At 39.0% G+C, this 210,000-nt stretch carries 201 protein-coding genes, 1 rRNA gene, 1 riboswitch and 1 other annotated feature (1 of these 204 only partly in view); of the genes, 167 read left to right on the forward strand and 35 right to left on the reverse strand.

From position 1 onward, the window contains the following. The 14 genes from dnaA (at window position 1) to IGL48_RS00070 (ending at window position 17,273) form a co-directional block, all read left to right on the forward strand. Window positions 1-1,344 carry a chromosomal replication initiator protein DnaA gene (gene dnaA / locus IGL48_RS00005; RefSeq protein ID WP_002356013.1) on the forward strand — a complete coding sequence of 448 codons (1,344 nt, stop codon included), beginning with the start codon at window positions 1-3 and terminating at the stop codon, window positions 1,342-1,344. A gap of 201 nt (window positions 1,345-1,545) precedes the next feature. Then, window positions 1,546-2,676 (forward strand): DNA polymerase III subunit beta, encoded by a 1,131-nt coding sequence (dnaN, locus tag IGL48_RS00010; protein WP_002356014.1) that lies wholly within the window; start codon window positions 1,546-1,548, stop codon window positions 2,674-2,676. A gap of 578 nt (window positions 2,677-3,254) precedes the next feature. Next, the gene (yaaA, locus tag IGL48_RS00015; protein WP_002356015.1) at window positions 3,255-3,500 is read left to right on the forward strand and encodes a S4 domain-containing protein YaaA; all 246 of its coding nucleotides are present in this window, start codon (window positions 3,255-3,257) and stop codon (window positions 3,498-3,500) included. Next, a complete protein-coding gene (gene recF, locus IGL48_RS00020) occupies window positions 3,487-4,614 on the forward strand; it encodes a DNA replication/repair protein RecF (RefSeq protein ID WP_002356016.1) in 1,128 nt (375 codons plus the stop codon). Before yaaA ends, recF begins: the two co-directional genes overlap by 14 nt. Further along, window positions 4,611-6,560, forward strand: a complete 1,950-nt coding sequence (gyrB, locus tag IGL48_RS00025) for a DNA topoisomerase (ATP-hydrolyzing) subunit B (RefSeq protein ID WP_002359210.1) — start codon at window positions 4,611-4,613, stop codon at window positions 6,558-6,560. The genes recF and gyrB overlap by 4 nt, the downstream gene beginning before the upstream one ends. A 55-nt stretch (window positions 6,561-6,615) precedes the next feature. Continuing rightward, on the forward strand, window positions 6,616-9,117 hold the full coding sequence (gyrA, locus tag IGL48_RS00030) for a DNA gyrase subunit A (RefSeq protein ID WP_002361457.1): 2,502 nt from the start codon (window positions 6,616-6,618) through the stop codon (window positions 9,115-9,117). Window positions 9,118-9,291: 174 nt separating this feature from the next. After that, a complete protein-coding gene (rpsF, locus tag IGL48_RS00035) occupies window positions 9,292-9,594 on the forward strand; it encodes a 30S ribosomal protein S6 (protein WP_002356019.1) in 303 nt (100 codons plus the stop codon). Window positions 9,595-9,638: 44 nt separating this feature from the next. Then, the gene (gene ssb, locus IGL48_RS00040) at window positions 9,639-10,205 is read left to right on the forward strand and encodes a single-stranded DNA-binding protein (RefSeq protein WP_002364599.1); all 567 of its coding nucleotides are present in this window, start codon (window positions 9,639-9,641) and stop codon (window positions 10,203-10,205) included. 25 nt (window positions 10,206-10,230) lie between these two features. Further along, on the forward strand, window positions 10,231-10,470 hold the full coding sequence (gene rpsR / locus IGL48_RS00045) for a 30S ribosomal protein S18 (protein WP_002356021.1): 240 nt from the start codon (window positions 10,231-10,233) through the stop codon (window positions 10,468-10,470). A 156-nt stretch (window positions 10,471-10,626) separates the two neighbouring features. Further along, on the forward strand, window positions 10,627-12,651 hold the full coding sequence (locus tag IGL48_RS00050; protein ID WP_002363542.1) for a DHH family phosphoesterase: 2,025 nt from the start codon (window positions 10,627-10,629) through the stop codon (window positions 12,649-12,651). A 5-nt stretch (window positions 12,652-12,656) separates the two neighbouring features. After that, on the forward strand, window positions 12,657-13,109 hold the full coding sequence (gene rplI / locus IGL48_RS00055) for a 50S ribosomal protein L9 (RefSeq protein WP_002356023.1): 453 nt from the start codon (window positions 12,657-12,659) through the stop codon (window positions 13,107-13,109). A gap of 272 nt (window positions 13,110-13,381) precedes the next feature. Next, window positions 13,382-14,749: a replicative DNA helicase gene (gene dnaB, locus IGL48_RS00060; protein ID WP_002381331.1), complete on the forward strand. Its 1,368-nt coding sequence runs from the start codon at window positions 13,382-13,384 to the stop codon at window positions 14,747-14,749. 237 nt (window positions 14,750-14,986) lie between these two features. Continuing rightward, window positions 14,987-16,279 carry an adenylosuccinate synthase gene (locus IGL48_RS00065; protein WP_002376293.1) on the forward strand — a complete coding sequence of 431 codons (1,293 nt, stop codon included), beginning with the start codon at window positions 14,987-14,989 and terminating at the stop codon, window positions 16,277-16,279. A gap of 124 nt (window positions 16,280-16,403) precedes the next feature. Continuing rightward, window positions 16,404-17,273 carry a DegV family protein gene (locus IGL48_RS00070; RefSeq protein ID WP_002359214.1) on the forward strand — a complete coding sequence of 290 codons (870 nt, stop codon included), beginning with the start codon at window positions 16,404-16,406 and terminating at the stop codon, window positions 17,271-17,273. Between the two features lie 39 nt (window positions 17,274-17,312). On the opposite strand, the gene IGL48_RS00075 is transcribed toward IGL48_RS00070, so the two are convergent. Continuing rightward, window positions 17,313-18,944 (reverse strand): ABC-F family ATP-binding cassette domain-containing protein, encoded by a 1,632-nt coding sequence (locus tag IGL48_RS00075; RefSeq protein WP_002359215.1) that lies wholly within the window; start codon window positions 18,942-18,944, stop codon window positions 17,313-17,315. Window positions 18,945-19,196: 252 nt separating this feature from the next. Between IGL48_RS00075 and IGL48_RS00080 the strand changes: the two genes are divergently transcribed. The 7 genes from IGL48_RS00080 (at window position 19,197) to IGL48_RS00110 (ending at window position 27,110) form a co-directional block, all read left to right on the forward strand. Next, window positions 19,197-22,082 (forward strand): sigma 54-interacting transcriptional regulator, encoded by a 2,886-nt coding sequence (locus IGL48_RS00080; protein ID WP_002356028.1) that lies wholly within the window; start codon window positions 19,197-19,199, stop codon window positions 22,080-22,082. A gap of 202 nt (window positions 22,083-22,284) precedes the next feature. Then, window positions 22,285-22,797, forward strand: a complete 513-nt coding sequence (locus IGL48_RS00085; RefSeq protein ID WP_002385473.1) for a mannose/fructose/sorbose PTS transporter subunit IIB — start codon at window positions 22,285-22,287, stop codon at window positions 22,795-22,797. Window positions 22,798-23,031: 234 nt separating this feature from the next. Further along, a complete protein-coding gene (locus IGL48_RS00090) occupies window positions 23,032-24,024 on the forward strand; it encodes a mannose/fructose/sorbose PTS transporter subunit IIA (RefSeq protein ID WP_048949320.1) in 993 nt (330 codons plus the stop codon). A 34-nt stretch (window positions 24,025-24,058) separates the two neighbouring features. Further along, a complete protein-coding gene (locus IGL48_RS00095; protein ID WP_002356031.1) occupies window positions 24,059-24,862 on the forward strand; it encodes a PTS mannose/fructose/sorbose transporter subunit IIC in 804 nt (267 codons plus the stop codon). A 22-nt stretch (window positions 24,863-24,884) separates the two neighbouring features. Beyond that, window positions 24,885-25,796, forward strand: coding sequence for a PTS system mannose/fructose/sorbose family transporter subunit IID (locus IGL48_RS00100; protein WP_002356032.1), 912 nt, complete (start codon window positions 24,885-24,887; stop codon window positions 25,794-25,796). A gap of 161 nt (window positions 25,797-25,957) precedes the next feature. After that, window positions 25,958-26,335, forward strand: coding sequence for a DUF956 family protein (locus tag IGL48_RS00105; RefSeq protein ID WP_002356033.1), 378 nt, complete (start codon window positions 25,958-25,960; stop codon window positions 26,333-26,335). Between the two features lie 247 nt (window positions 26,336-26,582). After that, window positions 26,583-27,110 carry an HdeD family acid-resistance protein gene (locus IGL48_RS00110; RefSeq protein WP_002356034.1) on the forward strand — a complete coding sequence of 176 codons (528 nt, stop codon included), beginning with the start codon at window positions 26,583-26,585 and terminating at the stop codon, window positions 27,108-27,110. Between the two features lie 47 nt (window positions 27,111-27,157). Here IGL48_RS00110 and IGL48_RS00115 read toward each other — a convergent pair whose 3' ends face one another. Next, window positions 27,158-27,361 carry a hypothetical protein gene (locus IGL48_RS00115; RefSeq protein ID WP_002383512.1) on the reverse strand — a complete coding sequence of 68 codons (204 nt, stop codon included), beginning with the start codon at window positions 27,359-27,361 and terminating at the stop codon, window positions 27,158-27,160. Window positions 27,362-27,558: 197 nt separating this feature from the next. Here IGL48_RS00115 and IGL48_RS00120 point away from each other — a divergent pair, with 197 nt between their 5' ends. The 5 genes from IGL48_RS00120 (at window position 27,559) to mprF (ending at window position 34,538) form a co-directional block, all read left to right on the forward strand. Then, window positions 27,559-28,329: a MurR/RpiR family transcriptional regulator gene (locus IGL48_RS00120; protein WP_002387434.1), complete on the forward strand. Its 771-nt coding sequence runs from the start codon at window positions 27,559-27,561 to the stop codon at window positions 28,327-28,329. A gap of 148 nt (window positions 28,330-28,477) precedes the next feature. After that, the gene (malX, locus tag IGL48_RS00125; RefSeq protein ID WP_002361463.1) at window positions 28,478-30,046 is read left to right on the forward strand and encodes a maltose/glucose-specific PTS transporter subunit IIBC; all 1,569 of its coding nucleotides are present in this window, start codon (window positions 28,478-28,480) and stop codon (window positions 30,044-30,046) included. 14 nt (window positions 30,047-30,060) lie between these two features. Then, window positions 30,061-31,275 (forward strand): MalY/PatB family protein, encoded by a 1,215-nt coding sequence (locus IGL48_RS00130; RefSeq protein ID WP_002395262.1) that lies wholly within the window; start codon window positions 30,061-30,063, stop codon window positions 31,273-31,275. Between the two features lie 99 nt (window positions 31,276-31,374). Further along, window positions 31,375-31,755 carry a RidA family protein gene (locus tag IGL48_RS00135; RefSeq protein WP_002356039.1) on the forward strand — a complete coding sequence of 127 codons (381 nt, stop codon included), beginning with the start codon at window positions 31,375-31,377 and terminating at the stop codon, window positions 31,753-31,755. Window positions 31,756-31,946: 191 nt separating this feature from the next. Beyond that, complete coding sequence (mprF, locus tag IGL48_RS00140) at window positions 31,947-34,538, forward strand: bifunctional lysylphosphatidylglycerol flippase/synthetase MprF (protein WP_048949319.1); 2,592 nt, start codon at window positions 31,947-31,949, stop codon at window positions 34,536-34,538. A 36-nt stretch (window positions 34,539-34,574) separates the two neighbouring features. Here the strand turns inward: mprF and IGL48_RS00145 are convergent, their stop codons facing one another. The 3 genes from IGL48_RS00145 to IGL48_RS00155 all read right to left on the reverse strand — a co-directional run bounded on the left by IGL48_RS00145 (window position 34,575) and on the right by IGL48_RS00155 (window position 38,718). Continuing rightward, entirely contained in the window at window positions 34,575-37,190 is a 2,616-nt protein-coding gene (locus IGL48_RS00145; protein WP_048949318.1) for a YfhO family protein, read from the reverse strand. Between the two features lie 543 nt (window positions 37,191-37,733). After that, entirely contained in the window at window positions 37,734-38,243 is a 510-nt protein-coding gene (locus tag IGL48_RS00150; RefSeq protein WP_104855844.1) for a ClbS/DfsB family four-helix bundle protein, read from the reverse strand. A 7-nt stretch (window positions 38,244-38,250) separates the two neighbouring features. Beyond that, window positions 38,251-38,718 (reverse strand): VOC family protein, encoded by a 468-nt coding sequence (locus IGL48_RS00155; protein ID WP_048949316.1) that lies wholly within the window; start codon window positions 38,716-38,718, stop codon window positions 38,251-38,253. Between the two features lie 64 nt (window positions 38,719-38,782). Between IGL48_RS00155 and IGL48_RS00160 the strand changes: the two genes are divergently transcribed. Further along, window positions 38,783-39,730 carry a helix-turn-helix transcriptional regulator gene (locus IGL48_RS00160; RefSeq protein ID WP_002389777.1) on the forward strand — a complete coding sequence of 316 codons (948 nt, stop codon included), beginning with the start codon at window positions 38,783-38,785 and terminating at the stop codon, window positions 39,728-39,730. A 91-nt stretch (window positions 39,731-39,821) separates the two neighbouring features. Here IGL48_RS00160 and IGL48_RS00165 read toward each other — a convergent pair whose 3' ends face one another. After that, a complete protein-coding gene (locus IGL48_RS00165) occupies window positions 39,822-41,075 on the reverse strand; it encodes a glutamate-5-semialdehyde dehydrogenase (protein WP_025190656.1) in 1,254 nt (417 codons plus the stop codon). Next, on the reverse strand, window positions 41,062-41,877 hold the full coding sequence (gene proB, locus IGL48_RS00170; RefSeq protein WP_002389550.1) for a glutamate 5-kinase: 816 nt from the start codon (window positions 41,875-41,877) through the stop codon (window positions 41,062-41,064). The genes IGL48_RS00165 and proB overlap by 14 nt, the downstream gene beginning before the upstream one ends. Before the next feature lie 319 nt (window positions 41,878-42,196). On the opposite strand from proB, the gene IGL48_RS00175 reads away from it, so the two are divergent. The 20 genes from IGL48_RS00175 (at window position 42,197) to IGL48_RS00270 (ending at window position 65,128) form a co-directional block, all read left to right on the forward strand. Next, a complete protein-coding gene (locus IGL48_RS00175; protein WP_002361472.1) occupies window positions 42,197-42,682 on the forward strand; it encodes a dUTP diphosphatase in 486 nt (161 codons plus the stop codon). Window positions 42,683-42,760: 78 nt separating this feature from the next. Then, window positions 42,761-44,131, forward strand: coding sequence for a DNA repair protein RadA (radA, locus tag IGL48_RS00180; protein WP_002356050.1), 1,371 nt, complete (start codon window positions 42,761-42,763; stop codon window positions 44,129-44,131). Between the two features lie 100 nt (window positions 44,132-44,231). Then, window positions 44,232-45,377: a PIN/TRAM domain-containing protein gene (locus IGL48_RS00185; RefSeq protein WP_002368622.1), complete on the forward strand. Its 1,146-nt coding sequence runs from the start codon at window positions 44,232-44,234 to the stop codon at window positions 45,375-45,377. An 18-nt stretch (window positions 45,378-45,395) separates the two neighbouring features. Then, window positions 45,396-45,869 (forward strand): 2-C-methyl-D-erythritol 2,4-cyclodiphosphate synthase, encoded by a 474-nt coding sequence (gene ispF / locus IGL48_RS00190; RefSeq protein ID WP_002367570.1) that lies wholly within the window; start codon window positions 45,396-45,398, stop codon window positions 45,867-45,869. Between the two features lie 52 nt (window positions 45,870-45,921). Beyond that, on the forward strand, window positions 45,922-47,379 hold the full coding sequence (gltX, locus tag IGL48_RS00195; protein ID WP_010706819.1) for a glutamate--tRNA ligase: 1,458 nt from the start codon (window positions 45,922-45,924) through the stop codon (window positions 47,377-47,379). Continuing rightward, window positions 47,378-47,584 (forward strand) — a binding site (T-box leader). It overlaps the preceding gene by 2 nt. Before the next feature lie 64 nt (window positions 47,585-47,648). Continuing rightward, a complete protein-coding gene (epsC, locus tag IGL48_RS00200) occupies window positions 47,649-48,188 on the forward strand; it encodes a serine O-acetyltransferase EpsC (RefSeq protein WP_002356054.1) in 540 nt (179 codons plus the stop codon). Continuing rightward, window positions 48,181-49,593, forward strand: coding sequence for a cysteine--tRNA ligase (gene cysS, locus IGL48_RS00205; RefSeq protein ID WP_010706818.1), 1,413 nt, complete (start codon window positions 48,181-48,183; stop codon window positions 49,591-49,593). The genes epsC and cysS overlap by 8 nt, the downstream gene beginning before the upstream one ends. Beyond that, window positions 49,590-49,988: a Mini-ribonuclease 3 gene (locus tag IGL48_RS00210; protein WP_002356056.1), complete on the forward strand. Its 399-nt coding sequence runs from the start codon at window positions 49,590-49,592 to the stop codon at window positions 49,986-49,988. Before cysS ends, IGL48_RS00210 begins: the two co-directional genes overlap by 4 nt. Then, window positions 49,978-50,835, forward strand: coding sequence for a 23S rRNA (guanosine(2251)-2'-O)-methyltransferase RlmB (gene rlmB / locus IGL48_RS00215; RefSeq protein WP_002356057.1), 858 nt, complete (start codon window positions 49,978-49,980; stop codon window positions 50,833-50,835). Before IGL48_RS00210 ends, rlmB begins: the two co-directional genes overlap by 11 nt. A 14-nt stretch (window positions 50,836-50,849) precedes the next feature. Next, window positions 50,850-51,380 carry an NYN domain-containing protein gene (locus IGL48_RS00220; RefSeq protein WP_002356058.1) on the forward strand — a complete coding sequence of 177 codons (531 nt, stop codon included), beginning with the start codon at window positions 50,850-50,852 and terminating at the stop codon, window positions 51,378-51,380. 85 nt (window positions 51,381-51,465) lie between these two features. Further along, entirely contained in the window at window positions 51,466-52,032 is a 567-nt protein-coding gene (locus tag IGL48_RS00225) for a sigma-70 family RNA polymerase sigma factor (protein WP_010777326.1), read from the forward strand. Between the two features lie 57 nt (window positions 52,033-52,089). Beyond that, window positions 52,090-52,392: a Veg family protein gene (locus tag IGL48_RS00230; RefSeq protein ID WP_002383497.1), complete on the forward strand. Its 303-nt coding sequence runs from the start codon at window positions 52,090-52,092 to the stop codon at window positions 52,390-52,392. 180 nt (window positions 52,393-52,572) lie between these two features. Beyond that, window positions 52,573-53,424: a 4-(cytidine 5'-diphospho)-2-C-methyl-D-erythritol kinase gene (gene ispE, locus IGL48_RS00235; protein ID WP_010777327.1), complete on the forward strand. Its 852-nt coding sequence runs from the start codon at window positions 52,573-52,575 to the stop codon at window positions 53,422-53,424. 165 nt (window positions 53,425-53,589) lie between these two features. Beyond that, complete coding sequence (locus IGL48_RS00240; protein WP_010777328.1) at window positions 53,590-54,543, forward strand: metal ABC transporter substrate-binding protein; 954 nt, start codon at window positions 53,590-53,592, stop codon at window positions 54,541-54,543. Between the two features lie 25 nt (window positions 54,544-54,568). Next, window positions 54,569-55,261: a metal ABC transporter ATP-binding protein gene (locus IGL48_RS00245; protein WP_002356064.1), complete on the forward strand. Its 693-nt coding sequence runs from the start codon at window positions 54,569-54,571 to the stop codon at window positions 55,259-55,261. A 161-nt stretch (window positions 55,262-55,422) separates the two neighbouring features. Then, window positions 55,423-56,262 carry a metal ABC transporter permease gene (locus tag IGL48_RS00250; protein WP_002383493.1) on the forward strand — a complete coding sequence of 280 codons (840 nt, stop codon included), beginning with the start codon at window positions 55,423-55,425 and terminating at the stop codon, window positions 56,260-56,262. 143 nt (window positions 56,263-56,405) lie between these two features. Then, window positions 56,406-57,227, forward strand: a complete 822-nt coding sequence (gene purR / locus IGL48_RS00255; RefSeq protein WP_002381336.1) for a pur operon repressor — start codon at window positions 56,406-56,408, stop codon at window positions 57,225-57,227. Window positions 57,228-57,428: 201 nt separating this feature from the next. Beyond that, window positions 57,429-58,814, forward strand: coding sequence for a bifunctional UDP-N-acetylglucosamine diphosphorylase/glucosamine-1-phosphate N-acetyltransferase GlmU (gene glmU / locus IGL48_RS00260; RefSeq protein ID WP_002356067.1), 1,386 nt, complete (start codon window positions 57,429-57,431; stop codon window positions 58,812-58,814). Window positions 58,815-59,254: 440 nt separating this feature from the next. Then, window positions 59,255-63,313 (forward strand): 5'-nucleotidase C-terminal domain-containing protein, encoded by a 4,059-nt coding sequence (locus IGL48_RS00265; RefSeq protein ID WP_430601654.1) that lies wholly within the window; start codon window positions 59,255-59,257, stop codon window positions 63,311-63,313. Between the two features lie 135 nt (window positions 63,314-63,448). Continuing rightward, window positions 63,449-65,128 carry a peptide ABC transporter substrate-binding protein gene (locus tag IGL48_RS00270; RefSeq protein ID WP_002361487.1) on the forward strand — a complete coding sequence of 560 codons (1,680 nt, stop codon included), beginning with the start codon at window positions 63,449-63,451 and terminating at the stop codon, window positions 65,126-65,128. Window positions 65,129-65,174: 46 nt separating this feature from the next. Here the strand turns inward: IGL48_RS00270 and IGL48_RS00275 are convergent, their stop codons facing one another. Together IGL48_RS00275 and IGL48_RS00280 are read right to left on the reverse strand one after the other, a co-directional pair. Then, window positions 65,175-65,399: a DUF896 domain-containing protein gene (locus IGL48_RS00275; protein WP_002386409.1), complete on the reverse strand. Its 225-nt coding sequence runs from the start codon at window positions 65,397-65,399 to the stop codon at window positions 65,175-65,177. Window positions 65,400-65,413: 14 nt separating this feature from the next. After that, complete coding sequence (locus IGL48_RS00280; protein ID WP_002356071.1) at window positions 65,414-66,400, reverse strand: LLM class flavin-dependent oxidoreductase; 987 nt, start codon at window positions 66,398-66,400, stop codon at window positions 65,414-65,416. Between the two features lie 218 nt (window positions 66,401-66,618). On the opposite strand from IGL48_RS00280, the gene ruvA reads away from it, so the two are divergent. The 5 genes from ruvA to IGL48_RS00305 all read left to right on the forward strand — a co-directional run bounded on the left by ruvA (window position 66,619) and on the right by IGL48_RS00305 (window position 73,086). After that, window positions 66,619-67,233, forward strand: coding sequence for a Holliday junction branch migration protein RuvA (ruvA, locus tag IGL48_RS00285; protein WP_002359241.1), 615 nt, complete (start codon window positions 66,619-66,621; stop codon window positions 67,231-67,233). A 12-nt stretch (window positions 67,234-67,245) separates the two neighbouring features. Then, window positions 67,246-68,262, forward strand: coding sequence for a Holliday junction branch migration DNA helicase RuvB (ruvB, locus tag IGL48_RS00290; RefSeq protein WP_002381340.1), 1,017 nt, complete (start codon window positions 67,246-67,248; stop codon window positions 68,260-68,262). A 141-nt stretch (window positions 68,263-68,403) separates the two neighbouring features. Then, window positions 68,404-69,102: an N-acetylmannosamine-6-phosphate 2-epimerase gene (locus IGL48_RS00295; protein WP_002364575.1), complete on the forward strand. Its 699-nt coding sequence runs from the start codon at window positions 68,404-68,406 to the stop codon at window positions 69,100-69,102. 178 nt (window positions 69,103-69,280) lie between these two features. Continuing rightward, window positions 69,281-71,620 carry an alpha-glucosidase gene (gene ygjK, locus IGL48_RS00300; protein ID WP_048949635.1) on the forward strand — a complete coding sequence of 780 codons (2,340 nt, stop codon included), beginning with the start codon at window positions 69,281-69,283 and terminating at the stop codon, window positions 71,618-71,620. Between the two features lie 548 nt (window positions 71,621-72,168). Continuing rightward, the gene (locus tag IGL48_RS00305) at window positions 72,169-73,086 is read left to right on the forward strand and encodes a helix-turn-helix domain-containing protein (protein ID WP_002367583.1); all 918 of its coding nucleotides are present in this window, start codon (window positions 72,169-72,171) and stop codon (window positions 73,084-73,086) included. A 41-nt stretch (window positions 73,087-73,127) separates the two neighbouring features. Here IGL48_RS00305 and IGL48_RS00310 read toward each other — a convergent pair whose 3' ends face one another. Next, window positions 73,128-73,781: a Crp/Fnr family transcriptional regulator gene (locus IGL48_RS00310; RefSeq protein WP_002356081.1), complete on the reverse strand. Its 654-nt coding sequence runs from the start codon at window positions 73,779-73,781 to the stop codon at window positions 73,128-73,130. Window positions 73,782-74,054: 273 nt separating this feature from the next. On the opposite strand from IGL48_RS00310, the gene IGL48_RS00315 reads away from it, so the two are divergent. From IGL48_RS00315 to IGL48_RS00375, 13 genes are all read left to right on the forward strand, one after another. Next, window positions 74,055-74,948 carry an SDR family oxidoreductase gene (locus tag IGL48_RS00315; RefSeq protein ID WP_010824330.1) on the forward strand — a complete coding sequence of 298 codons (894 nt, stop codon included), beginning with the start codon at window positions 74,055-74,057 and terminating at the stop codon, window positions 74,946-74,948. A 12-nt stretch (window positions 74,949-74,960) separates the two neighbouring features. Next, on the forward strand, window positions 74,961-75,533 hold the full coding sequence (gene amaP / locus IGL48_RS00320) for an alkaline shock response membrane anchor protein AmaP (protein ID WP_002381343.1): 573 nt from the start codon (window positions 74,961-74,963) through the stop codon (window positions 75,531-75,533). Between the two features lie 12 nt (window positions 75,534-75,545). After that, complete coding sequence (locus IGL48_RS00325; RefSeq protein ID WP_002356087.1) at window positions 75,546-75,737, forward strand: DUF2273 domain-containing protein; 192 nt, start codon at window positions 75,546-75,548, stop codon at window positions 75,735-75,737. A gap of 12 nt (window positions 75,738-75,749) precedes the next feature. Further along, the gene (locus IGL48_RS00330) at window positions 75,750-76,262 is read left to right on the forward strand and encodes an Asp23/Gls24 family envelope stress response protein (protein WP_002383483.1); all 513 of its coding nucleotides are present in this window, start codon (window positions 75,750-75,752) and stop codon (window positions 76,260-76,262) included. Between the two features lie 58 nt (window positions 76,263-76,320). Continuing rightward, window positions 76,321-76,881 (forward strand): Asp23/Gls24 family envelope stress response protein, encoded by a 561-nt coding sequence (locus tag IGL48_RS00335; RefSeq protein WP_002356090.1) that lies wholly within the window; start codon window positions 76,321-76,323, stop codon window positions 76,879-76,881. Between the two features lie 23 nt (window positions 76,882-76,904). Next, complete coding sequence (locus IGL48_RS00340; protein ID WP_002356092.1) at window positions 76,905-77,147, forward strand: GlsB/YeaQ/YmgE family stress response membrane protein; 243 nt, start codon at window positions 76,905-76,907, stop codon at window positions 77,145-77,147. 164 nt (window positions 77,148-77,311) lie between these two features. Then, the gene (locus IGL48_RS00345) at window positions 77,312-77,827 is read left to right on the forward strand and encodes a hypothetical protein (RefSeq protein WP_025190658.1); all 516 of its coding nucleotides are present in this window, start codon (window positions 77,312-77,314) and stop codon (window positions 77,825-77,827) included. A gap of 39 nt (window positions 77,828-77,866) precedes the next feature. After that, window positions 77,867-78,382, forward strand: coding sequence for a hypothetical protein (locus tag IGL48_RS00350; protein WP_010824333.1), 516 nt, complete (start codon window positions 77,867-77,869; stop codon window positions 78,380-78,382). Continuing rightward, window positions 78,382-79,773, forward strand: coding sequence for a DUF2974 domain-containing protein (locus tag IGL48_RS00355; RefSeq protein ID WP_010824334.1), 1,392 nt, complete (start codon window positions 78,382-78,384; stop codon window positions 79,771-79,773). Before IGL48_RS00350 ends, IGL48_RS00355 begins: the two co-directional genes overlap by 1 nt. Beyond that, a complete protein-coding gene (locus IGL48_RS00360; protein WP_002356099.1) occupies window positions 79,770-80,075 on the forward strand; it encodes a hypothetical protein in 306 nt (101 codons plus the stop codon). Before IGL48_RS00355 ends, IGL48_RS00360 begins: the two co-directional genes overlap by 4 nt. 9 nt (window positions 80,076-80,084) lie before the next feature. After that, window positions 80,085-80,351 (forward strand): hypothetical protein, encoded by a 267-nt coding sequence (locus IGL48_RS00365; RefSeq protein ID WP_002356100.1) that lies wholly within the window; start codon window positions 80,085-80,087, stop codon window positions 80,349-80,351. Between the two features lie 296 nt (window positions 80,352-80,647). Next, on the forward strand, window positions 80,648-81,883 hold the full coding sequence (locus IGL48_RS00370) for an MFS transporter (protein ID WP_002356101.1): 1,236 nt from the start codon (window positions 80,648-80,650) through the stop codon (window positions 81,881-81,883). 20 nt (window positions 81,884-81,903) lie between these two features. After that, entirely contained in the window at window positions 81,904-82,083 is a 180-nt protein-coding gene (locus tag IGL48_RS00375; protein ID WP_002381345.1) for a hypothetical protein, read from the forward strand. 155 nt (window positions 82,084-82,238) lie between these two features. On the opposite strand, the gene IGL48_RS00380 is transcribed toward IGL48_RS00375, so the two are convergent. Next, complete coding sequence (locus IGL48_RS00380; protein ID WP_010824335.1) at window positions 82,239-83,723, reverse strand: helix-turn-helix domain-containing protein; 1,485 nt, start codon at window positions 83,721-83,723, stop codon at window positions 82,239-82,241. Beyond that, window positions 83,717-85,204, reverse strand: a complete 1,488-nt coding sequence (locus IGL48_RS00385) for a helix-turn-helix domain-containing protein (protein ID WP_010777331.1) — start codon at window positions 85,202-85,204, stop codon at window positions 83,717-83,719. The genes IGL48_RS00380 and IGL48_RS00385 overlap by 7 nt, the downstream gene beginning before the upstream one ends. A gap of 710 nt (window positions 85,205-85,914) precedes the next feature. Here IGL48_RS00385 and fss1 point away from each other — a divergent pair. The 7 genes from fss1 (at window position 85,915) to IGL48_RS00420 (ending at window position 100,452) form a co-directional block, all read left to right on the forward strand. Then, window positions 85,915-92,013, forward strand: coding sequence for a fibrinogen-binding MSCRAMM adhesin Fss1 (fss1, locus tag IGL48_RS00390; RefSeq protein WP_010824336.1), 6,099 nt, complete (start codon window positions 85,915-85,917; stop codon window positions 92,011-92,013). Window positions 92,014-92,305: 292 nt separating this feature from the next. Further along, window positions 92,306-93,220 (forward strand): diacylglycerol/lipid kinase family protein, encoded by a 915-nt coding sequence (locus IGL48_RS00395; RefSeq protein ID WP_002407569.1) that lies wholly within the window; start codon window positions 92,306-92,308, stop codon window positions 93,218-93,220. A gap of 81 nt (window positions 93,221-93,301) precedes the next feature. Then, the gene (locus tag IGL48_RS00400; RefSeq protein WP_010824337.1) at window positions 93,302-94,807 is read left to right on the forward strand and encodes a helix-turn-helix domain-containing protein; all 1,506 of its coding nucleotides are present in this window, start codon (window positions 93,302-93,304) and stop codon (window positions 94,805-94,807) included. A gap of 344 nt (window positions 94,808-95,151) precedes the next feature. Further along, window positions 95,152-95,391, forward strand: coding sequence for a hypothetical protein (locus IGL48_RS00405; protein WP_002356115.1), 240 nt, complete (start codon window positions 95,152-95,154; stop codon window positions 95,389-95,391). Continuing rightward, on the forward strand, window positions 95,388-98,573 hold the full coding sequence (locus IGL48_RS00410) for a glycosyl hydrolase family 28-related protein (RefSeq protein ID WP_048949633.1): 3,186 nt from the start codon (window positions 95,388-95,390) through the stop codon (window positions 98,571-98,573). Before IGL48_RS00405 ends, IGL48_RS00410 begins: the two co-directional genes overlap by 4 nt. Before the next feature lie 176 nt (window positions 98,574-98,749). Beyond that, window positions 98,750-99,511, forward strand: a complete 762-nt coding sequence (locus IGL48_RS00415; protein ID WP_002389593.1) for a formate/nitrite transporter family protein — start codon at window positions 98,750-98,752, stop codon at window positions 99,509-99,511. Window positions 99,512-99,666: 155 nt separating this feature from the next. Further along, window positions 99,667-100,452: a lipoprotein gene (locus tag IGL48_RS00420; RefSeq protein WP_010824340.1), complete on the forward strand. Its 786-nt coding sequence runs from the start codon at window positions 99,667-99,669 to the stop codon at window positions 100,450-100,452. A gap of 58 nt (window positions 100,453-100,510) precedes the next feature. On the opposite strand, the gene IGL48_RS00425 is transcribed toward IGL48_RS00420, so the two are convergent. After that, window positions 100,511-101,131 carry a helix-turn-helix transcriptional regulator gene (locus IGL48_RS00425; protein WP_002383467.1) on the reverse strand — a complete coding sequence of 207 codons (621 nt, stop codon included), beginning with the start codon at window positions 101,129-101,131 and terminating at the stop codon, window positions 100,511-100,513. Window positions 101,132-101,447: 316 nt separating this feature from the next. Here IGL48_RS00425 and IGL48_RS00430 point away from each other — a divergent pair, with 316 nt between their 5' ends. From IGL48_RS00430 to serS, 4 genes are read left to right on the forward strand one after another with little or no spacing between them, the layout of a single operon-like run. Further along, window positions 101,448-102,554 (forward strand): PTS sugar transporter subunit IIC, encoded by a 1,107-nt coding sequence (locus IGL48_RS00430; protein WP_010824341.1) that lies wholly within the window; start codon window positions 101,448-101,450, stop codon window positions 102,552-102,554. Then, window positions 102,541-103,236 carry an L-serine ammonia-lyase, iron-sulfur-dependent subunit beta gene (sdaAB, locus tag IGL48_RS00435; protein ID WP_016616693.1) on the forward strand — a complete coding sequence of 232 codons (696 nt, stop codon included), beginning with the start codon at window positions 102,541-102,543 and terminating at the stop codon, window positions 103,234-103,236. Before IGL48_RS00430 ends, sdaAB begins: the two co-directional genes overlap by 14 nt. Before the next feature lie 14 nt (window positions 103,237-103,250). After that, window positions 103,251-104,144 (forward strand): L-serine ammonia-lyase, iron-sulfur-dependent, subunit alpha, encoded by an 894-nt coding sequence (gene sdaAA, locus IGL48_RS00440; protein WP_002356122.1) that lies wholly within the window; start codon window positions 103,251-103,253, stop codon window positions 104,142-104,144. A gap of 26 nt (window positions 104,145-104,170) precedes the next feature. Next, window positions 104,171-105,442, forward strand: a complete 1,272-nt coding sequence (gene serS / locus IGL48_RS00445; protein WP_002361511.1) for a serine--tRNA ligase — start codon at window positions 104,171-104,173, stop codon at window positions 105,440-105,442. A 15-nt stretch (window positions 105,443-105,457) separates the two neighbouring features. On the opposite strand, the gene IGL48_RS00450 is transcribed toward serS, so the two are convergent. Next, window positions 105,458-106,429 (reverse strand): alpha/beta hydrolase, encoded by a 972-nt coding sequence (locus IGL48_RS00450; RefSeq protein WP_025190660.1) that lies wholly within the window; start codon window positions 106,427-106,429, stop codon window positions 105,458-105,460. A 130-nt stretch (window positions 106,430-106,559) separates the two neighbouring features. Beyond that, window positions 106,560-107,039: an arginine repressor gene (locus tag IGL48_RS00455; protein ID WP_002356125.1), complete on the reverse strand. Its 480-nt coding sequence runs from the start codon at window positions 107,037-107,039 to the stop codon at window positions 106,560-106,562. A 218-nt stretch (window positions 107,040-107,257) separates the two neighbouring features. Here IGL48_RS00455 and IGL48_RS00460 point away from each other — a divergent pair, with 218 nt between their 5' ends. The 6 genes from IGL48_RS00460 to IGL48_RS00485 all read left to right on the forward strand — a co-directional run bounded on the left by IGL48_RS00460 (window position 107,258) and on the right by IGL48_RS00485 (window position 113,595). After that, window positions 107,258-107,770, forward strand: a complete 513-nt coding sequence (locus IGL48_RS00460; protein ID WP_002387472.1) for an arginine repressor — start codon at window positions 107,258-107,260, stop codon at window positions 107,768-107,770. Window positions 107,771-108,066: 296 nt separating this feature from the next. Further along, window positions 108,067-109,293 carry an arginine deiminase gene (gene arcA / locus IGL48_RS00465; RefSeq protein ID WP_002356129.1) on the forward strand — a complete coding sequence of 409 codons (1,227 nt, stop codon included), beginning with the start codon at window positions 108,067-108,069 and terminating at the stop codon, window positions 109,291-109,293. A gap of 25 nt (window positions 109,294-109,318) precedes the next feature. Then, window positions 109,319-110,341: an ornithine carbamoyltransferase gene (gene argF, locus IGL48_RS00470; protein ID WP_160747730.1), complete on the forward strand. Its 1,023-nt coding sequence runs from the start codon at window positions 109,319-109,321 to the stop codon at window positions 110,339-110,341. Window positions 110,342-110,446: 105 nt separating this feature from the next. Beyond that, window positions 110,447-111,379 (forward strand): carbamate kinase, encoded by a 933-nt coding sequence (gene arcC / locus IGL48_RS00475; RefSeq protein WP_002356132.1) that lies wholly within the window; start codon window positions 110,447-110,449, stop codon window positions 111,377-111,379. A gap of 24 nt (window positions 111,380-111,403) precedes the next feature. Then, a complete protein-coding gene (locus IGL48_RS00480) occupies window positions 111,404-112,096 on the forward strand; it encodes a Crp/Fnr family transcriptional regulator (protein ID WP_002356133.1) in 693 nt (230 codons plus the stop codon). A 47-nt stretch (window positions 112,097-112,143) separates the two neighbouring features. Beyond that, on the forward strand, window positions 112,144-113,595 hold the full coding sequence (locus tag IGL48_RS00485) for a YfcC family protein (protein ID WP_002356134.1): 1,452 nt from the start codon (window positions 112,144-112,146) through the stop codon (window positions 113,593-113,595). A 90-nt stretch (window positions 113,596-113,685) separates the two neighbouring features. Here the strand turns inward: IGL48_RS00485 and IGL48_RS00490 are convergent, their stop codons facing one another. Both IGL48_RS00490 and IGL48_RS00495 read right to left on the reverse strand, forming a co-directional pair. Next, window positions 113,686-114,366 (reverse strand): type 1 glutamine amidotransferase domain-containing protein, encoded by a 681-nt coding sequence (locus IGL48_RS00490; protein WP_010824344.1) that lies wholly within the window; start codon window positions 114,364-114,366, stop codon window positions 113,686-113,688. Then, window positions 114,363-114,698 carry an ArsR/SmtB family transcription factor gene (locus IGL48_RS00495; RefSeq protein WP_002356136.1) on the reverse strand — a complete coding sequence of 112 codons (336 nt, stop codon included), beginning with the start codon at window positions 114,696-114,698 and terminating at the stop codon, window positions 114,363-114,365. Before IGL48_RS00495 ends, IGL48_RS00490 begins: the two co-directional genes overlap by 4 nt. 179 nt (window positions 114,699-114,877) lie before the next feature. On the opposite strand from IGL48_RS00495, the gene IGL48_RS00500 reads away from it, so the two are divergent. The 3 genes from IGL48_RS00500 (at window position 114,878) to IGL48_RS00510 (ending at window position 120,164) form a co-directional block, all read left to right on the forward strand. Then, on the forward strand, window positions 114,878-115,894 hold the full coding sequence (locus IGL48_RS00500; protein ID WP_002391757.1) for an NADP-dependent oxidoreductase: 1,017 nt from the start codon (window positions 114,878-114,880) through the stop codon (window positions 115,892-115,894). Between the two features lie 209 nt (window positions 115,895-116,103). Beyond that, window positions 116,104-118,611 (forward strand): EndoS/ChiA family endoglycosidase, encoded by a 2,508-nt coding sequence (locus IGL48_RS00505; protein WP_016615809.1) that lies wholly within the window; start codon window positions 116,104-116,106, stop codon window positions 118,609-118,611. A gap of 284 nt (window positions 118,612-118,895) precedes the next feature. Beyond that, window positions 118,896-120,164: a RidA family protein gene (locus tag IGL48_RS00510; protein ID WP_010824346.1), complete on the forward strand. Its 1,269-nt coding sequence runs from the start codon at window positions 118,896-118,898 to the stop codon at window positions 120,162-120,164. A 49-nt stretch (window positions 120,165-120,213) separates the two neighbouring features. Here IGL48_RS00510 and IGL48_RS00515 read toward each other — a convergent pair whose 3' ends face one another. Then, the gene (locus IGL48_RS00515) at window positions 120,214-120,657 is read right to left on the reverse strand and encodes a MepB family protein (protein ID WP_002363485.1); all 444 of its coding nucleotides are present in this window, start codon (window positions 120,655-120,657) and stop codon (window positions 120,214-120,216) included. Further along, window positions 120,654-122,066 (reverse strand): PLP-dependent aminotransferase family protein, encoded by a 1,413-nt coding sequence (locus IGL48_RS00520; RefSeq protein ID WP_048949632.1) that lies wholly within the window; start codon window positions 122,064-122,066, stop codon window positions 120,654-120,656. The genes IGL48_RS00515 and IGL48_RS00520 overlap by 4 nt, the downstream gene beginning before the upstream one ends. 97 nt (window positions 122,067-122,163) lie before the next feature. On the opposite strand from IGL48_RS00520, the gene IGL48_RS00525 reads away from it, so the two are divergent. Further along, window positions 122,164-123,129 carry an ornithine cyclodeaminase family protein gene (locus IGL48_RS00525; protein WP_002359267.1) on the forward strand — a complete coding sequence of 322 codons (966 nt, stop codon included), beginning with the start codon at window positions 122,164-122,166 and terminating at the stop codon, window positions 123,127-123,129. A gap of 1 nt (window position 123,130) precedes the next feature. Continuing rightward, window positions 123,131-123,919 (forward strand): PhzF family phenazine biosynthesis protein, encoded by a 789-nt coding sequence (locus tag IGL48_RS00530; protein ID WP_002361520.1) that lies wholly within the window; start codon window positions 123,131-123,133, stop codon window positions 123,917-123,919. Window positions 123,920-123,966: 47 nt separating this feature from the next. Here IGL48_RS00530 and IGL48_RS00535 read toward each other — a convergent pair whose 3' ends face one another. From IGL48_RS00535 to coaA, 4 genes are all read right to left on the reverse strand, one after another. Further along, window positions 123,967-124,512, reverse strand: a complete 546-nt coding sequence (locus IGL48_RS00535) for an ATP:cob(I)alamin adenosyltransferase (RefSeq protein WP_002385445.1) — start codon at window positions 124,510-124,512, stop codon at window positions 123,967-123,969. A gap of 151 nt (window positions 124,513-124,663) precedes the next feature. Continuing rightward, window positions 124,664-125,005 (reverse strand): hypothetical protein, encoded by a 342-nt coding sequence (locus IGL48_RS00540; protein WP_048949631.1) that lies wholly within the window; start codon window positions 125,003-125,005, stop codon window positions 124,664-124,666. 136 nt (window positions 125,006-125,141) lie between these two features. Beyond that, window positions 125,142-126,704 (reverse strand): glutamine-hydrolyzing GMP synthase, encoded by a 1,563-nt coding sequence (guaA, locus tag IGL48_RS00545; protein ID WP_002356158.1) that lies wholly within the window; start codon window positions 126,702-126,704, stop codon window positions 125,142-125,144. Between the two features lie 311 nt (window positions 126,705-127,015). Further along, complete coding sequence (coaA, locus tag IGL48_RS00550) at window positions 127,016-127,939, reverse strand: type I pantothenate kinase (RefSeq protein WP_002356160.1); 924 nt, start codon at window positions 127,937-127,939, stop codon at window positions 127,016-127,018. A 154-nt stretch (window positions 127,940-128,093) separates the two neighbouring features. Between coaA and IGL48_RS00555 the strand changes: the two genes are divergently transcribed. Then, window positions 128,094-128,681 carry an SGNH/GDSL hydrolase family protein gene (locus IGL48_RS00555; protein WP_002356161.1) on the forward strand — a complete coding sequence of 196 codons (588 nt, stop codon included), beginning with the start codon at window positions 128,094-128,096 and terminating at the stop codon, window positions 128,679-128,681. A gap of 14 nt (window positions 128,682-128,695) precedes the next feature. Beyond that, the gene (locus IGL48_RS00560) at window positions 128,696-129,304 is read left to right on the forward strand and encodes a class I SAM-dependent methyltransferase (protein WP_002356162.1); all 609 of its coding nucleotides are present in this window, start codon (window positions 128,696-128,698) and stop codon (window positions 129,302-129,304) included. A 32-nt stretch (window positions 129,305-129,336) separates the two neighbouring features. On the opposite strand, the gene add is transcribed toward IGL48_RS00560, so the two are convergent. Then, complete coding sequence (gene add / locus IGL48_RS00565) at window positions 129,337-130,368, reverse strand: adenosine deaminase (protein ID WP_033594613.1); 1,032 nt, start codon at window positions 130,366-130,368, stop codon at window positions 129,337-129,339. 141 nt (window positions 130,369-130,509) lie between these two features. On the opposite strand from add, the gene IGL48_RS00570 reads away from it, so the two are divergent. The 13 genes from IGL48_RS00570 to deoD all read left to right on the forward strand — a co-directional run bounded on the left by IGL48_RS00570 (window position 130,510) and on the right by deoD (window position 144,139). After that, window positions 130,510-131,517, forward strand: a complete 1,008-nt coding sequence (locus IGL48_RS00570) for a substrate-binding domain-containing protein (RefSeq protein ID WP_002356164.1) — start codon at window positions 130,510-130,512, stop codon at window positions 131,515-131,517. A 140-nt stretch (window positions 131,518-131,657) separates the two neighbouring features. Beyond that, window positions 131,658-132,959 (forward strand): pyrimidine-nucleoside phosphorylase, encoded by a 1,302-nt coding sequence (locus tag IGL48_RS00575; protein ID WP_002356165.1) that lies wholly within the window; start codon window positions 131,658-131,660, stop codon window positions 132,957-132,959. A gap of 27 nt (window positions 132,960-132,986) precedes the next feature. Beyond that, entirely contained in the window at window positions 132,987-133,649 is a 663-nt protein-coding gene (deoC, locus tag IGL48_RS00580; protein ID WP_002356166.1) for a deoxyribose-phosphate aldolase, read from the forward strand. Continuing rightward, window positions 133,618-134,082 carry a cytidine deaminase gene (locus IGL48_RS00585; RefSeq protein ID WP_002383839.1) on the forward strand — a complete coding sequence of 155 codons (465 nt, stop codon included), beginning with the start codon at window positions 133,618-133,620 and terminating at the stop codon, window positions 134,080-134,082. The genes deoC and IGL48_RS00585 overlap by 32 nt, the downstream gene beginning before the upstream one ends. A gap of 94 nt (window positions 134,083-134,176) precedes the next feature. Further along, the gene (locus IGL48_RS00590) at window positions 134,177-135,250 is read left to right on the forward strand and encodes a BMP family lipoprotein (RefSeq protein WP_002356168.1); all 1,074 of its coding nucleotides are present in this window, start codon (window positions 134,177-134,179) and stop codon (window positions 135,248-135,250) included. A 53-nt stretch (window positions 135,251-135,303) separates the two neighbouring features. Next, on the forward strand, window positions 135,304-136,389 hold the full coding sequence (locus tag IGL48_RS00595; protein WP_002356169.1) for a BMP family lipoprotein: 1,086 nt from the start codon (window positions 135,304-135,306) through the stop codon (window positions 136,387-136,389). 205 nt (window positions 136,390-136,594) lie between these two features. Next, a complete protein-coding gene (locus IGL48_RS00600; RefSeq protein ID WP_010824348.1) occupies window positions 136,595-138,163 on the forward strand; it encodes an ABC transporter ATP-binding protein in 1,569 nt (522 codons plus the stop codon). After that, the gene (locus IGL48_RS00605; protein WP_010710976.1) at window positions 138,156-139,289 is read left to right on the forward strand and encodes an ABC transporter permease; all 1,134 of its coding nucleotides are present in this window, start codon (window positions 138,156-138,158) and stop codon (window positions 139,287-139,289) included. The genes IGL48_RS00600 and IGL48_RS00605 overlap by 8 nt, the downstream gene beginning before the upstream one ends. Then, complete coding sequence (locus IGL48_RS00610; RefSeq protein ID WP_002356172.1) at window positions 139,289-140,242, forward strand: ABC transporter permease; 954 nt, start codon at window positions 139,289-139,291, stop codon at window positions 140,240-140,242. Before IGL48_RS00605 ends, IGL48_RS00610 begins: the two co-directional genes overlap by 1 nt. Before the next feature lie 275 nt (window positions 140,243-140,517). Beyond that, on the forward strand, window positions 140,518-141,111 hold the full coding sequence (locus tag IGL48_RS00615) for a TMEM175 family protein (protein WP_010824349.1): 594 nt from the start codon (window positions 140,518-140,520) through the stop codon (window positions 141,109-141,111). Between the two features lie 301 nt (window positions 141,112-141,412). Beyond that, window positions 141,413-142,579, forward strand: coding sequence for a phosphopentomutase (deoB, locus tag IGL48_RS00620; protein ID WP_002356179.1), 1,167 nt, complete (start codon window positions 141,413-141,415; stop codon window positions 142,577-142,579). 16 nt (window positions 142,580-142,595) lie between these two features. Next, window positions 142,596-143,414 (forward strand): purine-nucleoside phosphorylase, encoded by an 819-nt coding sequence (locus tag IGL48_RS00625; protein WP_002356180.1) that lies wholly within the window; start codon window positions 142,596-142,598, stop codon window positions 143,412-143,414. 17 nt (window positions 143,415-143,431) lie between these two features. Further along, on the forward strand, window positions 143,432-144,139 hold the full coding sequence (gene deoD, locus IGL48_RS00630; protein WP_002359338.1) for a purine-nucleoside phosphorylase: 708 nt from the start codon (window positions 143,432-143,434) through the stop codon (window positions 144,137-144,139). Window positions 144,140-144,178: 39 nt separating this feature from the next. On the opposite strand, the gene IGL48_RS00635 is transcribed toward deoD, so the two are convergent. After that, a complete protein-coding gene (locus IGL48_RS00635; protein WP_002361532.1) occupies window positions 144,179-145,117 on the reverse strand; it encodes an iron-hydroxamate ABC transporter substrate-binding protein in 939 nt (312 codons plus the stop codon). Window positions 145,118-145,346: 229 nt separating this feature from the next. Here IGL48_RS00635 and IGL48_RS00640 point away from each other — a divergent pair, with 229 nt between their 5' ends. The 4 genes from IGL48_RS00640 (at window position 145,347) to IGL48_RS00655 (ending at window position 149,477) form a co-directional block, all read left to right on the forward strand. Further along, window positions 145,347-146,153 carry an ABC transporter ATP-binding protein gene (locus IGL48_RS00640; protein WP_002356183.1) on the forward strand — a complete coding sequence of 269 codons (807 nt, stop codon included), beginning with the start codon at window positions 145,347-145,349 and terminating at the stop codon, window positions 146,151-146,153. After that, window positions 146,150-147,160 (forward strand): FecCD family ABC transporter permease, encoded by a 1,011-nt coding sequence (locus IGL48_RS00645; protein ID WP_002397668.1) that lies wholly within the window; start codon window positions 146,150-146,152, stop codon window positions 147,158-147,160. The genes IGL48_RS00640 and IGL48_RS00645 overlap by 4 nt, the downstream gene beginning before the upstream one ends. Continuing rightward, window positions 147,157-148,161, forward strand: coding sequence for a FecCD family ABC transporter permease (locus tag IGL48_RS00650; RefSeq protein WP_010777348.1), 1,005 nt, complete (start codon window positions 147,157-147,159; stop codon window positions 148,159-148,161). Before IGL48_RS00645 ends, IGL48_RS00650 begins: the two co-directional genes overlap by 4 nt. A 113-nt stretch (window positions 148,162-148,274) precedes the next feature. Then, complete coding sequence (locus IGL48_RS00655) at window positions 148,275-149,477, forward strand: iron-containing alcohol dehydrogenase (RefSeq protein WP_002408242.1); 1,203 nt, start codon at window positions 148,275-148,277, stop codon at window positions 149,475-149,477. Between the two features lie 56 nt (window positions 149,478-149,533). Here IGL48_RS00655 and gpmA read toward each other — a convergent pair whose 3' ends face one another. The 3 genes from gpmA to rpiA form a co-directional block, all read right to left on the reverse strand. Then, a complete protein-coding gene (gene gpmA / locus IGL48_RS00660; protein ID WP_002359343.1) occupies window positions 149,534-150,220 on the reverse strand; it encodes a 2,3-diphosphoglycerate-dependent phosphoglycerate mutase in 687 nt (228 codons plus the stop codon). A 174-nt stretch (window positions 150,221-150,394) separates the two neighbouring features. Continuing rightward, window positions 150,395-150,970: a recombinase family protein gene (locus IGL48_RS00665; RefSeq protein ID WP_002356188.1), complete on the reverse strand. Its 576-nt coding sequence runs from the start codon at window positions 150,968-150,970 to the stop codon at window positions 150,395-150,397. 41 nt (window positions 150,971-151,011) lie between these two features. Next, the gene (gene rpiA / locus IGL48_RS00670; RefSeq protein WP_010777349.1) at window positions 151,012-151,692 is read right to left on the reverse strand and encodes a ribose-5-phosphate isomerase RpiA; all 681 of its coding nucleotides are present in this window, start codon (window positions 151,690-151,692) and stop codon (window positions 151,012-151,014) included. Window positions 151,693-152,036: 344 nt separating this feature from the next. On the opposite strand from rpiA, the gene rpsL reads away from it, so the two are divergent. The 42 genes from rpsL (at window position 152,037) to truA (ending at window position 179,626) form a co-directional block, all read left to right on the forward strand. Next, the gene (rpsL, locus tag IGL48_RS00675; RefSeq protein WP_002356190.1) at window positions 152,037-152,450 is read left to right on the forward strand and encodes a 30S ribosomal protein S12; all 414 of its coding nucleotides are present in this window, start codon (window positions 152,037-152,039) and stop codon (window positions 152,448-152,450) included. A gap of 55 nt (window positions 152,451-152,505) precedes the next feature. Beyond that, window positions 152,506-152,976, forward strand: a complete 471-nt coding sequence (gene rpsG, locus IGL48_RS00680) for a 30S ribosomal protein S7 (protein WP_002356191.1) — start codon at window positions 152,506-152,508, stop codon at window positions 152,974-152,976. Between the two features lie 83 nt (window positions 152,977-153,059). Beyond that, window positions 153,060-155,141, forward strand: a complete 2,082-nt coding sequence (fusA, locus tag IGL48_RS00685) for an elongation factor G (RefSeq protein WP_002356192.1) — start codon at window positions 153,060-153,062, stop codon at window positions 155,139-155,141. A gap of 150 nt (window positions 155,142-155,291) precedes the next feature. Then, window positions 155,292-156,479, forward strand: a complete 1,188-nt coding sequence (gene tuf, locus IGL48_RS00690) for an elongation factor Tu (protein WP_002356194.1) — start codon at window positions 155,292-155,294, stop codon at window positions 156,477-156,479. A gap of 180 nt (window positions 156,480-156,659) precedes the next feature. After that, on the forward strand, window positions 156,660-157,484 hold the full coding sequence (gene thiD / locus IGL48_RS00695; RefSeq protein ID WP_002364530.1) for a bifunctional hydroxymethylpyrimidine kinase/phosphomethylpyrimidine kinase: 825 nt from the start codon (window positions 156,660-156,662) through the stop codon (window positions 157,482-157,484). A 271-nt stretch (window positions 157,485-157,755) separates the two neighbouring features. Next, window positions 157,756-158,922, forward strand: a complete 1,167-nt coding sequence (locus IGL48_RS00700) for an SAM-dependent methyltransferase (protein WP_002391607.1) — start codon at window positions 157,756-157,758, stop codon at window positions 158,920-158,922. 348 nt (window positions 158,923-159,270) lie between these two features. Continuing rightward, a complete protein-coding gene (gene rpsJ, locus IGL48_RS00705) occupies window positions 159,271-159,579 on the forward strand; it encodes a 30S ribosomal protein S10 (protein ID WP_002389727.1) in 309 nt (102 codons plus the stop codon). A gap of 21 nt (window positions 159,580-159,600) precedes the next feature. Next, window positions 159,601-160,230, forward strand: coding sequence for a 50S ribosomal protein L3 (rplC, locus tag IGL48_RS00710; protein WP_002356199.1), 630 nt, complete (start codon window positions 159,601-159,603; stop codon window positions 160,228-160,230). A 25-nt stretch (window positions 160,231-160,255) separates the two neighbouring features. Next, window positions 160,256-160,879 carry a 50S ribosomal protein L4 gene (gene rplD, locus IGL48_RS00715; protein WP_002356200.1) on the forward strand — a complete coding sequence of 208 codons (624 nt, stop codon included), beginning with the start codon at window positions 160,256-160,258 and terminating at the stop codon, window positions 160,877-160,879. Beyond that, window positions 160,879-161,169, forward strand: a complete 291-nt coding sequence (locus IGL48_RS00720; RefSeq protein ID WP_002356203.1) for a 50S ribosomal protein L23 — start codon at window positions 160,879-160,881, stop codon at window positions 161,167-161,169. Before rplD ends, IGL48_RS00720 begins: the two co-directional genes overlap by 1 nt. A gap of 39 nt (window positions 161,170-161,208) precedes the next feature. Further along, on the forward strand, window positions 161,209-162,039 hold the full coding sequence (gene rplB, locus IGL48_RS00725; RefSeq protein WP_002356204.1) for a 50S ribosomal protein L2: 831 nt from the start codon (window positions 161,209-161,211) through the stop codon (window positions 162,037-162,039). A gap of 42 nt (window positions 162,040-162,081) precedes the next feature. Then, window positions 162,082-162,360 (forward strand): 30S ribosomal protein S19, encoded by a 279-nt coding sequence (gene rpsS / locus IGL48_RS00730; protein ID WP_002356205.1) that lies wholly within the window; start codon window positions 162,082-162,084, stop codon window positions 162,358-162,360. Between the two features lie 21 nt (window positions 162,361-162,381). Then, window positions 162,382-162,729 (forward strand): 50S ribosomal protein L22, encoded by a 348-nt coding sequence (gene rplV / locus IGL48_RS00735; RefSeq protein WP_002356206.1) that lies wholly within the window; start codon window positions 162,382-162,384, stop codon window positions 162,727-162,729. A gap of 66 nt (window positions 162,730-162,795) precedes the next feature. Continuing rightward, complete coding sequence (gene rpsC / locus IGL48_RS00740) at window positions 162,796-163,452, forward strand: 30S ribosomal protein S3 (RefSeq protein WP_002356207.1); 657 nt, start codon at window positions 162,796-162,798, stop codon at window positions 163,450-163,452. A 2-nt stretch (window positions 163,453-163,454) separates the two neighbouring features. Continuing rightward, window positions 163,455-163,889: a 50S ribosomal protein L16 gene (gene rplP, locus IGL48_RS00745; RefSeq protein ID WP_002356208.1), complete on the forward strand. Its 435-nt coding sequence runs from the start codon at window positions 163,455-163,457 to the stop codon at window positions 163,887-163,889. Beyond that, a complete protein-coding gene (gene rpmC, locus IGL48_RS00750) occupies window positions 163,879-164,067 on the forward strand; it encodes a 50S ribosomal protein L29 (protein WP_002383858.1) in 189 nt (62 codons plus the stop codon). The genes rplP and rpmC overlap by 11 nt, the downstream gene beginning before the upstream one ends. A gap of 23 nt (window positions 164,068-164,090) precedes the next feature. Continuing rightward, the gene (rpsQ, locus tag IGL48_RS00755; RefSeq protein ID WP_002359348.1) at window positions 164,091-164,357 is read left to right on the forward strand and encodes a 30S ribosomal protein S17; all 267 of its coding nucleotides are present in this window, start codon (window positions 164,091-164,093) and stop codon (window positions 164,355-164,357) included. 57 nt (window positions 164,358-164,414) lie between these two features. Beyond that, complete coding sequence (gene rplN, locus IGL48_RS00760) at window positions 164,415-164,783, forward strand: 50S ribosomal protein L14 (protein ID WP_002356211.1); 369 nt, start codon at window positions 164,415-164,417, stop codon at window positions 164,781-164,783. Window positions 164,784-164,818: 35 nt separating this feature from the next. Next, the gene (gene rplX, locus IGL48_RS00765; protein ID WP_002356212.1) at window positions 164,819-165,130 is read left to right on the forward strand and encodes a 50S ribosomal protein L24; all 312 of its coding nucleotides are present in this window, start codon (window positions 164,819-164,821) and stop codon (window positions 165,128-165,130) included. Between the two features lie 25 nt (window positions 165,131-165,155). Beyond that, on the forward strand, window positions 165,156-165,695 hold the full coding sequence (gene rplE, locus IGL48_RS00770; RefSeq protein WP_002356213.1) for a 50S ribosomal protein L5: 540 nt from the start codon (window positions 165,156-165,158) through the stop codon (window positions 165,693-165,695). Between the two features lie 18 nt (window positions 165,696-165,713). Then, window positions 165,714-165,899 carry a type Z 30S ribosomal protein S14 gene (locus tag IGL48_RS00775; protein ID WP_002356214.1) on the forward strand — a complete coding sequence of 62 codons (186 nt, stop codon included), beginning with the start codon at window positions 165,714-165,716 and terminating at the stop codon, window positions 165,897-165,899. Window positions 165,900-165,934: 35 nt separating this feature from the next. Then, a complete protein-coding gene (rpsH, locus tag IGL48_RS00780) occupies window positions 165,935-166,333 on the forward strand; it encodes a 30S ribosomal protein S8 (RefSeq protein WP_002356215.1) in 399 nt (132 codons plus the stop codon). A gap of 31 nt (window positions 166,334-166,364) precedes the next feature. Continuing rightward, window positions 166,365-166,901, forward strand: a complete 537-nt coding sequence (rplF, locus tag IGL48_RS00785; protein WP_002356217.1) for a 50S ribosomal protein L6 — start codon at window positions 166,365-166,367, stop codon at window positions 166,899-166,901. 160 nt (window positions 166,902-167,061) lie between these two features. Continuing rightward, entirely contained in the window at window positions 167,062-167,418 is a 357-nt protein-coding gene (gene rplR / locus IGL48_RS00790; RefSeq protein ID WP_002356218.1) for a 50S ribosomal protein L18, read from the forward strand. Window positions 167,419-167,438: 20 nt separating this feature from the next. Then, window positions 167,439-167,939, forward strand: a complete 501-nt coding sequence (gene rpsE, locus IGL48_RS00795) for a 30S ribosomal protein S5 (RefSeq protein WP_002356219.1) — start codon at window positions 167,439-167,441, stop codon at window positions 167,937-167,939. Window positions 167,940-167,953: 14 nt separating this feature from the next. Then, a complete protein-coding gene (rpmD, locus tag IGL48_RS00800; RefSeq protein WP_002356220.1) occupies window positions 167,954-168,133 on the forward strand; it encodes a 50S ribosomal protein L30 in 180 nt (59 codons plus the stop codon). A 47-nt stretch (window positions 168,134-168,180) separates the two neighbouring features. Next, window positions 168,181-168,621, forward strand: a complete 441-nt coding sequence (rplO, locus tag IGL48_RS00805) for a 50S ribosomal protein L15 (protein WP_002356221.1) — start codon at window positions 168,181-168,183, stop codon at window positions 168,619-168,621. Then, a complete protein-coding gene (gene secY / locus IGL48_RS00810; protein WP_002359350.1) occupies window positions 168,622-169,920 on the forward strand; it encodes a preprotein translocase subunit SecY in 1,299 nt (432 codons plus the stop codon). An 86-nt stretch (window positions 169,921-170,006) separates the two neighbouring features. Further along, the gene (locus IGL48_RS00815; RefSeq protein WP_048949630.1) at window positions 170,007-170,657 is read left to right on the forward strand and encodes an adenylate kinase; all 651 of its coding nucleotides are present in this window, start codon (window positions 170,007-170,009) and stop codon (window positions 170,655-170,657) included. Window positions 170,658-170,867: 210 nt separating this feature from the next. Then, entirely contained in the window at window positions 170,868-171,086 is a 219-nt protein-coding gene (gene infA / locus IGL48_RS00820; protein WP_002356224.1) for a translation initiation factor IF-1, read from the forward strand. A 32-nt stretch (window positions 171,087-171,118) separates the two neighbouring features. Beyond that, complete coding sequence (rpmJ, locus tag IGL48_RS00825; RefSeq protein WP_002288710.1) at window positions 171,119-171,235, forward strand: 50S ribosomal protein L36; 117 nt, start codon at window positions 171,119-171,121, stop codon at window positions 171,233-171,235. Window positions 171,236-171,254: 19 nt separating this feature from the next. Then, complete coding sequence (gene rpsM, locus IGL48_RS00830) at window positions 171,255-171,620, forward strand: 30S ribosomal protein S13 (RefSeq protein WP_002356225.1); 366 nt, start codon at window positions 171,255-171,257, stop codon at window positions 171,618-171,620. Window positions 171,621-171,647: 27 nt separating this feature from the next. Next, on the forward strand, window positions 171,648-172,037 hold the full coding sequence (gene rpsK / locus IGL48_RS00835; protein WP_002356226.1) for a 30S ribosomal protein S11: 390 nt from the start codon (window positions 171,648-171,650) through the stop codon (window positions 172,035-172,037). A gap of 80 nt (window positions 172,038-172,117) precedes the next feature. Then, window positions 172,118-173,056, forward strand: a complete 939-nt coding sequence (locus IGL48_RS00840; RefSeq protein ID WP_002356227.1) for a DNA-directed RNA polymerase subunit alpha — start codon at window positions 172,118-172,120, stop codon at window positions 173,054-173,056. Window positions 173,057-173,129: 73 nt separating this feature from the next. After that, a complete protein-coding gene (gene rplQ, locus IGL48_RS00845) occupies window positions 173,130-173,513 on the forward strand; it encodes a 50S ribosomal protein L17 (RefSeq protein WP_002356228.1) in 384 nt (127 codons plus the stop codon). A gap of 45 nt (window positions 173,514-173,558) precedes the next feature. Continuing rightward, a complete protein-coding gene (locus IGL48_RS00850; RefSeq protein WP_048738125.1) occupies window positions 173,559-173,771 on the forward strand; it encodes a hypothetical protein in 213 nt (70 codons plus the stop codon). Between the two features lie 16 nt (window positions 173,772-173,787). After that, window positions 173,788-174,987, forward strand: coding sequence for a DUF819 family protein (locus IGL48_RS00855; protein WP_002359351.1), 1,200 nt, complete (start codon window positions 173,788-173,790; stop codon window positions 174,985-174,987). Window positions 174,988-175,002: 15 nt separating this feature from the next. Next, window positions 175,003-176,178, forward strand: coding sequence for an amidohydrolase (locus IGL48_RS00860; protein ID WP_048949629.1), 1,176 nt, complete (start codon window positions 175,003-175,005; stop codon window positions 176,176-176,178). A gap of 201 nt (window positions 176,179-176,379) precedes the next feature. Next, complete coding sequence (locus IGL48_RS00865; RefSeq protein ID WP_002359354.1) at window positions 176,380-177,219, forward strand: energy-coupling factor ABC transporter ATP-binding protein; 840 nt, start codon at window positions 176,380-176,382, stop codon at window positions 177,217-177,219. Beyond that, window positions 177,195-178,064: an energy-coupling factor ABC transporter ATP-binding protein gene (locus IGL48_RS00870; protein WP_002381364.1), complete on the forward strand. Its 870-nt coding sequence runs from the start codon at window positions 177,195-177,197 to the stop codon at window positions 178,062-178,064. Before IGL48_RS00865 ends, IGL48_RS00870 begins: the two co-directional genes overlap by 25 nt. Continuing rightward, the gene (locus IGL48_RS00875) at window positions 178,061-178,858 is read left to right on the forward strand and encodes an energy-coupling factor transporter transmembrane component T family protein (protein ID WP_002373841.1); all 798 of its coding nucleotides are present in this window, start codon (window positions 178,061-178,063) and stop codon (window positions 178,856-178,858) included. Before IGL48_RS00870 ends, IGL48_RS00875 begins: the two co-directional genes overlap by 4 nt. An 18-nt stretch (window positions 178,859-178,876) precedes the next feature. Then, complete coding sequence (gene truA / locus IGL48_RS00880; RefSeq protein WP_002356237.1) at window positions 178,877-179,626, forward strand: tRNA pseudouridine(38-40) synthase TruA; 750 nt, start codon at window positions 178,877-178,879, stop codon at window positions 179,624-179,626. A gap of 50 nt (window positions 179,627-179,676) precedes the next feature. On the opposite strand, the gene IGL48_RS00885 is transcribed toward truA, so the two are convergent. The 3 genes from IGL48_RS00885 to IGL48_RS00895 all read right to left on the reverse strand — a co-directional run bounded on the left by IGL48_RS00885 (window position 179,677) and on the right by IGL48_RS00895 (window position 182,058). Beyond that, on the reverse strand, window positions 179,677-179,988 hold the full coding sequence (locus IGL48_RS00885) for a heavy metal-binding domain-containing protein (RefSeq protein ID WP_002381365.1): 312 nt from the start codon (window positions 179,986-179,988) through the stop codon (window positions 179,677-179,679). A 132-nt stretch (window positions 179,989-180,120) separates the two neighbouring features. Further along, complete coding sequence (gene brnQ / locus IGL48_RS00890; protein WP_048949628.1) at window positions 180,121-181,476, reverse strand: branched-chain amino acid transport system II carrier protein; 1,356 nt, start codon at window positions 181,474-181,476, stop codon at window positions 180,121-180,123. Window positions 181,477-181,566: 90 nt separating this feature from the next. Beyond that, window positions 181,567-182,058 (reverse strand): GNAT family N-acetyltransferase, encoded by a 492-nt coding sequence (locus tag IGL48_RS00895; RefSeq protein ID WP_002356240.1) that lies wholly within the window; start codon window positions 182,056-182,058, stop codon window positions 181,567-181,569. Window positions 182,059-182,231: 173 nt separating this feature from the next. Between IGL48_RS00895 and IGL48_RS00900 the strand changes: the two genes are divergently transcribed. Beyond that, window positions 182,232-182,816 (forward strand): TIGR00730 family Rossman fold protein, encoded by a 585-nt coding sequence (locus IGL48_RS00900; protein ID WP_002385418.1) that lies wholly within the window; start codon window positions 182,232-182,234, stop codon window positions 182,814-182,816. A gap of 46 nt (window positions 182,817-182,862) precedes the next feature. Here IGL48_RS00900 and IGL48_RS00905 read toward each other — a convergent pair whose 3' ends face one another. From IGL48_RS00905 to IGL48_RS00915, 3 genes are all read right to left on the reverse strand, one after another. Further along, the gene (locus tag IGL48_RS00905; protein WP_002356242.1) at window positions 182,863-183,603 is read right to left on the reverse strand and encodes an amino acid ABC transporter ATP-binding protein; all 741 of its coding nucleotides are present in this window, start codon (window positions 183,601-183,603) and stop codon (window positions 182,863-182,865) included. Between the two features lie 11 nt (window positions 183,604-183,614). Continuing rightward, on the reverse strand, window positions 183,615-185,198 hold the full coding sequence (locus tag IGL48_RS00910; RefSeq protein ID WP_002381368.1) for an ABC transporter substrate-binding protein/permease: 1,584 nt from the start codon (window positions 185,196-185,198) through the stop codon (window positions 183,615-183,617). A 194-nt stretch (window positions 185,199-185,392) separates the two neighbouring features. Beyond that, window positions 185,393-185,567: riboswitch (Lysine riboswitch) on the reverse strand. A 189-nt stretch (window positions 185,568-185,756) separates the two neighbouring features. Then, on the reverse strand, window positions 185,757-186,053 hold the full coding sequence (locus IGL48_RS00915; protein WP_002356244.1) for a hypothetical protein: 297 nt from the start codon (window positions 186,051-186,053) through the stop codon (window positions 185,757-185,759). A 172-nt stretch (window positions 186,054-186,225) separates the two neighbouring features. On the opposite strand from IGL48_RS00915, the gene IGL48_RS00920 reads away from it, so the two are divergent. From IGL48_RS00920 to IGL48_RS00940, 5 genes are all read left to right on the forward strand, one after another. Then, entirely contained in the window at window positions 186,226-186,939 is a 714-nt protein-coding gene (locus tag IGL48_RS00920) for an NAD-dependent protein deacylase (RefSeq protein ID WP_048949627.1), read from the forward strand. Between the two features lie 4 nt (window positions 186,940-186,943). Next, window positions 186,944-187,789: a chorismate mutase gene (locus tag IGL48_RS00925; protein WP_002363448.1), complete on the forward strand. Its 846-nt coding sequence runs from the start codon at window positions 186,944-186,946 to the stop codon at window positions 187,787-187,789. A gap of 10 nt (window positions 187,790-187,799) precedes the next feature. Then, window positions 187,800-188,312 carry a transcription repressor NadR gene (locus tag IGL48_RS00930; RefSeq protein ID WP_002356248.1) on the forward strand — a complete coding sequence of 171 codons (513 nt, stop codon included), beginning with the start codon at window positions 187,800-187,802 and terminating at the stop codon, window positions 188,310-188,312. A gap of 227 nt (window positions 188,313-188,539) precedes the next feature. Next, a complete protein-coding gene (locus tag IGL48_RS00935) occupies window positions 188,540-190,051 on the forward strand; it encodes a glucosaminidase domain-containing protein (RefSeq protein ID WP_048949626.1) in 1,512 nt (503 codons plus the stop codon). 276 nt (window positions 190,052-190,327) lie between these two features. Then, on the forward strand, window positions 190,328-191,818 hold the full coding sequence (locus IGL48_RS00940) for an aldehyde dehydrogenase family protein (protein WP_048949625.1): 1,491 nt from the start codon (window positions 190,328-190,330) through the stop codon (window positions 191,816-191,818). 233 nt (window positions 191,819-192,051) lie between these two features. On the opposite strand, the gene IGL48_RS00945 is transcribed toward IGL48_RS00940, so the two are convergent. Continuing rightward, entirely contained in the window at window positions 192,052-193,035 is a 984-nt protein-coding gene (locus IGL48_RS00945) for an L-lactate dehydrogenase (protein WP_002356251.1), read from the reverse strand. 335 nt (window positions 193,036-193,370) lie between these two features. On the opposite strand from IGL48_RS00945, the gene pth reads away from it, so the two are divergent. The 13 genes from pth to IGL48_RS01010 form a co-directional block, all read left to right on the forward strand. After that, window positions 193,371-193,937 (forward strand): aminoacyl-tRNA hydrolase, encoded by a 567-nt coding sequence (pth, locus tag IGL48_RS00950; RefSeq protein ID WP_002361556.1) that lies wholly within the window; start codon window positions 193,371-193,373, stop codon window positions 193,935-193,937. 19 nt (window positions 193,938-193,956) lie between these two features. Continuing rightward, complete coding sequence (mfd, locus tag IGL48_RS00955) at window positions 193,957-197,496, forward strand: transcription-repair coupling factor (RefSeq protein ID WP_033660024.1); 3,540 nt, start codon at window positions 193,957-193,959, stop codon at window positions 197,494-197,496. A 15-nt stretch (window positions 197,497-197,511) separates the two neighbouring features. Further along, on the forward strand, window positions 197,512-199,101 hold the full coding sequence (locus tag IGL48_RS00960; RefSeq protein ID WP_048949624.1) for a putative polysaccharide biosynthesis protein: 1,590 nt from the start codon (window positions 197,512-197,514) through the stop codon (window positions 199,099-199,101). 14 nt (window positions 199,102-199,115) lie between these two features. After that, window positions 199,116-199,379, forward strand: coding sequence for an RNA-binding S4 domain-containing protein (locus IGL48_RS00965; RefSeq protein WP_002356255.1), 264 nt, complete (start codon window positions 199,116-199,118; stop codon window positions 199,377-199,379). Window positions 199,380-199,633: 254 nt separating this feature from the next. After that, window positions 199,634-200,113, forward strand: coding sequence for an FtsB family cell division protein (locus tag IGL48_RS00970; protein ID WP_048949623.1), 480 nt, complete (start codon window positions 199,634-199,636; stop codon window positions 200,111-200,113). A gap of 44 nt (window positions 200,114-200,157) precedes the next feature. Beyond that, a complete protein-coding gene (locus tag IGL48_RS00975; protein ID WP_002356258.1) occupies window positions 200,158-200,637 on the forward strand; it encodes a S1 domain-containing RNA-binding protein in 480 nt (159 codons plus the stop codon). Between the two features lie 85 nt (window positions 200,638-200,722). Next, window positions 200,723-202,111 (forward strand): tRNA lysidine(34) synthetase TilS, encoded by a 1,389-nt coding sequence (gene tilS / locus IGL48_RS00980; protein ID WP_010821291.1) that lies wholly within the window; start codon window positions 200,723-200,725, stop codon window positions 202,109-202,111. 18 nt (window positions 202,112-202,129) lie between these two features. Next, a complete protein-coding gene (gene hpt, locus IGL48_RS00985; protein ID WP_002356260.1) occupies window positions 202,130-202,675 on the forward strand; it encodes a hypoxanthine phosphoribosyltransferase in 546 nt (181 codons plus the stop codon). A gap of 93 nt (window positions 202,676-202,768) precedes the next feature. Then, window positions 202,769-204,925: an ATP-dependent zinc metalloprotease FtsH gene (gene ftsH / locus IGL48_RS00990; RefSeq protein ID WP_002364513.1), complete on the forward strand. Its 2,157-nt coding sequence runs from the start codon at window positions 202,769-202,771 to the stop codon at window positions 204,923-204,925. A gap of 161 nt (window positions 204,926-205,086) precedes the next feature. Next, window positions 205,087-205,983 carry an Hsp33 family molecular chaperone HslO gene (hslO, locus tag IGL48_RS00995; RefSeq protein WP_002359370.1) on the forward strand — a complete coding sequence of 299 codons (897 nt, stop codon included), beginning with the start codon at window positions 205,087-205,089 and terminating at the stop codon, window positions 205,981-205,983. Between the two features lie 11 nt (window positions 205,984-205,994). After that, window positions 205,995-206,993 (forward strand): tRNA dihydrouridine synthase DusB, encoded by a 999-nt coding sequence (gene dusB, locus IGL48_RS01000; RefSeq protein ID WP_002356263.1) that lies wholly within the window; start codon window positions 205,995-205,997, stop codon window positions 206,991-206,993. Between the two features lie 93 nt (window positions 206,994-207,086). After that, window positions 207,087-208,583, forward strand: coding sequence for a lysine--tRNA ligase (gene lysS, locus IGL48_RS01005; RefSeq protein WP_002359372.1), 1,497 nt, complete (start codon window positions 207,087-207,089; stop codon window positions 208,581-208,583). 654 nt (window positions 208,584-209,237) lie between these two features. Continuing rightward, a 16S ribosomal RNA gene (locus tag IGL48_RS01010) occupies window positions 209,238-210,000 on the forward strand; it runs 798 nt beyond the window's last position.

Below are 210,000 nucleotides of genomic sequence, written 5' to 3' on the forward strand. Positions count from 1 at the left end.
ATGCCCGACGTGGAAAGTTTTTGGCATAGCCTTGAAGAAGCCTATCAAGCGATTTTGTCGGCGCCAAGTTTTGATGCTTGGATTAAAACCACACGCCCTTTGAAATTAGACAACAATCAATTGTGGCTAGAAGTCCCTTCTGCAGTTCATCGTGATTACTGGGAAAAAAATCTTTCGGCAAAAATTGTCGAAACTGGATTTAAATTGACCGGTGCAGAAGTGATGCCCCATTTTGTTGTTGCCGATGAAAAAGACGCAGCACTGGCACAAGAACTCGAAGAACCTGCCGAAGAAGAAGTTGTTTTTAGTGAACAAAGTAAAAAAGCGATGCTTAATCCTAAGTACACTTTCGACACCTTCGTTATTGGTAAAGGAAACCAAATGGCGCACGCTGCAGCGCTTGTTGTTGCCGAGGATCCAGGTTCGATTTACAATCCCCTTTTCTTCTATGGTGGTGTAGGGTTAGGGAAAACCCATTTGATGCATGCTATTGGTCATCAAATGTTAGTGAATCAACCAGATGCCAAAGTCAAATATGTTAGTAGCGAAACGTTTACGAATGAATTTATCAACTCAATTCAAACAAAGACATCCGAACAATTTCGGAAAGAATATCGCAATGTTGACTTATTATTAGTCGATGATATTCAATTTTTGGCGGAAAAAGAAGCAACATTGGAAGAATTTTTCCATACCTTCAACGATCTTTACAATGAAAATAAACAAATTGTTTTAACAAGTGATCGCCCGCCGAATGATATTCCAAAATTACCTGAACGATTAGTTTCTCGCTTTGCTTGGGGTTTGTCTGTTGATATCACCCCGCCTGATTTAGAAACACGGATTGCAATTTTGCGCAAAAAAGCAGATGCCGAGCGTTTAGAAATTCCGGATGATACACTAAGTTATATCGCTGGTCAAATTGATTCCAACATCCGTGAATTAGAGGGTGCTTTGGTCCGTGTTCAAGCCTTTGCAACTATTAATGGAGAAGATATTACCACTAGTTTAGCGGCGGACGCCTTGAAATCTCTAAAATCAGTTGGTAGTAAAAATCAATTGTCCATTTTACAAATTCAAGAAGAAGTATCCAAATATTATCATGTGCCTCTTAAGGATTTAAAAGGGAAAAAACGGGTGAAAACAATTGTGGTTCCTCGTCAAATCTCAATGTATCTTGCTAGAGAAATGACCGACAATTCCTTGCCAAAAATTGGTGCCGAATTTGGCGGCAAAGATCATACAACGGTGATTCATGCGCACGAAAAGATTCAGCAATTATTGGAAAAAGATCCAGCGATTCAAAAAGAAGTCAGTGAAATTAAAAATTTATTGAACTCTTAGGATGTGGAAAACTAAACAAAAAAGAACAAAGTTATCCACAACTTATACACAAGTGGATAACTTAGTAAAATCAATGCTCTTTTGACTTTTCCACAGAATCAACATGCCCTATTACTTTTATTATTTATTTATATATAATATACAAAACAGTGGCGTACAAAATTAGAACGTATTGAAAATACTTAAAAAGGAGTTTACATTATGAAATTAACGGTCAAACGAAGTGTCTTTTTACAAGAATTACAAACTGTTCAACGAGCAATTTCTTCTAAAACAACGATTCCAATCTTAACAGGTGTTAAAATTGTGTTATCAGAAGATGGCTTATCACTTACTGGGAGTAACGCGGATATTTCAATTGAAAGTTTTTTAAGTAAAGATGATGAAAAAGCTCAAATGACCATTGAACGCACAGGTAGCATCGTTTTACAATCTCGTTTCTTTGGCGAAATTATTCGTAAATTACCAGAAGATATGTTCACAATGGAAGTTCTAGATAACAATCAAGTTGCAATTACTTCAGGAAAAGCTGATTTTACGGTTAATGGATTAGATGCTGACAATTATCCGCACTTACCAGTAATTGATACTCAAAACCAAATGAAATTACCTGTTCATTTATTGACAAAAATTATTAGTGAAACAGGTTTTGCTGTATCGATGCACGAAAGTCGTCCAATTTTAACTGGGGTTCACTTTATTTTAGAAAATCAAAAATTACTTGCCGTTGCGACAGATTCACATCGTTTAAGTCAACGTGTGATCCCGACAGAACAAGCAGTAGAAGACTTTAACATTGTAATTCCAGGAAAAAGTTTAACTGAACTTTCTCGTTCATTAACCAATGAAGAAGAAATGGTTGAAATCAGCATTATGGAAAACCAAGTGCTTTTTAAAACAGAAACAATGTACTTCTATTCTCGTTTGTTAGAAGGAAATTATCCTGATACCAACCGTTTAATTCCAACTAGCCATAACACTCAAATTGAATTTTATGTACCAGAATTGCTTTCAGCAATCGAACGTGCCTCTTTACTTTCTCATGAAGGACGTAACAATATTGTTCGCCTTTCAATTTCACCAGATTCTGTTGTTTTATATGGAAATTCACCTGAAATTGGAAAAGTCGAAGAAGCTTTAAACTATGAAAATGTTTCTGGTGAAGCGTTGGATATTTCTTTCAACCCAGATTATATGAAAGATGCATTGCGAGCGTTTGGCGATATGAATATTACCGTGAAATTCCTTTCCCCAATTCGTCCGTTTACATTGGAGCCAACCGAAACAGAACTAGATTTCATTCAACTAATTACACCGGTTCGTACAAATTAATCATGTTTAAAAAAGACCTTCGGAAAATCACTATGATCGCCGAAGGTTCTTTTTTGTCGTCTGTTTAAAGCCGATAAACGCTGCTAGATAAGCTTTTTAAAACTATAATAGCTTTTACGCTAATATTATTGTGAATGTTTGAACTATCGTTTGACGAATAAATTCTGCCTTTTTTTCGTGGATAAAGAAAAAAGCCCTTTAATTTTTCGTTTAAGGGCTGTTCATTTTTTTATGAATATTTCCTAGTGAAAGAAGTTTACGTTGCTTAAAACGACGCTCAGACTTCTACAAGCTACTTTTCTTCAATGCATGCCCTCTTCGTTTGTCTTTGAGTTACCCCAAATTGTTTTTTAGTTAAACGCTACTCGTCATTTCTGCCAAATCAGGCCCCTTTTTTCTCAAGAAAATATCAATTTCCGTTTTAAAATGCTTTTTAAGAGTTTTTTTATCCTAATAATATTTTCGGTCATTTAGAATTAAAATTGCTTAGAATGAAAATTAGACAGATAAATTTGTTTTCTCTTATGAAAAAGGGTATAATATATATGAGAACGTATTAGAAAAAAGAGGGATGCACATTGAAAAAAACGTTTGTTTTAGCAACTGAGTATATAACGCTTGGTCAGTTTCTTAAAGAAATCAACGTCATTGGTAGTGGCGGCCAAGCCAAATGGTATTTGGCAGATAATAGCGTGTTTGTTGATGGCGAGTTGGAAAATCGTCGCGGACGGAAACTTTATGCGGGCATGATGATTGAGATACCTGAAGAAGGTACTTTTTTTATGGTGAAAAACGGAAACGAGTCCGACGATGCGGCTGAATGAGCTGACACTTCAGCATTATCGTAATTATGAAACAGTCAGCTTAGATTTTCCAAAAACGTTAAATCTTTTTTTAGGCGAAAACGCCCAAGGAAAAACCAACTTGTTAGAAAGCATTTATGTTCTAGCAATGACACGAAGTCATCGAACCAGCAATGAAAAAGAATTAATTGGCTGGGAACAAGCAGCAGCTAAAATTAGCGGTGTGGTTGAAAAAAAGACAGGCACCGTGCCGTTGGAAATTTTAATTTCCAACAAAGGACGTAAAACCAAGGTTAATCACATTGAGCAAAAAAGGCTCAGTGCGTACATTGGGCAACTGAATGTTATTTTATTTGCCCCAGAAGATTTATCTTTGGTGAAAGGCTCACCTCAAGTCCGCCGGAAATTTATTGACATGGAACTCGGACAAGTGAGTCCTATTTATCTTTATGATCTTGTCCAATATCAGTCTGTTTTAAAGCAACGGAACCAATACCTAAAACAACTAGCTGAAAAAAAACAAACAGATACTGTTTATCTGGATATTTTGACAGAACAGCTAGCTGAATTTGGCGGGAAAGTTCTATACGCTCGGTTAGGTTTTCTTAAAAAATTAGAACACTGGGCAAACTTACTCCATCAAAAAATTAGTCATGGACGCGAAACGCTCACCATAGACTACGCATCAAGCATCCCAATTGACAACACGGATCTTTCCTTAGAAGCACTTCAAAATCAATTGCTCCAACAATTAATGAACAATCGTAAGCGTGAATTGTTTAAAGCGAATACTTTTTTAGGCCCTCATCGTGACGATTTGCTATTTATTGTCAATGGTCAAAATGTTCAAACGTATGGCTCACAAGGTCAACAGCGAACGACAGCTTTAAGTATTAAATTGGCAGAGATTGATTTGATGCATTCAGAAACAGGAGAATATCCTGTGTTATTACTAGATGATGTCATGAGTGAATTAGATAATGAACGTCAAATTCACTTGTTAGAAACGATTGAAGGCAAAGTTCAAACGTTCTTAACGACAACTAGTTTAGATCACATAAAAGACAAGCTAACAGTTGAACCAGATATTTTTTATGTTCAACAAGGCAAGATAGAAAGGAATTCAGCGACATGACAGAAGAAGAAAAAAACATGAGAGAACGTGCGCAAGAATATGACGCTAGTCAGATTCAAGTTTTGGAGGGCTTAGAAGCTGTCCGGAAACGTCCTGGTATGTACATAGGTTCTACTAGTGGCGAAGGGTTACACCACTTAGTATGGGAAATCGTTGACAACTCTATCGACGAAGCCTTAGCAGGATTTGCTAAATCAATTCAAGTAATTATCGAACCAGACGATAGTATTACTGTTATCGATGATGGTCGTGGAATTCCAGTCGGGATTCAAGCCAAAACAGGTCGCCCAGCTGTGGAAACAGTGTTTACAGTGCTACATGCCGGCGGGAAATTTGGCGGTGGCGGCTATAAAGTATCAGGTGGCTTGCACGGTGTTGGTTCCTCTGTTGTTAATGCTTTATCGACCAGTTTAGATGTTCGTGTTTATAAAGATGGCAAAGTGTATTACCAAGAATATCGTCGTGGTGCGGTTGTTGATGACCTAAAAGTTATCGAAGAAACGGATCGTCACGGAACCACTGTTCACTTTATTCCAGATCCTGAAATTTTTACAGAAACAACCGTTTATGATTTTGATAAATTAGCAACACGGGTTCGTGAATTAGCCTTTTTAAATCGAGGCTTACACATTTCAATTGAAGACCGTCGTGAAGGACAAGAAGATAAAAAAGAGTATCACTATGAAGGCGGGATTAAGAGTTATGTTGAGCATTTAAATGCCAATAAAGACGTTATTTTCCCAGAGCCAATCTTCATTGAAGGAGAGCAACAAGATATTACAGTGGAAGTGTCAATGCAGTATACAGATGGCTACCACTCAAATATTTTAAGTTTTGCCAACAATATTCATACTTATGAAGGCGGAACGCATGAATCTGGTTTTAAAACTTCTTTAACACGTGTGATTAATGACTATGCACGTAAACAAAAATTGATGAAAGAAAACGATGAAAAATTAACTGGGGAAGATGTTCGTGAAGGCTTAACCGCAGTGGTTTCCATCAAACATCCAGATCCTCAATTTGAAGGACAAACCAAAACGAAATTAGGAAACTCAGAAGTACGGACCGTCACGGATCGTTTATTCTCAGAATACTTTACAAAATTCTTGATGGAAAATCCAACAGTCGGCAAACAAATTGTCGAAAAAGGCATGTTGGCTTCAAAAGCTCGTTTAGCCGCTAAAAGAGCCCGTGAAGTCACCCGTCGTAAAGGCGCGTTAGAAATTAGCAACTTGCCAGGGAAGCTGGCTGATTGCTCAAGTAAAGATCCGGAAAAATGCGAATTATTTATCGTCGAAGGAGACTCGGCCGGCGGTTCAGCAAAACAAGGCCGTAGCCGTGAATTCCAAGCCATTTTACCAATTCGTGGGAAAATCTTGAATGTTGAGAAAGCCAGCATGGATAAAATTTTAGCCAATGAAGAAATTCGGTCATTATTTACAGCTATGGGAACAGGCTTCGGCGAAGATTTCGATGTTTCTAAAGCACGTTATCACAAACTAGTGATTATGACCGATGCCGATGTCGATGGTGCGCATATTCGAACGTTGTTATTAACCTTGTTCTATCGCTTCATGCGTCCAATTGTTGAAGCTGGTTATGTGTATATTGCCCAACCACCACTATATGGTGTGAAACAAGGGAAAAACATCACCTACGTTCAACCGGGCAAACATGCTGAAGAGGAACTAGCAAAAGTGTTAGAAGAATTACCTGCTTCACCAAAACCAAGTGTTCAACGTTACAAAGGTTTGGGTGAAATGGATGATCACCAACTTTGGGAAACAACAATGGACCCAGAAAAACGATTAATGGCGCGAGTGAGTGTCGATGATGCCATTGAAGCTGACCAAATTTTTGAAATGCTAATGGGCGATCGTGTGGAACCACGTCGTGCGTTTATCGAAGAAAATGCCCATTACGTGAAAAACTTGGATATTTAATGTGTCGCAACGTTGTAAGAGACGCTAGAACATATATTTAGAGGGGAAAAAATTCATGAGTGAAGAAATTAAAGAAAACATTCAAGACGTCAATCTGACCAGCGAAATGAAAGAATCTTTCATTGACTACGCAATGAGTGTTATCGTAGCCCGCGCGTTACCTGACGTTCGTGACGGTTTAAAACCTGTTCATCGCCGAATCTTATATGGAATGAACGAATTAGGGGTAACCCCTGATAAGCCACACAAAAAATCAGCCCGGATTGTTGGGGATGTTATGGGTAAATATCACCCCCATGGGGACAGTGCGATTTACGAATCAATGGTGCGGATGGCACAACCTTTTAGTTATCGGGCTATGTTAGTTGACGGCCACGGAAACTTCGGTTCTGTCGATGGTGACGGCGCTGCCGCTATGCGTTATACCGAAGCACGTATGAGTAAAATTGCTTTAGAAATGCTACGAGATATTAACAAAAATACAGTCGATTTCCAAGGAAACTATGATGATTCAGAACAAGAACCAGTAGTTTTACCTGCTCGTTTTCCAAACTTACTAGTTAACGGAACAACGGGGATTGCGGTGGGGATGGCAACAAATATTCCACCACACAATTTAAGTGAAGTGATTGATGCAACAAGTTTATTGATGGACAATCCTGATGTAACGACGAATGAATTGATGGAAGTGTTACCTGGACCAGATTTTCCAACAGGCGGTTTAGTGATGGGGAAATCAGGGATTCGCCGAGCATATGAAACGGGGAAAGGTTCGATTACAGTTCGTGCAAAAGTTGAATTGACTGAAATGCCGAATGGAAAAGAACGTATTTTAGTAACTGAATTGCCTTATATGGTGAATAAAGCCAAATTAATCGAACGAATTTCTGAATTACACAGAGATAAACGAATTGAAGGAATTACTGATTTGCGGGATGAATCTTCTCGTGAAGGCATGCGGATCGTCATCGATGTTCGTCGAGATGTGAGTGCCTCTGTTGTGTTAAACAACTTGTACAAAATGACTGCCTTACAAACATCTTTTGGTTTTAACATGTTAGCCATCGAAAAAGGCGTACCGAAAATTTTAAGCTTGAAACGTATTTTAGAAAATTACGTCGAGCACCAAAAAGAAGTCATTACTCGCCGGACGATTTTTGACAAAAACAAAGCAGAAGCACGGGCGCATATTTTAGAAGGTCTACGAATTGCCTTAGATCATATCGATGAAATCATTGCCATTATCCGTGGATCACAATCAGATGACGAAGCAAAAGCAACGTTAATTGAACGCTTTGAATTTTCAGATCGTCAAGCGCAAGCGATTTTAGATATGCGTTTACGCCGTTTAACAGGCTTAGAACGCGACAAAATTGAAAATGAATATCAAGAGCTATTGAAATTCATTGCGGACTTAGAGGACATTTTAGCCCGCCCAGAACGCGTCATTGAAATCATTAAAACAGAGTTAAATGACGTTCGCACAAAATTTGGTGATGCACGACGCACAGAATTATTAGTAGGTGAAGTCCTAAGTCTTGAAGATGAAGATTTAATCGAAGAAGAAGAAGTCGTGATTACGTTAACCAATAACGGCTACATTAAGCGGATGGCAAACTCCGAATTCCGGGCGCAACGCCGTGGCGGACGTGGTGTCCAAGGGATGGGCGTTCATGATGATGATTTCGTGAAAAACCTAGTTTCTTGTTCAACACACGACACGTTATTATTCTTTACGAACACTGGGAAAGTTTACCGAGCAAAAGGTTACGAAATCCCTGAATACGGTAGAACAGCAAAAGGAATTCCAGTGATTAACTTACTGGGAATTGATTCTGCAGAAAAAATTCAAGCGATTATTTCTGTTGAGGGCAAAGCGGAAGCAGGTAAATACTTGTTCTTCACAACCTTAAAAGGAACCGTCAAACGGACAGCCGTAACAGCCTTTTCTAATATCCGTAGTAATGGATTAATCGCCATTAGCTTAAAAGAAGATGATGAGTTAGTTAACGTGGTAACGACTAATGGCAATCAGAAGATGATTATCGGAACACATGCAGGATACTCTGTCACATTTGATGAAAATACTGTACGTGATATGGGCCGGACAGCATCAGGTGTTCGGGGAATCCGTCTCCGCGAAAATGATTATGTGGTCGGCGCAGCGATTCTGGATGAAAATAAAGAAGTCCTAGTCATTACTGAAAATGGTTATGGTAAGCGTACAAAAGCTTCTGAATATCCAGTTAAAGGACGTGGCGGTAAAGGGATTAAGACAGCAAATATCACTGAGAAAAATGGTCCATTAGCTGGTTTAACCACGGTCAATGGGGATGAAGATATCTTATTGATTACGAACAAAGGCGTCATTATCCGCTTTAACGTTGATTCTGTTTCTCAAACAGGACGCGCAACATTAGGGGTTCGTTTAATGAGAATGGAAGATGGTGCCAAAGTGGTAACAATGGCTGTTGTAGAACCAGAAGAAGTGGAAGAAGAAATCGTTGAAGTTGTAGAAACAACAGAAAACGAAACAACATCAGAAACAGAAGAATAACATAAAAAAGTTTCGCCAGTTGGCGAAACTTTTTTATTGGGACTTTCCAAAACTATTTCTTGCTTTTGTCCATCAATTAGCATATAATTAGAGATTGTGAACTACCTTTTTAGGTATGTTCTCCTTGCTCTTAGCCAACTAAGAGCCTTGAAGTCCATAGGGAGGTGAAAATCAATGAGTCAAGATACGAAGTACGAAATCATGTACATTATTCGTCCGAACATTGATGAAGAAGCAAAAACTGCTTTAGTAGAACGTTTCGACACAATCTTAAAAGATAACGGAGCAGAAGTTATCGAATCTAAAGATTGGGAAAAACGCCGCTTAGCATATGAAATGAACGGATTCCGTGAAGGCATCTATCATATCGTTAATGTTACTTCTCCATCAACAGCTGGCGCAATCAACGAGTTTGATCGTTTAGCAAAAATCAATGACGATATTATCCGTCATATGATCGTGAAGGTAGAAGCATAATTTGTTTCACATGAAACATTTATTGACGAAAGGAGATGTTTTGAATGATTAATAACGTTGTATTAGTCGGAAGATTGACAAAAGATCCTGACTTACGTTACACCGCTAGTGGTTCAGCTGTTGCGACCTTTACACTTGCTGTAAACCGTAACTTTACGAATCAAAATGGTGACCGTGAAGCAGACTTTATCAACTGTGTGATTTGGCGTAAACCCGCAGAAACAATGGCTAATTATGCCCGTAAAGGTACATTATTAGGTGTTGTCGGAAGAATTCAAACTCGTAACTACGAGAACCAACAAGGTCAACGTGTCTACGTAACTGAAGTGGTTTGTGAAAACTTCCAATTGTTAGAATCTCGTTCTGCTTCAGAACAAAGAGGAACTGGCGGCGGTAGCTTTAATAACAACGAAAATGGTTATCAATCACAAAATCGTAGCTTTGGTAATAACAATGCCGGTTCTGGATTTAATAACAACAACAATAGTTTCAATCCATCATCTTCTCAGTCGCAAAACAATAACGGTATGCCTGATTTCGATAAAGATTCTGATCCATTTGGTGGCTCAGGTTCATCTATCGACATTTCAGATGATGATTTACCATTCTAAACGAATTTGATAGGAGGGAACAAGAATGGCACAACAAAGAAGAGGCGGACGTAAACGTCGGAAAGTCGACTACATCGCAGCAAACCACATCGAATACATCGATTATAAAGATACTGAATTGTTAAAACGATTCATTTCAGAACGTGGCAAAATTTTACCACGTCGTGTTACAGGTACTGGCGCTAAAAACCAACGTAAATTAACGATTGCTATTAAACGCGCACGTATCATGGGATTATTACCATTCGTTAGTGACGAACAATAATTTTATGACAATTTCCAGAACCAAAGAGCTTGCTCTTTGGTTCTTTTTTATCTTGACTAGTGTTTCACGTGAAACATAACAAGGTTCGCAGAATGAAGTGTTTTGTGATAAAATAAGGGATGAAATAACTAGTGAATCACCAGAGCTATATGCTCGTTGGAACAAGTCGCCTCAAAGGTCTGCAGAAAGATTGGAGGCAAAAAAATGCAAAAGAAGAGAATTCAAAAAAACGGTTTCTTAATTGTTGTGGGTCTTCTCTTAGTAGAATTTCTCCTCTATTTCTTACTAACAAATAAATGGCTGCTATTGGCGGTAATTATCGCATTAGATATCTTTCTCTTAGTGGTTATTCGGCTGTTGATTAGAGATGTAGAAATTACAAACGTAGAAAAGATTCAAGAAGCAAGTTCCATTGCTGAACAATCGTTGGATTATGTTGTAAATGAAGTACCTGTGGGAATTATTACGTATAACGGGGAAACACGCGCGGTAGAATGGCTTAATCCTTATGCTGCTTCTATTTTTAATAAAGACAATCAGCTAACGTTAACCGCTAGCCAAGTTACGTCTTATTTAGAATTAGCAGAACGAAACCAAGATATTTTTACGATTGACGAAAATACCTATCGCTTTAGCGTCAATAAAGAACAACATACAATTACTTTTGAAGATATCACTAAAGAAAGTAATTTGTATCAAGAAAAAGTCGAAATGCAAACGGCTATTGGCATTGTGTCTGTCGATAATTATGATGATGTCACCGATACAATGGACGAGAAAGAAATTTCTTATTTGAATAGTTTCATTACGACGATGGTTTCTGATTGGATGGACCAATACAAAGTTTTTTATAAGCGAATCAACGCAGAACGTTATTTTTTCATTGCCCAATGGGAAGATATTCAAAAAATGATGGACGAAAAATTTTCTATTTTGGATACGATCCGTAAGGAATCAGCTAACCATGAAGTAGCTATTACGTTAAGCATGGGGATTGCTTATGGGGGGCCAACCTTAGATCAAACCGGGACCACGGCTCAAACGAACCTAGATACAGCTTTAGTACGTGGTGGTGATCAAGTGGTTGTAAAAGAAGCCAAAGATGAAGCGAAGCCGTTATTTTTTGGTGGAAAAACGGCAGTAACGACGAAACGTTCCCAAGTACGTTCTCGCGCAATGAGCATGGCAATTAAGGGAATTATTGCGGAATCTGCTGACATCTATATTATGGGCCATCGTTATCCAGATATGGATGCGTTAGGTTCAGCATTTGGTGTTGCTCGTTTAGCCTCGTTTAATAATCGAAAAGCGTGGATTGTTTTAGATGAAAATGAAATCATTCCCGATGTCAAAAGAGTGTTAGAGGCGATTAAAGAGTACCCAGAATTAGAAGAGCGCATTATTAGTCCTAAAGAGGCCATGAAGCGCAAGAAAGAAAGTAGCTTATTAGTTATGGTAGATTACCATAAACCGTCTCTATCGATCTCACAAGAGCTCTATGAGCGTTTTGATAAAGTAGTAATCATTGATCACCATCGACGAGGAGACGAATTTCCAGCAAAACCCTTGCTTTCTTATATTGAATCTTCTGCCTCTTCTGCTTCAGAATTAGTCACAGAATTGATCGAATACCAAAGTAATAGCGCAAATAAACTGCAGGCCTTTGAAGCAACCATGATGTTGGCGGGAATTGTGGTTGATACGAAAAGTTTCAATACACGAACGACGGCGCGAACATTTGATGTGGCTAGTTATTTACGAACTTGTGGAGCAGACTCATCTTTAGTACAATATCTATTAAGTTCTGATCTTACAAGCTATCTGGAAATGAACAACTTAATCTCTAAAAGCGAATATGTCACAAAAGATACCGTCGTTGTTGCCGGGAGTGAAGACAAAGAATATGATAGTGTCACAGCTGCCAAAACAGCGGACACGTTACTTTCTATGGCAGGGATTAATGCAGCATTTGTCATTACCAAGCGGACGGATCAACAGATTGGCATTAGTGCTCGGAGTAATGGTTCAATTAATGTCCAAATTATTATGGAAAATTTAGGTGGTGGCGGTCACTTTACTAATGCGGCAGTACAATTATCAAACGTAACAGTAGCAGAAGTAAAAGAGCAACTACTTGATGTAATTCGTCAAAATATTAATGAAATGTATGAACAGGAGTGAAGGAAATGAAAGTCATTTTTTTACAAGACGTTAAAGGAAAAGGAAAAAAAGGGGACGTAAAAGAAGTGCCAACTGGTTACGCCCAAAACTTTTTAATTAAAAATGGTTATGCGAAAGAAGCCAATAAAGGGAGCATGAGTGCATTAGCGGGTCAAAAGAAAGCCCAAGAAAAACATGAAGCAGAAGTTTTAGCACAAGCAAAAGAAATGCAAGCCTTTTTAGAAGATGAAAAGACTGTTGTAGAGATCAAGGCAAAAGCTGGAGAAGATAGCCGTTTATTTGGCTCAATTCCTTCAAAACAAATTGCAGAAGCCTTAAACAAACAATACAATGTAAAATTGGATAAACGCAAAATCGAATTAGCCAACCCAATTCGTTCTCTAGGTTACACTAACGTACCAGTCAAACTACATCATGAAGTTACAGCGAAAATTAAGGTTCATGTCGTAGCGGAATAATACAATCGATAAAAAAGAAGCCGATTTCTCCGGCTTCTTTTTTATACCAAATAAATTACTCGAATTATTTTTATAATATTTAAAAATCAAATATACAACACTTTAAATTAACGAAAGTGTTATATTTTTATTAGTTGTATATTTTTTAAAATTGAAAAGTGAACTAAAAATAGAGAAATCAGCAGAGAAAAAATGTACTTTTTTTAATGAAATTGTGTTAAAATGGATAGACTAAATGAACCAGAAAGTAAGACATCGTGGGAGAGAACAAAATGAATGAATTATTGCAAGATAGGGTACCGCCACAAAATATTGAAGCGGAACAAGCCGTTTTAGGTTCTATTTTCTTAGATGCAGATGTGCTAATAGAAGCGATGGAATATGTGGAACCTAAAGATTTCTATCGTCGTAGTCATCAGTTGATTTTCCAAACGATGATGACCTTAAGCGACCGAAATGAAGCGATTGATGTGGTAACAATCAAAGATCGCCTAGAACAAGAGAATTTGTTAGAAGATGTTGGTGGACTAAGTTATCTGTCAGATTTAGCTTTAGCTGTGCCGACAGCTGCCAATGTTATTTATTATGCAAAAATTGTTGAACAAAAATCGTTGCTGCGCAACTTAATCCAAACCGCTACAGAGATTGTAACTAAAGGCTTTGAGCAAGGTGAAGATGTTGAATCTATTTTGGATGATGCAGAACGAAGCATTTTAGAAGTCTCCGAAAAGCGGAATCGCAGTGGCTTTTTATCAATTTCAGATGTTCTAAATACAACTATTGCGAATATTGACCAATTATACCAAAATGATGAAGAGATTACTGGTTTACCTACAGGCTATCAAGCATTGGATAAAATGACTGCTGGCTTGCAAGCGGAAGAGCTAATTATTTTAGCGGCCCGTCCAGCGGTAGGGAAAACCGCTTTTGCATTAAATATTGCCCAAAATGTCGGCACCAAAACAGATAAAGCTGTCGCTATTTTTAGTTTAGAAATGGGGGCAGAATCATTAGTGAACCGGATGCTTTGTGCAGAAGGATCCATTGAGGCCAGCCATTTAAGAACAGGGCAATTATCTGAAGAAGAATGGCAAAACTTAATTATTGCGATGGGTAGTTTGTCCCGTGCGAATATCTATATTGATGACACACCAGGGATTAAAATTACCGAAATTCGTGCGAAATGTCGTAAATTAGCACAAGAAAAAGGCAACTTAGGTCTAATTTTGATCGACTACCTACAATTGATTGAAGGAACTGGAAAAGAGAACCGCCAACAGGAGGTTTCTGATATTTCACGTCAATTAAAAAAATTAGCGAAAGAGTTAAAAGTCCCAGTTATCGCTTTGTCACAGCTTTCTCGTGGCGTGGAACAACGTCAAGATAAACGTCCTGTGTTAAGTGATATTCGTGAATCAGGTTCCATTGAGCAAGATGCCGATATCGTTGCCTTTCTTTATCGTGATGATTACTACGATCGTGGTGAAGGAGAAGACGGCGATCATGAGCCACCAGAAGTTGACAATGTTGTAGAAGTCATCATTGAGAAAAACCGTAGTGGTGCGCGTGGAACGGTCGAATTACTTTTCATTAAAGAATATAATAAATTTTCTTCGCTTTCGCCGAGGACAGAATTTTAAAAAAACGAACTCATTTTTTGAGTTCGTTTTTTTGCTTATTAAGGGATTAAAATCAGAGAGTAAAACACGAACAATATTCGTATATTTTATTATTTTACAAAAACATAGCTAAAAATGTTCGTATTTTTGACAGAAACGCTTTTGATTGTGAAAGAATATTCGATTTTTACCCTTGAAAGGGACTGGTTTTACTGGTACAATGATTCAGGACAAAAAAATTATGAACGAGGTGTTCGAATGTCATCAGTAGTAGTTGTTGGAACGCAATGGGGCGACGAAGGTAAAGGAAAAATTACAGACTTTCTAAGTGAAAACGCAGAAGTGATCGCTCGTTACCAAGGCGGAGATAACGCCGGACATACCATTAAATTCGACGGCGTAACGTATAAATTACATTTAATTCCTTCAGGGATTTTCTATAAAGAAAAAATTAGTGTAATTGGTAACGGCGTAGTTGTGAATCCAAAATCTTTAGTAAAAGAATTAGCTTATTTAAAAGAAAATAATGTTGCCACTGATAATTTACGTATTTCAGATCGTGCTCATGTCATCTTGCCGTATCATATTAAATTGGATCAATTGCAAGAAGATGCGAAAGGTGAAAACAAGATTGGGACAACGATTAAAGGAATTGGCCCAGCCTACATGGATAAAGCAGCACGGGTGGGAATCCGTATTGCTGATTTATTGGATAAAGAAATTTTTGCGGAACGTTTGAAAATTAACTTAGAAGAAAAAAATCGTCAATTCGTTAAAATGTTTGATAGCGAAGCCATTGAATTTGATGATATTTTTGAAGAATACTATGAATACGGACAACAAATTAAACAATATGTTACAGATACTTCGGTTATTTTAAATGATGCATTAGATGCTGGAAAACGGGTTTTATTTGAAGGGGCACAAGGTGTCATGTTGGATATCGATCAAGGAACCTATCCATTTGTTACTTCCTCTAATCCAGTAGCTGGTGGCGTAACTATCGGTAGTGGCGTTGGTCCATCAAAAATTAATAAAGTGGTTGGTGTCTGCAAAGCGTACACTTCACGTGTCGGTGACGGCCCATTCCCAACAGAATTATTTGATGAAACAGGAGAAACCATTCGTCGTGTCGGTAAAGAATACGGAACAACAACAGGACGTCCGCGTCGTGTCGGTTGGTTTGATTCAGTAGTTATGCGTCATTCAAAACGTGTATCAGGGATTACGAACTTGTCATTAAACTCGATTGACGTGTTAAGTGGTTTAGAAACGGTGAAAATTTGTACAGCTTATGAACTTGATGGTGAATTAATTTATCATTATCCAGCAAGCTTGAAAGAATTAAGCCGCTGTAAACCAGTTTATGAAGAATTACCAGGTTGGTCTGAAGATATCACTGGTTGCAAAACTTTAGCCGATTTACCAGCTAATGCTCGTAACTACGTGCATCGGATTTCAGAATTAGTTGGTGTGCGCATTTCAACATTCTCTGTAGGTCCAGACCGTAACCAAACGAACGTTTTAGAAAGCGTTTGGGCACAAATTTAAGCAGATTTTTAAGGGAACGTAAAGGATGGCTTATGCCAGTTCAGCCTTTACGTTCTTTTTTAATTTTATATAAAAATGAAAAACTATGGTAAAATAAAAGAAAACATGAAGGGGGCAATTGTCCGTGAATTATCAATTAGTGACAGATTCTTGTTGTGACTTGCCGTATACATACTTAAAAGAAAACCAAGTACCTTTTATTAGCATGAATATTCAAATTGACGGGAAAGAATATCGCGATGATTTAGGTGAAACGTTTGATTATCAGAACTTCTTAACGGCTATTAAAAATGGAAGTATGCCCACTACCTCTCAAGTTAATGTAGGACGCTACAATGAATTTTTCCGTCCTTTTGTGGAGCAAGGGTTACCGGTGATTTATTTAGCTTTTTCATCTGGGTTAAGTGGCTCTTATCAAAGTGCGTTGCAATCAGTAGAGATGTTAAAAGAAGAGTATGATAATGTAGAAATTCATATTATTGACACAAAAGCAGCTAGCTTAGGTCAAGGGATGTTAGTCCGAGAAGCCATTCGATTACAAACAGATGGTCATTCATTAGGAGAAGTTGTTGCCTATCTTGAAGAGCAAAAAATGAAACTTCACTCGTGGGTAACGGTAGATGATTTAAAACATTTAGAACGTGGCGGACGGATTTCTAAAACAGCGGCAGCACTTGGTGGCTTAATGAACATTAAACCAATTATTCGCGTGGATGCGGCAGGCAAACTAGCATCCGTTGGTAAAACTCGTGGACGAAACAAGTCCTTGCAAAAGATTGCGCAAGAAACGATTCAAGGCATTGTAGAGCCAATGAAACAAACACTATTGATTGCATATGCGGGAACGAAAGATGACGCGGAAAAAGTCAAAGAATTAATTGAAAAAGAAATAGAAGTTAATGAGATACTGATTTATCCTCTAGGACCCACCATTACTAGTCATACCGGAATAGGTTGTATTGCTGTGTTTTCTTTTGGTGAAAAAAGAAAATAAAAAATAGAGAAGTCATTTTTTAATGACTTCTCTATTTTTTTAATAATCTGAACTGAATAAAACGTCCATTTGTTTTTGAATTTCTGGGTTTTCCAAGAATTCATCATAGGTTGTTTCTGCCCGATCAATAACCCCTTTATCAGAAACAGCAATAATTCGGTTCGCTAATGTTTGGATAAACTGGTGGTCATGTGAAGCAAAAAGAATTGAACCAGTGAAAGCCATCAACCCATCATTTAATGCAGTGATTGATTCTAAGTCTAAGTGATTCGTTGGATCATCTAAAACTAAGACATTGGCTTTGGAAAGCATTAATTTTGAAAGCATGACACGCACTTTTTCGCCTCCGGAAAGAACATTGACTGGTTTTAGTACCTCTTCACCAGAGAATAACATCCGACCTAAGAAACTACGTAAGAACGTATTGTCATCTTCTTCTTTACCAGCAAATTGACGTAACCAATCTAAAATGGTTAATGGCTCTTCAAAGTCTTTGCTGTTGTCTTTTGGTAAATAAGCTTGGCTAGTTGTAACGCCCCAACGAACAGAACCTGTATCGGGAGTAATTTCGCCCATAATCACTTTGAATAACGTAGTCGTTGTAATATCTGAGTCAGCGATGAATGCCACTTTATCATCTTTTGTTAAGTTGAACGAGATATTATCTAAGATTTTTTTGCCATCAATCGTTACAGAGACATTTTCAACTTGTAATAAGTCATTGCCGATTTCACGTTCTGGTGTAAAACCAACGAATGGATAACGACGAGAGGAAGGTTGAATGTCATCTAAGGTAATTTTATCTAACATTTTTTTACGAGACGTTGCTTGTTTTGATTTTGAGGCATTGGCGCTAAAACGAGCGATAAAGTCTTGTAATTCTTTGATTTGTTCTTCTTTTTTGGCATTAGATTGTGCTTGCAATTTTGTCGCTAGTTGGCTTGATTCCAACCAGAAATCATAGTTACCAACGTAAAGTTTGATTTTACTAAAGTCTAAATCTGCCATGTGAGTGCAGACTTTGTTTAGGAAATGACGGTCATGGGAAACCACGATAACGGTATTTTCAAAGTTGATTAAAAATTCTTCTAACCAATTGATTGAGCGAGTGTCTAAACCATTTGTCGGCTCGTCTAATAGTAAGACATCTGGTTTGCCAAAAAGAGATTGAGCTAATAATACTTTGACTTTTTGACCAGCTGTTAATTCGCTCATTTTTTGATCATGTAATTCTTCTGGAATGTTTAGCCCTTGGAGTAAAACAGCTGCTTCAGGTTCTGCTTCCCAACCGTCAAGTTCAGCAAATTCGCCTTCTAGTTCTGCGGCACGAATCCCATCTTCATCTGAAAAATCTTCTTTCATATAGATAGCATCTTTTTCTTTCATTACTTCGTAAAGACGTTTATGTCCCATAATTACAGTTTCTAAAACAGTGTAGTCTTCGTAGTCAAAGTGATTTTGTTTCAGCGTCGCTAGTCGCTCATTAGGACCCATTGAAACCACGCCAGTTGTCGGTTGAATCTCACCTGATAAAATTTTAAGAAACGTTGATTTTCCTGCACCGTTTGCGCCGATTAAGCCGTAACAGTTGCCAGGAGTAAATTTAATATTCACTTCTTCAAAAAGTTTACGATCTGGAAATTGTAAACTTACATCATTAACAGTAATCAATTGTTTTCCTCGCTTTTAATATATTCTTGAACCTCTCTGCATTATATCGGCTACAGAACCTTTTTTCAAGGAGTTTCAATCTTTTTACAGAAACGAATAAAAAGGTGGGTTTTTTATAGAAAAAAGGCGCTTTTTTAAAATGTTTCATGTGAAACAGAAATTTTTTTCATGAAAGGGTTTTTAGTGTATTTTTTTAATGATACACTGTATCATGTAAATTAATTAGTGTATCGATTAAAGGAGCCATCAAAAATGAAGCGGATTGAAAAAATCTATCAATATGTTAAAGAGCAAACGAAGAATTTAACGCCAATGACCTTAACAAGTGATGCGGGAGTCACGACACAAGAAATTTCAGAACGTTTAAACATTCAGCGGACCAATGCTAGTAAAGATTTGAATCAACTGGTTCGTGAAGGGCGCTTGAAAAAATTATCTGGTCGACCAGTAAAATATGTCGCGCAGGTGGCGTTTCAGCATCGACCATTAACCAAGCCAGTTAAAAGTTATCGGGAAAAATCAATGGATCACTCCACAAAAACTTTTATCGAACCATTGGTTGAACCAGTAGTCACGACAAGTAAAACCCCAGAAGTTGAAGATATTTTCAAAAAAATTATCGGTTCAGCTGGAAGCATGAAAACGCCGGTTGAACAAGCCAAAGCAGCGATTTTATATCCGCCAAAAGGCTTGAATTGTTTAATTACTGGACCAACAGGTTCTGGGAAAACTTATTTTGCTCATGCCATGTTTCAATTTGCGAAGCTGAACCAAATTGTGGCCAAAGAAAAAGAGTTTGTGGTGTTTAACTGTGCAGACTATGCGCATAATCCAGAACTTTTGATGTCGCATTTATTTGGGTATGTAGAAGGGGCCTTCACAGGCGCTACGAAAGCGAAAGAAGGGATTATTGATGAAGCAGATGGCAGCATTCTGTTTTTAGATGAAGTACATCGGTTACCACCCGAAGGACAAGAAATGATTTTTTATTTTATGGATCACGGTGTGTACGCGCGTTTAGGTGAAACAGTGAAATCACATCATGCGGATGTTCGGATTATTTGTGCTACGACGGAGAATCCTACTTCTTCTTTATTGAATACTTTTGTGCGACGCATTCCGATTATCATTCAATTACCGAACTTTAGTGACCGTCCTGCGAAAGAAAAAATTGACCTCCTAAAAGTGATGGTTTCAATGGAAGCAGCGCGGATTCAACGGCGAATCTCTTTGTCAGAAGATGTGGTCAAAGCGTTAATTGGAAGTGTTTCTTATGGAAATGTCGGTCAGCTAAAATCGAATGTGCAACTTGTGACTGCGCGAGGGTTCCTTAATCAGATGGAACAAGAGGAATTAATGATTACGATGGACGAATTAACGGACAATATTAAAGAAGGCATTATGCAACTTGCCAGTAATCGAGAAGTATTGTCGGAGTTATCGAAATATCTGGAACCGCAATTAGTGGTATCACCAAATGAATCTTTAGTAGCTATTCAGTCAGATGCCTATGAATTACCTTACAATCTATATGAGATTATTGGAGATAAAGCGGCTCTCTTAAAAGCAGACGGCTTGGACCAAGAACTAATTAATAATTTTATTACAACGGATATCAATGTTCATTTAAAATCTTTCTACAAAGATTATGGGTTCACCTTTGATACAGAAAATAAATTGGCTGAAATTGTTGACCAACGAATTATTGATGTCACTAAGAAAATTTATAATTTTGCAGCGAAGCGGTTATCGTATTCGTTTCAACCCAATTTTATTTATGCAATGAGTTTACACATTAGTTCTTTCTTGAAACGCATCCAATTAGGTAAAGATCCTAAGCATCCTTTAAATGAAAGTATTCGAAATATGGTTTTAGATTATCCAACAGAGTTTGAAACAGCAAAAGAAATTAAAAATATTATTGAAAGTAGTTATCAGATGGAGATTCCTGAATCTGAAAGTTACTATTTAGCTGTTTTGCTCATTTCTTTAAGAGAAAATCCTGAGGCTGGCCGGATTGGCATTGTCGTGGCTGCGCACGGAAATAGTACCGCTAGCAGTATGGTACAAGTGGTTTCTCAATTGTTAAATGTTGATAATTTGAAGGCTGTGGATATGCCTTTAGATATGCCACCGAAAGAAGCTTTGCGTAAAATCGTTGAAGCAGTTGGTGAAGTGAATGAAGAAAATGGCGTACTATTATTAGTGGACATGGGTTCATTAAGTACGTTTTCAGAAGAAATTGTACGCCAGACAGGCATTGATGTGCGGACAGTAGACATGGTGACCACGCCAATTGTTCTTGAAGCGGCCCGCAAAACCGCATTAATTGATACGCAATTGGAAACACTTCACGAGTCTTTAAAAAACTTTCATGGCTATGCCGATATTCGCCAAAGTGAAACGAAACAAATCATTGAAAATTGGAAAACAAGAGCAATTATTGCTATCTGCGCTTCTGGAGAAGGAACTGCGCGCCGAATGAAAGAGCTTATTGAGGAAGCTGTCTTGCCACAAATAGACTGGCATTTAGAAGTGATTCCTTTGTCCATTGTAAATATGAAAGAAGTCTTGCCTAAAATTCAAGAAGACTATGAAATTATTGCGACAACTGGGATTACCAATCCCAAAATTGGTGTTCCTTATATTTCCATGGAAAATTTCTTTTCCGGTGAAGCAGAAAAAATTATTCAGCAATTACTAGCAGAGCGGAAAGAAGAAGTAATGAATAAGCCGTTGGACGAAGCGGCAGCAAAAGAAATTTGTCTAAAATATATGGAGCAAAGTTTCACTTTCATTAATGGAAAAAAAATCATTGATCTGTTGTGGTCATTCGCTAAAAATATCCAAACCCAATTAGCGATGCCAGAAGAGTACACATTTTACATCAATTTGATTATGCACACATCGGGCATGTTGGAGCGTATTTTACGGAATGATACACTGACGGTTTCAGAAAAGGAACTTGGTCGATTGGTTCAAGAACCAATTTATCCAGTGATTGTGGCCTCAATTGAGACTATGGAAGAAGCTCTTAATATGGATGTTCCAGCAGAAGAAGTTTATTTTATCGCACAGTTAGTCAAAAATGCTCAGTGTATCGAAGATAAAATCACCGAAATTGATACACTAGATTAATACAGAAAAAACGATACACTATTTATTAGTGTATCGTTTTTTTTATTTTCTTAAAAAAACCTATAATTTTCTAGGTTTCGAACCGATACACTAAAGTTGGCACGAAACTTGCTTATAATAAGGTGTCCCTTTTTACCTAAAATTTTTAAGTAAAAAGACAAAGGTCCTAACCTTTAAAAATGAATTTAAAGGAGCATTCCCGATGGTAATGGATATTCGTTTAGCTCGAATTGATGATCGATTAATTCATGGCCAAGTAGCAACTGTTTGGGCAAAATTGACGAACATTAATCGCATTTTAGTGGTTAGTGATTCCGTTGCTCATGACAATTTGAGAAAAGCCTTGTTGGTTCAAGCTGCTCCACCTGGTGTCAAAGTAAATGTCATCACTGTTCAAAAAATGATTGATGTTTACCCTGATCCTCGTTTTGATTCGTTTCGAGCCATGTTGTTATTCACTAATCCTTTGGACGTGAAACGAGTGGTCGAAGGCGGTGTACAACTAACTTCTGTGAATATTGGCGGAATGAGTTTCAGCACAGGCAAGCGAATGATTACGAATGCAGTCGCAGTGGATGCCAACGATTTAAAAGCATTTCTGTTTTTAAATGAACAAGGTATTGAATTGGAAATTCGAAAAGTCGCAGCAGACAGCCAAGTGAATTTGATGGATTTACTGAAAAAAGAGCGTAGCAAAGAAAATAACGCCAGCTGACGTTAATTTTTACAGACGAAAGACATTGAAAGGATGTGGTGGCCTAGGACCAACATCATTGCTTCATGAACTGTATTGATAAAGGCAAGTGCTGATGTTGAAAAAAATCAAGAACTATTGAAATTTTTTCATTTATTTTTGTCAGAATCTGATTTATCTGATTTTTTTCAAAAAGTGAAAGCGTTTAGCAGTACAACCATGAAAAAAAACATCAATTATACAGGAGGTATAAAAATGGTAGGAATTATCCTAGCAAGTCACGGTGAATTTGCTGAAGGGATCTTGCAATCTGGTGCAATGATCTTTGGCGAACAAGAAAATGTAAAAGCAGTTACGTTAATGCCTAGCGAAGGTCCCGATGATGTAAAAGCAAAAATGCAAGAAGCCATTGCATCGTTTGACAATCAAGACGAAGTACTATTTTTAGTTGACCTATGGGGAGGAACACCATTTAACCAAGCGAACTCATTGTTAGAAGATCATAAAGACAAATGGGCAATCGTTGCAGGTATGAATTTACCAATGGTTATTGAAGCATATGCTTCTCGTTTCTCTATGGAATCAGCACAAGAAATTGCGACACACATTCTTGAAACAGCAAAAGATGGTGTCAAAGTTAAACCAGAAGAGTTACAACCAGCAGAAGCACCAAAAGCTACTGCGACAGAAGATGCACAGCCAAAAGGTTCGTTACCACCAGGTACAGTTGTTGGCGATGGCAAAATTAAATTTGTGCTAGCACGTATTGATTCACGTTTATTACATGGTCAAGTAGCAACAGCTTGGACAAAAGCAACACAACCAAACAGAATTATTGTTGTTTCTGATGCCGTTGCAAAAGATGACTTACGTAAGAAATTAATCGAACAAGCAGCTCCTCCAGGAGTAAAAGCCAATGTTATTCCAATCAGTAAAATGATTGAAGTAGCGAAAGATCCACGTTTTGGCAATACAAAAGCATTATTATTATTTGAAAATCCTGAAGACGTCTTAAAAGTGGTTGAAGGCGGCGTAGAAATCCCAGAAGTAAACGTTGGTTCAATGGCTCACTCTGTTGGAAAAGTCGTTGTAAGCAAAGTATTATCAATGGGTCAAGAAGACGTTGATACGTTTGATGAATTAAAAGCCAAAGGCATCAAATTTGATGTGCGTAAAGTGCCAAATGATTCAAAAGCGAATATGGACGAAATTTTGAAAAAAGCAAAAAATGAGTTAGCAAACGCGTAACTCGCCAAATACAAATCAAAATAGGAGGCTTATCATGTCTGTTATATCAATTATTTTAGTTTTACTCGTTGCCTTTCTAGCTGGTATGGAAGGGATTTTGGATGAGTTCCAATTCCACCAACCGTTAGTAGCATGTACATTAATCGGATTAGTTACTGGTAATTTAGAAGCCGGAATTGTTTTAGGTGGTACTTTACAAATGATCGCGTTAGGTTGGGCGAACATCGGGGCTGCCGTTGCACCGGATGCCGCTTTAGCATCTGTTGCCTCAGCAATTATTTTAGTTTTAGGTGGCCAAGGTGTTAAAGGTGTTCCTTCAGCGATTGCCATCGCAGTTCCTTTAGCGGTTGCAGGTTTGTTCTTAACAATGATCGTTCGGACAGTTGCGGTTCCAATCGTTCACATGATGGATGCGGCTGCTGAAAAAGGCAACATTAAACAAGTTGAAATGTTACACATTTTCGCTGTATGTTTACAAGGTATTCGTATTGCGATTCCAGCAGGTGCGTTACTATTCATTCCTGCTGACACTGTTCGTAATTTCTTAGAATCAATGCCAGCTTGGTTAACTGATGGTATGGCTATCGGTGGTGGTATGGTCGTTGCCGTAGGTTATGCATTAGTAATCAACATGATGGCAACAAAAGAAGTATGGCCATTCTTCATTATCGGTTTCGTAGTCGCAGCGATTTCTCAATTAACATTAATCGCATTAGGTGCTTTAGGTGTCGCTTTAGCTCTTATTTACTTGAACTTATCTAAAATGGGCGGTTCTTCTAACTCAAATGGCGGAGGCAACTCTGGCGACCCATTAGGCGATATTTTAAACGACTACTAATTCTGAAGGAGGAGCAAAGAAAATGGCAGAAAAAATTCAATTAACTAAAAAAGATCGTTTAGCTGTAGCTTGGCGTTCAACATTTATCCAAGGTTCTTGGAACTATGAACGTATGCAAAACGGCGGCTGGGCATTCTCAATGATTCCAGCAATCAAAAAATTATATAAAACGAAAGAAGAACGTTCAGCGGCGTTAAAACGTCACTTAGAGTTCTTTAATACACACCCATACATTGCCTCACCAATCCTTGGTGTAACATTAGCTTTGGAAGAAGAACGTGCCAATGGCGCACCAGTTGATGACGTAGCGATTCAAGGGGTTAAAGTTGGGATGATGGGTCCTTTAGCCGGTGTCGGTGACCCAGTTTTCTGGTTTACTGTTCGTCCAATGTTAGGCGCTTTAGGTGCTTCCTTAGCAATGGGTGGTAACATCTTAGGCCCAATCTTATTCTTCGTTGCTTGGAACTTAATTCGTTGGTCATTCATGTGGTATACACAAGAGTTTGGTTACAAAGCAGGTTCTAAAATTACTGATGACCTTTCAGGTGGTTTACTACAAGATATTACAAAAGGTGCTTCTATTTTAGGGATGTTCGTACTGGCCGCATTAGTTCAACGTTGGGTATCGATTAAGTTCTTACCAATTGTCTCACAAGTTAAGTTAGACAAAGGTGCTTATATCGAGTGGGATAAACTTCCTGCTGGCGGTGAAGGAATGCATAAAGCCTTTGAACAAGTGAACCAAGGCTTGGCGCTTTCACCAACGAAAGTTACTACTTTACAAGATAACTTAGATCAATTGATTCCAGGTCTAGCACCATTACTACTTACATTCTTATGTATGTGGTTATTGAAGAAAAAAGTTAGCCCAATCGTTATCATTCTTGGTTTATTCGTAGTCGGCGTAGTCGGCCACTTAATCGGCTTATTATAAGAATGACGAGGTAAGTTTATTACTTCTAATCAAAAAAAGCGGAAGAGAAGTCGAGAAACTTTTCTTCCGCTTTTTTAAACAAAGATGTAATTTTGTTTGTTTCGATCAGGAAAGAAACGTATAATAAAGAGGAATTAGTCGAATGAAATGGAGCAGATAACATGGTACAATCATTAAACACAAAAGTTGATTTAGTTATAGATGCGACGGCATTTACAGGATTAACAGATTATGGACAAATTATGATAGGTGACCGCGGGTTTGAATTTTACCATGCCAAAGATCCACGTAAGTTTATCCAAATTCCGTGGGAAGAAGTCGATTACGTGTTGGCTTCAGTAATGTTCAAAGGAAAATGGATTCCTCGTTATGCGATTCAAACCAAGAAAAATGGGACGTATACGTTTGCTTCAAAAGAGCCGAAGCGAGTGTTACGAGCTATTCGTGAATATGTTGACCCAGATCATATGGTCCAATCTTTGAGTTTCTTTGATGTCATAAAAAGAGGGATTCTCTCGATTGGGAAAAAGAAAAAATAATTTATAACTGTTACTTTTTTATAAACTAGATGAAAAAGTAGCGGTTTTTTTGTGGGAAAACGAGGGACTTATTTATACAAAAAAGGCACAATTGTGCACCAAAAAAGAGACAATCAAGTGATACGTTGTTTTTAATGGAGTTATCATTGAAATGGTTTTCAGAAAGCACGATGAAAATATTTGACACCTTGTAAAATAGTAGTAACATAATAAGTGTAATAAATTATTTTATAGAGGAGTGAGTGTCATGGAACAACGACAACATCATGGAATGGACTGGGGTTCATTAGTATTAGGAATTCTATTTGTTCTGACTGCATTAATTTCTTTCCAAAATCCTGCCGGTAATTTAATTGCCATTGTGATGGTTTTTGCGATTTTTGCTATTATTAAAGGGATTTTCGAAATTTTTGTACGTAATCGTATGAAAGAATTGCTAGGCTACAAAGCTTATGCACCAATCATCTTAGGGATTATTGATATCCTAATTGGTGTTTACTTATTGTTTAACTTAAATATTGGTGTCGCTGTGTTACCATTTGTTTTTGCAATTTGGTTTTTATTCGACTCAATTTTCGGCTTATTTACTTTAGATTTTGCTAAACGAGTAAGCACAGGTTACTTCTGGTTCACATTAATTGTTGACGTTTTAGGGATTATCTTAGGTGTAATGTTATTATTTAATCCATTGTCTTCAGCACTAACTTTAAGCTTCTTAGTTGGCTTCTACTTTATGATGTTTGGTATTAGTAATATTGTATATGCTTTTAGATAAAAGAAGTAAAAAAAACAGGTTTTCCGAAAAGGAAAACCTGTTTTTTTTTAATAACGACGGTGGCAGTTGCCATTATTTCCCGAAATTGTTCGAACAAGCCACACGATAATCGCTACGGGAACTAAAATTTTTACTGCTAGCCACAATAAGCTTCCCACGATACCGACAACGGCACTAAAGAGTGAACCGACAACTAAAAATAAAAGGACCACTAAAAGAATATTTATAAACATTGGTCGTTGATTATTCATACGTACTACCTCCAAATTTTTCCTGTTTTCTATATACAGAGTATAGCAAGAAAGCGCAACAAACACCTCCATCGGAAGGCTGATTTTTTTCTCTGGCGAATGATGGAGCCGCTGTTGGTTATTTTGGACTTTCTTATTGAAATAATCAGAATATTCTGGTGTATAATTATAAAAAAGGATTTAAAGTGAGGGATTGGATGTCGACTGAGGGATTAATCGCTTTGTTAGAAAAGAAACGAAATCATTTAAGTAAAATTGAAAATCAAGTACTGGATTATATTTTGACGCATATGACGGAAATTAGTTCACAAACCATTTATGAGGTGGCGCAGGCGTTGTTTGTCTCAACAGCCACTATTTCTCGGACAGCAAAACACTTAGGTTATCGAGGCTTCCAAGAATTAAAATACGCAATCGTCCAATCGGTGCAGAGCGAGAGCACAGAAAGCGATAGTCGTAGTTTTCAAGCTATTACGCAACAGTTGATTGCCAATGTGCAAGATAGTTTTCAACAAATGGATGAAGCCAAAGTCGCGGAAATGCTTAAAATGATTGAGCGTGCGAATACGATTGAAGTGTTCGGTGTTGGTGGCAGTTTTCCTATTTGTACTGATTTTGCACGAAAGCTAACATTTTTAGGAAAAAAAGCCTATGCACGATCTGATTGGGATGAACAAGCGGCAGCAGTTAAGAATCTGGACGGACAGGATTTAGCCATTTTTGTCAGTTATACAGGAGAAACTAAGGGGATTTTAGCGTATGCACGTGTAGCGCAGGAACAGCAAGTGCCGATGATTAGTTTGATTTCGACTAAAGGAAGCACCTTGGAAAAATTGTCGACGACGACGTTATTTGCCAAAGGGACGACACGTTATCATCAGCGCGTGGATTTAAGTTCAAGAATTGCTGTCATTTGTTTGTTCGATACGGTTTTATTAATGTACGCAGAGGCAAAGCAGCCGCGGTAATTTTATGCAACACCATACTAAATGATGTAAGGGGATACAGAAAGAGTGTAGCCTCTTTTTTCTTTGTTTTGGGCTAGTTATAATGAGGGCAATGAATGTAAACGCAATTATTTTTAGCTTTGTAAAGAATGAATGGAGGAGTTAAGAAATGGCAGTAAAGAAAAAGAAAGCGACTTTCTGGGAGTTTTTCCAAGGATTAGGCAAAACGTTTATGTTGCCAGTGGCTTTATTAGCTTTTATGGGGATTTTGTTGGGATTAGGAAGTTCTTTTTCCAGTGAATCCATGATTGAAACGGTCCCGTTTTTAGGAAAGCCCGCAGTGAAAATTATTTTCCAATTTATGTCGACAATTGGTGGTTTTGCGTTTGCCTATTTACCTGTCATGTTTGCAATGGCCATTCCGTTGGGGTTAGTTCGGAAAGAAAAAGGAATTGCTGCGTTTTCAGGTTTCGTAGGCTATACGGTGATGAATTTAGCGATTAATTTCTACTTAGTGCAGACGAATCGCCTCGTGGATCCTGAGCAGTTGCGGGAAGCCGGCCAAGGAATGGTTTTTGGGATTCAAACGATTGAAATGGGTGTTCTTGGTGGAATTATCGCTGGGCTTATTGTATATAAGTTGCATAATCGATTTTATACGGTGCAACTACCAGATAGTTTTGCCTTTTTTTCTGGCGCACGGTTTGTACCAATTATTACTTCATTAGTGATGGCCTTCGTGGGCTTAGTAATTCCGTTAGTTTGGCCACTTTTCGCGCTAATGATTATGGCGATTGGCCAACTTATCCAACGTTCTGGTATTTTTGGGCCTTTTCTGTTTGGTTCAGGGGAACGTCTACTGTTACCGTTTGGGTTGCATCATATTTTGGTTTCCATGATTCGTTTTACTGAAGCAGGGGGTTCAGCGGTGGTGGCTGGCAAAGAAGTGTTTGGTGCGTTAAATATTTTCTATGCAGAATTGCAAAATAATTTACCGATTTCACCAAGCGCAACAGCTTTCTTGTCACAAGGGAAAATGCCGACCTTTATTTTTGGCTTACCAGCGGCGGCACTTGCGATGTATCATACTGCAGCTCCGGCGAATCGACATAAGATTAAAGGCTTACTCCTTTCGGGTGTAATTGCTACGGCTATCACTGGCATTACAGAACCAATTGAATTTTTATTCTTATTTATTAGTCCATTATTATGGCTGTTTCATGTCATTATGACTGGTCTAGGTTTCATGGTAATGGCTTTATTGGGTGTTGTGATTGGGAACACTGATGGCGGGCTACTGGACTTTGTTATTTTTGGCTTGTTACAAGGAACTTATACAAAATGGTGGTGGGTTCTCATTGTCGGCGCTATCTGGTTTGTTGTTTATTATTTCGTCTTTAAAACAGTCATTGTAACCTTTGATTTAAAAACACCTGGACGAGACAAGGTCTTAGATGAGACTGAATATACCGATCAAGAAGTTCAATATAAGAAAACGGGTGGCTATGATGCGCCTGGGATTTTAGCGGCTTTGGGTGGGCAAGAGAATATTCAAGCTATTGATAATTGCATTACGCGTTTACGTTTAGTGTTAGCAGATGCTAATAAAGTAGATGATGACAAATTAAAGCAATTAGGGGCTTTAGGTGTCGTGCATTTAGATGCGCAGAATGTGCAAGTGATTATCGGAACCAAAGTGACAACGGTCCGTAATCAATTAGAGATGATTTTAGGTTAGAAAAAAGACAGAAGGTGAAGAGTGTGTCGTTTGATAAAGCAATTGATCGACGAGGAACGTATTGTACACAGTGGGATTTTGTAGAAGACCGATTTGGGGAAGCGGACTTGCTTCCCTTCACTATTTCCGATACGGATTTTGCTGTGCCAGAGGCAGTTCTGGCAACATTACAGGAGCGTTTGAAACATCCAGTATTTGGCTACACGAGGTGGAACCATCCGCAATTAAAAGAAGCAATTCAAACGTGGTACCAGACAAGATTCCAGACGAAGATTGAAGAACACTGGATTATGTATACCCCGACCGTTATCTATGGTATTTCTGCTTTGATTCAATTATTGACTAACGAAGGGGAGGGCATTATTTTACAAACACCTGCCTATGATGCATTTTTTAAAGTCATTCAGGAAAATAAGCGGCAAGTAGTGGCAAATGAACTGCTTTATCAAGAGAAGCGCTACAGCATTGATTTTATTGATTTAGAAAAAAAACTAGCGCAACCAGAAAATCGCTGTTTGCTTTTATGTTCCCCGCATAATCCAACAGGACGTGTTTGGGAGCAATGGGAATTAGAGCGAATGGTTTCATTGTGCCAACAGTATGATGTGTTTTTACTTTCTGATGAAATTCATATGGATATCGTTAATAAAGGCCATGTTCATCGACCAATTACGCAATTTGGTTATAAAAAATCTGCCATTATTACCAGTGGCACGAAAACCTTTAATTTTCCAGGGCTGATTTTTGCTTACACCTTAATTCCAGATAACGAATTGCGTGACGCTTTTCAGCTCAAATTAAAAAACGCCGATGGTTTATCATCAACAAGTATTTTGGGAATGTTAGCAACCATGACGGCCTATCAAAAATGTGGTACTTGGGTTGACGAGTTGAATGATTATTTAGCGGAGAACCAACGTTACGTGAAAGATTTTTTACAGACATATTTGCCAAAAATTAAAGTGACGGAGCTGGAAGCCACTTACTTAATGTGGTTGGACGTATCAGCGGCAGTTCCAGATGTGGCCCGCTTACAAGAGGCTTTAGTTTCTGTGGGGAAAGTCGCCATTATGGACGGCTCGATTTATGGCGGTAATGGACAACGATTTTTACGGTTAAATATTGGCTGTTCGCAAGCAAAACTACACGAGGGACTTGAAAGGATGCGCCAAGGTTTTGAAGCTGTTTTACAAAAGGATGGCACAGCATCAGCGCTTGGGAATAATTGAGAAAAGATAGCATTCCGAAAATGGTTGCAGTACAATGGAAAAATAGAAACAAATAAAATAACAAAAAGTAACAACTTGTCATTTACTGGGGGAAAAGAAATGAAAACAATTAAAACAAAGCAAGCACCACAAGCAATTGGGCCATATTCACAAGCAAAAATTGTGAATGGTTTATTGATTACTTCTGGTCAGATTCCACTGGATCCTGAAACAGGCAAGGTGGTTGGTACAACGATTAAAGAACAAACCAATCAAGTACTGAAAAATATTCAAGGGATTTTAACAGAAGCTGGTAGTGATTTTGCTCATGTAGTCAAAACGACATGCTATTTACAAAATATGGCGGATTTCACGGCATTCAATGAAGTCTATGCTGAGTATTTTAGTGCGGAATATCCTGCACGCACAACGATTGAAATCTCTAAATTACCGATGGATGTGTTGGTGGAGATTGAGATTATCGCAGAAGTAGTGGCGTAAAAAATACAGTTAAAAGAGTGAGAAAAAATCGTTTTAGATTTTTTTCTCACTCTTTTTTTTCAATAAAACAATACGATTCAGCCAAAATGTCTAGCTGTGCTGGAAAATTTTCAGCAAATAGGCTACCATGGAAGAAAATCGATAAAACGAAAGTTAAATGAATAGAAAAGAGATATGAAAGAGGCTATAAGATGAAAAAAAATATTAGCCAACTAACGCAGTGGTTGAAAGAACACAGTTTATTATTGAAACTAATTTTTCTTGGTTCTGTATTAGTTTTCGTGGCTAACCAAGTGACACATATCGCTCAAGGCATGACCTGGGCGGATATTTTTTCCACGATGGAACAACAAAGTACGGGGCGTTTAATTGGTATGGTCTTGGCAGGACTATTAGGGGTTATTCCGATGCTCCTTTATGACTATGTAGTCGTTAAATTATTGGAAAAAGAAGGTAAGCCACCAATGAAACGAATGGATTGGTTAACTTCGGCTTGGGTCACTAATACCATTAATAACTTAGCGGGTTTTGGCGGCGTGGTTGGGGCAACGCTACGGATTAATTTTTACGGAAAAGATGTACCACGGGGCAAGGTTGTAGCAACGGTCTCAAAAGTTGCTCTGTTCTTGATTTCAGGGTTATCTATTTTATCTTTTGTGGCGTTTGTTGATTTATTTTTTATTCGAACCCAAAATGTTTTTCGTGAATATTGGGTTTGGTTATTATTGGGCAGCCTGATTGCGCCAGCGCTCTGGTTTTTCACGTATTTAAAACGGCGAACATTGTTTAAAACATTTTTTCCAAAAGCAGTGCTCCTTTTATTCAGCGCTTCATTAGGTCAATGGCTAGGTGGGATGTTTGCTTTCTTGATGATAGGTCGCTTGATGCAGGTGCCAGTTTCGATGGTTTCTGTTTACCCAATGTTTGTTATCGCCACGTTGATTGGGATGTTAACTATGGTTCCTGGTGGTATGGGAACGTTTGATGTCTTAATGATTTTGGGCTTATCACAATTAGGGATTGATCGATCACAAGCGGTCGTCTGGTTGTTGTATTATCGTTTGTTCTATTATGTGACGCCTTTTATGACAGGAGTTATTTTGTTCTTGCAACAAGCAGGCATGAAAGTTAATCAATTTTTTGATAATTTACCTCGGTTATTTTCACAAAAAGTGGCGCATTTTATTTTGGTGGCGGCGTTATATTTTGCAGGAATTATGATGGTTCTATTGTCGACTGTGACGAATTTGTCGAATGTCAGTCGTTTATTCCAAGTATTACTTCCCTTTTCGTTTAATTTTTTAGATCAAACATTGAATTTATTTGTAGGATTCTTGTTATTAGGTTTAGCTCGAGGCATTTCTATGAAAGTGAAAAAAGCTTATTGGCCTACAATTATTTTACTAGGATTTTGTATTGTAAATACGGTGGCACGAACGACTTCGTGGCAGTTAATTGCTGTTTATGCCGTTATTTTATTGGCGGTTATTTTGGCTCGTAAAGAATTTTATCGTGAAAAGTTCGTTTATTCATGGGGCGCTTTAACGGTAGATAGTATTTTGTTTGGCTGCTTGTTTATCGGTTATGCGGTTGCTGGCTATTACGCCGCACGACCAGCTGGTGGCAATCAAGTTATCAATCACTTTTTGTTGTTTCCGTCAGATGATGTTTGGTTTAACGGATTGATTGGTTTAAGTATTTCCTTGATTGGTTTATTCTTTTTGTATCAATATTTAGCCGAAACAACTGTTACTTTAGGTGAGGGGTTTGAGGAAGCGCGGTTGACACGCTTTTTGGAAAAATTTGGTGGCAACGAAGGCAGTCAATTTTTGTATTTAAAGGATTATGGTCATTTTTATTACCAAGAAGAAGGTGAAGATCAAGTACTTTTTGGGTTTCAAATGAAGTTTAATAAATGCTTTGTCTTGGCGGATCCAATTGGGCAACGAGAGAAATGGACAGCGGCGACACTGGCGTTTATGGATCAAGCTGATTTGTTAGGCTATCAATTAGTTTTTTATCGTATTTCGGAAGAATATGTTATGAATCTTCACGATTGCGGCTTTGAATTTATGAAAGTTGGGGAAGAAGGCTTGATTCAATTTGATGAGCCGTCAACAGTGAATCAAACAGCCTGGACGGAAACAGTGACTGAAAAAATAGCAGTAGAAGCAGCGGATTTTCAGTTTGAATTTTATCCCGAAACGATTAGTGATGCCTTATATCAAGAGTTAGAACGAGTTTCTGCGGACTGGTCACGGAATCAAAAAGAGCGCTACTTTATTGGTGGACGGTTGGATCCCGAGTACTTGAAATGCAGTAGCGTGGGCTTGGTGAGACAGAAACAAACGGTCATCGGTTTCATTACGGGAAAAGAAATGGAAAAAGGCAAAAGTATTTCGTATGATTTGTTACGTATTCGTTCAGAAGCACCTGCTTTTACTAGAGAATATTTGTTCACTCATTTTATTGAAACCTATCAACAGCAGGGCTATCAATTAATTGATATTGGGATGGCGCCGTTGGCTAACGTAGGGGAGAGCAAGTACTCTTTCTTAAAAGAACGCTTTGTTAATATTTTTTACAAGTATAGTTATCAAATTTATGCGTTTCAAGATACACGCAAGCGCAAAGAACAATATGTCACTAGTTGGCAACCACGTTATTTTGCTTATCCTAAGAGGACCAGTGTGCTCTTTGCTTTTGTGCAACTTTCCTTGTTGATTACGAAAGGAAGACATCAAAGTGTTTCGCTTGTGGAAGAAGCAATGACTGAAATTTAAAAAAATCACGCGATGACTTAGCCATCGCGTGATTTTTTATTTGTCTTCTTTTTTACGGTTTCGTCTAGCTGGAATCAAGGTTACGTAGGCAACGAAACCACCAGTACATAGAACGAATAACACGATGCCAGGAATCAATCCTTCTGGTAAATAAGAGAACTGAATAGTATGGGTTCCAACGCTGACAGGAACGCTTAGAAAGGCATCTTTAAAGGCTTTTGGGATAACTTTTTTGCCATCAATTTTGACACGCCAACCTTTGTCATAAGGAATTGTAGTGACGAGTACTTGATCTTTGTCGGCGGTAAAGGTACCTGAAGCAGAGCGTTTGCCAGTGGTTAAATCAACGCCTTTTTCTTGCACGGCGGAAATGGCTTTTTCAAATGCATTGGTATTTAAGCCAACCACTTGCGGCTGAACAAAACTTACTGCTTTGGTTCCATAAAAACTTACTTTGAAGTTAACGGTTGTATCTTTGGGATAGTAACCTAAATTATAATATTGGCCAGTAATGCCAATTTGTGATTGCTGACTTGAGCCGTTCACGGTGACCGTCGCAGTGGAACTTTCCAATTGAGCAAAATCCGTTGGGAATAAACTCAAATAAGCTTGCGTATTGGCGGGCACATTGACTGTATAAGAAATCTCTTTGGCTACGTTATGTTGTTTCTCCGTAAAAGTTACGCCAGCTGTATTTTGCGTAATTGTCACGTTATTTTGAAGCGTCATCGTTGGTTGATAAAAGGTAAAATACCGTTCATTAGTATTGGCTAAAGCATTTAGTAAATTTGTTTGACTACCTAAATTATCATTGAGAGGTTGCCGGACATTGTAAATCTCTTTGTCTGCTAAAAATCCTAACGGCAAAGCATTTTCGTTACGATAAAGCTGATATTTACCAGCAGCAGCTTGTCGCTCAAAGCCGAATTTCATTGGATTGTTTTCAGCAATATTGTATTTAATGCCCATCAAAGCATCCATTAACAAGGTATTATTTTGGTAACGAATATTTAAATTCGTGCCTCGTGAGCGGAAACCTAAGGCGTTTAGGTATGTTGAAGAATGTCGGTTCCGTACGGAAGAAAACATGCTAATGCCACTGTAGCCATAGTTAATGCCGTCATTGGCCGAAACACCATTTAAATTTTCCAAGCGGTAAAAGGTATCATTTTCTTTTTTTGTTTGATCGACTAGATTTTTTAAGTCAGGATAAGGCTCAGAATACAAGCTGCGTGATGCGTAGTTCCAATCATCTAAAATACCAGTGACCATCGCCCGTGTGTTAATGATTGCTTCACCAGAAACGAGCAGCAATAACAAAATCACTAAGTATTGCATAGGCGCTTTTTTCAATTGATAAAAAGCAATCCCGAAAAAGTATAATAGTAAAAAAGTTGCCGTTAATACGAAAGAGGTTAAAGTCACATACGTATAACTAGTAGCACCTTTTGTGCCCATTGCAAGAGCAAAAATTGCTAAAAGAATCAAAATCAAGCCGCTTAAGACACCGAGATCATCCTTTTCAAATTTCTCCCAACCATAACCTGCAAGCAAAATAACTAAGAATGAAAAGAGGAAACTATAGCGGAAAAGAAACATGTTCGGCGCATGCATACCGTGCCAGAATAAATTTAAGGGCGTGATGTAAAAGCTAGCAATCAATAGGACAAACAAACTGCCAAAAAGTAGTTTGTTTTTCAATGGAACTTCTTTCGTAACGAAATAGAAGAGACAAAAAATCAAAGGCAACAACCCAATGTAAATAAAAGGAATGGACCCATATTTGGTTGTATCGTAAACGCCAATCATATTTTTCATAATAATATCTAAAAAGGCAGTCGCTTCTGTTTTAAAGGTTGTAATTTCAGAAAGAGTTTCACCATTGGTTCGTAAATCTAAGACAGCAGGTAAGACCATAATCATGGATGCTCCACCAGCTAAAAGAGAAGTAGTAAAATACGCAACGATTCGAGATTTATATCGTTGCCAGTCTGTAAACGTTCGTGCAAAATAGTACAGGAAGGAAAACAACCCAATCATAAAGCCAAAATAATAATTTGTAATGAAAAGCAAGAAATAACTGACAAACAATAATGTCGGTTTTCGTTGGTCCATTAAACGATGAATTCCTAAAATTACGAGTGGCAGATAAATAAAGGCATCCAGCCACATAATTAATTCTGAATGGGCCACAATGAAGGACATTAGCGCATAAGACACACTTAAAGTCACATGGGACCATTTAGGAATCTTAAAGGTTTGTTTTGCCAAGAACCAAAAACTCAAGCCAGCACTCCCAATTTTCAACAACGTTAGGAAATAGAGCGCATCAGGCATGTTTTGATTGTTAAAGAAAAAGACGAGCGGCGTAAATAAGCCACCAAGATAATAGGAAATTAAGGACAAGTAGTTTAGTCCCAAAGAAGCATTCCACGTATAGAAAAGACTTTGTTTTCCATGAAGAACATTGTTAAAGCTTGCGTGAAAATTTGAAAATTGAGAAAAGGCATCGCTGGCTAAAACACTGCGACTACTTCCTGGATAAATCCCAATACTCAAATAGATAATTGCCATAATTAAAAATGGAATGAAGAAACTGGCTAACATATAAGGCCAGTTGTTTTTTAAAAACTGCCTACTTTTATTTTTCATAAATAACCTCACCTGATTTTTCGAAAGTACCTATAGTTTATCATACTCTTTATTTGATGTACCAATAGAAGAAAAACTTTAAAATTTTATTAGGATCCTAAGGGTGGAGTGAAGAAGAATTAGTAGTAAGAGATTGACATTCAAATGCTAAATCACCAGATTAAAACAACGAATATTCTCCGAAAAATTGCTGAAAACACCCTGTGGATAACTTTGTGCATAACTCTGTTGAAAACCACAAAAAAGCTTTTTATCTCGGTTTATCCACAAGGATAAGTTTTCGAGTTGCTAAAAAAAATAGACGCAAGTTCAGAAGTCCTGCTTGCTAAAAGAAAAGGAAGCCCTAAAGTTGAAAGAAGATGAAAACGTTATTAAAACAACGTTTTCATCTTCTTTTTCTAGAATTTACAAAGATTTAATGTCGAACAAATAAGCACTGTGGAAAAGTTTTTTGGAAAAAATAAGAAATTTCATCCACAAAGTTTTCTGTGGAGAATTTAAAAATGCTTGTCAAGCTTTTTTTGAAAAAATGTGGATAACTTTTTAAAGACACACTTTTTTCCATTTGCGAATTTGCGTTCGGAAACTAGTAAAAGGGGCAATGCTATTAATGTGAATCCATTTCCAAAGAGGCCATTGTGCTTTGGTGGTCGCCCAAGCCCGTTGTTGAGGTAAAAATAATTCGTCTTCGGAAAGCGAGTCAATCCAATGAAGTAATTTTTCTAAGATGTCTTGCAACGCAATCAGCTGACTTTCTAAACTCATTTGTCCATAGGTTTGATAAAATGATTGATAGAGAGCGCCCAGTTGATTCCATTTATAACCTTCAGCTGGCGTTTGAACGGTCAGACCACGTTGTTCTTGTTCTTCCCAAGAAAGCAGCAAGTTAAGCCAACCTAATTGATAGGCTAAGTTCTCTGAAGGTGTTTTAGCTACTGTTTCAATTCGGTGATCTTTAAGTGTTTCAGGAATTTCTGCAAATTCAGCTAAATATTTTTGTGAAGCTATTTGAATGGCCTCAATCAAGGCTTCTTTTGATTCATAGGTTCGCATTCTTCGGCTAACTTCCTTTCTTGGTAGGATCTGCTTGTTTTTCATGAGTAATTTGAGTGACTAAACCAAAAGGATCTTTCACAATCGCATAAAATGTTGCAAATTCATTTTCAATTGGTTCTTGGATAATACAGGATTCGGGATGGCACGTGAGTTTTTCAAAAATTGTTTTGGCAGAGTGACGGCTGTCGACGGTTAAGCTGAGGGTCAATTGTTCTGTGGGCGTGGTATTCATTCCTGCAAACAAAGGATTATCAGCTAGTTGTAATTGAAAAGTGTCCATTTGTAAAATCGAGTGAGAAAGCCAGTGTTCTTCGCCAGCGGGAATGGTCAAAGAAGGATTTAAGCGTTCTTTAAATTCTTGATTAGTAATTTTAAAAAGAATATCACCAGCAAAGGCTTCTTGGTAAAACGTCAAGGCTTCCGTTGCTCGTCCGTTTAAGACCATAAAAAGGGCAAATTGTGTGTTTTTCATTGTTTGAACCTCCTAAGATTGATAAGATAAGCATAACAATAAAAGGTGTCAAAAAGTGACACCGATGGAGGGAAAAATGAAAAAATCAGAACGTTTAAATCAGGAACTTTTTTTCTTGAGAACCCATCCTCAGTTTAATTTAAATCAGTTAATGAAAACTTTTGGGATTTCTAAAAGCACAGCTTTGCGGGATATTGAAGCTTTGGAAAATTTAGGCGTGCCGCTATATGTGGAGAATGGTCGTTATGGTGGCTATCGAGTTTTAAACAAACCGTTGTTGCCGCCGATTTATTTTAACGAAAATGAAGTGTTAGCAATCTTTTTTTCGTTACAATTACTGAAATTAGTCGCAGAGTCACCGTTTGGTCATTCCTATCAGCAAATTAAGCAAAAATTATTGCATTCTTTAGATGAACCAACCCAATTTAAAATCAGTCAAATGAGTAAGGTCGTCTATTACGAAGGAATTGAACAAGTAGAAGCACCAGGCAATTTAGAGCAGCTGTTTCATTGTATTTTGGCGCAACAAGTAATTCAGTTTAACTATACCAGATATGAAGCAACAACGAAAAAAATCTTACCAACCCGGTTAACTATTTTAGAAGGGTATTGGTATTGTTCAGGCTATGATGTGACTAAAAAGGCTTGGCGTACTTACCGCTGTGATTTTATGGAGGCTATTCAGCAGTTAAACCAAACACTGGATTTTACGACTGAAGAACTGAAAGAATCGTATCGCCATCAACAAACGACGGCACGTACGATTCCATTTAAAGCAATCATTACAGAAAAAGGCAAAGAATTTTTTTATAAACATCGCTTTGACAATATTCAGTTGGAAGAAACGCCCACGCAGTGTTTTTTAGTTGGACAGATTCATCCAACAGAAACACAATTTTTAGCCAACTATTTTATGGGCTTTGGTGAAGAAGTGACAATTTTAGAGCCAGTCCAAGTGAAACAAGCATATGTAGAAAGTATAATGAGGATTCAAAAAAAATATCAAGAATAGATTGTGGGACTGTGAACAATCCTATGTGTAAAAATGCACATTGGAGAGGAGAAAGAAAAACCCTTGATTTAAAAATCAAGGGTTTTTCTTTCTAAGAACGTGCTTGCCCATTTCCATAAATAACATATTTTGTCGAAGTAAGCTCTGCTAAGCCCATAGGTCCACGGGCATGTAATTTTTGCGTACTAATGCCGATTTCGGCGCCAAATCCAAATTCAAAACCGTCCGTGAAACGAGTTGAAGCATTCGCATAAACAGCGGCTGCATCCACTTGTTGTAAAAATTGTTGTGTGGCAAAGTAATTATCACTAATAATACTTTCAGAATGTTTTGTATTATAGCGATTAATATGCTGGATGGCTTCGTCTAAAGAATCAACGACTTTCACTGCTAAGATAAAGTCGAGAAATTCCGTTTCCCAATCTTGTTCAGTCGCTGGAATGGCTTCTTCAAAAATTGCTAACGCACGTTCATCTGCTCGAAGTTCCACGTGAAACTCCTTCAAGGCTTTTTCAATTGTTGGTAAAAAGGCTTCAGCCACTTCTTGATGAATTAATAACGTTTCGGCGGCGTTACAGACAGAAGGACGTTGACATTTAGCATTGACAATAATTTTAGTTGCCATTGTTAACTGGGCGTCTTTGTCCACGTAAATATGACAATTGCCTGTGCCTGTTTCAATAACAGGAACAGTGGCTGTTGTCAAAACAGTTTTGATTAAGTTGGCGCCGCCACGCGGAATGAGGACATCCAAGTAGTCATTTAAGCGCATAAGTTGTTGGGCTGTTTCTCTAGAAGTATCATCAACAAATTGAATGAGATGGGGAGAAACGGCTTCTTGGATTAGCGCTTCTTGTAAAATTGTCACCAATATCTGATTGGAGTGAAACGCTTCTTTTCCGCCTCGAAGAATAACAGCATTTCCCGATTTGAAACAAAGGCTAGCGGCATCTGTTGTCACGTTTGGCCGCGATTCATAAATGATTCCAATAACACCTAAAGGCACGCGTTGTTGCCCAATTAACAGTCCCGCTTCATTGCGCCACATTTTATCTACTTCCCCAATTGGATCGGGTAAAGTAGCGACTTGGCGTATGCCCTCAGCCATCGCTGTGATCCGTTCTTCTGTTAAACGTAAGCGGTCTTGCATTGTTTCAGAAATTCCGTGGGTAGCGGCTTGCTCTAAATCTAATGCATTTGCTTGTAAAATGCGGGGTGCATTGGCTTCAATGGCTGCGGCCATTTTGTTTAACAAAGTATTTTTTTGACGAGTATCCATCAAGCCTAGCGTATAAGAGGCTTCTTTAGCTTGTTGCCCTAGTTGCTTTAAATCAGTCACTTTCATGCCCTCCTTTAATAAATAACGTACCGATATCTTTTCCTTCTAAAATTTCAAAAATGATTTTTGGCTGCTTTCCGTTTGCTAAAATCATCGCCTGTTGATTAGCTAACACACGTTCAGCAGCTTTTAATTTACTAGACATCCCACCAGTGCCAAAGCGGCTTCCCTTACCACCGGCTAATTGGAACAAGTCTTCATTAATTTCATTGATTTCAGAAAATAACGTGGCTTCTTTGTTGACAGTAGGGTTGTCTGAAAAGAAACCATCAATATCTGATAACATAACTAACAAGTCAGCTTGAACAATTTGGCAGACAATGGCAGACAATTGATCGTTATCCCCGAACTTGGTTAAGTGATCCAATTCTTCAATTGCGACAGTATCATTTTCATTGACGATAGGAATAATATTCATTTTTAACAGTTGTTCAAAAGTATTGGTAACATTATTGCGACTTTCAGGATATTCAATAACATCACGAGTTAATAAAACTTGTGCCATTTGTTGGCTATAGGTTGAAAACCGCTGATTATAAATGTTCATTAATTCTGCTTGGCCGACTGCAGCGACTGCCTGTTGTTCGGGAATTGTCGTTGGGCGTACAGATAGATTTAATTTATTCAGTCCGACACCAATTGCGCCAGAAGAAACTAAAATAATTTCTTTGCCTTGGTTGCTTAAATCACTCAAAGTAAAGGCTAATTGATCAATTGCTTTTAAGTTAATATTGCCATTGGGATAAATCAGAGAACTGGTTCCGACTTTGATCACAATTCGTTTGGCCTGTTGGAGTTTGTTTCTCATAAGTGCCTCGTTTCTTTTTACAGTAAAATTTGACACTCATTATAACAAAATCAGCGGCTACTAGAAAGTGCTAAATAATGAATAGTAAAGAAAGTTTAATGAAAGTGTGAACTTTTTGAGGGAATCTTGGGACTTTTTGGGATTTGGTCTGTTTATTTTAAGAGAAGATGATAGACTAAAAGAAGGAAAATAAACAAAAATTCTCCTCTTTTTTGCGTAGTCTAGATTAACTGGGCTTTTAGAAATGAGAAACTTACTAAAAACAACCAGAGTATCAGAGATTATGGTAAAATAGGAGTAGTTTAGACAGTAGGGGAGAATGAATATGAAACAACGTGGTTTTGAGATTATTTCTAAGTATCAAGAAGAGGGCTTGAGTGTCCCACAACGAGCAACAAAAGGTGCCGCGGGGTATGATTTTCAAGCAGCCGAAACGGTCGTTGTACCAAGTCTTTGGAAGTTACAACAAGCTGGAGAAAATCCCAAACCAATTTTAGTTAAAACAGGAATTAAGGCGTATATGCCTGATTCTGAATATTTAGAATTGGTAAGTCGTTCTTCGAACCCGCTAAAACGATTCCTACTTTTAGCGAATGGTGTCGGAGTCATTGACAGTGATTATTATAATAACGAGAATAACGAAGGACATATCATGTTCCAATTTTTAAACTTTGGATATGAAGATGTTGTCATTGAAAAAGGTGAACGAATTGGCCAAGGGATTTTTAAGCCGTTTTTATTAGCGGATGATGACCAAGTCGAGGCAGAAAGAACGGGCGGTTTTGGTTCGTCTGGACAAAAATAAAGCCCATTTTTTCAGTAGGCAACGTTATTCAAACCATTTAATAAATGTTAAAATAAACAACAGATAAGGAGATTCTACATGGCAAAAAAAGCAAAAGTTCAATTTGAATGTCAAAGCTGTGGGTATGTGTCTCCAAAATATCTCGGCCGCTGTCCTAATTGTGGACAATGGAATTCGATGGTGGAAGAGGTTATTCAAGATACTTCTGATCGTCGTGCTAGAGTAAGTTTGACTGGTAAAAAGACACAACCACAACGGCTATCTGAAGTTGTACCTAAAAAAGAGCCGCGTGTAAAAACTGAATTAGTGGAGCTGAATCGGGTTTTAGGTGGTGGCGTTGTTCCAGGTTCGTTAGTTTTAATCGGTGGTGATCCCGGAATAGGTAAGTCAACATTGCTCTTACAAGTATCGCAACAATTAGCAGCCACAGGTGGCACGGTTTTATATGTTTCTGGTGAAGAAAGTGCTGAGCAAATTAAATTGCGAGCGGAGCGTTTAGGCACCGTCAACGAGACATTTTACTTATACGCAGAAACAGATATGCACGAAATATCACGAGCCATTGAAAAATTAGAACCAGACTATGTCATTATTGACTCGATTCAAACAATGACGCAGCCAGATGTTACCAGCGTTGCTGGTAGTGTCAGTCAAGTCCGAGAAACAACTGCCGAATTATTGAAACTGGCAAAAACGAATGGGATTGCCATTTTTATTGTCGGACACGTAACGAAGGAAGGGTCTATCGCAGGGCCACGGATGTTGGAACATATGGTAGATACGGTTCTTTATTTTGAAGGAGATAAGCATCACACCTTTAGAATTTTACGGGCTGTCAAAAATCGGTTTGGCTCAACGAATGAGATTGGTATTTTTGAAATGCAGACACATGGATTGGTTGAAGTTATGAATCCTTCTCAGGTCTTTTTAGAAGAACGTTTAGAAGGAGCCACCGGATCTTCAATTGTGGTAGCAATGGAAGGTTCACGCCCTATTTTGGTGGAAATCCAAGCGTTAGTTACCCCAACGATGTTTGGCAATGCCAAGCGAACGACCACCGGGTTGGACTTTAATCGCGTTTCTTTAATCATGGCGGTTTTAGAAAAACGGGCAGGCCTTTTGTTACAAAACCAGGATGCGTATCTAAAAGCGGCTGGTGGAGTCAAAATTAATGAACCAGCTATTGATTTAGCGTTAGCAATCAGTATTGCTTCTAGCTATAAAGAAAAAGGAACCTCATCTTCGGAATGTTTCATTGGTGAGATTGGTTTAACTGGTGAAATCCGCCGCGTGAATAGTATTGAACAACGAGTGCGTGAAGCGCAAAAACTAGGCTTTACAAAAGTCTATGTCCCTAAAAATAACCTTGGTGGCTGGGAAGCGCCTGAAGGGATTGAAATTATTGGCGTTTCAACAATTGGTGAAACGTTAAGAAAAGTTTTTAAATAATGAAAGTAGAAATAATCCGTTTAGGTTTTTGGTGGCGTATGATTTTTGTACGCCCCACAACACTAGACGTCTTTATTAAATAAACGAGGAGGATGGCTATATGCAAAAACGAATCATCACGTTGCTGATGATCATTGCTGGTGCAAGTTTAGGAATTTCTCTTTTCCCAATGGCTTGGGAAATGGCTAAGCAAGGCAATAACAGTTGGTTAAACAATAACTTTACGAACGGATTAATCGGTGCAATTATTTTCTTTATTTTATCTTTAGGGTTAGCAAAGTATATTGTTTCCGCTGTTAAAAAAATCGAAGCAGCTTTAAATGAAATGAGTTTAACCTATTTATTATTTGGAAGTATTGGTGCCATCATTGGTTTAACAATTGGCGTCATTATCTCCATTCCAATGTACAACTTACAAATTCCTGTCGTGAATAGTTTACTACCAATTCTAGTTATGATTATTCTGGGTTACTTAGGTTTCCGAATGGGAACAACACGGATTGAGGAGTGGAAAAAAGTTTTCACACCTCGCCAAAAGAAAGCAAATACGGAAGACACCGAAGGACAAATGTTGGAACGTAAAGTGGAAGACAACTTCCATAAATACAAAATTTTAGACACCAGCGTCATCATTGATGGCAGAATCTACGATATCGCGAAAACGGGCTTTTTAGAAGGTGTTTTGCTCATCCCTAACTTTGTTTTATATGAATTACAATACATTGCTGATTCTGGAGACAGTTTAAAACGGGTGAGAGGTCGTCGTGGCTTAGATATTTTAAATGCTTTACAAAAAGAAGAAGGTATCTCCGTTGAGATGTATGACGGAGATTTCGAGGATATCTCTGAAGTAGACAGTAAATTAATCAAATTAGCAAAATTATTAGATGGCGTGGTTGTGACCAATGACTACAACTTAAATAAAGTCTCTGAATTTCAAAATGTGCCTGTTTTAAACATTAATGCTTTAGCTAATGCTGTGAAACCAGTGGTGATTCCAGGTGAAACGATGAATGTGATGGTTGTAAAAGCCGGAACAGAGCGTCAACAAGGGGTCGCTTACTTAGATGATGGCACAATGGTTGTGGTAGAAGATGGCCAGCATTACATGAATGAGCAAATCGAAGTGGTCGTCACAAGTGCTTTACAAACCGCAGCTGGGCGTATGATTTTTGCCAAACCGGCACACGCGGGTCGCGGGATTAATGATCGCAAGGATAACCATCCTAAAAACGATAAAAATTAAGCAAAGTGAGGACTTAGTATGATTCGAATCGGTCAAGGTTTTGATGTTCATCAATTAGTTCCGCAACGACCTTTAATTATTGGTGGGGTTACTCTTCCTTATGAAAAAGGTCTGTTAGGTCACTCAGATGCCGATGTTTTAACACATGCAATTATTGATGCAATCCTTGGTGCCGCTGGTCTGGGTGATATTGGGCAACTGTTTCCCGAAACCGATCCGCAGTTCAAAAATGCGAATTCTGTAAACTTATTAAAAAAAGTAAATGAAAAAGTTGGGCGGTCGGGCTTTACTATTGGCAATATTGATTGTACAATTTTAGCGGAAGAGCCAAAGATGAGCCCATACTTGGCAGAGATGAAAAAGAATCTAGCCGCGAGTTGCCACTTAGCGGTCACACAAGTGAACATTAAGGCAACGACCATGGAAACGATGGGCTTTGTTGGTAAAAAAGAAGGAATCGGCGCAATTGCCGTTGCTTTATTGGAAAAATAACTGAAAACGACGTTAAACCGTCTGTTTTTAAAAAATGGAAAGAGGAATGAACATGACGAAAGTTCGTGTGCGTTACGCACCAAGTCCAACTGGACACTTGCACATTGGGAATGCAAGAACAGCATTATTTAACTACTTATTTGCCCGCCACAATGACGGAGAATTTATCATTCGTATCGAGGATACCGACCAAAAACGGAACATCGAAGACGGCGAGAAAAGTCAGTTGGAAAACTTAGCATGGTTAGGGATGGAATGGGATGAATCACCTGCTCATCCGGGAGAATATGGTCCATATCGTCAATCAGAACGTAAAGAAATTTACCAACCATTGATTGATCAATTATTAAGTAGCAATCGTGCGTATAAGTGTTATTGTACGCCAGAAGAATTAGAAGCAGAACGTGAAGCACAACAAGCTCGTGGGGAAATGCCTCACTACGCAGGCACTTGTGCGAATTTAACACCTTCTGAACAAGCAGCCAAAGAAGCGGCTGGTCTAGAACCAGTGATTCGTTTCCGTGTGCCACGTAATACAGAATACAAATTTGATGACATCGTGAAAGGTGAAATTACTTTTGAGTCAGATAACATTGGTGGCGATTTTGTCATCCAAAAACGCGATGGGATGCCAACGTATAACTTTGCCGTTGCAGTAGATGATCACTTAATGAAAATTTCTCACGTTTTACGTGGCGATGATCACATTGCGAACACACCAAAACAATTAATGATTTACGAAGCGTTTGAATGGACACCACCTGTCTTTGGCCATATGACCTTAATCATTAATTCAGAAACTGGCAAAAAATTGAGCAAACGTGATGAAACAATTTTACAATTTATTGAACAATACCGTGAATTAGGTTACTTACCAGAAGCCATGTTCAACTTTATTGCTTTACTAGGATGGTCTCCTGTTGGCGAAGAAGAAATCTTCTCACAAGAAGACTTGATTAAATTGTTTGATGAACAACGCTTAAGCAAGTCACCAGCGGCCTTTGATGCGAAAAAATTAGAATGGATTAACAATCAATACATGAAACAAATGGACTTAAGTGAACTAACAGATATGTGTATTCCTTATTTAGTCGCTGACGGTCGTGTTGAAGAAAATCCATCTCCTGAAAAAATCGAATGGTTAAAACAATTAGTTAGCTTGTATCAACCACAAATGAGTTATGCAGCTGAAATTGTGGAACTATCAAACTTGTTCTTTAATGAACATCCAGTTTTAGATGATGCTGCGAAAGAATTCTTGCAAGGAGAAACAGTGCCAACTGTGTTACATGCGTTTAAAGAACAATTAGAAGCCTTGGACGTTTTCGATGTGCCAAGTATTAAAGCAGCGATTAAAGCCGTCCAAAAAGAAACTGGTGTTAAAGGCAAAAACTTGTTTATGCCAATTCGAATTGCTGTTTCTGGACAAATGCATGGTCCTGAATTAGGCGAAACCATCGAATTATTAGGCAAAGAAAAAGCATTAGATCATTTAAATAAAGTGTTATAAAAACACAAAGAATAGAAGAAGTAGACAATCAGATGGATTTCAGAGACGCTGTGGGTGGTGAGAACAGCGAGCATCTTTTGTCGAAATGCATCTATGAGTGGCTTTGGTGAAAAAAGTAACCGAAGACGTCGGCAGGCGTTAACTGTATCGAGGCAAGAGCTAGTTCTTGTGAAGAAAAGTGGAACCACGCATGGGCGTCTTTTAAGCAACGTTTTTTTGTTGCTTAAAAGACGTTTTTTATTTTTGTATAGTAGAAAGGAGTTCACCCTATGAGTTGGTTGAAACGTAGCGTCGCAGCTGTTAAAAGAAACGATCCTGCAGCGCGGACCACACTAGAAGTTCTTTTAACGTATCCTGGCTTGCACGCCCTGTTTTGGCATCGCTTGTCTCATTTCTTATATAGGCATCAGTTGTTTTTGTTGGCGAAGATTCATGCACAATTTTGGCGTTTCATAACGGGCGTAGAAATTCATCCCGGAGCCACAATTGGAGCGGGAGTTTTTATCGATCACGGCATGGGCATTGTGATTGGGGAAACCGCGGAAATAGAAGAAGATGTTGTTTTGTTTCACGGAGTGACGTTAGGTGGGACCGGTCGTGATACGGGTAAACGCCATCCAACAGTGAAAAAAGGAGCGATGATTTCGGCACGAGCTCAAATTTTAGGGCCAGTTGTGATTGGTGAACGTTCAAAAATTGGTGCGGGTGCTGTTGTTATTTCAGACATCCCAGCAGATGCCACAGCTGTGGGTGTTCCTGCGAAAGTCGTTCGTCTAAATGGAAGAAAGGTGGAAAAAGGGCATGATTAAAATTTATAATACATTGACCAGAGAAAAAGAAGTATTTACGCCAATTGAGGCGCGTAAAGTTCGGATGTATGTCTGCGGACCAACCGTGTATAACTATATCCATATCGGTAATGCGCGCAGTGCGATCGCCTTTGATACGATTCGTCGTTATTTTGAATATCGTGGGTATGAAGTGAATTATGTATCGAATTTTACAGATGTCGATGATAAAATTATCAAGGCAGCTAAAGAATTGAAAATTACTGCGCCGGAAGTGGCAGAGCGTTTTATCAAAGCCTTTGAAGAAGACACGCAAGCATTGAATGTCCAACCAGCAACGTTACATCCTCGGGTGATGGACCACATGCCTGATATCTTAGCTTTCATCGAAGTTTTAATTGAAAAAGGTTTTGCTTATGAGGTCGCAGGTGATGTGTATTATCGCACCCGTAAATTCCCTAATTATGGTAAATTAAGCCATCAATCGATTGATGAATTAGAAGTGGGGGCAAGTCAACGAACTGGCGTTGAACAACAATTAAAAGAAGACCCATTGGATTTTGCTCTTTGGAAAAGTGCCAAAGAAGATGAAATTTCTTGGGATTCTCCTTGGGGGAAAGGACGTCCCGGCTGGCATATTGAATGCTCTGTCATGGCGACAAAACACTTGGGAGAGACGATTGATATTCACGGTGGTGGACAAGATTTAGAATTTCCACATCATGAGAATGAAATTGCACAGAGCGAAGCCAAAACAGGCCATACCTTTGCCAATTACTGGATGCATAACGGCTATGTCACAATTGGTGAAGACGATGAAAAAATGAGTAAATCCCTAGGTAACTTCATTACTGTTCATGAAATGATTCAAAAAGTGGATCCGCAAATTTTACGTTTCTTTATGTCCACCACCCAGTACCGTCGCCCGATTCGTTATAGCGAAAGCACTCTAAAAGAGGCAGCAGCCAATTATCAAAAATTGAAAAATGCGTTTGAAAATTTACGTTTTAGACAAGCAGATGCGGTCGCAAGTTTGCCAGAGGATGAACACTATTTGGCTCAATTAAACGAATTAGAACAACGTTTTATTACGGAAATGGACGATGATTTCAATGCAGCTAACGGGATTACGGTCGTTTATGAATTAGCGAAGATGATGAATCAGTACAGTGAACAAGCGACAGTTTCGGAACCAGTTCTAGTGGCGATGGATAAGCTTTTCAGTGGCTGGTTAGCTATTTTTGGTTTATTCTTTAAAAACGAAGAATTAGTGGACGCACAAGTCGATGCGTTAATTGAAGAACGGAACCAAGCACGGAAAGACCGTGATTTTGCCCGAAGTGATGAAATCCGCGATTTATTAAAAGAACAAGGCATTGTTTTAGAAGATACTCCGCAAGGAACGAGATGGAGAAGAAGTGAATGAGAGATTACAAACAATTAAACGGTTTAGCTTTGGCCTATGTTGGCGATGCGATTTATGAAATTTACATTCGTGATTATTTAGTTTCCTTGGGACAAACGAAACCGAATGTTTTGCATCGCATGGCGACACATTACGTGTCAGCAAAAGCCCAAGCAAGCTTAATGCAAGCGATGTTAGCGGGAGAAATGCTAACGGAGGAAGAAGAAGTGATGTACAAACGCGGTCGGAATGCTAAAAGTCACACCTTTGCCAAAAATGCTGATGTGACGACCTATCGGGTAGCGACCGGTTTCGAATCCTTGATGGGTTATTTACATTTAACACAACAAAAAGAACGTTTAGAAGAATTAATTAACTGGTGTATCAAGAAAGTAGGTGAAACCAATGAAAAATGAAAAATCTCGTCCTTTTAAAAAAGGTAAGAAACGTCCAGAACGTTCAGATAAGCGTTCAAAAGAACGGAACCCACGACCAGCGACAGCAGGTGCTGATGGAACCTCAGAAGAGCTAGCAGATAACTTTGTCTTTGGTTTCCATGCCACTGTTGAGGCGTTGCAGCAAGGACGCGGGAATAAATTGTTTTTACAAGAAGATGCTCGTGGCGAGAAAATTGAGCAATTAAAACAAGCAGCGAAAGAACAGGCTGTTCCAGTTAAATGGGTGCCTAAAGCAAAATTAGATACGATGAGTGATCACGGCGTGCATCAAGGCATGGTTTTAGCAATCACGGCGTATCAATATTTAACTTTAGAAGAATTATTGGAACAAACAAAAGAAAAGACAGAAACACCATTTTTCCTAATTTTAGACAGTCTAGAGGACCCACATAACTTTGGCTCAATTTTGCGAACTGCTGATGCGACAGGCGTGGACGGTATTATCATTCCGAAACATCGTGCAGTGGGAATTACACCAACCGTAACCAAAGCATCAACAGGGGCCGTGGAACATATTCCAGTGGCTCGTGTAACGAATCTAGCGCAAAGTATTGCAACGCTAAAAGAGAATCAATTTTGGATTTTTGGTACAGATATGTCTGGGACGGATTATCGTCGCTGGAATACACAAGGCGCAATTGCCTTAATCATCGGAAATGAAGGTCGTGGCATGAGTCAAGGTCTTCATAAAGAAGTGGATGAATTATTAACGATTCCAATGACTGGACACGTTCAAAGCTTAAACGCTGGTGTGGCTGCAGGCTTGCTAATGTATGAAGTCTATCGTGGCCGCAACCCATTATAGAAGAAGGCGATTGTATGAAAAAACAATTGTTAATCGTTGATGGCTATAATATGATTGGTGCTTGGCCAGAATTGGTCCAGTTGAAAAAGCAAGAGCGTTTAGAGGATGCGCGTGAACTGCTTCTTAGTCGTCTGTCCAATTATGCCAAATATGAAGGGTTGGAAATCATTGTGGTCTTTGATGCCCAATTAGTCCCAGGTATTCAGCAAACGTACAAAAAGTACCTTTTGACCGTGGTTTTCACCAAAGAAGATGAAACAGCAGATAGTTATATTGAACGTCTAGCTGGTGAAAAAAATGATCGTTTAACGCAAGTAACAGTCGCAACGAGTGATTTGGCTGAACAATGGGTGGTCTTTTCACAAGGTGCATTGCGGACTTCGGCCAATGAACTTTACAAAGCTGTCCAGAAAACAGAAAAGACGATTGCCATTCATGCAACGGATATCCATTTCCAGCAATTTCGTCGAAATTCTCCATGGAACGTGGAGCAGTTATCAAAACTTTCTGAGAAGCTAGAAGAATTGTCTCAAAAAAAAGATTAAACAAATGTTCGCTTAAGTCATAAATTTCTAACATGCTATGCTCTCCTAAATCATTCGATACGTTTATCGAAAAGGAGGGCTTTTTATGTTAGAACAGATTCAACAAGCATTAGCAGGAGACCAAGAACAATTTCAAGCCTTATATGGGCAATATCAGCCAGTGATTTATAAGTGCATGAAAAAATACTATTTAAAAGATTATGATACTGAAGACTGGCTTCAAGAAGGACGAATTGTCTTCTTTCGGACGTTAGAACGATTTGATTCAGAAAAACAAGCATCATTAGGAAAGTTTTTTAAACGAAATTTTGAAAATCACGTACATAGCTTAATTCGCCATCAATGCGCCTATAAGCGGCGAACAGATACCTTGTCTATTTCTCTGGAACAACGATTAGAAAGCGCTGGTGAAGAGTTAGTGGACTATTTAGGGACAGCGGCTACCGACCCATTAGGTCAATTAATGATTCAAGAAAAATTGGCAGCTTTTCCGACACGTCTTTCCTCGTTGGAACAACAAATTTTAAACGCATACTTAAAAGGCTACACGTTAGAAGAAATCGCTAAAATACGTGGGGGAACTTTTTCAGCTGTCCGAAGTGCCTATGATCGTGCCAAAGCAAAAATGAAATATACATTAGAAAATGAATAAAAATTCGACAAAACAGCCGGTTTGTCGAGCAAAAGTAGTTGCAAACAGACTTCTAGTATGATAAACTTGAAATTTTTTAAAAAAAGTGATATAATGTTTCTTGAGGTGAATGCAATGCCAACAACGTTATCGTCAATTAAGAAAGATTTAGAAGGCCGTATCGGCAGTGAAATTATGTTAGTTGCTCAGACTGGAAGAAAGCGCCAAACAGAACGTAAAGGAATCTTAACGGAGACTTATCCATCTGTTTTTGTTGTTGACTTGGATCCAGACGAGAACTCATTTGAACGTGTATCTTATAGCTATTCAGATGTTTTAACACGCACCGTTGAAATCGAATTCATCGGTCAAGCCGTATAATTTAGAAAGTCCGCTTAGGAGTGAAGGAAGAGCCCTTCGTTCCTAAGCTCTTTTTAATTTCAGCCATCTGTCGTCAGAGAAAGAGCAATCTTCGGTGTACTTCTTCATGGACATATGATAGAATCTAAAAGATTAAAATGTTGGTAGACAAAAGATTAAGGAAGGTGAATCAGGGAACCGATGGAAATAATCGAACGAGCTCCTGCGAAAATTAATCTTGGGTTAGATGTTCTGCATAAACGTGTGGATGGCTATCATGAAGTTGAATCTATTTTTGCAAGTGTAGATTTAGCCGATCATTTAACTTTTGAAAATCTAGAAGAAGACATCATTCGTATTGAAACGGACAGCTCTTTTTTACCCGTGGATCGACGGAATCATGTCTATCAAGCAGTTGACTTATTAAAGCGTACCTATAATATTCATAAAGGAATTAAAATATATATTGAAAAACGTATCCCCGTGGCAGCTGGTTTAGCAGGGGGGAGCAGTGACTGTGCCGCATCATTACGAGGCTTGAACAAACTGTGGAATCTGGGGTTGACGATGGACGAACTCTGTGAAATTGGCAGCCAAATTGGTATGGATGTTCCTTATTGTTTAAGGGGCGGAACAGCCTTTGCAAACGGACGTGGGGAGAAAATTGAAGCATTACCGACCATGCCTCAATGTTGGATTGTGTTAGTTAAACCAAGAATTAGTGTATCCACCAGTACCGTTTTTAATGATTTAGCGGTAGATGAATTGCACCATCCAGATATTGCTGGACTAAGAATAGCTATTGAGAATGGTGATTATACTGGGATGACCCAAACGGTTGGCAATGCGTTGGAAAGTGTCACGATTGCCAGACATCCGATCGTGCAACAAATCAAGGATCGCATGCTGAAGTACGGCGCTGATGCAGCGTTGATGAGCGGCAGTGGACCGACAGTCTTTGCTTTATGTGAAAAGAAAACACGAGCACAACGGATTTATAATGGACTTAAAGGCTTTTGCGAAGAAGTTTATTTGGTTCGGACATTGAAATAAATAAAAACAACAGAGCGTGGAGCAAAAACCCAAAGTGATTTTTGTCCCACGCTCTGTTGTTTTTTAAATTTATTCCTTGACGTCCCGTGATCCATTTGGTACATTATTCCTGGCAAATCGTAAATATTACGATTTATAATAGGTAAATCGAAAAGAGGACAGAACATGACGAAAATCTACCGCCGTTTGATAATCGGCGTTACTTTAGCAATCAGTGCTTTTCTTTTAGCTAGCTGTGGGCAAACCACACAATCGCCAAAAGAGAAGAAAGAGCTCACGGTAATGACTACTTTTTATCCGATGTACGACTTCACAAAACAAGTCGTTGGTGATGAGGGAGAGGTTGAGCTGTTGATTCCAGCTGGAACGGAACCACACGATTATGAACCAAGCGCAAAAGACTTAGCGAAAATTACTGATGCGGATGTCTTTGTTTATAATAGTAAAGAGCTAGAAACTTGGGTTCCGAATGTTATTGAAAACTTGGACACGAAAAAAGTTTCAATCGTGGAAGCCAGTCAATCCATTCAATTGATGCAAGGAACAGAAGAGGAAGAATCTGGCGAAGAAGGTCATGAAGGCCATAACCATTCCCACGAACTGGATCCGCATGTCTGGTTAGATCCCGTGTTAGCGCAAAAAGAAGTAACAGCGATTCGGGATGCGCTTATCAAAAAATATCCTGAGAAAAAAGCCGTATTTGAAAAAAATACCGCTGCTTATTTGGAAAAATTGACTGCGCTAGATAAGGAATACCAAGCTGCATTTGCAGACGCTAAAAATCGGACCTTTGTGACGCAACATGCTGCATTTGGCTATTTGGCGAAACAATATGGCTTGACCCAAGAACCGATTGCTGGGATTTCTCCAGACCAAGAACCTTCGCCAAGTCGTTTAGCCGAATTAAAAAAATATATTAAAACAAACAATGTTTCTGTGATCTATTTTGAAGCATCGGCTTCTACAAAAGTAGCCAAAACATTGGCAGACGAGACAGGCGTCGAATTAGCCGTATTGAATCCTTTAGAGAGTTTAACTCAAAAAGAACAAGAAGCAGGCGAGAACTACGTGTCTGTCATGAAAGAAAACCTCGCTGCTTTACAAAAAAGCATTCATTAATCTGGCAACAGAAAGGAGCCAACTTATGCATTATATTGAAGTCGAAAATTTAACCTTCTATTATGATGATGAACCTGTTTTAGAAGATGTTTCTTATTATGTTGATCCAGGGGAATTCGTTATTTTAACAGGAGAAAATGGCGCTGCCAAGTCAACGCTGATCAAAAGTACCTTAGGGTTATTAAAACCAACAAGTGGCAAAATTACGGTCGCTAAAAAAAATAGTGCTGGTGAAAAAATCAGCATTGGCTACATTCCACAACAAGTCGCTTCTTTCAATGCGGGCTTTCCTAGCACCGTCATTGAATTAGTACGTTCAGGTCGCTTTCCCAGAAATCGTTGGTTCAAACCGTTGACGAAAAAAGATCATCTTCATGTGGAAAAAGCTTTGAAATCAGTGGACATGTGGGAAATGCGCCACAAACGAATTGGCGAGCTTTCTGGAGGGCAAAAGCAACGAATTAGTTTAGCACGAGTGTTTGCGACCGATCCAGATTTATTTATTTTAGATGAGCCAACAACAGGTATGGATGAACAATCGCGAAACGAATTTTATCAATTGTTGCAACACAGTGCGCATGAACATGGAAAAGCTATTTTGATGATTACGCATGATCATGAAGATATCAAAACCTATGTAGATCGTCAAATTCGTCTTGTCCGCAAAGAAGATTCGAAATGGCGTTGCTTCCATATGAGTGAAGAATCGTATACGTAAATTTTCCAATAAAACGTTATCTGGCTCGATAATAACGAAAGCCAAGGAACGGCTTAAAGAAATGTTGGAAAAATTTAAAAAATAAGCAGGAATTAAAAAATTAATTCGCTTAAACGTCGCTACAATGGTAGTGTTCATTTTAGCGGTAAGGAGTGAATCGTATGGCAGAAATGCTTTCTTATGCATTTATGCAAAAGGCCTTTTTAGCAGCACTGTTTATCTCAGTGATTGCCCCAATGCTCGGCGTCTTTCTAGTTATTCGCCGACAATCTTTAATGGCAGATACCCTTTCACATGTGTCATTAGCCGGTGTGGCACTAGGCTTCTTTTTTAATTGGAATCCTAATTTAATGACCTTAATTGTCGTGATTGTGGCTGCAATCATTCTAGAATATTTACGAATGATTTATAGCACCTATTCAGAAATTTCGATTGCTATTTTAATGTCAGGCGGTTTGGCTTTGGCGTTAGTTTTGATGAATTTAACAGGAGGCAATTCAGCTGCTAGTATTCAATCGTATTTATTTGGTTCCATCGTCACGATTACGTGGGATCAAGTGGTTATGTTGGCAATTTTATTCGTAGTTTTAGTTCTATTGTTTATGTTATTTAAACGTCCAATGTATGTTTTAACATTTGATGAAGATACTGCTCATGTTGATGGGCTACCTATTCATTGGATGTCGATGCTTTTTAATGTAATTACTGGTGTGGCGATTGCTGTGATGATTCCGATCGCGGGAGCCTTGTTAATTTCAGCAATTATGGTCTTACCAGCTGCGATAGGTATGCGAATTGGTAAAGGCTTCAACACGGTGATTATCATCAGTGTGTTTATGGGCTTGATTGGCATGCTAACAGGGTTGACTAGCTCGTATTATTTGGAAACACCACCGAGTGCAAGCATTACCCTAATTTTTATTGGTTTATTCTTATTAGTCAATATTTATCGCCGAGTGGTTGTCATGGTCCAACGAAAACAAAAAATGCAAAGAAACTAAGGAGAAAAACGAAAGTTTTTCTCCTTTATTTCTTTTTTTTTAAAGAAATGGCGAACTATTTTCAGTTATTTGAAAAAAATCCTCGAATTTTTCGGTTAAACCCCTTATAATAAGGAACGATAGAATGAAAAGGAGTGACGAATTTGAAAATTCGGAGAAGTGAACGATTAATCGATATGACCCAATATCTTTTAGATCATCCCCATACATTGGTTTCTTTGACATATTTTGCTGACCGATACCAATCTGCCAAGTCTTCCATTAGTGAAGATTTAGCAATTGTTAAAAAAACATTTAAAGAACGTGGAACAGGTATTTTAGAAACGATTCCAGGCGCTGCAGGCGGTGTCCGCTTTATCCCTGAAATTCCTTATGAGGAAGCGGAGCAGTTGATTATGGATTTATGTGATCGTTTGTCAGAACAAGATCGCTTATTACCTGGGGGCTATGTTTATCTTTCAGATTTACTTGGGGAACCGAATTTATTAAGACAAGTGGGCCGGATTATTGCTTCTAAATATTTAGGCAAACAAATTGATGCGGTAATGACCGTTGCGACTAAAGGAGTGCCAATTGCGCAAGCTGTGTCTTATTACTTAAATGTTCCGTTTGTGATTGTTCGTCGCGATTCTAAGATTACTGAAGGTTCAACGGTGAGCGTGAACTATGTATCAGGGTCTTCAGAACGTATCGAAAAAATGGAACTTTCAAAACGCAGTTTAAAACGCGGATCAAAAGTTTTAGTCGTGGATGACTTCATGAAAGGCGGCGGCACCGTCAATGGTATGAAGAGTATGATTGAAGAATTTGAAGCAGAACTTGTGGGCATTACCGTTTTTGCTGAGTCAAAATTCAATGGCCGTCGTGCAATCGATGACTACACTTCGCTATTATATGTGGAAGATGTGGATACACAAACAAAAACGATTAGCGTAGTCCCAGGAAACTATTTCACAGAGAAATAATTTGAAAAAGAACCTGAAAATGGTCCATTCCATTTTCAGGTTCTTTTTTTCTGTTTTATTCCTTTAAAAAAAGATGAGAAAATAAATTGGTCTACCTTTTAAATGCCTTATTTTGTTGAAAAAGACAAAAGAGTAAGATAAACTAGAAAAGGTATAATGAGGACGATTTAGAAGAAAATCAAACAATTTAGTTAATTTGAGGTGGCAAACGTGGAAAATAGATACGCAATTATTTTAGCAGCTGGTAAAGGAACACGCATGAAATCTAAACTTTATAAAGTATTGCATCCAGTTGCTGGTAAACCAATGGTCGAACATATTTTAGATCAAGTAGAACAAACAGAACCAACAGAAATCGTGACGATCGTTGGACACGGGGCGGAAATGATTAAAAGCCATTTAGGCGAACGTAGTCAATATGCCTTACAAGCTGAACAATTGGGAACTGGGCATGCAGTCATGCAAGCACAAGAGTTATTAGGTGGCAAACAAGGAACAACATTAGTTATTACAGGGGATACGCCGTTATTAACTGCGGAAACCTTGAAAAATTTATTCGATTACCATCAAGGTAAGAATGCAAGTGCGACTATTTTAACAGCGCATGCGGAAGACCCAACAGGCTATGGTCGAATTATTCGTGACCATGTGGGCATTGTTGAACGAATCGTGGAACAAAAAGATGCCAGTGAAGAAGAAGCACGTGTTCAAGAAATTAATACAGGAACCTTCTGTTTTGATAATGAATCATTGTTTGAAGCGTTAGCGAAAACAGATACAAACAACACACAAGGGGAATACTATTTAACAGATATCATTGAAATTTTGAAAAAAGAAGGCAAAGCTGTCGCTGCTTATCAAATGGCAGACTTTGACGAAGCAATGGGTGTAAATGATCGTGTCGCTTTATCCACTGCTAATAAAATTATGCATCGTCGTTTAAATGAAATGCATATGCGAAATGGTGTTACATTTATTGATCCAGATACAACGTATATTGATGAAGGCGTGGTAATTGGTTCAGACACAGTCATTGAAGCGGGAGTCACTATCAAAGGAAAAACAGTGATTGGCGAAGATTGCTTGATTGGCGCACATTCAGAAATCGTTGATAGTCACATCGGCAATCAAGTGGTTGTTAAACAGTCTGTGATTGAAGAAAGTGTGGTTCGCGAGGGGGCCGATGTGGGTCCGTATGCACATTTACGTCCTAAAGCAGATGTGGGGGCAAACGTACACATTGGTAACTTCGTGGAAGTAAAAAATGCAACAATCGATGAAGGCACAAAAGTGGGCCATTTAACATACGTTGGTGATGCAACATTAGGCAAAGATATTAATGTCGGTTGCGGCGTTGTTTTTGTTAATTATGATGGCAAAAATAAACACCAAACAGTCGTGGGTGATCACGCGTTTATTGGCTCTGCAACGAACATTGTTGCGCCAGTCACGATTGGTGATCATGCGGTGACTGCTGCTGGTTCAACTATCACAGAAGATGTCCCTTCAGAAGATTTGGCGATTGCCCGGGCACGTCAAGTGAATAAAGAAGGCTATGCTAAAAAGTTACCTTATATGAAGGATTAATCTCAAATAAAAAAGAACGCTCTTTTGCTTAAGCAAAAGAGCGTTCTTTTTCCTCCTTAAAGACTAGACCAATTGCTGCTAGTATTTGTTTAGAGACGTCCAAGGACTAGACCAATGCTGTTTATTCGGTATTTTTAGTTATTTTTTTCAAAAAAATAGTTTTTGTTCCGCTTTTCCAATATAAAAAGACTTTCTTTTTTATAAAGTTCGTGTTTTGGTCAAAATTACTATTTTTTTCACAAACAAATCCGCTATATTGTCCAAAAATAAAAACAATTTACAGGAAAAACATCTTATTTTAACGGAATTTACTGTTTTTTATTTAACGGATATATTATGATAGGAAAAGAAGAGCAGCGTGATGGGGGAAGGCTCTTTTTGTTGTTTGTTACTTTGACAATTGTTTGTTGCAAATGGGTTGAAACACAAGGAGGAAATTTGTGAAAAAGTTGAGCTTTAAAAAAGTGAAGTGGGGCATGCATTTTTTAATGGCTGTTGCGTTGATAGCGCCAAGCGTTACTAGTACGGCATATGCAGTAGAAACAACGAGTCAACAAAGTTCAGAAGCAGTAACAAGTACCACCGATTCAAGTAGAAAACAAGAACCAGTCATCACACAGGAAACAACAGACATCAAACAAGAAGCACCAAATCAGGCTACGAGTGACAGTGTCAAGCAGTCACAAGAAACCACGGCACCAGCAGAAACGACGAATTTAGAAACGTCAACCGCTGAAAAAGAAGAAACGAGCACACCACAAAAAATAACAATTTTAGGTACGTCAGATGTTCATGGTCAATTATGGAATTGGTCTTATGAAGATGATAAAGAACTACCAGTTGGTTTGTCCCAAGTAAGTACAGTCGTCAACCAAGTCCGGGCACAAAACCCAGCAGGCACCGTTTTAATTGATAATGGCGACAATATTCAAGGCACTATTTTAACAGATGACTTGTATAATAAAGCACCTTTAGTGAATGAAAAGACCCATCCAATGATCACCGCCATGAATGTGATGAAGTATGATGCAATGGTTTTGGGGAATCATGAGTTTAATTTTGGTTTACCGTTAATCAAAAAAATTCAACAAGAAGCCACTTTTCCAATCTTGTCTGCGAATACCTACAATAAGGATGGTGGTCGTTTTGTTGAAGGGACTACCACGAAGGAACTTGATCTTAATCAAGATGGGCAGCCAGATTTAAAAGTTGGGATTATCGGCTTAACAATCCCGCACATTCCTTTGTGGGATGGCCCTCGTGTTACTTCGCTTAATTTTTTACCTTTGAAAGAAGAAGCAGAAAAAGCAGTTGCTGAGTTGAAAACTAACGATCAGGCTGACATTATTGTTGCTTCGATTCATGCGGGACAACAAAATAGTGATCCGGTTGCCAGTGCCGACCAAGTAATTGAAAATGTCGCGGGGATTGATGCGTATATTCTAGGTCATGACCACCTTTCTTTTACCAAGCAAGGAGCAGCGCCGAATGGAAAAACTGTACCGGTAGGGGGACCGAAAGATACGGGGACAGAAGTTGTCAAAATTGATCTTTCAGTTGCTAAAAATGCCGATAAGTGGGAAGTGCAAGAAGGTACAGCAACGATTGTACCAACAACGAATGTTCCAGCAGATGAAGCAGTTAAGGCAGCGACAAAAGAATACCATGAGCAAACGCGAGCGTTTATTCAGGAGGAGATCGGCACAGCAACAGCTGATTTTTTACCAAAACAAGAAATTAAAGGAATTCCCGAAGCACAATTACAACCAACAGCGATGGTTTCTTTAATTAATAATGTTCAAAAAGAAGTAACAGGCGCACAATTAAGTGCGGCAGCGTTGTTTAAATACGACAGTAAATTACCTGCGGGGAAGATTTCCTATGCCACGATTTTTGATATCTACAAATACCCGAATACCTTAGTGAGTGTTCCCATTAACGGTGAAAACTTACTGAAGTATTTAGAAAAACAAGGGGCGTACTATAACCAAACACAGCCAGATGATTTGACCATTAGTTTTAATCCAAACATTCGTGTATATAACTATGACATGATTTCTGGAGTGGACTACAAGATTGACATTTCAAAACCAGTGGGTGAACGAATTGTAGATGCGAAAATTGACGGCCAACCGCTGGATCCTGCCAAAGAATATACGATTGCTATGAATAATTATCGTTACGGCGGTTTAGCTAGCCAAGGGATTCAAGTAGGAGAACCTATTAAAAATTCTGATCCAGAAACCTTACGAGGAATGATTGTTGATTATATTAAGAAAAAAGGAACGCTTGATCCAGAACAAGAAATCGAACGAAATTGGTCAATTATTGGGACAAATTTTGATGAAAAATGGCGTGCCAAAGCAATCGAATTAGTGAATGACGGCACTCTTCAAATTCCGACTTCTCCTGATGGACGTACACCAAACGCCGCCGCTATTACGAAACAAGATGTCCGTAATGCGGGCTTTGATTTAGATAATGCATATACCATTATGCACACAAATGACGTTCATGGCCGACTAGAAGCAGGGAAAGGCGAATTAGGTATGGCGCGTCTAAAAACCTTTAAAGACCAAGAAAACCCAACCTTGATGGTGGATGCAGGGGATGTTTTCCAAGGATTACCAATCTCCAATTTCTCCAAAGGCGCGGATATGGCCAAAGCAATGAATGAAGTTGGTTATGATGCCATGGCGGTGGGAAATCACGAGTTTGATTTTGGTTTAGAGATTGCACTAGGTTATAAAGACCAACTGAATTTTCCGATTTTATCTAGTAATACGTATTACAAAGATGGCAGTGGACGGGTTTTTGATCCGTATACTATCGTAGAAAAAGCCGGGAAAAAGTTTGCCATTGTAGGTGTGACGACCCCAGAAACAGCAACGAAAACACACCCGAAAAACGTAGAGAAGGTGACATTTAAAGACCCGATTCCAGAAGTAGAAGCAGTGATTAATGAAATTAAAGAGAAGTACGCGGATATTCAAGCTTTCGTGGTTACTGGGCATTTAGGCGTAGATGAAACGACGCCGCATATCTGGCGTGGTGATACGCTAGCAGAAACCCTTAGTCAAACATATCCTGAGTTAGATATCACTGTGATTGATGGACATTCGCATACAGCCGTCGAAAGCGGCAAACGTTATGGCAAAGTGATCTATGCTCAAACAGGTAATTATTTAAATAATGTTGGAATTGTCACAGCACCAGAGAGTGAACCAACTAAGAAAACAGCAAAATTGATTTCAGCAGCAGAGTTGCTAGAATTGCCAGAAAACCCGGCAGTTAAAGCCATCGTTGATGAAGCACGTACGAATTTTAACGCTGAAAATGAAAAAGTAATTGTCGATTATATTCCATTCACATTGGATGGACAACGAGAAAATGTGCGCACACGAGAGACCAACTTAGGGAATTTGATTGGTGATGCGATTATGTCATATGGCCAAGACGCGTTTAGTCAACCTGCTGATTTTGCAGTAACTAATGGTGGCGGCATTCGCGCTGATATTAAACAAGGGCCAATTAAAGTTGGGGATGTCATTGCTGTGTTACCTTTTGGCAATAGCATTGCGCAAATTCAAGTAACCGGCGCTCAAGTTAAAGAAATGTTTGAAATGTCTGTTCGTTCGATTCCACAAAAAGATGAGAATGGCACAATTTTACTAGATGATGCTGGCCAACCAAAACTTGGCGCAAATGGTGGTTTCCTGCATGTTTCAAGCTCCATTCGTATCCACTATGATTCCACAAAACCAGGTACTCGCTTGGCTAGTGACGAAGGCAATGAAACAGGACAAACGATTGTCGGTAGTCGCGTATTAGGAATAGAAATTAAAAATCGGCAAACACAAAAGTTTGAACCATTGGATGAGAAGAAACAATACCGGATGGCTACCAATGATTTTTTAGCTGCTGGTGGTGATGGTTACGATATGCTAGGTGGTGAACGAGAAGAAGGGATTTCACTAGATGCTGTCTTAATTGAATACTTGAAAAGTGCAACCAGCTTGCGGTTGTATCGTGCAGCAACGACGATTGATTTAGCACAATATAAAGAACCATTCCCAGGCGAACGAATTGTTTCTATTTCGGAAGAAGCTTACAAAGAGTTAATTGGTGGAGGAGAGACGCCAAAACCAGATCCGAAACCAGATCCAACACCAGATCCAACACCAGATCCAACACCAGATCCAACACCAGATCCAAAACCAGATCCAAAACCAGATCCAAAACCAGATCCAAAACCAGATCCAAAACCAGATCCAAAACCAGATCCGAAACCAACACCAGAAACACCAGTAGCAACCAATAAACAAAACCAAGCGGGAGCAAGACAGAGCAATCCATCCGTAACAGAGAAGAAAAAGTATGGCGGCTTTTTACCTAAAACGGGTACAGAAACAGAAACGCTTGCATTATATGGTTTACTGTTCGTTGGACTTTCTTCTTCTGGCTGGTATATTTATAAACGACGTAACAAAGCTAGTTAGTCATTTTTTAAGAACCGTCCTTCGGGATTGGTTCTTTTTTTATTTTAATGCTTGCCATTTGTTTTTAATTTTAGTATTATAAGAATATTCTAAAAATTAAAAAATGAAGAGTTTTTTCTGTGAAGGGAGAAAGGCATGAAAAGTAAACGTATAAAAGGACTTATCGGGTTAAGTTTAACAACGCTGTTAGTTTTAGCTGCTTGTGGTGGTGATGGGGGAGCTGGCGCCGAAAAAGCAAAGGGCGGATCAGAGAAAACTGCCGCTAAACAAGAATTTAAAGTAGTAGTTCAACAAGAAATGCCTTCTGCAGATTTATCTTTAGGAACAGATACAATTAGTTTTACGGCACTGAATAATGCGTATGAAGGAATTTATCGTTTAGATGATAAAAGCAAGCCGCAACCAGCAGGGGCTAAAGAAAAAGTGCAAGTCAGTGATGATGGTTTGACGTACACAGTGAAACTAAGAGAAGAAGCAAAATGGTCCAATGGTGATCCTGTCACAGCTGCCGATTATGTTTTTAGTTGGCAACGTACAGCAGATCCTCAGACTGGCGCTGAGTATGCTTATTTTCTAGAAATGATTGAAAACGGTGCAGACATTGTAGCTGGTAAGAAACCAGTTTCTGAATTAGGCATTAAAGCAAACGGAGATTACGAGCTAGAAATTAAACTGGCAAAACCAACACCATATTTTGATTATTTACTGGCCTTTCCACTATTTTTCCCGCAACATCAAGCAACCGTAGAGAAATATGGCAAAGATTACGCTGCTTCCAGTGAAAAAGCAGTCTATAATGGTCCGTTTGTCTTAGCTAACTTTGAAGGGGCTGGCTCAGATACCAATTGGACTTTGGAAAAAAATGAAAACTATTGGGATAAAGACAATGTCAAATTAGATAAAATCAATTTTGATGTTGTTAAGGAGGCACCAACTGCCTTGAACTTATTCCAAGATGGCCAAGCAGATGATGTTATTTTAAGTGGCGAATTGGCCCAGCAAATGGCGAAGGATCCAGAATTGGTTATCGAAAAAGAAGCACGAACCAGCTATTTGGAATTTAATCAGCGAGATAAAAATTCACCGTATAATAATGTGAATTTACGCAAAGCAATTTCAGCAGCGATTGATCGCAACGCATTAGTAGATAAAATTTTAGGCGACGGCTCAGTAGTCGCTACCGGCTTAATTCCAGAAGGGATGTCGTATTCGCCGACAGATGACAAAGATTTTGCTGATGAAAATAAAAAAATTGTTGAATATAGCCCAGAAAAAGCAAAAGAATATTGGGCAAAAGCGAAGAAAGAATTGGGCATAACAACACTCAAAATGGATATTGTTGCCGATGATGTCGATTCTACGAAAAAGTTAGCGGAATATATTCAAGGTACGTTAAAGGATACTTTAGAGGGCATTGATGTAACAGTGAGCCCAGTGCCGTTTTCAGTTCGAATTGATCGAGGTAGTCGCGGCGATTTTGAGACAATCTTAGGTGGTTGGGCTGCGGATTACGCAGATCCAAGTAGTTTCTTAGACCTTTTTGTTACTGGTAATAACTATAATCGCGGGCGTTTTTCAAGTAAAGCCTACGATGAGTTGATCGAGGCTTCAGCCACAAGAGATGCTTCAGATCCTGAAAAACGTTGGGAAGATATGGTTAAGGCTGAGAAGTTATTGATTGGTGAAGAGACCGCTTTAGCACCACTTTATCAAAAGGCGACTGCCCATCTACGCAGTAAAGAAGTGAAAGGCGTCGTTGCCCATGGTGCTGGCGCACAATATGATTATAAGTGGACATATGTAACAGAAGAGTAGTTAAAAAGAGACACAGAATAGTCAAATCGACTGTTCTGTGTCTCTTTTAATCAAAATATTTCTGCTGTTCTTCTTTTAATTTTTCTGGGGTTACATCTTCACCAGTAGGATCATAAATAGTGACGCCCATTAATGTTTTATTGAATTGTTCACGAATGGTCCGCAAATATTCTTGTCGCAAATCGACACGAAGAGCTTGTTCTTCAGATGTTAAGCCTTGTTCACGCTCTTTTTGTGCAAGCGTATTAATTCTTTTTAAAACATCTAACATTTCTCATTTCCTTTCTATAATAATTCTTTTGCTAGGCGTTCAAACGATTGAAAGCGCGTTTGTTTGTCATAACCTGGGGTGATTAGCATCGCTTCTGTCAACCCTAGTTCTTCTTGTTGGTGGAAAAACTCCGCAACTTCTTGGCTACTGCCAATGACAAAGCGTTGTTTATTTTGTTCTAAAACCAGTTTGTCCATTTCACTGTAAGGGAAAGCTAGGGCTTCTTCTGGCGATAAAAATTTATTTGGAAGCCCATGTTCGGTGGCAAAGATATAATGCTCGAAACTAGCCGCATGGTATTCTGCTTCTTCTTTCGTGTCGGCGGCGAAAGTGAAATACGCAGCGCTCACTTGCGGCTCTTGCTGTTCAGTTACTGGTCGGAAATGCTTGTAATATGCGGACAATACTTCTTTGGGCAAATGTCCATGAATAAACTGCGCAAAGGAAAAATTAATGCCATATTCACCAGCTGAACGTGCGCTTTCTTTGCTAGCACCTAGTAACCAGGGTTGTGGTAATAGAACTTCCCGCGGAACAGCTGAAATTTTAGAATATAAATGATCTTCAGGAAATTCCTCTCTTAAAAAGAGTAAAATTTCAGGTAATTTATCAAATTGGTCTAGCTGTGGTGGCTGACCATTATTTAATGCCAACGTAGTTAAAGGGCTGCCGCCAGGCGAGCGGCCCATGCCTAAATCGATTCGATCAGGATATAAAGCTGCTAACGTTTTAAACGTTTCTGCGACTTTAAATGGCGCATAATGCATGGTCATGATGCCACCCGCGCCAACACGAATTTTTTCGGTGGCACTAGCAATATGTGCAACTAAAATTTCTGGCGTTGCACTGGCAAAGGCGTCTGAACCGTGATGTTCGGCATACCAAATTCTTGTGTAACCAAGTTTTTCCGCTAATTGAGCGAGCTCTTTGGCTTCTTGTAATGTGTCGCTTGCTGATTGATTTTTAGGAACCGTTAATTGATCTAAGATACTTAATTTCATGTATGTAGTCTCCTTTTTAGTTATTTTTTTGAAGCTACCGCTATTATCACGCAAGCATGTCAAAAAAAACAGTACGCACTTTTTAATTCCCTAGTGAGCGAAAAGTAACAAATAGATGTAGCCAAGGTCGATGATAAAAAATTCTCCGCTATGGCTTTTTGATGCTTTGTGTTAAAATGGAACATATGTACGCAATCAGCAATTGGAAAGGTGACAACATGTACGAATATATTATTGGAAAAGTAACGTTTGTTAGCCCATACTATATTGTCGTTGAAACAAATGGCATTGGCTATCAGATTTCAGTCGATAACCCGTACCGCTATTCAGGAAAAATGGATACGGACATTAAACTATATCTTCACCAAGTCGTGCGGGAAGATGCACAGCTATTATTTGGTTTTGGCAGTTTAGAAGAAAAACAATTGTTCTTAAAATTAATCAGTGTCTCTGGAATTGGCCCTAAAAGTGGTTTAGCTATCATGGCTTCTGTGGCTGATCATGGTGGTTTAATCAATGCAATTGAAGGGGAAGATGTTACATATTTAACGAAGTTCCCAGGTGTTGGCAAGAAAACAGCCCAACAAATGATTTTAGATTTAAAAGGAAAACTAGGCGAATTAGAGTCTTCCGAAGCAGCGGTGGCTGCCATGACCGCAACCGAAGCGGTGACAACAAGCAATCAAGCATTGGCAGAAGCGTTAGAAGCATTAAGTGCCCTAGGCTACAGTGACCGAGAGATTAAGCGTATCACTAAGCAATTGGAAGCGTTAGGTGAGACAACGACAGATGTTTATTTGAGCAATGCGTTAAAATTCATGATGAAACGCTAAGGAGGAATAACGATGACAGAAGAAGAACGGTTGCTTTCAGCTGCAAGTCAAGAAGCAGAAGCTTCAATTGAAAAATCGTTACGTCCACAATTTTTAGCACAATATATTGGTCAAGACAAAGTAAAACAAGAACTAACGATTTATATTGAAGCGGCGAAAAATCGGAATGAAGCGTTGGATCATACCCTTCTTTATGGTCCGCCAGGTTTAGGGAAAACGACAATGGCGATGGTCATCGCCAATGAAATGAATGTGAACATTCGTACCACAAGTGGACCAGCCATCGAACGGGCGGGAGATTTAGTCGCTATTTTGAACGAATTAGAGCCTGGTGATGTGTTATTTATCGATGAAATTCATCGTTTGCCGCGAGTTGTGGAAGAAATGCTGTATTCCGCAATGGAAGATTTTTACATTGATATCATGGTTGGTCAAGGAACCACGGCACATCCCGTTCATTTTCCATTACCGCCTTTTACTTTAGTGGGCGCTACCACACGGGCAGGGATGCTTTCAGCACCATTACGAGATCGTTTTGGGATTATTTCTCACATGGAGTATTATCAAGAGCAGGATTTAAAAGAAATCGTTCTCCGTTCCGCGGATATTTTTCAAACGGAGATTTTTGAGGAAGGTGCCTTTGAAATTGCGCGCCGCTCAAGAGGAACCCCCCGAATTGCTAACCGTTTGTTAAAACGTGTCCGTGATTTTGCCCAAGTCCAATCAGATGGCAAAATCGACCGAGCGATTGCAGACAAAGCGTTAACCTTACTGCAAGTGGACCATCAAGGCTTGGACTATGTCGATCAAAAATTGTTGAAAACAATGATTGATTTATACGGCGGCGGTCCGGTTGGTTTAAGTACCTTGTCTGTAAACATCGGTGAAGAAACCGAAACGGTGGAAGATATGTATGAACCCTATCTTATTCAAAAAGGTTTCATTAAACGAACACCGCGAGGACGAATTGCAACGCCATTTGCGTATGCACATTTTGGGTATGATTATTTAGAGGGTCGTAAAAATTAAAAATAAGTCAAAAGAAAGCAAGCCTTAACCGCTTGCTTTCTTTTGTTTCACGTGAAACGTTTGTTCTTATTTAGAAGAGTGGCATATTTCAGCTGTTGTAGTTATACTGTGTTTGTAATCGCTTTTAAATTGGAGGGATCAATGTTGAATAAAGAAATCAAAGGGGCATTAATTGTTTCTTGCCAAGCGTTGGCAGACGAACCGTTGCATAGTTCTTTTATCATGTCCAAGATGGCTTTGGCCGCTAAACAAGGAGGGGCTAAAGGTATTCGAGCAAATTCTGTGGTAGACATTCGAGCAATCCGGAAAGAGGTTGATTTACCAATCATTGGGATTATTAAACGAGATTATCCTGACGCAGAAGTATATATTACCGCAACTATGCGTGAGATAGATGAATTAATGGCTGTTCAGCCAGAAATTATCGCTCTCGATGCAACCCATTCAAAACGACCAAATGGCGAAACGTTAGCCACATTTTTCAAAAGAATAAAAGAAAAGTATCCTAACCAAGAATGGATGGCAGATTGTTCCACGCTGGAAGAGATGATTGAAGCGGCGGAGTTAGGTTTTGATTATATTGGCACAACGTTAGTCGGCTATACGCCGCAAAGTGAAAATCAGCGGATTGAACAAAATGATTTTGAACTGTTAAGAGAAGCAAAGAAGCATTTTACTACACCAATCATTGCAGAAGGAATGATTGATACGCCAGCAAAAGTCCAACGTGTTCTGGAGCTAGGTGCTTATAGCGTGGTGGTGGGATCTGTTATTACACGACCGCAAAAAATTACTGAAAAATTTGTGGAAGCTACGAAAATAAAACAGAATCAAGCATAAACTAAATACACTATCGATACACTCGTTATTTTTTGATCAATACACTTCGATACGGTCGCTTTTTTTCTAGAGAAAGTTGAATCTTTCAATAATAAAAAGGGATACACTCCATTTGGCATAGTCCTTGCTGATAATAAATCAGTGTATAAAGCGCTATCATTTTTATAGGAGGGGTTTTATGAAGGGTTTATCAAAAAAGAAACGGGTGTCTACTTGGTTAGCGTTAGGAATCACCGTAGTCAGCTGTTTTGCGTTAAGCGGGGAAGTGCAAGCAAGTGTTGAAAGAACAAAAGTTGATGAATTTGCAAATGTTTTAGATGTGAGTGCATCACCAACCGAACGGACGAATGGCGTATACGATACCAATTATTTTAATAATTTTTCTGATTTAGGTGCATGGCATGGCTACTATTTACCTGAAAAAAGCAATAAAGAGCTACTGGGTGGTTTTGCGGGGCCATTGATTATTGCGGAAGAATATCCAGTAAACTTGGCGGCAAGTTTAAACAAATTAACGGTCAAAAATAAAAAAACGGGAGAAACCTATGATTTAAGCCAAAGCAACCGCATGGACCTGTCTTATTATCCTGGGCGCCTAGAGCAAACCTATGAATTAGACGATCTAATGATTCATTTAGCTTTAATTTTTGTCAGCAATCGAACGGCGCTTATCCAAACGACACTTGAAAACACTGGTGAAGAGCCCTTGTCACTTGAAGCAAGCTGGACAGGTGCGGTCTTTGACAAAATTCAAGAGGGAACGGAAACCTTAGATATTGGCACTCGTTTAACTGCTAAAGACAATGACATTCAAGTGAATTTTGGCGAAGTCAGAGAAACGTGGAATTATTTTGCTACGAAAGACACAAAATATACGATTCATCATTCGGATAAAGTTTCAACAAAAATTGATAATCGGAATTATACAGCGACCGCTGAACCAATTGAATTGAAGCCTAAACAAACGTACAACACCTATACGACAGAAAGCTATACTTTTACAAAAGAAGAAGAGGCAAAGGAACAACAACAAGCACCCGAATATACCAAAAATGCGGCGCGCTATTTCAAAGAGAACAAGCAAAGATGGCAAGGATACCTAGATAAAACGTTTGATCAAAAGAAAACAGCAGAATTTCCTGAATATCAAAATGCGCTAGTCAAATCGATTGAAACGATTAATACCAATTGGCGAAGTGCGGCAGGTGCCTTTAAGCATGACGGGATTGTTCCGTCCATGTCTTATAAATGGTTTATTGGTATGTGGGCTTGGGATTCGTGGAAAGCGGATGTAGCAACGGCTGATTTTAATCCTGAGTTAGCTAAAAATAATATGCGGGCCTTGTTTGATTATCAAATTCAAAAAGATGATACCGTACGTCCACAAGATGCAGGAGCGATCATTGATGCTGTCTTTTACAATCAAGACAGTGCGCGTGGTGGTGAAGGTGGCAACTGGAATGAACGAAATTCTAAACCACCATTGGCTGCATGGGCAGTTTGGCATATTTATCAAGAAACAAAAGATAAGGAATTTTTAAAAGAAATGTATCCCAAACTTGTGGCTTATCATAATTGGTGGTATACCAACAGAGACCACAATAAAAATGGGATAGCAGAATATGGAAGCATGGTCAGTGATGCTCACTGGCAAAAAGACGACAAGGATCAAATCATTAAAGATAAAAATGGCCAACCTAAAGTGGACGATGATGCTGTTATTGAAGCAGCCGCATGGGAAAGTGGCATGGATAACGCTACACGGTTTGACAAAGAAGGTGTGGGCAAAGGCGATGATGGAGTTAAAGTTTTTGAAAACAAAAATAAAGGAAAAGTAGTGGGGTATTCGATTAATCAAGAATCAGTGGATTTGAATGCGTATCTCTACGCTGAAAAGGGCTATTTAGCTTCGATAGCAGAAGAACTAGGCAAAAAAGAGGACTATAAGAACTATCAAAAAGAAGCGAAGAAACTAAAAAAATATATTCAAGAAAATATGTTTGATGAAAAAACAGGCTTCTTCTATGACTTACAAATAAATGAAGACGGCTCGAAAACAAAATTGTTAGTCAATCGTGGCAAAGGAACAGAAGGCTGGTTGCCGCTCTGGGCAAAAGTAGCGACCAAAGAACAGGCGGCGGCAGTTAAGAAAAACATGATGAATCAAGAAATGTTTAATACCTTTATGCCATTCCCAACGGCATCCAAAGACAATGAAAAATTTGCTGCAACGAAATATTGGCGGGGACCAGTTTGGCTTGATCAAGCCTTGTTTGGTGTAGAAGCTCTTCAAAACTATGACTATACAAAAGAAGCAAAAGAAATGACACAAGAACTCTTCTTACATGCCGAAGGATTGATGGGAGAAGGCCCTATTCATGAAAATTATGATCCACTGACAGGGAAGGGCCTAAGTACGAAAAACTTTAGTTGGTCAGCGGCAGCGTACTATTTACTGTATAAAAACACCTTATTAAGTAATAACCCCACAACGCAAACCGCTTTTGAAATAAAATAGAAAAACAGCTCTTGAGAAAATATCTCTCAAGAGCTGTTTTTTTTTCTTCACTTGCTACAATCTGTTTCCCTCTGATTTAATTAAATGTAATTTATTTGTTTAAATAAATATATTCCATATAATTAAATAAAATATCTAAAAATAAACGATATGTACTTTTATTAAAAATGTTATTTAATAAAAATGAAATAGATATTCAATGAAATTGATTGTACAATGGTTAGTGAAGAGTGGGTTTAACGGAATAGTGTAATAAGGAATAAGCTGATATCAAAACCAAACATATGCAAAACCTCCTGCTCTGTTAGTTATATTGACTTCTATTATAGAACATTTCTTTTGGTTTTTTCAAGGGAAGTTAAGTATATAAGTTTTTGTGATTATCAAAATATTACAATATTATAATTACGGAAATAATAAAAATGAATATTTTGAAATATTTATTAATGTTTTCGCTGATTTTGTTTAATTTGTACAGGTATTGTTGGATCTTTAAGTTAATAAAAAAATAATATTTAATATTATTTTTATTATAAAAGGGGGATATTATGGATGTTCTAGGTGCTCTAAAATATTTTAGAAAAAAGAAAAAAATTGCTCAGAAAGATGTTTTGCCAAAAAAGGGGAAACAAACCTATCGAAGAATCGAAATTGGTGAAGCCAAGCTAAGTTACGAGGATTTAATGACGGCATTACAGTCATTGGGGATTACTTTTAATGAATTTTTTTTTATGGTATCTGATACGAGAATCATGGCTTCTTCAGAAGTCAAACATCAAATTGAATGTTGTCAAATGGGGTTGAACAATACAAGTGAAAAAAAGAATCTGATTCATTATTTTTATCAATTAGAGCGCAATCCTCATAAAAATGCGTTGGAAATGTCTATTTACACAGATATTAAATTAACGTTTAGTAATGATTGGGAGGAAATTCCAGAATTTGATGAAACCGATCGAATGGTAATTCTCGCGCTTATCTCTAGCAAAAGCTACTATACATACTACGATTATCAAATGGTGACTAATCCTGCCGCCTTGTTTTCTGAAAATGAAGTCCTTCAGATTCTTGAGCAGATGTTTCCTGTCAAAGATGCTGAATTACGTGATACCCAAACACTAAATGTTGCCTATGGTTTTTACCTAAATATCATTACTGGGGAACTTTATAAGAAAAATTATGCGAAAGCTCGGGAATATTTAGCGCTAGTGAGTGTTACCACGATTCCTGCTGAAATCTACTATATTCATTTTAACTTACGTTACTTAAAAAACCTTACGTATTATCTGTACACTGGCAAAATGAGATATTATAAAGAAGTAATCGCCGTTATTGATATGATTGAAAGCTTTGGCGATGTACGTTTGGCGGAAGGCATGAAAAAAGAAATGCTTCAGCTGACGGCTGGTCGGACATTTAATTTAGAAAAAGGTCAGTTTCCATTGAATATTGTCACTGAAAAATAAAAAGCACCCCCGCAAGGTCAAACTTGCGGGGGGTGCTGATGTTAAACAATAATGTTATCTCTAATCATATCTAAATCTTTAATCAAAATTTTGCGGTTACGTAGTTCAATTGCCCCTAACTCTTTTAGTTGCTGCATCATCCGGTTAACGCTACTAGCAGAAGTTATCCCACAAAAATGCGCAATTTCTTCATTGGTCACCACGAAATCAATTAAAATACCTTCCTCTGTTTCTACGCCAAATGAATCGTACATTTCATAGATTTGTGTACAAACGGCCCCAAATTTGCCATTCATCAACATTTGCTGCATCTTTTTCATGGAATGCATTAAACGGTCCCGATAGTATTCTTTGACATACATTTGCAAGTCTTTACTATTATTGATATCCCGCCAAAATTGAACACGGTCGATTTGGTAAAGTTCTGCTTGTGGAGATTCGATGCGAATATTAAAAGGTGCATCAATAAATTCTGAATATTCATCACGTAGCAATGAAACAATTTCCAAATTGTTGATATAACGTAAATTAAATTCACGACCATCTTTGGAAATAACGCTAGTTTTGATGATGCCACTTTTTAAAATATAGGCATAACGATCTTGCAGTCCTTCATAAGTTAAATAATTTTTCTTCTTTTTTACAACGACTCGAAAGGAATGTTCATCTAAGTAGTCTTGTAAAACATTTCTCATTGGCGGTAACTCCTCAATTATCTCTAAATATTTTTGTTTTTGCCTGTTGGGCTTCTTTCTTATTTAAGCGAATTGGACATCATATGTCAATAACAAATGTTGATAAAAAAGGTCAATTAAACGCTATTTTGAAAAATAAAATCAGCTTTTAGATAATTTTGCCAAAAATTTCGCTTAATGAGTATTAAAAATATTTTTTTTATTTTATGTGCTCAAATATTTTTCAAAAAGAAAAAATTGTATTAAGGTAATAGTAGAAAGGGAGGAGATTTAATGACAGAACCAAACTTAAAAGACCCAAGAAAGTTATTTTATAGTGATGGATTTCCGCAACAAGATCAAGAAACTCCCGCATTACAGGACAAAATGGTCCCTAAACCAGATTGTGGGGAAGACAGCTATGTCGGAAATCACAAATTAGAAAATCGTCGGGTATTAATTACAGGCGGTGATTCTGGGATTGGACGAGCTGCGGCGATTGCTTTTGCTCGCGAAGGCGCAGATATCGCCTTACATTTTTTCCCAGGTGAAGAAAAAGACGCCGAAGAAGTGGCGCACTATATACGAGAAGCTAGCCGAAAAGTCGTTCTTTTGCCAGCAGATTTAAGAGATAAACAGGCACCTGAAAAATTGGTTGCACAAGCTCGTGAATCTTTAGGCGGCTTGGATACCCTTGTTTTAAATGCAGCTCAACAAATTTCCTGTGCCGCTATTGAAGAATTGCCAATGGAACAAGTGATAGACACTTTCCATGTCAATATTATTGCGATGTTTGGCATTGTCAAAGCAGCAGTGCCTCACTTGCCTGCCGGAAGTAGCATTGTGACAACGACTTCCGTCCAAGCTTTTAATCCCAGTGAGCATTTGTTGGATTATGCAGCAACGAAGGCATCAATTGCCAACTTTACCGTTGGTTTAGCAAAACAACTGGCACCAAAAGGTATTCGGGTAAATGGCGTGGCTCCAGGACCAATCTGGACACCGTTACAATTAGATCATGGACAACCAATTGAAGAGTTGCCAGAATTTGGGCAACATTCTTTACTGGAACGTGCGGGTCAGCCTGCTGAATTAGCCCCTGTTTATGTTTTCTTGGCGTCCAATGATGCAAGTTATGTTACGGCTCAAGTTTATGGCGTAACTGGTGGAGAAGCAATTAATCTTTAGGAGGGATGTTCCGTGAATAAAGTTGTTAAAATACTTTTGCTTCTAGGTTCACTGATTTTAATGGCATTATTTGGCGCGGTGGCCATCACCACTTGGTCAGCCGATACAGCTTGGCAACCACCAGATAATGTCCAATGGTTCTTGCAAGACAACGAGTACGCACGTCAAGCAATCTTTTGGGTAGCGCTGGTTTTACTAGGAATTATGCTCTTTCTCTTTTTATTCATTCTTTTATTCCCAAGAAGAAAAGGCACGTTTGAATTAAAAGAAGAGCAAGGAAAGTTAGTGTTACACCGTAAAGCCATCGAAGGATTTGTACGCTCTAGCTTGCAAGACAGTGACTTTCTGGAAGCACCAACCATTCGTGTAAAGGCGACAAAAAGGCGCATTAAGGTCAATGTTAAAGGCACACTGAAACGAACGGCAGATTTAATTGGACAAACAGAAGCTTGGTCAAAAACAATGGAAGAACGGCTTGCTCGTTTGGTGGGAACTGGTCACAAGATTACGATTGATGTTCATTTTGAAGATATTCAATCAATGAAACGACCACAACAACAGCAAACACAAGCACGTGTGGAGTAGGAGGGATGTACAATGGTTGAATGGATAAAACAATATGCCGTTCCGTTAATTGGTGGCCTAGTCGGCTTGGTTTTTGCAATCTTGTTTCTGTCAATCGGCTTCTTTAAAACATTGTTAGTAGTACTCCTGACAGGACTAGGTATTTGGCTAGGTTTGTATTTGGAACAGACAGGCATTGTCAAAAATTATTTTCATCATAAATAGGAGGTTTTGGCTATGGAAAATGCAAATGTATCGATTGTTAAAGGTGAGTTGACGTTTGAGGATAAAGTAATCCAAAAAATTATTGGCATTGCTTTGGAAGAAGTCGACGGTTTGTTAACTGTGGACGGTGGTTTTTTCTCGAATTTACGAGATAAAATGATTAACAGTGAAGATGTTACAACAGGCATTCACACCGAGGTCGGCAAAAAACAAGTCGCAGTGGATATGGACATTGTAGCCGAATACGGGAAAGATATCGAGACCATTTATGATCAAATGAAAGAGGTTATTACTCGCGAAGTCCAACAAATGACTCACTTGGAAGTAATCGAAGTCAATGTCAACGTAGTAGATATCAAAACACAAGCAGAGTACCAAGAAGAAAGTGAAACAGTCCAAGATAAACTTGGCAACGCCGCTGAAGCGACAGGTAGTTTTATGTCAAAACAAACCAACAAAGCCAAACATGCGGTAACTAAAGGCAAGACAAAAGTCAAAGAAAACACGGCACCTCGTGTTCAATAATTGGTTATTATTTTATTAAAAATAAAGCAATAATAGAAGAAACTAGGAGGAATGAACCATGAGTAACGAAAAATTCAATAATGTACCAAAACCAGCAGGAAACGGACCACACACACCAGAAGATCATGCAATCAAAGGTGAATTAACATTTGAAGATAAAGTCGTTCAAAAAATTATCGGTTTAGCCTTAGAAAATGTCGATGGTCTATTAACAGTCGATGGCGGCTTTTTCTCAAATATTGCTGAAAAATTAGTAAACACAGATAACGTCACAGCGGGTATTGATACCGAAGTTGGTAAAAAACAAGTCGCTGTTGATATGGATATCGTAGTAGAATACGGCAAAGATATTCAAGACATTTACGAAAAAATGAAAGAATTAATCAGCCGTGAAGTGAAAAAAATGACCCACTTAGATGTGATTGAAGTGAATGTTAACGTAGTTGATATCAAATCAAAAGAAGAATACGAAGAAGATAGCGAAACGGTTCAAGATAAAGTCACAGGCGCTGCCAAAAGTACCGGTGAATTTGCTTCTGAACAAACAGAAAAAGCAAAAAAAGCTGTGAATAAAGGAACAGAACAAGTCAAAGAAAATATGGAACCACGTGTAGAATAAACAGTTAAAGGGAGGAAACAATCATGGGCTTTATTTGGGCATTAATTGTCGGCGGGGTCATTGGGGCAATCGCTGGAGCAATTACTAAAAAAGGATCATCAATGGGCATTATTGCCAATATCATTGCAGGGTTAGTTGGTTCAACAATTGGTCAAGCCATTTTAGGCACATGGGGACCAAGCTTAGCTGGGATGGCTATTGTGCCATCGATTATCGGGGCAGTGATTTTAGTTGCCATTGTTTCATGGATTTTAGGACGAAAATAGAGAAGATTTTTCAGAAGAGTTTGGGCGATTGTCCAAACTCTTTTTTTATATTCTTTAATATCATTCAGTTTATTAAAATTGGATTAAATATAGCTTTCCTTTGATAGGTGGTTTTGTTAAAATTTAATTAAAAAGTCGTTGCGTGGCAAAAAGGAGGTGAATCAGTGAAACATAGGAAGCAATGGTTAATCGGACTACTCATTATTTTAATCATAGGAATTGGAGGGAAATGGTACATGGACGAACAAGAAAAAGTTAAACTACACGAAATTCAAACAGACTTAGCGAACTATTTGTATAATAACTACCGAATTTATACATTTGATGAGCAAGAAAGAGCACAATTAGAGAAGAAATATAATAAGGGAAATGGAGAATTGAGTTATCGAGAGTATTCAAATAAATTAGATGAGATTGCAAAATACTACGACGTTAACAAAGTAGAATTTACCAGTTTTTCAGTAGGGCCAATGAATACATTAAAAGTTTATTTTACCATCAACGGTGTGTATGAAGAAGAAGTGGATTTAGACACGATATCAGCAGAAACTGAAAAATTTATTTATAGTATAACAAATAGTACAGGTAGAGGGCCTTATTACATTGAGAAAAAAGACAAACCTACAAAGGAAAGAATGCCAGAAAACTTAATTGTGTATGATGAAGGAGGGATAAAGTAATGGATAACTATCGTACATAAAGAACAAGGAGGTGAAAAAGTGAGACATAGGAAGCAATGGTTAATCGGACTACTCATTATTTTAATCATAGGAATTGGAGGAAAATGGTACATGGACGAACAAGAAAAAGCGAAACTACACGAAATCCAAACAGATTTAGCAAACTATTTGTATAATAACTATCGGATCTATACAAAGGATAAGGAAAAATCGAAAGATATAAAGAAACAATATAATCGAGGAAATGGCTCAATAACAGAAAAAGAGTATCTACAAAAAATGAAAAGTATTAGAGAATACTCTAATATCAACAAAGTAGAATTTACTAGTTTTATAGTAGGACCAATGAATACATTAAAAGTTTATTTTACCATCAACGACGTGTATGAAGAAGAAGTGGATTTAGACACGATATCAGCAGAAACTGAAAAGTTCATTTATAGCATAACAAACGGTACAGGCAAAGGTCCCTATTACATTGAAAAAAAAGATAAGCCCACAAAGAAGAAAATGCCAGAGGACTCAATTGTGTATGATGAAGGAGGGATAAAGTAATGGATAATTACCGGAAAATTTCGAACAAAGTATACGAAGTAGAGAAGGAAAATGTTCAAATCAATGAGAAAATAAAAGGAACAAATCACATTGTAATCGACACCATTGACACCGATAAAGATACCTTCGGATACGAACATGAACCAAGAAGCAACAGCATGCAAGCTATGACGGTAGCGGAAATTAAAGATGAATATAAATCTTGGGACGAAGATGATTTGAAAGACATCAAAGGCTATCCCCAATCCGTAATCAACCAAAATCTCACCATTGTCTACGCTGGTACCAAATCATGGCAAGATTGGAAAACCAATTTTCGAGAAATTGGTTTTAATGATAAACACCAAGCTGGAGCGTTCCAATCTGCTTTAACATATGCCAGTCAGATTGAGCGCCAATATTCTCCTGAAGCTGGCTATACAATTAACACGACGGGTCATTCTCTTGGTGGTGCCGAAGCAATTTACGTTGCGGTTTTGAAAGGCTACAATGCCATCACGTATGGTGCGGCTGGTTCAGGATTGACAGACGAACAAATTAAAAACTACAAAGGTCAAATTATTAATTTCTATGATACTTCAGATGCGGTCACCAGCAGTTTTGTAACAGGTGGACAAGGGAAAATTCCTTTTTATAGTTTTGGAGTTGATAATTATAGTGGCGTAATTGTTGGCTGGGTTAAAAAGACGTTCGGCCATGATTTGGATATGTTTGAAATTGATGATGCCGGTAATTATATTGATAAATTTGGCGATATTGCTGTCTATTCAGATGGGCATGGTGGGGTTGCAATCGAGCAAACCATTCTGGCGCAGCAGATTTTAGAAAATAAAAATAGAATCCGTGGGCTGGAGACTTACGACGGCACGAATCCTGAGACATTGGCAGAAATCAACCGTTTAAAAAAAGAAAACAAATGGCTTCAAGAACAACTGAAACAATTTAATCAGTTGAATGAATTACGTGTTTCTTTAACGGCGAGCGGTGGCGGATTATCTAGTAATGAACGGATTTATTTAGAAGATAGTCAAGCCTTAGCGGTTGTTAAAGTCGCCGCATCACAATTTGATGTAGCGATGGAAGAGTGCCTACATATTTACAAAAAAGTGATGCAAGAATTACAAGAAGATTGGGAAAACGGATTGCAACTCATTCAACGACATACACCAGAACTTTCGTATGCAGAAATGAGAGAGGCGATGGATCAAGTCCAATGTACGAAACAAACGATGGTTGACCAAGATCTGGAATATTTCCAGAAAAAATTCAGCAAAATCAATCGTATTAGAACTTCATTTGTTCAATTAACCCAACAAATTACCGCTAAAATAAATGAATTGGTTCAGAGAGATCAAGAATTAGCGAACCAACTGAAAGGAGCCTTAACATGACGACAGCCGATGAGCTAGAAAGATGCCGCAGACAATTGCGGGAGTTAGATGAGCAAGAAATGCTCTTAGCTTCTTATCAGAGAAAAAGCCAACAACTCGCTGAAGAAACCTATTATAACATTCAGTCTGCTATTCGAATGATTGCCGAAAATCAGCAACCACTACAACAAGCGAGACAAGCGCTTGGCCGATTAGAATATGACTTTTCAGAAGAAGTAAGTCATGCTAAGAGAAAACTTTACCGTCAGAGGGAAGAGTTAGAAATAAAGTATAGAAAATTAAATGCACAGCGGGAAAGTTAACGAAGGAGGATGTTCATGGAGTTATTGGAGAAATTATGGAAAGAATACCAAAAGAATCTGCAAAAAGTAACAGCGCAGTCTCTCGGTTTATCGCTGTTACAACAACAGAGTAAAAAAGTACAGAAAAGCAAGCGAAGGGAAAAAAATGCTTTAGGACAAGCCAAACGCTCAATAGAAAATGCAAATACTGGCTTAGAAAAGTCGGTCCAAGGACAATTTGGTAAAAAAGTAACCGATGTCTTAGACATACAGAGTCAAACTATAGACAGTTTGTAATAGATGTGAACTTATTTTTAATTAAAAGAAAGAGTCCTCAACCATTCGATATTTTGAGAATAGTTGAGGACTCTTTCTTCAACAAAAATCAACAACATTTGTTGAAGTTATTTGTAGATAACGTTTATCATTCACAAATTTACATTTTTTTGTAACGGATATCTCGTATAGTAATAACTGCAAATGAATTTCAGAAAATTTTTTGATAAGTCATCAAAGTGAGGGGATATCGGTCTTTTATTGAAAAATAGCAACACAAAATAAACAGAACAAAAGAGAGAGGAATTCAAAGAATTATGACAGAACAAACACCAACAAAGCTTTTGAATAAAGGCTTTATCAGTATTACAGTGATTAATTTCATTGTCTATCTTGTTTATTATTTATTAATGGTTATTATTGCGGTGATTGCGCAAGATAGCTTACACGCTACTTTAGGTCAAGCGGGTTTGGCCTCAGGAATTTACATCATCGGGACATTGCTTGCACGACTTTTCATGGGTAAACTCCTTGAACTGATTGGGCGCAAACAAGTCTTACGTTATGGGGCTTTGTTTTATCTTTTAACGACTGTTGCGTATATGTATATGCCAAGCATGGGTATTCTTTATCTGGTCCGTTTTTTAAATGGGTTTGGTTACGGAACCGTTTCGACAGCGACCAACGCAATTGTTACCGCCTATATCCCTAAAAACAAAAAAGGGGAAGGGATCAATTATTATGGGTTGAGTACTAGTTTAGCAGCCGGCATTGGGCCATTTATTGGGATGTTATTGTTAAATGTTTCCAACTTCCATGTCATTATTAACTTTTCAATTATTTTAATTTTGTTAACAACCATTGCTTGCTTCATTTTCCCAGTGAAAAATATTGAGTTAACACCTGAACATCGTGAAGCTTTATCTAAATGGAATTTTGATAGTTTTGTTGAAAAGAAAGTTTTATTTATTACATTTATCGCCTTTTTAATGGGTCTTGCTTATTCAAGTGTCTTATCTTTCTTATCTTCTTATGTCAAAGTAATCGATTTAGTTGACGTCAGCACCTTCTTCTTTATCGTCTATGCGGTCGTGATTACCTTAACACGTCCATCGACAGGTCGGATTTTCGATGTCAAAGGTGAACGCTACGTCATGTATCCGAGCTACATTTTCTTAACACTAGGCTTATTCTTATTAAGTATGACTACGTCTGGTTGGATGTTATTAGTTTCAGGCGGGTTAATTGGCTTAGGTTATGGTACTTTCATGTCAAATGGCCAAGCGGTTTGTCTTCAAGAAAGCCCAAGTCCTCACCGTATCGGGATTGCTTTATCGACTTATTTCATCGGTTTAGACCTTGGATTAGGGGTTGGTCCGTACGTTTTAGGTGAATTACGTAACTTTATGTCATTCCAACAAATGTACTTCTTAGCAGGCTGTATCCCAATCGTTTGTACCATTTTATATATGGTCTTCCACAAAGCTAAAAATGATGCCAAAGATTTGTCTCTTGAAACGATTGAAGAGATTGAACACGGTTCAGAACTATAAATGGACAAGGAGTGATTTCAATGCCTAACGATGAACGGATTTTAAACGTTTTACAACAAACACTAACGGAAATTCAACGCATGAACACGCGTTTAGCTAAAATTGAAACAGAGTTAGCCGATGTCGATCAACATCACGCGACTTTGGATCATTACTTGCAAGAGCTAGAATTGGTGACAGAAAATAACAACGTCATGTAAAGTGAGTAGTTAGTAAATGAATGTTTTACGTTTCGGTATCACTAGAGTGGAACATTGAAAATTTTCGTAAAAAACGCCAAAAGGTAGCAGAAAAACTGCTACCTTTTGGCGTTTTTTGTAATTTTTATCACTTAAAATGTTTCACGTGAAAACTTTTAAAAGTGGCATGGACTTTGTTTGGTGACAATTTGTGTATTTAAATTTTCTAAGCTTTGCGCTAGTTCACCAATGCTAGCAGAAAAATCAACATAATAAGTGGGAACCGTTGATTTGACACTAACTTCTGAAAAGATATCTGTAATAATTACATCGAAAGGCTTTTCTGGTGAAGCGACAAAAATTAATTTTTTATCCACGGCTTTACTTAGCTTTTCATAAAGGGTATCTAAAATTAAATTACTTTGATTGGTCCTTACTAAGACACGAATCGGTGGTAAAGATTTCGTTTTCAATGTACAAAAAAGAATAAACAAGCAGTCAACTAACAATTTTTCATTGCCAATCAATGTCGGAAGCATTTCAATTGTAAGGCGCTTCACATCTTTGTAAAGACTTGGATTTTTTTGAAGTGCTTCTTTTAAAAAGCTTTCTTGCACAAATGGATTGGCAATCGTGACAAAGGTCTTAAAAAAGACACTTAAATTTTGGATAGAAGTATATAGATAAAGATACTCGTGAAATGTCAATTTAATTTGATAAAAAGACGTTAGTTGATAAATGATCTCTTTAATGGGTGAGCCTAATAGCTGGACCATATGCATCCGTGCTGCAGGAATTTCCAAGACATCTTGTGTGGCGTAGCTGACACTAATCGTCAATAAGAAAAAGGCAAAAAGGCCTTCTTTTTGTATAAATTTTGTTGGAACTTGGTGTAAGGCTTCTTCTTTAAAAAACAATTCAAATTCACTCAGATTAACAAAGGGATTAACAATCGCTTCTTCCTCCACGAAAGTTTCTTTGATAAAAAAGCCCTCTTTCCAACGCGCTAAAATCACCGCAGAAAAAATTAAGTCTTTTGTAAAATCTTGTGTTGTATTGAAAGAAACAGAGTGTTTTAAACGTCGAAAGAGACTATGGACTTCTTTTTTAGTAATCGTGTGCAACGGCCAATCCCCTTCAGAGTAATTGTTCCAAAAAAGCATCATAAAGAAAATCCGGATATCTTTTTCTTTGCCCACCAACACATTGGTACGTTTTAAATTGATTTCAATCTGATATTTTTGGAGCCATTGGTTTAATTGTCCAATTTTTCGCGTAAAGGTTGATGAAGAAATTTCTAGGACTTTTTCAAAATGTTTGCTATCAATTGCATTATGGTTAAAGGCATAGGTCAGTACTTGATACGCGAAACTTTTTTTGACAAAGTAGGGCATCAAGAACGATAGTTGGAAATAGGGTGCAAACCAAAATGTGATTTCTTTGGCGTTTGCTGATAAAGAAAATAAGTTCTCCCAGCCGTTTTTTTCAATTTCTGTTTGGAGCAAAGCCACGGACTGTAGAATGGTAGTTTGTTGCATTTTTAATTGGGTGGCTAAAGTAGAAATCGCCAATGTTTGTTCTTCTGCTTCACGACGTTCGAGTAACTCTTCTAAAAGAGCAAAACTTTTACGATAAGGTACATCAAGTAACCCTGTTAACATCCGATTCCCTCCAAACTGTTTTCCCCACGCAATTTAGCAAAATAAATTTTGCGAACTACTTGTTTTAGGTTATAGTATTCGTCTAAATAAGGAACGGGATGCCAATAAAAGGTTTTGCTGGCGTGAAAAAGCGGATTATTTTTGTCAGTAATGACTAAGTCAGGCACTTCTTGAATATGATTAACAAATTTCAAAGGAACATCGCAATAATTATTGATTTCCTTCGCTAACCAATTTTCTTGTATCTGATTAATAGATGAATGAAGTAAAATTTTAACAGGAATTTGTTTGTTTAATAAAACACTCCGAATAATTAAAAAAATGGTTTCTTTAAATAATGCATCTAGTGGGTGCTCTTTGTCAAAAGGCAAACGCTTTAAGAAATAGTTGGTTGTTCGCGAAACATTTGGGTATTGCTTTTCATACAAAGAGACGTTAGCAACCTCATAGCTTAATTCCTCTTCCACAGGAAAATGAATTAGTCGTTCACTGGCATTGGATAAATTAACCAACAAAAAGACCACTTCTATTGCGCTTAAATCCAACTGTAATTGCGTACATTTTTCAAAAATCCAGGTGACATGGGGACTTTCATCCATGCCCATAATCGCTAAGTTGGCAAAGTTGACCGTTTCTATTTGTTCAAGTGAATACATCGTTAATGTACTGAAAAAATCATAGTAGAAACGAATTTCAGCCCGCCATGTGTCGGGTTCTTTTTGTTCATTAATAAAACAATCATTCACTAATAATTGAAATTCTGAATAAGGAAAGGCTAAATTGATCGTAGCAATTTCAGGATAATCGCTGATTGTAAAATCAGATTGGTAACGGAGTAAACCTATGGACATAATTAATTTTAATTTGCGTAAATCGGTATATGTAAAGTAAGGATAACGGTTTTTGATGATTTCAATAAAATTCTGCAATTGCGCTTGATTAGTCTTAGATAAAAATGGTACTAGAGAAGTTCCTGAAATGAAGAATAAGGAATAAAAGAAACTGCGAAAATCTTTTTCAGCACCACAAATTTTTTCTCGTCTTTTTAAGTTTAAATAACAATTAAATCTAGCTAGATAATTGTTTAAACGGTCACTGACTTGTTTGAAAATAGAAAAGTTAATGAAATGCTCTTCACAAAAATCTTTGGCTGAAGTATAGCGTTTTAAAAGTAAATCTAAGGCTAACATATAAGTTAATGACCCGCGAACTACGGCTTCTTTCATTAACTCAATCGGGATATTTTCATCGGCAACTAATTCTATGGACTGTTGATTATTAATGATGCGAATATGTACATTTTCATGTGTATTGACTCGAGAAATTAACAAAGTTAATTGGTTCAATAAATTGTTGATATTGTAATGGGAAAATTCATATTTTCGTCGGAGTACTTGCATGGGGACTTTTTCTTTACTGTCATACAAGTATTCAATTAGGGAAAGCAACTGAATTTCCTGTTTGGTTAATAAGTTATGCATAATAACCACCTTTCTAATTGGTTATGATTGTTTGATTTTTCAGATAATACAGATAGGGCATTCATTTCTAAATGACATTTGACGATTGCCAGTGAAAGAACTAGTTGTTCTTATGCTACTGTATCTATTCTTAAAAATCAAGAAGAACTGAATGTGTCAAATGGAAGAAAACATGGACAAAAAATGATAGAGCAAAAAATTATTAAGAAAAACAACCAGTTTATATAAAACATTTAAATAACAAAAATGATAATTTGAGTCTATTGATTTTTTAGCTTAAATAGCTCATACAAATAGGCTTTTTTGTCTGGTTAGTTCTTATGAAAAAAATTTAAAAAAACGGTATAGTGGAAGGAGGAATAGTAAAAATAAGAAAGGATAAGGACGTGTCTTCATAAAGATGAAAAGGGTTTCTGGGATTTCATCAACTTTTTCTATTTGGAGGAGAAGTTGTTGATAATTTTCGATGAAAAATCCCGTTATACTCTTCTTATTCTTATAGAAGAGTCTATAGGAAAAAGCAGAAAATGAATCCGCATTCGAAGTAAGAGTGCGTTTTGAGGAGATAAAAAGAAAAGGTGTGTTGGTTGTCTGTTTTAGCAAGGAAGAAAGACAACAGAAGAGCACTCACTTATTTGGTTTAAAATAAAAAATTGGTACGAAGTGAACGTTCTCTTCTATGTGTCGTTAGTAGAGGAAGGATGAAAGAAATGAGAAAGAATGGTCCAATGGTAAACCGTTGGCTCTACAGGTTGATGTGTTTGTTACTTGTTCTAAATTATGGCACACCACTCATGGCTTTGGCGGAAGAGGTTAACAGCGATGGCCAGTTAACGTTAGGAGAAGTGAAGCAAACCAGCCAGCAAGAAATGACCTTAGCGCTTCAAGGAAAAGCACAACCAGTAACACAAGAGGTTGTAGTGCATTATAGTGCCAATGTGTCAATCAAAGCTGCACATTGGGCAGCGCCCAATAATACGCGCAAGATTCAAGTGGATGACCAGAAGAAACAGATTCAAATTGAATTGAATCAGCAAGCGTTAGCAGATACGTTAGTCTTAACGTTGAACCCAACAACTACAGAAGACGTGACGTTTTCTTATGGACAACAGCAACGAGCGTTGACGTTAAATACTGGTACTGATCCGACAGAATCAACGGCAATCACGAGTTCGCCAGCCGCATCAGCGAATGAAGGTTCAACAGAAGAAGCATCTATAAACTCCTCTGTTCCTCGTTCGTCCGAAGAAACTGTCGCCAGCACGACAAAAGCGATAGAAAGTAAAACAACTGAATCGACGACTGTCAAACCGCGCGTAGCAGGACCAACAGATATCAGTGACTATTTTACAGGTGATGAAACAACGATTATCGATAATTTTGAAGATCCGATTTATTTAAATCCTGATGGCACACCAGCAACACCGCCGTATAAAGAAGATGTGACCATTCATTGGAACTTTAACTGGTCGATTCCAGAAGATGTGCGAGAACAAATGAAAGCAGGCGATTACTTCGAGTTTCAATTACCTGGCAATTTGAAACCTAATAAACCAGGTTCAGGTGATTTAGTTGATGCAGAAGGCAATGTCTATGGAACCTACACAATTAGTGAAGATGGTACGGTTCGTTTTACCTTTAATGAGCGAATCACGTCTGAAAGTGACATTCACGGGGACTTTTCTTTAGATACTCATTTGAATGATTCAGATGGGCGGGGCCCAGGAGATTGGGTGATTGATATTCCTACACAAGAAGATTTGCCGCCTGTAGTGATTCCAATTGTCCCAGATACCGAACAACAAATTGATAAACAAGGCCATTTTGATCGAACGCCCAATCCTAGTGCGATTACTTGGACGGTAGATATCAATCAAGCGATGAAAGATCAAACAAATCCAACTGTGACGGAAACATGGCCAACAGGGAATACCTTTAAGTCCGTGAAAGTCTATGAGTTAGTGATGAATCTTGATGGAACAATTAAAGAAGTGGGTCGCGAACTTAGTCCAGATGAATATACCGTTGATAAAAATGGCAATGTGACGATTAAAGGTGACACCAACAAAGCGTATCGTCTTGAGTACCAAACGACGATTGACGAGGCGGTTATTCCAGATGGCGGCGGCGATGTGCCTTTTAAAAATCACGCGACGTTAACAAGTGATAATAATCCAAATGGGTTAGATGCTGAAGCAACTGTTACCGCCACATATGGCAAAATGTTAGACAAGCGCAATATAGATTACGACGAAGCCAATCAAGAATTCACTTGGGAAATTAACTACAACTATGGTGAACAAACCATTCCAAAAGACCAAGCAGTCATTACAGACACAATGGGCGATAATTTAACGTTTGAACCAGATTCTTTACATTTATATTCAGTGACGTTTGATGACAAAGGAAATGAAGTCGTTGGAGCAGAACTTGTGGAAGGAAAAGATTACAAAGTGGTAATCAACGGAGACGGTTCCTTTGCAATTGACTTTTTACATGATGTGACTGGCGCAGTCAAGATTGATTATAAAACCAAAGTTGATGGAATTGTCGAAGGCGATGTTGCCGTGAATAATCGTGTGGATGTCGGCACTGGTCAGCATTCAGAAGGTGATGGCACAGCCAGTCAACAAAATATTATTAAAAACACTGGTGCAGTTGATTATCAAAATTCAACGATTGGTTGGACGTTAGCTGTGAATCAAAATAATTATTTGATGGAAAATGCCGTGATTACGGATACGTACGAACCAGTTCCTGGCTTAACCATGGTACCCAATTCGTTGGTTGTCAAAGATACAACCACTGGTGCTCAGTTGACGTTAGGTAAGGATTTCATGGTAGAAATAACTCGTAATGCAGATGGTGAAACAGGCTTTAAGTTAAGTTTCATGGGGGCATATGCCAAAACAAGTGATGCCTTCCACATAACTTATACTACCTTTTTCGATGTTACCGAGTTAGACGCTAACAATCCAGCGTTGGACCATTACCGAAATACTGCTGCCATTGATTGGACGGATGAAGCGGGAAACAATCATCATTCAGAAGATAGTAAACCGTTTAAACCTTTACCTGCTTTTGATTTAAATGCGCAAAAAAGCGGTGTTTACAATGCCGTCACCAAAGAAATCACTTGGACGATTGCGGTTAATTTAAGTAATAATCGTTTAGTCGACGCCTTTTTGACGGATCCAATTTTAGCCAATCAAACCTATTTGGCTGGGAGCTTGAAAGTCTATGAAGGCAATACAAAACCAGATGGTTCGGTTGAAAAAGTGAAACCAACGCAACCGTTGACGGATATCACAATGGAAGAACCAAGCGAGAAAAACCAAAATACTTGGCGTGTTGATTTTCCTAATGATAGTCGTACGTATGTGATTGAATTTAAGACGTCTGTTGATGAAAAAGTTATCGAAGGTTCGGCTAGCTATGACAATACCGCATCTTATACAAACCAAGGTTCTTCACGTGATGTGACAGGAAAAGTTTCTATTCAACATGGTGGCGAATCAGTGAAAAAAGGTGGCGAATACCACAAAGATGATCCAGATCATGTGTACTGGCATGTAATGATCAATGGCGCCCAATCGGTTTTAGACGATGTGGTTATTACTGATACACCCTCACCAAACCAAGTATTAGATCCCAAGTCATTGGTGATTTACGGTACCAACGTAACAGAAGACGGAACTATTACCCCAGATAAATCTGTTATTTTAGAAGAAGGAAAAGATTACACATTGGAAGTTACCACCGATAATGAAACAGGACAACAAAAAATTGTCGTTAAAATGGCCCATATTGAAGCACCTTATTATATGGAATATCGTAGTTTAGTGACTTCTTCAGCGGCGGGGAGTACAGACACGGTATCCAACCAAGTGTCAATTACTGGAAATGGTTCAGAAGTCGTTCATGGGGATGACAATGGCGATGTGGTCGTTGACATTGATCACAGTGGCGGGCATGCCACAGGGACTAAAGGCAAAATTCAGCTGAAGAAAACAGCCATGGATGGGACGACTATTTTAGCAGGCGCCCATTTCCAAATTTGGGACCAAGCCAAAACACAAGTCCTACGTGAAGGTACAGTAGATGCCACCGGGGTTATCACATTTGGTGGGTTGCCACAAGGGCAATACATTTTGGTGGAGACGAAAGCACCAGAAGGTTATACAGTTTCGGATGAATTAGCTAAAGGTCAAGTCATTACTATTGATGAAGAAACTTCAGCCGAAGGAGCACAACCAACCATTATTAAAAACGATGTCAGTAAAGTAATTTTAGAAAAAACAGATGAGAAGGGCAAAAAGTTAGTCAATGCACGCTTTAAATTAGAGCATGCCGTAACCACGCCGTTTACTCATTGGGAAGAAGTTCCCCTTGCGCCGGATCGAACCAACGCAAATGGCCAGTTAGAGGTGGATAGTTTAAAACCAGGTCTTTATCAGTTCACAGAAATCGAAGCACCGACAGGCTATCTTTTAGACACGACATCCAAACGGTTTATTGTGACACAAAACACGAGCGGACAAATTCGTGATGTTCATGTTAAAATGCTTAATTACCAAGGTTCTGCTGAACTAATTAAAAAAGACCAAGCAGGCAATCCATTAGCAGGTGCTGAATTTTCAGTCCTTGACACCACAGGACAAGCAGTTCGAGAACACTTAGTTTCGGATGCAAACGGAAAAGTCACAGTGACGGATTTAGCCCCAGGCAAATATCAATTTGTGGAAACTAAAGCGCCAGCAGGGTACCTTTTAAACACTGAACCAAGTGCTTTCACGATTGCAGCAAGCGATCGGGGCAAACCAGCAACAGTTATAGCAACGGCTAACTTTGTTAACTATCAAGGCGCAGCTAAATTAATCAAAAAAGATGTGAATGGACACTTATTAAGTGGTGCGACATTTAAAGTGCTTGATGCGAAGGGACAAACGATTCAAACAGGCTTGACGACAAATAATCAAGGGGAAATTATTGCAGAGCACTTAGCCCCAGGTAAATATCGCTTTGTAGAAACCAAAGCGCCAACAGGCTATTTGTTAAATACCACGCCAGTCCCATTTGAAATTGCTGAGAAAAATGCTGGTAAACCAGCGGTCGTTGTTGCTAGTGACAACTTTGTGAATTACAAAGGGGCTTTCCAAATCGTGAAAACGAATAGCGCAGACCAACCATTAGCAGGTGCTGTTTTTGAATTATATGATCACAATAAACAATCATTAGGGATTACAGCAACGAGTGGCAAAGATGGCAAAATTATCTTTAGAGACTTGGCGCCAGGTACCTATTATTATAAAGAAATCAAAGCACCAAAATTACCAGATGGCGCAGATTATATTATTTATCCTGAATTAGTAAAAGTAGAAGTTCGTGGTGATTTCAAAGGTGATCCGGAGATCTTCCAATTAGGGGCCTTCGCCAATTTCAAAGGACGTGCTGTCTTTAAGAAAATCGATGCCAATGCGAACCCACTTCCAGGAACGATTTTTAAATTGTATCGAATCGAAAACGGGGAAAAAATCTTTGAAAGAGAAGTAACTGCTGAAAAAGATGGTTCATTGGCTATGGAGGATTTAGGCGCTGGTAGTTATGAATTAGATGAACTGGATGCAACGGATGGCTATATCGTCAATAAACAACCCATTTATTTTGTAGTGAAGAAGAATTCAAATGATAAACAACCACTAGATGAGTTAGAGTTTGTAAATTATCAAGCGGAAGTAACGGGACGTAAAGTCAACGAGCAAGGTCAAGCCTTAGCGGGTGCAGTTTTTGCAATTTACAATGCCGATGAGCAGAATCAGCCCCAAGGTTCACCGATAACATTCTTGAATCGTGCAGGAGAAAAGGTTTCTGAAATAACAACGGATAAGACTGGCGAAATTTACGCTAAAGGGCTGAATGAAGGGCATTACGTTTTAGTGGAAACGAAAGCACCAACAGGCTATCTGTTAGACACAACGCCACATCCATTTGATGTAACCGCCCAATTAGGAAAAGAGCAGCCAATTGCTTTAGGCGATCTTATCAATTATCAAGGAACTGCTCAATTAACCAAAGAAAACGAAACAGGTGAAGCATTGGCAGGTGCGGTGTTTAAGGTCATTGATGAAGCAGGGCAAACCGTAGCTGGACAAACCAATCTGATGTCTGACAAGCAAGGCAAAGTCATTGCGAAAAATTTAGCACCGGGAACGTATCGTTTTGTGGAGACACAAGCGCCAACAGGCTATCTTCTTAATGAAACGCCAAGCGCAAGCTTTACGATTGCCAAAGACAACCAGGGCAAACCAGCCACTGTGGTACTTAAAGCACCTTTTATTAATTACCAAGGTGCTGCCAAGCTGGTGAAAATTGATCAGCAAAAGAATGTCTTAGCAGGTGCTGAATTTAAAGTGACAGATGCAGAGACAGGGCAAACTGTCGCTCGTTCATTACGTTCTGACAACCAAGGGTTAGTTCAAGTGAAACACTTACAACCAGGAAAATATACCTTTGTGGAAACAAAAGCACCGGATGGTTACCAACTGTCTAAGCAAGCTGTCACATTCACTATTGCGGCAACAGCGAAAGACAAACCTGAACTCGTGGATGCGGGCACGTTTGTTAACAAGAAACAACCTGTATCCAAAAAAACAAAACCAAATCAGCCAACAACGAAACAAGCAGCTAGAGAGACAGGTTGGCTTGGTTTACCGAAAACCAACACACAAGTCAATTACTTCTTTGTCTTTATCGGCCTCCTGTTGGTCGGTTTGGCAAGTTGGCTCTTCTATAAAAAGAGCAAGAAATAAGCAAAAGCTATAAAAAAACAGGCCATCCGTCGAAAGGACGGATGGCCTATTTTTTTTCATCTTAAGCTAATCAACTGAACAAAAGTAGCTCCTTCTTATTGACATTCCCAGGTAAGCCTTCATCTCAGGTAAGCCTTCATCTCAGTTTAGCCTTTGAACAGAACTTACTGGGTTCTTGGAGATAACCGCTTATGCCTCAGCCTTTGTTTTTCGATGCTATCTTTAGGTATTTTGGCTAAAATATTGTACACTTTACATGTGCAAGAAATTTAGTTAGAGATATGAGGATAGAATGATGAAAAAGATGATGGTTTTATACAACGAAACTTCAGGAAGTAGTGAAAGTAAAGAGATTGCAGAACGCTTTAAAAAAGCTGCAGAAGCGAAAGGGGAAGCGGTTATTTTGCAACCTTCCAATCCAGACATTGATCCTGAAGAAATGCGGAAAAATGCCAAAGAAAATCAAGTGGGTGTCTTGGTCGTTATTGGTGGTGACGGGACCATTCATCATGCCGTTCAAAATTTTAAAGACACCATTCGTGACTATCAAATAGGGATTATTCCAGGTGGAACAGTCAATAATTTTGCACGTGTGTTAAGTATTCCTTTGAAAGAAGAAGACGCCTTTGAGACTATTTTGGCAGGACAGACCACGCCAGTTGACTTTGGGATGGTAAATCAAGATGTGATGATTTCGACCTTAACAATTGGACTATTAGCGGACACAGCAGCAAATGTGACCCAACAGGAGAAACAAAAATATGGTCCTTTAGCCTTTACAAAGCAATTTTTCCGCTTATTAATGAAAAAGAAAAAATACAAACTAAAAATTGATGGCGATGAAAGACGTTGGCATGGCAAAGCCCAATTATTAACGATGACCATGACGAATTCTGCTGGCGGCTTTACCAATTTCGATGCCAATGCTACGCCAGATGACGGCGAAGTGCACATTATCATTTTGCCTAAGTTAGTTTTTTACAAGTTTGTCTATTATTTACCTAAAATTATCAGAGGACAATTAAATGAAATTCCTGGTGTCGTGTATTTCTCTGGGAGTCAATTTAAAATTAGTGGCGAAAAAGACAAGAAAGTCCAAACACGAACAGATGGCGACCCTACCGATGATTTACCGATTAAAGTAACGGTGGAAGCTGGGGGACTCAACGTGTTTGTTCCTGAAACGTCCACATCTACGAAAGAATAAAAGAAACAACTGTTATTTTTTCGTGGAATAGATTTCTCATTTTGTGTACAATAGAACAGAAGAGAGGCAGTTGAGTGAACAGTGAAATGGGATGAATATGTTGATATATTCGATACAGATGTCGTTTCTAAAATTATTATTTTAAGAAACTTGCCAATTAATGAAGGCTGGATTGACATCAATGAGTTAGCAGAAGAATTACAATTAAACAAAAAATCAGTCAAAAAATACGTAGAACTTCTAAAAGATGACATTACGTATTATGCTGTGGATAATGATGCTTCTTTGGCTTTTGAAAAGGGGCATGGTTATCGCTTGAACTTGGCGTCTAGCCAAGCCTTTCAGAAACTTTATACAGCAATTTTTCGGGATAGTTTAACTTATCAAGTAATGGAAGATTTATTCTGGGGTCGATTTAATGGGATTGTGCCAGCGACAGCAAAATATCATACCAGTGATGCCACGATTCGGCGCTTGCTTAAAGGGTTTACAGAAATTTTAGCGCCATTGGGGTTAGTGATTAATAAAAGCACCTGGAAAATTGAAGGCAATGAAGCGTATTTGCGCCATTTTGCTTACACTATTTTTATGGACTTAATCCGTGATACTTGGCCTTTTGACTATATACAAGAAACGGAAGTCGCACAAACCGTCCAAAAAATGATGGCTTTTTTCAACGTAGAAGTTGCGGAAACGGTGACACGCCGAGTTAAATATATGGTCGCTATCTCAAAAGTCCGTAGTGCGCAAGGCGCCGAATATCGACCTTCAGCCGAGCAAGAAACTTATTTAGAAGGTAATAAACATTACCAAGCCTTTATAGAAGAGATGACAGTTACAACCCTTTTCCTTAACAAAAACGATTTAACTTTTGTGTACTTTTTCTTGTTAGCCAATGACCAATTTTATCAAGACGAAGCCACTGCACAAGCAATTTTAGCGCATTTTGATGAGTCTGAAGCGCCTGTTTACATGTTGACTCATTTAGTCCAACATTTCTTATTAGAAGAAATACACATGACGCCGCAATTGGAGAAAATTCGTCCGCAAATTTTTTATTATTTGTTTGCTACACATTTATTTGCCGAACTTTACTATGTCCAAAATGTGAAAATGTACAATGTCTTTTGGAATAAAGTTAAAGAAAAATATCCGGTTCTTTTAGAAGAATTAAGCCAAGGCTTAAATCAACTTTACGAACAAACAGGCAATGAATTATTTACAAATAAAGAATTTTTGGCTCTGCGTTATTCTAGTGTTTTGGCGCTTTCCGATGATTTAATTCATCGCGAACAAAAAATTGTTTTAGGTTTAAAATCAGGCTTGCCAGTACTGGAAGAAGAACGGGTGAAACTTTCGATTGAAAATAATTTTCGTCGGTTCTATGCATTGGAAGTTTTACGATACAGTGAAGCAAGCAAAGAAGAATGGCAAAATATTGATTTACTATTAGTGACTTCTTTGACAGATGTGGAAACGGGTCATCCAGAGATCTTTTTACTTTCAAGTGAGTTAACGTTTGAGCAATATAATCGTTTGAACCAAAAAATAGTAAAAATTAACGAGAAAAGAACCACGTCACTTTAATAAAAAATCAAAAAAATGGGCTTTTTTGATGCATATGTCCGATAAATTGTAAAAAAATTTTTCTAAAAAGTAAAAAAAGACAAGAAGAAAACGTCAATAAGTAGGTAATCAACACCTACTTATTGACGTTTTCTCGTTGTTTTTTAATAAATACTGCGTCAATTCTTCTGGAAATTATGTCAAAAAGGTACTTTTTTTGCTTTTTTTATCGTAAATAATAGATGATTAGCTATTGATAGTAAAGGAACTACTACTTTTTTTAACAGTCAGTTAAAAAATATTGAGGGTTCTCACAAGGATTTTTCTATATAATAGAAAGAGCAAGGGAAGGAAGGCGGGATAGAATGAAAAAACGGATGGAACAAATTGAAGAAATCTTAAGTTGTGAAGAAAATAGTGCCGGTGTTCGATTAAAGGAATTGGTTGAGGCCTTAGAATTAGAAGTCACAAATCAAAACTTGTTAAAGGTAACAAGTATCTTACATATGAATCCAAAATTCAAAAAAATTTATGCATACGAAGACAGTCGTGTTATTACGCTGTATCAACTTTTACAAAATAAGCCGTTGGAAGTAACGGAATGAAAAGAGGAAAACACATGAAGAAAACAATACTTATTCTTCTGTTTGGTTTATTAACAGTGGTTGGTCTACCAATGGTGACCGAAGCGGTTGAACCAGTTAATGCAACAGATACAACGATTTTTGGTACGCAAGCGATGGTGCCTAATAGTGCAGAAGATCAATCAGATAAGTTACAGACGTTGCTGAGTCAGACAGCAAAGGAAGGAAACGCATTATTTTTACCACAGGGAAGTTATGCTTTGTCAAAAGATATTACGATTTCTTCAAATTATCAATTAATTGGCGATACAACAGGAGCCACTATTTTACATAATGCTACAGGTACACCGATTCAACTGAAAGACACTACGTACGGAACGAAAACCAATGTACGACTTCAAAATATTGCTTTTGATGGCATCAATGTGACCTTGAAATTGACGAATCAATTAACGCTAGCAAACAATATCTTCTATAATCCATTAAAAGGATTTGTGGTCAATTTAAATGCAGACATTGGCGTTAAGATTTCAGGCAATATTTTCATGCGAGACACAGCACACATGCAACCCAAGATTGATTTTAACCGAGCGATTTACATTGGTGGTTATTCAACACCAAGTCGCTTCCAGTATATGTCAGATGTAGACATCGTGGACAATCTATTTGGGTTAAAAGTGACGGAATTAGATGCGATTAAAAGCACCAGTCGTTCAGACTTAGCAGCAACTATTACACGTTTGCAAACAGCCATTGAAGCTGGTGCTATTTCAGTACCTAATGAACAAAACTATCTATCCACCGGGGTTAATTCTTTTAATATGCTGAAGGATGTAACTGTTCAACATAATTTTTTCTATTCACCTTATGATAATGAAGACTTGAATGGTCTGGTGGGAGATCATGCAATTTATTTCCGTGGCGCTCAAAACATCACGGTGGTGGGGAATCATTTACGTGGACTACAAAATGGTCCAGCTGGCGGATTTAAATTTAAATCAGGCCGTAATATTACGATTATGAATAATTATTTGCGAAATACAGGTCTCATTATGTATGGAACACCAGAGATTGGTTTGGCAGAAACGCAAGCAGAGGGAGCTATTTCAGAATTATCCAACTGGCTAGTGGCTAATAACATTTTTGATTGGAAGTATTGGGACAATCAATATGCAATTGGAATGGAATACAATCGACATACAGGAAATAACAATGTGTTCAATGGCGTATTTATCAACAATCAGTTTGTTAACTACCACAATATTCCGCAAAACCGACGTCGGGAATTGTTAATCGCTAGTGGCGGTGGTTTCCGACCAGAAACGAGTTTTGTGAAAGACAATACTCGAGATGATGGCCTTAAAAACGGCCAATTATTGGTAGAAAATTGGACAGAGGCGGACTATCGCTTAATGCCGGCAACATGGGAATCGTTAATTTCACCAACACTTTATGAGCAATATAAAAATACGCCAATTCCGGTTAGAAATACTTTAGCAACTCCTGTGGCCACAACGATTGTGCAAGGACAATCAATCGATCCGCAGCAACTGGTTGCTAATACAAATGATGCGGATGAAGCAGTCCCAACTGCTAAAATCGTCAATCCAGAGGTTTTAAATGAAATCGGCCAACAAAAAGTGACTGTTCAATTAACTTATGAAACAGATTCATTGGTAACAGTGAACGTACCGGTGACGGTAGAGGCTCCGGCAAAAAAGCTTGATTTGTCCCAACTACAAACCGTTTATGCTTCGATTGGTGAAGCAAACCAATATACGGTTTACTCTTGGCAGCTATTCACTGCCATTGGGCCTAAAACGATTGTTCCTTCCTATTATCAGCAGGCGACACAATTGTTAGCAGAAGGTCAGGTGAGTGGGGACAAAACTCAAGAACAAGTGGATCAGTTAACAAGTAATTTGCAATCTGCAATGAAAGTATTAGTCAAAAAAGCCGATATCACGCTAGAGCGTGCAGAAGCAGAAACTGAACTGGCAATCGTCCATAAATTAGACGAATCTGTATATACCACAGACTCTTGGCAAGCCATGCAAGAAGCCTTAATAGATACAACAACTGGCGAAGGAAGCTCTAAGCAGTTACAACAACTGCTTGCTTGGTCAGATGAAGAATTATTAGAGCCAACACTTGGTGGCTTTAAAACGCCTGCAGATGCACAAAAGCGTATTAATCAATTAACACAAACCATAAAAACGGCGTTACTTCTGTTAGTTGAAAAATCAACAGAGACAACTAGTAACACAAGCGAAAGCAGCACCTCAAGCACAACCAGTGAAACCAGTAATACCAGCGAAAGCAGCACCTCAAGCACAACCAGTGAAACCAGTAATACCAGCGAAAGCAGCACGCCAAGCACGCCAAGTGAGAGCAGTAGTACGAGTGAAAGCAGCACGCCAAGTACAACTAGCGAAACCAGTAATACCAGCGAAAGTAGCACCTCAAGCACGACAAGTGAAACAAGCAATACAAATGAAAGCAACACACCAAGTACAACTAGCGAAACCAGTAATACCAGCGAAAGTAGTACCTCAAGCACGACAAGTGAAAGCAGTAGTACCAGCGAAAGCAGCACCTCAAGCACGACAAGTGAAACCAGTAATACCAGCGAAAGCAGCATGCCAAGTACAACTAGCGAAACCAGTAATACCAGCGAAAGCAGCACCTCAAGTACGACAAGTGAGAGCAGTAGTACCAGCGAAAGTAGTACCTCAAGTACGACAAGTGAAACAAGCAATACAAATGAAAGCAACACACCAAGTACAACCAGTAAAACCAGTAGTACCAGCGAAAGTAGTGCTTCAAGTACGACCAGCGCAACCAACAGTACAAGTGAGAGTAGCACCCCAAGCACTTTAAACGAAAACAGTCAAAGTAAAGGCCAGAATTCTGTCATTTACGCGGTAGGGTCTAATCAAGATCCTAATGACGCTCAAAGTAATTCAAAGCCCTCTGCCAAGGCTAGTCAAACAAAGGAATCAGTAGCAGAAAACCAAGCAACTAAACAGATACAGACGAATCAAGAATCGTCAGGAACAGTCAAAAAAGCGGATAATACGACCAAAATTGCCAAGAAAAAATTCCCCAAAACAGGGGAACAATCTTCAGCAGTTGGGAGCTTCCTAGGCCTGAGCTTTTTATCGTTAGCCATAGCAACCTATTGTTTTAAAGTGAAAAGATAACTCTTTAAAAACGGATAAGTAAGCATCCTGAAACAAGAAATAGGACTTGTTTCAGGATGTTTTCATATAAAATTAAAAGAACTACAGTTTTTAGTGAAAAAATACACAAAAGTACTTGAAATTCTGTGATATAAGGGTAAAGTAAAGGAGGACAAAAAACAAAGGAAGTGAAATGTTTGTATACACCAGATGAAATTTTAAGTATCAGTATTGAAAATGGTCAGAAAAAAATTCAAAAGCCTTTGGTAGCAAAACTCATTTTAGGATTTATCGGCGGTGCCATGATTTCCCTCGGCTATTTGGCTTATGTGCGTGTTTCCGCCTCTATTCCAGCAGATTTAGCCAGTGTTCAAGCTTTAGTGGGAGCTGCGGTTTTCCCAATTGGTCTAATTGTTATTTTAATGGCTGGTGGTGAGTTAATCACAGGAAATATGATGGCGGTGAGTACGGCTTGGTTTGCTAAAAAGGTCTCTTTCAGAGAATTGCTCGTGAACTGGGTCACAATTACATTGGCAAATATGGTTGGCGCCCTATTTGTTGCCTATTTTTTTGGTCATTATTTAGGTTTAACCAGTAGCGGCGCCTATTTAAATCAGGTTCTTTCTCTTGCAGAACATAAAGTTGCAGCAACTTGGCTTCAAGCAATTATTTCAGGTATTGGCTGTAACTGGTTTGTAGGTCTGGCCTTATGGCTTTGTTATGGTGCGAAAGATGCAGCGGGGAAACTATTAGGCATCTGGTTTCCAGTAATGATTTTTGTTGCAATTGGCTTTCAGCATAGTGTGGCGAATGCATTCATCATTCCAGCCGCAATTTTTGAAGGCGGCGTTCAGTGGGGAGACTTTTTCCGTAATTTTATTTTTGTTTATTTAGGTAATATCATTGGTGGCGCTATTTTTGTTTCTGGCTTTTACTATTTAAGCTATCGCAAACATTAAATCCATTTAGCAGATAAAAACCTATACAAAGGCTAAACGCCTTTGTGCAGGTTTTTTCTTTTTAAACAAAAAGGAAAACGGTTGAAAAATTATTGCTAGATTTTTAAAAAAATGTTACATTAATGTTACAAAAAGATTTCTGGAGGTAACGAAAAATGAAAAAAATTGCTTTGTTCAGTATGTTAACGTTCAGTGTATTGTCTTTAAGTCTAGCAGGATGTGGAAACAAAAAAACAGCAAGCACAAATGATTCTAAGCCAAAGCAAGAAACAAAGAAAGCCACGCAGAAATCCTCTAGCCAACAAGAAATGAAAAGTAGTCATTCGTCTGTCACGGGTCAAAATTCTAATGTGACAGGGGAAAATCCGTCAGAAAATGCCACGCAGCCTTCTGCAGGAACTGATGAAACGAATGAAGTCCCTCAAAACCAAGCACCTGATACAAACATTACAATTACCAATGTTGTTTTCAATCCTGAAAGAAATGAAATTAATGGTACTACATTACCTAATGCAACCATTACAGCAACGGTAGTCGGTGATGCTTCTGCACAAGCAGGTGTTTTTTATGCGGATGCCAATGGCAATTTTACAGTAATTAGTCCCAGAGCGGGAGCGACTACTCAATTAATCGCAACCGTTGATCAACGGAATAGTACACCTGTCCAAATTGATATTCCAAGTTCAGGACAAGAAGCAGCGCTTTCTTTTAGCAATATTACGATTGATCCGAAACAAGGGACAATTTCTGGTAAAACAGCACCGAATGCAACTATTTTAGTGTCACGTGCAGATGATGCGCGGGTGATTTTAGCAAGTTTTACTGCGGATGCCCAAGGAAATTTCACAGCCAGTAATTTAGTTCCCGGCACAAAAAATCGCTTAGACGTTACGTTAAATGGAGAAATAGGGACACCTTACTTGTTTGATTTACCAAATTAAAATAGAAGAGAAATGATCAAAGCCACCAACGCTAGTTAGCGTTGGTGGCTTTGATGGTTTAAGCTTCTTCTTTTTTATGATTGCGGATATGTAAATAGATGGTATTTTTTGAAATACCTAATCGATCGGCAATCTTTATGACAGAATCTTTGAGATTAAAAATTCCTTGATCATATAAACGAATAACAATTTCTTTATTTTGATTCAAATGTGATACATTTGGATCGCTTTCTACTGCTTGTTTTACTTTTGTCAGTGAAGTAGTGATTAATTCGTCAATATTGTCAGAAAAATGTTCAGAATTTTTAAGCTCTTGGGACATATCATTTTGTTGTCCTGAAGGTAATAAGTCTTGCAAGTAATCAATTAATGGCATTTCTAAATGCATATTGATACAGATCAATCCAATAATACGATCATTTTCACCGATAACTGGAATGGTGGAAGATTTTAAAATAACCCCTTTTTGATTTTTATTGTAGTAGGGTTTCACAGCGTAATCATGTTCCGACTCTACTTGACTTAACATTTTTAACGCCATATCAGTAATGGGGGCACCTTCCTTGCGGTTACTGAAATGGCCATTGATGACTTTGATAGCTGAACTTTCCAAATTTTCTAAACTATGAAGAATGACTTCATGGGTACTACCAAAGAAGTTCCCTAATCCATCAAGCATTAAGGCATGTGAATGTAAGATTTGTTTATCTACTTCACTTAAACGTAAATATGACTCCAAGTGATATCCTCCCCTACACTGAAATTAATTTTAGTGTAATACTTTTTTAATGGAAAAGCAATAAGATTCTTTACGTTAAAAAAATACATTGACTAAACTTTTGTTTAGTCGTATACTCTGAATGTGGAATGAAATTTTTGTTACTCATTGTACTTTAGTTCATCGAAATGCTCGCTCATTCTTTCACTTGTTGAGCAATAAAAATTTTATTCAGGAGTACCATCCGTTATAAAAAAATATAGTTGGAGGCAAAGAAATGAAAACGTTATCAGGAATCTTGATGTTAGTCTTAGTTTTATGTGGCATGTCCCTATTCTCTTTTAAAGCACCGCGAGGGAAAAAATCTTTAAGTGCTTTGTCTGGTGCAGCTTGTGCCACCTTTCTACCAGAGGCATTTTTGCGGTATGCAGTAGGCGGCGTTTTTCATTTAGATTATGTGTCGCAAATTGGTGAAACTATGGGTAGTCTAGGTGGTTTAGCAGCTGGAGCTCTTGTGCCGCTCGCTTTCGGGATTAGTCCAGTTTTTTCAATTATTTTAGGTCTGTCATTGATTAAAGTCAGCTTGTTACCAGCCTTTATTACCGCATATCTTTTATCTTTTGTTGTTGGGCAGATGCAAAAACGTATTCCAGAAGGGATTGACTTATTAGTCGTTATTTTAGTCATTCCAGTCGCAGCCTCGTTAGTTGCTGGTTTTATTCAACCCGTTGTATTAGGTGTCCTAGAAGTTATTGGGGGCACGATTTTAAGTGCAGTAGATGGCAATCCATATGTGATGGGCGCAATTTTAGGTGCTATTATCCCGATTGTTGGTATGACACCGTTAAGTTCAATGGTTTTAACTGCCTTGATTGGTTTGACTGGTGTACCAATGGCTGTCGGTGCGTTGACTTGTTACGGCAGTTCCATTGTCAATGCGGCGCTATTTAAAAAGTTAAAACTAGGCACAGCTTCAACCCCGTTAGCTGTGGCAATTGAGCCATTAACACAAGTCGATATCATCAGCTCCAATCCAATTCCTATTTACGCAACGAATTTATTTTCAGGAATGGTTAGTGGTATTGTAGTGACTTTCTTTGGCTTAAAAGTACCTGTGACAGGAATGGCAACGCCGTGGGCTGGTTTACTTGTGACATTAGGTAACAATGCCATTCAAACGACTTTACTAGCAGTAGCGATTATCACAGTGGTCAGTCTGATGTTTGGATTTTTAGGTGCGCTGGTCTTTAAACGTTACAGAATTGAAGCGGTGGATAATACACCAGAATTTGAAGGAACGACGGAAGTAACCAGTGAGAAAGAAAAAGAAGCAGTAAAAACCAAAGGAGGAGTTACGTATGAACACAGCTATGGCCATCAATAAACCTAAAAAAGTGAACAAAGTAATGAACTACAAAAGTTGTTTTGACATTATCGGTCCTATTATGATTGGTCCTTCTAGTTCGCATACAGCTGGGGCCTTAGCAATTGGCTTAGCGGCAAGAAAGTTATTCGGCGGAACGCCAGAAAAAATTGTGATTAAATACTATGAATCTTTTGCAGACACGCATAAAGGACATGGGACTGATTTTGCAATTATTGGCGGAATTCTTGGACTAGCAGCAGATGATGCCAACGTAACACAATCCATTGAACTTGCGGAAGAACAAGGAATTGAGATTCAATTTTTAGAAATGAGTGAAGAAAGTCCAGTGAAGCATGCTAATACAGCATGTGTGACACTCAGTGATGCAACGCACGAAATCCATTTAACAGGAATTTCTGTAGGTGGCGGTACTATCGAGGTGAAATACATTGAATTAGACGGTTTCAATGTCCAACTACATGGTCCTTTACCTATTTTGTTAGTCATTAATCAAGACGAGCAGGCGATGCAAGCTTTTAAAGATACGTTACAAAAAAATAATATTCAAGTGAATGCGGTGTCTCGTTATGTGGAAGGGAATCAAATTTTATTCATCTTTGACTTAGATTCGGCACCAATTTCCTCGGTGAAAGAACAACTGTTTTCACTAGATGACACATCGAAAATAATCTTATTATGATAGGAGTTTGACATATGTACCTTTCGATTGAAGAATTTATCGATAAAGCTGAAAAAACAGGAAAAAAAATCTCTGATTTGATGATTGAGCAAGAAATGGAGCGTAGCCAAAAAAGCTATGAAGAAATTTGGACACAGATGGGTCAAAATTTGGATGTCATGGATGCTGCTGTCAAACGCTCGCAAGAAGGAGCAGGCGTTTTTTCTCCTACTGGGTTAACGGGCGGTGATGCGGCTCGTTTAAAAAAATACCGCGCAGCTGGCAAAACGTTATCAGGTGATTTAATGATGTCTGCAGTTCAAGCCGCACTAGGTACTAATGAAGTCAATGCAGCAATGGGCGTTGTTTGCGCAACGCCAACCGCTGGTGCAAGTGGCACCTTACCAGGGGTTTTAACAGCGATTAAAAATACCTTGAATTTAACGCGTGATCAACAAATTCGTTTCTTGTTTACCAGTTCTTTATTTGGGATGGTCACAGCCAACAATGCGATGATTGCTGGTGCTGTTGGTGGATGTCAAGCCGAAGTAGGCAGTGCTTCAGCGATGGCCGCCGCTGCAGCTGTTGAAGCGGCTGGCGGAACACCACGCCAATCTTCTGAAGCTTTTGCTATGGCTTTAGGGAATTTATTAGGTTTAGTTTGTGACCCAGTGGCTGGGTTAGTCGAAATTCCTTGTGTCAAACGAAATACAGTAGGTGCAGGCAATGCGTTAATCGCTGCAGATATGGCTTTAGCTGGAATTGTAAATAAAATACCAGCAGATGAAGTGGTGGAAGCCATGAATAAAGTCGGCCGTCAATTACCACGAGAATTGAGAGAAACGGGTTTAGGTGGCTTAGCTGGCACAGCGACTGGCCAACGAATGAAGAATGAAATTTTTGAAAAAGTAAAATTCACCATTGTTTAAAATTTAATCATGAAGAGGGAAATAAGATGCTGGATATGAAAAAAATTCGCCAAAATGTAGAAGTGGTACAGAAAAAGTTAAAAACACGTGGTGTGGACGAGGAAGTTTTATTACGCTTTTTGGCTTTAGATGAAGAACGGAGAGCGTTACTTGTTAAAGTTGAAGAACTGAAAAAACACCGTAATCAGGTATCAGGAGAAATTGCACAATTAAAGCGTGCACAAAAAGATGCTTCACAACAGTTGCTAAATATGCAAGAAGTTAGCGAGCAAATTAAAGTTTTAGACCAAGAAGTTGTTCATTTGCAAGAACAATGCACAGCAATTGCAGAACGTCTGCCTAACTTACCTCATGAGAGCGTGCCTGTTGGCGCAGACGAAGCCGCCAACGTAGAAGTTCGGCGGTGGAGTACGCCGAAAACTTTTTCATTTGAACCGAAACCACATTGGGAAATCGGTGAAGCCTTAGGAATTTTAGATTTTGAAAGAGGCGCGAAAGTATCTGGTAGCCGTTTTCTTTATTACAAAGGCTTAGGGGCTCGTTTAGAACGAGCGGTCTATAATTTTATGTTAGATCAACATGTTAATGAACATGGTTATACCGAGGTGATTCCTCCTTATTTGGTCAATAGCAAAGCAATGTTTGGCACCGGTCAGTTTCCTAAGTTCAAAGAAGATGTCTTCCAAGTTGCAGAAAGTGATTTGACGCTGATCCCCACAGCGGAAGTCCCGTTAACTAACTACTATAATAATGAAATTTTAGAGGCGCAAGAGTTACCGATTTATTTCACTGCTTTAAGTCCTTCTTTTCGCTCGGAAGCGGGTAGTGCAGGTCGTGATACCCGAGGATTAATTCGTTTACACCAGTTCCATAAAGTAGAAATGGTTAAATTTAGTGATGCAGAACACTCCTATGAAGAATTAGAAAAAATGACCAACAATGCTGGAGACATTTTAGAAAAATTGGGCCTCCCTTATCGAGTGATTACTCTTTCGACAGGTGACATGGGCTTCTCGGCAGCGAAAACCTATGATTTAGAAGTTTGGATTCCGGCACAGAAAACGTATCGAGAAATTAGTTCTTGTTCAAACTGTGAAGACTTCCAAGCACGTCGGGCGTTGATTCGTTATCGTGATAAAACGGGTCATGTTCAATATGCCCACACTCTTAATGGGTCAGGACTTGCTGTTGGTCGAACAGTGGCTGCCATTTTGGAAAATTATCAAAATGAAGATGGCACCGTAACGATTCCAGAAGTTCTACGTCCTTATATGGGCGGTTTAACGAAAATAGATTAAAAAAGAAGGTTGATGTCACAACATCAACCTTCTTTTTTTATTCGTTAAATCCGTTAACCAATGCCCAATTTCTTGAAAAACTGTAGCTTTTTCCGTTTCTAATAAAATTTCATGACGCAATGTGGGAAATAGTCGTAACGTCACGTGCTGAAAACCTGCATGCTTTAATTGCTTTTGAATTTTCGCTGGCCCCTTGCTGAAATCACCAACTGGGTCTTCAGCGCCACTAATGATCAAAATAGGCAATTCTTTTGGGATCGCTTGGTACCAATTCTTTTGATTGGCTCGTTTAACAAGTGAAAAAAGGGTAGCAAAACCATTGTTGGTAAATACGAAGCCCATTAATGGGTCATTTTCATAGTCAGCCACATTGGCTTGATTTTTAGAAAGCCAATTAAAGGAACCTGCTTCAGGAAATTTTTTACTAAAAGAACCAAAAGCCAGCTTATCAATGAACGGAGCTGGTTTTTTCGGCTGTTTCTCGGCCATTTTTTTAATAAAAGGCAATGCTGCGGTTAAAGGTAACGGACTTGTTCCAGTGCCCATGAAAATGACTCCTTGCACAGTCACAGGATAGTCTTGCAGATAGTTGCGCAAGGCGAAAGACCCCATGCTGTGACCCATCATAAAATAGGGCAATTGTGGATAGCGATTCACAGCCCATTGTTTCACTTGATGAATATCTGTAACGACATTTTCAGGCCCTTGTTCTCCAAAAAAACCATAGATCGGTGCGCTTGGTTGTACAGATTCGCCATGACCTAGATGATCATGCCCAATTACGGCAAACCCTAATTGATTTAAAAAACGAGCAAATTCATCATAACGTTGGATATGCTCTGCCATGCCGTGAATCAATTGAACTACGGCTTTGGGTGAAGGACAGGGCCAATGACGTACATTGAGCTGAGTTTGTTGATCGTTTGAAATGAGTATGAATTGTTCAGTCATAAGAAACCCTTTCTTTGCTTTTTGATTATTATACAAAAAAAAGACGGTGTTCAAAAGAAAAACTCATGAGAAAACGCCTCAGCTTTCACTGAGACGCCTTTTTTTATTTATCTTTAATAAAAATAGCAATGATGTCAAAAAATAGTCGATTTTACTAAGTGATGAATTATGGGTGGTACAAATACTGCTGGAAATAGTTGTTAACTTCAAGGGCATCTTCTTTATTTTTTGAAAGAATTAAGATAGTATCATCCCCAGCGATGCAGCCCAAGATATGAGGGTTGTGGATACGTATGCGATCAATTAAAACCCCAATGGCTTGCCCGTTGCCAGGTAAGACGGTTAAAAGATTTGTGAACTCTATTTGTGTTAAAGAAACACCAGTTTCAATAATAATGTCAACAAGACGTTCTTCATCTGTTTTATATTTTGGACGAAGGGCAGAATTATTCAAGATACGATAATAGGCTTCTCCTTGACCATTGTCTACTTTGTTTAAATTCAGCTCACGAATGTCACGAGAAATAGTTGCTTGTGTGGTGTGAATATTTTCTTTTTCCAATAATGCTAGTAATTCACTTTGTGTATGGATTTCATTTTCTGTGACCAATCGCTTAATCATCGTTTGGCGTTTTAATCGGTTCATTACTTTCCTCCAGTTCAGTTAATCATGCAAAAAAACATCATTGCTGTTATTTAAAACGGTGCCAGTAATTCCCTAAAATCACTGTACAACGTTTTACTAAATTGTGCAAGTCTCACTTTTTTAAATGCGAAATATCCGACAAAATCAATGAGAACCTTTTAGCTAAACGACCCTTTTTCTATTCTAATAAGAGAGATTCTGCTAGTATTGCTTTGTAAATGTCTGGAGGAAGGGTGTTATTTGTGAATAAGCAAACACGCCAAAGTTTGATTAAAGAAATCATTCAAACAACTGTAATTCATAGTCAAAATGAGTTGTTAAGAGAATTAAAAAAGCGCGAGATAAATGTCGCACAAGCAACGATTTCACGGGATTTATGGGAATTAAAAGTCGTCAAAGCATTAGATGAGTCTGGCGAGATGCGGTTAACGATTTTTGAACAATTCACTTCTTTAGAAGAACGAAAAAAAGAACAGTTGATACAAGCAATTCGTGAGGTAGTGACCAAAGTTGAACGTGTCGCCTTTTTACTAGTGGTTCATACATTACCAGACAACGCAACATTGTTTTCAGCTGTACTTGATGAAGTGTCTTTGTGTGAAAAGAAATGTTCTGTCGCTGGCTTCGACACTGTTATTATTGTTTCATCATCCGAGGAAAAAGCACAAGAACTAGAGCAGTATTTTCAACAATTTATTCAGCCAACACCTTTGTCAAAAAGTAACGCATAAAAGGAAGGGAGCTAGAAGTCGTTTTGACTTCTGGTTCCCTTCCTTTTACCTCTATAAGATTATAACTTTATGAAATGCATGGAGAAATAATTTTTTTTGAATAAATGCATTTTTTTTTATTTAATTATGCATTATTTTTTTAGAATATCTATGAAAGCGCATTCTTTTAGGCTAGAAATATGCATAAGAAAGAATACCGTTGTATATTTGGTATTTTGTTTGGCAAATGGCTCACGTCCTAGGTTAATCAGGTCTGTTATTCTGTGTTTGTAATTAAGTTGAGGAGGTTATTTCACATGAGTCATCCAATTAATGTATTTTCTGAAATCGGAAAATTGAAAACAGTGATGTTACATCGTCCAGGTAAGGAATTAGAAAATTTAATGCCAGATTATCTGGAGAGACTGTTGTTTGATGATATTCCGTTTTTAGAAAAAGCACAAGCAGAACATGATGCATTTGCAGAGTTGTTACGATCAAAAGATATCGAAGTGGTCTATTTAGAGGACTTAGCTGCTGAAGCGTTGATTAATGAAGAGGTCCGCCGACAATTTATTGACCAATTCTTAGAAGAAGCCAATATTCGCAGCGAATCAGCAAAAGAAAAAGTTAGAGAGTTAATGTTAGAAATTGACGACAACGAAGAACTGATTCAAAAAGCGATTGCTGGCATTCAAAAACAAGAATTACCTAAATATGAGCAAGAATTTTTAACAGATATGGTTGAAGCGGATTATCCATTCATTATTGATCCAATGCCTAACTTATACTTCACACGTGATAACTTTGCGACAATGGGCCACGGGATTTCTTTAAATCATATGTATTCAGTAACTCGACAACGGGAAACCATTTTTGGGCAATACATTTTTGATTATCATCCTCGTTTTGCTGGAAAAGAGGTTCCTAGAGTCTATGATCGTTCAGAATCAACCAGAATTGAAGGTGGCGATGAATTAATTCTTTCAAAAGAAGTGGTGGCCATTGGGATTTCTCAAAGAACGGACGCCGCGTCAATTGAAAAAATTGCGAGAAATATTTTTGAACAAAAATTAGGATTCAAAAATATCTTGGCTTTTGATATCGGTGAACATCGTAAATTCATGCATTTAGATACCGTTTTTACCATGATTGACTATGATAAATTTACGATTCATCCAGAAATCGAAGGCGGCTTGGTTGTTTACTCGATCACTGAAAAAGCAGATGGAGACATCCAAATTACAAAAGAAAAAGATACATTAGATAACATTTTATGCAAATACTTGCATTTAGACAATGTTCAATTAATCCGTTGCGGCGCTGGAAATTTAACCGCAGCAGCCCGGGAACAATGGAACGACGGTTCAAATACATTAGCAATTGCCCCTGGGGAAGTTGTTGTTTACGATCGGAATACGATTACGAATAAAGCGCTAGAAGAAGCAGGCGTGAAATTGAATTACATTCCAGGAAGTGAACTAGTACGTGGCCGTGGTGGCCCTCGTTGTATGAGTATGCCACTTTACCGTGAAGATCTTTAAAAAACACCCAAAAATAGGAGGAATCATCATGAATTCAGTATTTCAAGGACGTAGTTTATTAGCAGAAAAAGATTTTACAAGAGCAGAATTAGAGTATTTGGTAGACTTCAGTATTCACTTAAAAGAATTGAAGAAAAAAGGGATTCCACATCACTATTTAGAAGGAAAAAATATCGCTCTTTTATTTGAAAAAACTTCGACACGGACACGCTCTGCATTTACTACAGCAGCGATTGATTTAGGGGCACATCCTGAGTATTTAGGCGCCAACGATATTCAATTAGGTAAAAAAGAATCTGTTGAAGATACAGCGATTGTTTTAGGTAGTATGTTTGACGGGATTGAGTTCCGTGGGTTTAGTCAAGAAGTAGTGGAAGATTTAGCGAAATATTCTGGTGTTCCTGTTTGGAATGGTTTAACGGATCAATGGCATCCAACACAAATGATTGCGGACTTTATGACAGTGAAAGAAAACTTTGGTCGTTTAGAAGGAATCACTTTAGTATATGTCGGCGATGGCCGTAACAACATGGCAAACAGCTTGTTAGTGACAGGTGCTATTTTAGGCGTAAATGTTCGCATTTGTGCACCAAAAGAATTGTTCCCTTCTGATGAAGTCGTTAATTATGCAAAAGAATTTGCGAAAGAATCTGGTGCAGAATTAATGATTACAGACGACGTTGCTAAAGGTGTTAAAGGAGCCAACGTGTTATATACAGACGTTTGGGTGTCCATGGGTGAAGAAGATAAATTTGAAGAACGTGTCAATCTGTTGAAACCTTATCAAATTAATATGGCTATGTTAGAAAAAACCGAAAACATGGATGGCGATTTAATCGTATTACACTGTTTGCCAGCCTTTCATGATACGAAAACACAATACGGAGAAATGGTTGCTGAAAAATTCGGCATTACTGAAATGGAAATCACGGATGAAGTCTTCCGTAGTAAATATGGTCGTCAATTTGAAGAAGCAGAAAACAGAATGCATTCTATTAAAGCAATCATGGCAGCTACTTTAGGCAACTTATTCATTCCTCGTGTGTAGGAAGCAACTGAAAAAACATTGAAAAAAGAATAGTTGTTTCGCCCTTTAAGAGTTTCTTTTGAAGGGCGGCCTATTCTTTATTATGATAGGAAAGAAGGATTTGTAATGGGGAAAAAAATGGTCGTTGCACTAGGCGGAAATGCCATCCTTTCAAATGATGCTAGCGCACACGCACAACAGCAAGCATTAGTTCAAACATCTGCCTATTTAGTTCATTTAATTAAACAAGGGCATCGGTTGATTGTTTCACATGGCAATGGTCCACAAGTTGGTAATCTATTATTGCAACAACAAGCAGCTGATTCTGAAAAAAATCCAGCAATGCCTCTAGATACGTGTGTTGCTATGACACAAGGAAGTATCGGCTACTGGTTGTCCAATGCGCTTAATCAAGAATTAAACAAAGCAGGAATCAAGAAACAAGTGGCTACTGTTTTAACACAGGTGGTCGTAGATCCAGCAGATGAGGCATTCAAAAATCCAACAAAACCGATCGGTCCATTTTTAACAGAAGCTGAAGCCAAAGAAGCAATGCAAGCAGGTGCTATTTTTAAAGAAGATGCAGGACGTGGCTGGCGCAAAGTCGTTCCAAGTCCTAAGCCAATTGACATCCACGAGGCTGAGACTATTAATACCTTAATAAAAAATGATATAATTACCATTTCATGTGGTGGTGGTGGCATCCCTGTCGTAGGACAAGAATTAAAAGGTGTCGAAGCAGTAATCGATAAAGATTTTGCTTCTGAAAAACTAGCAGAATTAGTAGATGCGGATGCACTAGTTATTTTAACTGGCGTGGATTATGTGTGCATTAATTATGGCAAACCAGATGAAAAACAATTAACCAATGTCACTGTAGCAGAGTTGGAAGAATACAAACAAGCGGGTCATTTTGCACCAGGTAGTATGTTACCGAAAATTGAAGCCGCCATTCAGTTTGTAGAAAGCCAACCCAATAAACAAGCAATTATCACTTCTTTGGAAAACTTAGGAAGTATGAGCGGCGATGAAATCGTAGGAACGGTTGTGACAAAATAAAGTATAGTATTTAGGAGAATTAAGATGATGATAGAGAAAATAATCACTAAAAATAATCAAGATTTTCAATACTTTTCTGAATCAGAACTAACAGAATTGCGCAACGAGAGTTTCGTTCGCTCCTATAAAAAAGGCCAAGTCCTTTTTTATCCAGGTGATCCGAGAAATCATTTGATTTTACTGGTTTCAGGTGTCATTAAAATTGAAAAAAATGATCGCAGTGGTAATTTTTCCTATCTGCATTTTATGAAAAAGCAGGCTCTTTTTCCGAGAATCGGACTGTTTCAAGATGAGGTTCATTACGACTCCGCGATTGCCTATACGGATATTGAGGTTGTGTTTGTGCCAGTTAAACTGTTTGAGCGTTTTCTCCAAAATAATCCCCAGCAATTGATTCATTGGATTCAAGAACAATCGGTCCTTTTAAAAGAAAGCATGATCAAAATCCAAAAAGGAACAACCAATGATGCATGTGAACGGATTGTGACATCACTAGCGATGTTATTAAATGATTTAGGAGAACGAATTGACAACAGAGAACGCGTTGCAATTACTTGTCCAATTACCATTAATGACATTGCACGGATGAGTGGAACCACGCGGGAAACAGCAAGCAGTGTTATGAAAAAATTAGTCCAAATGAACCGTATTAGCTACAGTCATAAATTCTTAACTTTTCTAGATACGCCATTCTTTATTGATCGATTGAGTAATTAATCATAGAGAAGGGAGATACAGGAAAGTAGGTTCCTGTATAAAAGGATATGGCAGAAAAAAAGAAGAAAAACAAAAAACAGCTTTCGTCTTTTAGTATTTTATTTATTATTTTAATTGTTTTAGGTATCGTAACGGTCTTGCTAAATGGGCAGCCATTTACCCCAAGAGAAATTGATGGCAAAATGGTTGACCACGTGGTAGGGGCCAAATTATCGGATATTATCATGGCTCCATTCAATGGGTTTAAAGATGCCATTGAAATTAATATTTTTATTTTAGTACTCGGTGGCTTTTTAAATATTGTGACACAAACTGGGGCTCTTGAAGCAGGGATTCAATCAGTCGTTAAAAAGTTAAAAGGGAACGAATTGAAAATCATTCCGATTTTAATGATTTTATTTTCTATTGGTGGGTCGACTTATGGAATGGCAGAAGAAACAATTCCTTTTTATGGTTTATTGAGTGCCACCATGGTCGCCGCTGGTTTTGATACGTTTGTCGCAGTGGGTACTGTGCTATTGGGTGCAGGATCAGGTGTTATCGGTTCAACGGTTAACCCTTTCTCCACAGGGGTAGCGATGGATGCGTTACGAGGTATTGGCATTCAGCCGAATACAGGAATTATTTTAATTGTCGGTGCTATTTTGTGGGCGGCCTCTACCAGCTATTCTATTTTCATTGTGATGCGTTATGCGAAAAAAGTGAAGGCTGACAAAGGTTCAACAATTTTATCTTTACAAGAACAAGAGGATATGGAAAAAACGTATGGACAAGCAGCGTCGAAAGAAATGCCATTTACGAATCGTCATAAAAAAATCTTAATGGTATTCGCTTTCTGTTTTGTCATTATGATTGTTTCCTTAATTCCATGGAACGACTTTGGAGTGACGATTTTCAAAGGCTGGACGTCTGTTTTAACAGGCAACAGTTTCGGTGACTGGTACTTTGGCGACTTAGCGATGTGGTTCTTCCTTTTAGGGATCATTGCTGCCTTGATTGGTCGCTTTACTGAAAAAGAAACCATTGAAGCATTTATCGATGGTGCCAAAGATATGTTATCCGTTGTTTTAATTATCGTAGTTGCTCGCGGGGCATCTGTTTTGATGTCTAAAACGTATTTAGATTCATTTATCCTTGATAAAGCGGCAGGCTTATTACAAGGACTCTCCCCAGTCTTATTTGTCATCGGTGCCTTTGTTTTATACTTAGGTTTATCTTTCCTAATTCCTTCAACTTCTGGTTTAGCGTACGTTTCTATTCCTGTAATGGGTGCGTTAGCTAAAAACATTGGTTTAAGTCCAGAAGTGATGGTTATGATTTTTGCTTCAGGTTGTGGCTTGATTAATTTGATCACGCCAACATCTGGTGTTGTAATGGGTGGTTTGGAAATTTCCAAAGTTCAATATGCCACTTGGACAAAATTCATGGCCAAACCAATGATTGTCTTAGGCTTAATTAACCTAATTATCTTAATTGGCGCGATGTTACTCTTTAGCTAATCAAAAATTTTTTATGTTAGGGCTTCGGCTTTCGGAAAAAAGAAGAAGCAATGAAACAACAGCGACTACCTAAAAGTAGTCGCTGTTGTTTCATTTTGATAGTTGTTGAATTAACAATCTTGCGACAGCGCGGACAGAAAAAGGATTTTGCCCAGTGATTATACGGCCATCTTGATACGCAAATTCTTTATAGGGACGCTTTTTCGCAAAAGTAGCACCATGTTCTTTGGCAATTGTTTCGTTTAAGAAAGGAACAACTGCTTTTTTCATGGCTAAAATTTCTTCTGCAGTAGTGAAGCCAGTAATGGTTTTATCTGCAATCAAATAATTTCCTGACGCATCTTTGACATTTAAAAGGCCAGCAATTCCGTGACAAACAGAAGTTAGGTACTTGCCCTGTTCGTAAAGGCTACGAGTGATTGCTTGCAACTGAGGATTATCAGGAAAGTCCCACATAACGCCATGGCCTCCTGTAAAGTAAATTGCTGCGTATTCATCTGGCTCAATTTCTTCAAGAGAGAGGGAATGTGCTAGCGCTCGTTCTTGAAAATCAGCACTTTCATAAACTGCCATAATGGAGGAATCTACATATTTCATACTCCGGGGATCCAAAGGGACATAGCCTCCTTGGGGACTAACATAGTCAACTGAAAATCCTGCTTTGGTTACTTCTTCCACGAACTCCGTGGCTTCACCTAGCCAGAGGCCCGTTGGTTCTTCGGTGCCGTGATAACGGGAGATGTTTGTGAGGACCACGAGAATTTTTTTCATGCTTGCTTCCTCCCTGGCATAATCGACGTAATGTGGGTCAATAGTTGTTGGAGTTGCTCAATTTTGGTGGTATCGTGAGAAAGTGAGTAATAATTTTTAGTTCCTTCACTGCGACAATCAATTAATTTGGCTTGTTTCAAAATTTTTAAGTGGTGAGAAACAGCGGGTCGTGAGAGCTGTGTCGCCTCTGTTAACTCAGTGACACGACGGCCAACACAGGCCTGGTCTTCTAACAGTGCAATAATAATTGCTTGGCGTTTTTCATCACCCAATGCGATTAAAAAATCACTAAGCGCAGTAAATTCTGTTTGAATTTCTTCTAATTCTTTCATATTCTTTCGCCTCTTTGGTTCGTATTTTTAAACGATTAAACCATTTTTCGTGTTTTTTGTCAATAAAATACGCTGAGGGCTGAAACTTGACGTGGATCCCATTCTTCGTTAAGATACTAATTGATTAAAGGTTTAAACTTTTAAACCGATAGAAGGGATAGAAAGAGAGGAAAGATTCAATGATGAAAGCCGCTTTAATTCATAAATACGGACAAAAAGAATTAGCAATCGAGGAGGTGCCCTTACCCACCATTCATGACAACGATGTTTTGGTCAAAATTATCGCTGCCAGTATCAACCCGATTGATTTAAAAACAAAAGATGGCAAAGTAAAGATGCTTTTAAATTATCAAATGCCACTGATTTTAGGCAGTGATTTTGCTGGGATTGTTGTCTCTGTTGGAAAAAAAGTTCAAAATTTTAGGCTGGGCGATGCAGTTTACGGGCGAGTACCCAAAAATCGCGTGGGAACTTTTGCTGAATATATTGCAGTGGATCAAGCGGCTGTAGCTATGAAGCCGAAAAATTTAACGTTTGAAGAAGCTGCGGCCATTCCGTTAGTCGGTTTGACAAGTTATCAAGCGCTACATGATATTATGAATGTGCAGCCAGGCCAGAAAGTCCTGATTCAAGCAGGTTCAGGAGGGATTGGAACCATTGCGATTCAATTAGCAAAACTAGCGGGCGCTTACGTTGCCACCACCACGAGTAGTAGAAATAAAGAATGGGTTCAAGCGTTGGGAGCAGATGAAGTGATTGACTATCGGACACAAAATTTTGAAGAAGTTTTATCCGACTACGATTATGTGTTTGATACAATGGGGGGGACAATCTTAGAAAAAGCTTTCTCAGTGGTTAAACCTCAGGGAAAAGTCGTTACATTGTCAGGCATTCCCAACGAACGTTTTGCTAAAGAGTATGGCTTGCCGCTTTGGAAACAATGGGCCTTTAAAATAGCTACTCGCAAGATTCATCGATTGGAGCAAGCCACAGATGTTAGTTATCATTTTTTGTTTATGCGTCCAGATGGCGAGCAATTAGCTTTACTCACTGAGTTCATTGAACAGGGAAAATTACAGCCGATAATTGACCGAGTCGTTCCTTTTAGCCAAATTCAAGAAGCGGTGGATTATTCACTGACAGGACGAGCACAAGGGAAAATTGTTGTGAAAATCGCCGATGTTAATCACGACTAAGTAAAGGAAACTTGCAAGAAAAATAGGCCCATTTTTCTTGCAAGTCTCAAAGTTTACATTTAAACGCCGCCTAACGAAAGTGATTTTAGGCGGGAAAAGATTTTTATAGAAAATCCTCATTTTTCCAGTTTCTATTTTGCAAATTCGTTATTTTTTGTTATTCTATTGATGGTTGTGTATGCGCTTTCTTTTTAGGTAGATACACAAAAATGAACGGAGTGCAGAAAGGAATGGTGTTCAAAGTGGGGAACAATTTATCGACAAGAAAAGGAGAAAACAGAGAAACAATTGTCAGTTGGCTGGGTCTTTCGTTATTGGTTGGCTTGGCGTTTATCTTATTTAGTCTGTTTCATCAACCAATGATCAGCCAAGCCAATGAGCCGACCCAAGAGAAACATTTTATGGTTTATTATCGGGCTTGGCGTGACAAAACGATGCAAGGAGTTAATACAACATTGCCAGATGAAAATTGGCTAACGATGCACGATATTCCTTATGGTATTGACATTGTGAATGTCTTTAGTTATGTGCCAAAAGGACAAGAAGCACTTGCACAGCCATTTTATGATACGTTAAAAAATGAGTATGCGCCAGCACTGCATGCACGAGGTGTTCGTTTAGTTCGAGGGATTGATTACAGCGAGCTATTAAAAGTTCCTTATGCAGGAACAACGCCTACAGAAGCAGAATTTGATGCTTATGCGAAAGAGTTGTTAACCAAATTTGTCGATGATTTAGGAATTGATGGGTTAGATATTGACATGGAAACTCGTCCAAGTGAAAAAGATATTGTTTTATCTAATGGGGTCATTCGTGCATTATCAAAATACATTGGACCGAAGTCGGGAACGGATCGTCCATTTTTGTATGATACCAATGCAGAATATTTACCACCTTTACAAGATGTCAGTGACTGTTTCGATTTTCTCGCGTATCAACAGTATGGTAGCGATGACCAACGCACGCAACGAGCATTAAATAATTTAAGTCCGGTTCTCAATGGGGAACGATTTGTTCCAGGATTAACTTTCCCAGAAGAGCAAGATCGCAACCGCTGGTATGACACAAAAGAGCCGTATATGGAAAGTAACATGTATAAAGTAGCTCGTTATTCTTATGAAAATAATTTAGGGGGCATGTTCCTCTATGCCTTAGATCGCGATGGTCGCACCTATAATGAAGACGATTTAAATCAGATAAAACCTTCCAATTTACTTTGGACAAAAACGGCCATTGCAGAGAGTAAAGGCGTTTCTCTTGGAGAAATGCAAGCGGCTGCGCAACACTATTTAAAACGAATTAGCTACGCCAACACAGACCTTGAAGCACAAAATAAAGCCGCAGAAGCAGTGACACAAGCAACGACGCTTTATGATGTGAATAAAGCTATTTTAGGTGGCGATTATGGCCAAGGGCTTTCAAATACCTATGATGCTGAGTTAGAAAAAGGCCTGTTAGCCATTGACTTAACCACTTTATATCGTGCGTTGGATCAAGCAGTTGCAGCCATTGAAAAGGCAGAAAGCTATACACCAGAAACGATTCAAGCACTACAAACAACAAAAGAGACAGTCGCAACAGAACTTGCGGGAAAAACGTATACAGCCGCGCAAGTGACTACTTGGCAAACGGAGGTCCAAACAGCTTTGGATAATTTAAAAGAGAAACAAACACAACCTTTAAAAAGTGTCTTTTCCATTGATGCAGGAAGAAAATATTTTTCCGTGGAGCAACTGGAAGAATTAGTGGCCAAAGCCAGTCAAAATGGGTACACAGATGTCCAATTAATTTTAGGAAATGATGGCTTACGGTTTATCTTGGATGATATGTCGGTCAATGTGAATGGTAAAAAATACAACCACAACCGGGTTTCAAAAGCAATCCAACGAGGCAACAACGCATATTACAATGATCCTAATGGCAACGCGTTAACACAAAAAGAAATGGATCGGTTGTTGGATTTTGCGAAAGCGCGCAACATCAACATCATTCCCGTGATTAACAGTCCAGGACATATGGATGCCTTGTTAGTGGCCATGGAAAAACTAGCGATTAAAAATCCCGCTTTTGATGGCTCAAAACGAACAGTAGATTTAGGGAACCAAAAGGCAGTGAATTTCACAAAGGCGATTATCAGTAAGTACGTGGCTTATTTTTCCGCGCATAGTGAAATTTTCAATTTTGGTGGCGATGAGTATGCAAATGATGTCGACACAGGCGGTTGGGCAAAACTGCAATCTTCTGGGCGCTACAAAGATTTTGTCGCTTATGCGAATGATTTAGCTAAAATAATTAAAGATGCGGGCATGCAGCCAATGAGCTTCAATGATGGCATTTATTACAACAGCGACGATTCTTTCGGTACATTTGACCCAGAGATTATTATTTCTTATTGGACAGCCGGTTGGAGCGGATATGACGTAGCCAAACCTGAGTACTTTGTTCAAAAAGGACACAAAATTTTTAATACCAATGATGCGTGGTATTGGGTAGCTGGCAATGTTGATTCTGGCATTTATCAATATGATGATGCTTTAGCAAATATGTCGAAAAAAGCATTTACAGATGTGCCAGCAGGTAGCCCGAATCTTCCAATTATTGGAAGTATTCAATGTGTTTGGTATGATGACCCTCGTCGTGACTATGATTTTGAACGAATTTATACGCTAATGGATACGTTCTCGGAAAATTATCGTGAGTATATGGTGGTTAAATAAAACTAGTTAAAGCTAATGAGTTATCTATAAAGACTGGCACGAATCAAGCTTGATTCGTGCCAGTCTTCTTTAACGGAAGAAGATTTGTTTGAGGGCCAACAATCAATTTAGGAATGCCTTATTGAAATGTTCCTGTTCTTATTGTAGACTGAAAGAAGTGGTGGTGGAAAGCTATCACCATTAATAGAAAAGCAGGAAAATAAAAAGGATCTTGTTGGAAGTTTAATGCTCGGAAATGTAAGCGTAATCATTTTTGTTGGAATGCTAAAAAAGGGAGTAGAGTTATGAGTAATGAAAATATCGTCTTAGCAAGAAATACAGAGCGTGCACCAAAGCATCCTCTCGCAGCCCAAACAGTCGCATTTTCCCACTATAATCATTTGTCGGCACAGTTACCTATTGAGCCAACCTCTGGACAATTGGTAGAAGGTGGCATTCGGGCCCAAGCGACACAATGTTTGAAAAATATCCAAGCGGTTGTTGAAAGTATCAACCATGTGATGAGTGACATTGTCAGAATGACCATTTTTGTCAAAGATATGCGGGATGCTGCCGCAGTTGAGGAGGTCTATGCGGCCTTTTTTACCCATTATTATCCAGCTAAAACAGTGGTCGCCGTCACAGATTTGCCGTTAGGCGCTTCCGTTCAAATGGAGGCACTTGTTTCAAATGGGGAAGGAACTATCCCTAATGCACCTCAAGCTGGGGATTTAATTAAATTAACAAATCAGACTGTTCAGGCACCAATTGATGCTCTAGCCAGTCAAACGGTCGCGTTTTCTCATTATAACAATCTGTCTGCACAATTGCCTATAGATCCTCAAACGGGCAGAGTTGTGGCTGGCTGTGTTAAAACGCAAACAAAACAATGTTTGAAAAACATAAAAGCCATTTTAACCAGTATTGATGTGCCTTTTGATGATATTGTGAAGGTCAACATTTATTTAAAAGATTTATCTAAGCTGGAAGCTGTCAATCAAGTATATGCCGCTTTTTTCCCAGATTCAGGAATTGCGCGTACGGTCAATTACATGCCAGCACGAACAGTGATTGCTGTTGCTGATTTACCAATGGGCGCGGCGGTTCAAGTAGAAGCGGTGGTTTCTCATGGGGATGGTACGCCACCACAAGCGATTGAAGATCGACATGGATTAATTATTGAAGCAAATAATACAGATCACGCACCGAAGTGTCCATTTTCGACACAAACTGTTGCTTTTTCTCATTACAACCATCTATCAGCTCAGCTACCATTGGACCCTAAAACAAATGCGTTAGTCGCTGGCGGAATCAAGGAACAAACGACGCAATGTTTAGAAAACATCAAAGCGATTATTGAAAGTGTGGATCACAGCTTAGCTGATCTGGTGAAAGTGAATATTTTTGTGAAAGAGATTGAAGAGCTGGCGGTAGTAGATGACGTCTACCAAACGTACTTCCCTGAAGGCACGCCTGCCAGAAGAGTGATTGGTGTGACGGATTTACCAAAAGGTGCTCAGATTCAAATCGAAGCGATTGCTGGGAACGCAGAAGGTACGCCACCAATTGGTTAAACAGTAGAAGAAACAAACGTCAGCTGGCTTCTGAAGCCAGCTGACGTTTTTAGTATTTAGATAAGTCAGTAAAGTAAGCTAGTTGCCATTTTTGTGTTTTTTTGGCGGTTTGATTAAGGTTTTGGCACCAAGAAGGATAAAAACGGGCTGCCATTTTGCCTTTTTGTTGGTGCGTTTTGAGAATTTTTTGTTGGATTAAACATTCTTTCGGCAGAAGAAAGAGACCTTGCTTTTCTTGATCAGCAATGACAATTGCTAACATTTCAGGGGCTTCCGTTGCATCAAAGGCTTCGTTCTGATTTTGTTGATTTTTTTCCCAGAAGGCTGCAAAATAGCCTTCTTTTTTCGGCGTTTTTTTGGCTAAACGACTGCGGATAAGTTGTTGCGATTCATTAACTTGACATAAAAAGCCTTCATATTCGGCATTTTGTTTTTCTTCGGAAAGCAGGGTGATCGCGCCCACTGCTTTTTCAAGTATTGGCAATGAATTCATAGGGAATGTCCTTTCTTTTCGTTTAATGTCGGTAAGAGTTCTTGGATAATGGTTAATCCTTTCGCCAATACCTCAAGCTGATTGGAGGCCAAGGAAATTCGTAAAAAAGCATCTGGCTGATTTTGCACAGTAAAGCGGCTCGAGTGAAAAAGACGTACCCCATTTTGGAGAAATTCTTGTTCAATTTGCGGCGCCGTTTTTTCGGTAGAAAGGGGAATAGTTCGGTAGTACGGCAAAGGATTGCTAGGTCTAGCTAACCCAAAAATGGTATCAAATAAGTCATTGGCTTGTTTTGTTAAAGCCAATTTTTCTATCACTAATTCTTCTGCAACTGGTGAGCGTAAGACTTGGGTGACAATTTCAGCATCAAAGCCAGAAGTTTTAACGTTAATGTTAAAAATCGCACGCTCTATTTCTTGGCGAAGAAGCGGAGGGAAAACAAGGTACGCAATGCGTAAGCCTGTACAGACAAACTTTGTCATCCCCGCTAAGTAAATCGTTTGTTGAGGTAAGAGTTCTTGAAACGTTGGTAAAACTGCTTGCTGTGCATAAGTTGTTAAAAAAGAATGAATGTCATCTTCAATTACCCATAAGTGTTCTTGCTGAATGATTTCAGCTAAAGTCATTCGGCGGGCGCTAGACATTTGGAAACCAATCGGGTTATTACATGCGGGCATTAAGAAAATACCATGTATTTTTTTCTTTTTGCATTCTTGCAGTAAATGCTCTGGGTCCATCCCCTCGAAATCATAGCCAATCGGGACGATTTCTAAATGATAAAGCTGGGCGAGTTCAATAAAATTTGAATACGTGTATCGATCTACGGCAATCCGCTGACCTGGAGAAAAAGCGGCGGCTAACGTCACGGCCAGCCCATTCTGGACACCAGATACAATGGCAACTTCTTCGGCATTGGTCCGAACGCCTTGTGTCTGAAGCCATTCGGCAGCGGTTGCTCGTTGAAAGTGCGTACCTAAAGGATCGCGATAATTTAGCAAACTGTTAAGGGCCGCATTTTTACTAACTGATTCAATAAAAGGTAAAATCCGCTGATTACACATATCAAAGGAACTAACCAGCCCTAAATCAATTAGATGGTCCGCTACTTGGTTGGTAGAGATTGTAATTGAGTGAAACGCGTTGGGAGAAACGAAAGTGCCGCTACCGATGTTGGTATAAAGTAAGCCTTTTTCCATAGCGTGTTTATAGGCTTGACCAATCGTCGTGAAATTCAGATCCAAGTAATCAGCTAATTCTCTTTGCGAAGGCAATTTCACATTTTTTTGAAGCGCACCAGATAAGATATCCGCTTCTAATTGTTGAACCAATGATTGGTAATAAGGTCTTGTTAAACGTTCTTTAACAGGGCGCCATGACAACGCATAGTTCTCATAGGAATTAATCGGCATGAGGGGAACTTCCTTTCTATAAAATTGTATTCCATACAATTATAGCATTGAGTGTATTGTTTGTCTGGTTTATGATAGCGCAAAGGGAGGAATTCAGATGGACATTATTTCTTATGAGAGGGTTATTCAACAATTGTCGTTTTCCGAAGCAATTCAAGTGATGAAACGTTGCTTTGCAGAGCTGCAAAAAGGAAAAATTTCGCAAAGTGAGCGCCATGTAGAGGTTTTACCAGATGGGGAAAATCAGAATCTTTTTGCATTAATGCCTGCTTACTTAGGAAAAAATCGCTTTTTTGGGGCAAAAATCATTACAGCTTTTCCAGAAAATCCACAAAAAAATTTGGCCTCACATCTTGGTCAAATTTTATTGTTTGATAGTTCTACTGGAAGACCAGTCGCGATGATGGACGCCAATGCGATTACGTGGCTTCGCACGGCAGCTGTTTCTGCTTTGGCAACCGATTATTTAGCAGCTCCAAAGGCAAAAAGTATCGCTTTGATTGGTGCAGGTCAACAAGCTTCATCTCATCTCGCAGCGCTACAAAGCGTTCGGGCGATTGAAAAGGTTTTTATATATGACCGCACAGCAGAACGTGCACGAAAATTAATCGCTAAGCAACAGCACAATTACCCCGAATGTACCTTTATTGGTTGTTCTTCTGTCCAAGAAGCCGTCCAGGAAGCGGAAATTATCTGTACACTAACTTCCAGTCAGGACGCATTTTTAGAAGAAAAAGACGTTTTGCCGAATGCCCATATCAATGCAATTGGTACATTCACGCCGACTTCCAGAGAATTAACAAGCGACCTTGTTAAAAACAGTCAAGTGTTTGTAGATGAGTATGCGGCTGCATTAAAAGAAAGCGGGGATCTTTTAATTCCGATTTCAGAAGGTGCCTTTTCAGCTGAAAAAATTGTAGGTTCTCTCGGCGAATTAGTCACTGGCAAAGTTAAACTAAAGGCGGAGCAGAAAGGCCGCACGATTTTTGATGCGGTTGGCTTAGCAGTTGAGGATTTGTGTTGCGCGGAATACATTTATCAAAAAATACAAGGAGAGAATTAAAATGAGTTATCCCTATTATATTGTCGATGCTTTCGCGGAGGAAGTTTTTAAAGGCAATCCCGCCGCTGTTTATGTTTTGGAAAAATGGTTGCCAGAAGCGGTGATGCAAAACATTGCGATTGAAAATAATTTGTCAGAGACTGCTTTTACGGTCAAGGAGGGACAAAGTTACGCCCTGCGCTGGTTTACGCCGGAACGAGAAATCGATCTCTGCGGGCATGCTACATTAGCGACGGCTTTTGTGTTATTTAACTATTATTCCGTTGCGGAAGAAACGCTTCATTTTACTAGTCAAAGTGGACCGCTCGCAGTGACCAAAAAAGAGGAATACTATTATCTAGATTTTCCTTATATCCTACCGGAAAGGATTCCAATTTTGCCAGAGTATGAAGTCGCTTTAGGCGCGAAAATTTATGAAGCTTATTTAGGCCGCGATTTATTTTTTGTCTTAAAAAACGAAGAGACAGTGGCAAAAATCACACCAGATTTTTCTGCATTAAAAGCATTGGATTTAGGAGTAGGAGTCATTGTAACGGCACCAGGAGACTCGGTGGATTTTGTTTCACGGACTTTTTTCCCGAAACTAAGAATTAACGAAGATCCAGTTTGTGGTTCTGCGCACGCCAATTTAATTCCTTATTGGGGAAAACGGCTCAATCAAATGACCCTTTCGGCCTATCAAGTGTCCCCAAGAGGCGGCTTTTTAACTTGTGAAGTGAAAGAAGATCGAGTCATTATTGGTGGTACTGCTAAACTATTTGCAAAAGGGGAAGCGTACTTGCCTGTATAAAAGTACACCGTCCGCTAGCAATTCGTTGTTAGCGGTCGGTGTACTTTTTAAATAGAATAGTTGCGAGAAACAAAGGGAACTTCTTCACCATTTTCGAGCTGATTTAGATACAAAGCTAACATGAAAAAGTAACCTGAGAGTAAGTTGACTACATCATACAGCTGCGGATCAATTTTTTTACCACCATAGTCCATGCGATAAAGTAAACGAACAATATCTTTGGCTTTGGCTCTTAAAATGTGTGCATAAGAGGAACAGATTGTGCCCATCGGTAAAACAAAAGGACGATTTTCTTCGTATGTCAGTTCATTCATAGCATTGACACGTTCCAAAAGCCAGGCTATTTCTTCCTCTGTGACTGTTAATTTTGTTCGGGTCGTTGGATTGACATGGTAGATTAACTCGCAAATTTTAGCTAGTTCTTCTGTTAGTGCAGGCTGTTCAGGGACGTCTAATTGTTGCACATATCCTCGTAGAAGACCTGTCATCGAGGCCAATTCATCAGTCATTAATTCAAAATCACATCGTAAATCTTCTGGTTTAGAAGATAGATACGGGTACGCTTCATACGGACTGCGGTACATTTTTTCCATTCAATTTCCCTACTTTCTAAAAATAAAAAGCCCTCAAAAAGAATGCACGAAAGCCAATCTTTTTGAGCGCCGTTGCTCGACTGTTCACAGTACACCATTGTACTTGCTAAGGTAATCATAGCCAAGAGTGAAGGGAGAGTCAAGGGGGGAATCAAGGTTGGAGAAAGAAAATGAAGCTAAGAATTACCAGAAGTAAACCAATCAATAAACTGACAAGACCAGAAAGTTGACCTAATCGTTGTTGGGTAGAAGAAGGCTGGTCGGTAACTGTGAGCAAACTTGAGAAAAAGTTCATTTTTTTCACGAGTATTAAATACGCAACAATAAGCAAAAGAATACCCGAAAAAAGGTACGAAAGGGGCTCAGAAATAACTTTTTGGGCACGAAGTAAAAAAATTCCTATGAAGAGGACAACAAAACCATACTTAAGAAAAGTTTCTTTTGACATGTTGAAATCGCTTCCTTTTGGTTGATGAATTTTATTAATAGTCACTATTCTTATGATTAAATTATAGGACTTTGAGGGCGGTGGAGCAAAGGAAAAATGGAGAATGGTGGGAGGAAAGTGTGACCAATAAAAAATAAACCCGCTAGAAAACCTATTTATAGGTTTTCTAGCGGGTTGATTGTTATTCCCACTCCACAGTTGCAGGTGGTTTTGAAGTAATATCGTACACGATACGGTTTACATGTGCAACTTCGTTCACGATGCGCACAGAGATTTTTTGTAAAACATCCCAAGGGATACGGGCAAAGTCAGCGGTCATGCCGTCGATAGAAGTCACAGCACGGATACCGACTGTGTAATCGTAGGTACGGCCATCGCCCATAACACCTACTGAGCGGATGCCAGGTAAGACAGTAAAGTACTGCCAAATGTCACGATCTAAGCCAGCTGCTGCGATTTCTTCACGTAGGATAGCATCTGAATCACGAACGATTTGTAATTTATCTTCTGTAATTTCACCAAGCACACGAATACCTAATCCTGGTCCTGGGAATGGTTGGCGCCAAACGATTGCATCAGGCATGCCAAGTTCAGTTCCTAAGGCACGAACTTCGTCTTTGAATAATGTATTTAAAGGTTCAATTAATTCAAATTGCATGTCTTCAGGAAGACCACCAACGTTGTGATGTGATTTAATTGTTTGCGCAGTTTCTGTACCAGATTCGATGACGTCTGTGTAAAGAGTTCCTTGTGCTAGGAATGAAACGCCTTCTTCCCCAGCAAGTTTAGTTGCTTCGTCATCAAAAACATACACAAATTCGTTACCGATGATTTTACGTTTTTGTTCAGGGTCAGAAACGCCTGCTAATTTGCTTAAGAAGCGTTCTTTTGCATCTACTTTAATAATGTTTAAGCCAAATTTACCGCCTAAACTTTCCATTACTTGTTCCGCTTCACCTTTACGTAATAATCCATGGTCAACGAAGATACAAGTTAATTGGTCGCCAATGGCTTTTTGTAAAAGCACGCCGACAACACTTGAGTCAACGCCACCTGATAAACCAAGTAAGACTTTTTTATCGCCTACTTGTTCACGGATTTTAGCGACTTCCATATCGATGAAGTTTTCCATGCTCCAGTCACCAGTACAGCCACACACATCAAAAGCAAAGTGACGTAATAAGTCGTTACCATATTCTGAATGACGAACTTCTGGGTGAAATTGTACGCCGTAGAATTTGCGGTTGGCATCTTCGATAGAAGCGATTGGACAATCGTTGCTTGTCCCAACTTTTTCGAATCCAGGAGCGATTTCTGTTACTAAATCACCGTGGCTCATCCAAACGGTTTGTTTCGCAGGTGTTCCTTGGAATAATGTCGCATCACCAAGGATTTCTAATTCTGCTTTTCCGTATTCACGGTTTGCGGCAGGTTCTACTTTTCCGCCTAAGTTATGAGTCATTAATTGCATACCGTAGCAGATGCCAAGAATGGGAATTCCTAACTCATAAATTTCTGGATCAATGCTAAAAGCATCTTTGTCATACACGCTGTTTGGTCCACCTGAGAAGATGATTCCTTTAGGCGCGATTTTGCGAATTTCTTCTGCCGTAGTTCGGTGGCTTAATAACTCAGAGAATACGCCAAATTCACGAATACGACGAGTAATCAATTGGTTAAACTGACTACCAAAGTCTAAAACAATAATTTTTTCGACAGATGTCAAATCGGCAACGTTAGTCACGTCTATTACCCCTTATCCATTTAAATTTATCTAAAGAAAAGGCGGTTAAAAAGTGGTCAGCACCAAGAATTAAGAAAGGATTTTCAAAAATTGTTTTACGATTTTTAGAAAATTTTGGCTTAATTCCGCAGGGGCTATTTTTAAACAGCCGAGAATCAGGCGGTTAAAAAGTGGTTCACTTTTGTTCCGTACTCTTCTTTGTCTAGCTATACTTATTAAAACATTTTACTCCTTGAAAGTCATGCATTCTGCTGAAAATTTTCAAGGATATTTCTACAAAAGATACAGGATATTTCTTAGCTCGTCAACCCTTAATATTTACGTAGATAGATTTGGTCAATCAAATGATTTTCCGTTTTATGCAAAATAATGTCCGCACGTCCGCGCGTTGGCAAGATATATTCCTCCAAGTTCGGTAAGTTCACGGTTTTCCAAACATTCCGTGCCATGGCGAAAGCATCTTCTCGTTTGCCAATTGCATATTGGTAATAATAATTATTAGGATCTAAGAAAGCCGTATCTAATAAGGCCCCAAAACGTTCTAGGTACCATTTTTCAATTAAGGCTGGATCGGCATCCACAAAAATAGAAAAATCAAAAAAATCACTCACATAAATTTGTTGATTGGCGGGTAACTGTAAGGTGTTAATGCCTTCAACAATCAGAATATCTGGTTGTTGAATCAACTCATATTCGCCTTCGATAACATCGTAGACACTGTGAGAATAGACGGGTGCTTTAATTTCGTCTTTGCCGCTTTTGACTTCGTTTAAGAAATTAATTAGCTTCTCCATGTCATAACTTTCAGGAAACCCTTTTCGGTCCATAATTCCTTGTTCTTCTAACACTTTATTGGGATACAAAAATCCATCCGTTGTAATGAGTTGAACGTTTCTTCGTTTAAACGTTCGGGCCAGAATTCTTTGCAAAAGACGAGCGGTGGTGCTTTTACCAACGGCGACACTGCCGGCAATTCCAATGATGAATGGTGGTACAGAGACATATTCATGTAGGAATAATCCTTTGCTAAGTGTTAGCGATTCAAATTCTTTCATGTACAAATGAATAAGATGCGTTAAGGGTACATAAATTTCTTGTACATCTTTTAGTGAAATTTGGTCGTTCACACTTTTAATGTTATCCAATTCTGCTTCGGTTAACGGTGCTTTGCCGTCATGATAAAACCCATGCCATTCTTCTCTGGAAATTGGGTAGTAATTCATTTTATCGTCCATTGTTCCTCCACCAAACCCTGTTCAATCTTTGTACATTTTACCATAATTTCACAAGGGAAACACAGGATTTTACAAAAGAATTCCCTTCTTCGCCAATTTATGATGAAAATGGTATCATGAAAAGAGAAAACTGTTAGAAAAGAGGGGAAAAGCCATGAGAAAAATTGTATTATTTGGTGATAGCATTACTGCTGGTTATTTAGACGAAGCTGTCTCACCTGTTCTTGTTGACTTAGTAAAACGGGATATTGCTGCGATGGGTCTAGAAGAAGTGGCTGTCATTAATGCTGGAATGCCTGGCGATACAACAGAAGATGGTTTAAAACGATTAAATAAAGAAGTACTAATTGAGAAACCTGATGAGGTGGTGATTTTCTTTGGCGCCAATGATGCGTCACTGGATCGAAATATAACAGTAGCCACGTTTAGAGAAAACCTTGAAACAATGATTCACGAAATTGGTTCAGAAAAGGTGATTTTAATTACGCCACCATATGCGGATAGTGGCAGACGTCCAGAACGTCCACAGACGCGTATCAAGGAATTGGTCAAGGTTGCACAAGAAGTCGGAGCGGCACATAACTTGCCAGTTATTGATTTGTATAAAGCGATGACTGTTTATCCTGGAACGGATGAATTTTTACAAGCGGATGGTTTGCATTTTTCACAAGTGGGCTATGAATTATTAGGTGCCTTGATTGTTCGAGAAATAAAAGGTAGACTAAAACCAAAACAAGCATAGATAGGAAGAACAAAATGGCGAATCATTATTATACAGAAAATCCAGAATTAGCACATGATTTAGAAAGCTGGTCTTTTCCATTACGTGGTCGGACCTTTCAGTTTACGACCGATAGCGGGGTCTTCTCAAGAGGAACGGTGGATTATGGTTCTCGTGTGTTGATTGATGCCTTTGAATGGGAAAATTTACCAGCAGGCCGTTTGTTAGATGTTGGTTGTGGCTATGGACCAATTGGGTTGTCCTTAGCAGCGGCGACTGGTCGACTGGTGGAAATGGTGGATGTCAACCAACGGGCGGTTGGGCTAGCTCAAATGAACGCCCAACGCAACCAAATTACTACTGTGGATATCCATTCTTCCAATGTGTATGAAACCTTAAACGAAACGACCTACGCGGCGATTGTTAGCAACCCGCCCATTCGTGCAGGTAAAAAAGTTGTCCATGGCATTTTAACAGGGGCTTTTCCGTTGTTGAAAGTTGGTGGCACACTAACGGTGGTTATTCAAAAGAAACAAGGTGCACCTAGTGCAGAAAAGAAAATGGCTGAAGTATTTGGCAATGTTGAAATTGTGACAAAAGACAAAGGCTATTATATTTTACGAAGTGTTAAAGAAGCAGAGTAAAAAAGAACCGCCACTTTAGTGGCGGTTCTTTTTTAGAATAGATACGCTTGATCAATTTTTTGGTTCAACAGTTTTTTTTCGTCTGGCGATAAAAAAGCACCTGCAAGCGCATTTTTAGTGAGTTGCTTCATTTCGTCATAACTTAATTGATACCAAGTGGCCAATTTCATGAATTCTTTCGTTAACGTAGTATCTGAAACAGTGCGATTATCGGTATTGACGCAGACGGCTAAGCCAGCCTCTATAAATTGTTGAAAAGGGTATTCAGCCAATGTTTTGACGGTGCCTGTTTGGAAGTTGCTAGTTGGACACATTTCTAAAAGAACCTTTTTTTCTTTTAAGAGCGCCAAGTATTCGGGTGTATCTTTCAAAGCAATACCGTGACCAATCCGAGTAGCACCTAAAGTGACAGCATCAGCGACGTTTTTGCCACAGCCGCATTCCCCAGCGTGGAGTGTTAATGGAATTGACAATTGGTTGGCTAAAGCTAATACGTCTTCAAATGTGTATGGAGGGAAATCGACTTCATTGCCAGCTAAATCAAAGCCGACAACGCCTGTCTCTCTGAAATCATGCGCTAAGTGAACGATTTTTTCTATGGCTTGTTGTTGGTCATGCCGCATGCCGCATAACAGTGCATTGCTTTTTACACCAAAATCTTCTTCGCCTTGTTTTAAGCCAGTTAAAACAGCGGTCACGATTTCAGGTAACCGTAAGCCTTTTTCTGTATGTTGCGAAGGCGCAAAACGCACCTCTATGTATGCCACGCCATCTTCGGCAGCTTGGCTAATCACGTCATACGCCGCTGCTTGCAAAGCTTCGGCCGTTTGTAGACAGGTTAGCACGAAGTCGAACCGAGTTAAATAATCATTCAAATCGGTGCATTTTTCAGGGGCAACCACTAACTCTTTCAAGGCTTGTTCGTCTTGGGGTAATGGAATGTTTTGTTTTTCAGCAATGGTGCGTAAAGTGGTTGGTCGAATCGACCCATCTAAGTGACAGTGCAGCTCGATTTTTGGTAATTGACGGACACGGGATTCTTCCATGAAAAAAATAGCCTCCATTTTCTTTTGTTTTTTAATCTTTTTAGTCTATTTCTTTTGTCTTTTTTTTGTTAAAATGTAAAAGATTCGATAAGTATTTTGAAGACTGTAACACGTCTACAAATGTCTGTCAATGCAAAAGGAGACGTTGGGAGGGGCGCGATGAAACTAACGATTAAAGAAATTGCTGATATGGCTGGTGTTTCTGTCACAACCGTCTCACAAATTCTGAATAATAAAGGTAGTCGTTTCAGTGAAAAAACCCGTAACAAGGTGTTGGCGGTAGTCGCTGAAAATCATTACAAGCCAGATTACTTTGCTTCGAATGTAATCAACCGTCATTCCAAAACCATTGGTATGATTGTGCCAGATGTGACGGATTTCTTTTTCTCAAAAGTGATTGAAGGTGTGGAAACATATTTAAATTCGTTAGGCTACATGATTTTGTTATGCAATTCAAAGCATGATTCCGAGCAAGCGATGCAATATGTTAGCGAGTTGATTCATCGGTCGGTAGATGGCATTATTTTTGCCACGCCGAATGTTTTGCCAGAAAATCATATTTTAAAAGACCGACGAGAACATCCGATTCCTGTCATTCTTGTCGATCGTGGGATTAATCCACGAGATAGTGGACGATTAATCGTTAAAGAGTACGAAGGTGCTTATCAAGCGGTCCATCATTTGATTCAACAAGGGCATCAGCATATTGGCATGTTGCGTGAAAGTGCCGGCTATTATCGTTTAACGGAACGAGTGACGGCGTATCAGCATGCGTTACAGGACAACAATTTACCTTTTCGTCCGCATTATGTTTGTGCTGGGGAATTGAACTTGCATGGCGGCTATGCTGCGGCGAAAGAAGTTTTGAAAAATGAAGAAATCACAGCAATTTTTTGTGGCAATGATGAAATGGCGATGGGAGCTTATCAAGCCATTGAAGAAGCGGGCAAGAAAATTCCTGACGATATTTCGGTGGTTGGTTTTGATGGCTTGGAAATTTCCGAATATTTGGTGCCGAGTTTAACAACCGTCTATCAGCCGAGTTTTGATATTGGCTATTATGCAGCAAAATTTTTGGTGGAAGCTATTGCAGATCCAACAGGGAAAGTTCCGAATAAAGTTTTCGATGCGACGTTTATTGCTAGAAAAAGCACAAAACCGATTTAAAAAACAGCTTAGAAATAGAACGTTCGTGTTGTTTGCGTTTTCACAAGAAAAAAATAATAGTAAACTGGTTTACTAAATGGTTTAAAGCTGAACGATTTTGTTGTATAATACATTATCGGGAAATCGGAGGGAACGAATTCATGAGAATGGTAGACATTATTGAAAAGAAACGTGACGGGCATCAACTAACAAGCGAAGAAATTCAATTTATTATCAACGGATACACAGATGGTTCAATTCCAGATTATCAGGTAAGTGCCTTTTTAATGGCTGTTTTTTACCAAGATATGACAGACGAAGAAATTACACAAATGACGTTAGCAATGGTCCATTCAGGCGAAATTGTGGATCTTTCTTCTATAGAAGGAATCAAAGTCGACAAGCATTCTACAGGTGGCGTAGGCGACACTACGACGCTTATTTTAGCGCCGTTAGTTGCTAGTGTCGGGGTCAATGTAGCAAAAATGTCTGGTCGTGGCTTAGGCTACACGGGCGGTACGTTGGATAAATTAGAAGCGATTCCTGGTTTTAAAGTTGAATTGACAGAAGAACGTTTTATTCAATTGGTGAACGATACAAAAGTGGCAGTGATTGGTCAGTCAGGTGATCTAGCACCAGCAGACAAAAAACTTTATGCGTTACGTGATGTGACCGCCACTGTTGACTCAATTCCATTAATTGCAAGTTCCATTATGAGTAAAAAAATTGCCGCAGGGGCAGATGCGATTGTCTTAGACGTGACTACTGGTGAAGGGGCCTTTATGAAAGACCTAGCAAGTGCTCGTCGATTAGCGGAAACAATGGTTCGCATTGGGAAACTGGCAAATCGCCAAACGATGGCAGTAATTTCAGACATGTCACAACCTTTAGGGGAGGCCATCGGAAATAGTTTAGAAATCGTTGAAGCAATCGAGACCTTGCAAGGAAATGGGCCAGAAGATTTAGTGGAGATGTGCTATGTCTTAGGAAGTCAGATGGTCGTTTTAGCTAAAAAAGCCGAGACATTAGACGAAGCACGGGCTTTATTAGAAGAAGCATTAACAAGCGGTCGAGCGCTCGCAAAATTTAAAGAAATGATTGAAAATCAAGGCGGCGACAGTTCCGTTGTTGACCAGCCAGAAAAATTATTAACCGCAACTTATCAATTTGATTTACCTGCCAAAGAAACAGGCGTGGTACAAAAAATCGTTGCCAATGAAATTGGCGTTGCCGCAATGTTGCTGGGCGCTGGTCGGGCTACGAAAGAAGATACGATTGATTTTGCAGTTGGCTTGAAACTTCACAAAAAAGTAGGGAGCCCAGTTGAAAAAGGCGAATCATTACTAACCATTTATGCCAATCGTGAAGACGTGACAGAAGTCGAACAATTGCTTTATAAAAACATTGAAATTGGACCAACCGGCGAAGAGCCTATTTTGATTCACGATATCATTACGGAATAAAACAAAAAGAAAAGAGGAATTCTCATCATGGAATTAAACCGCATGATTGACCACACTATTTTGAAACCAGAAGCGACAGAAGCCGCTGTCCAAAAAATTATTGACGAAGCTAAGGAGTACAACTTTTTCTCTGTATGTATCAATCCTTGTTGGGTCGCTTTTGCTAGCGAGCAATTAGCAGATACCGACGTCGCTGTGTGTACCGTTATTGGCTTTCCTTTGGGGGCAAATACACCAGAAGTTAAAGCATACGAAGCAGCTGATGCGATTAAAAATGGTGCGAATGAAGTGGATATGGTGATTAATATTGGTGCATTAAAATCACAACAATACGATTACGTACGTCAAGACATTCAAGGCGTAGTAGATGCAGCCAAAGGAAAAGCGTTAGTCAAAGTGATTATTGAAACAGCATTATTAACAGACGAAGAAAAAGTTAAAGCTTGTGAATTAGCCAAAGAAGCAGGTGCCGATTTCGTTAAAACATCTACTGGCTTCTCAACAGGCGGCGCTAAAGTAGCAGACATTCGTTTAATGCGTGAGACAGTTGGTCCTGACATGGGCGTTAAGGCTTCTGGTGGCGTGCATAATGCAGAAGAAGCGTTAGCAATGATTGAAGCTGGGGCAACACGCATCGGTGCAAGTACGGGTGTAGCAATTGTTTCTGGCGCAACTGGCGAAGGGTATTAATTCGTATTTCAAATTAAACGAAGGTGTGGCGAAAAAGATGACAGTAAAACAAGAATGGCTTGATTGTGCCGTAGAAGCATTGGCACACGCCTATGTACCGTATTCTAACTTTCCTGTGGGCGCTTGCTTAGTGACTACAGACGGGAAAATGTATCAAGGAGTCAACATTGAAAATGCCTCCTTTGGTTTAACAAATTGTGCAGAAAGAACGGCGATTTTTAAAGCCATTTCAGAAGATGAACGGACCTTCCAACATTTAGTTGTAGCAGGTAATACAGAGGCACCCATTTCTCCATGTGGCGCTTGTCGTCAAGTAATGGCTGAATTCTTTGATCCACAAATGCCGGTCACGCTAGTTGGTAAAGATGGCGCGACTAAAACAATGACAGTTGAGGCATTATTGCCCTATTCATTTACAGATAAAGATTTTTAAAAAAAGGACATAAGGTTTCGTTGGGCTCAAAGTAGATTTCAATAGCATAAATGCGAATGAAATAATAGATAAATAGTAGGGGGCTTTTCGGAAAGTGAAACAAGCAAAATTTTTAGGTCTAGGATTGGCAGCAGTTGCCTTAACCATTGGGTTAGCTGCATGTGGCGGCAATAGCAAAAAGAACGCCAACACAAAAGGTGATCCACAACATAGTGTCGTAATGGTCACAGATACAGCCGGCATTGATGACAAATCTTTTAACCAATCTGCGTGGGAAGGAATGCAAGAGTGGGGCAAAGAGCACAAACTTCCAGAAGGACCTCAAGGGTATGCGTATATTCAATCAAATGAAGCATCTGATTATACATCAAACATTGACCAAGCCATTTCAAGTCAATTTAAAACGATTTTTGGCATTGGCTATTTACTAAAAAATGCAGTAGTAGATGCAGCGGACGCCAACCCAGAAACGAATTTCGTTCTAATCGACGATACAGTTAATGGGAAAAACAACGTCGCTTCTGCAACATTTAGAGATAATGAATCTGCGTATTTAGCAGGTGTGGCAGCAGCTAACACTACGAAAACCAACAAAGTAGGATTTATCGGCGGGGTTGAAGGACCTGTTATTGGCCGTTTCCAAGCTGGTTTTGAAAAAGGTGTAGCAGACGCTGGCAAAAAATTAGGCAAAGATATTCAAATTACGTCTACTTATGCAGGGACATTTGCAGACGCTTCAAAAGGACGGGCCTTAGCTTCTTCTATGTATCAAGCAGGTGCCGACATTATTTATCACGCAGCGGCGACTACAGGACAAGGAATCTTCCAAGAAGCCAAAGCGCTAAATGAAACAGGTTCAAAAGATAAAGTTTGGGTGATTGGTGTTGACCGTGACCAAAACGAAGACGGTAAATATACAACCAAAGATGGCAAGGATGATAACTTAACGTTAGCTTCAACCATTAAAGGTGTAAATATTGCTGTGAAAAAAATCTCTGATCTTGCATTAGAAGATAAATTCCCTGGCGGCGAACATTTAACTTATGGATTGAAAGATGGCGGTGTTGATTTAACAACAGAAGCCCTAAGCGATCAAGCCAAAACGGCAGTTAAAGAAGCCAAAGAACAAATCATCTCTGGTGACGTAAAAGTCCCAGACCAACCTTAGAAACAACTTAGTTGTTTAAATACATTAAACTATTTTTAGGAGGCTTTACAGAAATGAAAAAAGCAAAATTATTCGGTTTTAGTTTGATTGCATTAGGTTTATCAGTTTCACTTGCAGCATGTGGTGGTGGCAAAGGAAAAACCGCTGAAAGCGGCGGTGGCAAAGGGGATGCAGCGCATAGTGCTGTAATCATTACAGATACAGGCGGCGTGGATGACAAGTCGTTCAACCAATCTTCTTGGGAAGGATTGCAAGCTTGGGGTAAAGAACATGATTTACCAGAAGGTTCAAAAGGGTATGCATATATTCAATCGAATGATGCAGCTGACTATACAACAAATATTGACCAAGCGGTATCAAGTAAATTCAACACAATCTTTGGTATTGGCTACTTGCTAAAAGATGCAATTTCTTCTGCAGCAGATGCCAACCCTGATACAAACTTTGTTTTAATCGATGATCAAATCGATGGCAAAAAGAATGTCGTTTCTGCAACATTTAGAGATAATGAAGCAGCTTACTTAGCCGGTGTTGCTGCTGCAAACGAAACAAAAACGAACAAAGTCGGTTTTGTTGGTGGTGAAGAAGGGGTCGTAATTGACCGTTTCCAAGCTGGTTTTGAAAAAGGTGTGGCTGATGCTGCGAAAGAATTAGGTAAAGAAATTACTGTTGATACAAAATATGCGGCTTCATTTGCTGATCCTGCCAAAGGGAAAGCTTTAGCTGCTGCAATGTATCAAAACGGCGTTGATATCATCTTCCATGCTTCTGGTGCGACTGGACAAGGGGTCTTCCAAGAAGCAAAAGACTTGAATGAATCAGGTTCTGGCGACAAAGTTTGGGTAATCGGTGTTGACCGCGATCAAGATGCTGATGGCAAGTACAAAACAAAAGACGGCAAAGAAGACAACTTCACGTTAACTTCAACCCTTAAAGGTGTCGGCACAGCGGTTCAAGATATTGCCAACCGTGCGTTAGAAGACAAATTCCCTGGTGGCGAACATTTAGTTTATGGATTAAAAGATGGTGGCGTTGACTTAACAGACGGCTATTTAAACGACAAAACAAAAGAAGCTGTTAAAACAGCAAAAGATAAAGTAATCTCAGGTGACGTAAAAGTCCCAGAAAAACCAGAATAATTTAAGCTCCTAAATGAAAAAAGAAGGGCTCATTATTGTTCCTTCTAAAAATAAAGTGGTCCTTGGCAGCGACGGCTGCCAAGGAAACCCTTTATGATGTTTGGATTTTTAACTAAATAGTTGAGGTTCTTCAACTACTTAGTTAAGGGTCAAAATTACCCTCTAAAGTATTGCCAATATAATTTTGTTAGGAAGTGAATAGACCTTGTCTCAAGAAGAAAACGTAATTGAGATGCGTAAAATCACCAAAGAATTTGGGACGTTCAAAGCCAACGACCAAATTGATTTACAAGTAAAACCTGGTGAAATCCACGCACTGCTAGGTGAAAATGGTGCAGGCAAGTCGACCTTGATGAATATCTTATCAGGGCTATTGGAACCGACCTCAGGTGAGATTTATATGAATGGCGAAAAAGTCAACATTACAAGTCCTACTGCAGCCAATCGTTTAGGAATCGGAATGGTCCATCAGCATTTTATGTTAGTTGAAGCCTTTACTGTGACTGAAAATATTATCTTAGGTAGCGAACCTACCCATGGCGGTATTTTAGACCGGAAAAAAGCGAAAAAAGAGATTGAAGAAGTGTCTAAGCAATACGGGTTGGATGTAAATCCCAATGCCTATATTCGCGATATTTCTGTAGGTATGCAACAACGGGTTGAAATTTTAAAGACCTTATATCGTGGTGCGAACGTTTTAATTTTTGACGAACCAACCGCAGTATTAACGCCACAAGAAATTGATGAATTAATGATTATTTTGAAAGAACTAACCGATGAAGGCAAATCGATCATTTTAATTACACATAAGTTAGATGAAATTAAAAAAGTAGCAGACCGTTGTACGGTCATTCGCCGGGGGCAAAGTATTGGCACCGTCAATGTGAAAGATGTTTCTTCGCAACAGTTAGCCGATATGATGGTGGGTCGTTCTGTTTCCTTCAAAACAGAGAAAAAACCAGCGCAACCGAAAGAAACAATTTTATCAATTAAAGATTTAGTAGTGAAAGAAAGCCGCGGCTTAGATGCAGTGAAAAATCTTAGCTTAGATGTCCGAGCAGGGGAAGTTGTTGGAATTGCGGGGATTGATGGCAATGGACAAACAGAATTAATCCAAGCCTTAGCAGGATTAACCAAAGTCGAAAACGGGTCCATTCATTTGAATGAAAAAGAGATTACTAATCGCAAACCTCGGGAAATTACGGAAATGGGTGTCGCCCACGTTCCTGAAGACCGACATAAATATGGCTTAGTATTAGAGATGACATTGGCTGAAAATATTGGCCTACAAACGTATTACCAAAAACCATACAGTTCAACAGGTATTTTAAACTATCAAATGATTAACAAACACGCCCGTGAATTAATTGAAGAATATGATGTACGGACTCCTAATGAATTAGTACCAGCTCGGGCGCTTTCAGGTGGGAATCAGCAAAAAGCGATTATTGCCCGAGAAGTGGACCGCGATCCAGATTTGTTGATTGTTTCTCAACCAACACGCGGTTTAGATGTCGGAGCTATTGAATACATTCATCGTCGACTAATTGAACAAAGAGATAAAAATAAAGCTGTTTTATTAGTAAGTTTTGAATTAGATGAAATTTTAAATGTTTCTGATCGTATCGCTGTTATTCATGCGGGGGAAATCGTCGGAATTGTTGATCCGAAAGAAACGACAGAAAATGAATTGGGCTTGTTAATGGCTGGCTACTCATTGGAAGAAGCCCGTGCTGAGTTATCAAAAGTAGAGGCAGGTGAAACTGTTGAATAATCGTTCTGAAAAAATAAGAAATATTTTAGTCCCTGTGTTATCTGTTATTATGGGTTTCCTCTTAGGGGCAATTATTATGGTTATCTTTGGCTATGACCCAGTGGCTGGGTATCAAGCGATGTTTGAAACAGCTTTCCAAGGAAAGAAAAGTATTGGTGAGATTTTTGTCACCGCAGCACCGTTGATTTTTACCGCTTTAGGATTCTCGGTGGCAAATTCGGCTGGATTCTTTAATATCGGGCTTTCTGGACAAGCCTTATGTGGTTGGGTGGCTAGTATTTGGGTCGCTTTATCCATGCCTGATGCACCCCGGATGATTGCGTTGCCGGTGGCGATTATTGTTGGCGCGGTTGCAGGAGCTTTAGCAGCAGCCATTCCAGGTTTCTTGCGTGCCTATTTTGGGACGAGTGAAGTTATTGTTACGATTATGTTGAATTATATTTTATTGTACACAGGAAATCATATTGCTAATAATGTCATGAAACCAAGTATTATGGCGAACAAAGGGATCACCAAAATGATTGGTGCGAATGCATCATTACGCTCACCGTTTTTAACAAATATCAGTGATGGCTCTCGTTTGAACATCGGCATTTTCTTGGCCTTCATTTTCCTTATTCTTGTATGGTTCTTGATGAAAAAAACAACGCTTGGTTTTGAAATTCGGTCGGTGGGGTTAAACCCATTTGCTTCTGAATATGCTGGAATGAGCAGCAAGCGAACGATTATTTTATCCATGATGATTTCAGGAACGCTGGCTGGTTTAGGTGGTGCGGTCCAAGGATTGGGGACTTTCCAAAACTTCTTTATTCAAAACACATCGTTGAGCATTGGGTTCGATGGTATGGCCGTGTCTCTATTAGGAGCAGGTAGCTCAATCGGGATTTTACTTTCCGCATTACTGTTTGGAATGTTAAAACTTGGTGGACAAGGAATGCCGTTGATAGCTGGTGTACCAACCGAATTAGTTGATGTTGTTATTGCAGCAATTATTTTCTTTGTGGGAATTAGTTATTTAATTCGTTTCTTGTTAGCAAAAGCGTCTGGTAGTAAAAAAGAAGTAGCGATTGTAGAAACAATTGAAGCGGCGCCAGACAAAAACAATCAAGAGGGGGGAGACATCTAATGGATTTAGCAACAATTTCCTCAATCATCACGCAAACATTAGTGTATGCAACTCCGCTCATCTTGACAGCATTAGGCGGAACGTTCTCAGAACGAAGTGGTGTGGTTAACGTTGGCTTGGAAGGTATTATGGTAATGGGCGCTTTCAGTTCGGTCGTTTTTAACTTGACGTTTGCTGATACATTTGGCGCGGCGACACCATGGATTGCTTGTTTAGTAGGAGGCGTTGTCGGGATTGTCTTTTCTCTCTTACATGCCGTTGCAACTATTAACTTACGAGCAGATCATATTATCAGTGGTACTGTCATTAACTTGATGGCACCGGCGCTAGGGGTTTTCCTAGTAAAAGTTATTTATCAAAAAGGACAAACAGATATGATTACACAATCATTTGGTTATTTTTCTTTCCCAGGATTGTCAAAAATTCCAGTGATTGGTGAACTATTCTTTGCAAAAACCTCTTTGCCAGCTTTCGTAGCAATTTTGATTGCGATTTTAGCTTGGTTTGTCATTTATAAAACACGTTTTGGCTTACGGTTACGTTCTGTGGGAGAACATCCACAAGCGGCAGATACATTGGGAATCAATGTCTATTTAATGCGTTATTCTGGCGTCTTGCTATCCGGCTTCTTAGGCGGTATGGGCGGAGCTGTCTTTGCTCAAAGTATTGCGGGTCGTTTTGGGATTACCACAATTGCAGGACAAGGGTTTATTTCAATGGCCGCAATGATCTTTGGTAAATGGAATCCACTTGGGGCAATGGGCGCAGCCTTATTCTTTGGTTTTGCACAAAACTTGAGTATTGCTGGGGAAAACTTACCAATTATTTCAGAAATTCCAAAAGTTTATCTACAAGCAGCACCATACGTATTAACCATTTTAGTCCTAGTTGTGTTCTTCGGAAAATCATCGGGACCAAAAGCGAACGGGAAAAATTACGTCAAAACGAAATAAGAAAAGAAATGGGCCCTCCGTCAAAGCGACGGGGGGCCATTTCTTTTCTTAGGATAATCAGTTGAACACAAGCGGCATTAGGCACTGCTTCACTGCAAAAAAGCGAGTTGATAAAGATAACTTTACTTTTTTCTTTTGGCTGTTTTTTACAATTCGAAGGAAGTGTCGAAATTTTGAAAAAAACCAAACAGGTCTAGCAGCTTTTTTTCAAAAATCGTTGGTTTTTCTGCTATACTTTTGTTTGTAGTCAGAATAGGAAAAGTGGAGGACGTTCAATGAATAAAACACGTGTAGAAGCATTTAGTGATGCAGTCATTGCCATCATCATGACCATCATGATTTTAGAAATTAAGACTCCTCAAGTGGGTGTTTTGGCAGGTTTGATAGAAAATATCCCATATTTTTTATCGTTTATTGTCAGTTTTATTTTTATCTGTATCGCATGGTACAATCATCATTACATAATGTCCGTAACTCATTGGTTTTCTAAAAAAGCGTTTTGGGCAAATAATTTTCGGTTATTCTCCATGGCCTTCATTCCGGTAGCAACTGCTTGGGTGAGTGAATTTTGGTGGATGCGGGCACCCGTTTATTTTTATCTTGTTGTGTATACGGTTTGGGATTTTGCTTACTTCTTGCTAACAAGGATCATTTATGAAGACAATGTAGTGAAAGATCCACAAGGTGCAGCTAAGTTAAGAAAATCGAAATCTTATAGTAAGGCAACAAAAATCATTCATCTTTGTCTTTTCGCAATCGGATATATCGGCATTTATTTTTATCCGCCCATTGGCATTGGTGTGATTTTATCAGAAGCGGTTATCTGGTATTTAAATGTGCCAAAAGAGGGAGACCGCTTGGAGTGTTAAAAGTTTCGATTGGATAAAGAGTCGTGTTCTTTTTAAGGAGCAGGCTATTCGAAAAAAACAATAAAAAAGTTTCCTAATTACGGTGGGAGACTTTTTTTCTTTCAGTTTTTAAGCCCTGCTAAAATCGAAGGAATCAGTGAAAATTTTAATGCTCTTTCAGGCAATAATAGCGGATTCATGGTATAATTGAAGAGCTGAGAATAAATAGATTATTCTGTTTGATTCTCGAGACTATTTAAAAGGCTAGCGTAAAATAATTGTCATTCTTGACGTATTTACGACCTTAGAGGAGGAAGCAAGTGTGTTTAAACGTGTTCATTTAATCGTACTAGATTCAGTCGGTATTGGTGAAGCACCAGATGCTGAAAAATTTGGAGATGTCGGCAGTGATACACTGGGTCATATTGCCAAAGAAGCGGGACTAACCATTCCTCATTTAGAAAAACTTGGATTGGGAACTATTGCTCCTTTAACAGGTGTCAAAGCAGTGGCAGACCACGATGGCTATGCCACCAAATTAGAAGAAATTTCTGTTGGAAAAGATACTATGACCGGTCACTGGGAAATTATGGGCTTGAACATCAAAAAACCTTTTCGGGTATTCCCAAATGGCTTTCCTGAAGAATTGCTGAAACAAATTGAAGATTTTTCTGGGCGAAAAGTTGTTTGTAACAAACCATATAGCGGGACAGCAGTCATTGATGATTACGGCGAACATCAAATGAAAACAGGGGATTTAATCGTTTATACTTCAGCGGACCCTGTTTTACAAATTGCGGCGCATGAAGACATTATTCCATTAGAAGAATTGTATAAAATTTGTCAATATGTTCGTGACATTACGAAAGACGAACCTTATATGATTGGTCGGATTATCGCTCGCCCGTATGTTGGTGAACCAGGTAATTTCACTCGAACCAGTAACCGTCATGACTATGCTCTAGATCCTTTTGGCCATACTGTTTTAGATTCGTTGAAAGAAAACGGCAATGATGTGATCGCTGTTGGGAAAATTAACGACATCTTTAATGGACAAGGAATTACTGAAGCTATCCGCACGAAGAGCAATATGGATGGGGTGGATCAATTATTAACGGTCATGAACAAAGATTTCACAGGTTTAAGTTTTACTAACTTAGTGGATTTCGATGCGCTGTATGGCCACCGTCGTGATGTAAAGGGCTATGCAAAAGCCATCGAAGATTTTGATGGTCGTTTGCCAGAGATTATGGCTGCTATGGCCGAAGATGATTTGCTTTTAATTACAGCAGATCACGGGAATGACCCAACTTTCCCAGGAACAGACCACACACGTGAATATGTACCTTTATTGGCTTATAGTAAAAAAATGACAAAACAAGGCAGCTTGCCACAAGGATTTTATTCAGATATTTCAGCAACGATTGCTGAAAACTTTGAAGTTCCTGCAACGGAAAACGGTCAAAGCTTTTTAAATCAATTACAATAATTCGAGGAGGCAACACATGACAACGTTAACGAACCATTTAAACGAAACAACTGAGTTTTTGAAAGAAAAAGGGGTGCAACAAGCAGACTTCGGTCTAATCTTAGGTTCTGGGTTAGGTGAATTAGCTAATGAAATAACCGATGCGATTGCTATTCCTTTCTCTGAAATTCCCCATTTTTCTGTTTCAACAGTCGTTGGACATGCTGGACAATTAGTTTACGGAACGCTTTCTGGAAAAAAAGTTTTGGCGATGCAAGGACGTTTTCATTATTATGAAGGACATTCGATGCAAACGGTCACTTATCCCGTTCGTGTGATGGCTGCTTTAGGCATTCATTCAATGATTGTAACCAATGCAGCTGGTGGCGTAAATGAAACATATACACCGGGGAATTTGATGTTAATCAATGACCACATTAATTTTACAGGCGATAATCCGTTAATTGGTGAAAATGATGAAGAAATCGGGCCGCGTTTTCCAGATATGAGTCATGCTTATACGCAAGAATATCGGGAAGTGGCAAAAAAAGTGGCTGCGGAACAAAATATTGATTTAAAAGAAGGCGTCTATATGGGCTTTTCTGGCCCGACATATGAAACGCCTGCAGAAATTCGGATGTCACGGACGATGGGTGCAGATGCAGTTGGCATGTCAACTGTTTCGGAGGTCATTGTAGCTGTGCATAGTGGCATGAAAGTACTAGGCATCTCTTGTATTACGAATTTAGCAGCTGGTATGCAAAGTAGTTTAAATCATGCAGAAGTAGTTGAAACAACTGAACGCGTTAAAGGACAATTCAAAGAGTTAGTGAAAGCAACACTAGCAGCTTTATAAAAAAGGAGTAAACCAGAATGAGTGTGCATATCGAAGCAAAACCAGGTGAAATTGCCGATAAAATTTTACTACCAGGGGATCCCCTCCGAGCAAAATATATTGCGGAAACTTTTTTAGAGAATCCTGTCTGCTATAATCAAGTTCGTGGGATGTTAGGTTACACAGGAACGTATAAGGGACAGCGTGTTTCGGTCCAAGGAACAGGGATGGGGATGCCTTCAGCAGGTATTTATGCCCATGAGTTAATTAACTCTTACGATGTGAAGAAGTTAATTCGTGTTGGTACGTGTGGTTCTATTTCAGAAAAAGTCAACGTTCGTGAATTAGTTATCGCACAAGCAGCAGCGACACCTTCTTCCGCGATTCGCAATGATTTTCCTAAATATGATTTTCCACAAATTGCGAGCTTTGATCTTTTACTCAAATCTTACGAAATTGCTAAAGCAAAAGGCTTTACTACCCATGTTGGTAACGTATTGTCGGATGATGTTTTTTACAAAGATAGCTTAGATGATGTCTTTCGTTTAGGTCGATACGGGGTATTAGCGATTGAAATGGAAGCGGCAATGTTATATTATTTAGCAGCAAAATTTGATGTAGAAGCATTGGCGATTATGACGGTGAGTGATAGCTTGGTGACAGGCGAAGAAACAACGGCAGAAGAACGCCAAACGACGTTTAATGAAATGATTGAAGTTGGTTTAGAAACAGCAATTGCTAATTAAAAAAATGCTTGGATGAAAACAATCATCCAAGCATTTTTTTTAATTTAAGAGCGCTTTTTTTACATCTTCAACAATTTGGGTATTCGCAATAGGTCCGTTGTATAACCAACTACTTTTTTTATCATAGGTATGAACTTGGTTATTTTTCACAGCAGGTAAGTTCTTCCAAATTGCTTCTTGGAAAAGAGGTGCTGATTCATCACTGTTTACAAGGAAAATGTGGTCTGCGTCAAGCTCAGCTAATTTTTCTAAAGAAACTTGATTCCAATCCGCAGTAGCGTTTTTAGAAATTTCTTCCACTAATTTTGGAACTTGGAGGCCTAAGTCTTGATAGAGCACGGTTCCGCTTGAGCGATTATCGCTAACCATAAAGACTTGGTTGTTGGTTACCCATAAGACTGCCGCAGATTTGCCAGCATCTTTTTTGCCAAGGTCTTCTTGGACGCCTTTGGTTAAGGTATCATAATCTTCTAACACTTTTTTCGCTTGTTCTTTTTTATCTAAAACAGTGGCAATATCTTCCAATTGATCACGCCAAGTGACATTTTCGCCGTTTTTGACTACATAAGTTGGCGCAATTTTACTGTATTCTTTGTATTTACCACCTTCAACTAGAGCAGATGAACTGATTAATAATAAGTCAGGTTCAAATTTTAGAACCGCTTCATATGGCAAGTCATAGGAAATAGTGGGGACATCTTTCAATTCTTTCGCTAAATAATCTTGAATGCTGCCTTGTCCAACTGTCCATTGTGCCACTGGTTTTTCTCCTAGTGCAACTAGATAATCTTCTAAATAACTCGCAATAATCCGTTTGGGTTTCGCGGGGACGGTTACTTTATTGCCTAAGGTATCTGTTACTTCATGTGTTTTGTCAGCGTTGTTGGCTTCTTTATTCGTATTACCACAAGCTGCGAGTAAGAATGAACCAAGAAGAAGGGTGGTACCAATTAGGACCGTCTTTTTTAAAAGTTTCATTGTGTAACTCCTTTATTTTTAGTTGATAACGATTCTCATTATCATTTAAAAACGACCGTTTGTCAATCATCGCTTGCTTTTTTGAGCAAATAAGTTGCATTTTTTAGATAATTCGTTTTTTGATTGGAAGAAACATTGCTTTTTAAGGAAGGGTCTTTTATAATCAAGGAACAATGAGTGAGAACGATTCTCAATAAATGTAAAATAACGACAGAAAAATTAAAGAGGAATGGTTATGAATTATTTAGAGGCAGAGGACTTAACTACAGGATATGGTCGTCAAGTGATTAGTGAAGCGCTGAACTGTTCATTTGAAGCGGGAACTATTACAAGTATTATTGGACCAAATGGTTGTGGCAAATCGACCTTGTTAAAAACACTTGCGCGTATTTTGCCAGCTGAGAAAGGCAAGGTGTTCATTAAGAACCAAGAACTTCAACATTTTTCTTCAAAAGAAGTGGCGCAAGAACTAGCGATCTTATCACAAACGCCAGAAAATACAATCGATTTATCTGTTTTTGACCTCGTCTCTTTCGGGCGATATCCTTATCAATCGGGCTGGAAAAGTGTCACCACAGAAGATCAAGAGTACATACAATGGGCATTAGAATTAACAGGCTTAACTGAGTTAGCTAGAGAGTCTGTGGCAATTTTATCAGGTGGGCAACGCCAACGGGTTTGGATTGCTATGGCGCTAGTGCAGGATACAGATATTTTAATTTTAGATGAACCGACCACCTATTTGGATCCAGCGCATCAGCTAGAAATTTTAAATGTGTTAAAACGAATTAATCAAGAACATCAGAAAACTATCGTGATGACGATTCATGATATTAATTTAGCTTCTCGTTTTTCTGATCGCGTGATTGCGATGAAAGAGGGAAAGATTATCAATGAGGGAACACCGCAAGAAGTGATTACTGTTACTGGCTTAGCAGATGTTTTCGCTATTCAAGCAGAAATTAGTTATCATAGTCAGACACAGCGGCCACTAGTGCTTTCTTATGAGTTGATGGAAATGGAGCTGGATGGATGAAAGGCATAAGCGGATTTTATAGACACCAATGGCAAGTGTTACTTGTCTGTCTTTTTTTGCTAATTGGGACAATGCTTCTGTCATTGATGTTTGGTGCGACGTCGGTTTCGATTCAAACGATTATTGATTCATTTACGCACTTCGATGCGACCAATCAAGCGCATCAAGTCATCCAAACGGTTCGGTTGCCGCGGATTTTAGGGGCCGCTTTTGTGGGAGCAAGTTTAGCGGTGAGTGGGGCGTTAGCGCAAGGGATTACGCAAAATCCATTGGCAGATTCTGGCTTGCTGGGTATCAATGCCGGGGCTGGCTTGGGCTTAGCGCTTGTTTTTGCTTTCCTCCCTCAGGCAAGTTATTGGTGGCTTTTAGTTGTTTCTTTTCTTGGTGCCGGCGTGAGTGTGGCACTGATTTATTATCTTTCTAATCATTCAATTCGAGGAGCAAGCCCCATGCGTCTGACCTTGGTGGGAGCAGGTATTAGTGCCCTTTTTTTATCATTTAGTCAATTCTTAGCCATTCAGTTCAATTTGAGTCAAGAGTTAACGTTTTGGTTTCTTGGCGGTGTCAGCGTTATTTCTTGGGCACAATTAAAAATAGTCGTCCCGATCTTTCTGGGCGCATTTGCATTAGCAATTCTGATTAGTCCGTCGGTGACTATTTTACGGTTTGGCGATGATGCAACAATTGGTTTGGGGCGAAATCCGCAGCGTATTCGGTTGTTTGCCAGTATAACGATTTTGCTTTTATCAGGATTGTCTGTGGCGCTAGTTGGCTCGGTCAGTTTTGTTGGTTTGGTGGTGCCTCATGTGATGCGAACAGTTTCTGGAGAAAATTACCGTCGCTTGATTCCGTTCTCGGCGTTAGGCGGTGCGCTCCTCGTTTTGGTGGCAGATTTAATCGCTCGAATGGTGAATCCGCCTTTTGAAACACCATTTGGGATTATCACGGCCTTAATTGGCATCCCATTCTTTCTTTATTTATTTCGTAAAGGAGGGCAACTAGGATGACACAGAAAAAAGTGTCCCGTTGGGTGGCTATCTTAATAGTTGGGATTATCCTAACTGCTTGTATCAGTTTAACGCAAGGGGAATTATCTGTTTCCTTCATGGATTTAAAAGCCCTTCTTTTGGGACAGGGAAGTCAGGCCAAACAACTGTTAGTTTGGGATTTTCGGTTACCACGGATTGTGCTTGCGGTCCTAGCGGGCGCGGCTTTAGGCTTAAGCGGCGCTATTCTTCAAGGGATTACTCGGAATCCGTTAGCAGATACTGGGATTTTAGGCATTAATGCGGGTGCGGGTTTGGCAGTGATTTTGTTTATTAGTTTTATTGAAACGACAAGTATCACGACGTTTGCACTTCCGCTCGTGGCCTTAGTTGGCGGCTTGCTAGCGGCTGTTGGGATTTTAGTAATCGCGTATCATCATCGTTTAGGATTGACGCCAGTTCGAATGGTCTTAGCGGGTGTCATTTTGAGTACGGGTATTTCAGCACTCACCTTATTAATTACATCAAAAATTGACACTGAAAAGTACCGTTTTGTTACAATGTGGCAAGCAGGCAGTATCTGGGGCAGTAATTGGTTCTTTGTGGGCGCTTTGTTGCCTTGGCTAGTCATTGGGTTCTTTTTTGCGATGAAGCGTCATCGTCTGTTGGATATTTTACAATTGGGGGACGAAACAGCTATTTCTGTAGGTATTGCTGTGAAAAAAGAACGAATCGTTTCGTTGCTGTTAGCGGTGATGTTGGCGGCATCAGCGATTTCCGTTACAGGGGGAATTAATTTTTTAGGTTTACTTGCGCCACATATTGCTCGCAAATGTGGTTTTACGCAACAAAAACAGGTATTGCCATTGGCGGCGTTGTTTGGGAGTTTACTTTTATTGTTTAGTGATACGATTGGTCGGCTATTGCCTGGCAATGGAGAAATGCCTGCAGGGATTATTGTTGCGATCATCGGTGCGCCTTATTTTCTTTATTTGTTAATCAAAACAAGCGATTCGTTATAAAAAAGAATCAAAAGCTGGGTCAATCGGTCGTTGTGAAAGCAACTGTCATTTGCTCGGCTTTTTTATTGGCGGATTTTTGAAAAAATAGTATGATAAATGCGTAAGAGCATTGAATGGAGGATGAAAGAATGGAAAACTTTAATTTTTATGTACCAACAGACATCCGTTTTGGGAAAGATCGTTTAGACGAATTACCTGCTGTGTTAGATCAATTTGGCAAAAATGTCTTACTTGTTTATGGTGGCGGTAGTATCAAACGTAATGGCTTATACCAACAAATTACTGATTTGGCCCAAAAAAACGGGCATACACTGATTGAGTTGAGCGGTGTCGAACCAAACCCGCGCATTGAAACCGTTAGAAAAGGAATTGAGTTGTGTAAAGAAAACCAAGTCGATGTTATTTTAGCAGTTGGCGGTGGTTCAACCATTGATTGTTCCAAAGCAATAGCTGCGGGCTTTTATTCGGAAGAAGATATCTGGACAGTTATTGCAGCCAGAAAAGGGTATACTGGTCCTGCTTTACCAATCGTGACCATCTTGACTTTAGCAGCAACAGGTAGTGAAATGAACGCAGGTGCTGTCATTTCTAACTTAGAAACCAATCAAAAATTAGGCTTTGGTGGTCCGAATATGATTCCAAAAGTTTCGTTCTTGGATCCAACGAATACTTTTACGGTTCCTCAAAATCAAACAGCAGCTGGCTCAGCGGATATTTTCAGTCATTTGATTGAAAACTATTTTAGTATTTCGACAGGCACGGACGTCCAAGATTTTGTGTCAGAAGGCTTAATGCGAACGGTTATCAAAAATTGTCCTATTGCTTTAGAAAATCCAGAAGATTATGATGCACGTGCTAATTTAATGTGGGCAAGCAGTTTAGCCTTAAATGGTTTAACAGGGCGCGGCAAACAAGGTGTTTGGTCTTGTCACCCAATGGAACATGAATTAAGTGCGTTTTATGACATTACGCATGGGATTGGCTTAGCAATTTTAACGCCTCGTTGGATGAATTACGTTTTGTCTGAACAAACCGTAGGCAAGTTTGCGCAATTTGCTCGAAATGTTTGGGGAATAGTCGAACAAGAAGAGGAAGTAGCAGCGAAAAAAGGTATTCAAGCATTATATGATTACTTTGTGGCTTGTGGCATTCCAATGACATTACCAGAAGTTGGCATCGAAGCAGATAAATTTGAAGAAATGGCACAACAAGCTGTGGCCCATAGTGCAATTGCCGAAAAGGCTTATGTACCATTGGATGCAGCGGATATAGTAGCGATTTATAAAGATTGTTTAACCGAAAGTCAATTTATTTAATCCATAAAAAAGCGGTTTGCCTTGGCAAACCGCTTTTGTTAATAAGAAACAAGTTCTTATAAGTAGTATTTTTCTTTCACAGTTAAATCATCGTTTAATTCATAAACTAATGGTTTACCTGTTGGGATTTCAAGATCCATAATATCTTCATCAGAAATGCCTTCGATGTGTTTAGCTAAAGCACGTAATGAATTACCATGAGCCGCTACTAAGACAGTTTTGTTGTCTTTTAAAGCTGGCGCAATTTCATCTTGCCAGAATGGTAATGCACGTTCCAAAGTAACTTTCAAGTTTTCGCCACCAGGAATATCGCGTTGGTCTAACATTGCATAACGACGGTCGTTTGCTGCAGAACCTTCATCTGTTGCTTCCATTAATGGAGGAAGAGTATCGTAAGAACGACGCCAGATGTGGACTTGTTCGTCTCCGTATTTTTCAGCAGTTTCTTTTTTGTTTAGTCCTTGTAATTTACCATAGTGACGTTCGTTTAAGCGCCAAGATTTGATTTGAGGTACCCATAATTGATCTGAGTATTCTAGTAAATAGTTACAAGTTTTGATGGCACGAGTTAAAACAGAAGTATAAGCAACGTCGAATTCGATGCCTGCTTCTTTAATTTTACGGCCGCCTTCTTTTGCTTCTTCAACACCTTCAGGTGCTAAATCTACGTCAGCCCATCCAGTAAATTGGTTTAAGGCATTCCATTCGCTAAGTCCATGACGAGAAAAAACTAATTTTGGCATGTATAAGCTCTCCTTTGAGTTTAGTTTTCTGAAAATAAGATTTCCACGTTTATTGTACACCGTTTTGCGCAAGATTTCCAATGGAAAATAGTAAAAAAACGTGAAAGTTGCTGAAAAATTAGAGTGAAATCGAATCAAAAAAGAAGCCCCATCTGAAGGACTTCTTTTTTCTTCTTAGGAATACAGCCGCTCGACATCTGTCTCAGGTAAATTGATGTACTTATAACAAGTGCCCACCGAAACGCCGCATTTATTAGAAATAAATTGGATGGTTTCTTTGTTTTCATAATATAATGCACGGATTTTGCGGACGGTACGTCCATCAATTTTTGGACGTCCACCTACTTTTCCGTTTTCACGAGCTTTGTGGAGCCCAACGAGTGTTCGTTCTTTAATTAGTGCACATTCCATCGCAGATAAGCTCTCCATTAATTGGAAATAGGCTTCACCTGTTGGAAGGTGAGTATCAATTCCTTCTGAAATGCTGACAAAATCAACTTGTTTTTCCTTTAACATTTTCATAAAGTCTGTTAATTGGCGGGTTGTTTTACCTAAATGGTGCAATTTACAAACAATAAGTGTATCCCCAGCAGAAAGAAGTTTTTCGACTTCGTCTAAGACACTGATCTCCGCTTGAGGATCAAATGTCTCTTGGAAAATATCATCACAACCAAACGATTGGAGAGTGGTTAGTTGATTTTTTAAATCGTCTTCAATAATAGTTGTGCGTGCATAACCAATTCGTTTCATATATTATCCTTCCTATATAAATAATCTTTTTTCACACATTCTTAACGTGCGGGAACATGTAAGGTTTTCGGTCCATCTTCATAACCGACGATTACCATAGAAACCATATTTAAAAATAAGCCGTGTTCAACGACGCCAACCAAGTTGTCTAAATAAGAACCTAAAGCTTCTGGATCTGTAATTTTTTCTAAATGCAAATCGATGATATGGTGGCCTCCATCTGTTATTAATGTTTCGCCAGCAGCGTTTAAACGAAGTGTTGGGTGATAGCCTTTTTCTTCAAATAAATGCACTAGTTGGCAGCTGCCATAAGGGACAACCTCAACAGGAAGTGGGAAAGCCCCTAAATCGTCCACCATTTTTGATTTATCCACAATCCAAATACATTTCTTTGAATAAGTGGCCACAATTTTTTCAAAAAGTAAGGCAGCGCCACCGCCTTTGATTCCTTGAAAATCAGCGCTGATTTCATCGGCGCCATCAATCGTAAGATCCACATACGGAACCTCATCAATACCCTTTAAAGGAATGCCCAAGGCTAAGGCTTGTTTCTCTGTTTCTTTTGAAGTAGTAACCCCCACGATTGACAATCCTTCTTCTTTTACGCGACGACCAATTTCGTCTACCATAAATTTTGCTGTTGAGCCAGTACCCAAACCGACAATCATGCCGTCTTCTACATATTTTGCAGCTTCGATTCCTACCATTTGTTTCAGATTCATCGCTGTTTTCCGCCCCCTTCAATAGTCAAAGATATTGTACCGTTATTTAACTAAAAAAGATAGAAAGTTTTTGAAAAAGTCATAAAAATTTTTAAAGGAAAAGTGCATTTAAATAGAAGGAAAAGCTTTTTTACGAAAGGCGAAAGAAGAGGGTTGACAGCTGATACTTATCGTGGTATCCTAACAAAGGTGCTTTATCTACAGGTTCCTTATAGGGACGTGCTGACTGTCTATCAAAGCATATTTGATAAAGAGTGCAGAGATTGCATTATTTTTTATCGCGAAAAAAGAACCACCTGGATGTGTGGAACTAGAAGCGAAGTAAGGAAGGAGGAGAACAAGGAATGCCTACAATTAACCAATTAGTACGTAAACCTCGTAAATCTAAAGTAGAAAAATCTGATTCACCAGCCTTAAACAAAGGATATAACAGTTTTAAGAAAACTCAAACAAACGTTAACTCTCCGCAAAAACGTGGAGTTTGTACACGTGTGGGTACGATGACACCTAAAAAACCGAACTCAGCTTTACGTAAATATGCCCGTGTTCGTTTGTCAAACTTAATCGAAGTTACAGCTTATATCCCAGGTATCGGTCACAACTTACAAGAACACAGCGTGGTATTATTACGTGGTGGACGTGTAAAAGACTTACCAGGGGTACGTTACCATATCGTTCGTGGTGCGCTTGATACTGCCGGTGTTAACGACCGTAAACAAAGCCGCTCTAAATACGGTACAAAACGTCCTAAAGCTTAATTATAATAAGACAATAACAACTTGAAAAATCATATTTCGGAAGGAGGAGTTACGGATGCCTCGTAAAGGTCCTGTTGCAAAACGTGATGTTTTACCAGATCCAATTTATAACTCAAAATTAGTAACTCGCTTAATCAACCGTGTAATGGTTGACGGTAAACGCGGGATTGCTGCTAACATTATCTATAATTCATTTGATATCATCAAAGAATCTACAGGTAACGATCCATTGGAAGTTTTTGAACAAGCAATGAAAAACGTTATGCCTGTTCTTGAAGTTAAAGCACGTCGTGTTGGGGGTTCTAACTACCAAGTACCAGTTGAAGTTCGTCCAGAACGTCGTACAACTTTAGGTTTACGTTGGGTAGTTAACTACGCACGTCTACGTGGTGAACACACAATGGAAGAACGTCTAGCGAAAGAAATCATGGATGCTGCTAACAACACTGGCGCTTCTGTTAAAAAACGCGAAGACACACACAAAATGGCAGACGCAAACCGCGCATTTGCTCATTATCGTTGGTAAGATCCTCTCTGTCTGTCGCGTAAAGTGGCAGCAGAAAGTCAATTTACAATCGATTTAAATAAAGAGAGGAGTAAACATACAAAATGGCAAGAGAATTTTCACTTGAAAAAACTCGTAACATTGGTATCATGGCCCACGTTGATGCTGGTAAAACAACAACAACTGAGCGTATCTTGTACTACACTGGTAAAATCCATAAAATCGGTGAAACCCATGAAGGTGCTTCACAAATGGACTGGATGGAACAAGAACAAGAACGTGGTATCACGATTACATCCGCTGCGACAACTGCACAGTGGAAAGGCTACCGTGTAAATATCATCGATACTCCAGGACACGTGGACTTCACAATTGAAGTACAACGTTCTCTACGCGTATTAGATGGTGCGGTAACAGTTCTTGACTCTCAATCAGGTGTAGAACCTCAAACAGAAACTGTTTGGCGTCAAGCGACTGAATATAAAGTTCCTCGTATTGTATTCTGTAACAAAATGGATAAAATCGGTGCGGACTTCTTCTATTCAGTAGAATCATTACATGATCGTTTACAAGCAAACGCTCATCCAATTCAAATTCCAATCGGAGCTGAAGAAGACTTCACTGGAATCATTGACTTGATTAAAATGAAAGCTGAAATCTACACAAATGATTTGGGAACAGATATTCAAGAAACTGATATTCCTGAAGATTATTTAGAAAAAGCGCAAGAATGGCGCGAAAAATTAGTTGAAGCTGTTGCTGAAACTGACGAAGACTTAATGATGAAATATCTTGAAGGTGAAGAAATCACTGAAGAAGAATTAGTCGCTGGTATCCGTCAAGCAACAATCAACGTTGAGTTCTTCCCTGTATTAGCTGGTTCAGCATTCAAGAATAAAGGGGTTCAATTAATGTTGGACGCTGTTCTTGATTACTTACCATCTCCATTAGATATCGATGCTATCAAAGGGATCGATACTAAAACAGACGAAGAAACAACTCGTCCAGCTGATGACGAAGCACCTTTCGCTTCATTAGCATTTAAAGTTATGACTGACCCATTCGTAGGTCGTTTAACTTTCTTCCGTGTTTATTCTGGTGTCCTTGAAAGTGGTTCATACGTATTGAACGCTTCAAAAGGCAAAAAAGAACGTATCGGTCGTATCCTACAAATGCACGCCAACACTCGTCAAGAAATTGACAAAGTGTACTCTGGTGATATCGCTGCTGCTGTTGGTCTAAAAGACACAACAACTGGTGATACATTATGTGCATTAGATGCACCAGTTATTCTTGAATCTATTGAATTCCCTGACCCAGTTATCCAAGTCGCTGTTGAACCTAAATCAAAAGCTGACCAAGATAAAATGGGCGTGGCTCTACAAAAACTTGCTGAAGAAGATCCATCATTCCGCGTTGAAACAAACGTTGAAACTGGTGAAACAGTTATCTCTGGTATGGGTGAATTGCACTTAGACGTTTTAGTAGACCGTATGAAACGTGAATTCAAAGTTGAAGCTAACGTAGGTGCTCCTCAAGTATCTTACCGCGAAACATTCCGTGCTGCGACTAAAGCAGAAGGTAAATTCGTTCGTCAGTCTGGTGGTAAAGGACAATACGGTCACGTATGGGTTGAATTTACACCAAATGAAGAAGGTAAAGGCTTCGAGTTTGAAAACGCAATTGTCGGTGGTGTGGTTCCTCGTGAATACATCCCAGCAGTTGAAAAAGGGTTAGAAGACTCTATGAACAACGGTGTTCTTGCTGGTTATCCATTAGTTGATATCAAAGCAAAACTTTACGATGGTTCATACCACGATGTCGATTCAAATGAAACGGCCTTCCGTGTAGCTGCTTCTATGGCATTGAAAGCTGCGGCTAAAAATGCAAACCCAGTTATTTTAGAACCAATGATGAAAGTTACAATTACTGTTCCTGAAGATTACTTAGGTGATATCATGGGACACGTAACAAGTCGTCGTGGACGTGTTGAAGGTATGGAAGCACACGGTAACTCTCAAATCGTTAATGCGATGGTACCTTTAGCTGAAATGTTTGGTTATGCTACAACATTACGTTCAGCAACACAAGGACGCGGTACATTTATGATGGTATTTGACCACTATGAAGACGTACCTAAGTCTGTTCAAGAAGAAATCATCAAGAAAAACGGCGGAAACGCATAATTTTCCTTGAGAATAAAAGGTTTGTTTTTAGAACTATCCTTTTTTCAAGATTTCGTGTAAAATAGCTTATGATGATCAGACGATTTTTAGTAACGTCTATCACATATAAAACAAACAATAAAATTTATATTTTTAGGAGGAACATTCAAAATGGCAAAAGAAAAATTTGACCGTTCTAAATCCCATGTTAACATTGGTACTATCGGACACGTTGACCATGGTAAAACTACATTAACAGCTGCAATTGCTACTGTATTATCAAAACACGGTGGCGGGGAAGCACAAAGCTACGATTCTATCGATAACGCTCCAGAAGAAAAAGAACGTGGAATCACAATCAACACTTCTCATATCGAATATGAAACTGAAACTCGTCACTATGCACACGTTGACTGCCCAGGACACGCGGACTACGTTAAAAACATGATCACTGGTGCTGCTCAAATGGACGGAGCTATCTTAGTAGTTTCTGCTGCTGATGGTCCTATGCCTCAAACACGTGAACATATCTTATTATCACGTAACGTTGGTGTACCATACATCGTTGTATTCTTAAACAAAATGGATATGGTTGATGACGAAGAATTATTAGAATTAGTAGAAATGGAAGTTCGTGACTTATTATCAGAATACGATTTCCCAGGCGATGATGTTCCAGTTATCGCAGGTTCTGCTTTGAAAGCTTTAGAAGGCGACGAGTCTTATGAAGAAAAAATCTTAGAATTAATGGCTGCAGTTGACGAATATATCCCAACTCCAGAACGTGATACTGACAAACCATTCATGATGCCAGTCGAAGACGTATTCTCAATCACTGGACGTGGTACTGTTGCTACAGGCCGTGTTGAACGTGGTGAAGTTCGCGTTGGTGACGAAGTTGAAATCGTTGGTATTAAAGACGAAACATCTAAAACAACTGTTACAGGTGTTGAAATGTTCCGTAAATTATTAGACTACGCTGAAGCAGGCGACAACATCGGTGCTTTATTACGTGGTGTAGCACGTGAAGATATCGAACGTGGACAAGTATTAGCTAAACCAGCTACAATCACTCCACACACAAAATTCAAAGCTGAAGTATACGTATTATCAAAAGAAGAAGGCGGACGTCACACTCCATTCTTCACTAACTACCGTCCTCAATTCTACTTCCGTACAACAGACGTTACTGGTGTTGTAGAATTGCCAGAAGGTACTGAAATGGTAATGCCGGGTGATAACGTTGCTATGGACGTTGAATTAATTCACCCAATCGCTATCGAAGACGGAACTCGTTTCTCTATTCGTGAAGGCGGACGTACTGTAGGTTCAGGCGTTGTTACTGAAATCGTTAAATAATTAACTTTTTAACTATAGTTTTAACCAGCGTGAAAAACTGGGGTATTCGGACGTAAGACCAGAGAATTTATTCTCTGGTCTTTTTTTGTTTAAAAATTGGCTGGCTAAAAAATAAGCCAATTGGCTGTTTTAGCAGACTTGTTTCTTCAGTATACTTGGAGAAAAAGGTTAGGTGATTTAATGGAAAAAGTATTGACGATTGCAGGCTCCGATTCAACAGGAGGGGCAGGAATTCAAGCAGATTTAAAAACATTTGAAGAGTATGGAGTTTTTGGGTTTTCAAGTTTAACCTCGATTGTGACGATGGATCCTACGACAGGTTGGTCACATGAAGTAACTGAATTGCCAGAAACGCTCTTAGAAAAACAATTGATTTCGGTTTTTGCAGGCGGTCCAGTAGCGGCTTTGAAAACAGGGATGATGGGTAATGAACAAAATATTAAAATGGCTAGCAAGTACATTAAACAAGAGAAAATTCAAAAAGTCGTGATTGACCCAGTCATTGCTTGTAAGGGAACGGCACAAATTCTGCAACCCAAAAGTGTGGAAGGCCTAAAAAACGATTTACTGCCATTAGCATTAGTTGCCACGCCTAATTTAATTGAAGCGGGCATCTTATCTGGTTTAGGCGAAATTTCTTCCGTGGCGGAGATGGAAGAAGCGGCAAAACGAATTGTACAAATGGGAGCCAAACATGTCGTGGTTAAAGGGGGACATCGCTTAGCTGGGGAAAAAGCACTGGACTTATTTTACGATGGTCACACCGCGCATCTTTTGGAAAATGAATTATATCCTACTGATTATAATCATGGTGCAGGTTGTACTTTTTCAGCGGCGATCACAGCTGGCTTGGCGAAAGGTTATTCGGTGTTAGAAGCAGTAACTTTAGCGAAAAAATTTGTAGCGGCGGCGATTAAACACGGTATTCAAGTTAATCCTTATGTGGGGCACGTATGGCATGGCGCATACACTCATGCGGAACAACGGATGCGTAAGAAAGCATAATATTTAGAACTAGAGGAGTCTGTCAAGGACTGGCTCTAGTTTTTTTGTGATAAAGAATAACAATAGTAGGTATTACGTTAAAAGAATGTTCAAATTTTTAAAAGAGGAGTAGAATAGAACTGTAATTGCAAAAAAAGAAGCGGAACATAGAAGGGGTGTTAACTTTTCTGTGCTTCAGTTTAGAACGGACTGTGGTGTTTGTTTTGACGAACTACCGGAAAGCGACTTCTTTTTGTTTTGGCTTCAAATGGTATTTAATGGAGGGAATGCAATGTTAGAAAAAGAAACGTACAGTCAACTGTTTAAATGGTCTTTTTCAAAAAAGACACAAGTCACATACTGGGATGGTACCGTCAAAGAGTATGGGCAAGGGTCGGGGGATCCGGTTTTTAAAATTGTATTCAATGAAAAAATTCCTGTGAAGGATTTACTGAATAACGCTTCGTTAACTTTAGGGGAAGCCTACATGGATCGCAAAATTGAAATCGAAGGTGATATCCAAGCACTGATTTATGATGTGTATAACCAAAAGGATAGCTTTTTACACAATGCTAAATTTATTAAATGGCTTCCTAAAGAAAGTCATTCAAAAAAACGCTCGCAAGAGGATATTCACAGCCATTACGATCTAGGAAATGATTTTTACAAAAAATGGCTTGACCAAACAATGACGTATTCATGTGCTTATTTTAAAACGCCTGAAGATACATTAGAACAAGCGCAAGTGAATAAAGTTCATCATATTTTAGATAAATTGTTTATCAAAGAGGGCGACACTTTACTGGATATTGGCTGCGGCTGGGGCACGTTAATTTTAACTGCGGTGAAAGAATACGGAGCCAAAGCAACTGGGATTACATTAAGTGAAGAGCAATTTCATCATATTCGCCATATTATAGAAAAAGAAGGTCTACAAGATCGAATGACTGTCAAATTGATGGATTATCGTGATTTAAAAGGAGAGTCTTTTGACCATATTACGAGTGTTGGGATGTTTGAACATGTCGGTGCAGAAAATCTACATGAATATTTTGACGTCGTTCAACGAAATTTAGCGCCTAAAGGTACGGCATTGATTCATGGGATCAGTCGCCAACAAGGTGGGGCTAAAAATGCTTGGATTAATCGTTATATTTTCCCTGGTGGCTATATTCCTGGTGTCACTGAGCTAGTCGGCCATATGACAGAAAATGACTTGCAAGTGATTGACTTGGAAAGTTTGCGCAGAGATTATCAATTGACGTTGGAACATTGGACAAAAAACTTCCATAATATAGAAGCAGAAATTGTTGATGAAAAAGGTGAGCGCTTCTATCGAATGTGGGACTTATATTTGCAAGCATGTGCAGCCTCATTCCAAGCAAGCAATATTGATGTTATTCAATATTTATTGGTTCATCCAGATAACAATGATATTCCAATGCGCCGGATTGGTTAATAGAATAAAAAAGAAAGAATTTGAGATTCTGGTAAAAAAGGAATCCCAAATTCTTTTTTTATAAAAATAGAATGAAAAGAATTGAAAAACAAAACAAATGCTTTTCAAAACAAGAAAAAATTCTTTCAAAAAAACGCAGAAAATCCTTGCTAACACTATCCTTTCATAGTATAATCAAAAAGGTGCTGTTTACAGGAGTGTAAAAAGCATTGGTAGATCAACGATTTGATTTGCCGGCTGTGAAGCGAGAGGTTGCGACACGCTCGGACGCTTTGCCATGAACGAGCATGCCGGATAAATTTTCGTGGAGCTATGTCTACTTTTAAAATAGGCGAAGGAGGGAACAAGATGGCAAAACAAAAAATTCGTATCCGTTTAAAAGCGTATGAACACCGTATTTTAGATCAATCAGCGGATAAAATTGTGGAAACAGCAAAAAGAACTGGAGCTGACGTATCAGGTCCGATTCCATTACCAACAGAACGCTCACTTTACACAGTTATTCGTGCGACTCATAAATACAAAGATTCTCGCGAACAATTCGAAATGCGTACTCACAAACGTCTAATTGACATTGTGAACCCAACACCAAAAACAGTTGACGCTCTAATGAAGCTTGACTTACCGTCTGGTGTTAATATTGAAATCAAACTATAAAATTAAGATGGAGGTGTACTCATGACCAAAGGAATCTTAGGGAAAAAAGTGGGAATGACACAAATCTTTACTGAGTCTGGTGAATTAATTCCAGTAACAGTAGTTGAAGCTACGCCAAACGTAGTTTTACAAGTAAAAACTGTTGAAACTGACGGATACGAAGCTATCCAAGTTGGTTACCAAGACAAACGTGAAGTTTTATCAAACAAACCTGCGAAAGGTCATGTTGCAAAAGCAAACACGGCTCCTAAGCGCTTCATTAAAGAATTCAAGAATGTTGAGCTAGGAGAATATGAAGTAGGTAAAGAAATCAAAGTAGATGTTTTCCAAGCAGGAGACGTTGTTGATGTTACAGGTACTACGAAAGGTAAAGGATTCCAAGGGGCAATCAAACGTCACGGCCAAAGCCGCGGACCTATGTCTCATGGTTCTCGTTATCACCGTCGTCCTGGGTCAATGGGTCCAGTAGCGCCTAACCGTGTATTTAAAAATAAACGACTAGCCGGCCGTATGGGTGGCGACCGCGTAACAATTCAAAACCTTGAAGTTGTTAAAGTGGACGTAGAAAGAAATGTTATCTTAATCAAAGGAAACATTCCTGGAGCGAAAAAATCTTTAATCACAATCAAATCAGCTGTGAAAGCTAAATAAGTGTAGGGAAAGGAGGAACTAAGGAATGCCGAATGTAGCATTATTCAAACAAGATGGAACTCAAAACGGTGAAATCACTTTAAATGAAGAAATCTTCGGAATCGAACCTAATGAAAGTGTTGTCTATGATGCAATCATCATGCAACGTGCTTCATTAAGACAAGGAACACACGCAGTTAAAAACCGTAGCGCTGTTCGTGGCGGTGGCCGCAAACCATGGCGTCAAAAAGGAACTGGTCGTGCTCGTCAAGGTTCAATCCGTTCACCACAATGGCGTGGAGGTGGCGTAGTCTTTGGACCAACACCGCGTTCATACAGCTACAAACTTCCTAAAAAAGTTCGTCGCTTAGCAATGAAATCTGTATTATCAGACAAAGTTGCTGAAAATAACTTGGTAGCAGTAGAAGGTTTAAGCTTCGATGCACCAAAAACAAAAGAATTCAAACAAGTTCTTGCTAACTTGTCTATCGATACTAAAGTATTAGTTGTTTTAGAAAATGGTAACGACTTTGCAGCTTTATCAGCTCGTAACTTACCAAACGTTTCTGTAGTAACTTCTGATAACGTTAGTGTGTTAGATGTTGTGTCAGCTAACAAAGTCTTGGCAACACAAACAGCTCTTACTCAAATTGAGGAGGTGCTTGCATAATGGAATTACTAGACGTAATCAAACGCCCAGTGATCACTGAAAAATCCATGTTAGCTATGGACGAAAAGAAATATACTTTCGAAGTGGACACTCGCGCAAACAAAACTTTAGTAAAACAAGCTGTTGAATCAGCATTCGATGTTAAAGTAGCAAACGTAAACATCTTAAACGTGCGTCCAAAATTCAAACGCATGGGTAAATATGCAGGTTATACAAAAAAACGTCGCAAAGCGATCGTTACATTAACTGAAGATTCAAAAGAAATTCAATTATTCGAAGCTGCTGAATAAGCAGTCCTGAACAATATCAACGTAGGAGGGAAATAAGACGTGGCGATTAAAAAGTACAAACCTACCACAAATGGCCGTCGTAACATGACAAGTTCTGATTTCGCTGAAATCACAACTTCAACACCAGAAAAATCATTGTTACAGCCATTAAAAAACAATGCCGGTCGTAACAACAACGGTCGCATTACGGTTCGTCACCAAGGTGGCGGTCACAAACGTCAATACCGTGTGATTGACTTCAAACGTAATAAAGATAACGTCGCAGCGGTTGTTAAAACGATCGAGTACGATCCAAACCGTTCTGCTAACATCGCGTTAGTTCATTACGAAGACGGGGTTAAGGCATACATCTTAGCACCAAAAGGATTAGAAGTAGGCATGCGCCTAGTATCTGGTCCAGAAGCAGATATTAAAGTAGGTAACGCATTACCATTGGAAAACATTCCAGTTGGTACAGTTATCCACAACATTGAAATGAAACCTGGTAAAGGTGGACAATTAATCCGTTCAGCTGGAACAAGCGCGCAAGTACTTGGTAAAGAAGGCAAATACGTATTAATCCGCTTAAACTCTGGCGAAGTTCGTATGATCTTAGCAACTTGCCGTGCAACAATCGGTTCAGTTGGTAACGAACAACACGAATTAATCAACATTGGTAAAGCTGGCCGCTCTCGTTGGATGCGTAAACGCCCAACTGTTCGTGGTAGCGTAATGAACCCTAACGATCACCCACACGGTGGTGGTGAAGGTAAAACACCAATTGGACGTAAAGCGCCAGTATCTCCATGGGGTCAACCAGCAATTGGATACAAAACACGTAATAAAAAAGCTAAATCAGACAAACTTATCGTTCGTCGTCGTACTAAATAATTTTTTTGACCATGTGTCGTACATTTTGAGAGGAGGTTCACCATGGGTCGTAGTTTAAAAAAAGGACCTTTCGTCGATGATCATTTGATGAAAAAGGTCGAAGCACAACAAGGTGCCGAAAAGAAAAAAGTAATTAAAACTTGGTCTCGCCGCTCTACAATTTTTCCATCATTCGTAGGTTTCACAATCGCTGTATATGATGGACGGAAACATGTCCCTGTTTACATTCAAGAAGACATGGTAGGACATAAATTAGGTGAATTTGCACCAACTAGAACTTATCGTGGCCACGTTGCTGACGATAAAAAAACTAAACGCTAATTTTGAGGGGAGGATATGCAAATGTCAGAACAAATTACATCAGCTAAAGCAACTGCAAAAACAGTTCGCACTTCACCTCGTAAAGCACGTTTAGTAATCGATCTTATCAGAGGGAAAAGCGTTGCGGATGCAATTTCAATCTTGAAATTCACACCGAACAAGTCTGCTGGAATCATTGAAAAAGTTTTAATGTCAGCAGTTGCTAACGCAGAAAACAACTTTGACTTAGACGTTGAAAGCTTAGTCGTATCTGAAGCATTTGTTAACGAAGGACCAACAATGAAACGTTTCCGTCCTCGTGCAAAAGGTTCAGCTTCACCAATCAACAAACGTACTAGTCACATCACAGTAGTTGTAACAGAGAAATAAGTCTCATGAAATAGGCTGTTTTCTTTATGAAAACAGAGCTTAAACATTTAAGAGGAGGGACAATCAGTGGGTCAAAAAGTACATCCAATTGGAATGCGTGTAGGCATCATCCGCGACTGGGATGCGAAATGGTATGCTGAAAAAGAGTATGCTGAATTCTTACACGAAGATTTAAGAATCCGTAAATTTATCGCAACAAAACTTGCTGATGCTGCTGTATCTACAATTGAAATCGAACGCGCTGCAAACCGTGTTAACATTTCAATTCACACAGCTAAACCAGGTATGGTTATCGGTAAAGGCGGATCTGAAGTCGAAAACCTAAGAAAAGAATTAAACAAATTAACTGGCAAACGAGTTCACATCAACATCGTTGAAATCAAAAAACCAGATTTAGATGCAAAATTAGTAGGCGAAGGAATTGCACGTCAATTAGAAAACCGTGTTGCTTTCCGTCGTGCTCAAAAACAAGCCATCCAACGCGCAATGCGTGCTGGCGCTAAAGGAATCAAAACTCAAGTATCAGGTCGTCTAAACGGTGCGGATATCGCTCGTTCAGAAGGATACTCTGAAGGAACTGTACCACTTCACACATTACGTGCGGACATTGATTACGCATGGGAAGAAGCGGACACTACTTACGGAAAACTAGGAGTTAAAGTGTGGATCTATCGTGGAGAAATTCTTCCAACGAAAAAAAACACTGAGAAAGGAGGGAAATAATCATGTTAGTACCTAAACGTGTAAAACACCGTCGTGAATTCCGCGGAAAAATGCGCGGTGAAGCTAAAGGCGGAAAAGAAGTAGCATTTGGTGAATGGGGTTTACAAGCAACTGAATCTCACTGGATTACTAACCGTCAAATCGAAGCAGCCCGTATTGCAATGACTCGTTACATGAAACGTGGCGGGAAAGTATGGATTAAAATTTTCCCTCACAAGTCTTACACAAGTAAAGCTATCGGCGTACGTATGGGTAAAGGTAAAGGGGCACCAGAAGGCTGGGTATCACCAGTTAAACGTGGTAAAATCATGTTTGAAATCGCAGGCGTTCCTGAAGAAGTAGCTCGTGAAGCTCTTCGTCTTGCATCTCACAAATTGCCGGTAAAAACTAAGATCGTAAAACGTGAGGAAATGGGTGGTGAATCGAATGAAGGTTAAAGAAATCAGAGAATTAACCACTGCCGAAATGCTAGATAAAGAAAAACAATTAAAAGAAGAATTGTTCAACTTAAGATTCCAATTAGCAACAGGTCAATTAGAAAACACTGCACGTATTAAAGAAGTACGTCAATCGATTGCACGCATCAAAACAGTATTGCGTGAACAAGCTAACTAATAGTGGAAGGAGGCCAAACGCGTATGACTGAAGAAAGAAATCAACGTAAAGTTTACCAAGGTCGCGTGGTATCAGACAAAATGGATAAAACAATCACAGTTGTCGTTGAAACAAAGAAAAACCACCCTATCTATGGCAAACGTATGAAATATTCTAAAAAATATAAAGCGCATGATGAAAACAACACAGCGAAAGTTGGAGACATCGTAAAAATCATGGAAACTCGTCCATTATCAGCTACAAAACGTTTCCGTTTACTAGAGGTAGTCGAAGAAGCAGTTATTATCTAATAAAACGAGAATTTCCTAATAGATTGAAGCACAAAATCTGAAAGGGGGATACACATCGTGATCCAACAAGAAAGTCGTTTAAGAGTCGCTGACAATTCTGGCGCACGTGAAATTTTAACGATCAAAGTCCTAGGCGGATCTGGTCGTAAAACTGCTAACATCGGTGACGTTATTGTTGCTACTGTCAAACAAGCAACGCCAGGTGGGGTTGTTAAAAAAGGTGAAGTAGTTAAAGCCGTTATCGTTCGTACAAAATCTGGCGCTCGTCGTGCTGACGGTTCTTACATCAAATTTGATGAAAATGCTGCGGTAATTATCCGTGACGATAAAAGCCCACGCGGAACACGTATCTTCGGACCAGTTGCACGTGAATTACGTGAAAACAACTTCATGAAGATCGTTTCTCTAGCACCAGAAGTATTATAATCTCGAGCCCACGTTAAAGGAGGTGCGAAACAGTAATGTTTGTTAAAAAAGGCGATAAAGTAAAAGTTATCACTGGTAAAGATAAAAACAAAGAAGGCGTTGTCTTAGCAGCGTTTCCTAAACAAGATAAAGTTATCGTTGAAGGTGTCAACGTCGTTAAAAAACACCAAAAACCAAACCAAGCAGCCCCACAAGGTGGAATCCTTGAAGTGGAAGCGCCAATTCATGTTTCTAATGTAATGGTGATTGATCCTTCAAACGGAGAAGCTACTAAAGTTGCGTTTAAAGAAGTCGACGGCAAAAAAGTCCGCGTTTCTAAAAAAACAGGTGAAGTTTTAGATAAATAAAAATTGCGGAAGGAGGGCTTACTGAATGAACCGCCTGAAAGAAAAATATATTAAAGAAGTAACACCATCATTGGTGGAAAAATTTAATTACAGCTCAGTTATGCAAACACCTAAAGTTGATAAAATCGTTATCAACATGGGTGTGGGTGATGCAGTATCAAATGCTAAAAACTTAGACAAAGCTGTTGAAGAATTAGCATTAATCACTGGTCAAAAACCACTTATCACAAAAGCTAAAAAATCTATCGCTGGATTCCGTTTACGTGAAGGAATGCCAATCGGTGCGAAAGTAACGCTACGCGGCGAAAGAATGTACGAATTTTTAGATAAATTAGTAACAGTTTCTTTACCTCGTGTACGTGACTTCCACGGTGTCAGCAAAAAAGCTTTCGATGGTCGTGGTAACTATACTTTAGGTATTAAAGAACAATTAATCTTCCCAGAAGTTGATTATGATTTAGTAGATAAAGTACGCGGTATGGACATCGTAATTGTTACAACAGCGAACACTGACGAAGAGTCTCGCGAATTGTTGGCACAATTAGGTATGCCATTCCAAAAATAATATAAGGAGGCGAACTACGTGGCTAAAAAATCAATGATTGCTAAAAACAAACGTCCTGCTAAACATTCAACACAAGCTTATACTCGTTGTGAACGTTGTGGACGTCCACATTCAGTTTATCGTAAATTTCATCTTTGCCGTATTTGCTTCCGCGAACTTGCCTATAAAGGTCAAATTCCCGGCGTGAAGAAAGCTAGCTGGTAAACAAGTAAACTCGCATAAAGGAGGTAAATAGTTCAATGGTCATGACAGATCCAATTGCAGATTTTCTAACTCGCATTCGTAATGCGAACATGGTTAAACATGAAACTTTAGAAGTACCTGCTTCAAAAATCAAACGTGATATCGCAGAAATCCTGAAACGTGAAGGATTTATCCGCGACGTAGAATACATCGAAGATGACAAACAAGGCGTAATCCGTGTTTTCCTAAAATATGGTAAAAACGAAGAACGTGTTATCACAAACTTAAAACGTATTTCTAAACCAGGTTTACGTGCATACGTAAAAGCTGACGAAGTACCAAAAGTATTAAACGGTCTAGGAATTGCAATCATCTCTACATCAGAGGGTGTAATTACTGACAAAGAAGCTAGAGCGAAAAATATCGGCGGCGAAGTAATCGCCTACGTATGGTAATTCTAAAAAATACACAAGGAGGTGTCTCTAAGTGAGCCGTATTGGTAATAAAGTTGTTGTTCTTCCTGCTGGTGTTGAAATCAAGCAAGACGGAAACAACATTACAGTTAAAGGACCTAAAGGTGAATTAACACGCGAATTTTCTTCTGATATCAAAATGAACATCGAAGGAAACGAAGTGACATTCACTCGTCCAAACGATTCAAAAGAAATGAAAACAATCCACGGAACAACTCGTGCAAACTTCAACAACATGGTTGTTGGTGTTTCTGAAGGTTTCCAAAAAGCACTTGAACTTATCGGGGTCGGATACCGTGCCCAAGTACAAGGCAACAAATTAACTTTAAACGTTGGTTATTCTCATCCTGTCGAAATGACAGCACCAGAAGGCGTAACATTTGAAGTACCTGCGAACACACAAGTTATCGTTAAAGGCATCAACAAAGAAGTTGTTGGTGAATTAGCTGCTAACATCCGTGGCGTTCGTCCTCCAGAACCTTATAAAGGCAAAGGGATTCGCTATGTTGGTGAATTTGTACGCCGTAAAGAAGGTAAAACTGGTAAATAATAACAGCTGTGTAGAAAACAGAAGTCAACAACAAGCAACTGTCATTTTATGGGATTTTTCCAATAAAATGCTTTTGTCTTGTCTGCCAGCTTCTCTTTTCCGTAATCTGCTGACTGCTTGAAATATTAGTAGTAAACATTAAATCAAAGAGGTGAAAATTGTGATTACAAAACCAGATAAAAACAAAACACGTCAAAAGAGACATCGTCGTGTACGTAACAAAATCTCTGGTACTGCTGAGTGCCCACGCTTGAACATTTTCCGTTCTAACAAAAACATCTACGCGCAAGTCATTGATGACGTAGCGGGTGTGACGCTAGCAAGTGCCTCTGCCTTGGATAAAGAAATTTCAGGTGGAACAAAAACAGAAACAGCTGCAGCTGTTGGTAAACTAGTTGCTGAACGTGCCGCTGAAAAAGGCATCAAAAAAGTAGTCTTCGACCGTGGTGGATACCTTTACCATGGCCGCGTGCAAGCTTTAGCTGAAGCTGCTCGTGAAAATGGACTAGAATTTTAGGAGAAGGAGGAACACCATTCATGGTTTATATTGATCCAAAACATTTGGAATTAGAAGACCGCGTTGTAGCGATCAACCGTGTAACAAAAGTTGTTAAAGGTGGACGTCGTTTACGTTTCGCAGCTTTAGTTGTTGTCGGTGACAAAAACGGACACGTTGGTTTCGGTACTGGTAAAGCACAAGAAGTACCTGAAGCTATCCGTAAAGCAATCGAAGACGCGAAGAAAAACTTAGTTGAAGTGCCTATGGTTGGTTCTACTATCCCGCACGAAGTAATTGGCGTATTCGGTGGCGGCCGTATCCTTATGAAACCTGCAGTAGAAGGTTCTGGGGTAGCTGCTGGTGGACCAGTTCGTGCCGTATTGGAATTAGCTGGTGTAGCAGATATTACATCTAAATCACTAGGTTCAAACACACCTATTAACGTTGTTCGCGCAACTGTTGAAGGTCTAAAACAATTAAAACGTGCCGAAGAAGTGGCAGCACTTCGCGGTAAATCTGTAGAAGAAATTATCGGTTAAGGAGGACAAAAATAATGGCTGAATTAAAAATTACTTTAAAACGCAGTGTTATCGGACGTCCTCAAAACCAACGTGCTACAGTTAAAGCGTTAGGTTTAGGTAAAGTGAATAGTACTGTTACAAAACCTGCCAATGAAGCAATCAAAGGTATGGTTAACACTATTTCACATTTAGTGGACGTAGAAGAAGTTTAAGATTTATAGATTTGTAATAGAAGATTGCTTAAGGAGGTGCCAAACCTATGAAACTTCATGAATTAAAACCTGCTGAGGGCTCACGCCAAGTACGTAACCGTGTTGGACGTGGTACTTCATCTGGTAATGGTAAAACAGCTGGCCGTGGACAAAAAGGGCAAAAAGCCCGTTCAGGCGGTGGTGTTCGTTTAGGATTTGAAGGGGGTCAAACTCCATTATTCCGTCGTTTACCAAAACGTGGGTTTACAAACATTAATCGTAAAGATTACGCTGTTGTGAACTTAGATACTTTAAACCGTTTTGAAGATGGAACAGAAGTAACTCCTGTTGTCCTAAAAGAAGCAGGAATCGTTAAAAACGAAAAAGCGGGAATCAAAGTTCTTGCAGATGGTGAGTTAACGAAAAAATTAACTGTGAAAGCAGCTAAATTCTCGAAATCAGCACAAGAAGCTATCGAAGCTGCTGGTGGTTCAATCGAGGTGATCTAATTGTTCAAGCTATTAAAGAACGCCTTTAAAGTCAAAGACATTAGATCAAAAATCTTATTTACAGTTTTAATCTTGTTTGTATTTCGCCTAGGTGCGCACATTACTGTGCCCGGGGTGAATGCAAAGGGATTGTCTGATTTAAGTAGCTTACCCTTTTTGAATATGTTGAATATGGTGAGTGGTAGTGCCATGCAAAACTTCTCTATCTTCTCGATGGGGGTTTCGCCATACATTACAGCCTCTATTATCATTCAACTATTGCAAATGGATATTGTACCTAGATTTGTAGAATGGTCAAAACAAGGGGAAGTTGGGCGTAAGAAATTAAATCAAGCTACAAGATATCTAACGATTGTCTTGGGTGTGGCTCAGTCAATGGGGATCACTGCTGGTTTTAATAGCTTAAGTCAAACTGGGATTGTCAACAATCCAACCTTAGGTACCTTTGTGATGATTGCAGTTATTTTAACTGCTGGGACTATGTTTGTGACTTGGATGGGTGAACAAATTACAGAAAAAGGAATCGGAAATGGTGTTTCAATGATTATCTTTGCCGGGATTATTTCTCGTTTGCCAGGAGCAGTCAAAGAAATCTATGAAGATTACTTCGTCAATATCGAGTCTTCTCGTATTTGGCAATCTGTTATTTTCATTGCAATCTTAGTTATTGCTATTTTGGTGATTGTTACAGTCGTAACGTTCTTCCAACAAGCAGAGCGTAAGATTCCAATCCAATATACAAAACGTGTTTCTGGTGCACCAACAAGTAGTTATTTACCGTTAAAAGTAAATGCTGCTGGGGTTATTCCAGTTATCTTTGCCAGCTCGTTAATTGCAACACCAAATGCCATTTTACAAGCTTTCTCATCAAAATTCGCTGGTGAAAATTGGTATGACATTATGACAAAAATCTTCAGTTATAACACAGTTCCAGGGGCAATCATCTATACTGTCCTAATCGTTGCGTTTACGTTCTTCTATGCATTTGTTCAAGTAAACCCTGAGAAATTAGCGGAAAACTTACAAAAACAAGGAAGCTACATTCCAAGCGTGCGACCAGGTAAAGGTACAGAAGAATATGTATCTGGCGTGTTAATGAGATTAAGTGTTGTCGGCTCAATTTTCCTAGGACTTGTTGCTTTACTTCCAATCATTGCGCAAATGGTTTGGAACTTACCTCAATCAATCGGTTTAGGTGGAACAAGTTTACTAATCGTTATCGGGGTTGCATTAGAAACAACGAAACAATTAGAAGGATTAATGATGAAACGTCAATATGTCGGCTTTATCAATAAGTAAGAATCGAGTGTTGAGGTTTTACCTCAGCACCATTCTCACATATGGCTAGCTTCATAAGCCGGTCTTTAAAATTAGGAGGAGAATATATGAACCTCATTTTAATGGGATTACCTGGAGCAGGTAAAGGCACCCAAGCAGAAAAAATCATTGATACGTATGGCATTCCACATATTTCTACTGGAGATATGTTCCGTGCAGCAATGAAAAATGAAACTGCCTTGGGCCTAGAAGCGAAATCTTATATCGATAAAGGTGAACTGGTTCCTGACGAAGTAACAAACGGAATTGTTAAAGAACGCCTTGCTGAACCAGATACAGACAAAGGATTCCTATTAGATGGTTTCCCACGTACACTGGATCAAGCAAAAGCATTAGATACAATGCTTAAAGAATTAAACAAAAAAATTGATGCTGTCATTGACATCCATGTAGAAGAAGATGTATTAATCGAGCGTTTAGCTGGACGATTCATCTGTCGCACATGTGGCGCAACGTATCATAAATTATTCAACCCGCCAAAAGTTGAAGGCATTTGTGATCGCTGTGGCGGACATGAATTCTACCAAAGAGAAGATGATAAGCCCGAAACGGTTAAAAATCGTTTGGCAGTCAACATTGAAAGTAGCGCACCAATCTTAGCTTTCTATAAAGAACAAGGCTTGATGCATACAATCGATGGCAATCGCGAAATCGATACTGTTTTTTCTGATGTGAAAAAAATCATTGACGAAAACTAATTTCCAATTGCCCGCAGTTTAACCCTGTTGTTGTATTCAGTTTCTCTTGCCAAAACATAACTAAATATGGTAGAATATATCAGTCCGACTTCTACAGTTTTGTGACATCAAAATGAATAACGAAGTTAGTTGAGAATTTCTAGGTGGGAGCTGGAGTTTCCGCCGTTTTATCGTGTGAAAACGCGAAACAAGTACAAGGAGGTACTGTGCGTGGCAAAAGAAGATATGATTGAAGTCGAAGGTACAGTCGTCGAAACTTTGCCGAATGCAATGTTTAAAGTCGAACTAGAAAATGGACACCAAGTTCTTGCTACTGTTTCAGGTAAAATCCGTATGCACTACATCCGTATCTTACCTGGTGACAAAGTAACAGTTGAATTATCACCGTATGATTTAACGCGTGGCCGTATTACTTATCGCTTTAAATAATTGTACTCCGTAAAACCACAGGAGGTATTATCATGAAAGTAAGACCATCAGTAAAACCAATGTGTGAACATTGTAAAGTAATTCGCCGTAAAGGACGTGTTATGGTTATTTGCCCAGCAAATCCAAAACATAAACAACGTCAAGGATAATTAGGAGGTGTAACGAATAATGGCTCGTATTGCAGGAGTAGACATCCCTCGTGACAAACGTGTAGTAGTTTCTCTTACTTACATTTATGGTATTGGTAACACTACAGCTAAAAAAGTTTTAGCAAACGTTGGCGTATCTGAAGATGTTCGTGTACGTGATTTAACAAACGAACAAACAGATGCGATTCGTGCGGAAATTGATAAGTTAAAAGTTGAAGGGGATCTTCGTCGTGAAGTGAACTTAAACATCAAACGCTTGATGGAAATCGGTTCATACCGTGGAATCCGTCACCGTCGTGGATTACCAACTCGTGGACAAAACACGAAAAATAATGCACGTACTCGTAAAGGCCCTACTAAAACAGTAGCAGGCAAGAAAAAATAATTCCTAAGTGAAGGAGGTTAGAACTTCATGGCAGCAAAAAAAGTTAGTCGTAAACGCCGTGTCAAAAAGAATATAGAATCAGGTGTAGCACATATCCATTCTACATTCAACAATACAATCGTAATGATTACTGATACACATGGTAATGCATTAGCATGGTCATCAGCAGGATCATTAGGCTTTAAAGGAAGCAAAAAATCAACTCCTTTTGCCGCTCAAATGGCTGCAGAAGCCGCAACTAAAGTGGCAATGGAACATGGACTTAAAACTGTAGACGTAACAGTTAAAGGACCTGGTTCTGGACGTGAAGCAGCAATTCGTTCATTACAAGCAACAGGTTTAGAAGTGACTGCAATTCGTGACGTGACTCCAGTTCCTCATAATGGATGCCGCCCTCCAAAACGCCGTCGTGTTTAATGAGCGCCACTCATTCTGAGTTTGAATTAGGAACGTCATTGAACAAGACACTTTTCGTTTTGAAAGGGGTATAGATAAGAATGATTGAATTTGAAAAACCAAGAATCGAAAAAATTGATGAAAATAGAGATTATGGTAAGTTCGTCGTTGAACCATTAGAACGCGGTTACGGAACTACTTTAGGTAACTCTCTACGTCGTATTTTATTGTCTTCTTTACCAGGAGCTGCAATTACGAATATTCAAATCGATGGTGTTTTACACGAATTCTCAACCATTCCAGGTGTACGAGAAGACGTAACACAAATTATTTTGAATATTAAAGGCTTAGCATTGAAATTATATGCTGAAGAAGAGAAAACCCTTGAGATCGATATTACAGGACCCGCTACCGTGACTGCCGGCGATATTATCGTGGACAGTGATGTTGAGATCCTAAATAAAGATTTAGTTATCTGTAGTGTTGCTGAAGGAGCTACTTTCCATGCTCGCTTAACAGTGAAACCTGGTCGTGGCTATGTTCAAGCAGACGAAAACAAAAAAGAAGATATGCCAATCGGTGTACTTCCAGTTGATTCCATCTACACACCCGTTCGTCGTGTTAACTACCAAGTAGAAAATACACGTGTTGGTCGTCGTGATGATTTCGACAAATTAACAATGGAAATATGGACAGATGGTTCAATCATTCCTCAAGAAGCACTAAGTTTAGCTGCGAAAATCATGACTGAGCATTTAGATATCTTTGTAAACCTTACTGACGAAGCGAAAAACGCTGAAATCATGGTGGAAAAAGAAGAAACTCAAAAAGAGAAAATGCTAGAAATGACGATTGAAGAACTTGATTTATCAGTTCGTTCATATAACTGTTTAAAACGTGCAGGCATTAATACTGTACAAGAACTTACAAACAAATCTGAACCAGAAATGATCAAAGTACGTAATTTAGGTCGTAAATCTCTTGAAGAAGTAAAACTTAAATTGCATGATCTAGGATTAGGATTACGTAAGGACGATTAAGACTTTTACGAAGTTTCCAGTCCTGCTTAACAGCAGTGGCTCGTGAGAACAGAAACGAAGGAGGGAACCCAACGTGAGTTACCGTAAATTAGGACGCACATCAAGCCAACGTAAAGCTATGCTACGTGATATTACAACTGATTTAATCATCAACGAACGCATCGTAACTACTGAAGCTCGTGCGAAAGAAGTACGTTCAACTGTAGAAAAAATGATTACTTTAGGTAAACGTGGAGATCTTCATGCACGTCGTCAAGCAGCTACTTTCGTTCGTAATGAAGTTGCTAGTGTTCGTGAAGAAGATGAGTCTATCGTTGTTGAATCAGCTTTACAAAAGCTATTTAACGATTTAGGACCTCGTTTCGCGGAACGCCAAGGTGGTTACACTCGTATCTTGAAGACAGAACCAAGACGCGGCGATGCAGCACCAATGGTAGTTATCGAATTTGTTAAATAATTAATAAACCGATCACTTTATAGATGTTTCTTTTAGAGTGTTATGATGTTGGAGGCGACTCCGAGTCTAGCTCTGCTTTCCCTGCTAAAGATGGCTTTAGTAGGGGAGCACTCATCATATAAAGGTGATTTTTTTTTGCTTTGGGAAAACGCTGTTTTCTCAAAGCTTTTTTGTTTCTTAAAAGCATTGCAGAAGCTTTTCCGGTTTGTTATACTGGTTATTAATTGGAATTTTCAGATAATTAAACATCTGAGTTAGTAGAAGGGGGAATTATATGTCACAAATGTTTGCTTTTTCGTTGCTGATGGTTATTTTATACATTGGTGATGTAGTTTCTATCAAAACAAAAGCTTGGATTCCATCTGTTTTTGTTTGTGGTGTTTTATTTATTCTTGGTTATTGGACTATTTTTCCACAAAATATTGTGGAAGTGGCAGGGATTCCTACAGTGGTTGCCACTTTATTAATGTATCTGTTGATTACTAATATGGGCACTCTGCTCTCTGTTAAAGAATTGGTTAATCAATGGAAAACGATTGTGATTGCTTTGTCAGGTATTCTGGGCATTATTGCCTTGTTGTTAGCTGTAGGGACTTTTGTTTTTGACTTAAAAACAGTTTTAGTTGCAATCCCGCCGTTAGTAGGAGGTTTAGTTTCTTCATTAGTAATGTCAGAAGCGGCTCAATCAGCTGGTTTAGCCTCACTTTCGGTTTTGGCAATTTTAATTTATGTCATTCAAGGGTTTGCTGGTTATCCCTTAACTTCAATTGTTCTAAAAAAAGAAGGAAAGCGGAAGCTTCAAGAATATCGAGCAGGGACATGGCAGCCAGTTCATGAACAAGAGGGGCAAGAAACAGGAGCAGAACCAGATGTGCCTAAACTATTTGAAAAAGTACCCAAACGATATCATACAGATTATTCACGAATTTTACGTTTAGCCTTAGTTGCCACACTTGCTTATTATGTTTCTGTGTGGACGGCACCGTTTGTGACGATTAGTCCTTTTGTGCTGTGTTTATGTTTTGGCGTGGTTGCAACGTCTTTAGGCTTTTTAGAAAAGCAACCATTACAGAAAGCAAATAGCTTTGGTTTTGCGATTTTAGGGTTAATGCTTTTTGTCTTTGATGGCTTAAAACAAGCCACACCTGAAATGTTGATGGATTTATTTTTACCAATGATTGGGATTATTGTGATTGGTGTTATCGGGATGTACATCTTTTCAGCAATTGTTGGTCGTGTATTAGGTGTGAGTAAAGAGATGGCATTCGCTGTTTCGTTGACAGCTTTATATGGCTTTCCAGCCGATTATATTATTACGAATGAAGTGATTCAATCATTGACAGAAGATGAACAAGAACAGGCGGCTTTAACGAGCCATTTAATGCCACCGATGTTAGTGGCAGGTTTCGTAACAGTCACTATTGTTTCGGTTATTTTAGCGGGTATTTTTTCAAGTATTTTATTAAGTTTGTAGAAACGGGGCGTAAGTATGAAAAAAATCAAAGCACTGATCAAGCAGCATGCACAAGAAATGATTGCTTTTCGACGGGATTTACACCAACATCCAGAATTACAATTTGAAGAATTTCGAACGACAGAAAAAGTTGCGGCAGTTCTTGATCAATTAGGAATTACTTATCGCAAAACAGAACCGACGGGTTTAATTGCTGAAATTGTGGGCGGCAAATCAGGCCGAGTGGTTGCGCTGCGGGCGGATATGGATGCCTTACCTGTACAGGAATTAAATGAAGATTTAGCTTATAAATCTTTAGAAGCTGGCAAGATGCATGCATGTGGGCATGATTCCCATACCGCGATGTTAGTAACAGCGGCTAAAGTATTAAAAGAAATCCAAGAAGAACTTCAGGGAACGGTACGGTTAATTTTTCAACCATCTGAAGAGAATGCGCAAGGCGCTAAAGTAATGGTTGCGCAAGGCGCAATGACCGGTGTTGATGATGTATTTGGCTTACATATCTGGTCACAAATGCCTGTAGGAACCGCTTCGTGTCGAGTGGGCTCAAGTTTCGCATCCGCAGATATTTTTTCTGTTGATTTTACAGGCCGTGGTGGCCATGGTGCCATGCCAAACGCTTGTATTGATGCGGCAGTTATAGCTTCTTCTTTCGTGATGAATCTGCAAACGATTGTTTCTCGGGAGACAGATCCTTTAGATCCAGTAGTTGTCACGATTGGACGGATGGATGTGGGGACCCGTTTTAATGTGATTGCTGAGAATGCACGTTTAGAAGGAACGGTTCGTTGCTTTAGTGTAGCAACGCGTAATCGAGTAGAACAGGCGCTGCAACGCTATGCGGAACAAACAGCCGCTATCTACGGTGGGACGGCTTCGTTAGATTATCAATATGGAACGTTGCCAGTGATTAATGATGAGCAAGATGCCTTGTTTGCCCAAACACTAATTAAGGAAAATTTTGGTGAAGCGGCCTTAAGACAAGAAGAGCCGACAACCGGTGGTGAAGACTTCAGTTATTATACTGAACATGCTTCTGGTTGTTTTGCCTTAGTGGGAAGTGGTAATCCAGAGAAAGATACGGAATGGGCACATCACCATGGTCGTTTTAATATTGATGAAGATGCGATGGCAATGGGTGCTGAGTTATATGCCCAATATGCGTTTGAATATTTGAAGACACATTTTTAAAAGAAAATCAGTAACTTCTTGTTTTATGAGAACAAGAAGTTATTTTTATGAAAAATAGACCTGTCAAGACAGATAAGAGCTCCCATAATGACCGTTCTTTTGGTATAATAAAAAATAGTGTGAAGAATCAGAACAGATGATTGAAAAAACGCTACTTTTTTGGTAGTGTTAGAAAGAATAAATAGATTGAGGGAGTACGCGATGCAACCAATCATTGAACTAAATAATATCCAATTTAATTATCAACCAGAAGATGCTTCTCCCGCTTTAAAAGATGTGTCTTTTTCCATTCAACAAGGCGAATGGGTCGCTATTATTGGCCATAATGGTTCTGGTAAATCAACGTTAGCCAAAACGATCAATGGGCTGTTACTGCCAGCTGCTGGGACTATCAAAGTTGGCGGCAAAGAATTAAATGAAGCAAACGTCTGGGATATCCGGCGTATGGTAGGAATGGTCTTTCAGAATCCAGATAACCAATTTGTCGGTTCAACAGTCGAAGACGATGTGGCTTTTGGTTTAGAAAATCAAGGTATTCCGCGTGATGAAATGGTCGAACGTGTTCACGATGCATTAGAACGGGTTCGTATGTTAGATTTTGCCAAGCGAGAACCTGCTCGGCTATCTGGCGGCCAAAAACAACGAGTAGCTATCGCTGGTGTGGTTGCTTTGCGACCAGATATTATTATTTTAGACGAAGCGACAAGTATGTTAGATCCAGAAGGTCGTGCAGAAGTAATTGCTACCATTCAAAAGATTAAAGAAGAAAGCAATTTAACAGTTATTTCTATTACCCACGATATTGATGAAGCGGCTAATGCGAATCGTATTTTAGTGATGCGCCAAGGACAATTGACAAACGAGGGAACACCAGAAAAGATTTTTTCTGCAGGAGAAGCGCTTGTTGAAATGGGCTTGGATTTACCGTTTCCTGAAAAATTAAAAGTAGCTTTGAAAGAGCGCGGCGTTGTTGTGCCAACGAATTATTTAACAGAAGAAGGGATGGTGGATTGGTTATGGACATCCGTTTTAAACAAGTAGATTTTACTTACCAACCCAATACTCCTTTTGAGCAACGGGCATTATTCGATATTAATTTAACGATTCAAGACGGCTCTTATACAGCGATTGTCGGACATACTGGCAGTGGCAAATCAACGCTATTGCAACATTTAAATGCTTTGGTGAAACCAACTAAAGGCCAAGTGACAATTGGAGAGCGTGTAATTACGCCAGAAACTGATAATAAGAATTTAAAACCAATTCGTAAAAAAGTTGGGATCGTTTTTCAATTTCCAGAAGCACAATTGTTTGAAGAAACAGTGGAGCGAGACATCGCTTTCGGACCGAAAAACTTTGGTGTTTCAGACGAAGAAGCGAAAAAATTAGCTAAGAAAATGCTTGATTTAGTCGGCTTAGATGAAAAATACTTACAACATTCTCCGTTTGAATTATCAGGTGGTCAAATGCGCCGTGTCGCAATTGCTGGTGTGCTAGCGATGGAACCAGAAGTTTTAGTATTAGACGAACCGACTGCTGGTTTGGATCCTAAGGGTCGTAAAGAAATGATGGAGATGTTTAGTCGTCTGCATAAGGAACATAATATGACCATCGTTTTAGTGACACATTTGATGGATGATGTGGCTAATTACGCAGATCATGTGATTGTTTTAGAAAAAGGACAAATCGTCCGAGCGGGAGCACCACAAGAAGTGTTTCAAGAGACACAATGGCTGAAAGAAAAACAATTAGGCGTGCCAACTGCAGCCGAATTTGCTGAAAAATTAGTGGCAAAAGGCTTTTCTTTTGAGCAATTACCATTAACGGCCGATCAATTAGCCGATCAGCTTCTGAAAAAAATGCAGGAAGCAGGTGAGGCAAAATGATGAATAAATTGATTTTTGGGCGCTATATTCCAGGTGATTCTTTTATCCATCGTTTAGATCCGCGCGCAAAATTATTAGCTAGTTTTTATTTTATTGGAATTATCTTTTTAGCAAATAATTGGCAGAGTTATGTTTTAATAGCAGCCTTTACTGCTTTTGCTATTTCATTATCAAAAATCAGCGCCCGCTTCTTTATCCGCGGTGTTCGGCCGTTATTATGGCTAATTCTGTTTACTGTGGCTCTTCAAACCTTGTTTACACAAGGGGGGGAAGTGTACTTTCAGTGGGGAATTATTTCCATTACCCAGTTTGGTGTGACGAATGGGCTATTTATTTTCTGTCGTTTTGTTTTAATTATTTTCATGTCAACGTTATTAACTTTAACGACGGCACCATTAGAGTTATCAGATGCGATTGAATATTTGTTACGCCCACTTCGTGTGGTGAAATTTCCAGTTCATGAAGTTTCATTGATGTTATCAATTGCCTTACGTTTTGTCCCAACATTAATGGATGAAACGGAAAAGATTATGAATGCCCAACGTGCCCGTGGTGTTGATTTTGGCGAAGGAAACTTACTTCAAAAAATGAAAGCTATTGTTCCACTTTTAATTCCGCTTTTCGTAAGTAGTTTTAATCGTGCGGAAGACTTAGCGACTGCTATGGAAGCAAGAGGTTATCAAGGTGGCGAAGGACGGACAAAATACCGCATTCTTCATTGGCACCTACGAGATACAATAGTAATGTTTGGCTTTGTCTTGTTAACCATTGGCTTATTTGTATTAAGAACTTAGAAAAGGTGAAGAAAAATTATGCCCCGCTATAAAGCAATCATTGCCTATGATGGCACTCATTTTCATGGCTTTCAAAAGCAGCCTAATGAGCGTACCGTTCAAGAAGAAATAGAAAAAACGTTAGCACGCATGAATAACGGACACTCCGTGACGGTTTTTGGTTCAGGACGAACAGATGCAGGTGTTCATGCAATGGGCCAAGTGATTCACTTTGATTATCCGCAGGAACGTCCGTTGGAAAAAATGCGCTTTGCGTTAGACACACAAACACCAGAAGACATTGCTGTGCGAAGCGTGGAACGTGTTTCAGAAGACTTTCATGCACGTTATCACGTGATCGAAAAAACCTATCAATTTAAAGTGGATATTGGCAAACCACGAAGTCCATTTCGACGTTTTTATGCCAGTTATTTTCCGTATCCCATTGATCTCGAAAAAATCCAACAAGCTTTGCCTGATTTATTAGGTACCCATGATTTTACCTCTTTCTGTGCCTCAGGAAGTTCGGTAGAAGATAAAGTCCGAACCATTCATGAAGCCAGTGTTCATGTCAATGAAACGGGGGATGAATTAACATTCACTTTTCGGGGCGATGGTTTCTTGTACAAAATGATTCGGATTTTAGTTGGTACGCTATTGAAAATCGGCAATGGGCGGCTGGAACCAACCGCGATTCCAGCAATTATCGCAGCCAAAGATCGAAATTTAGCAGGTCCGACTGCTCATCCAGAAGGATTGTATTTAGCAGAAGTGAAATATGAAAACTAAAAAGACGTAGACCTTACAAAAAAAGGTCTGCGTCTTTTTAGTTGCAAAATTTAGATGTATTTAACAGCTGTTCCGTAAGCCACGACAGATTGCATGTCTGTGCCAATTGTGCCAGAATCAAAACGCATCATCACAACGGCATCTGCACCTAATTTAGAGGCTTCTGCTTTTAAACGTTCGATTGCTTGGTCGCGTGCTTCTCGTTGCATATCAGTGTAACCTTTGATTTCACCGCCAACTACACTTTTTAGTCCAGCACCTAAATCTTTAAACATATTTTTAGAACGTGTGGTTAACCCGAAAACTTCTCCAATAATTTCATATTCTTGACCGCTAATTCTCTCGGTTGTTGTAACTAACATGGGCAATTTCCTCCAGTACTTGTTGGTAACTTCAATTTACCATAGTCAAGAGTTTGGTACAACGAATATACATAAAAACAACACTAGAAAAGATGCGCTTCCGCATTTTTTCTAGTGTTGTTTTGGTAAGAATTAATCAAGGATAGGATCTTTATTAGAAATCATGACCCAAACCCAACTAATTAGAAAAGCAACCGTTGCTGGAACGACCCAGCCCATGCCAATAGTGAACAATGGTAAGTATTGGCCGGCTTTTTCTAAAAGCGTTGTTACAAACGCCGTATCTTTGATAAAGGCGGGGGAACTATTTAATGCATCTAAAACAGCAGCAATCAATGTGATATAGGTCGTTGCTTGATAGACTTCCCGTCGATGTTTGAAAATAGGACTGATGATTACCAAAAGCATTAAAGTAATCGCCAATGGATAAAGGAACATCAAGACTGGAACGGCAAATTGAATGATGTTGGTTAAGCCGACATTTGCAAAAATAGCTGGTAAAATAACAACAATTGCCAAGAATTTTTGATAGGAAACTTTCGGAAACATTTCTTCAAAAGTCTCAGAAAAGGCTGTGCTTAAGCCGATACCGGTTTTTAAACAAGCAAGAACTACGATAAAAGCCAGTAAAATACTCCCCGGTAGGCCTAAATAGTAATTGGCAATTTGGGCTAAGGCAATCCCGCCGTTTTCACTGATTGGAAAAGCCCCGATACTCATTGTTCCCATATAAGCAAGTAAGGTATAGATAATCCCCATCAATACAACACTGAAAGCACCTGATTTAATCATTCCTTTAGCGATATCTCCTGGTTTTTCGACGCCCATATTTCGTAAAGTGGAAACGACAACAATCCCAAAAGCTAATGAAGCTAAAGCATCCAACGTATTATAACCTTCTGTAAATCCTTTAAAGAAAGGACTTGAAATATAATTTTCACCAACAGCGGCACTGGCCACATGACCTAATGGTTTTACAAAGGCTAAAACAATCAAAATTCCTAGCAATGCTAAAAATAACGGATTTAAAAATTTACCCACATAATCTAAGATTTTACTTGGCTTTCTAGAGAAGAGCCAAACAGCTAAGAAAAATAATGCGGAAAAACCAGCAAGAACCAGCCATTGCAAGTCTTTAGGAACAAATGGTGCAAGACCAATCTCAAAAGAAGTAGTTGCTAACCTTGGTAAAGCAAAGAAAGGACCAATCGTTAAATATAATAGTAAGGTAAAAATAAGAGCATAACGACGATTAATCCGAGAAGCTAAGTCAAAAACACCTGAACTTTTAGAAACACCCATAGCAATGACACCAAGAAAAGGTAAGCCAATTCCAGTGGCTAAGAAGCCCAAGTTTGCTAAAAAGACGGAAGCCCCAGCTTCTTGTCCCATATGTACAGGGAAAATTAAATTTCCAGCACCGAAAAACAAACCGAATAACATTGAACCAACGTATAGATAATCACGCCAAACTAACTTTTTTTGCATAGATTCACACTCCTTAATATTGTCTTATTATTTAAAATAACAGAAGAAGAAACAGAGAGCAACCAGTTTTTATAGAAAACATTGGTTTTCTTATTTTTCTATGAAATAAGCATACTGATAATCATCACAATAGTGTCCATTTATATAAAATTCTTCTTTAAAATGTGCTTCCTGCACAAAATCATGTTTTTCATAGAATCGAATGGCTTCTTGATTGGTAGCCATTACTCGCAAACTCAGCTTATGAATCCCGCTTATCTGGGCCATATCTTTGACATACGACAGCAAAGAACCGCCAATCCCTTGACCTTGGAAATCTGGCGAAACGCCAATACTTAGTAACCATTGCTTTTGATGAGCTGCTAACGAAGTGGGCGGATGGACTTCAATAAATCCAGCGAGTTGTTGTCCGCTGATGGCAACGAAAATCGTTTCATCCTTCATTTTTTCCTGATATGCCGCAAGCGAGAGTGGTTGTATCTCGGCAGGGGTATTCTTTTTTGTCCAAATGATTTGGTCCAAGGTATGTAATGCGGGCCAATCTGCTTCGGCAACTAAGCGAATAGTGAGTGAGGTAGACAAGATAATAGGGCTCCTTTTTCTGAAATTTTAAAATATAAAAAGACTATAGCATTTATTGTCTGAAAATTCAAATACTTTTAAAACGAAAAGAAAAATGGCTGCACCTTTTCGATAAAATCAAAATATGCTACCATAGCTACCAGAGGATAGATGGTAAAAAAGAATCTATCTAAATGGAGGGTATGTTTGTGAAAAAAATGGCAGTATATTGTGGCGCCAGTCTGGGGAATGAGCCAATCTATCAGCAAGCTGCAGTAGCGTTAGCCGCTTGGATGAAAGAAAATCACTATGATCTAGTTTATGGCGGTGGCAATGTTGGTCTAATGGGTACAGTGGCTGATACGCTTTTGGCAGAAGGTGGAGAGGTAATTGGTGTCATGCCCACTTTTTTAATGGAACGAGAGATTGCACATAATGGCATTACAAAGATGCATACAGTCAGTGATATGCATGCGCGTAAGAAAAAAATGATTGAATTGGCAGATGTGTATTTAGCTTTACCCGGTGGTCCCGGCACACTCGAAGAAATTAGCGAGGTGATCTCTTGGGGCCGAGTCGGTGAACATATGAACCCTTGTATTTTATACAACGTGAATGGTTACTATGATTTATTAGCTGCTTTTTTTGATAAAATGGTAGAAACTAATTTCTTAACAGCGGCGGATCGAGCTAAAATTTTCATTTCAGATTCCTTAGAAGAAATTGGTGCATTTATTGATTCCTATGAACCGCCAATGATTCGTCAATACAAAAACTAGTAAAAAAGAGGCAGTCACTCTAACCAGAATGACTGCCTCTTTTTTACTAGTTTTTCGTTAAAATCCGATGTAAGAACTCTTTTGTCCGAGCTTCTTTTGGATGGACAAAAATATCTTCAGCGGTCCCTTCTTCGGCAATGACACCTTTATCCATGAAAATAACACGATCGGATACGTCCCGCGCAAATTCCATTTCATGTGTTACAATCACCATTGTTAGCCCTGTATGGGCAAGATTTTTCATCGTTTTTAGCACTTCGCCAACCATTTCAGGATCCAATGCAGAAGTTGGTTCATCGAAAAGTAAAACATCTGGATCCATTGATAATGCTCGAGCAATGGCTACCCGTTGCTTTTGTCCACCAGATAATTGAGCAGGTTTGGCATCAATAAAACGAGCCATGCCAACTTTTTCTAAATTTTCTAAGGCAATTTTTTTGGCTTCTTCTTTGTTTCTTTTTAGGACAGTCATCTGACCAGAAGTACAGTTTTCTAAGACATTCATGTTATTAAATAAATTGAATGATTGGAAAACCATGCCTAAATGGGTCCGATATTTGGGCAAACTATAACCACGTTCTAAAACATTTTTACCATTATAGATGATTTTGCCATCTGTTGGTTTTTCTAACAAATTAATACAACGTAATAACGTTGATTTACCAGAACCAGAAGAACCGATAATGGTGACAACTTCTCCTTTATTGACGTTCATATTGATATCTTTTAATACTTCGTTTTCGCCAAAGCTTTTTCGTAAATGTTCAATTTCAATAATTGCACTCATCTGTTTGCCTCCTAGCTTTCTTTTCCTTCTTCAGTTAATTCTTCTACTTTAACGTAAGCAGAAGGGCCATCCATTTTACGTTCCACAACACGTAAGATTCGTGTGATCACAAAAGTCATTACCAAGTACATGATGCCGACAATTGTAAAGGTTTGGAAGAACTGGAAGTTTGCGCCAGAAGCAGCATTCCCTTGGAAGAATAAATCTGCAACACCGATAACACTTAACACGGCCGTATCTTTGATATTAATGACAAATTCATTCCCTGTTGCAGGTAAAATATTACGTAATACTTGGGGAATAACGACTTTACGCATTGTTTGTCCATGGGTCATCCCAATCGCTTGTGCTGCCTCGAATTGTCCTTTATCTACTGCGAAAATACCTCCGCGAACAATTTCAGACATATAGGCACCAGTATTCACAGAAACGATAAATAATGCGGCCACTGTTCGGTCTAAAGAGATGCCAAAAGCTAGAGCTAAACCATAGAAAATAACCATTGCTTGAACCATCATTGGTGTACCACGGAAAACTTCAATATAAATAGAAAGAATTAAATTTCCTAATTTTTGGAAGAAACGAGCGACTGGGTTTTCAGAATCTGGAATTGTACGGAAGACACCAATTAGTAAACCAAGGGTTGTTCCGACGACCGTCCCGATTAACGCGATAAATAGCGTTAAACCAGCACCACGTAAAAACATGTCGCCATATTGATTCCAAATATTTTTGAAATCGTTAATAAGTCCTGTTTTTTGTTCATCACTATCTGTTGCTGCAGGTTGATCCTTGATTGCTTGGTCCATAATTTTTGTCCGTTCATCTTGAGAAATACCTGCTAAAATTTTGTTTACTTTTTCAATGTCTGGATCGCCTTTACGCATGCCGACTGCTACTTGTGAGTCTTCAGCGCTAGCATCAAAGCCATTTTCTTTTGGAAATTCTAACATTTTTAATTCTTTATTGACACTAGTTGCTGTTATGCCTTCAGGGCGTTCACTAACATACCCATCAATCATGCCAGAAGCAAGTGCTGTTCGCATAGCTGAAAAGTTATCCATTGCTTGCTGTTTATTGACATTTGGAATTTGATCAATTAATCCGTAGTGGAATGTATTTAGTTGAGCCGTAATTTTAGCATCAGCTAAATCTTTCAAGCTTTTTGCATTAGCGTATTTGCCATCTTTTTTAACAATTACGACAAATTGTGATTCATAATAAGGGTTTGTAAAAGCAATTTCTTTTTTTCGTTCAGCGGTTGGGCTCATTCCGGCGATAATGGCATCAATTTTTCCAGATTGTAAGGCGGGCGCCAAGCCGTCCCATTTGGTTTGGACGATTACTAATTTACGACCTAAACCATCGGCAATTTTTTTAGAAATTTGAACATCATAGCCGCCTGCATAAGAGTTGCCTTGAATAGGCACTGCGCCATGTGCGTCATTTTTCTGTGACCAGTTAAAAGGGGCGTAGCCAGCTTCCATGCCGACACGAAATTCACCATTTTCCTCCGCCGAAGCGTTGGTTGTCATGCCAAGTAACGAAAATAGCGTGACAAGTAGTAGACTGAATGAAAAAACTTTTTTGTTCATCTTTTTCTCTCCTTTAAATTTCTTGTCTGATTGATCGTTTTGTCTTTTTTCAATCAACAAGCTTTGATAATCAGCTGAGCAAAAGCGATTCTGTCTTTTTAAAGGAGAATACTTCTGTCACAACCTATTTTTGAATACAAAAAAACAACCAAACAGATGTAAGGTTGCTAGGTAATGTCGAAAAAAATTCCTCAACGAAACATAGCACAACTTAGCATCACTACTAAGACAGTCCGCAAGCTCTTAACTTACGTCCCAACACACAACAGAAGAGGCTCCGTTATGCATTTCGGCGATTGATCCTAAACTTGCTTCCCAGTGTCCTCTCACTCCACAAGCGTAATAAAAACCGCGACCTCTACCTCTTTTTTGAGGCACTATTCAGTTATTAAATTCAGTTATTAATTTTAGGATAAATCCAGAAGAAAGTCAATATGTTCCAGCAAAGGAATTTATCAAGAGGACACAAACAGCATGAAATTAGCGTAACATTTTCCTTACGAAATAGAAACTAATACGAAAAAAGCAACCATTCCTAAAGGAACAGTTGCTTTTTACTTAAGCTTTGACAGCTTTTGGTTCACGACCTAAAATAGCTTGAAGAACAGTCAATACACCTAAAGAAGCTAAAATTGTATAAATTAGACTTGAGTAAGTTAAGATACCGAAATCCCAAGTTTTGTAAACTAATAAAACAATTGCTAAGGCGATAATAGCGATAACGTTGAAGAACGCAAAAGCCCAAAGATTTCCGTTTTCTTTACGAGAAAGATAAAAAACAGAGAACCAAATGCTTAAAACGCCCCAAGCGATGCAGGCAATAATTGCAGCCCAATAAATAATAAATGCGACCATTGTTGTTTCACCTCACTTTTACTCATGCATATTTTACCACGAGTTGAGAAATTTGTCACAAACTCTTTCAAGATAAATCAATATATAGGTAAGAAGTTTTCAAAAAGTGGAAAAACTTTTGGTGCTAATGTTAAAATACGTTATAATATAGAAGATTAGGAGCTGAATCGATATGCAAGATATCACGCAAGCCGAAGCAATTCATTGGTTGGCAACCCAACAAAAAATCACATTTTTAACAGGTGCGGGTATCTCGACAGCCTCAGGTGTGCCAGATTATCGTTCCTTAAAAGGTGTCTATCAAGGAATCCAGCAACCGGAATACTTATTGAGCCGGACTTGCTTAAAAACAGAGCCAGAAAAGTTTTATCAATTCGTTAAAACGCTCTATCATCCAGACGCACAACCTAATATCATTCACCAGAAAATGGCCCAATTAGAGCAAATGAAACGGGGAAAAATTGTTTCACAAAATATTGATGGGCTTCATCGAAAAGCAGGTAGCCAAGAAGTGGTGGACTTTCATGGTAATTTATATGAATGTTATTGCCAAACTTGTGGTGCAACGGTTCCTTGGCAAGACTATTTGCTTAGTGATCGGCACGCAGACTGTCATGGACAAATCCGTCCAGCTATTACTTTGTATGAAGAAGGACTATCCGAAGAGGCAATCGAAAAAGCCATTCAGGCCGTTGCTTCTGCCGACTTAATCGTGATTGTCGGCACGAGTTTTCAAGTGCATCCATTTTGCAATTTGATTCATTATAAACAACCAACGGCAGCTATTTTAGCCATTAATCAAACGCCGCTATTTTTACAACAACCTTATTATTTTTTAGAAGCGAAAGCCGAAACGATATTTGCAGAATTAACGATAAAGGAGTAACGGAATGGAAGAATTTAAATCAGAAAAAGAAAAAATGATCGCAGGTGCACTATATTTTGCCTCAGATCCTGAATTAGTGGCTGATCGCAAAAAAGCCCGTGAACAAATGGCGTTAATTAACCAACAACCAGACACTTATATTCGTCGTCAATTAATAGAAGAAACGTTTGGAAAAGTGGGTGTCGGGACGTACATCGAACCGATGATTCAATTTGATTACGGCTACAACATTTCTGTGGGAAAAAATTTCTATGCCAATTTTAATAACGTTTTTTTAGATGTTTGTCCAATCGAAATTGGCGATAACTGTATGTTTGGACCTAATGTGCAACTTTATACAGCCGAGCATCCATTACAAGCAGCCAAGCGTAATAGCGGAATGGAATCAGGGAAACGAATTATCATTGGCAACAATGTTTGGATTGGCGGTGGAGCGATTGTCCTTCCTGGCGTAACATTAGGCGATAATGTAGTGGTAGCAGCAGGCGCTGTTGTGACCAAATCGTTCCCAGAAAACTGTGTGATCGCAGGTAATCCAGCACGGATAATTAAAGAATTGACTGAAGATGACGCCCCAACAACTTCTTTAGAACAACAACGAGCAAAGATTAACCAAATCGATAAGGAACTGGTCCGTTTATTAGAACAGCGGATGGATGTCGTCGCAGAGATTGCTGCAGTGAAAAAGAAAGCAGGTCATGCGGTTTTTGATTCTGAAAGAGAACAACAAGTATTAGAAACTATTCTGAATCATGTTGAAAATGCCGAGTATGAAGAAACATTATCTGAGACTTTCCAGGGAATTATGGACGCCTCTAAACGTTTCCAAGAAAAACATTTAGGAGAGTGAGGCGAAGGTCGTGGATGGAGAAATCAGAAGAAGAGAGATTGTTAAAAGATTAAGAGAGACCGAAAAGCCAATTAGTGCCACTCGTTTTGCAAAAGCTTTTGATGTCAGCAGACAAATTATTGTAGGAGATGTCGCTCTATTACGGGCGACAGGGGTCGAAATTGTCGCAACAGCTCGAGGGTATATGTTGGAACAACCTTTAGAAGGAATTGAACGGAAAATTGCTTGTCAACATACACCTGAACAAACGAGAGAAGAATTGTCAGTCATTGTTGCCAAAGGTGGAGAAGTGGTAGATGTGAGTATTGCACATCCGCTTTATGGGGAATTAATCGGCAGTTTGCGCATTCAATCAGAGAAAGATATTGATAAATTTATGGACAAGTATCAAAAAGAGCATGCTACATTACTATCAGTTTTAACAGGAGGCGTCCATCTGCATACTATTCGCTGTGCAGACGAAGAAACTTTCCAAGAAATCAAAGAGGCGCTTCGAAAAAAAAGTATTTTGTTTGAAGGATAACGAGAAAAAGAGAGGACGTTGATGTTTGTTCAAGCCCTTTCTTTTTTTTCTTAGAAAATTACCAAAAAAAGATAGAAGAATTTGTGAATTTTCTTCTATTTTTTTAACTTTTTGCTAGAAATTTTTTATGAAACAGTATACTATTAAAAAAGGAGCCATTTAAACAATAACTATGTCAATTATTATGTTGGTACATAAAAATAAATGGAGAAAAATAAAAAAGGAGAATGAGTATGAAAAAACAATTTGCCCTGTTCTCTACCTTATTACTTTTAGGTTCATCAATGCCAGTAGGTGCATTTGCAGAAGGTAATAACTTGGTAGCTGAAAATAGTTCTGTTGCAGAAACAACCGCAGAAGCAACAACTGCTGAAGCCACTGAAACGACAGCGACTAGTGAAACAACAGAAGCGACAGAAGAAACAACAACTGAAACAGAAAGTTCAACCGAATCAAGTGAATCTACAACCACGGAGTCCACGGAAACGTCAGGAACCGAAACGACAGATTCCACAACGGATTCAACATCCACAAGTACGACAGAATCGACTACTGACTCCACCTCAACGAGTACAACAGAGTCAACCACAGATTCTACGTCAACAAGTACAACTGAATCAAGTACCACGCCGACGACCACACCAAGTTCTTCTAAAGAACAGCCAAAACCTGGCACGAGTACTTCTGAATCAAAACAGCCGGCGAAACCAGTGACACCAACAGCGCCAGCTGAAAAGCCAGTAGAACAACCAGCAGCGTCAACACCGCAGCCCGAAATAGTCCCACCAGTTACAAATGAAACGGTTGGGTTAGTGGAAGACGATGAGACGTTTACGGTCAGCAAAACGAAGAAGACAGAAGAGTTTATTCAAGAAATCGGTGAATCTGCTCGGAAAGTGGCCAAGGACAAAAACTTATATGCTAGTGTGATGATTGCTCAAGCAATTTTAGAAAGTGGCAGCGGCAATAGTAAATTAAGCCAGAAACCAAACTACAATTTGTTTGGTATTAAAGGCGATTACAAAGGTCAATCTGTTTCTTTTATTACCTATGAAGACAATGGTTTTGGTAACCTATACACAGTAGAAGCAAAATTCCGTCAATATCCAACGTATAAAGAATCAATGGAAGATTATGCGAAATTATTGAAAAATGGTTTAGATTCCAATAAAGATTTCTATCATGGTGTCTGGAAAACGGAAGCCAAATCATACAAAGAAGCGACGCGTTTCCTAACAGGAAAATATGCAACGGACAAAGATTACCATAAGAAATTAAATGCGTTAATTAAAACATACGATTTAACTTATTATGATAAAGAAAAAGCAACCGTTGAACCAATGGAATCAAATTTCCCAGCCTATAATGGCAAAAACTATGACACCTTTAATAGTTATGCTTGGGGCAACTGTACACAATATGTCTACAACCGTATTACGCAATTAGGTAAACGTGTGGACTTAACAATGGGGAATGGTCAAGATTGGGGCGAAACAGGTCGTGCACGCGGGTACAAAGTAAGTCGTACACCAAAAGCAGGCGCAGCGGTTTCCTTCCCAGCTGGCGTTTTAGGCGCAGACAATACTTATGGTCATGTCGCATTTGTGGAAAAAGTCTTTAAAGATGGTAGCATCTTAATTTCTGAAATGAACGTGAAGGGATTAAACGTTGTTTCAACACGTACAATCTCAGCCGATGAAACACATTTAATGAACTATATCGTTCCAAAAGATAAATAAAAAAATCAGCTCTTTGTCAATAAGAACGAATGAGTTGGAAAAATCAAAGCTAGCACTGAAGAAGCAATTTTAATTCTTCAGTGCTAGCTTTTTTTGTGGCAAAAGTTCTCTCCAATAAAGTTTAATACATTCAGTTATTGCCAGGAGGCTTCAGGTCGGGATGAGTTAGCAACAGTCGCTGAGAGCTATATTTTTTTTAGGTAGAATCATTTACTTTTAGGTGAAAGATGTCTTATAATTGTAAGCGGATACAAAAATAAAAAAAGAGGTGGGTAAATGAGTAAAAAAGAAATAAATCAAGTAGTTGCCAGTAGCTATCAATTGTATATTAATGGAGAGTGGACAACAGGTAGTGGTAACAAAATGATTGCTAGTTACAATCCTAGTAATGGTGAAAAATTAGCAGAATTTGTTGATGCCACAAATGCAGATGTGGATCGAGCTGTAGAAGCAGCTCAAGAAGCGTTTCAGACATGGAAAGATGTTGATGTTGTAACAAGAAGCAATCTTTTATTGAAAATTGCTGATTTGATTGAAGAAAATCAAGAACATTTGGCTATGGTGGAGACTTTAGATAATGGAAAACCGCTTCGGGAAACGCAATCAATTGATGTCCCTGCCAGTGCAGACCATTTTCGGTATTTTGCTAGTGTGATTCGTGGAGAAGAAGGGTCTGTCAAAGAATTTGATAAGGATACGTTATCCATTGTTGTGAAAGAACCCATTGGTGTTGTGGGTCAAATTATTCCGTGGAATTTCCCCTTATTAATGGGCGCTTGGAAATTAGCGCCAGCGTTGGCAGCAGGTAATACGGTTGTGATTCATCCGTCCTCGAGCACATCATTAAGTCTGTTGGAATTGTTTAAAATTTTTGATCAAGTCTTGCCGAAAGGAGTAGTGAATTTAATCACCGGTCGTGGTTCTGATTCAGGAAATTATATGTTGGCACATCCAGGGTTTGATAAGCTAGCTTTTACAGGTTCAACAGAGGTGGGGTACACTGTCGCTAAAGCGGCGGCCGACCGCCTAATTCCAGCCACTTTAGAACTTGGCGGAAAATCAGCCAACATTATTTTTGAAGATGCCAATTGGGAACGTGCATTAGAAGGCGTGCAGTTAGGGATTTTATTCAATCAAGGGCAAGTTTGTTGTGCTGGGTCTCGTGTGTTCGTTCAGTCAGGTATTTATGATCAATTTGTAGAAGCTTTAAAGGAAAAGTTTGAACAAGTGAACGTTGGTTTCCCGTGGGAAAAAGATGTTGAAATGGGCGCTCAGATCAATGAGCATCAATTGGAAGAAATTTTAAAATATGTCGAAATTGGTGTGAAGGAAGGAGCTACGCTGATTACTGGTGGGCAACGTTTAACAGAAAATGGGCTAGACAAGGGGGCGTTTTTAGCACCTACGTTATTAGCGAATGGCACGAATACAATGTGCGTGGCCCAAGAAGAAATCTTTGGTCCTGTTGCAACAGTGATTAAATTTGAAACGGAAGAAGAAGTCATTCGTTTAGCTAATGATTCTGAATATGGTCTAGGTGGTGCCGTCTTTTCTCAAAATATCAATGTGGCATTACGGGTTGCTCGTGGTGTACGGACAGGTCGGATGTGGGTCAACACATACAATCAATTGCCTGCGGGCGCGCCATTTGGCGGTTATAAAAAATCAGGAATTGGTCGAGAAACGCATAAATCAATGCTAGATGCTTATACGCAAATGAAAAATATTTACATTGTGACAAAAGAAGAAGCAGATGGACTGTATTAAGTAGTGTAGTGAATTTTAGATAACAAACTTATTTTTGGCTATTGTTATTTTTCGAGCTAAACAAAACAATAATTTTTTGAAAAAATTGGGTGATGAGTAAAGTAAAACAAATTAAAAGTAAAGCCTGGTACAAAAATCACTTTGGATTTTTGTACCAGGCTTTAAAGCGGAGTAACAATAGTGTTCACTCTTGGTTGTTTTTAATTTTCGAATATTGAATATTATAGAAGGAGTTATTTTGCTTCTTCTGCTTCAAATTTAGCAAAAGCTGTTTCAATAACTTCTTTTAATGCAGAAGCAGAAGCTTCCATTTTTTCTTGTTCAGCATCTGTTAATGGAATTTCAATGACTTGTTTAACTCCTTGGCGGTTGATGATCGCTGGTGCACCGATATAAATATCGTTTTGACCATATTCACCTTCTAAATAAACAGATAATGGTAACACAGAGTTTTCATCGTTTAGGATAGCTTTAGTGATACGCGCTAGTGCCACCGCGATTCCATAGAAAGTAGCTCCTTTTTTCTCGATGATTGTGTAAGCAGCGTCGCGTACGTTGAAGAATAAATTAACCATTGCTTCTTCATCAACGTCAGGATTATTTTTCACCCATTCGTAAATTTGTAAGCCAGCGACATTCGCATGTGACCAAACTGGGAATTCTGTATCTCCGTGTTCCCCTAAGATGTAGGCATGGACATTTCGTGCATCAACGTCAACTAATTCGGCAATTGCTTGACGGAAACGAGCAGAATCTAGTGAAGTTCCTGAACCGATTACTCGTTCTTTCGGGAAGCCAGAGAATTTCCAAGTTGAATAAGTCAAAATATCGACTGGGTTTGCGGCAACTAAGAAGATACCGTTGAAACCAGAATCAACAATTGTTGTAACGATTTCTTTATTAATTTTCAAGTTTTTATGAACTAAGTCTAAACGAGTTTCGCCTGGTTTTTGAGGCGCGCCAGCTGTTAAGACAACTAAGTCTGCATCATGGCAATCGTCATAAGTAGCAGCATAGATTTTTTTAGGAGAAGTAAATGCTAATGCGTGAGATAAGTCCAACGCGTCTCCTTCAGTTTTTGGTACATTAATATCAATAATCCCAACTTCTTGAGCAATATTCTGAGTTACTAAAGCAAAGGCATAGCTAGAACCTACGGCACCGTCCCCGACTAAAATTACTTTTTGGTGATCTTTATTCCCTGCGGCTGCAGTCATGTGTACCATTCCTTCCTCTACATTCTTTTTCGTGAGCAACGAGTTTTTATTTCCTGTTGCTAAAGTGATAGTAACATGGTTTGTAAAAAATGTCACGAACTTTGATTGTAAAAATGATACAGTTTTCAGACCTGTTTCAAAATGGTAGCTCTTACATGTGCGTAATTTCACTATCTTACGCATATTTAAATTTCTAAAAAATTTTTTTACATCTTTCTTAATCTTCAAAGACTGCGAGTTTTTTTATTTCTATGGTATAATGAATAAAACTGGGTAGCGCATACGCTTCCCAGCCATTTTGTGTTGGCAAGCTTATAATCCAAGGAGAATGAAAGATGAAAGTAATCGTAGGACTGGGAAATCCCGGTAGTAAATACAAAGAAACAAAACACAACATTGGCTTTATTACGCTAGATGAAATTGCGTATCGGCAAAATGTTTCGTTTAATAATAGTAATTTTGAAGCAGATATTGCAGAGTTTTTTATAGGGACTGAGAAAGTATTGTTAGTGAAACCATTAACATTTATGAATGAATCAGGTCGCTCTGTTGGTCCGTTGTTGACCTACTTTGGGGTAGATGAGGAAGACTTGATTGTTATTTATGATGACTTAGACTTAGAGGTCGGTAAAATTCGTTTACGGCAAAAAGGTAGTGCTGGCGGCCACAATGGGATAAAAAGTCTGATTGCCCATTTAGGAACAAATGTCTTTCCTAGAATTAAAATTGGCATTGGTCGGCCCTCAAAAAATGATACAGTTATCCACCATGTACTAAGTACTTTTCCCAAAGAAACACACGAAGAGATGTTGCTTGCTGTAAAAAAAGCAGCCGATGCCGCTTTATATGCATGTGAAGGACATACGTTTGTTGAAACAATGAATCAATTTAATGGAAAATAGCAGAAAGGAGGGCCCTTGTTTGAATATTATCGAACGAATTAGCCAAACAGAAATTGCTAAATCATGGCGCAGTCAACTAATGACAACAGGAACGCGCCAACTAATTACTGGGTTATCAGGCTCTGCTAAAACATTACTGATGGCAGGCGCTTTACAAAAGACGCATCAAAAAATTGTTATTGCGGTCCCAAACCTATACTATGCCAATCAATTAGTAGATGATTTTTTAAATATTTTACCTTCAGAACAAGTTCATCTATTTCCAGTAGATGAAGTGTTATCCGCCGAAATGGCCTTTTCTTCACCAGAAGCGCGCGCAGATCGAGTGAGTGCGTTAAATTTCCTGATGACAGCGAATGCAGGAATCGTGGTCGTACCAGTAGCTGGACTACGAAAATATTTGCCAACGAAAGAAACGTGGCAAAATGCGCAACTTCATTGGGAAATCGGGACAGAAGTAGAACCTGAAATCCTCGCGCAACGCTTAGTGTTAATGGGCTATGAACGCCAATCGATGGTCGGAAAGCCTGGCGAATTTAGTATTCGCGGAAGCATTATTGATGTCTATCCGCTAAATGCCGAATACCCTGTTCGGGTGGAACTGTTTGATGTTGAAATCGACTCAATCCGTTATTTTGAAGCGGATACCCAACGTTCATTAGAAAATCTTGAAGAAGTAACGATTTCACCAATGACTGATTTAGTATTCTCAAAGGCAGATATGAATCATGGCATGACGAGGTTACAAGATGCTCTAGAAAAACGTTTAGCGACAGCTAAAGATCAAACGGAGACCGATTTTTTAGAAGAATATTTTGGTCAGTTGCTGTCTTCTTGGGAACAAGGGATTCCTACAGAAAATGCTCACTATTATACAGATTTTCTGTACCAACAAAAAACTACGCTGTTAGATTATTTACCAGAAAATAGTTTGCTTTTTGTGGATGATTATTCTCGTATGATGGAAACGGAGCGAGAAATCGCTAGAGAGGAAGCGGAATGGCAAACCCTGAAAATTGAAGAAATGCGCGTGTTTTCTGAACAAACTTTTGGCGTAGACTTTCATGATCAATTGCGAAAAACTGCACGAAATACGACCTTCTTTTCACTTTTTCAAAAAGGAATGGGGAATCTTCGTTTCCAAGAAGTCCATAATTTCCAATATCGTTCAATGCAACAATTCTTCGGTCAAATGCCGTTGCTAAAAGCGGAAGTGGACCGTTGGCAAAAGCAAAACCAAACGGTCGTTGTTTTTGTTCCTACGAAAGAACGGATTCAAAAAGTCGAAGAGCTATTTCAGGACTTTGACATACCTAGTGTAGTAAGCAATTGGGATCAGTTGTTAGATGGGCATGTCCAAATTGTCCAAGGGGCATTACAAACAGGGTTTGAATTACCTAAAAACAAGCTCGTGGCGATTACGGAAAAAGAAATTTTTCATACAACGACCAAAAAACGGGCACGTCGTCAAACAATCTCTAATGCGGAACGTTTGAAAAGTTATAGCGACTTAAAAACGGGCGATTATGTCGTTCATGCGAATCACGGGATTGGTAAATATATTGGTATGGAAACCTTAGAAGTTGATGGGGTTCATCAAGATTACATGACTATCTTGTACCAAAATGATGACAAGTTATTTATTCCAGTAACACAATTGAACTTGATTCAAAAGTTCGTTGCTTCCGAGTCTAAAACGCCGAAAATTAACAAGCTAGGCGGCAGTGAATGGACGAAAACCAAACGAAAAGTTGCTTCGAAAATTGAAGATATCGCGGATGATTTAATCTTACTTTATGCGACAAGAGAATCGGAAAAAGGCTATGCTTTTCCGCCAGATGATGCGTATCAAAAAGAATTTGAAGAGGCTTTTCCGTATTCTGAAACAGATGATCAATTACGTAGTGCTGCCGAAATTAAACACGACATGGAAAAATCTCGACCAATGGATCGTTTGTTAGTTGGCGATGTAGGGTTTGGTAAAACAGAAGTGGCTTTACGAGCGGCTTTCAAAGCTGTTAGCAACAATAAACAGGTTGCCTTTTTAGTGCCAACAACTATTTTAGCGCAACAACATTACGAAACGATTCAAGAGCGGTTTGAGGGCTTTCCTGTAGAAATTGGTTTATTAAGTCGTTTCCGCACGAAAAAACAGCAAAATGAAACAATTGAAAAAATTAAACATGGCCAAGTAGATATTGTGATTGGTACCCATCGTTTATTGTCGCAAGATATTAATTTTAGTGATTTAGGCTTGTTGATTATTGATGAGGAACAACGGTTTGGAGTGAAACATAAAGAACGACTAAAACAATTGCGTTCACAAGTGGATGTCTTGACGTTAACAGCAACACCAATCCCAAGGACCCTTCATATGTCGATGTTAGGTGTCCGTGATTTATCCGTCATCGAAACCCCACCAGAGAATCGTTATCCGATCCAAACGTATGTCATGGAAAATAATCCTGGGGCGATTCGGGAAGCGATTGAGCGAGAAATGGCCCGAGATGGCCAAGTCTTTTATTTATACAATCGAGTAGATACGATTGAACGAAAAGTTGAAGAGTTACAAGCACTAGTTCCAGATGCACGAATTGCGTATGCACATGGTCAAATGACAGAAGTACAACTGGAGAATACTTTGTTTGATTTTATTGAAGGACAATATGATATATTAGTCACTACAACGATTATTGAAACAGGAGTAGATATTCCTAATGCTAATACCTTGTTTGTAGAAAATGCGGACTACATGGGCTTATCTACGTTGTATCAATTACGTGGTCGTGTGGGGCGTAGCAATCGAGTGGCCTATGCTTATTTTATGTACGAACAGCAAAAAATCCTAAACGAAGTTAGCGAGAAACGTTTAGAAGCAATTAAAGACTTTACGGAATTAGGTTCTGGGTTCAAAATTGCGATGCGTGACCTTTCCATTCGAGGGGCCGGAAACCTTCTTGGTGCCCAACAACATGGCTTCATTGATTCGGTTGGGTTTGATATGTACTCGCAGATGTTATCTGAGGCAGTTGCTCGTAAACAAGGAAAAAATATCCAAGACCAAAAAACGTCTGTTGAAATTGATTTGGGCATTGATGCTTATATTCCAGGAACGTACATTACAGACGAACGACAAAAAATTGAAATTTATAAACGGATTCGTCAATTAGAAAATATGGATATGTACGAAGAATTAGAAGCGGACTTGTTAGACCGCTTTGGAGAGTATCCTGACGAAGTGGCGCATTTATTAACTACTGGCCGTATCAAAATGGATGGCGACCGTGCCTTGTTAGAAAGTATTCGTAAACGCGACCAAAAAGTCAAGTTTGTGTTAAGTAAAATTGGCACAAAAACATACTCTGTGGAGCAGTTGTTTGAAGCGTTATCGGCAACCAGCTTAAAAGCGGATCTAGCAGTTGAGAAAGAACAAATGACTATTTCCTTGAAGTTGCCGAAAGATTGTAAAGAAGCTGTTTGGATTCAAGAAATTGCTACTTTTACAACCGCATTGCGACAAGAAAAATACAAACATTCGCAAGAAACGGATTCCCTTTAAAAGGAGGCCTAGAAGATGGCACAAAAAGAAATGCAACGAATGATGCAAGGTGCCGTTGTGTTAACCATTGCTTCCTTCATTGCAAAAGTGTTGAGTGCGTTTTATCGCGTTCCTTTTCAGAACTTTGTAGGGGATGAAGGATTTTACGTGTATCAGCAAGTTTATCCAATCTATGGGATTGCGATGACATTAGCATTGTCAGGCTTACCGCAATTTATTTCCAAAATTGTTGCTGAACAACCAGATATTCGGAGTCAAAAACAAGTGTTGCGCCAACTATATCCCTATGTGTTATGGTTAGCGATTGCTTGTTGGGCCTTCTTTTTCTTTGGTAGTCAAGAAATTGCTATTAGTATGGGGGATGCTGCACTCCAACCATTAATGGAAGTTGTTTCCTTTACCTTTTTACTCGTTCCAATTCTTTCCTTCTATCGTGGGAATTTTCAAGGGCATTTGTTGATGGTGCCTAGTGGTATTTCACAGGTGATGGAACAGTTTGTGCGTGTCGGGGTTATTCTAGTAGCTGCGTTGTCCTATCATTACTTTGGTGGCTCCATTTACCAAACGGGGACGGTGGCCATGAGTGGTGCGTTGGCTGGCGGTGTCTTAGCGGTACTTGTCTTATGGTACTACAATCGAAAAATTCTTAGTGGAAGTACGGAATACTTGCATCAATGGAAGATTATGCCTCAAACCACAGGACTATTTAAACGTTTAATGATTGAGGGTGGTTTGGTCTCTTTATATAGTGCTTTTCTGATTCTATTTCAATTAATTGATTCCTTTAAAGTAAAAAATGCTCTCATGCTTTTCGGGCTCTCTGATTTAGCTGCGAAAGTGGACAAAGGGGTCTATGATAGAGGACAACCACTAGTTCAATTAGGATTGGTAATTGCTTTAGCTTTAAGCTCGACCTTTTTACCAGGTTTGACAAAATATTTTATGAAAAAAGACCGTCAACAATTTTTACAAGTTGCAAAAATCTTTTTGCGTCTTACCACAACCTTGGCATCGGCGGCTTCGATTGGTCTGATGATGTTATTGCCGTACATGAACTTTACGCTTTTTAAAGATTATAAAGGCAACGATGTTTTAGGGGTGTATGTTTTATCCATCGCTTTTATGGCCATTATTCAGGCCTACCAAAGTATTGAACAAAGTCGCAATCGTTTTAAAGGTCCTTTAGTGGCAGCTGGTGTGGGCTTATTAGTGAAGTTACTGACAACAGGCTTTTTCACCATTCGTTGGGGAACATTAGGTGCTAGTTGGTCTACTATTCTTGGGTTACTAGCGACGTTATTCGTTTTAGTCCGACAATCGGATGCAGCGATTAATTGTTTTGTTCGAGAACGAAGCTTTTTGAAAAAATTGTTGCTTAGTTTAGCAATCATGATGCTGTCATTACTGGTCTATCAAGGAATTATCTCCATCTTGTTCCAAGGTGTGCATCACCGAAGTCAAGCGTTTTTCGTTACAGTTTTAGGTGTTGCAGTGGGTGGTACAGTTTTTATTGGCACCATCATTAAGTTAGAATTATTTACGATACGTGAATGGTTAAGTTTACCGTATGGCGCAAAAATTTTACGGATGAGACAAAAAAAATAAAAGAGGTGAATGTGATGCGGTTAGATAAATTTTTAAAAGTTTCTCGCATTATTAAAAGAAGAACAGTTGCCAAAGAAGTCGCTGATAAAGGTCGGATTCAAATCAACGGAGTCTTAGCCAAATCTTCTAGTACTGTGAAGATTGGTGACCTTGTCAAAATTCAATTTGGGAACAGAATTTTAGAAGTAGAAGTCCTGCAACTAAATGACTCTACGAAAAAAGAAGATGCCACAAAAATGTATGAGATAAAATCAGAAACACGTGTCTCTGAAGAATAAACAGGTGAGGATGGAGCGCTTGGCAAGTTCATTGAAAAGATGAATATTCCAAGCGCTTCATCCTTTCAGCGTTTTAATGAAACAGACGCGCCGCTTTTGAAAAAAATTAATAAATCAACCACTGTTATTTCAAAAGCAAAGAATATTTTAGAAAAAAGCTTGATTTTCTTTAACTTCTCTGAAATTAACATTAGACAAGGTTCTTAGATGTTGGTATAATAAAACGGACAATCCAAAGCGAGTGGAGCGAGACGATGGGAAAGAATGAAAAAAACTCGAAGAAAGTTGCGGCATTGGAAAATGACTACACGAAAGAACAGTATGTCGAATTCCAAAAACAACAGAAACAATTGATTTTTAGACGCAGACGCTTGGCAGCGATTTTTCTCGTGGCCTTCATTATTTTTGCCTTTTCTGGCATCCAATTGATGAAAGATTATCATCGCTTAGGTGCTTTCAAACAAGAACGAGCAGATGCAATTGCTGAATCCGTAGCAGTTGATAAGAAGGTCAAGGATCTAAAAAAAGACGTTGCTTTGTTAAAAGATGATGATTATGTGGCAAAATTAGCACGTAGCCGTTTCCTTCTCTCAAAAGAAGGCGAACAGATTTATCCCACACCAGAACAAATGAAAAAAACACAGACTTTTGGAGCGGAAGAAAGCAAGAGCAGTTCAGAAAAAAATAGTCAATCACAGTCTTCAACTGAAACAACTAAGTCTTCAGCTGAATAAACTGCAATTATAATTAGGGAAAAAATAGGAGGAACAATTTTTTTATGTCAATCGAAGTAGGAGCTAAATTGCCAGGAAAAGTGTCAGGGATTACTAACTTTGGTGCATTTATTGATTTAGGAGAAGGAAAAACTGGGTTAGTACACATCAGTGAAGTGTCTAATGGATTCGTTAAAGATATTCATGATGTATTAACAGTAGGTGACGAAGTAACAGTGAAAGTAACCTCAGTTGGTGACGACGGCAAAATTGGCTTATCGATCCGTAAAGCGCAAGAGCCAGCAGAAGGGCAACAACCAAAACGTGAATTTCAACGTCGTGAAAACAATTATGAGAATCGTGACCGTAATCCACGCGCAGGGGGCAAAAAGCCTTTCAATAAACCACAAGCAAATAACAATAACAATAAACAAGATTTTGACTCATTGATGAGCTCTTTCTTGAAAGATAGTGATGACCGTTTATCTTCATTAAAACGTAATACTGAAGGCAAACGTGGCGGACGTGGCGGACGTCGCGGCTAAGCACAAACAAATAGGGGGACTGGGGATAACGAATGGGTTATTTCTCGGTTCCTCTTTTATTCTAAGGAAGAAAGAAGGGCGAACAATGTTTTGGCAGTTTTATAAACGAGGAAAAGAACAAGGATTTTGGCAACCGCATCAAACAATCGTGGTCGCCGTTTCTGGTGGTGTAGACTCCATGGCCCTTTTGACGTTAATGGAACAGGTGGCAGAAAAAGAACAATTACAATTGGTTGTTGCACATGTCAATCATCAATTGCGAGAAGCGTCGGCACAGGAAGCGCAATATCTCGCTACCTATTGTCAGCAGCGAGAGCTAATGTATTATGAAACACGTTGGGAAGACCCTGAAAAGCAACGAAATTTAGAAGCAAAAGCGCGCACATTTCGTTATGAATTTTTTAAAGAAGTCATGGAAATTGAAGGTGCAGCGGTCTTAATGACGGCACATCATCTAGACGATCAAGCGGAAACGATTTTAATGAAGCTGATTCGAGGAACTAATTTTTCCCATTCCGCGGGCATTAAAGAGAGACGTCCTTTTGCGACAGGGGAATTGATTCGTCCGTTACTTATTTATCCAAAAGAAGAATTGTATCAATTTGCACAGCGCCAAGCATTCGTTTATTTTGAGGACGAAACGAACCAAACCAATGAATATTTGAGAAATCGGCTCCGTAATCAGGTTTTGCCGCTATTAAAGCAGGAAAATCCGCAATTCTTAGATCAGATTGCTTCTTTTAGTAATGAACAACGTTTTGCCCAAGAATTTATTCAAGAACAAATTGAGCCTCAATTATCTGAAGCCGTAGAACCGACCAAACAAGGCTGGCGCATTCCTTTGAAGAGATTATTAAAAGAAACGCCTGCGTACCAGCACTTCTTTTTAACCGCGTTTTTCCAAAAAACATTAGTGCCATTAGGGGTTTCGTTAAACCAACGCCAGATGACACAAATTTTAAAAGTTTTGAATGATGAACGGCAACCGCAAGGCTCGGTTATGTTAGAACAGCAATGGCAACTAGCTAAAAGTTATGATTGGCTATGCTTAGAACAAAAACAGGCTGCACTGCGAGAAGAAGTTACACATTTATTAGTACCTGGTGCGGGGATTTATTTATCGGAAACCGAGTGGCTAGGATTAATTGCGACAGACAAACCGTTTCCTCTTCCTGAAGAGATTAATCAATGGGCGGGCCAGTTGTTGGCAATCCCGTTGACCACAGCCACACCTTTGACCGTTCGTCATCGCCAAAGTGGTGATCGGATTACATTAAAACCAGGGTTTACGAAAAAATTAAGCAGAGTTTTTATTGATCAAAAAGTGCCAAATGAAGCGAGAGAGAGTGCTTGGGTCATTACGGATGAGCAAGAGGAAATCATTTGGGTACCAAAATTTGCAAATTCCTATTTGAGTATTCCTTTAGAAACTGATAAAATACACTACAGACTCCTTTTTAAGACAAAGGAGTAATGCTGAAAGGAGCGCACTATGATAGAAAAAGATATTGAGAAAGTCCTAATCTCCAAAGAAGAAATTCTTGCGAAGTCTGCAGAGCTTGGCAAGCAACTGACAGAAGAATATCAAGGGAAAAATCCTTTAGTGGTCGGTATTTTAAAAGGTGCAGTACCATTTATGGCTGATTTGACTCGTGAAATCAATACTTATTTAGAATTGGACTTTATGGATGTATCTAGCTACGGCAACGCGACAGTTTCTTCAGGCGAAGTAAAAATTGTCAAAGACTTGGACACAAATGTCGAAGGTAGACATATTTTAATCGTAGAAGATATCATCGATAGTGGTCGTACATTAGCGTATTTAGTAGATTTGTTTAGATACCGTAAAGCTGCATCTGTGAAAATTGTTACCTTATTAGATAAACCAGAAGGCCGTGTAGTAGACATTAAAGCTGACTACGTAGGGTTTGATGTGCCCAATGAGTTTGTGGTCGGTTACGGATTAGACTATGCAGAAACGTACCGCAACTTGCCTTATATTGGCGTTTTAAAACCTGAAGTTTACGAATCAAATTAATATCTATCAAGGAATTAATTGTGTTACAATGTAAAGGTCAGGATTGATAAAAGAATAACATGAATTGTAATGATGAGCATAAGGAGGACAGGCATGAACAAAAAGAATAATGGCATGAAAAATGGTTTATACTACGTCTTAGTAGTACTTGCCATGGTCATGGTTGTCTATTTCATTTTTGGAAATAACAACCAACAATCGCCAGACATCGATTACTCAACCTTCCAACAACAATTGGAAGACGGAAAAGTCAAAGACATGACCATTCAACCAACCAATGGGGTTTACCGGATTGAAGGTCAGTATAAAGAAAAACAAGAAGTGAAAGACACAGGTGGTCTGTCATTGTGGGGCTCAACGCAAGCGTCGTCAAAAGGCTTCACAACAACCGTTTTACCTAGTGATACAACCTTAGCTGGCATTCAAGATGCGGCACAAAATAACAAGGTGAAGCTAGTTGTCAAAGAACAATCAACAAGTGGTGCTTGGTTGTCACTGTTGTTTAGTTTCTTACCATTAGTGATTATTTTCTTCTTCTTCTACATGATGATGAGCCAACAAGGCGGTGGCGGTGGCGGCGGTGGCCGTGTGATGAACTTCGGTAAATCAAAAGCCAAAGAAGCCGATAAAAAAGCTAACCGTGTCCGCTTCTCAGATGTAGCTGGTGCGGAAGAAGAAAAACAAGAATTAGTTGAAGTAGTGGAATTCTTAAAAGATCCACGTCGTTTCGCTGAATTAGGCGCACGGATTCCTGCGGGCGTACTATTAGAAGGACCTCCAGGGACTGGTAAAACGTTACTTGCTAAAGCCGTAGCAGGTGAAGCAGGTGTGCCATTTTACTCAATCTCAGGTTCAGATTTCGTTGAAATGTTTGTCGGGGTCGGTGCTAGCCGTGTCCGGGATTTATTTGAAACAGCGAAGAAAAACGCGCCTGCGATTATCTTTATCGATGAAATCGATGCAGTTGGTCGTCAACGTGGTGCTGGTATGGGTGGCGGACACGACGAACGTGAACAAACCCTTAACCAATTATTAGTTGAGATGGATGGTTTTGATGGCAATGAAGGAGTTATCGTAATTGCTGCAACGAACCGTTCAGACGTGTTAGACCCAGCGTTGTTACGTCCAGGTCGTTTTGACCGCCAAATCTTGGTAGGACGTCCAGATGTCAAAGGTCGTGAAGCGATTTTACGTGTTCATGCGAAAAACAAACCGTTAGCTGATGACGTTGATTTGAAAGTTGTTGCACAACAAACACCAGGTTTTGCTGGTGCTGATTTAGAAAATGTCTTAAACGAAGCAGCCTTAGTTGCCGCTCGTCGTAACAAGAAAAAAATTGATGCTTCTGATGTGGATGAAGCCGAAGACCGCGTAATTGCTGGTCCAGCTAAAAAAGATCGCGTGATTAATAAAAAAGAACGCGAAATGGTGGCTTACCATGAAGCGGGACACACAATCGTTGGTTTAGTCTTAAGCCGTGCCCGTGTTGTCCATAAAGTAACAATTATCCCTCGTGGTCGCGCAGGCGGTTATATGATTGCTTTACCAAAAGAAGATCAATTCTTAATGACTAAAGAAGATATGTTTGAACAAATCGTTGGCTTACTTGGTGGACGTACAGCAGAAGAAATTATCTTTGGCGTTCAATCAACAGGGGCTTCAAATGACTTTGAACAAGCAACAGGGATTGCCCGTAGCATGGTAACGGAATATGGAATGAGTGACAAATTAGGACCTGTTCAATATGAAGGAAACCATCAAGTCTTTGTCGGTCGTGATTATGGTCAAACAAAAGCTTACTCAGAACAAGTGGCGTTTGAAATCGATCAGGAAGTTCGCCGTATCTTAATGGATGCTCATACAAAAGCGCATGAAATTATCGAAGCGCACCGTGAACAACATAAACTAATCGCTGAAAAACTATTAGAATATGAAACATTAGATGCAAAAGCAATCAAATCATTATTTGAAACAGGTAAAATGCCTGAAGGTACTGACAGCGACTATCCTAGTGAAAAAGAAGCGCAAACATTCGAAGAAGCAAAACGTGCTTTAGAAGAAAAAGAAGCGCAAAAACAAGTTGAAGAAAAGCAAGACTTTGAAGAAGCGAAAAAAGAATTACATGATGAAGCAGAAGAAGTCAAAGTAGAAAGCGAACAAACAGAAAAAGAAGTCCAATCTGAAGAGAAAAAAGATTCAGATTCCAATTCTGAATATGATCGCAATAACTACGAAGATCGTTATAAATAACCAATTAGTAGAAGGTGCAGTATTTGTCGAGTTGACGAATACTGCACCTTCTATAATATTAAGATATTCTATAGAAGGAAGATTATTTGGTTGAAAAAACACCTGATTCCTAGTATTATCTGACTAATGGACAAAAAAGCACCAAGAGAAGAGGAAAAAGAATGGAAGATTATTTAGTAAAAGCCCTTTGTTATAAAGGTTCAATACGAGCATATGCCATCAGTGCCACTGAAACTGTTAGCGAAGCGCAAAGAAGACATGATACATGGAGTTCTTCTACTGCAGCGTTAGGGCGCACATTGATTGGAGCCCTTTTACTAGGAGCGACTTTAAAAGGTGACGATAAATTAACTGTAAAAGTACAAGGAAATGGCCCAGCTGGCGCTATTATTGTCGATAGTAATGGCCGTGGAGAAACAAAAGGCTACATTAAAAATCCACATGTCAGCTTAAAGTTGAATGCAACAGGTAAAATTGATGTACGTGGCGCTGTCGGTAACGAAGGAATTTTCACAGTCATTAAAGATTTAGGATTAAAAGAAACCTTTTCTGGACAAACACCTATTGTTTCTGGTGAAATCGGTGAAGACTTTACATATTTTATGGCGGTCTCTGAACAAGTTCCTTCAGCTATCGGTTTAGGTGTATTGGTGGACACGGATGAATCTGTGAAAGCAGCCGGTGGTTTTATGATTCAAGTAATGCCAGGTGCCGATGAAAGTACCATTGATTTTATTGAACAGCGTCTAGCGGAAGTACCACCAATTTCACAATTACTAGAAAATGGAGAAACACCTGAACAAGTCTTGTATCGCTTATTGGGAGAAGACGAAGTAGAAATTTTAGAAAAAATGCCTGTACAATTTAAATGTGACTGTTCCAAAGAAAAATTTGCGACCGCTTTGATTGCTGTTGGGATCGATGAATTAAATGCGATGATTGATGAAGATCATGGAGCAGAAGCAGTTTGTCAATTCTGTAACAATAAATATCACTATAGTGAAGAAGAATTAATTGAACTTCGCGATGAAGCGATTCGCAATACGAAACAAAAGTAGGAGGAAAGACTATGTGGAAAATTGGAGACGTTGAAATCCCCAACCGTGTTGTCGTAGCTCCGATGGCGGGTATTAGTAACGCCGCTTTTCGTGTGACTGTAAAAGAATTTGGCGCAGGATTAGTCGTTTGTGAAATGATTAGTGACAAAGGAATTAAATTAAGAAACAAAAAAACCTTAGAAATGCTATATATTGATGAGCGAGAATATCCTTTAAGTGTACAAATTTTTGGTGGAGATAAAGAAACATTAGTGGAAGCTGCTAAGTTTGTGGAAGAAAATACGCAAGCGGCGATTATTGATATTAACATGGGTTGCCCTGTCAATAAAATAATTAAAGCTGAAGCTGGTGCGAAATGGTTGCTGGATCCGAATAAAGTGCATGAGATGGTTCACGCAGTCTCTTCGGCAGTTTCTTTGCCTGTCACTGTAAAAATGCGAACAGGCTGGGATGAAGATCATCTATATGCTGTAGACAACGCTTTGGCTGCCGAACAAGCAGGTGCTTCGGCAATTGCTATGCATGGTCGGACACGTGTCCAAATGTACGAAGGGACAGCCAACTGGGACGTTTTAAAGGAAGTGAAAAAGCATTTAACCATTCCTTTTATGGGAAATGGAGATGTTAAAACGCCTGAAGATGCTAAACGCATGTTAGAATATGTTGGAGCGGATGGTGTGATGATTGGTCGAGCTGCTTTGGGCAATCCTTGGATGATTCAACGGACGAAAGAATACTTGGAAACGGGCGAATTGATGCCTGAGCCTTCACCAGCTGAAAAAATTAACATTGCAAAAGTTCATTTACAACGATTAGTGGATTTAAAAGGTGAAAAAATTGCGGTCCGTGAGTTTCGCCAACATGCTTCTTACTATCTAAAAGGAATCTCGCGAGCGGCCAAAGTCAAAGTTGCGATTAACCAAGTTGAAACACAACAAGCAGTTGTCGATTTACTTGATGCCTTTGTAGAGAAGATTTCCAAAGTTGCTGTAACTACTATAGAAGAATAAAAAATTCAAGCCGAAAGTAAAATTCGGCTTGCTTTTTTTCGAATTACTGTGGCATTATTAGGATAGGTTAAAATCAAGAATGGAGGAACAACAGTGGCAGAAGAACAACAAGCGCATTTAGAGGATTTAAATGATCAAATGCTCGTGCGCCGCGAAAAAATGGAAGCTTTACGTGAAGAAGGGATTGATCCTTTCGGTAAACGTTTCGATCGCACTCATAATTCAGCAGAACTTCATGAACAATATGATAATCATACAAAAGAAGAACTTAGTGAAATGAATACAGAAGTCAGCGTTGCTGGACGTATGATGACAAAACGTGGTAAAGGAAAAGCTGGTTTCGCCCATTTGCAAGACCGTGAAGGCCAAATTCAAATTTATGTTCGGAAGGACCAAGTTGGAGACGAAGCCTATGAACTATTTAAACATGCTGACTTAGGCGACTTCTTTGGTGTGACAGGTCAAGTAATGAAAACCAATACGGGGGAAGTTACTGTTAAAGCTCAAACAATTACGTTATTAACTAAAGCTTTGCGTCCATTGCCAGATAAATACCATGGATTAACGAATGTGGAACAACGCTATCGTCAACGCTATTTGGATTTAATCAGTAACAAAGAAAGCTTTGATCGTTTCATGAAACGCAGTCAAATTATTAGCGAAATCCGTCGTTATCTAGATGGCAATGGCTATGTCGAAGTAGAAACGCCTGTCTTGCATAACGAAGCAGGAGGAGCTGCTGCTCGTCCATTTATCACACACCATAATGCATTAGATATGGACTTATACTTACGCATTGCCCTAGAGTTACATTTAAAACGTTTAATTGTCGGTGGCATGGAAAAAGTATATGAAATTGGTCGTGTCTTCCGTAATGAAGGAATCGATACCACTCATAACCCAGAATTTACAATGCTAGAAGCTTATACCGCTTATACTGATTATCAAGATGTGATGGATTTAACAGAGGGAATTATTCGTAATGCTGCGGAAAAAGTCTTAGGAACTACTGATATCACGTACGATGGTCAAGCGGTTGATTTAGGCAGTCCTTTCAAACGTCTACACATGGTAGATGCGGTCAAAGAACAAACGGGCGTAGATTTTTGGCAAGAGATGACGATAGAAGAAGCCCGTGCGTTGGCTAAAGAACATAATGTTGAAATTACAGATGCCATGACAGTCGGTCATATCATTAATGAATTTTTCGAAACATTTGTAGAAGATACGTTGCAACAACCAACATTTATTTATGGTCACCCAGTAGCTGTTTCACCATTAGCGAAGAAAAATCCAGAAGATGGTCGTTTCACTGACCGCTTTGAACTATTTATTATCGGAAAAGAGTTTGCTAATGCATTTACAGAATTAAATGATCCAATTGACCAACGTGAACGTTTTGAAGAACAAGAAAAAGAACGGGAACAAGGAAATGATGAAGCACACGGAGTAGATGAAGATTTCATCGAAGCCTTAGAATATGGCTTGCCACCAACCGGAGGATTAGGTATTGGGATTGATCGACTAGTTATGTTATTAACCGATGCTCAATCAATTCGTGATGTATTATTATTCCCAACAATGAGATAAAAAAAGATGCCCTTAAGGGCATCTTTTTTTTGTATTCGCAAAAAATTAAATAAAAAAAGAATAGAAAAACAATTGAAACCAATTCTTTTTTTCTAAAAAAATCGAAGATGAGTAATAAAAAGAATGGGTAATCTGATAAAAAAACGAACTTTATCTAATCGGATAAGAAAGAATAATCGGTATTGAAAAAAAGTTTAAAAAAAGTGAAAATAATGATTGACCAATGCTTGAAATCTTGGTATATTATTACATGTCGCAAGGCGAGTCACACAGCTGAGCGATTCAGAAATCAATAATTAAATAACAATTCTTGATTTCAAATCTCTCGAAAAAAGTTTGAAAAAACAACAAAAAAGTTGTTGACAAATAACAAACGAGATGATAAGATATAGAAGTTGTCACAACAGACAACAACAACCAAGCAAAACAACTTAAAAAAACTTTTTTAAAAAAGTTCTTGACATTCAAACGAAAGTTTGTTATGATATAAAAGTTGCTGCGAGGTAACGTAGACCTTTGAAAACTGAACAAAGAATAGACGAACCAAATGTGTAGGGCGTCTTGATTCAATTCAAGACAACAAACATTTTTAACAAGCAAGCAATATGCTAGCAAACAAATTGAGCTTAACAATCGCAAGATTGTTCTAACTTTTATTATGAGAGTTTGATCCTGGCTCAGGACGAACGCTGGCGGCGTGCCTAATACATGCAAGTCGAACGCTTCTTTCCTCCCGAGTGCTTGCACTCAACTGGAAAGAGGAGTGGCGGACGGGTGAGTAACACGTGGGTAACCTACCCATCAGAGGGGGATAACACTTGGAAACAGGTGCTAATACCGCATAACAGTTTATGCCGCATGGCATAAGAGTGAAAGGCGCTTTCGGGTGTCGCTGATGGATGGACCCGCGGTGCATTAGCTAGTTGGTGAGGTAACGGCTCACCAAGGCCACGATGCATAGCCGACCTGAGAGGGTGATCGGCCACACTGGGACTGAGACACGGCCCAGACTCCTACGGGAGGCAGCAGTAGGGAATCTTCGGCAATGGACGAAAGTCTGACCGAGCAACGCCGCGTGAGTGAAGAAGGTTTTCGGATCGTAAAACTCTGTTGTTAGAGAAGAACAAGGACGTTAGTAACTGAACGTCCCCTGACGGTATCTAACCAGAAAGCCACGGCTAACTACGTGCCAGCAGCCGCGGTAATACGTAGGTGGCAAGCGTTGTCCGGATTTATTGGGCGTAAAGCGAGCGCAGGCGGTTTCTTAAGTCTGATGTGAAAGCCCCCGGCTCAACCGGGGAGGGTCATTGGAAACTGGGAGACTTGAGTGCAGAAGAGGAGAGTGGAATTCCATGTGTAGCGGTGAAATGCGTAGATATATGGAGGAACACCAGTGGCGAAGGCGGCTCTCTGGTCT

Source organism: Enterococcus sp. DIV1090, from assembly GCF_050537975.1.
Taxonomy (GTDB): Bacteria; Bacillota; Bacilli; order Lactobacillales; family Enterococcaceae; genus Enterococcus; species Enterococcus faecalis.

Bases quoted from the DNA above. Each gene is read 5' to 3' on its own strand.
- dnaA (WP_002356013.1), top strand. From the start codon at position 1: ATGCCCGACGTGGAAAGTTTTTGGCATAGCCTTGAAGAAGCCTATCAA.
- dnaN (WP_002356014.1), top strand. From the start codon at position 1,546: ATGAAATTAACGGTCAAACGAAGTGTCTTTTTACAAGAATTACAAACT.
- recF (WP_002356016.1), top strand. From the start codon at position 3,487: ATGCGGCTGAATGAGCTGACACTTCAGCATTATCGTAATTATGAAACA.
- gyrB (WP_002359210.1), top strand. From the start codon at position 4,611: ATGACAGAAGAAGAAAAAAACATGAGAGAACGTGCGCAAGAATATGAC.
- gyrA (WP_002361457.1), top strand. From the start codon at position 6,616: ATGAGTGAAGAAATTAAAGAAAACATTCAAGACGTCAATCTGACCAGC.
- rpsF (WP_002356019.1), top strand. From the start codon at position 9,292: ATGAGTCAAGATACGAAGTACGAAATCATGTACATTATTCGTCCGAAC.
- ssb (WP_002364599.1), top strand. From the start codon at position 9,639: ATGATTAATAACGTTGTATTAGTCGGAAGATTGACAAAAGATCCTGAC.
- rpsR (WP_002356021.1), top strand. From the start codon at position 10,231: ATGGCACAACAAAGAAGAGGCGGACGTAAACGTCGGAAAGTCGACTAC.
- rplI (WP_002356023.1), top strand. From the start codon at position 12,657: ATGAAAGTCATTTTTTTACAAGACGTTAAAGGAAAAGGAAAAAAAGGG.
- dnaB (WP_002381331.1), top strand. From the start codon at position 13,382: ATGAATGAATTATTGCAAGATAGGGTACCGCCACAAAATATTGAAGCG.
- IGL48_RS00065 (WP_002376293.1), top strand. From the start codon at position 14,987: ATGTCATCAGTAGTAGTTGTTGGAACGCAATGGGGCGACGAAGGTAAA.
- IGL48_RS00080 (WP_002356028.1), top strand. From the start codon at position 19,197: ATGAAGCGGATTGAAAAAATCTATCAATATGTTAAAGAGCAAACGAAG.
- IGL48_RS00085 (WP_002385473.1), top strand. From the start codon at position 22,285: ATGGTAATGGATATTCGTTTAGCTCGAATTGATGATCGATTAATTCAT.
- IGL48_RS00090 (WP_048949320.1), top strand. From the start codon at position 23,032: ATGGTAGGAATTATCCTAGCAAGTCACGGTGAATTTGCTGAAGGGATC.
- IGL48_RS00095 (WP_002356031.1), top strand. From the start codon at position 24,059: ATGTCTGTTATATCAATTATTTTAGTTTTACTCGTTGCCTTTCTAGCT.
- IGL48_RS00100 (WP_002356032.1), top strand. From the start codon at position 24,885: ATGGCAGAAAAAATTCAATTAACTAAAAAAGATCGTTTAGCTGTAGCT.
- IGL48_RS00105 (WP_002356033.1), top strand. From the start codon at position 25,958: ATGGTACAATCATTAAACACAAAAGTTGATTTAGTTATAGATGCGACG.
- IGL48_RS00110 (WP_002356034.1), top strand. From the start codon at position 26,583: ATGGAACAACGACAACATCATGGAATGGACTGGGGTTCATTAGTATTA.
- IGL48_RS00115 (WP_002383512.1), bottom strand. From the start codon at position 27,361: ATGAATAATCAACGACCAATGTTTATAAATATTCTTTTAGTGGTCCTT.
- IGL48_RS00120 (WP_002387434.1), top strand. From the start codon at position 27,559: ATGTCGACTGAGGGATTAATCGCTTTGTTAGAAAAGAAACGAAATCAT.
- malX (WP_002361463.1), top strand. From the start codon at position 28,478: ATGGCAGTAAAGAAAAAGAAAGCGACTTTCTGGGAGTTTTTCCAAGGA.
- IGL48_RS00135 (WP_002356039.1), top strand. From the start codon at position 31,375: ATGAAAACAATTAAAACAAAGCAAGCACCACAAGCAATTGGGCCATAT.
- mprF (WP_048949319.1), top strand. From the start codon at position 31,947: ATGAAAAAAAATATTAGCCAACTAACGCAGTGGTTGAAAGAACACAGT.
- IGL48_RS00145 (WP_048949318.1), bottom strand. From the start codon at position 37,190: ATGAAAAATAAAAGTAGGCAGTTTTTAAAAAACAACTGGCCTTATATG.
- IGL48_RS00150 (WP_104855844.1), bottom strand. From the start codon at position 38,243: ATGCGAACCTATGAATCAAAAGAAGCCTTGATTGAGGCCATTCAAATA.
- IGL48_RS00155 (WP_048949316.1), bottom strand. From the start codon at position 38,718: ATGAAAAACACACAATTTGCCCTTTTTATGGTCTTAAACGGACGAGCA.
- IGL48_RS00160 (WP_002389777.1), top strand. From the start codon at position 38,783: ATGGAGGGAAAAATGAAAAAATCAGAACGTTTAAATCAGGAACTTTTT.
- IGL48_RS00165 (WP_025190656.1), bottom strand. From the start codon at position 41,075: ATGAAAGTGACTGATTTAAAGCAACTAGGGCAACAAGCTAAAGAAGCC.
- proB (WP_002389550.1), bottom strand. From the start codon at position 41,877: ATGAGAAACAAACTCCAACAGGCCAAACGAATTGTGATCAAAGTCGGA.
- IGL48_RS00175 (WP_002361472.1), top strand. From the start codon at position 42,197: ATGAATATGAAACAACGTGGTTTTGAGATTATTTCTAAGTATCAAGAA.
- radA (WP_002356050.1), top strand. From the start codon at position 42,761: ATGGCAAAAAAAGCAAAAGTTCAATTTGAATGTCAAAGCTGTGGGTAT.
- IGL48_RS00185 (WP_002368622.1), top strand. From the start codon at position 44,232: ATGCAAAAACGAATCATCACGTTGCTGATGATCATTGCTGGTGCAAGT.
- ispF (WP_002367570.1), top strand. From the start codon at position 45,396: ATGATTCGAATCGGTCAAGGTTTTGATGTTCATCAATTAGTTCCGCAA.
- gltX (WP_010706819.1), top strand. From the start codon at position 45,922: ATGACGAAAGTTCGTGTGCGTTACGCACCAAGTCCAACTGGACACTTG.
- epsC (WP_002356054.1), top strand. From the start codon at position 47,649: ATGAGTTGGTTGAAACGTAGCGTCGCAGCTGTTAAAAGAAACGATCCT.
- cysS (WP_010706818.1), top strand. From the start codon at position 48,181: ATGATTAAAATTTATAATACATTGACCAGAGAAAAAGAAGTATTTACG.
- IGL48_RS00210 (WP_002356056.1), top strand. From the start codon at position 49,590: ATGAGAGATTACAAACAATTAAACGGTTTAGCTTTGGCCTATGTTGGC.
- rlmB (WP_002356057.1), top strand. From the start codon at position 49,978: ATGAAAAATGAAAAATCTCGTCCTTTTAAAAAAGGTAAGAAACGTCCA.
- IGL48_RS00220 (WP_002356058.1), top strand. From the start codon at position 50,850: ATGAAAAAACAATTGTTAATCGTTGATGGCTATAATATGATTGGTGCT.
- IGL48_RS00225 (WP_010777326.1), top strand. From the start codon at position 51,466: ATGTTAGAACAGATTCAACAAGCATTAGCAGGAGACCAAGAACAATTT.
- IGL48_RS00230 (WP_002383497.1), top strand. From the start codon at position 52,090: ATGATAAACTTGAAATTTTTTAAAAAAAGTGATATAATGTTTCTTGAG.
- ispE (WP_010777327.1), top strand. From the start codon at position 52,573: ATGGAAATAATCGAACGAGCTCCTGCGAAAATTAATCTTGGGTTAGAT.
- IGL48_RS00240 (WP_010777328.1), top strand. From the start codon at position 53,590: ATGACGAAAATCTACCGCCGTTTGATAATCGGCGTTACTTTAGCAATC.
- IGL48_RS00245 (WP_002356064.1), top strand. From the start codon at position 54,569: ATGCATTATATTGAAGTCGAAAATTTAACCTTCTATTATGATGATGAA.
- IGL48_RS00250 (WP_002383493.1), top strand. From the start codon at position 55,423: ATGGCAGAAATGCTTTCTTATGCATTTATGCAAAAGGCCTTTTTAGCA.
- IGL48_RS00270 (WP_002361487.1), top strand. From the start codon at position 63,449: ATGAAAAGTAAACGTATAAAAGGACTTATCGGGTTAAGTTTAACAACG.
- IGL48_RS00275 (WP_002386409.1), bottom strand. From the start codon at position 65,399: ATGTTAGATGTTTTAAAAAGAATTAATACGCTTGCACAAAAAGAGCGT.
- IGL48_RS00280 (WP_002356071.1), bottom strand. From the start codon at position 66,400: ATGAAATTAAGTATCTTAGATCAATTAACGGTTCCTAAAAATCAATCA.
- ruvA (WP_002359241.1), top strand. From the start codon at position 66,619: ATGTACGAATATATTATTGGAAAAGTAACGTTTGTTAGCCCATACTAT.
- ruvB (WP_002381340.1), top strand. From the start codon at position 67,246: ATGACAGAAGAAGAACGGTTGCTTTCAGCTGCAAGTCAAGAAGCAGAA.
- IGL48_RS00295 (WP_002364575.1), top strand. From the start codon at position 68,404: ATGTTGAATAAAGAAATCAAAGGGGCATTAATTGTTTCTTGCCAAGCG.
- ygjK (WP_048949635.1), top strand. From the start codon at position 69,281: ATGAAGGGTTTATCAAAAAAGAAACGGGTGTCTACTTGGTTAGCGTTA.
- IGL48_RS00305 (WP_002367583.1), top strand. From the start codon at position 72,169: ATGGATGTTCTAGGTGCTCTAAAATATTTTAGAAAAAAGAAAAAAATT.
- IGL48_RS00310 (WP_002356081.1), bottom strand. From the start codon at position 73,781: ATGAGAAATGTTTTACAAGACTACTTAGATGAACATTCCTTTCGAGTC.
- IGL48_RS00315 (WP_010824330.1), top strand. From the start codon at position 74,055: ATGACAGAACCAAACTTAAAAGACCCAAGAAAGTTATTTTATAGTGAT.
- IGL48_RS00325 (WP_002356087.1), top strand. From the start codon at position 75,546: ATGGTTGAATGGATAAAACAATATGCCGTTCCGTTAATTGGTGGCCTA.
- IGL48_RS00330 (WP_002383483.1), top strand. From the start codon at position 75,750: ATGGAAAATGCAAATGTATCGATTGTTAAAGGTGAGTTGACGTTTGAG.
- IGL48_RS00335 (WP_002356090.1), top strand. From the start codon at position 76,321: ATGAGTAACGAAAAATTCAATAATGTACCAAAACCAGCAGGAAACGGA.
- IGL48_RS00340 (WP_002356092.1), top strand. From the start codon at position 76,905: ATGGGCTTTATTTGGGCATTAATTGTCGGCGGGGTCATTGGGGCAATC.
- IGL48_RS00355 (WP_010824334.1), top strand. From the start codon at position 78,382: ATGGATAATTACCGGAAAATTTCGAACAAAGTATACGAAGTAGAGAAG.
- IGL48_RS00360 (WP_002356099.1), top strand. From the start codon at position 79,770: ATGACGACAGCCGATGAGCTAGAAAGATGCCGCAGACAATTGCGGGAG.
- IGL48_RS00365 (WP_002356100.1), top strand. From the start codon at position 80,085: ATGTTCATGGAGTTATTGGAGAAATTATGGAAAGAATACCAAAAGAAT.
- IGL48_RS00370 (WP_002356101.1), top strand. From the start codon at position 80,648: ATGACAGAACAAACACCAACAAAGCTTTTGAATAAAGGCTTTATCAGT.
- IGL48_RS00375 (WP_002381345.1), top strand. From the start codon at position 81,904: ATGCCTAACGATGAACGGATTTTAAACGTTTTACAACAAACACTAACG.
- IGL48_RS00380 (WP_010824335.1), bottom strand. From the start codon at position 83,723: ATGTTAACAGGGTTACTTGATGTACCTTATCGTAAAAGTTTTGCTCTT.
- IGL48_RS00385 (WP_010777331.1), bottom strand. From the start codon at position 85,204: ATGCATAACTTATTAACCAAACAGGAAATTCAGTTGCTTTCCCTAATT.
- fss1 (WP_010824336.1), top strand. From the start codon at position 85,915: ATGAGAAAGAATGGTCCAATGGTAAACCGTTGGCTCTACAGGTTGATG.
- IGL48_RS00395 (WP_002407569.1), top strand. From the start codon at position 92,306: ATGATGAAAAAGATGATGGTTTTATACAACGAAACTTCAGGAAGTAGT.
- IGL48_RS00405 (WP_002356115.1), top strand. From the start codon at position 95,152: ATGAAAAAACGGATGGAACAAATTGAAGAAATCTTAAGTTGTGAAGAA.
- IGL48_RS00410 (WP_048949633.1), top strand. From the start codon at position 95,388: ATGAAAAGAGGAAAACACATGAAGAAAACAATACTTATTCTTCTGTTT.
- IGL48_RS00420 (WP_010824340.1), top strand. From the start codon at position 99,667: ATGAAAAAAATTGCTTTGTTCAGTATGTTAACGTTCAGTGTATTGTCT.
- IGL48_RS00425 (WP_002383467.1), bottom strand. From the start codon at position 101,131: ATGCTTGATGGATTAGGGAACTTCTTTGGTAGTACCCATGAAGTCATT.
- IGL48_RS00430 (WP_010824341.1), top strand. From the start codon at position 101,448: ATGAAAACGTTATCAGGAATCTTGATGTTAGTCTTAGTTTTATGTGGC.
- sdaAB (WP_016616693.1), top strand. From the start codon at position 102,541: ATGGCCATCAATAAACCTAAAAAAGTGAACAAAGTAATGAACTACAAA.
- sdaAA (WP_002356122.1), top strand. From the start codon at position 103,251: ATGTACCTTTCGATTGAAGAATTTATCGATAAAGCTGAAAAAACAGGA.
- serS (WP_002361511.1), top strand. From the start codon at position 104,171: ATGCTGGATATGAAAAAAATTCGCCAAAATGTAGAAGTGGTACAGAAA.
- IGL48_RS00455 (WP_002356125.1), bottom strand. From the start codon at position 107,039: ATGAACCGATTAAAACGCCAAACGATGATTAAGCGATTGGTCACAGAA.
- IGL48_RS00460 (WP_002387472.1), top strand. From the start codon at position 107,258: ATGTCTGGAGGAAGGGTGTTATTTGTGAATAAGCAAACACGCCAAAGT.
- arcA (WP_002356129.1), top strand. From the start codon at position 108,067: ATGAGTCATCCAATTAATGTATTTTCTGAAATCGGAAAATTGAAAACA.
- arcC (WP_002356132.1), top strand. From the start codon at position 110,447: ATGGGGAAAAAAATGGTCGTTGCACTAGGCGGAAATGCCATCCTTTCA.
- IGL48_RS00480 (WP_002356133.1), top strand. From the start codon at position 111,404: ATGATGATAGAGAAAATAATCACTAAAAATAATCAAGATTTTCAATAC.
- IGL48_RS00485 (WP_002356134.1), top strand. From the start codon at position 112,144: ATGGCAGAAAAAAAGAAGAAAAACAAAAAACAGCTTTCGTCTTTTAGT.
- IGL48_RS00490 (WP_010824344.1), bottom strand. From the start codon at position 114,366: ATGAAAAAAATTCTCGTGGTCCTCACAAACATCTCCCGTTATCACGGC.
- IGL48_RS00495 (WP_002356136.1), bottom strand. From the start codon at position 114,698: ATGAAAGAATTAGAAGAAATTCAAACAGAATTTACTGCGCTTAGTGAT.
- IGL48_RS00500 (WP_002391757.1), top strand. From the start codon at position 114,878: ATGATGAAAGCCGCTTTAATTCATAAATACGGACAAAAAGAATTAGCA.
- IGL48_RS00505 (WP_016615809.1), top strand. From the start codon at position 116,104: ATGAACGGAGTGCAGAAAGGAATGGTGTTCAAAGTGGGGAACAATTTA.
- IGL48_RS00510 (WP_010824346.1), top strand. From the start codon at position 118,896: ATGAGTAATGAAAATATCGTCTTAGCAAGAAATACAGAGCGTGCACCA.
- IGL48_RS00515 (WP_002363485.1), bottom strand. From the start codon at position 120,657: ATGAATTCATTGCCAATACTTGAAAAAGCAGTGGGCGCGATCACCCTG.
- IGL48_RS00520 (WP_048949632.1), bottom strand. From the start codon at position 122,066: ATGCCGATTAATTCCTATGAGAACTATGCGTTGTCATGGCGCCCTGTT.
- IGL48_RS00525 (WP_002359267.1), top strand. From the start codon at position 122,164: ATGGACATTATTTCTTATGAGAGGGTTATTCAACAATTGTCGTTTTCC.
- IGL48_RS00530 (WP_002361520.1), top strand. From the start codon at position 123,131: ATGAGTTATCCCTATTATATTGTCGATGCTTTCGCGGAGGAAGTTTTT.
- IGL48_RS00535 (WP_002385445.1), bottom strand. From the start codon at position 124,512: ATGGAAAAAATGTACCGCAGTCCGTATGAAGCGTACCCGTATCTATCT.
- coaA (WP_002356160.1), bottom strand. From the start codon at position 127,939: ATGGACGATAAAATGAATTACTACCCAATTTCCAGAGAAGAATGGCAT.
- IGL48_RS00555 (WP_002356161.1), top strand. From the start codon at position 128,094: ATGAGAAAAATTGTATTATTTGGTGATAGCATTACTGCTGGTTATTTA.
- IGL48_RS00560 (WP_002356162.1), top strand. From the start codon at position 128,696: ATGGCGAATCATTATTATACAGAAAATCCAGAATTAGCACATGATTTA.
- add (WP_033594613.1), bottom strand. From the start codon at position 130,368: ATGGAGGCTATTTTTTTCATGGAAGAATCCCGTGTCCGTCAATTACCA.
- IGL48_RS00570 (WP_002356164.1), top strand. From the start codon at position 130,510: ATGAAACTAACGATTAAAGAAATTGCTGATATGGCTGGTGTTTCTGTC.
- IGL48_RS00575 (WP_002356165.1), top strand. From the start codon at position 131,658: ATGAGAATGGTAGACATTATTGAAAAGAAACGTGACGGGCATCAACTA.
- deoC (WP_002356166.1), top strand. From the start codon at position 132,987: ATGGAATTAAACCGCATGATTGACCACACTATTTTGAAACCAGAAGCG.
- IGL48_RS00595 (WP_002356169.1), top strand. From the start codon at position 135,304: ATGAAAAAAGCAAAATTATTCGGTTTTAGTTTGATTGCATTAGGTTTA.
- IGL48_RS00610 (WP_002356172.1), top strand. From the start codon at position 139,289: ATGGATTTAGCAACAATTTCCTCAATCATCACGCAAACATTAGTGTAT.
- IGL48_RS00615 (WP_010824349.1), top strand. From the start codon at position 140,518: ATGAATAAAACACGTGTAGAAGCATTTAGTGATGCAGTCATTGCCATC.
- IGL48_RS00625 (WP_002356180.1), top strand. From the start codon at position 142,596: ATGACAACGTTAACGAACCATTTAAACGAAACAACTGAGTTTTTGAAA.
- deoD (WP_002359338.1), top strand. From the start codon at position 143,432: ATGAGTGTGCATATCGAAGCAAAACCAGGTGAAATTGCCGATAAAATT.
- IGL48_RS00635 (WP_002361532.1), bottom strand. From the start codon at position 145,117: ATGAAACTTTTAAAAAAGACGGTCCTAATTGGTACCACCCTTCTTCTT.
- IGL48_RS00640 (WP_002356183.1), top strand. From the start codon at position 145,347: ATGGTTATGAATTATTTAGAGGCAGAGGACTTAACTACAGGATATGGT.
- IGL48_RS00645 (WP_002397668.1), top strand. From the start codon at position 146,150: ATGAAAGGCATAAGCGGATTTTATAGACACCAATGGCAAGTGTTACTT.
- IGL48_RS00650 (WP_010777348.1), top strand. From the start codon at position 147,157: ATGACACAGAAAAAAGTGTCCCGTTGGGTGGCTATCTTAATAGTTGGG.
- IGL48_RS00655 (WP_002408242.1), top strand. From the start codon at position 148,275: ATGGAGGATGAAAGAATGGAAAACTTTAATTTTTATGTACCAACAGAC.
- gpmA (WP_002359343.1), bottom strand. From the start codon at position 150,220: ATGCCAAAATTAGTTTTTTCTCGTCATGGACTTAGCGAATGGAATGCC.
- IGL48_RS00665 (WP_002356188.1), bottom strand. From the start codon at position 150,970: ATGAAACGAATTGGTTATGCACGCACAACTATTATTGAAGACGATTTA.
- rpiA (WP_010777349.1), bottom strand. From the start codon at position 151,692: ATGAATCTGAAACAAATGGTAGGAATCGAAGCTGCAAAATATGTAGAA.
- rpsL (WP_002356190.1), top strand. From the start codon at position 152,037: ATGCCTACAATTAACCAATTAGTACGTAAACCTCGTAAATCTAAAGTA.
- rpsG (WP_002356191.1), top strand. From the start codon at position 152,506: ATGCCTCGTAAAGGTCCTGTTGCAAAACGTGATGTTTTACCAGATCCA.
- fusA (WP_002356192.1), top strand. From the start codon at position 153,060: ATGGCAAGAGAATTTTCACTTGAAAAAACTCGTAACATTGGTATCATG.
- tuf (WP_002356194.1), top strand. From the start codon at position 155,292: ATGGCAAAAGAAAAATTTGACCGTTCTAAATCCCATGTTAACATTGGT.
- thiD (WP_002364530.1), top strand. From the start codon at position 156,660: ATGGAAAAAGTATTGACGATTGCAGGCTCCGATTCAACAGGAGGGGCA.
- IGL48_RS00700 (WP_002391607.1), top strand. From the start codon at position 157,756: ATGTTAGAAAAAGAAACGTACAGTCAACTGTTTAAATGGTCTTTTTCA.
- rpsJ (WP_002389727.1), top strand. From the start codon at position 159,271: ATGGCAAAACAAAAAATTCGTATCCGTTTAAAAGCGTATGAACACCGT.
- rplC (WP_002356199.1), top strand. From the start codon at position 159,601: ATGACCAAAGGAATCTTAGGGAAAAAAGTGGGAATGACACAAATCTTT.
- rplD (WP_002356200.1), top strand. From the start codon at position 160,256: ATGCCGAATGTAGCATTATTCAAACAAGATGGAACTCAAAACGGTGAA.
- IGL48_RS00720 (WP_002356203.1), top strand. From the start codon at position 160,879: ATGGAATTACTAGACGTAATCAAACGCCCAGTGATCACTGAAAAATCC.
- rpsS (WP_002356205.1), top strand. From the start codon at position 162,082: ATGGGTCGTAGTTTAAAAAAAGGACCTTTCGTCGATGATCATTTGATG.
- rplV (WP_002356206.1), top strand. From the start codon at position 162,382: ATGTCAGAACAAATTACATCAGCTAAAGCAACTGCAAAAACAGTTCGC.
- rplP (WP_002356208.1), top strand. From the start codon at position 163,455: ATGTTAGTACCTAAACGTGTAAAACACCGTCGTGAATTCCGCGGAAAA.
- rpmC (WP_002383858.1), top strand. From the start codon at position 163,879: ATGAAGGTTAAAGAAATCAGAGAATTAACCACTGCCGAAATGCTAGAT.
- rpsQ (WP_002359348.1), top strand. From the start codon at position 164,091: ATGACTGAAGAAAGAAATCAACGTAAAGTTTACCAAGGTCGCGTGGTA.
- rplX (WP_002356212.1), top strand. From the start codon at position 164,819: ATGTTTGTTAAAAAAGGCGATAAAGTAAAAGTTATCACTGGTAAAGAT.
- rplE (WP_002356213.1), top strand. From the start codon at position 165,156: ATGAACCGCCTGAAAGAAAAATATATTAAAGAAGTAACACCATCATTG.
- rpsH (WP_002356215.1), top strand. From the start codon at position 165,935: ATGGTCATGACAGATCCAATTGCAGATTTTCTAACTCGCATTCGTAAT.
- rpsE (WP_002356219.1), top strand. From the start codon at position 167,439: ATGGTTTATATTGATCCAAAACATTTGGAATTAGAAGACCGCGTTGTA.
- rpmD (WP_002356220.1), top strand. From the start codon at position 167,954: ATGGCTGAATTAAAAATTACTTTAAAACGCAGTGTTATCGGACGTCCT.
- rplO (WP_002356221.1), top strand. From the start codon at position 168,181: ATGAAACTTCATGAATTAAAACCTGCTGAGGGCTCACGCCAAGTACGT.
- IGL48_RS00815 (WP_048949630.1), top strand. From the start codon at position 170,007: ATGAACCTCATTTTAATGGGATTACCTGGAGCAGGTAAAGGCACCCAA.
- rpmJ (WP_002288710.1), top strand. From the start codon at position 171,119: ATGAAAGTAAGACCATCAGTAAAACCAATGTGTGAACATTGTAAAGTA.
- rpsM (WP_002356225.1), top strand. From the start codon at position 171,255: ATGGCTCGTATTGCAGGAGTAGACATCCCTCGTGACAAACGTGTAGTA.
- rpsK (WP_002356226.1), top strand. From the start codon at position 171,648: ATGGCAGCAAAAAAAGTTAGTCGTAAACGCCGTGTCAAAAAGAATATA.
- IGL48_RS00840 (WP_002356227.1), top strand. From the start codon at position 172,118: ATGATTGAATTTGAAAAACCAAGAATCGAAAAAATTGATGAAAATAGA.
- IGL48_RS00850 (WP_048738125.1), top strand. From the start codon at position 173,559: ATGTTGGAGGCGACTCCGAGTCTAGCTCTGCTTTCCCTGCTAAAGATG.
- IGL48_RS00855 (WP_002359351.1), top strand. From the start codon at position 173,788: ATGTCACAAATGTTTGCTTTTTCGTTGCTGATGGTTATTTTATACATT.
- IGL48_RS00860 (WP_048949629.1), top strand. From the start codon at position 175,003: ATGAAAAAAATCAAAGCACTGATCAAGCAGCATGCACAAGAAATGATT.
- IGL48_RS00865 (WP_002359354.1), top strand. From the start codon at position 176,380: ATGCAACCAATCATTGAACTAAATAATATCCAATTTAATTATCAACCA.
- IGL48_RS00870 (WP_002381364.1), top strand. From the start codon at position 177,195: ATGGACATCCGTTTTAAACAAGTAGATTTTACTTACCAACCCAATACT.
- IGL48_RS00875 (WP_002373841.1), top strand. From the start codon at position 178,061: ATGATGAATAAATTGATTTTTGGGCGCTATATTCCAGGTGATTCTTTT.
- truA (WP_002356237.1), top strand. From the start codon at position 178,877: ATGCCCCGCTATAAAGCAATCATTGCCTATGATGGCACTCATTTTCAT.
- IGL48_RS00885 (WP_002381365.1), bottom strand. From the start codon at position 179,988: ATGTTAGTTACAACAACCGAGAGAATTAGCGGTCAAGAATATGAAATT.
- brnQ (WP_048949628.1), bottom strand. From the start codon at position 181,476: ATGCAAAAAAAGTTAGTTTGGCGTGATTATCTATACGTTGGTTCAATG.
- IGL48_RS00900 (WP_002385418.1), top strand. From the start codon at position 182,232: ATGGAGGGTATGTTTGTGAAAAAAATGGCAGTATATTGTGGCGCCAGT.
- IGL48_RS00905 (WP_002356242.1), bottom strand. From the start codon at position 183,603: ATGAGTGCAATTATTGAAATTGAACATTTACGAAAAAGCTTTGGCGAA.
- IGL48_RS00910 (WP_002381368.1), bottom strand. From the start codon at position 185,198: ATGAACAAAAAAGTTTTTTCATTCAGTCTACTACTTGTCACGCTATTT.
- IGL48_RS00915 (WP_002356244.1), bottom strand. From the start codon at position 186,053: ATGGTCGCATTTATTATTTATTGGGCTGCAATTATTGCCTGCATCGCT.
- IGL48_RS00920 (WP_048949627.1), top strand. From the start codon at position 186,226: ATGCAAGATATCACGCAAGCCGAAGCAATTCATTGGTTGGCAACCCAA.
- IGL48_RS00925 (WP_002363448.1), top strand. From the start codon at position 186,944: ATGGAAGAATTTAAATCAGAAAAAGAAAAAATGATCGCAGGTGCACTA.
- IGL48_RS00935 (WP_048949626.1), top strand. From the start codon at position 188,540: ATGAGTATGAAAAAACAATTTGCCCTGTTCTCTACCTTATTACTTTTA.
- IGL48_RS00940 (WP_048949625.1), top strand. From the start codon at position 190,328: ATGAGTAAAAAAGAAATAAATCAAGTAGTTGCCAGTAGCTATCAATTG.
- IGL48_RS00945 (WP_002356251.1), bottom strand. From the start codon at position 193,035: ATGACTGCAGCCGCAGGGAATAAAGATCACCAAAAAGTAATTTTAGTC.
- pth (WP_002361556.1), top strand. From the start codon at position 193,371: ATGAAAGTAATCGTAGGACTGGGAAATCCCGGTAGTAAATACAAAGAA.
- IGL48_RS00960 (WP_048949624.1), top strand. From the start codon at position 197,512: ATGGCACAAAAAGAAATGCAACGAATGATGCAAGGTGCCGTTGTGTTA.
- IGL48_RS00965 (WP_002356255.1), top strand. From the start codon at position 199,116: ATGCGGTTAGATAAATTTTTAAAAGTTTCTCGCATTATTAAAAGAAGA.
- IGL48_RS00970 (WP_048949623.1), top strand. From the start codon at position 199,634: ATGGGAAAGAATGAAAAAAACTCGAAGAAAGTTGCGGCATTGGAAAAT.
- IGL48_RS00975 (WP_002356258.1), top strand. From the start codon at position 200,158: ATGTCAATCGAAGTAGGAGCTAAATTGCCAGGAAAAGTGTCAGGGATT.
- tilS (WP_010821291.1), top strand. From the start codon at position 200,723: ATGTTTTGGCAGTTTTATAAACGAGGAAAAGAACAAGGATTTTGGCAA.
- hpt (WP_002356260.1), top strand. From the start codon at position 202,130: ATGATAGAAAAAGATATTGAGAAAGTCCTAATCTCCAAAGAAGAAATT.
- ftsH (WP_002364513.1), top strand. From the start codon at position 202,769: ATGAACAAAAAGAATAATGGCATGAAAAATGGTTTATACTACGTCTTA.
- hslO (WP_002359370.1), top strand. From the start codon at position 205,087: ATGGAAGATTATTTAGTAAAAGCCCTTTGTTATAAAGGTTCAATACGA.
- dusB (WP_002356263.1), top strand. From the start codon at position 205,995: ATGTGGAAAATTGGAGACGTTGAAATCCCCAACCGTGTTGTCGTAGCT.